Origin of the sequence: Paenibacillus sp. FSL H8-0261, assembly GCF_045040645.1 — a bacterium.
In the GTDB taxonomy this organism is placed as follows: Bacteria; Bacillota; Bacilli; order Paenibacillales; family Paenibacillaceae; genus Paenibacillus_AQ.
Genome location: NZ_CP150297.1, coordinates 5,478,783 through 5,709,468, shown reverse-complemented (window position 1 = coordinate 5,709,468; position 230,686 = coordinate 5,478,783). Strand labels below are relative to the sequence as shown.

The window sequence follows — 230,686 nt, the reverse complement described above, 5'->3', positions numbered from 1 at the left end:
CCCAGCTAGTTGTTTTATATTTGTCGTGCGAGGGCAAGGTGTGATCTGGTTGGATGGTAATCGGCATTCATTAGAACGATTCTTTGTCTTACATGCGGGAAAAGGAAGTAGCATCAAGTTCGAGGTTGGACATGAGGATGTCACTTACTATTACATTTTATATAGAGGTACTATTTCTACTAAAGCTAGTAAAACAATATTGAAATCCTATCATATAAATAACCCTTTTCATCTGCAATACGCATGTAAACCTATTTCTCCGGTTGTTTTATATCGTCATGCGGAATCGATGTATGAGGAATGGAATCGCAGACCGGCTATGGAACGGTTCCAAGCGAAAATCCATTTCTATCAGTTCGTATATACACTTGTACAGCAGTTACAGCTTCAAGGAGTTGCCCCCAAAGAAATAGATTTAGTGGAACAGATCATTCAATACATTCACAAACATTATTATGAACCTATCTCACTTGAATTTATGGCAGAAGTTTGGAATTATAGCATTCAATATTTATCGAGGCAGTTCAAACGCCGGACAGGGAGAAGTCCCATTGAATATGTAATTCAGACGAGGATGGCTAAAGCGAAGGAATTACTGATTCAAACCGATGCCACCGTACAGGAAATTGCTGTAAACGTAGGTTATAGTGATGTCTTTTATTTTACCCGTCTGTTTAAGAAGCAGGTTGGGACGACGCCAGTTCAATACAAAAATAAGGTGAAGACAGGTTTGATCGTTTCAGATAGTCCATGGCAAGAGTTCTTATCCTCCATGGGCAAATATTCTTCTGCTTGTTATATTGATGATGATAATCATTATCAATTAAAACTTGAAGGGGATAAACAGATGTTAAAGGGGATCGAAACGAAAAAAGGATTAATGTTAATGCTTGTGCTTACACTGTTACTTGCAGCTTGCGGAAATGGGAACACTAGCCGTAATAGCAATGCGGGAGCAGAACCAACACAAAGTAAACCTTCCAATCAGGCCATTGAAAAAACGGGTTTGCGGAAAATAGCAACGGTCATGGGGGATGTTAATGTTCCAGCCAATCCCCAACGTGTTGTAGTTGATTGGGATTTGGGGCCAGTCTTGGCCGTTGGGGTAACACCGGTTGGAGCATCAAATACCCAACTGGAGTATTCTCAGTTTCTCAAACCTTTCTTAGATGAGACGGTACAAGATATAGGGGCAGAAGGAAGTATTTCTTTTGAGAAAGTATTAGAGCTAGCGCCAGACGTCATCATAACCTGGAATAAAGATGCTTATAGTAACTATTCTAAGATCGCACCGACCGTATTATTTGATACAAGTAAATACGCAACGATTCAAGAAGAGATTACAGCTATGGGAGAAATCCTTGATCGAGAAGAAGAGGCTAAACAGTTTGTGGCAGATTTCGAAAAACGTAAAATAGCTGCCCGCGAAAAAATTAATAATGTAATTGCAAAAGATGCAACTATTTCTATCGTAGATTATATCACGGTAGAGAAATTTTTAATGGTCATTGGTAATCAGGGTGAGAGAGGCGGTAGAGCTACTTACGATATTTTGGGTCTGAATCCCGCTCAAAAGTTCAAAGTGAAATCATTGATAAGGAAATGAGCCGTGTTGAAGTTTCTTGGGAAACGGTAAATGATTATGTAGGTGACTACGTTATTGTCCTTACCGTAAAGGACAAAGAACCGCCTAAGTTGCCAGCAACCTGGAAGATGTTGGATGCAGTCAAAAACAATCGAATTATTGAGATTGATATGGAAAAATATTTTGCTGCAGATTCATACTCCTCCTTGTTACAAGCTGAAGATATTGCCGACAAATTATCGAAGCTGGCTTCATCAAAATAACCTTATTGGATTGAACCTACCTGAAGCTATCTAAATATAAAGACGAAGCCTATTTAAACTGTACCCTATGTAAAGGACATTTAAAAAAAGTCTAGGCAGATTGAAGAAGATGATCTCTGTATTGAACAGGGGTCATCTTTTTTAAATCCCATTGATACCTGTAGTGGTTATAGTAGGTCATGTAATCCTTAATCTCCTGTTTTAACTCAATCAAAGTCAAACAAGGCTTAATGGAAGCTTGATCTTTAAAATGACCAAAAAAAGATTCTTGTGGGGCGTTATCCCAGCAGTTTCCCCGCCTAGACATGGATTGTTTCAATTTCATTTTCTTAACCATTTTTTGAAAATAAGGATGTGTATAATGAGATCCCTGATCAGAGTGAATGAAGGCACCATCAGCTCTTTTAAACCTTTGGTTTTTCTTAAGCTTTAGGAGAGTATCTGTCGCAAGATCCATTGTGATTCGATCTGACACGTGATACGCCAAGATCTCATTGGTTGAACTATCTTTGATTGTGGATAAATAGGCTTTTTTACCCGATCCGTAAAATAAATAAGTGATATCCGTCAGTAACACCTTACCTGGAATGTTCTGCTTAAACTCCCGGTTCAGCAGGTTAGGAACGACCCTATGCTCCTGAGTAGCCTTCATCATCCGTTTATAGGGATTGGCCCTCCTAAAGGGGCATACAATGCTGTATTTCTTCATAATCCTCCTAATCCTTTTCAAATTGTAGATCACCTTAAACTGGCCCTCCAATGTCATCTTGATGGATCGGGCACCTTTCTTTCGTCTTTTGAAATGAAAAGCTTTTAGAATGACTTCTCTTAGTTGCTCATCTTGCTGTTTCTTCTGGATTCTCTTTTGCTTTGCTTCGGAAGACCAATACCTGTAATATCCACTCCTGGAAACCCCGGATACTTTACATAAATAGTTGACCAAACGGGAGAGTTGATATTTCTCGATGATGTTATGAATAAGGACAAATTTCTGGCTAGATGAAAGTACTATCCTTTGTTCTGCCTCCTTTCCATGAAACGAATCTTTTTTAACAGTTCATTCTCCGCTCGCAGCAAAGCATTCTGAGCTTCTAGCTTGGCATACTTCTCTTCGAGCGTTAGCTCCCGTTTAAGGGGTCTTCCTGAGGCGTAGCTTCTTGTATCCTGCAAACCTAAGATTCCGTTCTCTTGGTAACTCGCACGCCATCTCTTTGCTGAGGATTCGACTCTTTGGAGCCCAATGACAGTTACGTCAAAACCACATACTTCAAATATTTCTCTCGGCGGCTTCCCCTTATTATTCTCTAAGATAAACAATTGCTTAAACGCATCCGTATAAGTAATTGCCTTTGAAGATACGGACCTCACATACGGATTGTTAGATAACTGCTTGATCTCTTTATCTGTAAATATTTTCTTACTCATACCATTCCTCTTCCCTATCTTCTTCGTTATAAACAAAAATACCCTACCGAGAGACTTTTTAAAAGTGTCTACTCGATAGGGTACAGTTTAATTATGGCTTCGTCTTTTGTAGTTTTGCATACCTTTTTCATCCTAGAAAATAAGGACCCTTTTACAAATGAACTATTGCACCGAAAGTACAGTCTCCAGCTCAGGGATATATTCCTTGACCATATTGTTGTCTTCCCACAGTCCTTTAGTCCCAGCTGGGGCTTGACCTTCGGAAACGACTAAGTACGGTTTGATGGTCACGGTACTCGGTATAGTCTGGAAGGGTTCAAAACGAACATTATAAGATTCGCTTAAGGGGTGAGCACCGATGGGCTTGAGTTGAACGCCACGTTCATCCACAATGTCAAATTGAAGAGCGATGACGCCTCCGTTAGCACCCTTATATTTCGAAGGGATAGAAGCGAGCATTTCTTCTACGCTCTGGCCCGGTTTGGTTTTGTACTCAATGGATAACTGCGTTGTGATTGGGGTGATTTCCACCTTACTGATCTGCAAGTTAATGTTATCGTGATGCTTGGTCTCCTCTGAAGTTAGTGCAGTAACAGGCGTTGATTTGGTAACAGGCAGAACGAATTCGAACGGGGCATCGTAGCCCTTTAACGTTACATTTACAGTCAAGTCAAACTGATCAGGGAACTGGACATTCTGTGTTGTTGTATTCGGCTCATAATAAGTGTTCAAAACCTGAACCATTATGCTGGAAGCAGTCTCACCATCCATTTGTTCGTAACTCCAGAGCAGAGGTTGGCCTTTATAGAGAACCTCAAACTTATCCACCGCCCCTTTATTGGCATCTGAAGGCGGCGAATTGGGCTCCGAAGCCAGACGGTTTCCAGGAGTGGTTATGTTCATAAGAATTCGGGTCCCGTCAAATAACAACGTTGGAATATTCATAGTAACATTGCCCTGGGTCACGCTTTGGTTTACGTTTGTGATGAAATCCTCGGCTTGTTGAACACCGGGATCTCCGTTGTTTTCGCCCCATAATGAATAGATTTGTCCCAAAACCGGAATTTGCTTGAGTGCATCAGCCATTGCGGGCGATACAAAGCCGGAAGCAAGGACTGTAACTCCAAGAATTGCAGCGGCTGCAGTGGAAATCAACCATTTATTAAAAGTTTTAGATACATTTTTCTTTTTCTGAACGGGGGAAATGGAATTATCGGTTTCCCTGATGATTTGGTAAGTCTCATTCAGCTTGGAGCGGGCAATATCCGATAACTGATCGGGAAGTAGGCTTTGGCAGTTCTTTAATTGTTCTTCTAACTTAGTGTTTACCATGTCGCAACTCCATTTCTTGATTGAATTGAGATAAATGCTTTAGCTTTTTGCGGGCGCGATGCAGCCGGGTCTTCACGGCTACCGTAGAAATTTCGAGAATGTCGGAAATTTGACTGATCGGCATGTCCTGTAGGTAATGAAGGTGAATGACAATTCGTAGATTCTCCTCAAGATGTTGAACGGCATCCCATATTTCGATTTTCTCATAATCCTTGGAAATGGAAGGGACTTCGGGAAGCTCTCCATAAGGGAGGGCTCTTGCGTTGTTTTTGATCATTTTGTTGCATTCATTAATCAGAATCCGGAAGATCCACGTTTTGAAAAAAGCGGGCTCTCTGAGTGTATGGATGGACTTAAAGGCTTTAAGCATCGTCTCTTGCAGGGCATCTGCACAATCTTCGTCTTTGTTGACGATGGACCTTGCAGTTCTATATAAAGGTAACTCTATCTCTTGCATCAACTGCACGAATGCTTCTGGGTCCCCAGCTTTGGCTTTGACGACAATAGGATTAATATGCAAAGATTTTTACCTGCTTTCTTGACTAAAAGTCTTAGGATGTTCGTAACGTTACTTAAATATTAGATCGGATAGGTAGCTAGAAGGTTACAACGAAAGAAAACCTAAGATATCCGAAGACTGCACCGCTTGGGCAAAATCAGGACACACGGGATTCTCCAAGCATTCTGGGTTCACAAAATAATGTAGTATCTGGTGGGGCAGTTTTGCTACTGAAAGCAAAAGCCCCCTCCGCCGTTTTGGCGGAAAGGGTCAGTCGTCCATGTTATTTGGTATTTTTAATAATGTTAGGTTTGTTTATTCAACAGTATCTTTAAATTTTCTATTTCTCTCTTATGAAAATCAACGGTCTTACCCTCTGTGACTCTCCAGTCCCTTTCTAGCAGCTCAATTATTTCGTGATGCTTTTCAATAGACTTATCATATTCCCCTTTTATTATATATATATGAGAAATGGCTTCAAATGCATCTGTATACTTTGGACTTGGCTGTAGTTCGTAACCTTTGGAATAGTATTCTATGGCTTCGTCGTACCTGCAAAGTTTAGCCATACAGTCTCCTCTGGAGGACCATGCAAGCCAATCCTCAGGATACAAATCAGTCATTTGCTCCCAGAGAGCCAGCGCCTGAGAAAGGTCGCCCTCTTCCTTGCATATCAGCCCTCCATATTTTTGATATAAATGACCAGGATGGATTTGGTTCAATTGTTCCAGAATTTCTTTTGCTTCAATACATCTGCCGTCTGCGATTAAGTAGTTCATAAGCCAAACATAAGCCTGCCAGTAATTCGGGTGATTCGGCACGAAATTCTTATAATACGCAATGAGTTTATGGTGATTTGAAAAGTTCCAATCAAAAATGATTCCATTCTCCGCATCTCGCAAGGCATTATGATTACTTTTGCTGTCCGGAGCTAATAGCAGCGCATCCTTGGCATAATGGGAAGCCAATTCACGGTGCTCATCTGAACGATGAATGTGTAACTGAGCTAGCAAGGTGAGGGATGGGGATTTTTTTTGCGCATCATTTAGTTTTCCTTTTAAAAATTGTTCAGCATAGTTAAAATCGTCTTCGGATATAAAATGTTCAGTACTAATCATATTTCCAATTCGTTCTAAATGGGTATCATCGGTTAATGCAAATAATTCATCAATTGTAACACCAAAAATCACGGATAAATCAGGAAGAATTTGAATATCAGGCATGGTTACATTATTTTCCCACTTAGATACTGCTTGGGATGACAGATTCAGTTTTGCTGCTAGTTCTTCCTGAGTCATTTCTTTTTGTAAACGAAGAGTCTTTATTTTTTTTCCTATCTCAATATTCATTTGGATAACCTCCAATTCGTATCATTTCGACTAGTCAATTGAATTATAACTTTTAGTATAAAATATCCTCAATGACCGCTTGGTTAAGCGAATTAACCTATCAGGTTACCTTGTAGGACGTTGGTTCAATTTATAAGAAGGGCCATCCGTCAAAGGATGGCCCTAAAACTTACCGATATAGACAGTGCGGTGAATCGTATCATAAGTTTCATCAGCCTACTAACGTGAGGCCATCGTGATATTCTTCTCCAGTAATTCTCCCACCTGTTCATTGTAGGTGATAAACAAGGTGCATTTGGTTCATACAAAGATGGTCATGTAAGCTTATTTTCCAGTACTTCAAGTGCAGGCAGCTCACTAACGTCAATTGTTCTTGATACGATTTGAGATCTATCGACAATTCTCCTCTGAGGGTTGGAGGTGAAGAAATGTAAAAAATTTACTTGTGATCTCGATTTTCTTTCTCAAGGTTGCGGAGCATATCTTGTTATGACATACTCGTCAGCAAATGGTTCACTAAGTTAAACGATTGAACGAAACGAAAGCGGTGAGAATCATTAATAAACAGCAACAAGTCGAAGTCATCAAAGACGATTTCAAGATGTGTCAGAAGGTCTTTTTAGCTATTGGTAATGAGACAAGACAATCTATTATTACTGTACTTATGGAGACTACCTGTACGAACGGGTTACGCGTAGGTGAGATTACTGAAAAAACGCATCTATCACGACCTGCTGTTTCCCATCATCTAAGAATCTTAAGAGAAGCCGGAATTATAATGGTGAGGAAAGAAGGCTCTAAAAATTATTATTTTATGGACGTTAGAACAAAATTAGGAGTGTTAAAAAATCTTATAAACCATCTCGATGAATTTATGGAACAATATTATTAGAATTGGAGGTTTCTTAATGAAAGCGATGATCATTGAAAAATATGGGAAAAGTCCTCTTCTAATGGCAGACATTCCAACACCTTCAGTAGTTGATTATGATGTGTTGGCAGAGATCCATGCGGCGAGTATTAATCCTATCGATTTCAAGGTGCGGGATGGCAAAACTCGTATGTTGTTGAAATACGATATGCCGCTTGTGTTAGGAAATGATTTTTCAGGTATAGTCACCAAAGTAGGAAACAAAGTAACTAAATTCAAAATAGGCGATGCAATATACGGACGGCCAAGAAAAAATAGAATTGGAACCTTCGCAGAATATATATCCATACATGAGGACGATATAGCCTTAAAGCCACAAAACCTTTCTTTTGAGGAAGCGGCATCAATCCCATTAGTCGGGCTTACATCCTATCAAGCATTACATGATATATTACAGCTATCGGCAGGGCAAAAGGTATTGATTCAAGCTGGCTCGGGCGGCGTTGGAACCTTTGCTATCCAGCTTGCCAAAGCGATGGGAGTTTATGTGGCTACAACTACTAGCGATGCTGGAGCTAATCTGGTCAAATCTCTTGGGGCCGATCAAATAATCAATTATAAAACAGAACAATTTGATAAGGTCTTACAAAATTATGATGGAGTATTCGATACGATTGGCGGAGAGACATTAGAAAAGGCTTTTAAAATAGTCAAACCGGGCGGACAAATTGTATCGGTATCTGGGCTGCCCAATGCACGCTTCGGAGTTGAATATGGGTCTGGTTTTATAAAAACGAGTCTTTTTCGATTGGTTACCCGTAAGCTAACAAAATTAGAAAAGCAATATAATGCCAAATACAGCTTCTTGTTCATGAAACCAAGCGGGAGACAATTGGAGATCATTTCGGAGCTTATAGAAGCAGGGAAAATAAAGCCTGTAATTGATCAAATATTCTCTTTCGAAGAAGCTCAGAAGGCGATGGAGTATTCTGAATTGGGCAGGGCAAAAGGAAAGATCGTATTAAAGATAAAGTGATAGGGAATTTAACCCCACTCGTAGAATATAACTACTTGTGTCAAGAAAGGAGAATTTCTTTGTGTTTTCACTGTTATAGGAAGATAAGAATCCGCCAGCTCCCCGAAACCAACGTGTTAAAGTAAGATACTACACAAATCATATGGGGTGTATCGGATGAAGATAAATAATAATTATTTGAAGGAACAATTAAAACATGTTTATTGGCTTAATGGTGGACCTTGTGCTGGAAAAACGACCATGACCAGGAAATTTGTAGAGGAGCTAGGCTTTCAAACATTGGGGGATGATGTCTTAAAATACAGACCATTCACTAGTCCTGTTGAATACCCTGCCCTTCAATTTCCTAATTCTGATTTGGATTGGAATAAGTGGTTCAATAAACCTGTAGATGAGCACTGTCAATGGCTATTTCAAATCGTCGAAGAGATGATGGACTTCTTTATCATTGATTTGTTAACAATGCCTAATGATAAACCAATTATAATAGATTTAGGAATAATGCCTGAACGTATACTACCGTTTATTCCAAAAGAGAGAATGGTTTGTTTTTATACGTCCTACGAAGAGATAGAGAGATTATATTACTTTAGAGAAGATCATAAGATGATTTTAGATTGTATTAACGCCTACACGATAAATCCAGAAGAAACGATTAAACACGGTAACAAATCTATGGTTAAGTTCTCCAATGAGATTAAGACTGCTTGTAATAAAATGGGGATCAAAACCGTTGAAAGAATACCAAGTATGAGCGTGGAAGAACAATTTAGGTTAGTTAGAGAACATTTTGGATTGTAGAGATGACGAAAAGGCAGATCTATTACAAAGACCCCTTCCTTGTTTAGGAGGGGGTTGTCTTTATATATTGGTGTAAATTTTAATATAAGTGCAACCCATCCTAAGAATTCTCTACTATATAGATAAGAGTGTTTAAAAGGAGAAAAACGAATGGAAGACCAAGGAATAATCCACCTATACTTACAGCGTTCACAGCAAGCCATTTTAGAGACTAAAAATAAATATGGGGCTTACTGCAGAGTCATTGCAAGAAACATTATTTCAAATTTCTCGGATGTTGAAGAGTGTGAGAACGATACATACTTAGCGGCATGGAATGCGATACCGCCTAATCTGCCTAGGAATTTTTCGGTATTTTTAGGGAGGATCATCCGTAATATTGCGCTTGATAAGTATGGTTATAACACAGCGAAAAAGCGTAATCGTGAGTTTGAAGTCATTCTAACGGAACTAGAAGAATGTCTAGCTTCGCCTGATACTGTAGAAACAGAGTATGAAGAAGGTGAGATCGCAAACTTAATAAATCAATTTTTATATGGCATAGATGAGCAAGCGAGAAACATATTTATTGGAAGGTACTGGTATTCCTATTCAATAGATGAGCTTTCTATGAGATTTAATATGAGTAGTAGTAAAGTGAAATCTATATTATTTAGGACAAGAAATAAACTTCGAGTTCATCTAGACAAAGAGGGGGTTAACCTATGAAAAAAGAAGATTTATTTAAGGAGATCGGACTCATTGATGAAAACTTAATTGAAGCGGCTGGGCACAATGGAACAGAGAAAAGGAAAAAAGGAATTTCTAAAAAGTGGGTTATTTTGGTTGCCTGTCTTGTCCTATATAGTTCAACCGCTTCAGCTTTATTAGCAACAGAATATTATAAAAATCAAAATTCAGAGCCTTACATACGTTATTTAAATGCTGAAGACATGGAGTTAGAGCCTGCTACTCAATATGATGCGGAAAAATTTCTACATGCTTTAAAAAGTGATAATAATGAATATGTATATATTGCTATTAATAGGCTGGTAGAAAGCTTTAATGATCCCACGTTGAGAGTAAAAGCGTTAAAACAACTTCAGCCATTTATAAAAAATGAGAATCAAAAAATCGCTGATGCGGCTGCTTTTGCCGTAGATATTTTGTCGAAAAGTTATCGGAGCCCTTATATTGTTAAGCTAGCAGACGGAAGTATGATATTTACGTTGTTTAATAATTATTCGGATTATGGAAGTCAAAATGTCATTTGGAGAATAAAAGACAATGTGCTTAAAGAGTATTTAAGTTTTTCTGCACCATCTATGTATATTACAAAAATTATCCCTTCTCCAAATCATAAGTTAATTGCGATCGTAACATGCTCTAATAAAAGTAATTTCGTTCAAATTAGCAATATTGAAGAGGGAATGACAAGTCCAGAGTTAATAGAATCTGCAAGAGTCAAATATGGTGCCCAAAAAGAACTAGATACATGGATTCGCAACGATCATGAGAATTATAGCTATGCTGATAACCTGGTGTGGAAAGACAATGATACATTAGTATTTGAAGGTTCTCTTGCCTACCAGAATACTGAGATTATTGAGAATGTTACTGTGAAATATCAGTTTAGTAAAAAGATAATAGAAGTAAAAGAGAAGGGGTTGTGACCATCGGATAAACGTACTTTTTTTTCTTGTCCACATTTATACCTTACCAAAACGATGGAATTGCATTTAATGAATAATATCGATAATAAGGGAGGTTTTGAGGATGGGAAATAGAAAAGCTGGCGGTTATGACCCCGTACAGATCTTTAACTCTACATCGTTTAATGCATTTGGAAAAGTTGAATATGCATCCATCTTATGTAGTGATGACAATTATAATGTTCAGCGTGACGAGACTTGGAAAGCTTCTAGCCGTGGAGTCTGCTTGGTGACTAGAATCACTGCAACGGTTAGAACACCGAGTGGAAATATTCAAGCGGAACCTTATACGTCTTCCGGCACTTCTTACAGCCAGTTTGCCATTATACAGGTAGGGGTAAATAAGTTCCAAGTGACGCGTGTTGTAAGTAACAAAAGACGTAAGTAAAATTGCAAGCGGGGGATTATCAAGGATAGGCACCAAACATGAAAAGACGACAGGCCAAAGATAAGAGGCTGGTCGTCTTTTTTTTCGTTCTAATGTTTCTTATACCATAATATTCTGCGATGCATTGAGGAATCTTTCAAGAGCCGGAATGGTCGTAAGTCCGGTTGATAATTGCCTTCAATGATCCAAATCCGGCAGTTCCTGTCGATGCCTATATCGAACCCGACTTGTCTAAGCTTTGGGTAACGCTCTCCCAGTCGTGTGGCTGCCAATAATGCGATCTGTTCCGCTTTGACAAGCAAGCTCCGATCTCCGATTCGGGCTAATTTGAGTGCCTCAAGGACTGGAATGGTGCGGCTAGCCACATTCGTGACTAGATATCCTTGCGCCGCAACTTTCGCGTATGAACCTGTCACATTCCAAGGGGATGAAGAGCTCTTTTGTCGCTGAACCATTATCCGAATGTCGAATGGCTTGTGTTGAATTTGGGCAAGCTGCAGACGCCTTTGGACAATATATCCACGACCTCTGTTTTTTTTACGGAACAATTTAAGTAACTTATCGCTGTCTGTCATGGTGAAGGCTTTCTTTTCGTTATGAATACGATAGGCGTTTGCACCGTTTCGTTTAATGAACAGGATATCCCTTCCGTAACTCCCGTTGCGGGGTTTCAATACGACGCTTTGATAGTGAAGCAGCATATTCGTTAATGCGTTCTTCTTAAGCAACTGTGTCTCTGGCAGCCGTCCGGCGAGAGAGGAACCTTTGCGAAGGATGCGATATTGCAACCATTTGTCTCTTTTGATTAACATTAGAATCACAGCCTTTTTCAATCTTCTACGGTAATTCTAAGTCAAATTAGGAATCAGCATAAGTGGATATTCGTCCATATTTATGAGCCGAAGCAGGTGAAAAAGGCTTTTAGGCGGCTAAATTTCATTACTGTTCAGCTTCGGCTGGGCGCGGATTATTTATTGGCATTCGCCCAAACACTCTTTCCACGAATGCATATGATGATTGTGCCTACTCATTGAAAGGAGCGATCATATATGGGATTTTTTCCAACGCCGGGAAGCGGCCAATTCCCAGGGTTTCCGGGTGGACCAGGAGGACCAGGAGGACCAGGAGGACCGGGTGGACCAGGTGGATTTCCTGGGACTCCGGGACCTCCAGGAGCTGCACCGGGAGGCGTTCAAGCGCCGACGGCACCTCCACCGCAATTCGTACCGCAAATGTCGGCCACCGCATTTGCCATCGACCCCGGTGCGATCAGAGGCTGTTTGTTCCGCAACACATACATTTGGCTGAACAACGGCGAGCAATTCTGGTTCTTCCCGGTATTCGTCGGGCGTAATTCTGTTGCAGGGTTCAGATGGTTCGGTCTCTTCTGGGGGTACTTCGGTATTGATTTGAATCGGATTCGCTCGTTCACCTGCTTCTAAGGCAGACAGCGAAAGAGAACAGCCCGGGGGCTGTTCTCTTTGGGGGCCTTTTATGGATTTATATCCTGGTATTTGTCGATATACAGACTCCCGTCCAATTGGAGCTCTGCGTAAAATACTTGATCTAAAGAATGAATGTTGGCTTTCTTTAATTGTTGGTTGAGCCAGACAACGGAGACATCTATTTTATTAAGATTCTTTTCTACGATTTTACCATCAACGATAAGCTCAGTTGGGATATTGTGAATAGGTGCAACGTTTACTTTTATATCTTTTTTTGTTGCAGGCAGCAGTTCTTCTTTTATCAACACGCTAAGTTTACCGTCAGGTTCCAGAATTGCAAATTCGACTTCTTCGGGTGAGAAGACATCCTTATTCCGAAGCAACATGCTTAAATCGTCGATGTTGAGGTGCTGCTTAGCTAATGCCTCTTCCAGAATCTTGCCTTGTTTGACGAGAATCGTAGGTTGGCCGTCGAGAATCTCACGTGCTTTGACAGAGCGCAGTCCGATCAATGCAACGCTGAACGCCAAGAGCGACCATAAGACCAAGCTAGATATTCCTTGCAGCAGCGTGATTTGTCTGTTGACGATAATTTCCGCAGTGGTGGAGCCGAAGGTGATCCCTGTTACATAATTGAAAAACGTTAGATGTCCGACTTGTTTTTTACCGAGAAGACGCGTCAAAACTAGTAGAGCAACGAAAGACGTTGCCGTACGAAATAGAATTTCTCCATATGTCATATGCTGAGCCCCTTCTTGCATAACAGATAGTCTTAAAGTGACCCCCATTTTCCTCGCTTATACTTGTTAAGTGAAAGGAATCGAATGAACATGAACGGCTGGACGAACGTTTAGATAGGACATGCCGTGTGTTTTTAGTTAGAAACTGACAAAAAAGTATCCTGACTTTATAATTGTTTTATATATCCAAGTAGTGTCGCTGATCAGGAGGACGGAATGCAATTTCAACCAATGTATTATGACGGGGAATTTATTAAAACCCCTCCTCATTACTTTGGCATGGACGGTTGAAGGACGAGTAAGGGAGCTCTGAAGGGACTTTAGCCAGCCTTCGATGGGTCTTTAGTAGGGTCGAAACAAGCGGCCGACTGAGACTATATGACGATTATTCTCTAATTGAGGCTGTGATGTTGTCATGACGGGGCCTGCTGGGTAATAAAGATGATTAGAACTTTCAAATTTGGCTGAATTTGGATTGGTAGCCATGGAAACGGAGGGAAAGATCATGGCGGCACAGACAGTATCAGGCATCAGCTCCGTACAGACCATTGCGGCCTACGGCGGTAAACAGAGTGATGTCAGTTCCCTGGAGAAACAGCGGAACCGGCTGATGATGGAACTGGATAAAGTGAATGCGGCACAAGGAAGTGAGATGCAGACTCCTTATCGCCGGGAGCAACTGCAGCGGAAAATCCGGCTGCTGGAGTCCCAACTCGTACAGAAAAGCGGGAGTAGCGCCGCCGTGAATTTTGTACCGGCGTCTCCGCTTCAAGATCACCTCCCCCTCTCGCGGATTGAGTGGAAGGGAGGCCTCAAGGGCATCGGTCTGACCGATCCCCGGACGGCGACGGTGAACTCGGAGGGCCATTTCGACGCGTTAATTTAGGCAAGAGAGAGAAGGTGCGAAAAGCGTCCGGTGATGAACCGGCTTTTCGCACCTCTTTTTTTGAATGCGCGGTGAACCGTATCTTAAGTAGCGGCAAGTTTCTCCTAGGTACCCAGCAAAACTGTGCATGAGATGTCGGATGGATGCCGACGATACTTGCTATATTGTTAGTGAAGGGAGGTCATTCGAATGGATTTGCTTGCAAATCTGAACGGGGCTTTACAATACATTGAAGAGAATCTTGCTGATGATATAGACCTGAAGGAAGCGGCTAGGTTGGCTTGTTGTTCCGAATATCATTTTTCTAGAATGTTCTCATTCCTTGCAGGCATCACGCTATCAGAATACATCCGTCGGAGACGCCTGACATCTGCGGCATTTGAGCTTCAAGCTGGAGAATTAAGAGTTATGGATGTGGCGGTGAAATACGGATATAGCTCAGCAGACGCATTTTCTAGAGCTTTCCAAGGCTTGCACGGTATTCCGCCCTCTTCGGTAAAGTTGCATGGCCCCTCATTAAAAGCCTATCCGCGCTTGACCTTTCAATTAACCATTCAAGGGGGAAGTGCAATGAACTATCGTATCATTGAAAAAGAGTCATTCTGTATCGTAGGGATTACGAGAAGGGTACCTATCCAATTTAATGGCGTAAATCCGGAAATCGCATCTATGTGGAAAAGCTTAACTAGCGATGACATTGACCAGCTCAAAAAGCTCTCGAATGTCGAACCTCAGGGACTGATTCAAGCATCGATGAATTTTTCTGAAGAGAGAATGGAAGAAAAGGGAGAACTTGACCATTATGTTGGCGTTGCTACAACCAAGGAATGCCCCGAAAATTTAACGAAACTAGATGTTCCTGCAGCAACATGGGCTGTATTCGAAGCCGTTGGACCATTTCCCGATACATTGCAAAATGTCTGGGGACGCATCTATTCTGAATGGTTCCCTACCGCTAATTATGAGTTGGCAAGAGGCCCGGAGATTTTATGGAATGAGAGTAAGGATATATCTTCACCGACCTTTAGAAGTGAGATTTGGATACCGGTTTTGAAAAAATAATAAACGGTGATTACTATTGCACTTCTGATTTGTCAGGCCATCCCATAAAAGGATGGCCTTTTTTTGTTGTGGGGGATGGTTTGTAAAGTTGAGATTGACCCTTATTTTTACATATGAGAGAATAATGGAAATTTTAAAATGAAAGGAAAATAATGTATGAGTAATCTTTTCCGATTCATTCCTATTAGTCAACTAGCAGATAAATTTCCGGAAGGATCTTGGTGGGCGAAGTTTTACCAGGATTTCAGTGACGAGCAGCTAGCCGCTTATTATGAAGGGGATTTGACGCTGCCTTCTCTTAATCTGGATTGGGAGCAGGCTTTCCCGCAACAAAAAGAGGTTATCATCATTTTTATCGATGGAAATTTTACTGTAGACAATCTCTATAATAAAGAAACAGATGGTGCCATAGGGCTTATGGTAACCGGTAATTTGAATGCGAAAAATATAGCTGTAGGCGGTCAGGAAATCTATGTTTCGGGCAATCTGATGGTTGAGGAAATATTGTGCGGCACCTACAATCACGGGGAAACAATTGTTATAGGTGATCTTAGCACTGCGGTTTTAGTTCAGGATGACGAGTACAGCATTAAAGTAGACGGGCAGAAATCTATTGCATGCTTAGTAAATGTATGGGAGGGAGACGGCGTATTTCAGGAGCTTCCGGTGGATATTCATGAGGTGTTGATTGATGAAGTTTTTCTGGATATGGATGAGGAGGACATGGAATTTTCCTTTTGCACGCTGGTGAATGTTATTGTAGAAGGGCGTTCCGCATTGAAAAAAGTAAATGAACCCCTCACGAGAAAGAAACCTGTTCATTTATATTTTACCCATAACACGATCAATGAGGAAAATATATTGAAATTGACTCAGTGTATTTTAATGACGGATGACAAACCTTCTTTTAATTTTCAGGAGCAAGGCGTATTTTTCAAAGTTCAGCTGGAGCATATTGATGCAGACGGGGATGAGCGGGATCTCAGCGTTTATATGAAAGATAACCGGCATCACTATTATATTTGGCTGGAGCATGATCATTCCATCGGTTTGTTGAGGAGAACTATAGATGAGGGGTCTGAGTGGAAGCACATTACAGAAGAGTCTCAGGAACAGCTAGCGGAGATTAGCGATTGCTGGACTATGTTGCTGACCTGTATTAATATGGCTGAGCTTTATTTACGAAACATTGAGGTCCAATATGTGCAAGACATTTTGCAACACGCTGTAATTCAGGAATTATATTCGGAAGAAGAGGAGGATGACGGGTTCTGGGACGGCTCAAAATATTACAGCTTCCGTAAAGCGCATACGGACGAGGACGGAGACTACCTGCATGCTCGGATTGAAATCAAGACTCCAGATGAAGCGTATTATTTTTATACAGTGGATCATGGAACTTATGTTTCCCGGCATTATCAGCCGCCCAATCAATATGGCAAGCAGGACATGTCTTTTTTGGACCTTAGGCGCTGGGAGGCATCAGAGCAGTATTTTACAAGATTCAAGCAATTTATTGATCAGAAGATAGAGGCTGGTGTAAATAGTTAGGTTTGATGACGTTCTAAGAGGTGAGCTTTGTCGTCAAGGAGCTCACGCATCACGCATGGCAACCGATCTTCCACCGAGGAGACCAGCATGGCTGAAACAACAAAACAGGCGAGAAGGAAGCACCAGCACTTCCTCCTCGCCTGTTTGTGTTCATGTATTTTGCCTAGGGTGTATCCATTTTACTCCGGTGTTCCTTGGGTTACCCCATGGATATACGTTAAGGTCGGGGAATCGACGGCCCCTAGCCCCGGATTATAGGTAAAGGAGTACTCGATGGTATCCCCGTGTTGCAGGTTATTTACAGGGTAGGTATAGTTACCGTTTCCTGCCGGGGTCATGGCTACGTTTAGCTGACCTATTTCGATTTTCAATACCTATATCCCATCTGGTAGAATAGGGAAAACCATATTTCTCTATATTCTAGTAATTTTATTATACGCTTGGGGAGGTAGACCATGGACAAAGAACTAACCGCACAGCTGACACAGTGGCATGAAGATGATGAACACCAGAAGATTGTAGACACCCTGATGGCGATTCCTCCAGAGGACAGAGATTACGAGGTAGTCAGCAGTCTGGCAAGAGCGTATAACAATTTGGGACGTTATGAAGAAGCGCTTGGACACTTCGCGATGATTGCGGAACAGGGGCAGAATGACCATCTGTGGCATTTTCGTGTGGGATATTCCTACTATTATTTGAATCAATATGAGGAAGCGGTGAGAGTGCTGGATATTGCCCATGACCTCGATCCGGATGATGAGAATACGGTCATGTTTCTGAAATTCAGCCAGCGCAAGCTACGCAAAGAACGGCACGCCGCAGCCAGACAGGCAATCAGAGAGCAACATAATGATTCGGGGACGACTGCAACTCCTTTTGAAGGGATGGACCTCTCCGAATTTTGGAAAGATAGCGATTATGCGCTAAAAGAATATGTTTCTGCCCCGCATACGGATGAGCTGATTGCTTCTGTAGAAGAAGAACTGGGTTACAAGCTTCCTGCCTCTTATATCAGTCTGATGAAGCAGCACAATGGGGGAGTTCCTTATAATACTTGTTTTCCGACGGAGGACGCGACCTCATGGGCGGAGGATCATATTGCGATTACGGGCATTATGGGCATCGGACGCGAGAAAAGCTATTCACTCTGTGGCGATCTCGGCAGCCCGTTCATGATTGAGGAGTGGGGGTATCCTGACATCGGCGTAGTAATTTGTGACTGCCCTTCGGCAGGCCATGATGTCGTGATGCTGGATTACCGGAACTGTGGGAGGGACGGCGAACCTGAGGTAATTCATGTGGATCAGGAAGATAATTATGAGATTACGTTCCTGGCCCAAGACTTCGAGACGTTTATACGCGGTCTGGTGAGTGATGAGGACTACGACACCTCTGAAGAAGATAAAGAGGAGGATTTGCGCAAAGTAGCCGTAGGCCAATTCTCGCCTTTGCTTGCGAAGCTGTGCAGCCATGTGTCTGAGGTAGATCAGCTTGAGCAGAAGATCCGTAGAGTCTGTACCCGAATCGTAGAAGAGAAGGGACACTTTTCCTTTCATGCGGATGAGCTTTCTACTCTGATGTACGATGTGCAGTTCTGGCTGTACACAAGCTCTTATCCAAATACGAGCCGTCAACAATATCTGGATGTATATGAGGAAATGATCGCTTTTGGCGGCGAGTTCGGTCAAGGCGGGTATGCTCCGGGCTGGATCAGCGACTGGCTGGATGGGCGAATACGGGAAGGGCTGATTGTTCAGAAAAACGGGGTGCTTTGCTTCACGGATCAAGCCCACTCTGAGGTCATTGCACGGCTGGAAGCAGAATCCGCAGAAGAGGACGTTGCCCCTTTTATACTCGTGGATCAGCAAGGTGGAGGCATGTCTGTCATTCTAAATGTGGGTAGCTACCGATCGGAAGTGTTCGAGGCCCGGGCAGACGAAGGATTTGAAGGTAACGGGTACGATTGGGCTTCTTTGGCGGCTGTGTTTGTGAACGAATATATGCCTGAATGGGTAGATACGATTCATTTTGACCCGGAAGCGGATATGTTCTGTGCTTATTCGGAGAATAGCGAAGCTATTAAGCAGTTCGCGGTGCGGTTGAAGCAGGCCTGTGAAAATGAGACGTTGATCCGGGATCTTTTTTCCCGCGCGGAGCTCGATTGATCACAACAGTATTCAGGGGCTCGGTCACACAGAAGGTTGAGAGAATGCGTCAGGTAGGAATCCGTTTCAAGGTTTGTTTTCGATGGCACCAATATATGGATGATACGGTTTTTAGCTGACCGTCAGCATCTGCTGCAAGGATGAAGGCTATAAGTCTTGGCCGCCTTGCAGCAGATGCTCTTTTTTAGAAAGTTACGGGCATAGATTTGAACATGTGAAGTGGATTATTTTTGATATAATATAGTTAAAATTTTAGTTATTGTATTCTATTGATAGGGAATAATGAGAGAAAAGGAGAGATGGAAATGACGTATATCGTTGATTTTAAAAATGTGTCTACGGTCGGAGTAGAGTCTTCACCTGTAGCAGAGGCGCTTGCTGGTTTACGTGCGAATGAAGCTCGTTACTTTATGAACAAGTACAAGCATGAATTTACAGTTGTCCCAGCTAACGAAAGCCAGGAAAACCTTGATTATGTGAGCCGAATTTTAAAAGAAGAACGTAATATTGAGTTTGCGGCAAAACCTTTAGAAACGTCGCGTTTTCAAGTGGAAAATATTAAATTCACTTATGTCTTTTATGAAGATGGACTTGAGGTTAATGTCATGTATACGGTTGATGATCCTAAGAAGCGAGCCGTTGGTTTTAAGCTTTCTGAGGGGATGGAGATACCAAAGGAGTTAGAAGAGAAGTTTAAATTTGCTAGGCAAAAGTCTAAACTAGCCGGTACAATCCGTGGCTCGTATTTTGTAATCAAAGGAGAGTATTAAAGGAGTAAGAATAATACAAGCCTCTATTCCGAGTGGCGGGATAGAGGCTTTATTTATTTGCTATCTGCATAAGCCAAGTATCTTAAAATGAGGGCGTAACCAAGGGATTCACGGTAACTGTAACCATCGGACCAAGTAATTTAAAGTCCATACTTTCTTTTAATTTATCTAATCCTGCGGAAATGATTTTACAGAATTATCTCCGCAAGGCGATGTATCCCCTGCTCAATTGATGCTTCATCTACTTTTGCAAACCCCAATACCCATCCCTTTCTTTTGCTATCCAGACAATAGGGTCCAAGAGGGTAAACACGTATTCCATGTTGTAGGGCTAAATTTGTCACAGTTTCTTCGTCGTATGATTCCTCAGCCTCAAGTAACATATGCAATCCTGTTTCTACTCCACTGAGTGTAAAACGCTCCCCTAAACCACTAGCCATAATAGCTTTTGTCATGATTTCGTGTCTTCTTCGATATACATTTCTGACTCTTCTCATATGCCGCATAAAATGACCATTTTTAATGAAATGGGTTAGTGTTAGCTGATCCATAATCGGAAGATGACGGTAAGTCAGCTCCTGTACCTTCGCTAGTTGAGCAATTGCCTCGGATGGACCTATAATAGCCGAAATACGAATGCCAGGAGCAATCATTTTAGAAAAACTCATGAGATACAAAGTATTATTGGATGCCTGACTAAACAACGTTGGCAGCGGCTCCCCACGATACCGGAATTCACTATCATAATCGTCTTCAATGATCCAAAACCGTTCTTGAACCGCTTTATGTAGCAATTGTTGCCGACGGGTCTCCGACATAACGACCCCTACTGCGCACTGGTGAGAAGGGGTGGCAAAGATCAGTTTGGATTGAGGGTGAATATGCTCCACCACTAGACCATACTCATCAACGGGAATAGGTACCACATTCATTCGTCGATATTTCATCGCCATCCAAGCAGCTGGGAAACCTGGATCTTCTACTGAAACTGTGTCCCCATCAGCTAAAAGCGACTGTGCGATTAAATCGATACTATGCTGAGCTCCTGAGGTCAACAGAATCTGATTAGTTTGGATATGTATGCCCCGTTCAAGGGATAAATAACGCTGTATTTGCTCACGTAATGGTGTGTAACCGTAGCAATTACCGTAAGCCCAGCTTGATAAATCCATTTCAGCAGATGCGTGGAGCAGCGATTGCCGCCAGCTTTTTTGAAATTGTTCATCCAAATAGGGTTCATGAGGACTGAAATCAATATCCACTTCTAGCTGTTCTTTACCTCTGAACCAGTCATGTAAATGATCAACAGCTGAGTCTAACAAGGAGAGTGAAGGAGGTGTGGGACCCTCTGTTTCTATTTCCTTCGTTGACACATTGAATTGCTTCCATTTACTAACTCGCGTTCCTCCTCGGCGAGAGGTAACAGTATAACCTCGACTTAACAATTCCTCATAGACGATCTGTATAGTTGAACGTGAGACACCTACGATGTGAGCAAGTTCGCGGGTAGGTATTAGTAATTCTCCTGGCGCCCAAACTCCGCTAGTAATATTATGAATCGCTTGATCAAGCAATTGCTGCCAGATCGGTCTCTTATCATTACGAATTACTTTCATCATCGTACACACCTCCAAATAGACGTCCAATCATAATAATATTAATTATGGATTGCTCTAAACGGTGATTTTTGGATATTTTAATGCAATCCATTCATTGATATACTACCGTAACAACGCTGGTATTCGCAATTTGGTCGTTGCCGCACGCTAGAGTTAAAGGAGAGATATCGATATGAATTCGGTTCGTTACAAGAGCAGGGAATGCCTGGATCAAGAGAAGATTGAAGGGTTCCTTCAGCAAGCGAGATTGGGTTATCTTGGGTTGGCTGATGGCAAACTCCCCTATGTTGTGCCACTTAATTATGTATGGACAGAAGGGAAACTCTATTTTCACGGGGCTGGAGACGGAAGGCGTAATCAGGTGATGAGTGTTAATTCAGAGGTGTGTTTTACGGTATGTGAGGAATACGGAACCATTACGGATCCGGTACCTGCGAAAACGGATACAGCTTATATGAGCGTAATGATATTCGGACAAGCAGAACCGATCACGGATTTGGATGAAGCCACTCATGTACTTCAGGAAATGATGAATAAGTATGTACCAGGTTACTATAATCGCCCCCTGTCCAAGCAGCATGTGGAGAAGTATAGATCAGCTGTATTCGGCGGTCCGGTTCAAGTTTATCGGGTAATTCCAAGCCATATGACGGCAAAAGAGAGTCCTATTGAAGCGGAAAAAATGTATAAAAAGGACATGGATACTGAACGCCAAGTTTAACCACAAGATATTCCCAACGAGTATCAATAGCTCAATAAACACGATAAGGCAGCCGATCAGTCAACGTGATCGACTGCCTTTATTCAGCTAATTGGGCAGATTACTTGAACACTATTACAATAAAATTGTTCAAATGATGAAATAATCTGTTATTAAAAGCGCTATTATTTACCATTTGTTATTTACTTTGAAATAAGATATTATGAAGTTAACTTCACATGAAGTAAACTTCATATGAAACGAACTTCACTTCAGAAGAATAAGTTAGTTAGGAGAATTACATTTGAAAAAACTATTCTTACAGCGACTTTTATTATCAATCTTGTTAATGGTATTGGGATTTATTCAATTATATCTCGATACATCGGAAGGATTTAATTATGGTTATGTCATGTTATTCATAGGTGGAATAATTTTGTTGATTTCAATAATTTCTTACCTTAAATCCCGCAATAACAAAATATTAGAAAGGAACATGTCAAAGGAATATGATGAAAGAGATATTTTAATTGATGGAAAAGTTTCTCACTTTTCAATGCGTTTTTTGATGTATGTAATTATAATTATTATGTTTTTAACTAATTTTGTAGTAATTCCTACAAATACTGCATTATTAATTGTTTTAATATCTTTAATCATTAGTGAATTTGGTTCTAGAAAATATTATAATCATGTCCTTTAATCAAGGAGATATTTAATGAAAAATAGAGTGAAAGAATTACGACTAGAACAAGGAATAACTCAACAAGAACTAGCTGATAAAGTAAGTGTATCTTCTAGAACAATCATCTCATTAGAAAAAGAAAAGTATAATCCATCTGTGCTACTTGCGTATAAAATAGCTTCAGTTTTTAATTTATCAATTGAAGAAACGTTTATTTTTGATGAAGATGACAAATAATATTTTTCATAAATATGCACATATGAAACAAACAATGGAGGAATATAATTGCTTAGTATATTATTTATTTTTGGGGTAGTTTTGATAGTTTGGGGTCTTTATCTTATGAGAAAAGAAGAGGGTTTATTTGGGAAGAATAGAAAAAGTAAAAACATATTTAATTTCATACTAATGGGACAAGCTTCAGGATTAGGACAATTTATAAGTGGGATTTTGTGTATTATAGTAGGGATTATCGCAATTATTATGAAGTAGTCATAAATATGAAGTTCTATTTTTTTAGTTGTGTTAGCGGCGGATCCTCCTTTAGAGATCCGCCGCTTATTCAGTTTAAAGGGGCTACTCATGATTTCAATAAATTCCTCAATTCCTATTTCTGTCCCGTCCCTTTTTTTTGAACGTGAGCAATGCTAATCTCCACAAAGTTCAGCACTTCGTCGGATACGGGATATAGTCCTGACTCTAATGTAGGGAGCTTCCTCACTTCCCAAAACTTCTCCATCAATTTCTCGTCTCCATTAAAGGTTTCGTGTGATAGCTTCATTAACTCGCAGGCAATGTTATAACCTTCATCAGATTCAGGTGGAACAGATTGCTGTATGCACCATTCAATCCGGCGCAGCAAAGAGGCATATTGCTGAGTGGTCTGGTCATTACTGTTGAGATTGGGGAGTGCATTCTGTAGAAATGCACTTTCGTCATCGTTGAAATAATCGATCCACTGTTTAGAAATGGGTTGTACGTTATGGACCAGATGAGAAACCCGATCCCAGGAGAGTGTACCTTCTAGATCAATCATGTTGATCAAAGACGTAGTATTTGCAATACTGCCCTGAAGAGAAGTAAGCTGCTCCTGAAGATGATTATGATGTGCGATTAGAATATGACGAAAAGATAGCTTGTCCATTACATTTTGAATGTCTTCAAGCGGTAGTGATAGTGATTTAAGCAACGTTATCTTTTCGAGAGTGAATAAATCTTCCTCTGAATAATAACGGCGGCCGTTATCTTCCTTATAACTCGGTGTAAGAAGACCGATCTGATGATAATAACGTAGAGTTCGAACGGAAATATTCCGCTGTTTGGATACTTGTCCTGTTGTCCATCTATTCATGTTTCTTCTTTCCTCTCGAAAATAATGCTTGCAGGTGACGTAACGTCACCTAATATCATTAAATTATATCACAGAGGATTGAGGGATTAAGGATGACCAGTACGGAAATGTGGAAGAAGATGGATCAGTGGACATGGCGTGAGTTTATTGCTTTACTTGCGCTTGAATTTGTATTCGTTATATTCGTTATCAAGTATGCGGTACAGTCAATGTATGAGCAATGGTTGGGGAATACTCTTTACTCAGGGACTCTTACAGGGCTTACCATCGCGATTGTACTTTTGTTAGGATTATATTTCATTGCTTTACGACCGAAGAAAATGTCCTGGACAGAGGTAGGAGTAAAGGGGTTTCCTGCGAAAGATTGGTGGAGGATTGCCCTGTGGACATTCATTCTCATCGTATTTAGTGTGGCCACTCTCTATCTCACGAGTTTTCTTGGGAATACGGTGGACAACAGCAAAACAGAGAGTCTGAAGCAAAATGTCACTCTATTTACTATAATTATTGGTATCGTGTCGGCAGGGATCGTGTCACCCTTTTATGAGGAGATATTTTACCGTGGATTTATATATCGTTGGCTACGGGCTCGTGTTAGTATGAGATGGGCGATTGTGATTAGTTCGCTAATCTTTACTTTTGCACATTTTCCCACTATGAATGCCATGCCCGTGAATTTTATTAGTGGAGTTGTGCTTGCATGGACCTATGAACGTATGGGATCGGTCGTGCCTGGTATGATTGTTCACGGTGTGTTTAATACGATTGCCGTATTGTTAACAGCGATGAGTTAGAATGATGATTATATTATGTATACACGATGAGCGCTGATGACAGGACACGATAGTTGAGTAATTATAAATAACTTAAGGATATGCCGGTTTCGCTAGAATCTTCATCAAAAAAAAGCCTTTTGGAATAAAATCCAAAGGCTTTTTGTATGCTTATTTTTTTCAAGACCTTATTCAACATCATAATTGATCAGAAAGAAAAAGTCTATACTTTGGGCTGGATTTTATTTACTATTGTGAAGCCGGCAAAACTTAATCAATGGAGTGTTGTTAATGGACGTTACCTATCATCTCGATCAGGCCGACTTACAGGATTATATTGGACGGATTTTTGGCACCAGTTATTTAGTTACTCGTGTTTCACGAATGCATGGTGGCGCACAAAAGGTGGTCTACAAGATTGAGTGCAGTAATGGATTTTCCTGCGTTTTGTATGTGTGGGATCTTTCCATGAATTATTTTGAAGAAGAAAAAGCGAATGAAGATATAAATGAACAGTCCTATGGAAGTGATTTGTTTGAATTAAACAATAAGTATTTAACACAACATGGAATTCAGACCCCAGCACTTTATGATCTGAACAAGGAAAGAGATCGTTACCCATTTGATTATGCGCTTGTTGAATATATAGATGGACGTAAGGCAGAAACCTTTTTCCAACATTCCGAGTTAGCTGCTCAAGATAAAGTGTTTCAGCAGTTGGGGGATATGCTTACTACTATGCATACCACCGAAAGGCAGTTTTTTGGGAAAGCCAATGCTAACGAGATCAGTACAGAACAATGTCATTCATTACAAATGGAAAATGCGAAAGTACAGCTAGCTTACGCCTCTCAGCATATGGAGAAGATCGGGTCTAATCAAAGTAAACTGCTCGATAAGTTGTATGAGCTTGAATCAAGAATTAAGCCTAGAAAGCAGTATGGATTTATTCATGGGGAACTGGGTCCTGACCATGTATTGGTTAATGATAAGCTGGAGCCCTTTCTGATCGATATCGAAGGAGCAGCGTTCTTTGATATTGAGCATGAGCATAGTTTTTTGGAGATGCGATTTGGAGATTTCTATCGGTATCTTAAGAACGATAAGCTTGATCCGGATAGGCTGTTATTTTATCAATTGCATCACCATATATCATTAACTTCAGCGGGTTTAAAGCTACAGCATAGAGGATTTCCCGATCAACAATTCGCAAAAGGTCTAGCTGAATATCAATCAGAACGTGCGCTTAGGTTTATCGAAAAATGAAGAAATGGAAATGAAGCAAGAAGCGGCGCGTCATCTCTTGTCAAATATCGTGGGGAGCTGAATATTCGAGTTAATACACGGTAACGTTTCAACGAAGGGGGAGTCAACCTAACCTAGGGAGACTCCCTCTCTCTTGTGCGTTCTAGGGACAAGCCTGACGGTAGTCAAGAGGTGTATACGAAAGTAAAGACTAGTATATAGATGGGGGTCCTTTCCTTTCCTATACTAGAACTAGGAAGAGAAGTAGCATGAAGTAGATGCACGACCTATTTTGAGACAATGTGGAGGGGTAATATGAAGAAAAAAAGTAGAATACTTCTGATCGTCGCATTGATCCTAAGTTTAACTATCACGGCATGCGGCAAAATCACAAATGAAGGGGAGAAGCAGCCTGAGAAGCAGCCTGAGACACCTGTGGAACAAAAAAATGAAGTGATTGAAGTTTCAACAGTTTCGGCAAGCGATCAGTATCTCAAATTCGATGAGGGCGAAAGCTTTGAGAAGAACTCGGTCTATGATGCGTATGAGAAAGATATCGGTGTGAAGCTCACGAATAAATGGGTGTCCGCCGATGACGTTCAATTCAAGGAAAAAGTGAAGATGTCCATCGCCTCCAATGATCTTCCGGACTTCATGAAGGTTAATGCTACACAGCTGAAAGAGCTGACCGAAGCGGATATGATTATGGATATCACGGACGTATATGACAAGAATGCGACGGATGAGACGAAGAAATTCTTGTCGATGGATGGTGGAATGCAACTGAAGACCGCCACTTTCGACGGTAAACTCATGGGGATTCCAAGTTCTTATAATCCGTACCAGTATCAGTTCCTCTATGTACGTACGGACTGGCTGAAGAAATTGAACCTGCCGGAACCGAAGACGATGGCGGATCTCTTGACGATCGCAGAAGCGTTCAAAACAAAAGATCCAGGCGGCACTGGGAAACCGTATGGAATTGTAATTAGCAAAGATCCATTTAACAACCAGTCCACAGCTGTTACAGGACTAATAGCATTCTTGAATAGTTACCATGCTTATGAAAATCTTTGGATGGAAGACGGAAATGGCAATTTGGTCAACAGTGACATTCAGCCTCAAGTGAAAGACGCACTTAAGGCGCTGCAGGAAATGTTCAAGAAAGGATTAATTGATCCTGAGTTCGTCGTTAAAGATGTGGAGAAAGCAGCAGAGCTCCTCTATAACAACAACGCAGGTATCGTATACGGCCAGTCTTGGGTACCGGCTCAGCTCGCTAAAGGCGCAGTAAAGGATGGTAAAGTCGTACAAGAGTGGGGCGTATTCCCGATTCCATCGGTGGATAGCGAACCTGCACTATCGCAGATAGGTTTGGGTGTTGACGAATATTATGTTATCTCCAAGCAAGCGAAGCATCCGGAAGGCGTTATTAAATTGCTGAACCATTGGATTGTCGTGGATAATCATCCGACGCCAGAACAGAAAGTGTATGAGTATGGTAAAGACCTGAAGGAGAAAGGCAACAACTACTGGCTTCTAAGCCCGCTTCGTGTTGGTAAACAAAAGGATAATAACGGTGAAATATTGCCAAAAGCGATCGAGAACAAAGACGAGAGCATTTTGGAGACGAAAGATCAAAAAACTCGTTACGAGCGTGCCATGAAGTATGTTGACGGTACCGATATCAACATGTGGTGGGAATATCTGATCTCAGGTCCAAAAGGTGCATATTCACTTGTTCCTGAAATTCAGAACAATAAACAGTACCTACAAAACAAATTCTACGGCGCACCGACTCCAACCATGGCAGATCGACAAGAAATCCTGAAGAAGAAGCGGGATGAAGTATACTTCAAGATTATGATGAATCAAGTATCCGTGGATGAATTCGATAAATTCGTAGAAGAGTGGAAAAAGCTTGGCGGCGACGAAATGACCAAAGAAGTCAATGAATGGTACGCGACTCACAAACAATGATAGCAGGAGAATCGAGGGGTTGAACACAAACGACCTCTCTTTTCTTTAACCTAGTTCTTAATTTTTAGTCCTATAGCGAGGTGGATGGCATGAATGTATTAACGAGTATGTGGAAGAGGGAGTGGCCGCTTCACTTGATGTTGGTTCCTGGGATCGTATTGGTCCTCATCTTCAGTTATATCCCGATGGCCGGCATTATGATGGCCTTTCAGAAATACGTACCGAATAAAGGGTTGTTCGGCTCACCATTTATTGGTCTTAAAAACCTTCAGTTATTGATGGATTACCCCGATATCGGCCGGATATTCTTCAATACAGTATACATTGCGGTGATGAAAATTGTAGCAGGTATGATCGTTCCGGTCACCATAGCGATACTTCTGAATGAGCTGCGGAAAGAATGGGTCAAACGGACCTTCCAGACGCTCGTGTACTTGCCGCATTTTCTATCATGGGTCTTGTTAAGCGGTATTCTAATCGATGTATTGTCTCCATCTTCCGGTATTCTCAATCAAGTGCTTGGCTTGTTTGGTATAGACCCTGTTTTTTTCCTGGGAGACAACAAATGGTTCCCTTATGTGATGGTCATATCGGATGTATGGAAAGAGTTCGGATTTGGTACGATTGTCTATCTGGCTGCGCTTACCAGTATTAATCCGTCACTGTACGAGGCAGCGGAGATCGACGGCGCAGGACGCTTTAAGCAGACGTTACATGTGACGCTGCCGGGGATGCTTCCTATTATCGTTCTCATGTTTACGCTTAGTATCGGGAATGTACTGAATGCGGGATTTGATCAAATCTTCAACCTATATAGTCCTCCGGTCTATGAAAGCGCGGATATTATCGATACCTTCGTATATCGTATGGGGATTGAGCAAGCACAGTTCGGTTTCGCTACGGCCGTAGGACTGCTGAAATCCGTCATCTCTTTCATATTCGTATCTATGTCCTATATCTTAGCCTATCGTGTAGCGAATTACCGCATTTTCTAATGCAATCGGCGGTAATTCAGAAGGGAGACACATCGTGCGTACTAACAGATCATTCGGAAGAAAATTGTTTTTGATATGTAATTTTATTTTTCTGGCATCCGTATCTTTGTTATGCCTCATGCCTATTATTCATATTTTGGCGCTCTCGTTCAGCTCCGGGCAGGCAGCATCCGCCGGAAAAGTCATCCTGTGGCCTGTTGAATTCACAACGGCTGCTTATGCTAACGTATTTGGAAAACCTGAATATTTACGCGCATTCTGGGTATCGATTCAGCGGGTCCTTATGGGAACGACAATCAGCATGTTCCTGACGATTATCACGGCCTATCCATTATCCAAAGATTCTCGCCAATTTCGGCTGCGGACCTTCTATTCATGGTTTTTCGTATTCACGATTTTATTCAGTGGCGGGCTTATTCCAAACTATTTAACCGTGAAGAACCTTGGGATGCTCGATACAATCTGGGCTTTGGTGCTGCCGGGAGCGGTCACGGTGTTCAACGTTATTCTGCTGCTGAATTTCTACCGCAGTCTGCCCAAAGAACTTGAGGAATCTTCGCTGCTCGATGGGGCGGGTCAATTTACTACCTTATGGAAAATATATGTGCCGCTATCGTTGCCGGCATTGGCAACGACAGGTCTTTTCACTATGGTGGGGCATTGGAATAGCTGGTTTGATGGTATGATTTACATGAATCATCCCGAGAATTATCCGCTGCAGACCTTCCTGCAGACGATCATTATCAAAATGGATTTCCGCTTTATTAAACCTGAGAGGGCAGAATTAATGATCAAATTGTCCGATCGTACGAGCAGGGCAGCTCAAATATTCGTAGCAGCATTTCCGATTCTTATCGTGTATCCGTTCTTGCAGCGGTTCTTCATTAAAGGAATTGTGATGGGGAGTGTCAAAGAATAAAATAGGGCACTCAAACTATGACATTGCATTGCAGGAGAACAAACGATGAAAATCCGATTCTTGATTAAAGATTCCTCTATATTCCAGAAAATAATGGCTGCCTTTCTGGCAGCCTTGTTTCCGCTCATGGCGATTACCTGGTTGATTAATGAGAAGGGTTCGGACAATATTCGGAGTGAAATTTCCGAGTCTATTCTAAATACGACTCGCTTCTATCTGGATTCACTCGACAAGGAAGCAGACCGGATCAGCCGTTATTTGCCGAACTATGTGATGGACAAAGACTTGATGGAAATTGCAACTACAGGCAATTACATGAGTTATTACGATCGTGCGCAAAAAATATTAGATATCCAAAGACGGCTTGAATTGATGAAGAACTCAAGTCCATTTATTCAAGAAGCAAGGGCGTATATCCCTCTTATCGACCGAACGATTCTTAGCAATAAATTTGAAACTTCGATGAATAAGCAGGAATATGCTTCTATGCAGCAAAACAAGAGATTATACGAAGAACCTTTCATTTACTGGAACGATCGATTATTTATTTCCATGCAATACCCCATTAATACCGTTAAAAATCCGATTTATATCGTAGCGGTTGAATTATCGACTATCAAAATCAGAGAAACGTTATCTCAAATCGGCAGCTCGCGTGGTGGACAGAGCGTATTGCTCAATCTGGAACGTGGTTGGGAGATCGAGAGTGACATGGATCCGGAACTGCTGGAACAAATGAAATCCTTCGCTGCGGATAAGCGGGAATTGCAAAAAGACGAAGGATACGAAACGATTATGTATAATGGTAAGCGGTTTCTTACGGTATATAAATACTCCAGTCTCTGGAATTCCTATTCGATTATGTGCATTCCCGAAGAGACGATTTTGGGTTCTCTTGAGATCTATCGAACATTGTTCTGGTGGGCTTGCGCGCTAGCTGTGGGTATTGTCGTTTTCTTCTCCTACTTTCTATTACGATTTATCTATCGGCCATTAATGAAACTTGTGCATTCCTTTCGGCGCGTTCAGCAGAATAGGCTGGAACCGATCGTGATCGATCGTGGAGCCGATGAGTTCGGGTATTTGTACCAAGCTTTTAATAATACGATCCGATCCTTGAAAACACTAATCGAGGAAAATTACGAGCAGCAAATCAGGAACCAGCGTTCCGAACTGAAACGATTGCAATCGCAAATTAATCCTCATTTTTTATATAATTGTTTTTTTGTATTGTGCCGGTTAATTAAATCCGAGAATCAGAAGGAAAAGGCTTATCAATTCTGCCTGTACATCGGACAATATTTTCAGTTCATTACTCGCGATGACGAGGATGATATTCCGCTGGGGCTGGAGGTCAATCATTCTCGCACGTATGTAGACATGCAAACCATATGTTACGGAGACCGTATTCAAGTCAAGTTCGAAGGTGATGTTCCCGATCTCTTCGTGCCGAGGCTGATTCTGCAGCCGATCATCGAAAATGCTTATAAGCATGCCTTGGGCAATATGATTCAGCAGGGTGAGCTATGGGTTCATTGTGAGCGGGTGGGCGATGTATTCTCCATCTATGTCGAAGATAATGGCCGAAGCATCTCCGATGCGGAGATTGAACAGCTTCAGAAGCGACTGCGTCAATCCACCACTAGGATGGAGGAAACAACCGGAATCATAAATGTGCATCGCAGAATACAACTGCGGTACGGTGAGGAATATGGCATTACAGTGTCACGTTCTGCTCTTGGTGGACTTCAAGTAAGAATCAATCTAAGCGCGAACTAGAGGAGGAATCAGCATGTACCGACTGCTAATCGTCGATGACCTTCCCATTATTGTCGATGGTCTTCTGGAGCTATTCAATGAGACCGATCATTTACAACTCGAGGTTATGAAGGCATATTCAGGTGAAGAAGCACTGGAGGTACTGTCTCATCATCGTATTGATATCGTGATTTCCGACATTAAGATGCCTGGACTGGAAGGGATTGAGCTGCTTCGGGAAATCAAATCCCAGTGGCCGGCCTGCAAAGTTATTTTCTTAACAGGATACAATGATTTTCATTATGCAAGGAGCGCAATTACGTACGGTGGGTTCGATTATATTCTGAAGGTCGAAAGTGATGAGAAAATTATTCAGTCCGTAGAACGGGCGATTGAGAAAATTGAAGAAGAAAATAACCAAGAACAGATGATCGCTAGAGCGCAATCCAAAATGAGACTGGCATTGCCCTCCCTGCAAAAAGAGTATGTGTGGGAGCTCTTTCAAGGCAAGCATGTATCGGATAGCCAATTAAAGCAGGCGTTCAAAGAAATCGATATCCCGCTTGATGCGACATTGCCGGTTTACTTGCTCATAGGCAGGGTAGACGCATGGAAAGAAATGTTCACGACGCCGGATAAAGCGTTATTGACTTACGCCGTACAGAACATTTGCGATGAGTATTTGTCCACGCAGGTCAGATGCTATTCCGTTGTATTCGAGTTATCCAAAATCGTCTGGATGATTCAACCGAAAATCCCGGATGGATCGTCTATCGAATATGGGGATCAGGATTGGATCAGAGCTCATCGGTATACGAGCGGAATTCTGGAGACTGTGCAGGGAAATTGCAAGAGATTGCTGAGTTTATCGGTTTCTTTCCTTCTTGGAAGTGAAGCAACGACATGGGATAACATATCTGATCGGTTTCACTCGATCAAATACGGCCTGGTACAAGGACATGGATTATTTAATGAGGTTATATTGACCGATAAAGACATACAAAGAGAAGTGAACGGTGATCTGAGTGGGAACTACCACGATGCCTTCTATCACGCCCGTGTTCAATTGCTGATGTCTTGTCTCGAGAATAATCATCGGGAGCAATTCAACAAGCTGTATGCCGAACTAACGTCCATTTGGAATGATGAGGAGTCGCCGAATGAGCGGAAGATCGAACTGTATCATTCGCTTTCAGCTATTTTTCTGTTCTATATCCATAAGAATCGGGAAATTCGGGATTACATCAATACGCTGATGGATCTGGATAAGTTATATCGCTATGGAGATTCCGCATCATGGTCGGAGCTGATTCAATACTTCTCGCAAATGGCGGATTGCTTCTTCGAATGGAATGCGCTGCGGGGTACGCAATTGCCGACAGAGGTCGTGAATAAAGTACATCGATATATTGAAGAACATATTTCCACTGATATCTCCTTAAATGCGCTGGCCGATTACGTGAGCTTGAATCCATCTTATTTGTCCCGACTTTATAAGCAAATCACTGGAATGGGGTTATCTAAATATGTGAACGACTATCGTAACCTGATCGCCAAAGATATGCTGCTCAACACATCCATGAAAGTGAATGAAATTGCTGCTGCCCTGGGGTACAACTCAGCGCTTGCGTTTATTCGCTTCTTCAAGAAGCAGAACGAAACGACGCCGCAAGATTTCCGTATGGCAAGGATCCATATACAGAATCAAGGTCAATAAATGTATATGAAATGTCAGTAACGATCTCTTTTGCCTCCGTTCCTACCGCCTTACAATGGAAGTACACTAGGTGCGCAAGAGGAGGAGTAGTCTTGAGAACATTAACAGCTGTATTACTTGGCGCTGGCAGTCGAGGAAGATATATTTATGGGCCCTACGCGGAGAAGTTCCCGAATGAATTAAAGATTGTTGCCGTAGCTGAGCCGGATGATGAACGTAGAAATCGATTTGCAGAGATTCATAGAATTGCCCCAGAACATGTCTACGATTCTTGGGAGAAAGTATTCGATCAGGGTCAAATTGCGGACGTGATGATAATTGCTACGCTCGATCGGATGCATTATATACCAGCGATGAAAGCGATGGAGCTAGGCTATCATGTCATGCTAGAGAAGCCGATGTCTCCTTCCATGGAAGAATGCATCGAATTGGAGCAAGCTTCGCTTCGGTATAAGCGATTGCTCGTCGTAACCCATGTCCTGCGATATTCCCCGTTCTGGTCTGGGATCAAAAAATGCATCGAAGACGGTGAACTCGGAACGATAGGTACGATTCAATTAACCGAAAATGTGGGCTACATGCATATGACACACAGTTATGTCCGCGGGAATTGGCGCAATTCGGAGGAGACGAGTCCCATGATCCTGGCCAAATCATGCCATGATCTGGATCTCATCTCATGGCTTATGAATCAACCGTGTACAAGCGTGAGCTCGTACGGATCATTACTGCATTTCAGGGCGGAGAACGCTCCGGAAGGCTCTGCGGATCGCTGTATCAACGGCTGTGAGGTTGAGAAGGAATGCGCCTTCTCGGCGATGAAAATATATATTCAGCCCCCGGAACACCCTTGGGCACGCTATATGACGAATGATTTGTCGCAAGAGGGGATCTTGAAGGCGCTGAAGGAAGGACCGTGGGGTCGCTGCGTGTATCGCTGCGATAATAATGTCGTGGATCACCAGGTAGTCAACATGGAGTTCGAGAACGGAGCGAATGCATCGTTCATCATGTCAGGGCTGACACAGAGCGGCACGCGCCGGGTTCAAATTATGGGAACACAAGGCGAGATCATCGGGGATATGGACAAAGGATCTTTCACGCTGTACCGCTATGTATCGGGCGAGAAGGTTGAGATTGGCTGCAATGTGGAAGGCGATGGCCATGGAGGCGGCGATGACCGTATGGTAAGCTCATTCCTGCGGAATGTGCGTCAATTCGACAGCAATCCATCGCAAGGCTTGACCTCGGCGACGGCATCCCTGCAGAGTCATTTGATCGCATTCGCGTCGGAACATTCGAGATTGAACGCAGGTCAGGCGGTCAAGCTTTCGGACTTGCAGAAGAAAGGACAAATGTCTGTATAAGATCAAATGATGCTAGGAAGCCTCTTTCGAAGTGATGGGATGCCGTCATGGAGAGGGAGGTTTTTTTGGTTCTCAAGGCATAATAAAAGACCGCTCTACTGGAATGACTTCCGGATCTGCGGCCTTAGGACAAGATTCTATTATAGGGTCAATCTGTATCTAAAGGTGGTGAAATTAATGGAATTTAACAGTCTTGATACGAGCTTCTTCTTCATAGGTGAGTGGTTTTGGGGATCTTGGAGTGTGCAAGTGGCGTTGCACAGAATATTCCATTTTTTGATAATCCTCATTACCTGAATTCATCGTTGGATTCCAATTTTCCGTTACCCAATTTTTAAGTTCTTTAAGACCTGCTAGCATTTCCTCCAGCCTCCTTTGGCGAAGAAACAATATATTTTGTATTGTTCTGGTTACGCTTTCATTATATCATAGAAATTAGTTTTTTAAAGCTGTGTCCACGTGAAAAACACAGTTTTTAAGTGAACATTGTGTGTTAATTAGGGTTTGTGCTTCCTATGGAGAAAAGTGTCTCCTTGTAGGAGACACTTATATTAGATTTAAAAGGATAATCTATTGCCCTTGAGAGCCGCAAAGGATTTCTAGTAATTACCAATACGGCAGATGACTTTAAGGTCGTAGATAGTGTTACTCTGATAATAACTAGAGCTGCATATATCGTCCGATATTCTATTTTTAATTGGAAAATAAGGTCTTATTTTATGGGCATTTACTTAAATGAAACTATTTTTCTAGTATGATCGTTCTTCTGGTGGAAATAAATTTTATTTTTAAAAAAATAGAGAAAATAATTTACAGAACTAAATTTAAGTGATATCTTGAATATGTAGAAAAGAAACCGTTCACATCTTAAGGGGGATTATCAATGACACTCAACAAGTTCCACGGAATTATACCTGCCTTCTATGCTTGCTATGACGATCAAGGAAATATTTCCGAATCCCGGACACATGCCTTATGTGATTACTTATTTGAAAAAGGAGTTCAAGGTGTTTATGTGGGAGGTAGTTCTGGAGAATGTATCTACCAGAGTCTGGACGAACGCAAAGCGGTACTTAGCTATGTAGCTAGTAACCTGAAAGGTAAAATGACACTGATTGCTCATGTAGGAGCCCCTTCTACTAGAGATAGTATCGAATTAGCAAAACATGCGGCGAGCTTAGGATATGATGCACTATCCGCAATCCCACCTATATATTTCAAATTACCTGATAGTGCAGTAACTAAATACTGGAGCGATATTATGGAGGCAACTCCTCTACCGTTCATTATCTACAACATTCCTCAGACTACGGGATATACACTAACTCCAGCTTTATTCGAGAAACTGCTTACTAATAAAAAAGTTATCGGCGTTAAGAATTCTTCTATGCCACCTATGGATATTGAACGCTTCAAAAGAGTGGGTGGAAAAGATGTAGTGGTCTTTAATGGACCGGATGAACAGTATGTTGCGGGAAGAATCATGGGAGCCGATGCTGGCATTGGTGGTACTTATGCAGTTATGCCGGAGCTGTTCTTGCAAGCTAATACATTTGTACTTGCCGGCAAGTTTGAGGAAGCAGGACAACTTCAAAGTGAGATCAACGATATCATCATCGCGCTTTGTTCCCTCAAGGGTTCTATGTATGCGGAAATTAAAGAGGTTCTGAGATTAAGAGGCGTAAACATTGGTAGTGTAAGAGCACCGCTTGAAGGGGTAGCCGCTGAAGATGCTGGTCCAATCGCAGATATTATGAAATTGATTGATCAAGCGATCGAAAAATATTGTGGTTAATGCAATGAAGAGAACCATCGTATGCTTTGGTGATTCCAATACTTGGGGCTACGACGCAGAGACGGATCAAAGGTTTAATGATGAAATACGTTGGACCGGGCTTCTGCATGCAGAACTGGGCGACGCTTATCGTGTCATAGAAGAAGGGCTTCCTGGTAGAACTAGTGTTAGTGACGATCCGCTATTTGAAGGGTTAGCCGGAATATCTTATCTCTATCCATGCCTCATGTCACATGCACCACTTGATTTGGTAGTGATCATGCTTGGGACGAATGATACGAAAGAAAGATTTGCACTAACTTCTTATAACATCGCACAAGGTATTGTTAGGCTCGCTCATAAATCTAGAGGGAGCGGGGCAGGTCCAGCCGGAAAAGCTCCAGAAGTGCTTGTATTGGTTATTCACTAGTTCGCTTAAGAACAGTTCAGATGTTGTGAAGATGCCTCCAGACTGGTGGCCTAAATCGATCACATTCTCCAACTATGTGGATGTGTTTCAGAACCAACCGGCTTTAAGATGGACGTTTAATAGTATTTATGTCTCAGGCGTATCTACGATTATCGTTATTATTGTAGGCGCTATGGCTGCCTATGCATTCTCAAAGATCAATTTTAAAGGTAAAGATATCATCTTCATTATTTTCATATCGAGCTTGATGATTCCTAAGGAAATTATGATCGTGCCTTTATTCCGGATTACACAGCAATTTGGAATGGTGAATTCGTATAACGGTATGATTTGGCCGAACGTCGCGGGTGCATTTGGAGTGTTCCTATTAAAAGGATTCTTCGATTTAACCCCTAATGCTTTAAGAGAAGCCGGAAGAATAGATGGTGCAAATGAATGGAGAATCTTTACTCGCATCATGGTGCCTATTATTAAACCTGGTATTGGAGCCTTATTTATTCTGAATTTCGTGCAAGTCTGGAATGATTATTTGTGGCAGCTGGTTATAGGCCAAGAGAACAAAATGAAAACATTAATGGTTGGTACTGCAACCTTAATGCAGGATCTGAATCCTAATTTCGCATATAAAATGGCCGGAGCCACCATTGCTGCAATTCCGATGTTGCTAGTGTTCATGTTATTCCAACGTTTCTTCACCAATGGAATTACAGCAGGAGCAGTCAAAGAATAAATAAAAATGTGGAGTGGGTTACTGATGAATACTGAAAATAATGTACTTAAAAAGATAAAACATAAACTAGTCGTCTCCAGTCAAGCCTTACCTGAAGAACCGCTGCATAGTCCGTTTATAATGGGAAGAATGGCTTATGCAGCATACTTGGGCGGTGCTTCAGGTATTCGGGCAAATAGCGTAGCGGATATTCAAGAAATTAAGAAAACAGTGGATCTACCTATCATTGGGATCATCAAAAGGGTATACGAAGGTTCTGAAGTGTTTATTACACCAACCCTGAAGGAAGTAGATGAGCTTTACCGCGAAGGGGTAGATATCATTGCTATGGATGCGACAGACCGGACTCGTCCGGATGGATCAACCATCTCAGAACTATTTCCTCACATAAGAGAGACCTATAAAGATCAACTGTTTATGGCAGATTGCTCTACATTTGAAGAAGCTGCTAAAGCCGTTGAGCTGGGGTTTGATCTTGTGGGAACTACCTTAAGCGGATATACAGAATACACCAAAGAGCGGTCACTTCCAGATTTCGAGCTAGTCAAGCAAATCGTAAGCAACTTCTCTGTGCCTGTGATAGCTGAAGGCGGTGTTTCCACTCCTGAAGAACTGAAGAAAATGTTTGATCTAGGTGTTTTTTCAGCAGTAGTCGGCTCAGCGATTACAAGACCAATGGAGATTACCAAAAGGTTTGTAGACGCTATTCAGTAGATTGGCGGAGAGGGTAGATAAGGATGAGAATTCTCGCTGTAGATATTGGCGGTACCAATACCAAGATGTGTATATGCGATAAACTTGGGAATGTTCATAACTTTAAGGAGTATGCAACTGAGAGCCACTTGGGAGGGCCGCATGTAATCTCAAGATTGCTTGATAAGATTGCAGAAAATGATGATTTTGATGCCATTGCTATAAGTACAGCCGGTCAAGTCAATGCTGAAGAAGGAATTATAGTCTATGCTAACGAAAATATACCTAGCTATACAGGGATGAAGATTAAGGAAATTGTAACTAATCATTTTCATAAACCTGTTATGGTAGAGAACGATGTGAATTCAGCAGCATTAGGCGAGGCTTATTATGGTGCTGCCCAGAACTTTAACAATTTCTTATGCTTGACGTTTGGCACGGGCATTGGTGGTGCCATTGTATTGAACCGCCAAATCTATAAAGGAGCAGATGGGGTGGCGGCCGAATTTGGTCATATCCTGACACATCCATTGTCAGATGCGGTGGAGGGACTGCCTTTTTATGAGAAGTATGCTTCAACCACTGCTTTAGTCAAGATGGCTCAGCAAGCAGATCCCGAATGTACAGACGGAAAAGTCCTTTTTGATAAAATTCACAAAGGGGACGAAGCTCTGAAACAGATCTTGGATTCATGGGTAACTGAGGTGTCCGCGGGTTTAGCCTCAATTATTCATATTTTCAATCCATCCGCTATAATTATTGGGGGCGGTGTTATGGAACAAGAAGATTTAGTTCAAAGGGTAGAGGAACGGACGAAGTCTTTAATTATGGAGAGTTTTGCGGGTGTAAGAATTGTTAAGGCCTCACTTGGGAATAAGGCAGGCTTGCTTGGCGCTTCCTCTTTATTCGCACATTAAATCATTGTAAAGGAGGGGCTTATTTGCGAACAATCAGTATTTTTTCTTCTATTCATTCCAAGTACAATAATTTGACGAATACGGAGAAGAAGGTAGCGGACTACGTCCTGGAGAACACGAGAAGTGTTGTCTATATGTCGATTACTGATCTTGCAGATGCGTGCGATGTAGGTGAATCAAGTATTTTTCGATTTTGCAAATCTTTAAGTTATAAAGGGTATCAAGAGTTCAAGATTGCACTCGCTCATAGTATCACTGTAGAGAATGAGATCCCGCAGCTTACGGATCAAATTCTAATGGACGACACTACTGAAGCTGTGGCTTCCAAAGTGCTGACCACAAATGTAAGTGCACTGAACGAGACCTATAATTTAATTGATATACAGAAGATCAATGAAGCTATTGATTATATGATAAACGCGGAACGAGTATCATTTTTCGGCGTAGGCTCTTCATTAATCACGGCGATGGAAGCCAAAATTAAATTTATGCGCATTACTAACAAAACGGAGTGTTTGATGGATTCACATCTTCAGATGATGTCTGCGGCGCTAATGTCTAACCGAGATGTAGCTGTAATCATTTCTTACTCCGGTTCAACTAAAGATAGTATCGAGGTTGCTAGAAAGGCGAAGGAACGAGGCGCTAAGGTGGTGTCCATTACGAGATTTGAAAAGTCACCTTTAACGTCGTATTCGGATCTTACCTTACTTTGTGGTGCTAATGAGGGTCCTCTGCAGGGCGGTTCATTATCTGCTAAGATCTCACAACTCTATCTGCTGGATATTTTATATGTGGAATATTTCAAAAAGACTAGTGAGCAGTCCATTATCAATAAAGAAACAACAGCTGCAGCAGTTAGTGAGAAGCTCCTATAAGTGCGAGTTCAAAAAGTATGGTTTTTAACACCGAGAAGATTGGATGAAGGTAGAAACTGAGGAGCGGAGCGTAGTGGAAGCTACGTGAGCACCGGAAGTTTCGCCTGAATTCAATATTCGATGTCGAGTAAGCTTCTTGGGCTACTTCGTGATCAAAAGCGGACTTTTTGAACAACCTCTGTAAGATAATTGAGATGTGAGGAGAATGAGACAATATGATCTTAGGTTCATTGTCATCTTGGGAAGAGCATAGCAGATACGAGAATTCAGTCATTGTAGAGGCTATTGAGGAATTGAAAGTCATCTTACGACACGAACCTGATCTCGGGCGAATCGAGATGCGCGGTAACGAGATATACGTTTCGATTATGGCGCTTGAGGCGAAGTCGCTAGAGGAACAGGTTGCTGAAAAGCATGAGGCTTATATTGATGTGCATTATCTGATCGAAGGTGAAGAAACGATCGGTTGGTCCCCTTTGCAAGAAGGGATCGAGGCTACTAAGCCTTACGATGCCGAAGCAGATTATGCGCTTTATCCTCCGTCATCCGATGAAATTTTGTTAACTTTGAAGCCGGGGATGTTCGCAGTCTTTTTCCCGCATGATGTACACAGACCTGGTATGGGTCAACCGGGCATGAAGATTAAGAAGGCTGTTATTAAGATACATGTAGGGTTATTAAGTTCATAGATTTTGTACAAGAGTGACAGACACATTCGATATTCTGAACGGTAAAAGTCAAGAAAGCAGCGATTCTCCTTTTTATTGGAGGATCGCTGCTTTGCGTTTCGGTCATTTGCAGCTTGCTTCTGTAGATTATGGGCAGGTAAAAGCCAAATCGACTTCTAGCACTACTGAAGAAGTGAAACGGAAGCTCTGATAGATAATTAGGGAAAATCTCCGTAAAATTCTGCGATTTTTGCTTATTTGACTAATAATTAGGGAAAATCTCCCTCTAATTCAACTGATTCGTTGGTGAATATAGATATTACCACGATTTTTAGGGAGGAATTCCCTAATTCTATTCATTAAAAGCAATTATCGGTTATAATCAGGGAGATTTTCCCTAATTACTCTCTACAAAGAATCCGTCCGATAATCAGGTTTCTCTAATTTTGTGACAACCACGTCTAATTTTACGTATAAACATTATAACGTTATATTTACTTAATGCGCTATTCGTGTTATTTTAAACATTATAATGTTATATGGAAAAAGGTGAGAACAATGGATGAAAGATACGTGCTCCGTCAGGTGAAACGGGTAAGCGGAGAAGAGATCGACATTGTAATCGAAAATGGCAAGATCGCTGAGATCACCCCGGCAGGTGAGGCGCATGGGGAGCAGGAGTGGGAAGGTTCAGGCGCGTACGTATCCAGTGGCTGGATCGATATGCATGTGCATGCCTTTCGCGAATTTGATCCGTATGGTGACGAGATCGATGAGATCGGTGTCCGGCAAGGGGTGACCACTCTAGTCGATGCCGGTAGCTGCGGGGCGGATCGGATAGGTGATCTGGCTCTGGACGCGTCTCAGGCTAAGACGAATGTGCTGGCTTTCTTAAATATCTCGCGGATCGGACTGCTAAGAATTGATGAATTGTCCAACTTGGAATGGATTGATAAGGAGAAGATCCTGCAATCCGTCCGAACCTACGGGGAGATAATCGTGGGATTAAAGGCTAGGATCAGCAAGAGCGTTGTCGGCGCGAGCGGGATTGAGCCGCTGCATATTGCACGAAGCCTTTCAATGGAGACGGGCCTTCCGTTAATGGTACATATCGGTTCAGCACCGCCAGATATCAGAGAGGTTATGCCCCTTTTGCAGCGTAAGGATATCGTGACCCATTATCTCAACGGAAAAGAGAATAATTTGTTTGCTGCGGATGGTCAGCCGCTTCAGGTATTGACTGAGGCCATTGAACGGGGAGTTCATCTCGATGTGGGACATGGAACAGCAAGCTTCTCTTTTAAGGTAGCTGAGGCTGCTAAACGTAATGGTATTGGATTGAATACGATTAGCACGGATATCTATCGAGTGAACCGAATGAAGGGACCAGTCTTTAGCATATCTAATGTACTTTCCAAGTTTCTATGTTTGGGCTATGCTCTGGATGAGATTGTGGCAGCGGTTACTTCCAATGCGGCGGAGTGGCTGGGCAGGCCGGAGCTGGGCCGAATTCAGGTGGGAGATCCTGCAAACTTGACTCTCTTCACCCTGCAGCATAAGTCTGCAGTGCTTGTTGATTCTGAAGGAGAAGAAAGAATGACGGATAAAGTAATCCATGCAAAAGGAGTGGTTATAGGTGGGGAATTCATTAAATGCGAAATACGGGCTTAAACGCGTAATCAATGCAAGCGGCAGAATGAGTATCTTGGGGGTGTCGGCTCCGTCTGACACAGTGATGGAGGCGATGAAGCAAGGCGGACAGAGTTATGTGGAAATAGCGGATCTGGTGGATAAAGCCGGAGATTACACGGCACGAATTCTCGGCGCTGAAGCAGCGCTTATCGTTAACTCAGCCTCCAGCGGTATTGCATTGTCCGTTGCGGCGCTAGTGACCCAAGGCAATCGGCGCCGCAGTGAACGTTTGCACCAAGAAGCCATTCCACGCAATGAAATCATCATTCTGAAGGGGCATAATGTACAGTACGGAGCTCCTGTGGAAACGATGGTCTATCTAGGTGGTGGGAAGCTAATTGAGGTCGGTTATGCGAATGAAGGCCGGGCCGAGCATATAGAGGATGCCATTTGTGAGCAGACGGCTGCCGTTCTGTACGTGAAGTCCCACCATGCAGTGCAGAAAAATATGTTATCCGTCGAAGAAGCATGGGAGATCGCAAACCGTAGGGGCATTCCACTAATCGTAGATGCCGCAGCGGAAGAAGACCTCTGTAAATATGTGAAATACTCTGACCTGGCGATTTATAGTGGTTCTAAAGCTATTGAAGGGCCTACATCCGGTATTATCGCCGGCAAACGTAATTATGTGGAATGGGTTAAGGTCCAATTGTATGGAATAGGACGCAGTATGAAGGTTGGTAAAGAAACTTCCTTTGGTCTGCTGCAAGCACTAGAGGAATACATGGTCAAGGAAGACAAGAGTGACACCGAGAAAGCGTCTTTGCAGGGATTAATGGTGTTGAATGATCTTCCGGGAATTCGTGTAACCATTGTGCAGGACGAGGCGGGCCGTTCCATCTATCGCGGCCGGGTTCAGGTTGATCCACAGCAGGCCGGAATTACGGCGAAAGAATTGGTAGAGGGGTTGCAGCAAGGCGAGATTGCGATCTATACCCGCGATTATGGAGTGAAGCAGGGATATTTCGATATTGATCCACGGCCACTTCTGGGGGATGATCTGCACGTGATTGTAGACAGCATTCATAAATTAATAGGGGGACAATAAGATGACGATTTCACAACGTTTTTATAAGGGCCGCACCGCATTAAATGTACTCGCTAAAGATATCGCTAATGCTAAAGAGATTTATGAAGCGGCGGAAGGATATGTGCTGGTCGGTGTGCTCTCTAAGGATTATAAGTCGGTAGAAGAAGCCGTAACAGCCATGAAGCAATATGGTCTAGAGATTGAAGATGCGGTATCCATTGGCCTAGGTGCAGGAGATAATCGCCAAGCGGCAATTGTGGCCGAGATTGCTAAGCATTATCCGGGTAGTCATATTAACCAGGCATTCCCGGTGGTTGGAGCTACACGCGCTAATCTTGGTGGGAAAGACAGTTGGATCAACAGCATGATCGCCCCTTCTGGTCACGCTGGTTATGTGAATATTTCTACAGGAGTCTTCAGCGCTGCGCAGAGTGAAGCGGCGATTGTACCTATAGCATCAGCAATTGCGCTTGTTCGGGATATGGGTGGTAATGCACTGAAGTATTTCCCGATGGAGGGATTAAGCCGTGAAGAGGAATACCGCTCTGTCGCTAAGGCCTGTGCTGAGGCAGAGTTCGCACTCGAACCAACCGGTGGAATTGATATGGACAATTTCGAGGAAATACTAGAGATTGCGCTTGAAGCAGGGGTGCCACAAGTGATTCCGCATGTCTACTCATCCATTATCGATAAAGAATCGGGCCAGACCCGGACCCAGGATGTGCGTGATTTGCTTGGAATTATGAAGAGGCTGACAGATAAATATGCCTAAACGAATCGGGGCATTCGGAGAAGTGATGATGCGTCTGCAGGTGCCGGGAGTTCAGCTGCTATCCCAGGGAAACAGCTTAAACTATTCATTCTCTGGTACCGGGGTTAATGTCAGCGCTGCACTGGCACGCTTCGGGCATGAAGGTTATTTGATTTCCCGTTTGCCGACTACTTCCTTGGGAGAGGCCGCCGCCGCGTATTTGCGGAAGCTGGGCATCTCTTCTAACCTCGTTATACGAGGAGGAGAATATCTAGGCTTGTATTTCTTGGAGAATGGATTTGGTGCACGTCCAAGCAAGGTGACTTATAGTAATCGTCTGGAGAGTAGCTTCAATACGGCTCCTGAGGAAACTTATAATTATGAAGAGATTGCGCGAAGTCTGGATGTGATCCATTTCTGCGGCATCACGCTGGCTATGAACGATAGTGTACGTCATCATATGAAATCCTTGGCTAGAGCTGTCAAACAGCAGGGTGGGACTGTGATCTTTGATTGCAACTATCGTCCGTCCTTGTGGGGACCGGAAGGCTATTCACAAGCGAAGCCGCATTACGAGGAGATGCTGCAGCTGGCCGATATCGTAATGATGAATGAGAAGGACGCAATCTTTATCTTGGGGATCAGCACTGAACAAGCTGAACGTGAAGAGCAACTGATCGAACTGATTCCAGCAGTTGCGAAGCATTACGATATCTCGGTGATCGCAGGCACCCATCGCAGTATTCATGGCGACAACTCACATTCACTGCGTGGGTTTCTTTATAAGAATCAGAGCTTCTTCTTTTCGGATACGCTGAGATTTCTCGTCTATGATAGAATAGGGGCTGGAGATGCCTATACGAGCGGAATTGTGCATGGCGAGCTAACAGGATTTACACCTGAGCAGACAGTACGGTTTGCCGCTGCCGCTAGTATGTTAGCCCATACTGTCGAGGGCGACACTCCCATGGCTTCAGAAGCGGATATACTTCGAGCTATGACTCTATCCGTAGGCGATGTAGAAAGGTAGTGAACCTCTTGAGTTTGTCCCGAAAAGATAAGCCCTTATATATGCAAATTGCAAATATTATAAAGGATCGGATTCTACACGGAGTCTATCCTATTGGATTGAATATTCCTTCCGAGCCTCAGCTAGAGCAGGAATTCAATGTCAGCAAGATCACTGTACGCGGTGCCATTCAGGAGCTCGTCCAAGAAGGATTTCTGGAAAAGGGGAGCGGCAAGGGGACGAAGGTGATCCGTAATACCTCATCATCCAAGCTGTCCAAGTGGAAAAAATTCACGGAAATTCTAGTGGATGAAGGGCACCAAATTCGGAAGCAATGGCTGAAGGCGGAGCGAGTATATAATGAAGTCGAAAGCGAAGCCTTTCGTTTATTCGGCGAACGTTGTATACGCTTGGAACGCATATATAGTCTCAATGATATTCCATACGTTCATTACACGCATTATTTAGTAAATGGTATGGATGATTTGGATCTACTGGACTTAAATGCCCAGTCCTTGTATGAACTGCTTGAAGAGCGGAGCGTTTCCTTAGAGAAACTGCGTGATGAATTTTCCGTTGCCGTTCCTCCGCCTGATGTAGAGGAGATATTGCTCCTTGATAAGAAGTGTCCCTTGCTGAAGCGAACTCGTTATTCTTATGATGAGCTGGGCAAGGTAACTGAGTATAGTGTAGGCTTTTACAATACAGAGCTGCAGAATTATGTAGTGAACTATGAGGTGTAGTTAAAACGACTCGTTATATCGCGGGTCAATTATTCATTAGCAAGAAAACCATGCGCAATCACATCTCCAACATAATGCAGAAATTTTAAAAGTTAAAGGCCGTTCACAAGCGGTTGTCGAGCTGATTAGGCTTGGGGAGCTAAAAGTGACGCATTTATACCTTCTCCACCTTTACGGGTGTGGGGAGGTTTTTTGTTGTAGAGGAAAACTAAAACCAAGCGATTGCTGTCCACTGATGGATGTCATCGCTTGGTTTAGTGTTTAAGATCGATATTCATGGTGTCAAAATCAACCTTGCATTTAGCTCTTATCATAAAATCAATACCAACAATTCCATCAAAGCCATAAGGCTCTTGTATCGAACCAAGCTGAATTGGTAAATCAGTCAAAGTAATATGTTCAATGAGTATGTCAGGAATCTGCTGCTCATAGCAAATTTCGCTAGTCCCCCCAACCCCATACATTCGTTTTGCTCGTCTATTAATAAAATCAACATGGATGCCTATTACAGCTAATGCATCGGTATCAAAGACGGTTGCCGCACTCCTAAAAAAATTCTTCTATAACCTCAACGTCGTTTCTGCTCGTATGAAATACATACAACTCACGCGTCGGATGAAGCTTGTGTAGTTTTTTGTAGCCGCTACAAGCTTCTTGCGGATTATCGTATTCTTGAATGATCGATAAATAATGGAAGTTAATGTTATAATTTTAGTTATATGGTACTGTACGGTTGATAAGACCTACATAAATTTCTTATATCTGAATCAATACCATATAAGCGATTGTACCGAATGCTATGGATAATAGCATATTTCTTCGCCAGAGATGAAGCAACGCGACGATTGCGACGGATATTAGCTCCGGTAATCCGTGATTACCGGACAATACGTTAGTGTTCTTTAGGCTATAAATAACAAGGAGTCCAATCGTTGCTGATGGAAGAACTCTACCTAGGTATTGAATGTACTTTGGGGTTGGACGTCCCGGTGGGAAAATAATGAACGGAATAAAACGTGTCATCATCGTGCCTAGCACAACCATGGCAATTGTAATGATCTGCTGAAAAGTAGACATCGTCATGCGGTTTCACCTACCGGTTCCTGTTGTTTACGAGTGATCGTAAGTGCTGCAATAATTAGGATCATTGCGGGGATCATGAAGCTGTCACGTCCAAATATGATAAGGCACAGTATGGAGATAACAACGCCTACTAGAGCACTTCTATGGGTCGATCCACTCTTCCATTGCTCAATAAAGATAACAACGAATAGTGCTGTCATCACAAATTCGAGACCTTCCATATTCATGTGAAAAATCGATCCGAATACTCCCCCGATACAAGCGCCTACGACCCAATAGCAATGATTTAGCAGCGTGACGAAGAACATATACCAACCGCGATCCACTCCTTCAGGGATCTTCGCGGAATAATTGATGGTGAATGATTCATCACAGAGACCAAAAATCAAATAAAGCTTCTTCAGCCCCGTACCTTTAAACTTCTCCAGCATAGATATGCCATAAAATAGATGTCGTGCATTAACCATTAAAGCAAACAATAATGCACTTAATGGATGATAAGCACCTAATAACAAGTGAACCGTTAGAAATTCCACCGATCCAGCATAAATAAGCGAGCTCATTAGAAAGGTATAGATCACATGAAACCCTGATACATTCATGTAAATTCCGTAGGCGATCCCCAAAAATAAAAAAGCGGCAAGAATGGGAAAGGTAGCAGGAGCCGCGGTGCGGAATGCTACATAAAGTTTGTTATTGTTACGCATGTTACTTACAACCCCTTAGCTTATGTCCATGTCATTGTAGCAGTGCGAATCCATACAATCAACGGTATAATTGTATGGATTACAATTTTGTGGGAGGACAATATGCCGATCAATTCTTTTGTTAATTACCCGATGTCGTGGCGACCTGACAGACATACGCTGAAGCGTCCGATCTATCATTCCATAGCCTCATTACTTGAACAAGATATAGCTAGCGGTCTTTTGGTACCCGGAACGAAGCTTCCCCCTCAACGTGAGCTAGCGGATTTTTTAGATGTTAATTTCACAACAATTACACGCGCTTATAAGCTATGCGAAGCTAAAGGACTCATCTATGCTATTACAGGAAGTGGAACCTTTGTGGCAACGAATGCAACGCGCTCGATAGCAATATCGAAGGACAAAATTTCTCATGACTGTATTGATCTGGGGCTTGTTGCTTCGTTTGAGCAGAGTAACTCGATCGTAGCTCAGGTCGCAAGAAGGGTTATGCATAGAGGCAATATAGAGGAACTATTAAATTACAATGATCCTACAGGAATGCCACATCATAAACTGGCAGGCCTATCATGGATGCAAGCATTTGGAATACAGGCAAATATCAATAACATCGCAATTGCATCCGGTGGCCTGAATGCGTTGGTCATTACGTTATTTGCTCTCTTCGAACCTGGACAACGGATTGCCGTTGATGTATTCACCTATTCTAATTTTATTGAGCTTGCCCGAATGTATCGTATTCAGCTTGTTCCGATTCCAGGCGATGCCTCTGGAATGCTACCACAAGTGCTGGATAACCAGTGCCAGCTGCTGGATATACGTGGTATATTCCTGATGCCTTCTTGTACAAATCCTACAACCGTTATGATGACTGATGGGCGGAAGCGTGAAATTGCTAACGTTATCCAGAAACATAACTTGCTGCTCATAGAAGATGATATTCATGCGTTCTTAACGGCAGGCCATTTAGAAGAATACAAACAACCGATGTACTCATTGCTTCCTGATCAGACCATCTATATTAGCAGTACTACAAAATCTATTTGCTCTGGACTTAGGATCGCTTATATCGTATTTGGAGAGAAATTCAAAGAGAGAATTGAGCGGGCTATTTTCAATATTAATGTGAAGACATCCTCCCTAGATGCCGAGATTATTTCTGAGCTTATTGTATCGGGTAGTGCTGCTGAGATTGTCGCATATAAAAAAGAACTGGTCCAAGCTGCGAACAAGCTATTTTCGACATATTTTCCACAAACAGCAGCCGAAGGGCACCCCTTAAGTTTTTTTAAATGGATTCCCTTATCAGGACACCGTACAGCCGCTGAACTGGAGTCAGAACTGTTACAACAAGGCGTTCGAATATTCCATTCCGATTGGTTTCTTAGTGGTGCCAGCACACCGGACAAGTATGTACGTGTAGCCTTATCGTCGTCATCCTCATTGGATGAGCTGGACACTGGACTGAGGATTCTGAAGCAACATATGTCCTTGGACTAGGATGTGTCTGAAAGCTCAGCTTACAGAGAGATTCTCTGTGGGCTGATTTGGATTTTTTGCATTTTAGTATGTGATAAATATAACTATTTAAATTTATGAATATACAAGCTGTGATGACTGATGTAAAATTACACTACCTGAAGCGTTCTGGAACAGCTTAAGGGCTTTTTGCATGCTCTTTTGCAGATTGCAAAGAATAGGGGCATGTCTACTATAGAAAGATTAATGGAGGTAGGAGAGTTTTATGAAGAAAAAAGCATTAAAAAGAATGTTGATGTTGTCGATGATGGTCGTTGTCGTCGCTGTACTTGCAGTAGGTTGTGGTTCAAAGAATAACACGAATACAGCATCGACAGAGGGTAACGCAGCAGAGACCTCAAATGAAGCTGTTACTTTGTCGCTTGGCTTACTGCCTTCGATTGATGCGATTCCTTTTGTAATTGCTCATGAGCAAGGTTTTGATAAGAAGCATGGAGTGAACCTAGATATCCAAACGTTCAAGAGTGCAAAAGACCGTGATGTCGCCTTTCAAGCAGGCAAGTTAGAGGGGATCAGTGCTGATTTGGTTGCAATTTCTATCTACAATGAAGCCGGGCTGGATGTGAAGATCACTAGCACAACTTTTGGTGAATTCGATTTATTGACTGGGAATGACGCCATCCAAGATGTGAAGGATCTGAAAGGAAAAACCGTGATTTTGTCCAAAAATACCTCCACACAATATACTGTGGCAATGATGCTGAAACAAGCGGGTTTAACGGAAGATGATATTACGGTAACTGAGGTTCCACAAATCCCTACCCGTTTAGAATTGCTTAAGAACAATAAGGCAGATGCAGCTATTTTACCTGAACCATTTGTAACTATGGGTAAAGCTTCAGGCTTGCGCGTGCTTAGCTCCACGCATATAGCGGGAGTGAATCCATTTGTACTGGCTTTCCCACAAACCGCTATTGATGCTAAGGCAGATGCGATTCGCAACATGTATGCTGCTTATGACGAGGCTGTAGCGTATATGAAATCTCATGATCAATCCGAATATATCGATCTTGTGATCAAAGAAGTTGGTTATCCAGAAACGTTGAAAGATGAGATCAAGGTACCTGATTATGTCCCTGCCAATCAAGTGGATGTGAAAGAAGTAGAAGCCGCATTTGCCTGGGCACGGGAAAAAGGTTTGCTTAGCAAAAATATCTCGGCTGAAGATGTGATTTCTGATGTCCAATTCAAGAAATAAAGGACTCGTCATTAAGGACCTTAAAGTAGAGTATAAGACAGGTCAACTGGCCTTAGGAAAGATGGATCTATCTTTACCGGAGCATGGGATTTACACGATCATCGGACCCTCTGGCAGTGGGAAATCAACTTTATTACGGGCGATTGCGGGCTTGCTGCCAAGCTATATGGGGCAAATTCTTTTTAATGAAAAATCCGTGCATGATAAAGAAACTCTGATCGGCCTGGTACCGCAAAACTACGGGCTTCTTCCATGGAAGACTGTACATGATAATATTCAAATCGCGATGAAAATCTCGCATACTGCGAGCACATCCAAGCAAGAACGGGAGAATCAGATTAATCAGTGGTTGTCATCGATGGGAATCTCTGATTTAGCTGACCGTTATCCTCTTTCTCTTAGTGGAGGACAGCAGCAAAGAGTGGCAATCGCCAGAGCGTTCGCCATTTTGCCCACTATTTTACTGCTGGACGAGCCTTTCTCCGCACTGGATGCGATTACGCGGGAAACGCTGCAGGTACTCTTTTTAGATAACTGGCTGGCTCACCCGACTACTACATTATTTGTGACTCATGATGTGGAAGAAGCGATTCTGCTGGGACAAAAGATTATCGTCATGCCGTCCAACAAAGAAGCTACACCTGAAATGATTGATAATCATTTGGTGTTTCATATGAAGCATGCGGATAAACGTGACAGTGTAGATTTCTTTGAGCAGACTAAGCGAATCAGAAAGGTAATGCAGGAGATATGGTGAGAAAAAATCGGATTCATCACATAATAAGACTGTTGTTTGTGTTCTTTTGTATGAATGTGGTTTGGTATATTGCCTATTTGCTTATGAATCATTCGATTTTGCCGAGTCCATTCGCTGTATATAACGCTATGTTTCACTTAGGTGGGCAGGAGATTGCTTTAAATGTGGGGTATAGCTTGTTCAGAATTTTTGCAGGGGTAGTGCTGGCGTTAATCATTGGACTGCTCATTGGTCTTCTGATGGGACGTTCGCTGACTTGGAATAAGCTGCTTGACCCTGTCGTCTATTTAACCTATCCTGTCCCAAAAATCGCTTTGCTTCCCGTTGTGATGCTATTCTTCGGGCTTGGTGAAACGTCTAAAATCTTAATGATCATGCTGATTCTCTTGTTCCAGATTATCATCTCCGTTAGGGATGGTGTGAAGGCTATTCCTGAGAATACCTATGATGTCTTAACGAGTATAGGGGCAAGTACAGTGCAGAAATTCTGGCATGTGACACTGCCGGGTGCACTATCAGTCATTCTGAGTACGATTCGTATTTCGCTTGGAACAGCGATATCTGTACTCTTTTTCACGGAGATTTATGGAACTGAGCATGGCATGGGCTTTTTCATTATGGATGCTTGGTTAAGACTGGATTATCCGGAGATGTATGCGGGAATTATGCTGTTTAGCTTGGTGGGGTTTGTCCTCTTCTTACTTGTTGATTATCTTGATTACAAGTTTATGAAGTGGCGGAATTAGTTGGAGATATAACTATAGCTTTCCTTTGTCGATTTTAGGCAAGGGGGAGCTTTTTTTGTGTGATTTTAGAGTGGCAACAAAGGGGCTTCAAATTAGTATATCAATTCGGTTAAGATGGATAAGTATTCGATAAACTGTATTGGATACACATCCAAACTAAGGGAGTAAAACGATGAATAAGCGCACATCGGGATTTGAGCACGGCACAGCATCCTTTGCTGAGAAGAAAGTTACCTGGCTGGAACTATTTTATGATCTGCTTTTTGTAGCTGCAGTTTCAAAAGCGAGTCATGTCTTGTTGCATGTAGAGGCGGGTACAATTCCACTTGAATATTTATCTAAATTTATCTTAATATTCATTCCGATCTGGTGGGCCTGGGTGGGACAATCGCTTTTTGTAAATCGGTTTGGACAGGACATCTTTTCACACCGAATATTTCTGATTCTACAATTATTTTTTGTATTAATAATGACGGCCAGCTTATCGGTTAACTTTGATCAATACTATATGCCATTTCTAATCGGTTATGTTGGCTTAAGAGCTATGACTGCCATTCAATATCTTACGGTAAATAAGAATGAAGCAGCTGATAGAAAGGACACTGCCCGTTACCTGGGAAGTCGTTTTTGGATTGGATTAGTGATCTCTGCTTTATCACTTTTCTTTGACTCTTGGATACGTTATGTAGTTTTGTATACGGGAATTACTATAGACATTTTGCTTCCATTAATCGGTCGGAGATACTTGGTGAAAAGCCCGATAAACACTCATCATTTATTAGAACGTTTCTCGTTGTTTACCCTCATTCTACTTGGCGAATCAGTGGTCAGTATACTTGCAGTCTTACAGTCTAGCCACTGGACGTGGCAATCTATTTTATTTGCATTATTAACTTTTCTATTAATTATAGCTATGTGGTGGCAATACTTTGATAATGTTGAAAAGAAAGTGGACAAAACCATAGAGACTGCCGGGCAAACTATAATTTATGGGCATTTATTTATTTATGTATCCTTAAGCATGATTGCAGCTTCAATCCAACTGCTATTTTTAGAACAATTAAATTACACATTTATGGTATGTTTTATTTTTGGATCGGTCCTGCTCTACTTCTTCTCTACCTCACTGGTCTTCCATAAATATAGACGTATACAGCAACGGTTAGGGATATTTCATTTGGCGTTATTATTAGGTATACTTGGAGTTTTTTTCGCAGTAGATTTGTTGTTCCTTATACCCAATTACCTGATCATTGGAGAAATGGTGTTATTTTTTGCTGTGTATGCAAAATTAACGACTTGAGCTTCGTTGTATCGAAGCTGAATAAATTGAAGAAGGAAGCCGGGTCATTGCAACCCGGCTTCCTTCTTTCATAATGGGAGTGTGCGGTATCCCCCTGTCGTTATTGCCCAAGAAGCGCTGGCACGATAAATCGGCCGAACACATTAGCTGGTGAGCCTTTCTTGTATTTATCCGCAGTAATGACTGCAACCAGCTCATAGGATGGAACCACAATAATATGCTGGCCCATGAAGCCAAGCGCAAAATAATAAGGGATCTCCTTTGGCTGCTGCTCCGTACCTGCATTGAATGATGATACCCACCAGTGCCATCCGTAGAAGCCCTTCTGTGGTAGCGTGGCTGCGACATAGGGGCGAGTGGACTTCTGAACAGTACCCGAATGAATGAGCTGTTGATCCTTCCAGCGCCCTTCTTGCAAATAAAGGAGACCAAATTTCAGCATATCCTCAGGCATCATATAAAGGCCAAACCCACCAGTATGTATGCCTTGTGGATCACTGTCCCAGCGATAGCTTTCGATGCCAAGCGGCTGAAATAGCTGATCTTCAGCAAATGCTGCAACGTCTTGTCCAGAACATTCACGCAGGATAGCGGATAAAATCTGGGAGCAGCCGGAGTTATAGTTCATCTCAGTGCCTGGCGTATGAGATAGCGGCTGGGCGAGCACAAACTTTATCCAGTCTGCGGTTCTAGTCATAGTCGGAAAGGAATTTTGCCCCCCAAATTCTGTCCAGTTAAAGCCTGCTGTCATTGTTAATAAGTGACGGATAGTGATTTCTCTTTTTCGTTGATCTTGATCCTCTTTTAATAAAGGGAAAAATAGAGAAATAGGTGTATCAGGTGGCGGAACGATTTGTTTATTTATGGCTATGCTGACTAAGGCGGAGAGCACGCTTTTGGTGCATGAGTTAATTTTACCTAGCTCCTTAGCGATTTCTGGCTCGCGATAATGCTCCAGTATAGGTTTTCCATGTTGAATGATTAGACAACTGCGAATTTCTAGGCCAGTAATACCGTCTATAAGCGGCTGAAGGTTCCAATCAGTAATGTGAATGGCCCCCTTTCATAGATGAGTTGAAGCTGTAGCTGCCTACCATTATAGCTTATATAGGATGCATTACATAAACCTTGTAATTTCCTGTCGTTAATTAAATATGGAAAATATAAGTAATTATCTGTATAATGTTATGAATCACGTGTTAGAGGAGGATGATCTTTTTTGAAAAGCAATAATACTCATTTTGTTCATCAGACAGCTAAAACGGTATTGATCACTTCAGTTGCACTCGCATTATTGTTACCGCCAGGCTTGGCCGCAGCCGATTCTACATCTGTTAGTAGCAATACTACGGTAACACAGGTTAGCACACAAGCGCCGGTGACTACAACGAACTCGGAGGCAGATCTTACAAAAGTGAAATTCACGCAGGAGCAAGCGATTGCGAAGCTAAAAGAATTATTCCCATCCCTAAAAGATGCAACGGTAAACAATGTACAACTGGGATCTAATCAAAGCTACCCCCCTCCAGCAAATCAAATGATCTGGAATATTCAGTGGCAGATTCAAGAGGGGAGTATGGGATATGGCTTTAGCAGTGAGGTAGATGCCATTAGTGGAGATATCATTAGTACGTATATTTCATACCCACGTGAGAATAACGAATCCTATTATCCTCCGAAAATATCGCAGCCTCAGGCACTGGAGATCGCCAAGGCTTTTGTGGCTAAGGCAGCCACATCGGTTAAGAGCAGTGATCTGCAATTAAATGAGAATGCTGGTTATAATTATTTTTCGAACACTTTATTCGGTCCTGTTCAATACAGCTATTACTTCAGTGTCATGAAGAATGGTCTTCCTTCTGGATCGGATAACATTAACATAGCTGTGGATGGCAACGGTAATGTAATTCAATTCTCTAAGTTTTCTCAAGGGCTTGAGTATCCGTCTGCACAGCCGAAGATTACCTTGGAGCAAGCACAGAAGCAATTTGCGGAACAGTTTGATGTAGGCCTTTTTTACATTCCTACTTATAAGAACGGAAAACCTAACAACTGGATTCTAGGCTGGCGCCCAGTGGATCAGTCTCTATATCCTATCGATGCATTGACAGGCAAGAGAATAGATTATGAAGGAAAAGAATCCGTATCCACCGCAGTCGTGTATTCAGATGTAGCAAAGAGTAAGGATGTCTTTCAAGCAAGAACTTCAACTACAGAGCTTACTTCAAAAGAAGCGGAACAGCTTGTAAAGAAGGTTGCATATATTCCAGCAGATCGTAAATTGATCTCCCAAAGCTTGAGAAATGACTATCAGGATACAGATCGGAAGATCTGGCAGTTATACTGGGGTGGGGCTAGTGGAAATGAACGCTACATTGGGGCTGGCTTTCCAGAACAATCCTCTGCCGAGATCGATGCAAAGACCGGTGAAATATTACAGTACCAGGTTCAAGCTTATGGTGCTGCTCAGGATAAGAAGAAGGAAGAGGCAGCCCCTGCTGGAGGGAAGAAGCTTAGTGAGGCCGAAGCTAAGACTAAAGCACTTAGTATAATAAATAGCCTATATCCTCAGGCGAGTCAGAAACTAAAGCTTGTAGAATATGGAGATAACTCAAACGTTACTTCAGACGGATCAGGATTTAGATATCAGTTTATTAGATATCATCAAGGCATTCCTGTGAGTGACAGTACCCTTACGGTTAGCTTGGATCTTTACGGCAGACTGATTTCTTACATGGGGAATCGGATAAACGGTATCGATGAAATCACATTATCTCCTGATGCAACAATTTCCAAGAAGGAAGCGCTCGAAAGTTATAAACCTAAATATCAGACTAAGCTGAAGTATACTCAGGTTGGTGGATACTATAGTTATAATAGCTATGCCGCGCCAAAGGTGAAGCTGGTATATGATACAACTTTTGATGAATCTAATGGATTATATCAGGTTTTAGATGCAGCCACTGGAAAATGGGTAGCGGTCTATGATTACCTCGGTCAGCAAGATGCTCAAATATCTGCAACGGATATCAAAGGTCATGCAGCAGAACAACCCTTATCAGAATTAGTAAAATATCATGTGATTACTCCGGATGCCGATGGTAAAGTAAACCCAGATCAAGAAATAACAGTTGGCGATTGGTTAACCTATCTTGCCAAGGCTTCTAATCCGAATTTCAGCAGTTATATTGCTAATAATGAACGGAAAACTGTGGCAGGTGTGAAGCCTGAGAATTCATATTATGATGTTGTTACTTATGCAGCAGATCGTAAGTGGATCAACAAGGATCAAAGCCTGCAAATTGATAGTAAGTTAACCCGGGAACAGCTTGCTGTTCAGCTGGCTAATTTTTTGAAATACAACAAACTCACAGCCTATCTTGATAAAGATGTAACGGTAAGTCAGTTCAGTGATAGTGCATCTATAAACAATAAGGGTGCAGTGGCTCTTGTTGTGAAATTGGGAATCCTAAAGGATGACAACGGCAAGTTTAATCCGCAGCAGACGGTAACGAAAGCACTGGCGGCTACGGTGATTATGAAGCTAGTGGAACTGCAAGGTAAGACTGATCAGATCATTGGTCAATAAGAATATATAATGCAGAGCCTGCTTCCCATTTGATGGTGGAAGCAGGCTTTTCTGTATGAGGAGCAAAATAGGGAGTAAAAGAAAACAACCCGAAAGACAAACACCTTTACAGAAGGGGTGTGTCTTTCGGGTTATATTTGTTTTTGCTATTCAAATACAATTAATGGAGCTGTTTATCTACTTCTTTAACTGGATTCTCTCCAACATTCTCTTCTACCTTGCTGCTCATAAACCAACCGATTGCAGCGATGAGCACGAGTACAACATAGAAGGTAACCTTCCAAATGGTACTATGCGCGAAATCCTCGGAAAGAACACCAAGTGAAGGGTGTGCCAAGGTAATGACTGCGAGCTTAACGCCGACCCAGCCTACGATGAAGAAGGCTGCAATTTCAAGACCTGGACGGGTGTGAAGCAGCTTAACGAAGAAGGAAGCTGCAAAACGCATAATGACCAATCCGATAAATCCGCCGGCAAAGATGACGAGGAATTGTCCCCCGTCAAGGCCTCCGATTTTTGGAAGACCACTTGCAGGTAGTGCAACCGCAAGTGCAACTGCGGCTAGGATGGAATCCACCGCGAAGGCGATGTCAGCAACTTCTACTTTAAAGACAGTAAACCAAAAGCTGGATTTCTTTTTGTTGACTGCACCGCCCGTACCGCTTTCAGCTGCTTCATCCGTAACGGGCTTCTTGATTAATAGTTTTCGGAAGATATGGTTCCCCGCGATAAACAGTAAATAAAGTGCGCCGATGGCTTGTACTTGCCAAATATCAACCAGGTAAGAGATGACAAATAGTGAACCGAAGCGGAACACGAAGGCTCCGGCTAATCCGTAGAATAGTGCTTTTTTTCTTTCCTCATCAGGAAGGTGTTTAACCATAATTGCCAATACCAGTGCGTTATCTGCGGCTAGTAGTCCTTCAAGTGCTACAAGAACTAGTAATACCCAGCCGTACTCTAATAATAATCCCCAATCCATTACTGTTGTCCTCCCTTTTCTTATGCAAATATCTACTAAAAGATACTTACCTTACCATTTTAACCAATTTTATATAAAAAAGACCTTTACCAAACAGATTAGCCTTTGGAATAAAGGTCTAACCTGATTGGTAAAGGTCTCGCTAACAATGTTGAATTGCCAATAAAGCCGGAGAATATCCTCATATTCTCGTATTGACGACTTTATTTAACAGCTACTCCCCTTTACGGGATATATTAAATTTTTGATTTAATTCGTTGTGATTTTGCCTAAGGAGATCATATACGAGTTGAAAGTTAATGTCAATAAAATGTTAGAGGAATAAGAGTTGATAGTAAGGGAATGTTGGAGGCTGTAAATCTGGAGTGCATTGCTAGGAATAGGAGAGTTTAATTTTTCTGAGAGGGAGATTAAAAGTACATGTATGTCTTTTAATCTATGCTGATAATCAATGAAGAAGTTTATTTTTATAACAAATAAAAGGGCACTTACTAGACGAATATCTATGTTCTCCTATAGGTAATTGGAGTAGTATACATTAGGTTTTCGTGGAGGTGCTAAAAATGGGCCATTCCAATCACATATCTAAGAAAAGCTGCAAAAAAAATGATTCTCCGTCAAAAAGAAAATATCATTTGGTTAAAAAATGTTCTTCAAAGAACTATTGTTGTAAGCGAAAAATCATCAAAAAGAAATGTGCTAATATTCGTACCCGCGGCGTCACTGGAGCAACGGGCCCCGTTGGAGTAGCGGGACCCACGGGAACGACGGGCTCTGCCGGAGTAGCGGGAGCCACGGGAACGACGGGTCCGGCAGGAGTAGCTGGAGTCACGGGAACGACAGGCTCCACGGGAGTAGCTGGAGTCACGGGAACGACAGGCTCCACGGGAGCAGCTGGAGTCACGGGGACGACAGGCTCCACGGGAGCAGCTGGAGTCACGGGGACGACAGGCTCCACGGGAGTAGCGGGAGCCACGGGGACGACGGGTCCCGCCGGAGTAGCCGGAGTCACGGGAACGACGGGCTCCGCCGGAGCAGCTGGAGCAGTGGGAGCCACGGGAACGACGGGTCCGGCCGGAGTAGCCGGAGTCACGGGAACGACAGGCCCCGCGGGAGTAGCAGGAGTCACGGGAACGACGGGCCCCGCTGGAGTAGCTGGAGTCACGGGAACGACAGGCCCCGCCGGAGTAGCCGGAGTCACGGGAACGACGGGCCCCGCTGGAGTAGCTGGAGCAGTGGGAGCCACGGGAACGACGGGTCCGGCCGGAGTAGCCGGAGTCACGGGAACGACAGGCCCCGCGGGAGTAGCCGGAGTCACGGGAACGACGGGCCCCGCTGGAGTAGCCGGAATCACGGGAACGACGGGCCCTGCGGGAGTAGCTGGAGTCACGGGAACGACAGGCCCCGCCGGAGTAGCCGGAGCCACGGGAACGACGGGTCCCGCGGGAGTAGCGGGAATCACGGGAACGACAGGCCCCGCCGGAGCAGCCGGAGCCACGGGAACGACAGGCCCCGCCGGAGCAGCCGGAGCCACGGGAACGACGGGTCCAGCTGGAGTAGCTGGAGTCACGGGAGCGACGGGCCCCGCGGGAATAGCCGGAGCCACGGGAACGACGGGTCCAGCTGGAGTAGCGGGAGCCACGGGAACGACGGGCTCCGCTGGAGTAGCCGGAGCCACGGGAGCGATGGGCCCCGCGGGAGTAGCTGGAGTCACGGGAACGACGGGCCCAGCTGGAGCAGTGGGAGCCACTGGAACGACGGGTCCGACCGGAGTAGCAGGAGTCACGGGAACGACGGGCCAAGCGGGAGTAGCGGGAGCCACGGGAACGACGGGCCCCGCGGGAGCAGTCGGAGCCACGGGAACTACAGGTCCAGCTGGAGCAGTGGGAGCCACGGGAACGACGGGCCCCGCGGGAGTAGTGGGAGTCACGGGAGCGACGGGCCCCGCGGGAGTAGCGGGAGTCACGGGAACGACGGGCCCCGCTGGAGTAGCGGGAGCCACGGGGACGACGGGTCCCGCCGGAGTAGCCGGAGCCACGGGAACGACGGGTCCAGCTGGAGCAGTGGGAGCCACAGGATCGACGGGCTCCGCCGGAGTAGCCGGAGCTACGGGAACGACGGGGCCCACGGGAGCAGCGGGAGTCACAGGCACGACGGGTCCCGCCGGAGTAGCCGGAGTCACGGGAACGACGGGCCCCGCTGGAGTAGCTGGAGTCACGGGAACGACGGGTCCCGCCGGAGTAGCCGGAGTCACAGGAACGACGGGTGCGGCAGGAGTAGCGGGAGTCACGGGAACGACGGGCCCCGCCGGAGTAGCGGGAATCACGGGAACGACGGGTGCGGCAGGAGTAGCGGGAGTCACGGGAACGACGGGCCCCGCCGGAGTAGCGGGAATCACGGGAACGACGGGTCCAGCTGGAGCAGTGGGAGCCACGGGAACGGCGGGGCCCGCCGGAGTAGCCGGAGTCACAGGAACGACGGGTGCGGCAGGAGTAGCTGGAGTCACGGGAGCAACGGGCCCCGCCGGAGCAGCGGGAGTCACGGGAACGACGGGCCCCGCTGGAGTAGCGGGAGCCACGGGGACGACGGGTACCGCCGGAGTAGCCGGAGTCACGGGAACGACGGGCCCCGCCGGAGCAGCGGGAGCCACGGGAACGACGGGGCCCGCAGGAGTAGCCGGAGTCACGGGAACGACGGGCCCCGCTGGAGCAGTGGGAGCCACGGGAACGACGGGTCCGGCCGGAGTAGCGGGAGCCACGGGAACGACAGGTCCCGCCGGAGTAGCCGGAGTCACAGGAACGACGGGTGCGGCAGGAGTAGCTGGAGTCACGGGAGCAACGGGCCCCGTGGGAGATGTGGGTCCTGCCGGAGCCACGGGAACGACGGGTCCGGCAGGAGTAGCCGGAGTCACAGGAACGACAGGCCCCGCAGGAGTAGTCGGAGTCACAGGAGCGACAGGCCCCGCTGGAGCAGTGGGAGCCACGGGAACGACGGGCTCCGCTGGAGTAGCCGGAGTCACGGGAGCAACGGGCCCCGCCGGAGCAGCCGGAGCCGCGGGAACGACGGGTCCGGCCGGAGTAGCAGGAGCCACGGGGACGACGGGCCCCGCCGGAGCACCCGGAGCCACGGGAACGACGGGCCCCGCCGGAGCACCCGGAGCCACGGGAACGACGGGTCCCGCGGGAGTAGCTGGAGTCACGGGAACGACGGGTCCCGCCGGAGTAGCGGGAACCACGGGAACGACAGGAACGACGGGCCCTTCGGGAGCAGCTGGAGTCACGGGAACGACGGGCCCTGCCGGAGCAGCCGGAGCCACGGGGACGACGGGTCCCGCTGGAGTAGCAGGAGTCACGGGAGCAACGGGCCCGGCGGGAGTAGCGGGAGCCACGGGAACGACGGGCTCCACCGGAGTAGCTGGAGCCACGGGAACGACGGGCCCTGCCGGAGTAGCTGGAGCCACGGGAACGACGGGCCCTGCCGGAGCAGCCGGAGCCACGGGAGCAACGGGCCCAGCTGGAGCAGTGGGAGCCACGGGAACGACGGGCCTCGCCGGAGTAACGGGAATCACGGGGACGACAGGCCCCGCTGGAGTAGCGGGAGCCACGGGAGCGACGGGTCCCGCCGGAGTAGCTGGAGTCACTGGAGCAACAGGCCCCGCCGGAGTAGCGGGAGACACGGGGACGACGGGTCCAGCTGGAGCAGTGGGAGCCACGGGAACGACGGGCCCCGCTGGAGTCACTGGAGCAACAGGTGCCGCAGGCGGAATAGCTCAGTTCGGGTATGTTTATAATTTAGGGGCTCAGGTGGTTCCAATAGAGGCGGATGTCTCTTTTGATACAAATGGACTTCTAACACCTGGAATTACACATGCCCCTGGGACCACTACAATCTCGGTTACTAATACGGGTAATTATGAGGTTGATTTTTCAGTTTCAGGTGTGGAACCCAATCAATTCGCATTATTCTTAAATGGCGCCGAGGCTGCAGGTACGGTATATGGTTCAGGTGCTGGCACTCAACAAACTAATGGGCAGGCGATACTCGCTCTCTCGTCGGGCGATGTTCTTACGCTGAGAAATCATAGTTCAGCTGCTGCAGTTACTTTACAGACATTGGCGGGAGGCACTCAGGCAAACGTCAATGCTTCTATAGTTTTAAAGCAATTAAGCTAGGCAACAAAGAAATAGATTTTTCAGCATTAAAAAAGCGTGCAGGACTCTATTAGAGTTCTCCACGCTTTTTGTGTTAGCCCTTAACCGCCCCAGCGGTAATTCCTTTTGTCATCTGTTCTGTGAAGAGCAGATAGATCAGGATGGTTGGGATCGCAATGATCGTCATAACAGCAAACTGAGCACCGTAGTTGGACGAGTATTCTCCGGCGAATTTCATAATGGAGAACGGAATGGTTTTGAGATCCTCCGAGGTGAGGAAGGTGTTCGCCATAATGAATTCATTCCAGGTGCTGATGAAATTGAGTACACAGATGGTAGCTAATGCGGGTTTCGTAATAGGGAAGATGATGCGGAAGATCACACCGTAAATGCCGCAGCCATCGATAACCGCCGACTCTTCAATCGCACGAGGGATGGTCTCTAGAAAACCAGTCATGATGAGCACACTCATTGGGATGACAATAGCCGAATAAGGCAGAATCAGTGTGTACATATTGTTCAGCATTCCGAGCTTGTTAAACAGAATAAAGTTCGGCAGCAGTGTCGCGTGAATGGGAATGATCATGCCCATCATGATAAGTGACAACACGATACCACTTAGCTTCCATTTCATACGGGTGAACGCATACCCCATCATCAGTGACACTAGTGCGGACAGCGCAACGGTAATTACTGTAATGATAAGACTGTTGGCAAAATAGCGTGGTACACGCCCATAGGTAAAAGCGTTTCTATAATTCTCCCATTGCGGGGGGGATGGCCATTTCAGAAAAGAGCTTCCGAAAAAATCACCACTCTTTAGCAGGGAGTAATCGATCAGCCAGATGAGCGGAAATAACTGAATCAAAGCAATGAGACAAAGAAACACCATCATTAGGATTTTGCCAGTTGTAGGTTTACTGCGCTTCTGTTTATGAAGCTTCAGATTGAGGGGCGAAGCGGCAGGTGCTAATGAATTATTCATATGATTTCCTCCGGTTACAGGGATTCTAAAACTCTCCGATATCTTTCTTCAGAACCTTGTTGAGTATTACGGTCAGTACAAGGCAGAACACAATGAATAGGATGGATATGGCATTACCGTAGCCGTAAAGCGACGATGAGAAGGCTGTTTTGTAAAGGTAGTTCCCTAAGAATTGCGTGCTGTTCGCCGGGCCGCCGTTGGTCATTAAGAACACGGTTTCCATTTGCTTAAGACAGGTTGTAACCGCGATGATAATGGCAACTCGCATCATAGGCGAAAGAAGCGGTATGATGATGCGCGTGTAGAGGGTATAGTTGTTCGCGCCATCGATCTTTGCGGCTTCGCTTAGATCACTTGGAATGCCTTGCAGACCTGAATAATATAGCAGCAGTGCGTATCCAAAACCTTGCCACATTACAACAATGATGATGCACCAGATCGCTGTCTTCGGATCTCCAAGCCAATCATGTGTGAGTGAATCCAGCCCAACGCCGCTAAGCAACTTGTTAAGCAATCCGTAATTGGGATGAAAAATCCCGCTCCACAGCTTGGCTGTAACCACAACAGAAATTACTGCGGGGATAAAAAAGATCGTCCGGAATATTTTTTCGTATTTGCCGGAATTGGTCAGGAATATCCCTATGAGAATAGCAAAGGGATGCTGTAAGAATACAGTAGCGGCGGTTAGTAACAGGGCATTGCCCAGTGAAGTCCAGAATACTTTGTCATGAAATAGGATTTCGCGATAGTTATCAAAGCCGATAAAATTGTACTTGCCGATCCCGCCCCAGTCCGTAGAGCCGTAATAAGCGCTCATGAAGATAGGGATGCAAATCATAAAAGCAAACAGGAATAACCCGGGTGCGATGAGTAGGAATATCGCTTTTTTGTCGCTTAACACTCTGTGCATGGAAATCTCCGTCCTTTGAAAGAGTAATCTATCTACTACCATCGTAACGGGAAGCCAGACCCTGGAACATGCCGTATATTTCAGATGATTGTACACATTTTTTAAATTATGGAATGATAATTTTCTCTGACGTCGAAGGCGCTTATGCTCGAACAACAAACCCCCGACCTCTGGGGGAAGTCGGGGGTTGTACGCCACTATTTATGATGTTAAATCAGAAGCGCCGTCATTCATGTACTTAGTAGTATTAGAGTTTATTTACCAGCCAATTTATCGGACGCAGCGTCAAGCGCTTTGGCGAATTCCGCTGTATTCATAGCGCCGGAGAGCAGGCTTTGGTGAGCCTCCATTACCTTTTGCTTGAACTCGTCGTTACCAATATCCTGTAGCGGAGTTCCGCTAGAAGAGGTCATCGAGCTGAAGACATCCACTAGTTCTTTTTGGAGTTGAGTTTCATTACCAGTTAAGAATTCATCGAATTTTTGCGCAGGTGTACCCGCGCCAGCTTGCCATAACATCTTGGACCAGTTCTCAGGAGCGAAGAAATATTTCAAGAAATCAACAGCAGCTTCAGGATGCTTGGAGTTTTTACTTACTGCATATCCACCACCGTACCAAGCAGCATCATCCGTTGATTTACCTTTATCTGAACCAGGGAAAGCGAATGCGCCTACATTATTACGGAATTCTTCAGAGAAGTTCACATCTGTAGCTAGGCCAGACTCCCAAGCGCCCATAAAGAACATAGCGGCTTGTCCTTGTCCGAACAAGTTACGTGCTGCACCGTAATCGGCGGTCAGCCAGCCGTCGGCAAAACCTTTAGCATTTGCGAAATCTTGCATTTCAGTTGCAGCTGCAACAAGACTAGGATCATTAAAGGATATTTTACGAGCAACAGCTTCATCCATCTTATTAAAATCACCATTTTGACGTTGAGCAACAAACTCATACCAGATTGGCAGCGTCCATGCGTCCATACCGTTCATAGCGATAGGGTTGATCTTGTTTGCACGCAATGTTTTGACAGCTGCGAGCAGGTCAGCGGTAGTCTTTGGAACCTCGATGCCGTTGTCAGCAAAGATTTTCTTGTTATAGAACATGACCATATAGTCGGCACTACGTGGCAATCCATACAGTTTGCCATCTTTGCTGAAGCCGTCCATGGAACCAGAAACAAACTGATCACCTTCGAAGTCAGCGCTGTTCAGTTCAAGCAGTAAGTCATTATCGAGCAGAGGACTCAGGAAAGAAGGCTGACCCCAAGCTTGAATGATATCAGGCATCTGATTGCTGGAAGCATATACTTTGATTTTTGATTTATAAGGTTCATCTTGAAGCGCTTCCACTTCTATCTTGACGTTAGGGTGCTCTTTCATATAAGCGTCGATAATGTCTTGCTCCACCTTGCCTGAACCGTTTGCCCGATCCGCAAGTGCGGTGAAGAACTTCAGTGTGATTTTTTCGGCTGGTGCGTTTGCTGTGGCCTCGGCAGTAGCTTCGGCTTTGTCATTTGCAGGAGCGTTTGTAGCTTTCGCATTGTTATTTCCGCCACCACAGCCTGCAAGCAGAGCTGGAAGCATTAGACTCATAAGCATTAGCTTGATTCCTTTACTTTTCATCAAAAACCCACCTTTTTAGAATGATGTATTTTGAAGAAACGATTGTTATCCATCAAGGAAGACGACAACGTCGTTTCTTCTTGCATCCTCATCTTAAGAGTTTCTGGCTAATAGAAACATGGTTCATATTTAAGAATGATGTAGGCATTTTTTAGCGAATGTAAAAAGCCGGTTCAGGGTGTAATGATTTCAGTTATACTTGCTTTACACATCTTTCTATTATAGAAGAAGGTGGTTCTCATGAATCGAAACTTTCGCTTAGTCAGCCGTTATCGCCATCTTCCGCTCCAATTTAAGCTGTTGTTATGGTTCGTCCCCCTGCTTCTGGTGACCATATTCGCTATGGGCTGGAACTCGTATCAGATCTCTTCACAGCAGGTGGTGGAGAAAATGAAACAGTCGCAGGATCATCTTACCAAAAAAACAGCAGAGCAGATCGATGAGATGGTACGGGGCATGATATCTTTTTCGAATACACTCTTTCTGGATGAAAGTGTGCAGCGGCTCTTAGCATCGTCTGAAGCACAAAAGGAACGTAATTCTGTATTTAAGACCGTTACCAATCTTATGGTTGCAGGCAATTCAATTCAATCGCTGATTCTGTATTCTTTAGACGATAACAATGGAGCAGAGCCTTTTGCTGCGAATCAGGCAGGATTGACGACAGGTATGAAGTACTCAGATTTTATCAAAACCTCGTATTATAAAGAAGCTATTAAAGCAGCAGGTAGCCCAACCTTTGGACTCTCCAGGCCGACTGACGGCATTTTTGTAGGCGATCATTATCATAAGATTGTGCTTTCCAGAATCATCATGAATATTTACACCTTAAAGCCGGCAGGACTCGCTGTGATCGGTGTGGATGCAGGGAAGATTGGGAGCCAATATCTCGACAATGCTGAAGATGATGTAGATATGTTCGTAATTGATCGGGATGGGCTGATTATTACGGCTTCGAATCCGAGCTGGATTGGCAAAAGAGATCTGGAACTTCCGTATTTTGCGGACAGCGACCCTAAGCTGACTGTGAAAAAAAGGCTGGAATCTACAGCGGATCATAAACAGTGGATTGTGTCGCATCTGCAGTCGGAGACGACAGGCTGGTATGTGGTGGTGGCTCATTCCAAGCGGCAGCTTGTTAAAGAGCTCGGTCAGATTTTACAGGTCACGATGACGATTGCTGTTCTGTGTTTAGTAGTTAGCCTAATGGTTACTTGGCTGGCAGCTGCCGCTATCACGAAACCATTGAAGAAGCTTTCCCGTTCGATGCGCAGACTACAAACAGGTGATTTCACGCAGCGGGTATTTTTTGAAGGAAATGACGAGATCGGCTTACTTGGGCATGGTTATAATCTAATGGTGCAGCGGATTAAATCGCTCATCAATGATGTATACGCCTCAAGAATGAAGCAACAGGAAGCAGAGTTGAAAACGCTTCAAGCCCAAATCAGGCCTCACTTTTTATATAACACGTTAAATACAATCTGTTGGGAAGCTGAGAAGAAGGGAGATAAAGAAATTGCCGATATGGTGTATTCTCTCTCTCAAGTGTTCCGACTGAGCTTAAATGATGGACGGGATACGTTTACTTTGGAGCAGGAAGTAGAGCTGGTGACCAATTACTTGTTCCTTCAGAAAAATCGCTTTAAGGAGCGTTTTGAATTCGAAATTTCTCTGGATGAGAGTATCAAGGATTTCACAGTACCAAAGCTGCTGCTGCAGCCACTAGCCGAGAACGCAGTGATTCACGGGATTGAGCCGCTGTCTGGAAGCGGGCTGATATCCGTTCGAGCTTACCGTATAGAGAAGACTATTGTGCTTGAGGTACAGGATAATGGTGCAGGGATCACGGCAGATAGACTTCTAGAGCTTCATCAACGTTTAGCAAGGGGAAATTCTTTACCTGAGGAAGACAATGTTGGACGCACAGGATTTGCGCTCATGAATGTGCAGGAACGACTGGCCTTATTTTTTGCAGGAGCCTCTTTACAACTAGAGAGTGTGGAAGGGGCAGGCACACGTATTATTATTCATATCACTGTGGAGGGGCCATAAATGATGAAGCTGCTGATTGCTGAAGACGAAGATACGATCCGTGAGGGCATTGTGAATATGATTGATTGGAAGTCACATCAGATTGAGGTCATGGGTGAGGCGGGGAACGGAAGTGAAGCGCTGGCTTTGATGGAGAATGAACAGCCCGATCTTTTGTTAACGGATATTCGTATGCCACAAATGGGTGGTCTCGAGCTGATTGAAGTCGCACGGCGTAGAGGTTACGGCTTCCGGTCGATTATTTTATCCGGGTATAACGAGTTTTCTTATGCGAAGCAAGCGATCTCCCTGGGTGTTGTTGATTATGTGCTGAAGCCATGCCGACCTGAGGAAATTCTGAAGACGGTACTGAAGGCCAAGGAACTTATTGAAAGACAACGATATCAGGAGGATGAACAGCTTAAAAGAGATCGTTCTTGGCATAAAAATGCACCGCTTGTCAAAAGCCAGGTTCTGTCTCAATGGATTTATCATCCCCCGGTTCCGCTAGAACGGCGACAGGAGCTGATCGGAGAGTTATCTATGGCGATTGGCTTTGAAGGACCACAAATTGGTCTGGTCAGCTTTGATTTTGATCCACCCTCCGCTACAGGAACAGGACAGGATTTTGTACTTCTACGTTACGCAGCGTTAAATATTATCAGTGAGACCTTGTCGCCTATCTATAGAGGAAAAATAGAGACTTTTCATGATGGCAATAACTTGCTATGGATTGGCAGCGGATTAGCTGGAACCGATTCTCGCAAGCCTTACCGAGCACCCCTCCAATTGAAAGAGCAGATTGAGAAGCTGCAGAGTAATTTGGAGAAATATCTCAAACTGTCAATCAGTATTGCCGTTGGCTCCTGTCGTTCGGATATTTCTGAAGCGCATCTGTCGTATAAAGAAGCCCTTCAGGCGATGGAATCGCGATTTTTGAACGGAAAAGGCGGTGTCTATTACTATACAGAAGGAACGGGAGTAATAGGTGGCGCTCCACAGGAAATCGGGATTTTAGATGATTCTGAATTAAATGTGCTGGAGGATGAAATGCTTGTGGCGGTGGGGGCTGGGAGCAATGAGCTCGCACTCGATCTGCTGGAGAAATGGCTGGATCGTTTTCGTAGCAATCCGGGATGTCTTAAGCAAGAAGTGAATATTCGGGCAACTGCTTTTGTAGTTCGATTAAAGAGACTCGCGCAGGAAAAACAAGTCGCTGGCTTCGAATGGAAGCAGCATTTGGTCAATTGGATGGAGCAGGCTCCACAGATAGAGACGTTGGAAGAATTGTCTACGATTTTGAATAAGGTCATGCAGAATGTGGTGGAGGCTTTTTCTAAACATCGTCCACTACATCGCACAGTAGTCACTGCTATGGAGATCATCCGCAATAAATACAATACCAATTTGACACTAGAGTATGTCGCGAAAGAAGCCTATGTTTCTAATACTTATTTAAGCTCACTTTTCCGTCAGGAGCTTGGTGTGAATTTTCTCGATTACTTGCACCAATACCGGGTAGAAGAAGCGAAAAAGCTGCTCCGCCAAAATCTAAAGATGTACGCCGTTGCAAAATTGGTAGGGTACGGTGAAGAGCGTCACTTCAGTGCTACTTTTAAAAAATGGACTGGACTTACACCTTCACAATATCAAAAGGGATTAGGGAAGTAGGGGGGATTTGTTATCTACTAGGCTCTGTGTGGTTAAACTCTACATATAGCTAAATAGGAGGTAACCGAGTTATGAACCCCAAATGGTGGAAAGAAAGCGTCGTGTATCAGATTTATCCGATCAGCTTCATGGACAGTAACGGAGATGGAATCGGAGACTTGCAAGGTATTATATCCAGACTGGATTATTTACAGGACCTAGGTGTAGATGTGATCTGGGTCTGTCCTATTTATAAATCACCTAACCATGATAACGGGTATGATATCAGTGATTACTGTGACATTATGAAGGAATTCGGTACGATGGATGATTTTGACCGGTTGCTCAGGGAGTTGCACGCACGTGGAATGAAGCTGATGATGGATTTGGTTCTGAACCACACGTCACATGAGCATCCTTGGTTTGTAGAATCCAGGTCGTCGAAGGACAATCCTAAACGGGACTATTATATTTGGCGAAAAGGTAAAAATGGCGGCCCCCCGAACAACTGGGAGTCTTATTTCAGTGGCTCGGTATGGGAGCTTGATCCGCGGACGGATGAATATTATCTACATCTCTACTCCAAATACCAGCCCGATCTGAACTGGGAGAATCCTGTGGTCATTGATAAGCTGCATGAAATGGTGGAGTGGTGGCTGAAGAAGGGTGTGGATGGATTTCGTTTTGATGCGATTGCACATATCGTGAAGACGAAAGGGTATCCAGATGCAGACAACCCGAACGGAACACCTACTGTAAGGGCCTATGGTATGTTCTCCAATCTGGAGGATGTGCATACCTTGCTACAGAATCTATACGATAAGGTGTTATATTTCTACGATATTATGACGGTAGGAGAAACCTCGGGACTCGGACCAGAGCAGGCGCTGGATTATGTAGGTGACGGACGCCGGGAGCTGAATATGACTTTTCAGTTTGAACATATGTTTCTGGATGCCGCTTCGCCGGGTAGTGGGAAATGGGATGTTGTTCCCTGGAGTCTACTTGAACTGAAAAAGATCATGAGTAGCTGGCAGACAGTTTTACATGAGAGAGGCTGGAATGCGAATTATTTATGTAACCATGATCAGCCGCGTTCGGTGTCTCGGTTCGGGAACGATCTCTTTTACCGGATTCCTTCTGCAAAAATGCTAGCGACCTTCATTCATATGCTGGAAGGCACTCCTTACATTTATCAAGGAGAAGAAATCGGTATGACGAATGTCTGTTTCGATTCCATTGATGAATACCGGGATGTGGAGACACTTAATTATTATGAAGAAAAGCGAAAAAACGGTGTTCCAGAAGAGCAGATTATGTCTGCGATTCATCATAAAAGCCGGGACAATGCCCGTACCCCTATGCAATGGGACGATGGACATGCAGGCGGTTTTACAACAGGGACGCCCTGGATTGAAGTGAATTCCAACCATATGGAGATTAACGCTGGCAATGCGGTTAAAGATCCGGATTCTATCTACAACTACTATAAACAGCTGATAGCATTAAGAAAAAAATACAAGGTGATCGTGTACGGCTCATATGAGCTACTGCTTGCAGAGCATACTGAGATTTATGCGTATAGCCGAACTTTAGAGGATCAGCGATTGTTGGTTATTTTGAATTTTTTTGATAGAGAGCCTGAATTCGAATGGCCAGCGGGGTTCGATCCCGATCAGCTGGAGTTATTAATCAGTAATTACCCGGAGTCAAAAGATCAGGATATTCGTTCTTTCAAGCTTCGCCCTTATGAAGCAAGGGTCTATTTGCAGCAGCGTGTGTAAAGGAAGTTTCAATAAGAGTTGTCATTAAAGCCCAAGAGGTCAAGATGATGACTCTTCTTTGAGTTTGTCAGCAAAAGACTGTACAATGGCGATACATTAGCATACATAAAGTGGAGTTGCGGGATGACGCCTGTAGGAGGAGAGGAGAGACAACATGACTGAATGGTATGAAAAGAGCTTCGGAGAGGATTATCTGATCGTATATAAGCACCGGGATTTCGGTGGAGCACGTAAAGAAGTAGATCAGATGATCGCCTGGCTGAGACTGCCCACAGGTTCGAAAGTGCTGGATTTATGTTGTGGGATGGGACGTCATTCTCTGGCACTTGCGAAGGAAGGGTACGAGGTTACCGGAGTGGATTTGTCGGAGGTCTTGTTGCGTGAAGCTCGATCTCAAGTCGGGGCGGAGAAGGTAACCTGGATCCGTTCCGACATGCGTGATTTACCACTAGATGGAGGATTCGATGCCGTAGTTAATCTGTTCACTTCTTTTGGTTATTTTGAAAAAGATGAGGAGCAAGTAAAGGTTCTGCGTGAAATCTATCGTCTGCTGAAGCCAGGTGGCAAGTTCGTTATTGATTTTTTGAATCCTGCGCATGTGATTCGTCATCTGGTGCCGCATTCTACGCGTGAGGACGGAGAGAATTTGATAGATGAGTCACGCCGAATTGAGGATGGTTATGTGAAGAAGGACATCATTCTAACTACTAAGAATGACCCTACGCCTCGTCAATATCATGAGCGTGTGAAGCTTTATTCACTGGAGGAGTTCAAGGAAATGATTGAGAAAGCGGGCTTGCAGCTCGAAGCTGTACATGGCAGCTATGAAGATGAGGTTTATGATGCAGAAAGGTCCACGCGGATGATCTTTGGTGGAACACGTCCCTAAATGGTTTCCGGAAAAAGATTTAAAGGTGGTGAACGCTCTATGTCTAAGGCAGAGATTACTTCATGGGACAAGAACATTCTCCAAGTCTCGGTACCCATGGACTCGCCTCTTCGTCAAGTGAACAGCTATATCCTCTCGGATGAAGATGGTAGAGTAACTATTATCGATCCAGGTCCGCGTAGCCCGGATACAGAGAATTGCTGGCTCGGGATTTTGCAGGAGCTGGACTTGTCGTGGATGGATATACGGGATATCGTCGTTACGCATCACCATCCCGATCATTACGGATTAGCCGGCTGGCTGCAGTCGCAGAGTGGCTGTAAGGTGTGGATGACGGAGCGCGCCCATGCGGAGGCAAGGTTGATGTGGGGCTTGGGCACTGGTGAGGATCTAGGGAATGACATGGATGAAGATACAGGTGAAGATACGGGAAATGGCGTAGACAATGATGTAGGCATAAATGAGATCTTACCGGATTATTTCATCCGGCATGGGATGACAGATGAGTGGTCGAACGGGATTAAAGCCCACTTGGAAAGCTTTAATTCCCAAGTGGAGCCGCAGCCTGCCGTTTCTTATTTCAATGTGGCGGAGCCCTTCAAGATGGGCGGCCGTGAATGGCAGCTCATAGTTACCGGCGGACATGCACCGGGGCATGTGAGCCTGTATCATGCTGGCAGCGGGCTAATGATCTGTGGAGACGCTGTACTCCCGCAGATCTCGCCCAATGTCAGCCTGCTGCCAGGCAGCGATCCACAGCCGCTGCAGACGTTCATTCAGGGGCTGCGGGAACTGGGCAGCTACCCGGTCAGCATGGCGTTCCCGGGTCATCGCGAGCCTTTCGCTGGCTTCGCGCACCGGGTAAGCAGCCTGCTCGCTCATCATGAGGAGCGGCTGGATACAGCGGCGGCGCTGCTCACCAGCGGCCCGCTTAGCGGATTCGCGGTGTGCGAATTTCTGTTTCGCAGCCGAGTAACCACCGTTCATCAGATGCGCTTTGCGATGAGTGAGACCCTGGCGCATTTGGCGGAATTGGTGCGCCGTGGACGGGCAGTCATGCTGGAGGCAGACGGCGGTTTCTCGTTCGCCGCAGCTGAAAGTGTTGGAGAACATATCAGCTAGAGAGTATCTTGCAAGATCGAAGTGAAGTAGATGAGTATAAAGTTTAAGAGCAGTCCTGTATTGTGGGGACTGCTCTTTTTGTATTTGAGTAACCTTGTCCCTCCGTTCCTCTATTCATCCTTCGATCGCTTCCATATTCATGCGTTAGCGTATGTATTCGGACTCAGATGACGCTATTCGTTGATTTTGAGCTTTTGAGGTTAGTATCGGACCGGAAAGGCGTTATTACTTGTACAGAGTAGTGTTTTGGGTCATTTTTGAGCGAATAGCATCTCTGGAGACCGTAAGTGTTCAAATTTAGGGCGATTTAAGAGTATAGCGTCTGCTGATTCCGACAACGTGTGCGAAACGCTTCTTATGTAGAGTAACTAACTATTGGTAGCTATTATAGGGAATTTTACCCTATAATTTTGGATTTAATGATTCTAAAGCTGTTTATATGGAATTTCTCCTTATAATTCTACTGATTTGGCTATGAATTGAGATTTTTATAGAGATTATAGGGAAGAATTCCGTATAATCTCTGGATTTGAGCCAAAATCGTTATTTTATAGGGAGGATTTCCCTATAGGCAACGAGCTCCTGTAGAACCCCCACCGTAGAACCCCCATAGCAGAAGCACCATCGTAGAACTCCTCGTCCGCTACCCACAAAAAAGCGATTGTCTCAGCAGCCCGCAGGGCTTGTGAAACAATCGCTTTTTCCTCAGAGTTTCATATAGTCGATCTGAAACTCATCATTAAGGTGTACCTAAAACTCCTCATTCCGGAGTTTCATCATATTCTGCAAGTTTCCTAGCGGCCTCTTCGCGATCCTCTGGTGTGTGGGGCAGATCCAGCTCAATTTCGCGCTCCGCTTGCTTGCGGTGTGCGATTCGGCTACTGGCTGCCGCCGCCACGGCTCCAACGATGTCGTCGAGATAGGTGTGGATTTGTCCGGTACTTTTGTCATTTAACCTTTGAAGAACGCCTGGCTTCAGCTTGTCCACATAGCCATAGTTGGTAAATCCGATACTGCCGTATACGTTCACGATAGAGAAGGCAAGAATCTCATCTACGCCGTACAATCCCTCATCATTTTCGATCATATCTTGAAGTGGGGAGAACAGCTTGCCCTCTTCTGCCATTACATCTAATTGAATGCCTGTTAGTACAGCATTTTGTACTTCTCGCTTGCTAAGCACCATCTCTACATTATGGATACATTCATCCATCGTTAAATTCGGATAGTATTTCTGTTGCAGGAACATAACGAGTTCCGCGATTTCTTCCAGGGTTACTCCACGCTTGTTCAGCCAGAATTTGGTCGCATCTGCGACGGCCTTGCTGTTCAGACTGTACGGAATTTTTTCGATTTTGTCATCAGCCATGTTCAGTCACCTCGTTGTTTAGTAAGTCATTTCATTACAGCAAACGTTAGTATGATGTTAAGGACTGTTGTTACCTCAGATTGTACGTTTACTGGAAGTATTTGTCCAGCGAGGGAAGTTTCAGCGAACTGAAATCCAGGCCCTACTTGAGATGAAGAAGTAGTTCACAGGCTTTTCCAACAATTTAGGATAAGCTGTTGTTATTTTTTGGACAAAGGTCTCGTATACATAGCAGTACAAATGATATCTAACCTTGAAAGGGGTAATAAATGATGAAACCTATGCAACAAATCCGCGGAATCTCCGCAGTATGCTTACTCGCAGTTCCACTGGCACTATCCGGCTGTGGGCTGTTTGGTTCAGAATCGGCATCGATTGATGCTCCGCCACCAGAGGTTGAAGCACAAATGTTACAGACTAGTGGAAATACTACGTTGGATTCAGGTGTATTCGGTCCTGTGACACAGGATGATACACAGACAGCGGTTAAAGGCAGCACCAAAACTTCACAGGGCAATGCTTCCGGAGATCGCACAACTGTATTTTTGGAAGATGGTAATGGATTACTCGCTCCTGTATCCCTAAGCTTGCCAAAGAGCAAAGATTCCAGCGCACTCAAAAACTCGTTAATGGCATTAGTGAGCAAGGGAGAATATGCCTCATCAGTGCCTGAAGGCTTCCTAGGCGTTCTTCCAGCTGGAACGGAAGTTCAAAATATTACGGTAGATAAGAAGTCGAATTTAGCTGTCGTGGAATTTAATAAAGAATTCAATAACTATGATCCTTTAGAGGAACGTAAAATCCTCGAAGCTATCACTTGGACGCTGACCGGTCAAGATGACATTAAAAGTGTACAGCTCTGGGTAGATGGTAAAAAGCTCACAGAGATGCCGCTTCAAGGAACTCCGCTGGATCGTCCATTAACCCGCACAATGGGCATAAACTTGCCGAAGCAAGGTCCACTTCTGATGAACTCCAGTGCGGTTACTGTTTATTTTTCCACAACATCTCCTGACGGTATCCAATATTATGTACCTGTAACCCGATTTGTACCCGCCGGACAAGAACAGCTGACTGCTGCTTTGAACGAATTGATTGCAGGTCCTGAATCCGGAAATGGGCTGGAAATGGTCATGACACAGGGGACGATACTTGATTCCGTTGATGCTGGGCAGAACGGTGTAGTTACCGTGTCCTTGACGGATGATATGTTCACAGATGGTAAAGGTGTACCCGCTGAAATGCTGGAATCGGTCGTACTGACGGTTGCGCAAAATTCGGATGATTCTCTGGTACAAATTCGCTTGAACGGCAAGGAATCGATTACGGATACAGATAATGTGGACTACAGCAAACCTGTTTCCGCACCTGAATATTTGAATGAGATCCCGTTATAGAATGACCCTGTAAGGTTTAAAAGATGCTTTTGTGCCTCCTCTTTGGTAGAATAAAAGTTGCTCAAAAAGACGTTACGTCCCAAGCATTGTGCTACTCGGTATTTATGACGGGGCAATGGGACTCACGCTAAACTTTTAGCTATACGATGTAGGAGGCAGAAAAGATGAGATCAAACGGGCGAAACGACGACCAATTACGGCCGCTGACAATAACAACCCAAACGAATAAATATGCTGAGGGCTCCGTGATCATTGAAATGGGAGATACTAAAGTCATTTGTACGGCTACTGTGGAGGAAAAAGTGCCTCCGTTTCTTAAAGGGCAAGGAAAAGGCTGGGTAACCGCTGAATATTCGATGCTTCCTCGGGCAACTCAATCCCGTAATCAGCGTGAAGCTGCACGTGGTAAGCTTACCGGACGGACTATGGAGATCCAACGGCTGATCGGACGAGCGCTTCGTTCCGTAGTTAATTTACAAGCGTTAGGCGAGCGTAGTATTACGCTGGACTGTGATGTGATTCAGGCGGATGGTGGTACGCGGACCGCTTCGATTACAGGTGCTTTTGTTGCTATGGCATTTGCTATTAACAAAATTGCACTTCAGCACAAGTTGCCTGTGTTTCCTATAACAGATTTCTTGGGGGCAATCAGTGTCGGTGTTGTAGGGGATAAAACACTGCTCGATTTGAATTATGAAGAAGATTCCAAAGCAAAAGTAGATATGAATGTAGTTATGACTGGCGGCGGTGCCTTTGTTGAACTTCAGGGGACTGGCGAAGAAAGACCGTTCACTCGTCAAGAGTTGGATCTTTTGCTGGGTCTAGGTGAGAAGGGAATCTATGAACTGATTGCTGCGCAGAAAGAAGCGCTTGGAGCGATTGCTCTCAAAATCCCTTCCGGCCAGCCGGGCCAAGAGGTGTAGCATGAAGTCTGACGGCGGTATTCTTATTGTTGCGACGAAGAATAAGGGGAAAGTACGCGAATTCGAGCATGCTTTTGCCCCGCTAGGGCTGACAGTGAAAAGTATGTACGACTATCCGGATCTGCCCGATGTGGTGGAAGACGGAGCCACTTTTGCCGAGAACGCCTTTAAAAAATCCAAAGCCGTAGGTGACGCCCTTGGAATCCCGGTACTCGCCGATGATTCGGGTCTTTGCGTAGACGCTTTGGATGGCCAACCGGGTGTGTACTCTGCACGTTACGCAGGGGAAAATGCAGGAGATGAAGAGAACAATCTGAAGCTGCTTAGCGAACTTGAGAAGCTAAAACAGGGCGAGGATACCGGACAGCCTTTGCTAAGTACAGCTCGGTTTGTCTGTACATTGTCCTTATACGATCCAAGCTCAGGACGGGAGTTAACCGCTGAAGGTGCAGTGGAGGGATGGATCACATCCGAACCTGCTGGTGGTGGAGGCTTCGGCTACGATCCGTTGTTTTACTTGGCGGAATATGAAAAGACAATGGCCGAGCTAACGCTCGAAGAGAAGCAGCGGATTAGCCACCGAGGAACTGCGCTAAGGTCGCTGACTGAGAAGCTAGCTGCTGCTAACGACTTGAATTCCTAATCTAAGCGCTCCATGCGGTCGCATGAGAGATAAAATAAAGAAGCTTGCAGATCCAAGGTGGAGTACCTTGATTTGCAAGCTTCTTTTGATTTGTAAGGCTAGGCTGATAATTTTATTGGATTAGTTCAGCTTCCAGAGTGCAGGTGTTGCTGTCGGTTCCCAGCCCAGAAGTGAAGTGTGGGGCTGCAGACATGTATACGTTAACCCGTTGTAGCTAACCTTATCACCCGCTTTGTATGCGACTCCCGCTGCCCAGGCAGATATTCCTGGATTTGGCGTTGGCGTAGGTGCAGTGGTTGCAGTCGGTGTTGGTGCAACGGTCGGCGTTGGAGTAGGTGTCGCAGTTGCAGTCGGCGTTGGTGTTACAGTCGGTGTCTGCGTTGCGGTTGGTGTTGGTGTTACGGTAGGCACAGGTGTTGGTGTCGCAGTTGGTGTCGGTGTCGCTGTTGGAGTAAGCGTTGGTGTCGCAGTTGGTGTTGTCGTAGGTGTAGGCGTTGGAGTGATGCCTCCATACAGTTTGTCGTATTCCTGCTGGGACGAGCTTCCGTTCAGTGTAATTCGCTGAGGACCACCCGAGAAATTCAGCTTCATCATGCCTGGAACTTCCAGTGTGGCTCCGTTTGCAATCGTTTGAGATGCAGTCCCGGTAATACGATAGCGATTAAAGTCCCAATCCGTAGAGATTTGCTCTACAGTACCGGCTCCCCATGCAGAGGTCAGGGTTGTTGTTGTCGGTAGATCGAATTCCAGCTTCCAGCCACCGGAGATATCCGCGCCTGTGTTATTCGTTATTTTCAGGGAGTAGGTATAATTCGGATGATCGTAAGCGCCACTGAAGCTAAGACTGAAGTTCGTAGGTGCAGGTAGTTGTGGCTTCGGAGTTCCACCTGGCAGAGAGGCTGTCTTAAACTGGTCATAGGCAAAATCGGTCAACGAGTTGCCGTACGTAAAGGTGCCATCACTCTTTTCAGAGTAGTCGCCGGTCAGTTCCCAGAACATCATCCCTCCCAAGCCTTTTTGCTTGATATAATCCAGTTTGTAGCCCAGTGACTCCTTATCTTCATACGTAAGAAAGACCTTTTTGTCAGCGTTAAACAAGTATGGGGTTTTGGTAACGGGATCGAAATAACGTTTGTTCGCTGGATCTTTGAGCAGATTTAGCACATGCCAGATTGGATTTGCGCCGGCCGGCTGCTCTGGTGCAGGATCATTCCAGATTCCGTATACGCCGTCGGCTCCCCCTCCGGTTGTAGGAGCTGTACCATAAAGACCGGTGTTGTTGATGCCTCCATTTACATTCTTCCAGCCACGTGAGTAATAAGGAACTCCGATGACTATTTTTTCCGGAGGAAGCGTACCCAAATAGTATCGAACAGCCCAGTCGGTATTCAGAACCGGAGTGCCCAGCGCAGCTGTTTCAGTATCACGAGAATCCGGGTACAGGGCGGAATGCGGCCCTACATATCCATTCCAAGCGCCGTGGAAATCATAGGTCATAAGGTTCGCCCAGTCCAAATACTGGTTGGCTTCCCCTAGCTTCATTCCGCCCAGAATCCAAGAGGAGGCGGTTGCGGCAATGGTTAGGTCATATTTCTGATTGTCCTGTGCGCCTGCCTGATCCAGCTTTTCACGAAGCTTTTTCATGAGGAGCACATAGTTGTTGTAATTCACTGTGCGCAGCGGCTCAGCCACACCGAAGTCATTCGGGTTACCGGATTGACCAGTACCAGATGGGTACTCCCAATCAATGTCCACACCGTTGAATTGGTAGTTACGTAGAAAATCCACAACACTGTTGGCAAAGGTCTCGCGGCCAGCTTCCGAATTGGCCATGTTATAAAAACCACCAGAACCCGACCAACCACCAACCGAAATCAGGGTGCGGACATCGGGATATAACTGCTTATACATTACGAGTTGATTAAAATGTCCTTTATACGGCAAATTAGTTAATTGGTCAGGGTAGTCTTTTTCGATAGCTGCTGTACGGTCCATCAGATCAATCTTGTTCGTTTGAGGGTTTACCTTGGCGAACGCATAGTTAATGTGAGTGATTTTGCCCCACGGTATTTTGTCGACAGTATAAAATCCTTTGTTCTCCTGATCTCCCCACTCCGGGAAGTAAGCTACAATTTTACGCGGATGATCTGCAGCCGGAGCTGGAGCAGTAGGCGTCGTCCCTGCTGCTAAGGCTACTTGCGACGATCCACCTGCACTTGTGTAAAGTGGAAGCAGAATGATGGCGCTCATTAAGGCCGCAATGTAGCGTGCGGATTTACTTCGCCTATTACGTGTACTTATATTCATTTAACATTCCTCCAAAAGGGATAATATGACTGTGGGAGTAGACAGGAACGGTGATCCTTTCGCGTTAATAATGAGTCTTAATTCAGCTTCCAGAGTGCGGGCGTGGTCGCCGGTTCCCAGCCTTGAAGTGAAGTATGGGGCTGGAGGCAAGTATACGTTTTGGCGTTGTAGCTAACGATGTCACCCGTTTTGTAAGCGATTCCTACAATCCAGCTAGAACTCCCAGGGGTCGGTGCAACAGTTGCCGTCGGTGCTACTGTTGCTGTCGGTGTTACAGTGGCCGTTGGTGTTGGAGTTGCGGTTGGTGCCACTGTTGCCGTTGGAGTCGGAGTTGCTGTCCCGCATACGTTGATGAATTTCCAGACTCCAGCAGCACCGCTAAGGTCGGGACGATCGCCTTGAGTCCACCATTTAGCTTCATAGACTGAACCGTTGTAAGAAACTTGCTGGCCGCCAGTATATACGGCAGTCTGGTTCCACGCCGCTGCGCATTGTCCCGGAGTAGCCGTCGGCGTTGGAGTTACCGTAGGAGTCGGAGTTGCGGTTGGAGTTACTGTTGCCGTTGGTGTTGGAGTTGCTGTTGCTGTTGCGGTTGGTGTCGGAGTTGGTGTCGGCTGTATCACTCCTCCGCCAAGGTCGGCGTTCAGCTTGTTGGTCAGAGTTTTGTTCCGGTCACCACTTGTCTCCCAGAACATGGCACCCGCTAGGCCTTTTGATTTGAGATAACTGATCTTATGGCCAAAAGATTCTACGTCGTCATAGCTGATATAAGTTTGGTTCGTTGGATTATAGAGATAAGGCACTTTAGAAATGTCATTCCAATAACGGGTATAGCCGTTTTTGTTAATGTAATTAGCTTCGAGGTCATAGAAGTCATAACTCCCCTTTTCCCATGTACCCGTGGACGAAATGCCAGCGGACAATTGATATTGGCCATTTCCTGCGGCAGGAGCACCCCCCCAACCACGGCCATAGAATCCCATACCAAGCACTAACTTGTTCGCCGGTACGCCATTGGCTAAATAGCTGGTTACCGCTTTATCGACGTTGAAATTTTGCGGTTCGGTCAGGCCTGATGCAGAAGCGGCTGGATCATAGTACAAAGGAGCATTGTGACCGGTGGTCTTATTCCAGCTCCCGTTGAAGTCATAGGTCATAATATTGATCCAGTCAACAATGGAAGCAATACCTGCAAGATTATTGTTATTGACGTACGTCGGTCCTGCACCGGAAGCAATGGTCAGCAGGTAGGTTTTGCCGTCGGTCTGACCGGCAGCATTTAGCTTCTCACGGATTTTTTGCAATAGAAGTACATAGTTTTCCTTATCTTCGGGACGATAACTGTTACCTGCGAGCCCACCGCTGACTGGGTACTCCCAGTCGAGATCGACCCCGTCCATTTTATATTTACGAATAAAGTCTACCGCTGAGTTGGCAAAAACCTCACGGGTTACGGCTGTAGCCGCCACATCCGAGAAACGGTTCGACCAGGTCCAGCCCCCAACGGAGATCAACGTTTTCAGGTTCGGGTTCTTTTCTTTCAGCTTCCATAGCTGCTTCAGATTACCTTTGATGGGGTCATCCCATTTGTCATCTCCGAAGCTCTTTCCGGTGTCAATCCACGGGTCACCCAGAACAATCGTGCCGTTCGGAACGTTAATGGTCTGTGCTTGCTCATTTTGACAGCTCCATGTTACCGGATTAGGGCCGGTAGGGTCAGGGTTGCCGTGAATGCCATTCCAACAAATATCTGCGAAGGCGTAGTTAATGACATTCATTTTGGTAGGATCGATATCTGATACATTGTAAGCCCGCCCGTAAGCGGCCCAAGAAGCGTAATAACCAACCAGTTTATAATCCTGTGCGGCGTTGGCCGTTTTGGCACTACTACCCAGGGCTGAAAAAAGTGTAAGAACAAGCGCGGCGATCATCGCGATCGCAAAGGTCTTACGTGAACTTTTTTTCGTGAATATCATTGATTTTATACCTCCAAGGTTCAATGTGTAGTTCGAAATTCTTTTCGGCAAGAAACCCTACCTTCACCTCCCATAATTTGAAATTCACCTGTACCTTCACCCTTGCATATCTCTCATTCTACTGACACCCATTTCATAGATTTAGCAGCAAAAAAATAGCGGTCCACATAAAGCTTACACAATAAGTAAGCGCTTTCTAAACTGCTGTTTTAAGGATTCCTTTTTGATAAACTTGTAGATGTAACATTGTTGAAGGGGTGTAGGTGAGTAGAAGAGTGGGTTTGGAGTTCAATAATTAGGATTAATTTCTTATTTATGGGTGAAGGCATTTCTTATTTTCAAGCATAGAGAGCGATTATGCTAGGGATAAAATTCAGTAATATAGGGGGACATTTTTCTAATTCATGGATACTTGTTTAGGTGAACTTTGATAGAAAAGGTGTATGTCCTCTTTTTAAGGAAACTCATGCAGAACACATAACCTCCGATGTTATGAATATAAATTATATACATGCCTGCAATATTTTTACGGAATTACGCAACGCATCGCTGTTTCTTTTCGTTATAGTAGTATCATAAGGAAGGTGGTGGGTTCACCGATGGTTGTGTTTTGGTTGATCGCAGCCGGTGTCCTGTTTGTTGTAGAGATGATGACGCTTACTTTTTATCTGCTATGGCTTAGTATTGGTGCGTTGGCCGCAGGTGTGGTGTCGTTGATTGTTCCTGAAGCCATTTTGTTTCAGGTGATCCTCGGATCACTGGTCGCACTTGGTCTGACTATATTCTCGAAACCACTGGTTTCTAAATTTCGCAGTTCACGTGGGTTCAAGGATACAGGCACAGAAATCGTTGGCAGGCAAGGAGTCGTCATTGAGCCGATTGAGCAAGGGCGCTATGGGCAAGTGAAGGTAGGCGGAGATACGTGGAGCGCGAGCTCTGACCAGTCTTTGGGCAAGGACGAAGTAGTCAGAGTAGTGAAGAGAGGCACGACCATTATTGAAGTAGAACGATGGGGGGATATGAACTAATGGAATGGGCAATTATTTCAATTATTCTAGTGGTAGTCGTAGTATTTGTGGCATTAACGATCAAAATCGTACCACAACAACGGGTAGGTGTAGTGGAACGTCTGGGTAAATTCAATCGTCTACTGACGCCGGGTCTGAACATTCTGATACCTGTGATTGATCAGGTGCGTACTTACCATGATCTAAGGATTCAACAAGCGAATGTGCCTCCGCAAACGGTGATCACGAAGGATAACGTGCAGGTGCAGATCGACACGATTATTTTCTATCAGGTAGTGGGACCAGAGGAAGCTACGTATGGCATTTCCGATTATGTATATGGGGTAAGAAACATTTCAACGGCAACTATGCGGCAAATTATTGGTAAGCTGGAATTGGATGAAACGCTGTCTGGGCGTGAAAAAATCTCAACTGATATTCGTCTGGCGCTTGATGAGGCTACAGAGAAGTGGGGCGTAAGAATCGAGCGTGTGGAAGTCATCGATATCAAGCCGCCGCTCGATATTCAAGAAGCAATGGATAAGCAGATGAAAGCGGAGCGGAGCAAACGGGCGATTGTTTTGGAAGCGGAAGCTGCCAAGCAAGATATGATCCTGCGTGCTGAAGGGGATAAGCAGAGCAAGATTCTGAAAGCGGAAGGCGACAAGGAAGCACGTATCCGCCAAGCAGAGGGTTCAAGACAAGCACAGGAGCTGGAAGCTCATGGTGAGGCGAAAGCAATTCAAGCCGTGGCTGAAGCAGAAAAATCACGCATTGAGCTGATTCGCTCAGCAGGTCTGGATGAGCATGTGCTCGCATATCGCTCCTTCGAGGCTCTGGCTGAAATCGCCAAAGGTCCTGCAAATAAAGTATTCTTGCCAACAAGCGCTGTTGAAACGCTGGGAAGTCTTGGGGCGATTGCTGAGGTATTCAAAGCGAGCAAGGATAGTAAATAGATTTTACAATTCGTGCTTCTTCCGTTAAAGTAAAAAGCAAAAACAACCCTATGCATACGAAGCTATTGTTGCTCATGCAAACTTTGAAGGAGAGAAGCTACCGTGACACAAAAAGAAATCTCACCGTTAGTTGAACTGCTCGGATTACAGCCCCATGTTGAGGGCGGTTGGTACAAAAGACTTTGGAACTCCGAATTTGAAATTCCGCAGGAAGTGCTTGGGGATAGCTATTCCGGATCGCGCCATTCGGCATCTTCAATTTATTTTTTGCTACACGAGGGGGAACAATCTGATTGGCATACTGTTTTGTCCGATGAAGTTTGGTTCTGGCATTCCGGTAGTCCAATAGTGCTTAGTCTCGGAGGTAATGGAGATAAGCCTGAGAATGTGCAGGAAGTTATTCTGGGTCTCGATATTGCTGCAGGTCAACAGCCGCAGGTCGTAGTTCCAGCAGGGGTATGGCAGGCGGCTCGTCCGTTAGGATCAGAACCAGTACTGGTATCCTGTATCGTTTCTCCTGAATTCCATTTTGATGATTTCAAACTGATTGAGAAATAAAGAAGAGCGGGGGCTTTATATATGCCTCCGTTTTTTTATGAGGATTTTGGGAATGATGAAGCAGTCTGCTATACTTTTGTGGTAGCGCTTGCTTCTGAAGCGTGAATTTAGGTTAAGTAAGATTAATGAAATAACAATAAGCTTGGAGGGTTAAGCGATGAGTGAATTGAATGCACCGTTCTCGGGAGGTCCGACTTTAAATGATGGAGTGACCATGCCGTGGCTAGGCCTTGGCGTGTATCAGACTAAAGATGGGGAAGAGGTTATTCACGCGGTCAAGACCGCAGTGGAGCTTGGATATCGCAGTATTGATACGGCTGCTGGTTACAATAACGAAGAAGGTGTAGGTCAGGCTATTCGTGAATGTGGAGTGGCCCGTGATGAACTGTTTATTACGACGAAAGTGCGCAACCCTGATCAAGGCTATGAATCAACGCTGAAAGCGTTCGAAGTTAGCCGGCGCAAGCTGGGGCTGGACTATATAGATTTGTATCTTATACATTGGCCGGTGGCAGGAAAGTATCGGGAGACTTGGAAAGCTCTGATTCATCTGCAAAAAGAGGGACTCATCAAATCTATCGGTGTGAGCAATTTTCAGATTCATCATCTGAAGGATATCATCGAGGACACTAGCGTAGTTCCAGTGGTAAACCAGGTGGAATTCCATCCGCTATTGACTCAGCGCGAGTTGCTGAAGTATGCCAATGAGCAAGGGATCCAGCTTGAAGCGTGGAGTCCGCTTATGCAAGGAAACCTAGATCTCCCCCTTCTTAAAGAGCTGGCTGGAAAGTATGATAAGACCCCTGCTCAAATTGTACTTCGTTGGGATTTGCAACAAGGCGTAATTACGATTCCAAAATCGGTACATGCGGATCGAATTAAGGAGAATGCGGGATTCTTTGACTTCACGCTTAGTGATGAGGATGTTAAAGCCATCGAAAATTTGAACAGAGACCATCGTTTCGGTCCGGATCCGGACAATTTTAATTTCTAAAAATTACGAATACAAGCCAAACAGCAAGCCACCGATACGGGGACTTGCTGTTTGGCTTGTCGCTTACTGGATGGAGACGTTATATTTACGCAGCCAGAGATCTACTTGAGCTAGGTAAGCAAACAGCTGAGGACCGGACATGAGCTGACCGAACCAAGGCAGATTGGTAGAGGATTCTGGGGAAGCGGCGATCTCACGGATTTTGGCGGCATCGATTAAAGGAAGTATTGGCGAAGTAGAGTCATCTAGAATGTTCAATACTTGTGTTCGTACTGCGTTTAAATAGGCTGGATTGTGGGTTTTCGGGTAAGGACTTTTTTTACGATATAGCACATCATCTGGAAGAATTCCCTCAAGCGCTTTGCGTAAAATCCCTTTTTCACGACCGTTCAGGTTCTTGATTTCCCAAGGAATATTAAAGACATATTGAACGAGGCGATGATCACAATAAGGAACACGTACCTCTAGTCCGGCGCCCATACTCATTCGGTCCTTACGGTCGAGCAAAGTAGGCATGAAGCGGGTGATGTTTAAATAGGACATTACACGCATTTGTGCTTGTTTACCTGTCTCCCCATCCAATGTTGGTACTTCCGCTACAGCATCACTATATCTGTCACCCAAATATTCCAGCGGCCGAATCCATTCATTAACTTCAGGGGATAATAGACTTGCACGCATTTTAGGAGCAACTGACCAAGGGAAAGTACCCGAGGAGAGCATCTCCTCCCGATGGAACCAAGGATATCCGCCAAAAATCTCATCGGCAGCTTCGCCGGAAATGGCTACAGTAGCATTCTTTTTGATCTCACGGCAAAATAAATACAAAGAAGAGTCCACATCGGTCATCCCAGGTAAATCGCGTGTGTACAGCGCATTATCAAGTGCTTCTACAAGCTCTGGCGTATCAAATGAGATATAGTGATGGTTCGTATTTAATTCATCGACCATTCGCTTAATCCATGGACCATCTGCTCCGGGCTGAAAAGTATGGCTCTTGAAGTGTTTGTCGTTGTCGACATAATCGACAGAATACGTATCTACTCGTCCCTGGCCGTTTCGGTTGTAGTAGTCCACTGCAAGTGCTGTCAGCGCACTGGAGTCCAGCCCTCCTGACAAGAGCGAGCAGACAGGAACATCTGAGACCAGTTGGCGTTCGAGCGTATCCTGCAGCAGTTCACGTACTTTAGCGGCTGTCTCTGCTTCATTGTCAGTATGTTTTGCGCTTTCCAGCTTCCAATAAGCGTAACTACGCAGACCTTCGCGACTATAGATCATGGCATGCCCCGGACGAAGTTCCTGCATATCCTTATAAACACCGTGTCCCGGCGTACGGGCTGGACCGATAATAAAAATTTCCGCTAACCCTTCGGGTCCGACTATTGGCTGTACCTTGGGGTGCTGCAGCAGTGCCTTAGGCTCTGATCCGAAAACTAAGACGTCATCCACTTTACTATAGAACAGAGGCTTCACACCTAAGCGGTCACGTGCAAAAAAGACCTGATCCCGAAGTCCGTCCCACACTGCAAAGGCAAAGATCCCATTGAGCTTCTCTGCACAATCCGGTCCCCATTCGATATAGGCATGCAGCAGAACCTCGGTGTCACATTGGGTACGGAATTGATGACCCCGCTGCTTAAGTTCTTGTTTGAGCTCGGGTGCGTTATATAATTCGCCGTTGTACACAATCGCATATACCTGTTCTTCATGGCGGGTGATCATAGGCTGCGCGCCGTTCTCTGGATCGATAACGCTAAGTCTGCGGTGACCGAATGCGCAAGGACCTGAAATCCAAGTTCCAGCTGCATCGGGTCCGCGGTTTGCTAAAGTTTCAGTCATTTTGACCAGCAACTGCGAGTGCTGCGTGAGATCTCCGCGCCACTGGATAAATCCGGTTATTCCGCACATGATGGTTCATCCTCTCTTTTTGTGCGATTGTTGTCCTTACTTTTTTGCCAAGTAATACAGATATATGCCGAAGGAAGGCATAAAATGTATGTCCTTATCCGAACACTAGGGGAGAGAGGAATTTGCCAGGAGGGAAGGATGACAGGTGTATTATATTAAAGATGCCAAAATTCGCAGAATGATGGAGTATGACGGTGCGCCTTGTGCAGAAGTAGGTGTATTGCCAGGTGCTGTTAGTGATCCTGCGCTTTTGGTGTATATCGTAGAAGATCAGCGCGAGGAAGGATACGAGATTGTCCGTATCCTCACTAACGACGCGGATACTTCTACTGATTGGTTTGATAACAATATGCATGATGCTTTTAAAGATGTGACTTCGAGCGCGTTTACAGGCAGCATGATTATGACGCCAGAAGATGAACGTTCTAAGTTTCAGAGGGAATTAATGACTTATGGTGATTTGAAAAAGCAGCTGGGGGAGCGTTTTCAGAGGCTGGAGTAGCGTTGTAACAAGTTTACGGGACACATAAGTTCAACAGAAAGAGCAGCAGCCTTTTGGTCCAGGGCTGCTGCTCTTTCTATTATTGAGATCCCTATAACTTACTATTCATAGTCTTTTTCCTTAACCGTAGCTTTTATTCCTAATTGATCCGTAAGGGTCTTTAAAGGAACATAGGCTCGTCCTTGGAACATGGTACTTTTGCTTTTAGCGATCATGATAGTTTGATCACCGTATTGAATCTGCCAACCATCTTTTGTCACACTAACCGCAGCATTAATAGCCATTGCAAAATCATTAAGTGGAACCAGTAACGCCCCGTCTCCTTTATACAAGCGGAAGGGACCTTGACCTGAATAGACAACGTTCTTACCATTAACAATAATTTGTGCAGGTGCTTCGGGTGTTAAAAGATCCGAGTAGTTGCCTGAATAGACTCTTCCAATACCCCAATAGTCTTCCTTCCCCTTCTTAGTTATTATTCCGGTCGGCACATGCAAATACCCGGAGAATGAATCAATATTGAAATTAATGCGGACCAAATCATCGTTTACCCAATGGTAACCATGTAATCTTTTTCCACTTTCATGTGCGGGAAGTGTATATAATACTTTAGCTGTTTTCACATCAACAATAGTTGCTTCATACGCCGCTTTGGGATCTCTAAATGAATACGAAATAATCAAATGTGTGTTGTTTGGTGAAAAAGTGGACCCAGCCAAAACCTTACTATTACCCGGACTTAGAGGCGTGAATTTCCCGTTTAAGGTATAACCTACGAACGAATCTTTCCTTTTTGAATCATATTTTTCAGCGTACCGGATTTCGCCGATTTTCTTTCCCCATCGTTCAGATCCAAGGTGTGGATTAGGGAATACCTCTGTTTTATGGCCGTCAGGATAAAGTTGAAAGTACTTAGGCATAGATTGCTTTCCATTAATCGTGTTATTTTCTTCGAGTAGTATGGTGTTATCTTCTAATACCCGGTCATAATTCCCGATAAGTGGATCTCCATCCCGAGGATTGTCATTTACAACTGCAATCTGTTTATTTGTCTCAAACGAATAGACATACACCTTTTTTAACCTATAATCTCCAGGCCTAGAAGGCTCTGGCTCTTCTGTGCTTACAGAATACCCCTTGAAATTGCGGTATAAATTAATTCTTGAATTATAAGACATGCTATCAATTTGTCGAAGCACCTTTAATTTCTTTGTGCTCAGATCAAACTGAAGAAGACGAGAATGTTCAGGTCCAGTCTCTTTTCCTGTTTGAGTGTTATACATTCCATAACATTCAACTTGATAGGCTGTGTAACCCGTGGACAATTGGAACATCATACTATATGGCTTCCACCCACAGCCTATTGCCAGGGTGTTCGGTTTGGATGTATCTTTCTCTTCAATGTAACTGGCATTTTCCGGAATTTTGATCATGGCTTCTGGAAAAGAGTACTCTTGAATCGTAGACGTTCCATCGGAGTAATTATCTGAAGTTACTCGCACAATGGGAATAAGTGCGGATTTGTCGTCGGATAATTTGTGATCGAATACAACACTATCACGTATCCTTGGTGCACCTTCAGCTTTAGCGATCGTTGTGTTAGTAAAGATAAATACCAAGACAATCAATGTGAAAATAATAAGTTGTAGTTTTTTCTTGATGATAGAACCCTCCTTTATTTTGTAACAAATAATATAACCTACCTATTTATCGGTAAATTTCCATTAGTATCTTTGTCTTTGTCATAATTTAATAACTCTTTGGAACCTATGTATTGAATCGTTAATTAATAATTAAATGCGTAAGCGAAGCTTTGCTATGATGAGTTGAAATTCTGTACTTGATAAATTTGCTGAATAAGGTATAATAAATATCGTTGCGTCAATACATATCATTTATTCTTATATGTCCCGGTAGCTCAGCTGGATAGAGCATGCGCCTTCTAAGCGCACGGTCAGGGGTTCGAATCCCTTCCGGGACGTCAAGTAACAGCCTTCCTTCGGGAAGGCTGTTTTGCGTACAGGGAAAGAGAAGCCCAGGTGGTTCGTCGAAGCAAAGGCATCGATAGGATCAGCTTCGCAGTCAGCCCGAAAGGGCTGCATCCCGCCCGGGGCAAGTAAAAGCCCTTCCTTCGGGAAGGCTTTTTTTGCGTACAGGGCATCCTCACCAAAGTGAGTAAACTGAAGCTCTGATAGATAATTAGGGAAAATATCCCTAAAATTCAGAACTTTCTACTCAATAGACTAATTACTCTCAAAAAGGCCACCTTATAATTTGGGTTGGCCTAATTATACGAAAAGAAGGTGCCGAGAAAGTAGCCTCCACTACTTTCTCGGCACCTTGAGCCTTCCTGTGAGAAGGCTGTCTCGCATATGCCCACCGCTAAAGAAGCGGCCAGATCTCCTCCCAGACAGTGTCTAGAATAGCTTGCATATTATCTTCCATACTGTTAATAGCGATTACCACTTGTGCATCCGGTACAACAATGCAGAATTGACCATGAGCGCCATCGGCACGATAAGCATCGTGCGTACACAACCAGAATTGACAGCCGTACCCTTGGCCCCAATCACCAGCTCCGTTATTTTCGATCTGCTTTTGTGTAACAAAATCAACCCAAGCTGCGGGAATAAGCTGCTGTCCCTTCCACATTCCTTTTTGCAAAAGAAGCTGTCCAAATCGGCTTAGTTCTTCCGTATTGATCTGAAGTCCGGCACAACCGAGGGTGATCCCTTGAGGGGCCGTTTCCCAATCGACGTTTTCTATGCCTAGTGGGGTAAAGAGACGGCGAACGAGGTAATCTTTTACGGTTTGTCCGACACGGGCCTGAACCATTGCAGAGATCATAATGGTATCCCCGCTGCTGTAGGTAAACTGTTCCCCAGGAGGTCTGTCTAAAGGTAGCGATAGATAATGTTGTATCCAATTTACATCCTTCAAGGCCATTCTTTCTTCAACCCAAAACGGTGGGGAATCATGCCCTGTACTCATACGTAGTAAATCGAACAAGGTCAACTCCCCAGGTTGCATGGAAGGAAGGACTTCTTTATGAGTGAATGCATATTCTGGAAACACATCCTTAAGTGTTGTATTTAGTGATAGTTTTCCTTCTTCGATGGCTAGACCCACCGCCATGCATGTAAAAGACTTGCTGACCGAATGCTGCAAGCGCCGAATATCCTCTGCGAGATCCACTTTCCCCACTAACGTTCCATTTTTAAGCACAAGAACATTGAACACATTCAATCCACGTTCGCGGATCTGGGCTTCGAAGCGAGTCATGTTTAACATAAAATGTAGCCCTCTCTTTCTTAGATTCCAAGCTGGGATTAGGAAGTTTGGTAGTCGAAATCATTGAAAATGATGTGGAAACGTTTCCTCTGACTAGATATTAAATAGCTAAATCGATGCTATTCTATTCTTATTTTAAAGTCAATGCAAGCAGAAAGACTACTATTTAACATCGAAACAATTAAAATTTAAAACGAATTTGAGATGCGAATCATTTTTAGTCAAAAATCATAGGTTGACTTCTAAAAAATATCTGTCCATAATGAACGTATTAAGCGATTTAGATACGAAAACAGTCAAAATGATGTCATGGGAAACGTTTCCCATCATTTCATGCGTTTCCACCAAGCTGATTATATCAGGTGCAGGGGAGCTCATTATAGGGGTGAAACAGGGGGAATTATGAATATCAAGGATATTGCAAGGCTATCAGGCGTTGGTATCGCCACGGTCTCCAGGGTAATTAATAACTCCGGTGTCGTAAGTGATGCAACCAGAGCTAAAGTAATGGCTGTTGTAAGAGAACATAATTACATTCCAAATGGAAATGCAAGCAATTTGAAAAAAACGCGTTCTAATACGATAGCGCTTATGGTTAAGGGAATTGCAAATCCGTTTTTTGCAGACATGATCAAAGAAGTAGAGCGTCAAGTGAATCTGCGCGGCTGCCCGCTTCTGATCCAGCATGTTGAAGATGGAGTGGATGAGATCAATGCTGCTCTTCAGCTTGTGAAGGAAAAGAATTTATACGGGGTAATCTTTATGGGTGGTACATATGACCATTCTGAAGAAAAATTCAAACAATTGCCGATCCCATTCGTTTTGACTACCATCACGACTACGAAGGATGTTGATCCTGCCGTATTCTCCAGTGTGATCATTGATGATATGCAAGAGTCTTATAAAGCTGTGAGCTATCTAATTTCACTCGGACACCGGAACATTTGCTTTTTGGCCAGATTTCCTTTGGTTCAGCATACTACCGGAAACCGTCGTCTTATGGGTTATATTAAGGCGCTTGAGGATCATGGGATTGAGTATGATGCTTCCTTGGTAGAGGATTGTGAATACAGTCCAAGTTCTGGTTTCACGGCTACGAAAAGACTGCTTAATAAGAAAAAAGATATCACCGCTGTATTTGCCGCATCAGATACCATCGCTATCGGAGCTGCCAAGGCTTTATTGTCTTTGGGTCTATCGATTCCAAATGATATTTCGATCATCGGATTTGACGGTATAGAGATGGCAGAATACTATCACCCATCGCTGGATACGATTAGCCAACCTGGGGTGGATATGGCGAAAGCCAGTGTTGAAATTCTGTTTGACCTGATTTCGGGACAATCGGAGAACAAACATGTGGTATTCGAGTCTGTTTTGGTAAAGCGGGGATCTTGTAAGAAGATTAATAAACAAGCATAAACGCCTTTGGCGTCCTTATAAGGACGGTAAGCGTTTGAGCGAGAAATAGAAGGATAATTTATAGCGTAAGCATATAATTTCTTATATTTTAAAAAAGGTTCCGTAAGGAGATGACATATGGCACTTCTAACCGTTGAGACTGGTTCTCCTACCTTAAGAATGACAACGTCCATCAGTATCATCTCCCCCGTTGATTCGGGCAATACCACCGGAGGAACGCTCTATCTGTTACATGGTGCTGGCGACAATGCTAGCACATGGTACAGGCTGACCACCATTGAGCAGTATGCTAACAAGTATGGCTGTACAGTCATAATGCCTCAGGTAGGAAGAAGCTATTATACAGATATGGAGTACGGACTGGATTACTTCCACTATGTTACGCAAGAGCTTCCTGAGCTTTGTGGCCGAATGATGAGGCTGGATGATGATCCGCAAAAGACGTATGTTGCCGGACTATCGATGGGCGGATATGGGGCACTAAAATGTGCACTTACCTATCCTGAGCGTTACAGCAAAGTAGTTTCCTTATCAGGCGTTACAGATATTCAGAAAAGATTGAAAGACCCGCAAATGTCTTCGGATATGGCGAGGGAGATGGCAGGCACTTTCGGAAAACGCTTACAAGTTAAGCCGGATCAAGATCTGTATGCTTTAGCGGCTAAATTGGTCGACGATAAACGTAAGCTGCCTTCAATTTTGACCTGCTGTGGCTCGGAAGATCCATTTGTGGAGATGAACCGGGAATTTGCTTCTCATATGCAAGCGAGTCCCTATACATTTCAATATGTTGAGACTCCGGGAACACATGAATGGAGATTCTGGGAGGAACATCTGAAGACAACTTTTGATTTCTTGTACAACTAAGAGCAATGAGCAATTGCAGAAAGAGATATTATGGAGGATTTGAGATGAAAGACCAGCAACTGACGTCCCTGTTGAACCAGATGACGCTTGAAGAGAAAATAGCACAATTGCAGCAGCTAGCTGCTAATTTCTATGAAGGAGCGGAAGAAGGAGGGCAAATCACTGGCCCTATGGCATCCATGGGGATTACGGATCACATGATTGAGAACAGTGGTTCAGTACTTGGACTTTCGGGCGCAGAGCAAGTCATTGCCGTCCAAGAAGCTCATTTACGTAAAAATAGATTGGGTATTCCACTGCTGATGATGGCGGATATCGTGCATGGCTTTAAGACGATTTTTCCGGTGCCACTGGCGATTGGTTGCTCTTGGGATATGGAACGGGCGGAGCTAAGCGCTGAGATTGCTGCTAAAGAAGCGGCAGTATCTGGTGTACACGTTACTTTTGCACCTATGGCGGACCTTGTTCGGGACCCGCGTTGGGGAAGAGTGATGGAGTCTACCGGCGAAGATCCTTATTTGAATGGTAGGTTTGCCCGTGCATTTGTACGTGGATTTCAAGGAAATGACTTGACTGGTGATGTAAGTCGTGTGGCGGCTTGCGTTAAGCACTTTGCAGCCTATGGTCTATCCGAAGGCGGACGGGATTATAATACGGTCGATTTATCAGAACGTCAGCTACGGGAATATTATCTGCCAGCCTATCGTGCAGCACTGGATGAGGGTGCAGAAATGGTTATGACTTCGTTCAACACGATTGATGGGATTCCAATAAGCGGAAACGTTAAGCTGCTTCGTCAGCTGCTGCGTGAGGAATGGGGCTTTGACGGCGTGTTGATCTCCGATTGGGGCGCGGTGAAGGAACTGATCCCGCATGGTGTCGCCGAGGATGAGGCTGAAGCAGCACTTAAAGCTATCAAAGCTAGCGTGGATATTGAGATGATGACAGAGTGTTATGTGCACCAATTGCCAGCTCTTGTAGCTGACGGGCAAGTGGATGAAAGTATCATTGATGAAGCCGTACTTCGTATTTTGAAATTGAAGCAAAGACTGGGCTTGTTTGAGAATCCGTTACGTGGGGCAGATATAGAGAAAGAGCGTGAGGTAATTTTCTGTGATGCTCACCGGACAGCAGCGAGAGATTTAGCGGTTAAATCCTGCGTTCTACTGAAGAATGATCAGGTTCTGCCGCTTGCGACAGAGCAGCGGATTGCGCTAATCGGACCGTTTGCTAATAACGGAGATATTCTTGGACCATGGTCCTGGTTGGGTTCAACACAAGAAGCTAGCCGTCTTGCTCCAGCTTTTGAAGCTCGTGCAGCTGCAGGTAAGGTTACCGTTGCAGAAGGCTCCGGGATTGAAAGCTTTACAGAAGAGCAATGGCTGGAGGCGAAAGCGGCAGCGCTGGAAGCCGATGTGATTGTGCTGGCGCTTGGAGAACATTCGGATATGAGCGGAGAAGCTGGAAGTCGTTCAGATATCCGCTTGCCGGAAGCGCAGCGTGAGCTTTTGCAACGTATGAAGACGCTGGGTAAGCCTGTTGTGGTGGTGTTGTTTAACGGACGCCCGCTGGATCTTAGTGGTGTGATCGAGAATGCGGATGCTATTCTGGAAGCCTGGTTCCCAGGAAGCGAGGGCGGTGCGGCGATTACCAGTCTACTGTATGGTGACGAGAATCCGTCAGGAAGATTAACGATGTCTTTCCCTGTATCTGTTGGGCAAATTCCGGTCTATTACAATCATTTCAACACTGGACGTCCTCTACATGCACCGGGTGCGGACAAGCGTTATGTCTCACAATATCTGGACATTCCTAATGAGCCGTTCCTGCCATTTGGCTTTGGTCTTAGTTATACGACATTTAGCTACAGTGAACCGATCCTTACCGGTGAAATAATGACGAAGGATCAGCCTATTAAAGTAACTGTTACGGTGACTAATACGGGTAATGTACAAGGTGAAGAGGTAGTGCAGCTCTATATCCGAGACATTTCAGGAGAAGTTGTTAGACCAATGAAGGAACTGAAAGATTTTGCTAAGATCAGCCTCTCCCCGGGAGAAAGCCAGGAAGTGAGCTTTACGCTTACAGAAGAACAGCTTCGTTACTATCATAGCGACTTAAGCTTTAGCAGTGATCCGGGACAATTCAAATTGTTTGTGGGTCCAAATAGCCAAGAGGTTAAAGAACGCGATTTTCGCTTAACATTAGCTTAAGTAGAATATATACGACACAGGCTGTCGTAATAGAGGAGTGCAAGAATATGACTACTAATATGAATTCTAACATCCATTTAAACGCTGGAGACTTATCATTCACTTTTACAAACAGCGGGGACTTGTTCCAAGTTCTCCATGAACGGACAATGATCAATCAATTGCTGCCTAATATCGTGGATGGCTCCTTATCCAACCTATATTTGCGCATTCATAGTAATGGAAGCATTCAAGCTGTTCCTTTGCTGGGCATTCATTCTTCAAGCACTGTACGTAAGGCTGGGAACCGCTTGGTTTGGGAAGGTACTGCGGAAAACATCGAGTATCAGGTTATTTTTACTCCGACGGCTCAAGGCGCTTGGTTCTGGGACGTGAAGCTTAAAGGGCAAGATGCAGATGTGGATCTCGTGTACGGACAAGATGTGGGTATTGCCGATATCGGTGCTGTTCGCAGTAATGAAGCCTATCTGTCACAGTATATTGACCACGCCGTATTCGAGGATCAGTCAAAGGGATATGTAGTATGTTCCAGACAGAATCAACCGCAAGGTGGCAAATTTCCATATCTACAACAGGGTGCAATCACTAAGGCAGCAAGCTTCTCAACAGATGGTTTCCAATTCTTTGGATTGTCTTATAAAGAGACCAATCAACCAGAAAGCCTGAGCCGTGAGCAATTAAGTAATGAAATCTATCAATATGAATTCGCTTATACTGCGCTGCAATCGGAGCGGTTGAAGCTGAGTGGGGAAGCCCAGTTTGTATTTTATGGATTGTTCAAGCAAGATCATCCAGAAGCGATTACCTCGTTAGAATTCACGAAGGATGTTGCTGCGGCTTGGGAAACGGTAAAAGAGTTGCCTTTAGTAGCTGAAGCACCGCTCGAACGTTCTTTCTTGACGAAAGAGCTGGGAGCACCACTAGCTGCAAATTCTCTGACGAGTGAAGAGATAGAAGCCTTGTTCCCGGTTCGCTATCAAGAGGAAAAAGAGGGAGACCAGCTTCTATCTTTCTTCACGGAAAATTATGAGCATGTTGTATTGAAAGAGAAGGAACTTAAGGTAGAGCGTCCTCATGGTCATATTCTAATGAGTGGGGATAATGCCCGACTTAACGATAAGGTAATCACTACGACTTCCTATATGTACGGAATATTTAACTCTCAAATCGTTATTGGCAATACCAATTTCAACAAGCTCATGACCAATGCCAGAAATGCACTTAACATTCCAAAGGCTTCGGGACAAAGAATCTATGTACAGTGGAATGGCGAATATCGCCTCTTGACCATGCCTTCATTGTTCGAGGTTGGTTTCAACTATGCCCGTTGGTATTACAGAACAGATGGCGAATGCTTTATTATTACGAACTACACTACTGCAGATTCTCCGGAGATATTCCTGAATGTGCGTACGGAAAGTGGAAAAGCTTATCGCTATCTAGTCACTAATCAAATCACTATGAACGTTAACGAATACGAGCTTCCATATCAATTCAAACAAGAAGAGGGAACCGTAACCTTCTCGGCTGATAGAAGTGCACTAAGTGCAGGAGAATATCCTGATCTGCAATATAAATTCCAGGTACAGGGGGCGGATTTCACTCTTCAAAATGAAGGTAGACTTGTCTCTCATGCTGACCAGTCAGATGCGCCGCTAGCTATTCTGGAACTGTCGGAGAGCAGTGAATGGACATTGAACATTCAAGGTCTTCTGGATGGTAAGGAGATTCAATCGAGCAGCCGTACAGCTGAAGAGGAGATTTCCGCATACCGCGAGTTCTACAGCGGGGTTATGAATGGCTTCCGTTTGACGTTAGGTGATGGGTCCGAAGGTGAATTGTTTAAGGTAAATGCTCTAGCTTGGTGGTATACACATAATATGCTCGTCCATTATTCAGTCCCTCACGGATTGGAACAATACGGCGGCGCTGCTTGGGGAACCCGTGACGTGTGTCAGGGACCAGTGGAATACTTCATGGCTACGCAAAAATACGATCAGGTTCGTGAAATATTGCTGACCCTGTATGCTCATCAATATGAAGATGATGGTAACTGGCCACAGTGGTTCATGTTTGATAAATATACGAAGATTCAGCAAGAGGAGAGCCATGGAGATATTATTGTATGGCCACTCAAAGTGCTTGGAGACTATTTGGCGGTAACGCAAGACTACAGTATTTTGCAAGCGACTGTGCCTTATACTCGTAAGCATAGCTTTGATTTTACAGAGGAAAAAGCGACGCTGCTGGATCATGCACGGAAGGAAGTTGCTTATATTAAGAATCACTTCCTGCATGACACGCATTTGTCTTCTTACGGTGATGGAGACTGGGATGATACACTCCAACCGGCTAATCCACAGCTGAAGCAGTACATGGTTAGCAGCTGGACAGTGGCGCTTACCTATCAGACATTGAATCAGTTCTCAGAAGTGCTTCATAAAGTTGATCCAGCAGGTTCGGAAGAGCTGAAAGCGATGGTGGAGGGAATCCGTGAGGATTTCAACACACATATGCTTCAATCTGAGGTAATTCCAGGCTTCTTGTATATGGAGGACCCAGAGCAAGTGAAGCTTATGGTACATCCAAGTGATACGGAAACAGGGATCCAATACCGTCTGCTGCCAATGACGCGCAGTATGATCAGTGAGCTGCTTACACCAGAACAAGCCGAAGCTCACTATGAAGTAATCCAAGATAAACTGTTCTGTCCAGATGGCGTTCGTTTGATGAACCGTCCAGCTCAATATGTTGGCGGCGTAAGCACCCATTTCAAACGTGCGGAGCAAGCTTCTAACTTTGGTCGGGAAATTGGACTTCAATATGTACATGCACACATCCGTTATGTAGAAGCTATGGCTAAGCTAGGGAAAACCGATCAGGTCTGGAATGGCCTAGCGGCGATCAATCCGATCGGAATCCGCGACGTGGTGCCAAACGCTGAACTACGTCAGGCTAACTCTTATTTCAGTAGCTCGGATGGTAAATTTAACACACGTTACGAGGCACAGGAGAATTTCGATAAACTGCGTAATGGTGACGTAGCGGTTAAAGGTGGCTGGAGAATCTATTCAAGCGGTCCTGGGATCTACATGAACCAGTTGATCTCGAATGCACTGGGGATCCGTACGGAAGGCGGAGATTTAATCGTCGATCCAATTCTGCCGGAGTCGCTGGACGGAATGCGCTTTAGCTTTGAATATGCAGGCACTAAGGTAGACTTTATTTATCACCTTACGGGCTCTGATAACAGTCGGATTACTGTTAACGGTACAGAAGTGCAAGCCGAAGGTACGCTTAATCGCTACCGTAGTGGTGGTATCCGTATCAAACGTGAGGACTTTGATCGTCTCTGCGTAGAAGCTGGAAATGTGATAGACATCTATAAGTAAGATAATAAAAGAAGGGCAATCTCCGCGATAAGCGTGGAGATTGCCCTTTTTGTACTACATACGGCTCGGTGTCGGTAACCCAAGTACTTCAAGTACATCCCCTAAAGTATCCTTAAATCTCGAAGTGAGCCAGAGGCGAAAGGCGATGGTAGCCCCCGCACCTTTTAAAATCGGACATATAGAATAGAAGTTATTGAAAAGTGTGGCTAAGGTATGCGCGTATGTGCAGAGTATATTCGGCGTCAATTCTATGCTGGCAGAATACAATGTCTCCTGCCAGAGGCTAAGCTGTCTCAGCAAAGCGAGCTCTGCTTTTTCCATTTCGAGTGGAAATTGAAGCTTTGAGGCATCTGTGCTGAATGGGATTGTAGATTTGCTCAAAACACTGCTGGCACGGGCATAGGTGTACATCAGATAAACCCCGGTATTACCGGATATTTCGGTAGCCTGTTTGAAATCAAACACGATTTCCGTTCCCAGGTTAAACCGCAGCAGATAATAACGAATAGCAGCAGCTGCAATAATATGGCTGGAAAGACCCTCTTTGTCGGAGCGCGAATGTTCTATATTCTGTTCCATAAGCTTTACTAAATCGCTCACCTTAACGCCGATTCCTTGGCGCCCGGACATGGCATAAGAAGATTTTCCTTCTGAAATATCTATCCCCAGCTCAGCAGCAGAGGCCGGACTAAGAGAAACAACGCCATAACTTACATGATGGAGCTTCTCAGCCTGCTCGTTATATCCTAGTGCTCCTAAAGCCTGCTTAACCATTTGTTGCGGATATTCCTGTCTATAATCGATCACGTTAATAACACGGTCGGCATGTCCATAAGGCTCATGGGTTCCAGTTAATCCTGTGGTCCATAAACCAGACGAGAATTCACTGTAGGTGAAATCTTTGGATAGTAGACCGAATTTCCAGAGATGATAAGCAATGTCTTTGGCTGTGTACGTCAAAATCCCATTCGAACGCACAAGCACCTTATCCATCTGATGATCCTCTGAATCCGCTCCACTGCTAACCTCTGTCCCTTGCTTTAGCACCCAGCAGCCCGCAAGTTTGCCTTCAGTCTCCTGTACAAAAACTGCCGTTTGCTTCAATAGCTCAGATGCGGCTGTCCAGAATCCCTCTTTTAAAATATTGCTCTCCCACACCAGCAGGTCATAGTGAATACCAAAACGCTTCATTTCCGCTACATGTTCTCTCACAATACGTTCAGCGACTAAGTTGCCCAGCCACGCCTCATTACCATCACCCTGTTCAAGGGCATGCAGCATATCCGTGCGCTTGTGAGTGATCTCTGGATTCCGTGCATATTCTTTGTTCACTTTGGCATATAGATCCCAGCAATAATCACCGAAACGTTGATGTTCCCCTTCTAAAGGTACATTTAATAAACCAACGACTGTATCTGCCAGCTGGTTGCCCAGATCATCCACATAGTTATGGACCTCTACGTTATGTCCGGTTCTTTTCATTATTCTGACCAGCGCATCGCCGATGCAAGCATTTCTCAGATGACCTACATGAGCAGCTTTATTTGGATTGATTGAAGTGTGCTCTATGATGACCTTTTCCCTTGTGTTGTCAGGCAGATTAAAGGAATGTTTAGCCCACACCTGCCAATTCATATACAAATTAATAAATCCAGGAGCAGCTACTTCGACTTTTTGTAAAAGACCCGTGTATCTCTCTTGTAATTTAATTTCTGCTTTTACTAACTCTGCTATGACGAGAGGGGATTTACGCAGGAGTTTGGCTAGCTGCATAGCAATATTGCAGGAATAATCACCATGCTCTAGATTAGCTGGCTGTTCGATCAGAATTGCAACATCGTTTGGGTAGGCAACTTCTAAGGTGTGGAATACTTTTTTTACACTTTGTTCAATGCTGTGTTTGATGATTTGACTTAACATTTTATACCCTCCTTTGAAAATACAAAAAAGCCCTCGTCTCAAAAGAGACGAGGGCTTTAGCGCTCGCGGTACCACTCTCGTTGCTAAACAGATGTTTAGCCACCTTACAGGATAACGGTCTTCAGCCGGGACTTCCTACTTAGGTTCAGAAGTCCATCTCACGGGTGCGCTTCATTAGGTGATCTGTACCGGCTTGCACTTACCCGGCTCGCTGTGGACTAGAACACGTTAACTACTCTCCCGTTCATCGATGCTTGAATAATTTTTATCAGTATAACGAATATTTCGAAAAAAGCAATAGGGTGTTACTCAGTAAAGTCTAGAAGATGCTTGAGTTTTAGATTGTCCGATTAGTAGATTACAAATTCAAAGAATAGAAGGTTGTCTTTTTTTCGAGTGGCAATTCCTTTGCTTAAATGTCCACACATTAACTTTAAATACAGAATATTACTATATAGAGCTATTAATTATGAACCATGTTACTAGTGTTGTAGTTTTTAATCTTTCAAACTGCTGGTGGAAGGGAGGAGTGAATAAAGATGGCTTTATTTTCTACTGGACCTATAGATAATAGTCCAATTCTGGGGATCAGACAGACGCAAATGGTAACGGTAAAAGTAGTTAATCGTGATTCTCTTAATTCTTATAATCTCGTCATTCAAGGCTTCTTACTAAATGGATCAAGAACAATGTATGTGAATGAAATGGTAAGTCTCGCACCTAACCAAGTTCTAACTAGGAACTATTTTGCTGATTTAGACGCATTTGAATTTGAGTTTGTAACATTAGAAGAAGTTGAAGCAGAGATAGGGATCTCAGTCTGGGGAAAACAGGCTTCGGGAGAATTGGTAGATTCTCATCGTATAGTAGCGTGGGAAAAACATACAGCAATAATTTAAAGGAGTGTTGAAAATTGAGTTATTTATCTACCGGGCCGATAGATAATACCATGGTGGGAGGTATACGACCTACTCAACATGTTACGATCAAAATCGATAACCGAAGCGACGTTATTTCTTCTACGGTTCTCGTCCAAGGATATTATATGGATGGGACAAGAACTTTATATGTTAGTGAGCTTGTTAACGTTATGCCTGATCAATTTATAACAAAGGACTATTATGCGGATTTTGATGCGTTTGAATTTATTTTTACGACTTTAAGCCTGGTAGATGATCCTATTCAAATTTCAGTCTGGGGAAAAAATAGTGTAGGTCAAATTGTGACTGCTCACCGACTTGTCCATGCTGAATTACTTGGAGCAACGGTAGGGGCAACTGGTGCTACAGGGGCAGATGGAGCGACAGGGGCAACGGGTGCGGATGGAGCAGATGGAGCGACAGGGGCAACCGGTGCGGATGGAGCAACGGGAGCCGCCGGAGCGACTGGTGCGACAGGGGCAGTCGGAGCAGACGGGGCGACTGGAGCCGACGGAGCGACTGGAGCAACTGGAGCCGACGGAGCGACTGGAGCAACAGGGGCAGACGGAGCGACTGGAGCAACAGGGGCAGACGGAGTGACAGGTGCAACGGGAGCCGATGGAGCGACAGGAGCAACGGGAGCAGATGGAGCGACAGGAGCAACGGGAGCCGATGGAGCGACAGGAGCAACAGGGGCAGACGGAGCGACAGGAGCAACGGGAGCGGACGGAGTGACAGGAGCAACAGGAGCCGACGGAGTGACAGGTGCAACGGGAGCCGATGGAGCGACAGGAGCAACGGGAGCCGATGGAGCGACTGGAGCAACAGGGGCTGACGGAGCGACTGGAGCAACGGGAGCCGATGGGGTGACTGGAGCGACGGGAGCAGATGGAGTGACTGGTGCAACCGGGGCAGATGGAGCGACTGGAGCAACGGGAACCGATGGAGTGACCGGAGCAACAGGAGCCGACGGAGTGACAGGAGCAACGGGAGCAGATGGAGCGACAGGAGCAACGGGAGCCGATGGAGCAACAGGGGCAACGGGAGCCGATGGAGTGACCGGAGCAACGGGAGCGGCTGGTGTAACTGGAGCAACAGGAGCCGACGGAGTGACCGGAGCAACGGGAGCCGACGGAGTGACAGGGGCAACGGGAGCAGTTGGAGCGACTGGAGCAACAGGAGCCGACGGAGTGACCGGAGCAACGGGAGCCGACGGAGTGACTGGAGCAACAGGGGCAACGGGAGCAGCTGGAGCGACTGGAGCAACAGGAGCCGACGGAGTGACAGGAGCAACGGGAGCCGACGGAGTGACTGGAGCAACAGGGGCAACGGGAGCCGATGGAGTGACTGGAGCAACAGGGGCAACGGGAGCCGATGGAGTGACTGGAGCAACAGGGGCAGCTGGAGTGACTGGGGCAACCGGAGCCGACGGAGTGACAGGAGCAACGGGAGCCGACGGAGTGACTGGAGCGACTGGAGCAACGGGAGCCGACGGAGTGACTGGAGCAACAGGGGCAGCTGGAGTGACTGGGGCAGCTGGAGTGACTGGAGCAACTGGAGCGGCAGGTGTAACTGGAGCAACGGGAGCCGACGGAGTGACTGGAGCAACAGGGGCAACGGGAGCCGATGGAGTGACTGGAGCAACAGGGGCAGCTGGAGTGACTGGGGCAACCGGAGCAGTTGGAGCGACTGGTGCAACAGGAGCCGACGGGGTGACTGGAGCGACGGGAGCGGCAGGTGTAACTGGTGCAACAGGAGCCGACGGGGTGACTGGAGCGACGGGAGCGGCAGGTGTAACTGGAGCAACAGGAGCGGCAGGTGTGACTGGAGCAACGGGAGCGGCTGGAGTGACCGGAGCAACAGGAGCCGATGGATTGACCGGAGCAACGGGAGCAGTTGGAGCGACTGGAGCAACGGGAGCCGACGGGGTGACTGGAGCAACAGGAGCGGCAGGTGTGACTGGAGCAACAGGGGTAGCTGGAGTGACTGGTGCAACAGGAGCCGACGGGGTGACTGGAGCGACGGGAGCGGCAGGTGTAACTGGAGCAACAGGAGCGGCAGGTGTGACTGGAGCAACAGGAGCGGCAGGTGTGACTGGAGCAACGGGAGCCGACGGAGTGACCGGAGCAACTGGAGCAGATGGAGTGACTGGAGCAACGGGAGCAGCTGGAGCGACTGGAGCAACGGGAGCGGACGGAGTGACAGGGGCAACAGGAGCAGCTGGAGTGACAGGGGCAACAGGAGCGGCAGGTGTGACTGGAGCAACAGGAGCGGCAGGTGTGACTGGAGCAACGGGAGCCGACGGAGTGACGGGAGCAACAGGGGCAGCTGGAGTGACTGGTGCAACGGGAGCCGATGGAGTGACTGGAGCAACCGGAGCAGCTGGAGCGACTGGAGCAACGGGGGCAGCTGGATTGACTGGAGCAACCGGAGCAGCTGGAGTAACTGGAGCAACGGGGGCAACTGGAGTAACTGGAGCAACTGGTGTAACGGGAGTAACAGGAATAACTGGTGTGACTGGAGCAACAGGGCCGAATATTCAAGCTGAGGGATTCTCAGCGTTCCTATCAGCTTTGTCAGTTTCTACTTCTTCCCAACTGACTGGATGGTCTGTGGCTTCTCCTTTCTATTCTGATCCTTCCTTTAACCCTGTTACGGGAAATTACACAGTTCCGACAACGGGTAGATATTCTATTGAAGCGACCATTAACTATTCCACAACTGCCTCAATCTCAATTAGTCTTGGTAGTGGGGTTAATCCAGCTTTCGTAGTTCAGAGAACTTCTCCTACTTCAACAAATCTGGTAAGTGGATTATTCCCTGTGTTGGATGTGAATGTTGCGCTTATTCTAGATTTGAGAGCTATTTTGGGAAGTGGGACTGTAACGCTGGTTGGAGAATTTGCACTAACAGCAGGTGATGTTATTGGTTTGTTCTATGTTTCTAATGGCTTGACGGTTCCTTTGAATCTGGGCGGTGCCAATACTTCGGGTATAGTTTGGTCTGTTCATGAATTGACGTAAATTTATCTCTGAGTTTGATTGTGAAAATAGAGGATGCTCAGTAGCCGTAAGGATGGCTTCCTGAGCTATCCTCTATTTTGTTAACGGGACAAGTTTTGGGCAGAACGGAATAATGCTCCTAAGAGTTACAAGCTATTGAATATTGATAGATTTATAGATTTTTCCAATAGCACTCAATATGTATAGTAGTAGCTTTTGATAGATGTCCACACATTAAAAAGAGAAAAGAATATTACTATTAAGAGCCGAAAATTTCCAACTGGAAAATATAATAGGCTCATTGTTAGCGAATTTAGAGTAGATCGGAGGAATGATTATAGTAACGCTACTATTTAGAATTTTTTGCAGGCAATCTATTTAAAAATAAAAGGAGTTGATAACTTGAGTTATTTATCTACTGGACCTATAGAAAACAATCTGGTAAGCGGTGAAAGACCCACTCAGCTTGTTACTATTAAACTTGTTAATCAGAGTGATGTCACTGCGTCGTTGATTCAAGTCGAAGGATATTATATGAACGGTGCAAGAACACTATATGTTAGTGAACTTCATACTGTGGGACCTAATGAAGTACTAACAAATGATTATTATGCAAATTTTGATTCATTCGAATTTTCATTTACAACACCAACTTTGATAGACGATCCAATTCAAGTCTCAGTTTGGGGAAAAAGCAGCACAGGTCAATTAGTGACTGCTCATCGGCTTGTCTACTCTGAATTGTATGGTGAAAATATAGGTTATTCAGGAGCCACCGGAGATACCGGAGCGACAGGAAGTACAGGTGCGACCGGAGCAGCAGGAAGCGCAGGAGTTACCGGAGCAACGGGAAGCGCAGGTGCAACAGGAGCAACGGGAAGTACAGGTGCGACCGGAGCAGCAGGAAGCGCTGGAGTTACCGGAGCGACAGGAAACGCAGGTGCGACTGGAGCAACAGGAAGCGCAGGTGTAACAGGAGCGACAGGAAGCGAAGGTGTAACTGGAGCAACAGGAAGCGCAGGTGTAACAGGAGCGACAGGAAGCGCAGGTGTAACTGGAGCAACAGGAAGCGTAGGTGTAACAGGAGCGACAGGAAGCGCAGGTGTAACTGGAGCAACAGGAAGTGCAGGCGTGACTGGAGCATCAGGAAGTGCAGGTGCGACTGGAGCAACAGGAAGCGCAGGTGTAACAGGAGCAACGGGAAGTGCAGGTGTAACTGGAGCAACAGGAAGCGCAGGTGTAACTGGAGCAACAGGAAGCGCAGGTGTAACTGGAGCGACAGGAAGCGCAGGTGTTACTGGAGCGACAGGAAGCGCAGGTGTTACTGGAGCGACAGGAAGCGCAGGTGTAACTGGAGCAACAGGAAGTGCAGGAGTGACCGGAGCAACAGGAAGTGCCGGCGCAACTGGAGCGACTGGAGTGACAGGAACAACCGGAGCAACGGGACCTACTGGTTCAGGTGCAATCATTCCTTATGCTTCTGGTCTTCCTGTAGCTATGACAACTGTATTAGGAGGCTTGCTGAATACTTCAAGTATCGTAGGATTCGGAAGTAGTGCGACGAATATTAGTGCTGCTGGCGGTACGATAGATCTCACCGGAGCGGCTGGAACCTTGCTGAACTTTGCATTCTCAGTTCCACGCACCGGAACAATTACCTCTTTGGCGGCCTATTTCAGCACAACAGCAGCGCTTAGTTTATTAGGTTCTACAGTAACAATCACTGCTCAATTATACAGTTCTTCTACCCCTAACAATACCTTTACTGCAGTCCCTGGTGCTGTAGTCACATTAAATCCTCCATTTACAGGTGTCCTTTCACTTGGCACAATTAGCAGTGGTATTACTACAGGCTTGAGCATTCCTGTAACCACTGGAGAGCGGTTGCTGTTGGTCTTCACTTCAACAGTATCGGCCGGAGTCGACGTTGCTACAACCATTGCAGGCTACGCTAGTGCAGGAGTTACAATCGCATAATCTGATGATGATTATGAGGTATTTACTACAGAAAAAGGGATATCCCAAAAGCCATTTGGCTGAAGGATATCCCTATTTTTCTCCAAACATCATTACACCTAGATCATCAGAATTTCTCGGATGTCTTGTTCTGTAAGGGTAGATAACCCTTCCTGACCTGGCTGGATCACTTCATCAATTAAGTTCCTTTTCTTCTGTTGTAGCTCATACATTTTGTCTTCCACAGTACCTTGGGTGACGAGCCGAATGACTTGAACTACTTTTTTCTGTCCGATTCGGTGAGCCCGATCTGCAGCTTGCTGTTCGACGGCAGGGTTCCACCATAGATCGTATAGAATGACAGTGTCTGCTCCTGTTAAGTTGAGTCCGGTTCCGCCAGCTTTTAAGGAGATCAGGAAAATATCCCGCTCTCCTTCATTAAATTGATTACATAAATCTACGCGCTGAGACACAGGCGTTTGACCGTCTAGGTAAAAATATGGAATACCTTGATAGCCGAGTTCACGTCCAATCAAACCGAGCATTTCTGTGAACTGGGAGAATACTAGCATTCGTTTACCTGAACTGCGGCATTCCTCTATGATTTCAAACAGCTGCTCGAACTTGGCAGAGCTTCCTTCATACCCATCCACAAATAGAGCCGGGTGACAGCATAGCTGGCGCAGACGAGTGAGACCAGCAAGGATTTTAATCCGATTATTATTACCGAAGCTATCCTGGGTCAGATGCTTAAGCGCCTCTTTTTTCAAACGGGCGAGATAAGCGACATATAACTTCTTCTGCTCAGGGAACAGCTCACAGGCTTGGAGTGATTCGATTTTCTCAGGCAATTCTTTTAACACATCACTCTTTAAGCGCCGCAGCAAAAAGGGACGTGCCCGTTTAGCGATAGTTTCCCTCGGCAAATCGTGAAAAGCCTTCTTACCTGGAAATAACCCGGGAAACACAGTGCCGAAGATGGACCATAGATCTTCTAGCGCATTCTCAACAGGAGTCCCAGTAAGTGCAAAACGATGCCGGGCTTGAACAGCCATAACTGCTTGAGCGGTCTGCGTCGTATGGTTCTTTATGGTTTGCGCTTCATCGAGAATCAGGGTATGAAAAGATTTCTTAGCATACAACTGAACATCTCTTCGAAGCAGCGGGTAAGAGGTGATAATTACATCCGCCTTCGCTGCATTTTTTAAAATTCGACTGCGTTCCGTTAAGCTTCCATCTGCAATAACGGCCTTAATCTCAGGCGTGAACTTTTTAAGCTCATTATGCCAATTGTAGGTGAGAGAGGCAGGAGCGACAATAAGAGCGGGCAGACCACTCTGACGAATATCCGGAAGCTCAGAGAGCAGAAAAGCGATACTCTGCAGCGTTTTGCCAAGACCCATATCATCCGCTAAAATTCCCCCAAAACGGTAATGGGCTAGCGTCTTCAGCCACTGAAATCCATACTGCTGATAATCCCGGAGCACAGGAGCCAGACTTTCTGGTATAGGGAAATCAAGGTTCTCAGGATTGTGCATATTCGCAAGTAATCGTTTAAAGGATCTGCTTAGCTTGACTGAGTCACTTTGAGAATCGGAAGAGGTTAAGTGTAACCCACGAACGACTGGTAAAGAAAATTGCGCACCTTTAATCTCACCTTCTCGAATGCCCATCTCGTTCATAAAGGTGATGATTTCTTGGAGCTCCTCGCTCTCCAGAGGTAGCAGTGCCCCTTCGGGCAATCGGTAGTATTTACGTTTATCCTGAAGTGATTTTAAGATCATCACAATCTCAGATTCTGGAATACCACCCATGTCGAATTTAAAATCAAGCCAGTCGGTTTTCTCATTCCAACTAATACTCACTTTTGGTGGCGTAGTTCCCGTGAATAGTCTTTCTTTGACAGCGGTGGTCGCATAGACCGTCAATAGTGGTTCAAGCAACGGAATCGTGTGGTATAAAAAATCGTACTCACCGTCCTCATCCGTCATAATATACCCGCCTTCGGTTTTGGCGAAGGATTCATGCTCCATCAGCTCCAGAATTCGGGCCTCTCCTTCACCGTCGCGTATAAGAATCAAGTCCGTACCGCGAACATGGGCTTTTTCATCCAAAGGATTGATGATAATGTCACCATACTGAAACTCTAGCCCGGCGAGCAGTCGATCTCTCACGCGGTCCAGATAGAGCCTCGCTATAAGCTTGTGTTGCACAATTCGATCAGCAATAGAGTCGGCGATATGCACGTTTCCCAGTTTTTTCAGACCAGGAATAACCTTGTCCATAAAAGGCTCCATTTGTTCGGGGGCAATATCGATGCCATCTCGACGAGAAGATTCCAGTATTTTCTTCATCTCAGATAGGCGCATGCATTCCTGAGCAGTTAGCTTCAACAGCTTACCTTCAGACAGCACGAGTCCGTAATCGTCCAGAACTGAGATCTGCTCCAGTCCTTGAATATCCAGATGGTAGCCTTCGCCTTCGGCTTGTTCGAACGCAAAGCTAAGGGGCGGTGCTTCATTAGACATATGAATGCCTTCGTACAACACCTCTTCTTGTTGCAGATATACCGACTGGACCTCTGAAAGTGCGGGCTGAAGCGTCTCCCAGAAAAAAGGAGGGATAGCCAGCAGGCGATCACCCCCTAGGTTGCCACCATATGGAGAGTAGTTAGTGACGTTATCGCGATACATTTTTTCATTTAAGACAATTTCAATTAGCTTCTGAAGAACGATGTTATCTTCCTTCCGAAAGCTGTGAATGGCAGGGTCATAGACGAAATGCTTCGAGAATTCGAAGGTTTCTCCACGATGTACACGTTCCAGAAAACCTCTTATTCTATGAACGACATATAGTCGTTTCGAGCCGATTTTCATTTCTATTCCAAGCATGGTAGTGCTATAGCTGTAAGTGAATGGCTTGCAGATGAACTCGACATTTAAAGGGATTCTATTATCTACAAAAGCCCCAGTACCGCTCGGACGCGGCTTATGGTTACTGAACATGCCTAGCAGGCTGCTCACAAGATGCTGGTCTCTGGACCTTCCTCCCATGTCTCGCGTAGAATCCGTAACATTACGTGGGGTTAAGACTCCAGTATCTTCAATAGTAGAATGGCTGGAAGTTCCGGTACAGTCTGGCCGTTCTCCAGCAGTTTCAAGGGCATCAATGCTGATCAGTACGGCTGCGATATGTTTGCAGAAAGGCCCTCCATGCGTGTAAGCAGGACAAGTACATTCTGCAGTGACATCACCGTCGATATCGATGACAACCATGACTTCGTAGCCAATGCCCCCTTGAACGAGCGCTTCATAACGAGAGCGGGGAAGATCTGGGATGGATTCATTACGTTCTTCAACATCTATTATATCGACGCTTCCAGACTGGTAATAAGCCAATCCTTTTTCAAAAATAGACTTGCCGCACAGCAGCTTAATTACCCGTTCTGTCACACTAAAGCCCATAACATAATTCCTTCCTCGTAACTTGTTCTTCGAAAAGTCCGACTATTATATAGTCCTTATGATAACAGAACGGGCGTGCGCATCAAATAGGGGCTGCTACTCCACTAATCCCGTGCATAATAAAACGGATCGTCAGGTTAATCTCTTCCTCATCGTTCCAGTCCTTCTCCGGTTGTAGCAGCAGGCGATTAAGCAGATACCCACCAATGGATGAAATAGTGAAACGTAGAATAGCGGGTGTGGGTAATTCAATGACTTCACCTTTTGCCTTGAAGTGTTCAACAATTTCGATGACGCGCTCCAGCACCTTGCTTAGAATATTTTCTGCGAACTGTTCTCTGAGCAACGGTTGGAAAGGAATCTCCTGTATCAGAATCTTTAGCATTTTAAAATTTCTACGGGCGAACTCCAGACGATTGACGATAAATGACCGTAGGAATTCTTCAAAGCTGTCATATGGAACATCGAGTACCCCGTTGAAATTCCGCAGTACAAAAGGAGCGAGCATACGACTCATGGTGGGGCCAATGATGGAGAGCAGTAAATCTTTTTTCGTTTTGTAATATCGGAAAATCGTACCCTCTGCTACGCCTGCCTTTTGAGCAATTTCACTAGTCGCAGCAGCAGCGTAACCTTTTTCGGAGAACACCTCAATCGCCGCATGCAAAATGGAAATCTGCTTCGGTGTCAGTTTATCCTCTTCACTTATGGCCAGCAGCTCTTCAATCCACTGCTCTTCTATATTTTGTTCCGTAGAATCATATTCTTTCATTACAATTATCCTCCAAACTTGGTTCATTCCGTTCAACCGATGAAAGTTCTTAGTGAGGCTACATTTTCCGGTGTTTGCGCAGTGCCAATACATTCAGCACCATGAATAATAGTGAGAATCCGATCAGTACATAGACATCCAGAGCGATGGAATTCCATCCTTTGCCACGGATCATGATGTTCATAAGCGCTTCTGATCCATAATAAATTGGGGTTGCGTAGCCGATGCGCTGTAGCCATAGCGGTAGAGTGTCGAGTGGGAACAGTCCGCTGAGGAAAACTTGTGGCACGATAATAAGCGGGATGAATTGAATCATCTGTAGCTCGTTGGCTGCAAAAGCAGATAGTAGCGTGCCCAGCGTCAAAGCTGTCATCGACAGGAGTAAGGTGATCAGCATTACGTAACCAAAGCTTCCCGTCATCATAATGCCAAGAATCTGAATGGAAAACCACGAGATCAATAGCGCTTGGAATACGGTAAAAATTCCGAAACCACATACATACCCGAGTACAATCTCCCATCTTTTTAAAGGAGTGGAAAGTAAACGTTCAAGGGTGCCTGTAGTCCGCTCTCGCAGGAATGAAACACCGGCAATCAGGAATACGAAAAAGAAAACAAATACGCCAATCATAATCGGGCCGAAGCGGTCAATCGTCTTCATATTCTCAGAACCGTATAAGTAGCTGATCTGGGGCTGTAATTGCAGCTGTTCCTCTGTACTTGGTAGGAGCTTCTGAGAAAGCTTTTGAAGCGTCATAATTACCGCCTTGTTGGCTGTAGGATTGCTACCCTCTAACAACACTTGAGGGATGACTCCTGAATTCCCAACGTTTCCGTCCAAAGTGATCAAAGCGTCAATCTTTCCTTCTACTAGAGCACTTTTCCCTAGCTCTTCGCTGGCATACTCTTTAATTGTGGTATTTTCTTCTTTTAACGCAGCTGAGATATTTAGTGGCACACCGGATACTCCAATTTTTGGCTCATAGGCGTCCCCGTTGAATACCAAGCTCATTAAACTTAGAACGACGAGCGGTGCAATGAACATTAAGGCCATCGTTCTTTTATCATGAATAAATTGTCGCAAAATCCGTAAGGTGATCGCTCGAATTCTCATGAACGGACACCTCCATAATATAGAAAGGCTTCTTCAATAGAAGCTGAGCCAGTGGCTTCAAGCAGTCCGGCAGGTGTGTCGGCGGCAAGCAGCTTGCCATCACGGATCATTCCAAGGCGATCACATTTCTCAGCTTCATCCATGACATGCGTAGTGAGTACAATCGTGGTACCTTTCTCGTTCAGCGCTTTTAGTTCTTTCCAGATGGATAGTCGGAGTACAGGATCGATACCAACTGTTGGCTCATCAAGTAGAAGTAGCGGAGGCTCATGAAGCAGCGCAATCGCCAGGGATAGGCGGCGTTTCATTCCGCCAGAGTATTGATCTACTCTTTTGCGCAGATGCTCCTGAAGATCTACTAGTTCCATAACAGCTTTGATGCGTTTTCCGCGCTCCGCACCTTTTAGTCCATATAGCGCAGCGAAGAACTCCAGATTTTCTTTTGCGCTGAGTTCCGTATATAGGGCATCAGATTGAGCCATGTATCCAATTTGCTGCAGCATGGATAACTTAGGCATGGTGACACCAAGCACCTTTACCTCACCTGAGGTCACCTCATCGATACCTGTAAGCAGCTTTACTAGCGTTGTTTTTCCGGAGCCAGAGGGCCCTAATATGCCGAAGGTTTCCGCACGCTCCACTTGAAGTGAAATATCTTCGAGCACCTGTTTGTCTCCAAAGGCTTTACCAACATGGCTCACTGAAATGACTGGAACTTCCGAACCCATATTCATCTCCTCGATTCTGAATAGTCTGGGATACAGTGTGGTGTTACTGAGTGCTCTGCACAACAATAATGAGTGAGCGCTCACTCATTATTGTGCTCCGGAATCCAGTAAATGTAAAGTGCTAGATTTCCGCTACTTGAAACTAACTTACAATTAGGTGTAAATCGCAAAGTAGCGGCATTTTTGCACAAGATGCGAATACCTGCTCACGAATCAACTTGATATGATGTTAACAAGGAATCCAGCTGGGATGTTCAACAACTCAATGATGCAAATGCCATTGCTTCCGAAATTGATTAGGCGTTGTGCCGAAATGGGTTTTGAACAATTTGCAAAAATGAGAGCAATTTGTGATCCCCACTTCCTCGGCGATGTGTGCAACTGTGTATTTGCTTGAAGTCAGAAGATGAACGGCTTCCTGCATTCTTTTGACCGTTAAATAATCGGAAATACTGCTGCCTGTACATTCCTTGAACAAGTGGGATAAATGATGGGGTGAAAGATGCAGATCCTTGCTCATTTGATCAAGCCGCAAAGGTTCCTTGTAATGCAACTGCAGCCATTCCATAATACGTTCTGCCTGATGTGGTTTACGAAGCAATTGTTCCATGGAGGCCGGCTTCTGCTGTGTATCCCAAAGCGGCTTTAAAGTACGTAGGAACGTGATGAGAAACAATGAGACCTCTTCCATGAAATCATTTTTGTGCAAAGTTGGAAGCGTTTTATCCAGATCCTTCAAAAGAGCTATCAGGGATTGTAGGTCCTGCTGTTCATACCATCGAGGTGAGGCAGAATTGCCGCTGTGAATATGATTGAAAAAGCTTTGTAGGATGGGCCACTTTTCAAAATAAGCTTTAAATATGCTGGGCTCATAATGCACGATCGAACGCACGAACGGAACCGCCTCATTAATTTCAATTTGAATATGATGCAGTTGATACGGCTGGAAAATACAAATCATCCCTGGCTTTATTTCATAGCTATTTTGATCAATAATCAGCGTCCCTTTACCTTCATGAACAATAAGGATTTCAACACCCTGATGAGCATGGAATGTACCTTGATAGTCGTCTGTATTTGTACTTGTTCTTTTATATACAAAATAGAGATGGAACGGTTGTAAGTCCTGCTGCTTATGGTACGTCACATTCGTGTTCCTCCTATTAGTAGGGATGCGGATAACCTATCGTTTACAAAAGTATAAGAGAACCATTGCACAGCTAGCAACATCTAGATTAAAAAGTCTTACTCACTAATGGAGGACACCGAATTATGGCAGAACAAAAGACAGAATTACATAACGCAGGGTATAAAGCTTGGCTCGAATATCCTTATATTCAATCGAGTGCAGTAAGAGAGTGCTATTCTCCTTGGTGCTATAACATTTTGACAGTCAATCAAGATCATCCAGTGATCAAAAGTGCTGTGCAAGAACTAACACGTGCCATACAAGGAATGCTGGATATAGAAGCCACCATTGCTGAATCTCAGGATAAAGATAAACAAGCTTGTATTGCAATCGGTACGTTTGATAGTAATCATCCGTTGATTACGCATACCTTTAGCGAGGCTACAAGGACAGCAATTGGATCAGAAGGATATGCCATTCGAACAAACACGGAGAAGGACTGTATTGCAATAGGTGCTTCCACACCCGTGGGATTACTGTACGGTGTATTTGCATTCTTACGCTTGCTTGGAACGGGTCAATCTATTAAGGCGTTGGATATGTTGGAACAGCCGGTAAATACGCTCCGCATGATGAATCAATGGGATAACATCGATGGAAGCATTGAACGTGGTTACGCGGGGAAGTCCATATTCTACTCAGACAACGAAATCACTAAGGACTTTGATCGATTGGAAGATTATGCGAGAATGCTCGCTTCGATAGGAATCAATGCGATTGCTATAAACAATGTCAATGTACATCGGTTTGAAACGATGTTTATTACGGAGCGCTATCTTCCTGACATCGCGAGGGTTGCCGATATCTTCCGTACCTACGGGGTGAAGCTATTCCTAAGTATTAACTATGCTAGCCCGATCGAAATCGGTGGATTAAATACAGCTGATCCGTTAGATTCTGATGTACGCCAATGGTGGAAGGCAAAGGCGGTAGAAATTTATAAATTGATTCCAGATTTCGGCGGTTTCCTCGTAAAAGCTGATTCAGAGAATCGTCCAGGTCCATTCACTTATGATCGTGATCATGCAGAAGGTTCGAACATGCTGGCTGAAGCTTTATTGCCTTTCGGGGGAATCGTCATCTGGCGCTGCTTCGTTTACAATTGCAAACAGGATTGGCGTGATCGCTCCACCGATCGTGCACGAGCGGCATATGATCACTTTAAACCACTAGATGGTCGATTCATGGATAATGTTATTTTGCAGGTGAAGAATGGACCGATGGATTTTCAAGTACGGGAAGGTGTGTCTCCGTTGTTCGGTGCCATGAAGCATACGAATATGATGATTGAATTTCAGGTTACACAGGAATACACAGGCCAACAGCGCCATGTCTGCTACCTCATTCCTCAATGGAAGGAAGTTCTTGATTTTAATACGTACGCAACGAATTCGGAGTCATCGGTGAAACAGGTCGTCGATGGATCCATGTACGGTTATAAATATAGCGGCTTCGCTGCTGTTTCAAATATTGGTAATGATCATAACTGGACGGGGCATTTGTTAGCGCAGGCCAATCTATATGGTTACGGTCGTCTCGCTTGGAATCCGGAATTAAGTGCAGCGCAAATCGCGAAGGAATGGACAATGCTCACGTTCAGTGCAGAGGATGAGCAGTTAATAGATACGATTCGTGAGATCTTGTTAACCTCCTGGAATATCTATGAATCTTATACTTCGCCGCTTGGCGTAGGCTGGATGGTCAATCCAGATCATCATTACGGTCCAAATGTGGATGGATATGAATATTCGAAATGGGGAACGTATCATTTTGCAGACTTACAAGGGATTGGCGTAGACCGGACAATAAAGACGGGTACGGGATATGTTGCTCAGTATCAAGGAGCGAATGTAGATTTGTATGAATCGGTAGCTACTTGTCCAGATGAGCTATTACTGTTCTTTCATCATGTACCGTATACGCATACTCTTAAATCTGGTAAAACGGTCATCCAGCATATTTATGATACGCATTTTGATGGCGTGGATCGCGCAGCAGGGCTGAAAGAGAAGTGGCAGTCCCTTGAGGGGAAAATGGATGGCAGCAGGTTTGGACAGGTGGCAGACCGTCTGCACGAACAGGTACTACATGCCCGCGAGTGGAGAGATATCATCAATACGTATTTCTATCGAAAAAGCGGTATCCCAGACCAGCATCAACGTACAATATACTAAATATTAGCAGTAGGAGGAGTGTGTCCAGCAGGGCCACTCCTTCTATTGCTCCATCCCTTTGTTTCATAATCCTATGAGAAGAAAGGAAGATACACCTTGAATCAGAAAAGATTATTTAATGAGGACTGGGAATTCGCCAAGAGTACTTTAGAAGTGACGAATGCTGAGTCCTTGGATTTCCATCCCATCGATCTCCCACATGATTGGTTGATTTATAACACGTTAGACTTATATGAGAATAGTATTGGCTGGTATCGAAAATATTTTATAAATACGAAGAACGATGAGCAGCTATTGCTGTGTTTTGATGGTATTTATATGGACTCCACGATTTATGTGAATCATCAATGGGTTGGGGAATGGAAATACGGTTATTCTTCCTTTGAATACGAAATTACAGATATGCTCATAGACGGGGAAAATGAAATTCTAGTGAAGGTCGTGCATCAGAGTCCGAATAGTAGATGGTATTCAGGAGCGGGTATCTATCGGAATGTATGGCTCAAGACAAGAGATTGCAATCACATCGTGACAGATGGAATTTACATTCATACAGTACAAAAAAATGACGTTTGGCGAGTGGAGATCGACACCGATGTGAGCATTACAGGAGATATGCGGCTTTCCCAAACCATTCTGTACAAGGATCGAGAGATAAAGACCTGTGTTGAGAAAATCTCGGCTGGAGATCAAACACAAGCCACCTCACGTGTAAGTCAGGTGCTGACTGTAGAGAATGCTTTATTATGGAGCCCCGGTGAGCCGCATTTATATCAGCTAAAAACGGAATTGCAGCATAAGGCACCTGATCAGGGTTCTGATGAAGTGTGGACAACAATAGAAGAAGTAACACAGTGTATAGGCTTTCGATCGATTGTACTAGATCCGCAAGAGGGAATGCTTCTGAATGGGGTAAAGATTAAGCTTAACGGAGTTTGTGAGCATCATGATCTTGGAGCATTGGGTTCGGCGTTTCATACAGCAGCATTGCGAAGAAGACTTGAGATCTTAAAGGACATGGGCGTAAATGCAATACGCACCGCTCATAATATGCCTGCTGCAGAGCTTATGGATCTGGCGGACGAAATGGGGCTGCTTGTGGTTTCAGAAGCCTTTGATATGTGGGAGCGATCGAAGACCACATATGATTACGCAAGATTTTTCAAGGACTGGGCGTTAAAAGATGTGAGAAGCTGGGTCATGCGAGATCGTAATCATCCAAGCTTGTTCATGTGGAGTATTGGCAATGAAATTTATGATACGCATGCTGACAAGCGAGGGCAAGAATTGACGAGCATGTTGATGGAAGCCGTGCTTCAATATGATCCGAAAGGCAACGGGAAAGTGACCATTGGATCGAACTATATGCCATGGGAGAATGCTCAGAAATGTGCGGACATCGTAAAGGTGGCAGGCTACAATTATGCGGAAAAATATTACCATCAGCATCACGCGGAACATCCTGACTGGATTATCTATGGTAGTGAAACCGCCTCTATTGTGCAGAGCAGGGGAATATATCATTTCCCATTCGAGCAATCCATCCTGGCTGATGACGATGAGCAGTGCTCTGCACTAGGTAATAGCTCTACAAGCTGGGGAGCGAAGTCAGCAGAAGCGTGTATTATCGCGGAGCGAGATGCAGCGTTCTCATTAGGGCAATTTATATGGACGGGTTTTGATTATATTGGTGAACCTACACCGTATCATACGAAGAATTCGTATTTTGGACAGATTGATACAGCGACCTTTAAAAAGGATTCATATTACATCTATCAAGCGGCTTGGACAAATTACAAGGAGCATCCGATGGTGCATATTTTTCCCTATTGGGATTTCAATCCCGGTCAAATGATCGATGTTCGAGTCTGCTCGAATGCTCCCAAGATAGAATTGCTGTTCAATGGTGAGACTGTTGGGACCTATGAAATCGATCATGTACATGGAACGCAGCTAGCGGGCTGGTGGAAGCTTCCTTATGAACCAGGCGAGCTCAAGGCAATCGCTTATGATGAGGCTGGCCAAATCATTGCAGTAGACATCAGGAAATCGTTCGGGGATGCGAGTCGAATCTGCTTAAAAGCTGATAAGGGTACACTCCTTGCGAACGGCACAGATTTAATCTTCATCGAAATTACGATGGAGGATGAGCACGGTAATGCTGTTGAGAATGCAAACAGTCGCGTTCAGGTTCAGGTGGGCGGAGCAGGCCGTTTGATCGGTTTAGATAATGGAGACAGCACGGACTATGATCCATACAAAGGAATGAGTAGACGCTTGTTCAGCGGTAAGCTTATGGCGATTGTTGCTGCGAGTTTAGAAGCAGGTACGATAACAGTTGAGGTTACATCGAAAGGTGTAGTAGGTAGTAAGCTACAGCTTCAATCGCTCCCTGTGGCAGATCGTGGAATAGGCATTTCAGCTAACACTAGAAATCTAGAGTTGCCCTGTGTAATGGGAAATGTAGAAGAAATTCCTTTACGAAAGATAGAAATTATAAGTTATTCTGGACAACAGTTTAATGAAAATAGAAGAGACATGAATGTACACGCCATCCTTTACCCTAAAGACACTTCCTATACTGAAGTGGAGTGGAGTATTGTAAATGATGTAGGGATTGAGTCCAATCTAGCGCGGCTCGAACAACTGGGACAAGAAGCCAAGATCACGGCGTTAGGAGATGGGAGTTTCCGCGTTCGCTGTATGAGTAAGAACGGTACGGAAAAGACAAAGCTGATTTCACAGTTGGAATTTACAGCGAGCGGTCTGGGGACGGCTTACAAGGATCCGTATGGATTTATATCTGGCGGTCTACATGACGAGGTTAAAGGCGAAGTCGGAAACGGAAATGAACGAGGCGTAGCAACGAGTCGAGATGGTGAGACGCAGGTTGCTTATCGCGAGATTGACTTTGGAACTTACGGCTCGGATTTGATAACGATTCCCCTATTCGCATTGTCTAGCGAAGCCTACGAGCTCCAGATTTGGGAAGGCATGCCGGACGAAGAGAACAGTGAGCTTTTGGCAGACGTTATTTATCAGAAGGAATCGCAATGGAATGTTTATCAGGAGGCAACCTATCTATTATCCAAGAGACTCACGGGTATCAGCTCTATTTGTTTCGTATTACAGAAGAAGGTGCACATTAAAGGCTTCTCATTTGTGAAAAAGAACCGAGCGTTCGAGCAGAATAGGGCTGTGGATTGTGATCGCATTTATGGTGATACGTTCACCATCACGGAACAGGGTGTTGAAGGAATCGGGAATAACGTATCTCTCGTGTTCGAGCAGATGGATTTTACGACGGAAGGTACTTCAAAGCTTGTCATTTGTGGGAGAACTCCGATCGATAAGAATACCATTCATCTTCGCTTCGAAGAGGATGAAACATCTAACAATCAACTGATCGAATTTACACAGTCAGATGGATATGTAGAGCGAGTATTTGAGTTGGAGAAAGTGACAGGGGAGCAGAAGGTAACGTTTATCTTCTTGCCTGGAAGTCAGTTCGATTTCGGTTGGTTTCGGTTTGAATGATCGATTGTCCTTTCAACTACTACGATAAATGAGGTGCGTGTACATGTTAACAGGCAAGATGAATGCTGCAATAATGGATGAGCAATTATCAATTTCTGTGAAGCAAATAGATATTCCTGTTCCTAAGGTTAATGAAGCGCTAATTAAGGTGTATTGTATCGGAATTTGCGGGTCAGATGTTCATTACTATGAGCATGGAAGAATCGGTCGTTATGTAGTAAAGGAACCGATCATATTAGGCCATGAGCTGGCTGGTGAAGTCGTTGAGGTTGGTAAGCAGGTATCAAATATAGCTGTAGGTGACCGAGTAGCGGTTGAGCCAGGAGTGACCTGTGGACAATGCGACTATTGTAAATCAGGACGTTATAATTTGTGTCCAGATGTGGTCTTTCTTGCAACACCCCCAGTAAATGGGGCTTGGGCAGAATACATTGTCATGCCAAGCGATTATCTATTTAAACTTCCGGATTCTATGAGTTATGAGGAAGGCGCAATGCTGGAGCCATTGTCGGTTGGTTTTCATGCGATGATGCGTGGTAAGGTTCAACCGTTTGATCGAGTGCTAATAACGGGTCTTGGTCCGATCGGACTGCTTGCAGGACAAGCAGCAAAGCTATTTGGCGTTTCTGAAATTTATGGTACGGATGTCGTACCTTTTCGGCGTCAACTTGCAATGGAGATGGGCTTCACTGCAGCATTAGATCCAGTAAAAGAGAATGTTGGACAGCGCCTCAATGAGTTAACAAACGGATTTGGAGTTACACTCGTCGTAGAATCATCGGGTAACGCAAGGGCGATGGCGGATACAATTAAGTGGGTTCGCCGTGGCGGGAGAATTGTATTTGTCGGTTTACCAGCCGATAGTGCTATTCCGATGGACATGGGACAATTTATCGATGGTGAGATCGATGCTTATGGTGTTTTTCGTTACGCGAATACCTATCCGGCTTCGATCCAAGCGTTGCAGCATTCTTCATTAGATATTGAGAAAATAGTTACGCATCGCTTTGCGCTTACAGATACTCAAGAAGCTCTTGAAGTAGCACGTAAAGAGAAGGATACAAGTATTAAGGTAATGATTTATCCGAATATGCCTTAATGCGTGATATAAAAAAAGAGACCGTCCTAAAAGCCATGAAAATGGCTGCTTGAGGCGGTCTTTTTATTTTTATGTAAACTCTGTAAATACGCGTTATTACGCTTTAATATAATCTGCAAAATTCTCCAGTAAGTATAGGGAGTTCATATCTTCACGCAAATGATGCTGGACTAGCTCATCCACTTTGTCTGGTTCATGATTTGTCATACAATCCAGGATCATGTGATGCTCGCTCAAAATTTTCTCCAGCTTTTCTGCCTTTAGCGTATGCAAGCGTCGATATCTTTCATAATGCACATGGGAAAACTTAATTTGCTCCCACAAAAATTCATGTCCTGCTAATGTGAATAACGTCTTATGATAGGCGTCATCCAATGCAAAAAAGTGCTCAATGGCATGTACTTGATGTATGGCATTTTTTTGTTTTTCTAGGTTCTTCTTAAGTTCTATAATTCCTTTAAGAGTAAGGCTATCGCATAGACCTTTGATAATATCCTTTTCTAAAACGCTTCTTAAATAGATCATTTGCTCGACAGATTCCAAATCAATGTATGAAACCAGATTCCCTTTCTTCGGATACACATCAATATAGGACTCGAGGGATAGCTGCTTTAGTACATCGCGCAAAGGTGTTCTGGATATCTGAAACCGTTCGGATAACACGGTCTCACTTAGAATGGTTCCAGGTTTTAGTGTTAAATTAAGAATTTCGTGCTTTAATAGGTTCAAAATATCATTTTTGGTGGACATGAGGTTGCGTCTCCATTGCCGTTGAATTTGTAATGCGGATATCTGAAACGGGATCCTGAAATAAGATAGTGATTTCATTATATAATTTTTTAATCTTGTATACAAGATCGGGAATTATTGATTTTATGTCATTGACAAAAGGTATTATTTAAATCTAATATTTGAGTATATTATCTTGTATACAAGATCTCGACACATGAAATATAGGAGGTTTTATCTAGATGAACATGACATGGAGATGGTATGGGGAAGGCAATGACAACATTACGCTTGATCATATCCGGCAAATTCCGGGGGTAATGGGCATTGTCTGGTCACTACATCATAAGGTAGCGGGCGAAGTGTGGGAAATGGATGACATTCAAAAGGTTGCGGATCAAATTACGAGCAAAGGGTTTAGTACTGCCGTAGTAGAGAGTGTGAACGTCCATGATGATATCAAGATTGGACTCCCGACGCGTGATAAATATATCGATATTTACATAGACACCATACGGAAGCTAGCCAAGGTCGGTACTAAAGTGATCTGTTACAATTTCATGCCTATCTTTGACTGGACTCGGACGGAGCTGTACAAGGAATTGCCAGATGGCTCGAATGCTCTTTTTTATGAAAATGCGGCCATTAATGAGAACCCGCGCGACATGGTGAATCGTATTCTCGAGGGGGCAGGCGAATTTACGATGCCTGGCTGGGAGCCGGAGCGTCTTGCGAAGCTCGATGAGCTATTCGCCGCTTATGCAGATGTAACGGAAGAGAAGCTGTTCGAGAACTTGGTCTATTTTCTGAAGCGCATTATTCCTGTCTGTGAAGAAGTCGATATCAAAATGGCTATTCATCCCGATGATCCTGCTTGGCCGATCTTTGGCTTGCCCCGCATTGTCCGCAGCCGTGATACGATCCGTCGTTTACTTGACGCAGTAGATAGTCCGTATAATGGATTAACCTTCTGCACTGGGTCGCTCGGTACGAATCCGAAGAACGATCTGCCGGCTATGATTCGGGAATTCTGTAATCGCATTCATTTTGCTCATATTCGAAATGTTAAGGTTTTTGAGAACGGAGATTTTATTGAGGTCTCTCATCGTGGACGGGATGGCAGTGTGGATGTGGCAGAGGTTGTTAAAGCGTATCATGAGAATGGATATACGGGGTATGTGCGTCCAGATCATGGTCGTCATTTGTGGGGGGAAGAGAAGACTTGCCGCCCGGGGTACGGGCTGTACGATAGAGCAATGGGGATCATGTATTTACTTGGTGTGTGGGATAGTCTCGACAATACGATGGGGGTGAAGTGAATGCTGCTTCTGACAAGAGAGAGTATTCAATCATGTGCAGAGGCGTGGAAGGACGCTGACGTGGAGCTTCCTCAGTTTGATTATGAGCAGGTGGCGGAGAATACGCGCGTTAGGCCGGAATGGGTTCATTTTGGAGCGGGAAATATTTTTCGGGGATTTGTTGCGAATGCTCACCAGAAGCTGTTGGAGCTTGGAAAAGCAGATACAGGTATTATTGCCGCTACCTCCTCTGACTACGAGCTGATTGACAAAATTTATAAACCACATGATCATTTAACACTTCTCGTACTAATGAATGCGAGTGGCGAGTTTACAAAAAAGGTCATTAGCAGCATTACCGAAGCTATTATGGCAAACAAGAATCGAGCGGAGGATTACTGCCGTTTGGTTGAAATTTTTGAAAACCCGAGCCTGCAGATGGCCAGCTTCACCGTTACAGAGAAAGGTTATACCTTGACCGGTCCTGATGGAATGTACCTTGATATCGTAAAGAAGGATATGGAGCAAGGGCCAGAGCAGCCATCCCACAGCATGAGTGTGATCGCTTCTCTAGCGTACCGTCGATATCTTAAGGGGCAGTATCCGATGACTTTTGTCAGTATGGATAACTGTTCGCACAATGGGGATATGTTGAAAAATAGCGTGATTACAATCGCCAAGGCATGGGCTGCGAAAGGGGTTGTGGAGGAAGGTTTTGTTGCGTACCTCGAAGACGAGAGTCTCATAACATTCCCCTTGTCGATGATCGATAAAATCACACCACGTCCATCCGAGGTAGTACGTAATGCTTTACAGGAGCAAGGGATTGGCGGTATGGATATACTTATTACCTCGAGGAACGCTCATACCGCGCCTTTTGTTAACGCAGAAGTTAGTGAATATCTGGTCATTGAAGATAAGTTTACGAATGGGCGACCTTTATTAGAAGAAGCCGGCATTATATTCACAGATCGAGAGACCGTGAACAGGGTAGAAACGATGAAAGTTACCACCTGTCTAAACCCCTTGCATACTGCATTAGCGGTCACTGGCTGTCTACTAGGCTACACACAGATTTCGGATGAGATGCAGGATCAGACTCTACGTACATTAGTCGAGCGGATTGGGTATAAGGAAGGATTGCCTGTAGTTGTAGATCCTATCATTCTACGTCCACAGCAGTTCTTGGATGAAGTGCTGCAAGAGCGATTGGCGAATCCATTTATTCCAGACACCCCGCAGCGAATTGCGACAGATACGTCGCAGAAGGTAGGCATTCGTTATGGGGAAACGATCAAATCCTATGTACAACGCGAAAATCTTCATCCAGCTGAATTGACGGCGATTCCACTAGCAATTGCTGCTTGGTGCCGCTATTTGATCGGAGTGGATGATGAAGGAAATTCATTTGAGCTAAGTCCCGATCCGTTAATGGAGTCGCTTCAAGCGCATCTGCAGGGAGTGACTTTGGGAGATTCGACCTCTAATGTGCATAGAATTCTAGATAATGAGAAGATTTTTGGTGTACCGTTATATGAAATCGGTCTGGGTAGCAAGATTGAAAGTTACTTCTATGAGATGCTGAAAGGCCCAGGAGCTGTACGGAGAACGTTGGAAAAGCATTTAAATGAAGAGTTAGTGTAGATCACATTTACAAAAAGCCTCATGGAGTAAAAGCTACTGCACCCCGCAGAGCTATCCCCCATGAGGCTTTTTCGTGTCTAGTCCATTTGGTTTATCTGAATTTAGCAGTCTAGTACGCTAATATACCTACTTTTTCAAAAAAATAATTATAGTTAATATTTCCATAACATTCCTCTGCAACAGAGTTGACAATTGTAGACGAAAATGACATTAGCAGTTACCTATACGAAAAGGGTGAATCTAATTGAAAAACAGTAAATGGATTAGCGCAACGTTGGCTTCAGCACTTCTTGCAACTGTAGGCGTTGGGAGTGTATCTGCAGCTAGCATCGGCAGTAATGTAAAATCTGTGGCTACCAATCAAACCGCTGCAAAAACAGCAGTTAAAGAAGGTACAGCCACTTGGAATGTAAATGGTACGCCGATTGTGTTTAACACCATTAATAGCAGTGGTTACAAGTTGTACTCGCTGAATCAGGTAGCTGGTGAAATTGGAGCTAAGTTAGTACTTGGAGCTGGCGGGTTTGAACTTAATGACAGCAAAGGATTACATAATGTGAAGCTCAAAACAGGCTCAAAGAGCTATCAAGTAGATGGTAATTCCGAGACATTCACAGTTGCTCCAGTATTTTATAACGGTAAAACCTATGTAGAGCTTTCAAAGTTAGTTTATGCATTAGGTGGAGAACTGGATGCTGACGCTAGCACGATTCTAAGCTTTGCTCGTCCTGAAGGATTGTTTGATACTTTGCACTGGACAGCAGCTGGAAGTCTGATTGCGAACAAAAGTGATGCTGAATCTGCTCAACTTATCAAGTTCAGCACAGAGCCAGGTAACTACGAAGTATTTTCATCAAATGACAGTGCAGTAGATTTTGCAGTATCGCCGGATGGGCAGTGGGGAGCTTTCAATGATGAGACTGGTTTGTTGAATCTGATTAACCTGTCTAGCGGAGCTACTAAGACACTTGGCACTGACAATAGTGTAAAAACGGATCTGGTGTGGTCGAACGATGGTAAAAGTATTTACTTCGTCCAAGGTGACAAGCAAGAGAAACTCGCAAAAATCGCTGTAGACACTGGTGAAGTTAAATCCGTATTGGCAGACAAAGTAGAAAATAAATCCGAACTGCGCATTTCCGCTGATGAAAAGAGCGCCGTTTATATCGTTAACTTGACGGGTGTTGCTAAAAACGATGCGGACAGCACAGAAGATTCTCTTACTGTAGACTTCAGCTCTGCTGGAGAGCAGCTTTACAAGCTTGACCTGGCTACGAAAGATGCTAAACCAGCTGCACTGACAACTACACCGGATAACAAACTGTACCCTGAAATTTCTGCTGATGGTAGCGTCGTTTACCTGAGTGCAGATGCTGAGGGTAACGCAGCTAACACATTGAAGGTTGTAAAAGCAGACGGAAAAAGCAGCAACATTGCACTTGATGTTGAAGTAACTTGGTCTACTGGCGTTAAGAACGGCTTGGTTGTAGCAGGTTCAGCGGCAGATGGAAGCACAGTAGTCTATTCCGTTGATAACAATGGAGCTAAGACTGAGCTGTTCCGCTCCACTGAAGATGTATCTGAAGTAGCTGTTTCGAATGATGGAAGCAAGCTTGCTATCGTAAGTGATGGCGGTGTATGGGTGGTTCAAGGCGGTAAAGCATTGCAACTGTCGAAATAATAAATATCCCTAATCATATTTTAACGGCGTAGAGCCGAGAGGAGAAATTATACAAATGAAGATTTTCAAAAAGCTAACAGTAACGGCTCTAACGGCTGTAATTGCGGTAACCGCATCTTTCGCAGGGGTTGCAGCAGCAGCCGATTCACTTAAAGGTAAAATCACAGTTAACGGTTCAACCGCACTTCTTCCATTGACGCTTCAAGCGGCAAAAGAATTCCAAAAGCTGCACCCTAAAGTGAAAATCGCAGCCTCAGGTAAAGGTTCAGTAACTGGACCTCAAGCTGTTAAAAAAGGCATCGCTGATATCGGCGCTTGCGACTGGGATGCTAGCATCGACGTACCAGGCTTCAAAGCTTTTGACGGTCAAGTAGCAAACAAAGTAGCAGTTATTCCTTTTGCTACAATCGTTAACAAAAATGTTGGTGTAGATAACCTTACAACTGAACAGCTTAAAGGTATTTTCGCAGGTAAAATCACGAACTGGAAAGAAGTAGGCGGTGCAGATGCTGACATCGTGGTTATCACTCGCTCTTTCGGCTCCGGTACACGCGTTAACTATCAAGCTAAAGCTTTGGATGGCGGAGATATCGTTAAAAAGGCTAAGAACTACAAAGAAACAGGTTCATCCGGTGACATGAAGACTGCCGTAGGAACAACTCCTAACTCTATCGGTTATATCGACCTTGTATATGTAAGTGGCGACGTAAAAGCTGTTAAACACAACGGTATAGCTGCTACTACAGACAACGTAATCAATGGATCTTATAAGATCTGGGCTTATGGTTACTACATGACTAAAGGCCAACCTACTGGCGCTACAAAAGAATTCATCGAATACGTACAAAGCAAGAAGTTCCAACAAGGTTCCCTGAAAAAGCTTAAATTTATTCCGATCGCAGCAATGAAGGGCTAATAACATCTAAAGATCATATTGAACGGTAACAGCGGCCAGCTCCGATCTTGATACGGGGGTGGCCGCTTACAGGAGGGAAAGTATGGGGGCACCAGTCCAAGGCTTGGCAACTAGGGGAAAAGAGAGCGTAACGCAGGTTAGCGCTAATCCTAAACGTCATGGTAGACATTTGTTTAGCAACAAATTGTTTAAGTTTTATTTTTTATTCAGCATTCTTGCGCTTTGCTTCGTGCTTGGACTTGTAATTCTATTTATCGGCAAAACGGCTATGCTTCTGTTCGGCCATCTCTCGCCTGCGGACTTTTTCTTTTCCTTTAACTGGACGCCGGAAGAGGATTCTTTTGGAGCGGCTGCCTTCATTGTAAATACACTTTCACTAACTGCATTAACGCTGCTGATCGCAGTTCCTATTTCGGTAGGGATGGCAGTACTTTGTGCAGAGATTGCTCCAAAATGGATGAAGACTTTTATCCGTCCAGTGCTAGATTTATTGGTAGGGATTCCTTCAATTGTTTACGGATATATAGGCTTAACGGTATTACTTCCTTTCTTGCGCAGAATTAGTGGGGAGAGCTTAGGCGATGGCTTGTTAGCTGCTGCGCTGGTGCTCGCATTAATGGTGCTGCCAACGATTTGCCGAATCAGTGATGATGCCATTGTCTCTGTGCCGCGCAAATATCGTGATGCTGCATATGCTCTTGGATCTACCCGTTTACAGGTCATCATGCGTGTAGTACTGCCTGCGGCTAGCCGGGGAATTATCTCTGCGGTTATTCTAGGTATGACTCGTGCTGTGGGTGAGACGATGGCTGTAGTTATGGTTATCGGGAATACACCGCAATTGGCGAAGACGTTATTCACGCCAGCATCGGTGCTAACTAGTAACATCGTTATGCAAATCTCCAATGTAGAGTTTGACTCTACATGGAACTATGCGCTACATATGATGGCATTTCTCCTGCTAGTAATATCATTTGTATTAATTCTGATCATCCGCGTGCTGGGTAGAAAAAGGAGGGATGCAGCGTGAACGGATTCGCAAGTACAAAGCATACAGCGCGGGCTCAAAGAAACAATAAAATTGCAACCATAGGGTTTTATACGCTTGGGGCTTTAGTCATGCTGCTGATCTTCTGGCTGCTCTTCACGATTCTTAGTAAAGGTCTACCGGCACTTCGGCCCGATTTCTTGATTAAACAGCCTGAAGAGATTGACGCAGGTGGTGGGATTGGCCCGGTGCTGTTTAACTCCTTTTACATTTTGTTCATCTCGCTGTTTATTTCCGTTCCAATTGGTTTGGGTGCCGGAATCTATATGGCTGAATATGCACCAGACAATAAATTTACAGGCGCACTACGTATTTGCGTAGAATCCCTGTCATCGGTTCCATCGATTGTATTCGGTATGCTCGGACTCGCGATTTTTGCGGAATATTTCGATATCGGTCTGACGATTCTTGGCGGAGGCGTCAGCTTGGCACTGCTGAATCTACCTATGCTTGCGCGAGTGACAGAGGAAGCGGTACGTGCTGTCCCCGGGGAGATCCGCGAGGCTGGTTATGCGCTTGGGATGACTAAATTCCACGTGATCCGCACGGTAGTCCTGCCCGTTGCAATGTCTGCCATTGTTACTGGGATTTGTCTCGTTGCTGGACGCGCCTTCGGGGAGTCTGCGGTTATTATCCTTACCGCTGGTCTCAGTACCTCGGGAGAAATGTGGGATTTCAATCTGTTCTCGCCGGGTGAAACACTGGCCGTACATCTTTGGTATGTACAATCCGAGGCGATTGTAGAAGATGCACGTCAAATTGCTGATAAGTCGGCAGCCGTACTTGTATTTGTTGTTTTGTTTATCAATTTTGTCTTTCGATTTCCGCTGTGGCTTAGCAATCGCCGGAAGTAATGAATTGGGGTCTACGGGGGAAGCCTGTAGGCCTTTATTTGTTTATAGGGTTATTGATGGGGTGTCGATAGATTAGTAATGGATTGAAGTTTTTTATTCGTAATTAGGGAATATCTCCCTAAAATTCAGCGTTTTATGCTCTTTAGAAGCATAATTAGGGAAAACCTCCCTGAAATATCCTTGATTACTCATGATTAGCGGTTTTTAGGGAATATTTAGGGAGGAATTCCCTAAAAAGTTTGTTTTTTAGAGATTATAGGTAAATATCAGGGAGGATTTCCCTAAAACTATAGTCTCGGCAGGAAATAACCATTCGATCTGTTCAACCTATGTAGCTCCAAAAACTGAAAGGTCCTCGTCCTAATGTAAGCTGCCACGAATCCGATACCCAGTTGCTCATAATACGCCACCGTCGAGCTCCTAGTTCCCTCAACCAATCTAGTGTATCGAGCGTACCGCAGTTGATACAGCGCCCAAGGATGGTATGAGGAACGCCAACTGTACTCGGCCGAGCCTTAGTTACTCAACAAGCCTAGTGCACTGATCATAGACCAGCCGACACACCACCTTATGATGCCCCGAGAAGCATCACCAGCTGTCGGGTCCAGCCACATAGTATTCAACAACCTGTCCAATGATTGACACTATAATTTCGTCTGTTGAGCCGAATATTTTTACCTCTGGACTCGTTAACAGCCTCCCCGAAGGAAGGCTGTTACTTGCCCCGAGCGGGATGCAGCCCTTTCGGGCTGACTGCGAAGCTGATCCTATCGATGCTTATGCTCCGACGAACCACCTGGGCTTCTCTTTCCCTGAACGCAAAAACAGCCTCCCCGAAGGAAGGCTGTTACTTGCCCCGAACGGGATGCAGCCCTTTCGGGCTGACTGCGAAGCTGATCCTATCGATGCTTATGCTCCGACGAACCACCTGGGTTTCTCATCCCCTGAACGCAAAACAGCCTCCCCGAAGGAAGGCTGTTACTCTGACGTCCCGGAAGGGATTCGAACCCCTGACCGTGCGCTTAGAAGGCGCATGCTCTATCCAGCTGAGCTACCGGGACATGATTGCTGGCTGAAAAGCAAGCAGGAGTTATCATATCATGTACGTCGATGTTTTTCAAGCTGTTTTTTAAAAAGAGTACGGGGTATGCTATAATCTACAATTATTAAGTTTCGGAAGAAGCTTAAGGTCTTAATAACATTTATGACGTTTTAGAATTCAATTCACATAATTAGCTATAAGGAGGTGCCCTCATTAAAGATTCAGATTCCCCCGCCACAAAAGAGAATATCGTCCTGTTTCCCAAGACACTGGACTATTATCAAATCCAGCTTACGGTGATGCTGGAGAGTGAACGATACGGGGAAGCGATGGAGCTGCTGCGTTTTTTGTTGCAGTGTCAAGGACAGGAAGAACGAAATTACGAGGAATGGCGGTCTCTGCTGGAATGGCTCGAAACAGCTTTCCCCTACGCCTCTCAGAATGGAGATGCGGAAGGAGCCGTTCACCCCGAAGACGAAGATTTAAGGGAAGAAGATATGGCCCGTTTCTTGGCCAAATCAAAAATGACTGAGGATGCGGGGTATCCTCAAAAGCTGCTGCAGCGGATAATGAATGAGCCGCTGTCAGAGGCGACAATCCTAGCACTAGAGCAGCTTTCATATCTGGAAGGCGGCGGAGTCGATGAGGCGCTGACGGCATGGCTGCAGGGGGATAATGTTCACCCGCTGCTGCAATTTCGGACCCTTCAGACCCTTCGGCGGCGTGGGATGCAGGGAACAGTGAATCTGATTCGTGGTCACGAAACAGCAATTGTAGAGATTGAAAGTGTGCCGCTGCAGACAGAGGATTTTCCACCACAGGTGAGTCAGGTGCTCGAGCGGGTAGCCGAGCAGGCGGAGGTACATGAGCCAACGCTGTATTATTTTGCACAGGAGCTCTGGGGCCAGTTCGTCATGTCGATTTATGGATCGGAAGAGTATCGGAAAATACTGGATGGGGAAGACGCGCTACTAGATATTTGGGCGGGGGCGTTACACCAGTTTGTATCTGAGAGCTTAAACGGTACACGGCAAGAGGAGGAGACTCGTGGAATGTACGGCATTACAGACGGCATGCGCTTTCAATTTGAGGGGGCATATCGTGCGCTCAAGGGTTTTGTAAAGACTTCTCTACTTGATAAATAAAGTAATGTTGTATATAATATAATGGTTATTCTGTGCGTGGATTGTATCATTTTTTGAAGTAAACTTGTGAACCTATATTTTGGAGGGAAAAGTATAATATGAAAGCAACATGGGAAAAAATAGAGAAGAACCTTGGAGTTCTTGAAGTAGAAGTTGACGCAGAACGCGTTGCAGCAGCACTTGATAAAGCTTTTAACAAAGTCGTTAAGAAAGCTAACGTACCAGGCTTCCGTAAAGGTAAAGTGCCACGCCCGATCTTTGAATCCCGTTTTGGTGTAGAAAGCTTGTACCAAGATGCAATCGACATTCTTCTTCCTGAAGCTTACGGTGAAGCAGTTGAACAAACTGACATCTTCCCTGTAGACCGTCCTGAAGTTGATATTGAGCAATTTGCTAAAGGTCAATCCTTTATCTTCAAAGCGAAGATCACGGTTAAACCTGAAGTGAAGCTCGGCGATTACAAAGGTCTGGAAGTTCCAGTACAAAAAGCTGAAGTGACTGAAGAAGAGCTGAGCGCTGAGCTTGCTCGTCTGCAAGAGCGTCATGCTGAACTCGTAGTAGTTGAAGAAGAAGCAGCAGCTAACGGCGACATCGCTGTGATCGATTTTGACGGATATGTTGATGACGTACCGTTCGAAGGCGGAAAAGCTGAGCGTCATTCTCTTGAACTTGGTAGCAACTCCTTCATTCCTGGATTTGAAGAGCAAGTAGTGGGAATGTCCACTGGAGATTTCAAAGATGTTGAAGTTACTTTCCCTGACGAATACCATGCAGAGAACCTTGCGGGTAAGAAAGCAGTATTCAAAGTGAAACTGCACGAAATCAAACGCAAACAACTTCCTGCACTCGATGATGAGTTTGCTAAAGATGTAAGTGAATTCGAAACTTTGGAAGAGTACAAAGCAGATCTGAAAGCTCAGCTCGAATCCCGTAAACAGGATGAACTGAAAGGCCTTCGCGAGAACGCAGTTGTTGATAAAGCAGCAGCAAACGCTGAAGTTGAGATCCCAGAAGCAATGATCAACAGCGAAGTTGAGAACATGGTTCGTGACTTCGACACTCGTCTTCGTCAACAAGGTATGAACATGGATATGTTCCTTAGCTTCTCGGGTCAAACTCGTGAAGACTTGCAGAACCAAATGAAAGGCGATGCTGAAAAACGCGTTCGCAACAACCTGGTACTGGAAGTTATCGCTAAACAAGAGAACATTGAAGTTTCTGAAGAAGAAGTTAACGAAGAGTTGGCTACTATGGCTGAAGCTTACAAACGTACTCCAGAAGAAATTCGCAGCATCTTGGCAGCTAACGGTTCACTGGGCAGCTTGAGCGAAGAACTTTCTTTGCGCAAAACCATTGATTTCCTTGTTAGCAATAGTGTAGAAGTTGAAGCAGTAGAAGAAGCACCAGCTGCTGAAGACGCTAAAGCTGAGTAAGATTTTTCAAACTACCTAGAACGGCCGAGCAATCGGCCTCCATACAGATATGATAAGGCACGTAAGTTTCGTTACGTGCCTTATTTTTATCCTCGGGCACAGATATATGTGATTACATAGGTATCCGTATGAGCGTATGGTATTAAGGAAATTGGCGTGATGACGTCACTATCACAAGCGGTGGACAGGTCTGCTGTAGTGAAAAAATGACATCGGGCCGTGAACGTGTTAAAATATTTTTGAAACGATAAGACTAATCTGTATAGAGAAAAGAGGTTGGTGGCATGAGTCTGGTACCAATGGTTGTGGAATCAACAAGTCGTGGGGAACGTTCATACGATATCTATTCCAGATTGCTCAAGGATCGCATTATTTTCTTAAGCAGTGCGATTGACGATGATGTCGCCAATCTGGTTATTGCTCAATTGCTGTTCCTTGCAGCAGATGATCCCGAGAAGGACATTCACTTGTACCTCAACTCACCCGGTGGTTCAGTAACAGCCGGCATGGGTATATACGATACGATGCAATATATCAAACCGGATGTTTCAACCATTTGTGTAGGGATGGCGGCAAGCATGGGATCGCTCCTTTTAACAGCTGGGGCTCCGGGCAAAAGATACGCGCTGACTAACAGCGAAGTTATGATTCATCAACCGCTCGGTGGTGTTCAAGGTCAAGCGTCCGACATTTGGATTCATACCGATTGGATCCTCAAGACGAAACAGAAGTTGAATCAAATTTATGTAGATCGCACAGGTCAGCCCCTTGAAAAAATCGAACGGGACACAGACCGCGATAACTTCATGAGCGCGGAAGAAGCCAAGGAATATGGGCTTATTGACCAGGTTCTTTCTTCACCGATGAAATCTTAAAGGGGTGGTTAGATGTTTAAATTTAATGATGAAAAAGGGCAATTGAAATGTTCTTTTTGCGGCAAATCACAAGAGCAGGTTCGTAAGCTTGTAGCAGGACCGGGCGTTTATATATGTGACGAATGTATCGAGCTTTGCACGGAAATCGTGGAAGAAGAGCTCGGTCATGAGGAAGAGCTTGATCTGAAGGATATTCCGAAACCAAAGGAAATCCGCGATATTTTGGATCAATATGTAATCGGTCAAGAGCAAGCGAAGAAATCGCTGTCTGTTGCAGTTTACAATCACTATAAGCGTGTGAATAGCCAAAGCAAAATCGAAGATGTTGAACTGACGAAGAGTAATATTCTTTTGCTCGGTCCAACAGGTTCGGGTAAAACTTTGCTCGCACAGACGATGGCGAAGATTATCAACGTTCCATTTGCGATTGCAGATGCTACTTCCTTAACGGAAGCTGGTTATGTCGGCGAGGATGTTGAGAACATTCTGCTTAAGCTGATTCAAGCGGCAGATTATGATGTGGAGAAAGCCGAACGCGGCATTATCTATATTGATGAGATTGATAAAGTGGCACGTAAATCCGAGAACCCGTCCATTACTCGTGACGTATCCGGTGAAGGTGTACAGCAGGCACTTCTGAAGATTCTCGAAGGAACGGTTGCTTCCGTACCTCCACAAGGTGGTCGTAAGCATCCTCATCAAGAGTTTATTCAAATTGATACGACGAACATCTTGTTCATCGTAGGCGGTGCCTTTGACGGTCTGGAGCAAATGATTAAACGCCGTATCGGTAAAAAAGTCATTGGCTTCAACGCAGCGGTTGAAGGACAAAAGGATCTCAAGCCTGGCGAATATTTGTCGATGGTATTGCCTGAAGACTTGCTCAAATTCGGATTAATCCCTGAATTTGTAGGCCGTCTACCGGTCATCTCGACTTTGGAGCCGCTTGATGAGAATACGCTGGTGCGTATCCTTTCCGAGCCTAAGAATGCACTCACGAAACAATACATCAAACTGCTGGAAATGGATAACGTAGCGCTGAAGTTCGAACCGTTGGCACTCGAAGCGATTGCCAAGGAAGCGATCAAACGCAATACGGGAGCCCGTGGACTGCGCGCGATTATTGAGAGTATCATGCTTGATGTGATGTATGAAGTTCCTTCACGCGATGATATTAAGGATTGTGTGATCACGGAGCAGGTCGTTCAAGAGAAGGCTTTGCCTGAATTGAACCTTAAGAAAGACAAAAAGAAAGAGGAAAGCGCGTAAGCTGCTTACCTTAACAATACATGTCACTGTCTCCACCTTTCTTCCGCTTATCCCGCTTCACTAGCGGTTGCGAAGGGGTGGAGCTTTGGCGTTATGGGGGAGAAAAATCATGTTCTTGAGACACCAAACCCGTCCTGTCAATGTTGGCGGGCTCATTATTGGGGGAAACAACGAGGTTGCGATTCAAAGCATGTGTACAACCAAAACAGCTGATGTGGAGGCTACTGTAGCCGAAATTTTACGGCTTGAGGAAGCAGGCTGCCAACTGGTACGCGTTACTGTCAACAATGAAGAGGCAGCCGCCGCGATTAAGGAGATCAAGAAGCAGATTCATATCCCACTCGTAGCGGATATTCATTTTAACTATAAGCTCGCGCTGATGGCTATTGAGAACGGCATCGATAAAGTACGGATTAATCCGGGCAATATCGGTCGTCGGGAGAAGGTAGAAGCAGTAGTTAAAGCGTGTAAAGAAAAAGGAATTCCGATTCGGATTGGTGTAAACGCCGGTTCTTTGGAGAATCATCTCTTGGAGAAATACGGATATCCGACTCCAGAAGCTATGGTAGAAAGCGCACTGTACCATATTGGTATTTTGGAAGAGCTGGATTTCCACGACATTATCGTATCTTTAAAAGCATCCGATGTGCCAATGGCCATCGAAGCTTATCGTCAGGCTGCGGAAGTTATTCCTTATCCGCTGCACCTTGGGATTACAGAATCCGGCACCTTGTTTGCCGGTACAGTAAAAAGCTCCGCGGGTATCGGTGCACTGCTCTCTATGGGCATCGGCAGCACTCTGCGTATCTCGCTTAGCGCTGATCCGGTGGAAGAAGTTAAGGTGGCACGTGAGCTGCTGAAGACCTTTGGTCTGATCTCTAACGCGGCAACACTCATTTCTTGTCCGACATGCGGACGACTTGATATAGATCTCTTCTCCATCGCTAATGAGGTGGAAGAATACATTTCGAAGCTTAAGGTGCCTATTAAAGTATCCGTGCTCGGCTGCGCCGTTAATGGTCCTGGTGAGGCGCGTGAAGCGGATATTGGTATTGCTGGTGCCCGTGGGGAAGGTTTGTTGTTCCGTTACGGTCAGATGATTCGTAAGGTGCCTGAAGCGGAACTCGTGAACGAGCTGAAGAAGGAAATTGATGCGATTGTTGTAGCGTATGAGGCAACAGGAGAAATCCCAGGCCGCGCTCACGCTAATCTTGCACCTCCGGTGCAATCAAAGTAATTTGGTCTTTTACGAATTAATGATTCAATTCATAATAAGTGGCGAAGAACGCCCTGTTACACCCCGGTATATCCGGTGGTGGGAACGGGGCGTTTTTTTGCGTGGAATAAATTAATCAGGGGGAACATCGAATGCATTATGAACAAGCCCATGAAGCATTTATTGAGAAACATCTAGCAAGCAGGAATGGGGAACGACGAGGAAGGCTAGAGAGAGGGCATCGTCATGCCGAAGAAATGTTTTTACAGAATGTATGGTGGCCGCTTCGTGGAGATTTCAATGATCTACATCCGGAGTATGAAGTGCTGGATTGGCGCGGACGATCTTATTTCGCGGATTATGCTTTTTTGCCGGGGCCTATCAAGCTCTTGTTCGAGATCAAAGGGTATGCAGCGCATGTGAGGGACATGGACAGGCTGAAGTATTGTAATGAGCTAAATCGTGAGACGTTTCTGTACGGAATGGGTTACCAAGTAATTTCATTTGCCTATGACGATGTGGAACAACGCCCAGAGCTATGCATTACACTGCTGCGTGTGGTGCTAAGCCGTTACTTAATTGTAGATGCACCGCATGGAAAATTACTATTTGCTGAGAAGGAAATCATGCGATTAGTGGTTCGCCAAGCGGGGACAGTTCGTCCCAAAGATGTAGCAGAGTATTTTGCTATAGACCCCAAAACGGTACGATTGATGTTGATGAAGTTGTGTGAAAAGGGCTGGTTGAAGCCTGTGAGAAGAGGGATCGGTGTTAAAAATGTTGAGTATAGGCTGGCTCGTGATGTCCTTTATTACTGGGATTAACATAGTAAGTTTAATGGTTGATGGGCTAATGTTTAAGGAATTACCTGCAGATGGGATGCTGGAAGTGCGAATGACTTGATTAGAAGGAGTGGGGTATGGAGTATGGTAAGGAAGTTGGTATGTTATATGTAGTTAGTATGGAATGTGATAAGGAATGTGGTGAGGAGTGCCGTAAGATGTGTACTATGGAGCGAAATTTGAAGCATTAATAAATAATTAGGGAAAACCTCCCTGAAAAAAGCCTAATATCGTTCCAAATCGATCTTTTTAGGGAAAACCTCCCTAATAAATGAGCGATTCACCTTATTTATAACCATTTTGGCTGATAATCAGGGAATAATTCCCTAATTATCAGCCTAGAGTCCATAAACAACATATAATCAGGGAGGAAATCCCTAATTATCCGCTTAGAGACCATCTTAAGCTTCTTCCATAGATGACTTAACGCCATTGAGCACACAGTCGACAGAAATAGGGGCCTACCGAACGTGAACGTAGCTCCAAGGTCTATGACTGTTCATACTCATCTTCCAGCTAGAGGGGGTGGTGAAGAATCTGAGGTGCATCTAGCACTCCTTAGAACTTTCAACCCCCCATTTATAAATTCCTGCTACTTGTCCTACACCAACAATTCAACAAATCCTCAATTGTGCGTTTACTAATTACCGAAACGGCTATACTACCTAATAGTAGCCAAAGGTGGAAAGGTAGACTGAACGAAACAGGAGGATGACCTATGGAATTAAGTATAGTTGTGATGATCGTGCAGCTCTTTTTCGCGCTGGTTATCGGCGTATACTTTTGGAATCTGCTGCGGGGTCAGAAGACAAACAAGACGGCGGTAGACCGAGAGTCGCGTAAGGAACTGGATAAACTACGGAAGATGCGTATGATTTCACTAACCAAACCATTGTCGGAGAAAACTAGGCCGGCTTCTATTGGAGATATTGTTGGGCAAAAAGATGGGCTCCGTGCCCTGAAGGCCGCACTATGTAGTGCTAATCCGCAGCATGTGATTATTTATGGTCCGCCAGGAGTCGGCAAGACTGCAGCGGCGCGCGTGGTCATGGAAGAGGCGAAAAAAAATGTCCTTTCCCCTTTTAAAAGTGACGCCAAATTCACTGAAATTGATGCGACGACCGCTCGTTTTGATGAGCGTGGTATTGCCGACCCGTTAATCGGATCGGTGCATGATCCTATTTATCAAGGTGCTGGAGCCATGGGCGTAGCAGGTGTGCCGCAGCCAAAGCCAGGAGCGGTGACGAAGGCGCATGGCGGGATTCTTTTTCTGGATGAGATCGGTGAGCTTCACCCCATTCAGATGAATAAGCTGCTAAAGGTGCTGGAGGACCGGAAGGTTCTACTAGAGAGCGCGTATTATAATTCGGAGGACAATAATACTCCGGCTTATATTCATGATATTTTTCAAAATGGCTTACCTGCTGATTTCCGGTTAGTAGGTGCGACTACGCGTTCCCCGGATGAGATTTCTCCCGCGCTGCGTTCACGCTGCATGGAGATTTATTTCCGTCCGCTATTGCCGGATGAGATTGCAGTCATCGCGCGTGACGCGATACAGAAGATCGGACTGAAGCCAAGCCCTGAAGCAGTCACTGTTGTGCAGCAATATGCAACAAATGGCCGGGAGGCAGTCAATATGATTCAGCTCGCAGCTGGATTAGCGCTGACGGAGCAGAGAGATACGCTAAATGCTGCTGATGTAGAATGGGTGGCAGGCAGTAGCCAGCTTCCACTTCGAACAGAGCGCAAGATTCCTTCCGCGCCGCAGATTGGATTGGTTAACGGACTTGCAGTGTATGGACCGGGAATGGGCACCTTGCTCGAGATCGAAGTATCCGCAGCACCTGCGCAGAACGGTCAAGGTAGATTGAACGTAACCGGAGTAGTAGATGAGGAAGAGATCGGTGGAGGTTCTCGCACGATTCGGAGAAAGAGCATGGCTAAAGGCTCCGTTGAGAACGTATTGACCGTACTGCGTACTATGAATCTGGAACCAGACCGTTATGATCTGCATGTGAACTTTCCAGGTGGAACACCCATTGACGGACCCTCAGCAGGGGTTGCGATGGCAGTTGCTATCGTCTCCGCTATTCGTGGTCTTCCAGTGGATAATACCGTAGCGATCACTGGTGAGATAGGTATTCATGGGCGTGTGAAGCCTGTTGGTGGTGTAATTGCGAAGGTGGAGGCTGCTTTTCAGGCAGGAGCTACTACGGTGCTTATTCCAAAAGAAAACTGGCAGTCCCTATTCGCTGACCTCGCCCCACTACGCGTCATTCCAATGGAAACGGTGGAAGAAGTATTCCGTCATCTGTTCGGCGCCGATACAGCAGATGTAAGGCTTCCAGCAGTAGCTGGAGAGTTATTCTCAGCAGCACCTTCACTCCTGAAGGCTGATGCCGCTGGCGAGTCTGCAAAGGGTTGAGCTTAAATTATTACCTAAAATGTAAGCTAGGGTGTTATGGTTTCGATAAGTAAATCGAGACTTGTCGATGTTAAATAAAGGGAGCCGCAGGCGTGTCTGCTGCTTCCTTTTTTAAAGTATAGATTCACACTTTCCATAATCCTTACATTTCTTGGAGAAACGTTGCCGTTTTTTAAGGATAATAAGGTTGTTTATTCTTAAATTGCAAGTACTTTGTTGGTGTTTTGGGGCTGCTTTTGTTAGAATGAATTCATATGAGATTAATTGAGAGCCATGGGAGGTGCGAAAGCGATGATGACAAATAAAACAAAAGGTCGTCGTTTTCCTTTATTACCGCTAAGAGGTCTTCTTGTGTACCCAAGCATGGTTCTTCACTTGGATGTGGGCCGTGAGAAGTCAGTTCGGGCACTAGAAAAAGCTATGGTTGAAGATAATTTAATTCTTCTGTGTTCACAGTCGGAAGTGAATATTGAAGAGCCTGGTCAGGACGATATTTTTCGGGTCGGTACTGTCGCGAATGTGCGGCAAATGCTGAAGCTGCCAAACGGTACGATTCGTGTACTGGTTGAGGGTGTAGAACGAGCCGAAATTATTAATTATATCGATAATGATGAGTATTATGAGGTTATGGCGCGCGAGCTACCAGAAGAGGAAGATGGCGATCAAGAGTGTGACGCGCTGATGCGTACAGTACTTAATCAGTTCGAACACTATATAACGTTATCCAAAAAAGTGACACCAGAGACACTGGCTGCTGTATCCGATATTGAGGAGCCTGGTCGTCTTGCGGATGTTATTACGAGTCATTTATCGCTAAAGATTAAGGATAAGCAAGAAATTCTTGAGACGATTGATGTAAGTAAACGGCTAGAGAAGCTTCTTGATATTCTGAATAATGAGCGTGAAGTGCTGGAGCTTGAACGTAAGATCAATCAACGTGTGAAGAAGCAGATGGAGAAGACGCAGAAGGAATATTATTTGCGCGAGCAAATGAAAGCGATCCAGAAAGAACTCGGCGAGAAGGAAGGCCGGGTGGGAGAAGCGGAAGAGCTGCGGAATCTCATGGAAGAGAAGAATTTGCCGGAACGCGTGAAAGAGAAGATGGAGAAGGAAATCGATCGTCTGGAAAAAATGCCAGTGAGCTCAGCGGAAGGTGGCGTAATTCGCAACTATGTGGATTGGCTGCTGGGTCTTCCTTGGAATGAACAGACAGAAGATGACCTTGACATCAAGAAGGCAGAACAGGTACTTGATGAGGACCACTACGGTTTGGAAAAACCAAAGGAACGGGTATTGGAATATTTAGCTGTTCAGCAGTTGGTGAAGAAGCTAAAAGGTCCGATCCTATGTCTTGTAGGGCCTCCAGGTGTGGGCAAAACCTCACTGGCTCGTTCCATCGCACGTTCACTTAATCGTAAGTTCGTTCGCATTTCGCTTGGCGGTGTGCGTGATGAAGCGGAGATCCGTGGTCATCGCCGGACTTATGTGGGTGCGATGCCAGGCCGAATCATTCAAGGTATGAAGACGGCGGGAACGATTAATCCGGTTATCCTGCTAGATGAGATTGATAAAATGGCTGCAGATTTCCGTGGCGACCCATCCTCAGCATTGCTTGAGGTATTGGACCCAGAACAGAATAATACGTTCAGTGACCATTTTGTCGAGTTGCCGTTTGATTTATCGAACGTTATGTTTGTTACAACAGCGAATGTAGTGCATAACATTCCGCGTCCGCTACTCGATCGGATGGAAATGCTGTTCATTCCGGGTTATACGGAACTGGAGAAATTGCAGATCGGTAGCCGTTATCTTTTGCCGAAGCAGAAGAAGAACCATGGTCTTGCAGAAGATCAGCTGATCATCGAAGACGACAGTTTATTGCGTATCGTGCGTGAATATACTCGTGAATCCGGTGTGCGTAATTTGGAGCAGCAGATTGCAGCGTTATGCCGCAAAGCCGCGAAACAGATTGTGTCCAAGGAAAAAGAAAGTGTAGTCATTCTGCCGGATGACATCAAGGATTACCTGGGTGCATCGAAATACCGTTACGGTATGGCGGAGCTTGAAGATCAGATTGGCACAGTAACTGGACTGGCCTGGACTGAGGTTGGTGGCGATACGCTGTTGATCGAAGTAACTGTCGTGCAGGGAACGGGCAAGCTGACGCTTACTGGACAACTGGGCGATGTAATGAAGGAGTCGGCGCAGGCCGCTTTCAGTTATACACGTTCGAAGGCGGAGGAGCTGGGACTCCAGCCCGATTTTTATGAGAAGATCGATATTCATATCCACATTCCTGAAGGTGCGATTCCGAAGGATGGCCCATCTGCAGGGATTACGATTGCTACCGCATTGATCTCCGCACTTACGAAGCGTTATGTTTCGAAAGATGTGGCCATGACCGGTGAGATCACCCTGCGTGGACGTGTATTGCCGATCGGTGGACTGAAAGAGAAGTCTTTAGCTGCACACCGTGCTGGATATAAAAAGATCCTTCTTCCTAAAGACAATGAACGTGATCTGAAAGAAATTCCAGAGAGCGTACGTAATGATGTGGAGTTCATACCAGTATCTAACATGGATCAGGTCTTGCATCATGCGTTAGTTGAGCATCATAATGAAATTAGCAGTGAGCCACCGAGTAGTGTGCATTAGAAAGGAAGTCCTATGAAAGTTAATATTGCCGAATTTATAATCAGTGCCGTTGGCCCTGATCAATACCCTGATGATGCTTTGCCAGAGGTTGCTCTGGCAGGGCGCTCCAATGTAGGGAAGTCTTCCCTCATTAACCGAATGATTAACCGCAAGAATCTGGCTCGGACAAGCTCCACTCCAGGTAAGACCCAGCATATGAACTATTACCGTATCAATGAAGACACCATGTATTTTGTTGACTTTCCAGGTTACGGATATGCTAAAGTGTCGAAGACGCAACGTGCAACATGGGGCAAGATGGTGGAAAAATATCTATCTGAGCGCGATACGTTGAAGCTTGTTCTGCTCATCGTGGATCTGCGTCATCCGCCGACCAGCAATGATAAGATGATGTTCGACTGGTTGAAGCATTATGATCTTCCTATGTGTGTAGTAGCGACTAAGGCGGATAAGATTCCGAAGACTCGCTGGCAAAAGCATATCAAGATCATGAAGCAGGAGCTTGGCGTGCTGCCAGGGGATAATTTCATTCCATTCTCTTCAGAGATTGGCCTTGGTAAAGAAGAACTTTGGGGATTGATTGATGGGTATGTTCTCTCCTCTCCAGATTCTGAAGATGCTGAAATAGATGGAAATGAACCTCAGCAAGAGGAATCTACTGAAGCATAAGACAAGAACTCATTTACAATCAAGCAACCATTCCATTTGGGAATGGTTGTATTTTTTTGTGGGTAAAACTAAATTTTCTATGTGAAGGGACCGATAGATAACATATGAAAGATATCCATTGCCACATCTTACCCTTTATGGATGACGGAGCTACTGATTGGGAATCCGCTCTCGCCATGGCGCAAGACGCCTATAGGGACGGGATTACATCCGTCATTGCCACACCACATCACGCCAACGGTCAATATATGAATAACTCTGCTAGTATAAGAGAAGCAGTGGATCTGATGAATGAGAAACTTCGTCAGCATGGCAATCCACTGCTTGTTCTTCCAGGTCAGGAAATCAGAGTGTACGGAGATTTACTGGATGATCTGGAGCGGGGGCAACTGCTAAGTCTTGCAGACTCGCGGTATATTTTGCTAGAAATGCCTTCTTCACGAGTCCCACGCAACATGGAAGAAATCTGTCACGAGTTGATCATTCAAGGGTTCGTTCCGGTCATCGCCCATCCGGAGCGTAATGCTGAAGTAGCTGCCGATCCTTCTAAGTTAGAAAGATTGATAGAGCTGGGATCACTTGGTCAGGTAACCGCACAAAGTCTTGCAGGCGTCTTCGGGAATAAACTTCAGAAGCTATCCCTGGAGTTATGTCGTAGAAATGCAGTACATGTGTTGGCCTCTGATGCACATGACAGTGTTCATCGTCCTTTTGGATTACATGCTGCTTATGTGGTTTTAGAGAAACAATTAGGTCCTGAGGTGCGCGACTATATGCGCGAGAACTCTCAGCAAATTGTGGCAAATGGAGAGGTTATTCGTGGTAATCACGTACAAAAAAGGGGGAATCGACACAAATTGTTTGGGATTTTTTCCCGAAAGGGCTGACTAATCTACCTAATAGTGGTAGAATGGGTTTTATTGGGTGAATCGTTGATATACGTAATAGTGTAGACATAAGGTGAAATAGTCTAGGACTATAGTAACAAAAGGAATTTAAATACATATAAAGAGGTGGATATTTAGTGACTTTGAAAAAGAAACTAGTAGTATCAACATTGGCAGTTAGCATGGCAGCGGTTGCAGTAGCAGGACTTCCGCTTAGCAGCAAAGGATTGGCAGCGCAGTTTGGAATCGTTGGAACAGCATCTGCTGCGACTAGCGTGGATTTTGCAAGCTTGAAGGAGCGTGCAACGAAGCTTTATAGCACGCTTACTGATGCTGATAAGCAGACGCTTCGTGATTTCCGTACTGAGCTTCAAACTCTTTCACGTGAACAACTGGAAGCAGACTTTGCACCTGTTTTGGCTCAACTTGAGCTCAGCGCTGAACAAAAAGCTACATTGTTTGATCTCTATTTAGAAGTAGTATCGTCTATCTATACTCCGGATTTATCCGCAGTGACAGATATTCTGAAGTCCCCAAATTATGAGGCTTATCAAGCACTACTTAAGGAGATCGGTAAACAAGCTGGTATAACTGATCTTTCCGTTGAAGAAGTTTACAGCTTCATCTTTGGTTCAAACGGTGTTGAACAGAAACTAATCAACCTGCTAAAAGGAAAATCAGAAACGGATCTGGCTGACCTTATTATTCATCCGAACAGTGAATTGGCGAATCAAGTGAAGACTATTGTTCTCGACAGCACCATTGGTACTGCCAACTATTCCTTGAGAGCGTCTCTAGCAGAACTTAAGATTACAAAAGATATGATTGCAGCAACCAAGAATAACGTTGAATCTAGACTTACTAATGAAAAAGCAGCCGCGCTAGTTCTGGCGAAAGCTTACTATAATGCCTATCTTAAATCATCTACAACTACACCGACTAATCCTAGCACTTCAGGTTCAGGTTCCGTAACAACTCCACCTGTACTAACTGTGGATCAGAAGCTGGCAGCCGCTGCTACTTATGATGTATCTAAACTGGTACAAGTAGTAGATGGTAAAGCAACTGTGAAATTGGTAGATACCGATACAATCAATGCATTGGCTAATCTTGCTGCTGCAGCTAAAGCTGCCGGTAAAGAAGGTACTGCCCTTACGCTGACATTGAATCTTGGCACGATCACTGCGCCTACTGTTGAAGTTCCGTTGTCCAAAGCTATTGTTGAAGCAGCTAAGACTAATGGCATTGCGAATATCGCAGTAACCTTTAATGGCGTAACCGTAACAATTCCAGTGAGTCAGTTCAGCACAGCAATCGCATTGACTGTAACAACTGCTAAACCAGAAGTGGTAACTTCTGTTACCAAACTGAAATTGGCTTCGGATGTATACGAGTTCGGACTCAGTGTGGATGGTGTAGCGACTAGCACATTCAAACAACCAATCACCATTAAACTTCCGCTTAAGAATACTGATGGTCTTGATAAAGAATTGCTGTCCGTAGCGAAGCTTGTATACGGTAGCCTGCAATTCCAAGGTGGTGTTCTTGACGGAGAGTTCATCGTAGAACCACGTGATACTTTCTCATCCTATGCAGTGCTTGAGAATAAAGTAAACTTTACGGATATTGCTAGTGTACAAGCATGGGCTGGCAAACAAATTCAAGTCGTAGCTGCAAAAGGCGCGATTGAAGGCGTAGGCGAAGGTAAATTCGCACCGAAGAGCAATGTAACTCGTGCAGAGTTCGCTAAAATGCTGATTCGTGCGCTTAACCTGGAGAATAATTCAGCTGTACAAAGCTTTAGCGATGTAAGTTCAACTGCTTGGTATGCACCATATGTAGCAGTTGCAGCAGAAAAAGGAATCATTACTGGACGCAGTGCGGCTAAGTTCGATCCTAATGCAACTATCACACGTGCAGAGATGGCAACTATGATCTCCCGCGCAGTGAAATCTATCAATCCAGCTGCAACAACGAATGTAACGGCAATCAGCCAATTCTCCGATGCTGCTAAGATCAGCGCATCTTTGAGAGATGGCGTAGCATTCGCAGCAGATCATAACTTGGTTATCGGAAATGCTGGTAAGTTCAACCCGAACGATACGGCAACTCGTGCTGAAGCAGCAGTAATTATCTACCGTACTATTAACTTCAAGTAAGTAAATTAAAAAGTATAGTATACAGCCTCCTCTCATGTAGGTGAGAGGAGGCAATTTTTTGCCAATAGGGAAGTGCTGTAATATAGTAACGAAATATTTCAGAAATAGCTTGGAGGTAATTACACTTGTCATCACAAGAATTGGATCTTCGCGATTATTTTCAGATCGTCAGGAAGAGACTATGGCTGATTGTTAGCATAGTTGTTTTGGTGTGCGGTGTTGCTGGTGTGTACAGTCTGTATATTAAGAATCCGGTGTATGAAGCATCCACTAAGATTATTGTTAACCAGACACCGAATCAATCGGCAGCAGCGCAGCTTGATTTGAACCAGATTAATACTAATATTCAATTGATTAATACGTATAAGGAAATTATTAAGACTCCGGCCATCCTTGATATTGTTACGAGAGATTATCCGCAGTTCAATATTACTGCAGAAGAGCTGTTGAAGAAGGTTAATGTGAGCTCCGTCAATAATACGCAGGTGATGACACTTGTCGTTCGAGATAATTCGTATCAGCGAGCCGCTGAAATCGTGAATGCCATTTCACTTGTATTCAAGGATGAGATTCCTAACCTATTTAACGTGGAGAACGTATCGATTCTGAATGAGGCCAAAGTGAATCCACTTAACGAGCCAAGACCCGTAGAACCGAATGTCTTAATGAATATGGCTATAGCTTTCATCGTTTCCTTGATGATTGGTTTAGGGATTGCTTTCTTGCTGGAATACATGGACGATACGCTGAAGACTGAAGCCGATATTGAGAAATATCTTGGTCTACCAACGATAGCGATGATTACAAGATTGGGTTCAGAAGAAAGCAAACAAGGCGCAACACAGGCACAGACGCAAACATCCAGAAAGGCGGGCGAACTCGAACATGTCACAGCTGCCAAATAAACAAAGACATCTGATTACCGTTACGAACCCTCGCTCCCCTGTATCTGAAGCGTTTCGTGCGCTACGCACGAATATTGATTTTTCCTCTGTAGATGAGACTATCCAAGTAATCATGGTAACTTCGTCCGGACCGGAGGAAGGTAAATCAACAGTTTCTGCTAATTTAGCTGCGGCTTACGCACAGGCAGATAAGAAGGTATTGTTGATTGACGGTGATTTGCGAAAACCGACAGCACATAAGACTTTTTCGCTTAGTAACCGATTTGGGCTATCTTCACTACTGTCGCAGCAGGCGGTTCTTGAGGATACTGTCCAAGATTCTGGTGTTTCCAATCTTTCCATTATGACCTCAGGACCGATTCCTCCGAACCCAGCAGAAATGATGGCTTCTAATCGGATGAGTACTCTTTTGCAGGACTTGCGCCAGCGTTATGATGTCATTCTTATTGATACTCCACCGTTATTGGCGGTTACAGATGCGCAGATCATGGCTTCCAAGAGTGATGGTGTCATTATGGTTGTCAGCTATGGCAAGGTGAAACGCGATATTGCTGTAAAAGCTAAAGCTAACCTTGATCGTGTAGGTGCGAAAATGCTTGGCGTGGTTCTCAATAATGTAAAACGTAAAGCCAGCGAAGGTTACTATTACTACTACTATGGAAATTGATTTGTTCTTTAACAATAATGTTGTTTTTGGAGGCACTGAAAATGACAGCGAAATCTAGAGTGATTCTTTTATTCTTCATTGATCTTGCGATCATTTGGTTCAGTATTGTGACATCTTATTTGTTTCGGTACCCTAACCATGCTCTTCAGGAATACGTTGTACAGATGCTGCAATTTGGTTTGATTGCAACATTTGCATTCGGTGGAAGCCTGATATACTTCGGTCTTTACCGAAGAATGTGGCAATATGCCAGTATCGGTGAGATTATATCGGTTTCTAAAGCTATTGTAGTAGGGTCTTTATTTTCATTTGCACTGGCGTATCTAATTTTGCCGGATAGAGTACCTCTTGCCATAGAAGTTCGGTCGATGGAGACTATTCTTTTATTAGTAGGTGGAGTTCGATTTTTGTGGAGAGTACTTCATAATGATCGAATCAATTACAAAGACACTAAGACCCATACACTAATTGTAGGTGCAGGCGATTGTGGAATATTAATTGCCAGGGAAATGATGGGACCTTCTTTTGCTCATACCAAGCTAGTAGGCTTCATTGATGATAGTATCAATAAATATCATATGTCTATACTGGGTGTGCCAGTGTTAGGCAATCGTTACGCGATTCCCGCTATTGTGAAAGAACGGGAAATTCATGAGATTATTATCGCTATGCCTTCCGTTTCACGTACTGAAATCTCTGAAATTATTAATCTGGCGAAGAAGACAGGGGCCAAACTTAAGATTATACCGGCGCTTAACGATCTGATCGCGGGAAAAATATCAGTGAAGAAACTGCGAGATGTTAGCGTTGAAGATTTACTAGGCCGTGAACCGATAATAGCAGATTTGAACAGTATTCTAGGTTATGTACACCACAAGACTGTGTTAGTTACGGGGGCTGGTGGATCTATTGGTTCAGAGCTCTGTCGGCAGATTGCCCCATTTGGTCCCGACAAGTTAATGTTACTTGGACACGGAGAGAACAGCATTTATATGATTGAAATGGAGCTTCGTAAGAAGTTTCCTGATCTGAATATTGTTACCGTAATCGCGGATGTACAGGACCGCAGTCGGATGATGGACGTATTCAGTAGCCATAAGCCACATGTTGTCTTTCATGCGGCAGCACATAAACACGTTCCATTGATGGAGCGGAACCCTTCTGAAGCCATTAAGAATAATGTCTTCGGAACAAGGAATGTTGCGGATTGTGCAGATAAATATGGTGCGGAGAGATTTGTAATGATCTCTTCGGATAAAGCGGTAAACCCAACGAGTGTGATGGGTGCAACTAAGCGTATTGCTGAAATGTATGTGCAAAGTCTGCATACCACAAGTAGCACGAAGTTCTCAGCCGTGCGTTTTGGGAACGTGCTTGGTAGTCGTGGAAGTGTAATTCCGGCCTTTAAAGAGCAGATTGCTGCTGGTGGACCAGTCACTGTTACTCATCCGGAAATGGTCCGATATTTTATGACGATTCCAGAAGCTGTTCAGCTTGTAATCCAGTCGGGTTCTTTTGCCAAAGGTGGCGAAGTGTTCATTCTGGATATGGGAGAACCAGTAAAGATTCTAACGTTAGCAGAAGATTTGATTACACTCTCTGGTTATGAACCTTATAGGGATATTGATATTCAGTTCTCCGGTATTCGTGAGGGCGAGAAGTTATATGAAGAACTGTTAACAGATGAAGAGAACTTAGGCTCTACAGATCACGGAAGAATCTTTATCGGTAGACCTAATGTAATAAGTCTGAATCAGCTAGAACTGGAATTCAAACGTTTGGAACGTGTTCTCGCTGAAGAACCTGAAGTTATTCGCGAAATAATCAATCAGATTGTACCGATGCAGCCCGTTGCCCAAGTTGCTATCAGCTAAATCATTCATAAAGGGGGATACATAAGTGTTCAACAAACGATGGAAAAAGATCCTTTTATGGACGCTGTCAATCATTGTAGTTCTGGGTGTAGGTGGTCTGTTCGCTGCTAATTATGCTGTGGATAAGCTGATGAATTCAATGGCAGATGGTTTTGATCTGGAGTCTGAGGATCAAGTTAGTGGTGGGCAAGATCAAGGAACTGCACCTGAAGAAACAGTAGCAGATGATAAGGTCGAACCTGTAGCTTCTGCAACACCTGCTCCATCAACAGATGATAAGGGAAGCAAAGATACTGGAGAAACAGGAAAAGATACAACAGCTTCTACTACTAGTGAACCTACGAAAGCTCCATCAACAGATCAAAAAGATACCTCTTCAGATGGATATACGGCACAGGTTTCAACAGATAAAGCTAAAGAAATTCAAGAGAATGTAACGATGAAGGATAAAGCAGATGTAGCTGCTATTGTACTCGGTCAACTAAGTGTATCTGATATCAATCGACTAAAAGATTTGGCCAAAGGTGGCTTAACCATTGACGAGAAGCGGGAAGCACGCAGTATCATCCTCGGTAAAGTATCCGAAGAACAGTACAATGAGCTTTCACAGGTTGCTAAGAAGTACGGTGTGAGTCAAGGGAAGACACGTGATCAAATTCTTAAAGAAGAAGAGCAATTAAAAGCGAAAGAAAAGGGAAGTGAATAAGTATGTCTAAAGCAACGCTACCAGTCATAGCTCTATCGTTAATAGCATCAATAGGGTTAGCACCCTTAACGGCATCCGCTCCTATTTCCGTATCAGCAGCAGCGGTACCAAATGCAACAACTAAGGTGGCAACAGCTACGGTCAAAGTACAAAGTATGAATGTAAAGATGATTTTTGACGGTGTTAGCATTCAACCACCAGTAGGGCAGTACGTGTTTATGTATAACAATACAACTTATGTTCCATTGCGGTTTATGTCATATGCCATACAGAAGAGTGTGAGCTGGGATGCTAAGAACGTTAAGGTTACCGTAGCAGAGCCTAACAGTTCAGAGCTAGTAGTGATTAAAGAGTATTTAATGAATGCAACAAATGGTACTAGTGCTTCAGCAGAATCTAAGAATCTTTTACTCAATCAAGTTAAGGCAAGTTATGTATTTAACGGTGCAACCAAGGCACTGCCTGCAGGCCAATCCAGCTTCATCTTGAATGGCTCTTTATATGTACCTATACGTTTTTTATCGGAATCTGTAGGTCATAACATTAGCTGGGATCAGAAGACGAAAACCATTACTGCCGCTTCTAAGGCGTATCAAGAGCAAGGTGGCACTAAGGATCCATCTCCAGTAGCGACACCAGTACCAACCGATTCAACAGGTGGTGCAGCAGGAGGTGCTGCCGGAACTGGAAAGGTATCGTATGAGACCATTACTAGTGAAGCGGAAGCCAAACTTACTGCGCTTAAAGATCAAAGCCAATCAACATTAATGAGCATTGCATTAGAGTATCTCGGAGCAAAAGATGAAGCGAGTAAAAAGAGCATTAAGGCTAAAGGTGTACAACAACTATCCTCGTTTAGTGCTAGCTTCAATAGTATAGTTGCCGACACTGAACAAAAACTGAACAGTAATGGATATAGTACGGGTATTATTCAGCATTATAGAGATGAGTTTGAAGCACAGCTTCAATTAGGTAAAACTATAGCTGAGGGCATGGCGGGTTAAAGACCCGCCATTTCAATGTAATATTAAATACAGCAGGAGTAAAGTTATAGGGTGGGGTAATATGAGTGAATTATCTAGAAAACAACACGAAATTAGTGGATATAGTAACGAACAGATTCAGTGTGAATTTAATAGTGTTTACAATAGATATATAAAGAGAGTGATAGGATTAATTATAGCTTTAATTCTAATAATACTACTGTTACCATTCCTGTTTTTGATTGCTATTGCTATTATTGTTGATTCAGGTTTTCCTGTATTTTATAAAGCTGATAGAGGTGGCTACAGAGGTAAAACATTTAAGATTTTTAAGTTTAGAACCATGATTAATAATGCAGATAAAATTGGTGGGGGAACCACTGCTCTAAATGACAATCGAATTACCAAAGTGGGGAAATTCCTGAGAAGAACTAAAATGGACGAAATTCCACAACTTCTAAATATTATAAAAGGGGAAATGAGTTTCATAGGCCCTCGCCCAGAATTGTTAAAATATACTTCACAATACAAAGGTGTAGAGAAGTGTATTTTAGAAGTAAGACCAGGCATTAGCGACTTTAGTTCAATAGAGTTTATTAACCTTGATGAGGTAGTTGGTAGTGAAAATGCAGATGAAGCCTATGAAAAGTATGTTCTTGAGCGAAAAAATTCTTTAAGAATAAAATATGTTTCTCAAATATCATTGAAAATTGATTGTGAATTATTCTTACTCACTATAAATAGAACTATAAAAAAAGCTCTAAAAACTATACTTCAAATAGGTGATACTAATGGAAAAAATCTTACTCGGTAATTCAGACTTAGAAGTCTCCAGATTATGTTTTGGTGGATGCCCGATGGGAGGATATAACTGGGGAGAGGTTTCAAAAATAGATTTAATCAAAGCGGTAAATGAAGGTATTGATAATGGTATTAATTTTTTTGATTCGGCAGATACTTATGGGTTAGGTGAAGGGGAGAGTACTTTAAGTGAAGCCCTAGGAGCTAAACGAAGTAAGGTCGTAATTGCGACAAAATTCGGAGTAAGAGTGGAGAATGGAAATACGTTCTATGACAATTCACCAGAATGGATAAATTATGCTGTTGAAAAAAGTCTAAAAAGATTACGAACTGATTATATTGATTTGTATCAACTTCACTATAGAGATAGTAAAACTGATATCAATGATGTTGTTGAAACATTGGATAAACTAAAACAAAGAGGACTTATTAGAAATTATGGGCTGTCAAATGTTAATCAAGCTGATATCAAAGAATTAAAATATCATACTGGTAAATTTGTTAGCTTTCAAAATGAGTTCAGCTTAGCATGTAGAAAAAATGAAAAAGATATTTTTACTTTATCACAAGAAATAAAAGCTAGCCCTTTAACCTGGGGAAGTTTGGGGCAGGGTGTGCTGACAGGAAAATACAATATCAATAGTAGATTTGCATCAAATGATAGAAGATCCAAAGAAATATATACTAACTTCCATGGTGAAAAGTTTAATAGAAACTTGGAAATTGTAAATTATTTAAAGGAGATGTCAGAAAATCTAAGCAAAACCATTCCTGCAATAGCTATTAGATGGATTTTAGATTATGTACCAAATTCAGTAGTTATTGCTGGAATTAAGAATACTGATCAATTACATTCTAACATTTCTGCTTTAGGTTGGCATCTGAACGATAATCAAATCAATTGTTTAGAACAGATTTCAATCCTAAGAGATGTTATGGATTATAGTGAGGTGGCAGCCACAAATGAATAGTAAAGGATTAGCTTGGAAAATACGTAGACATAGTATTGAAATGACCCATCTATCACATGGTTCTCACATAGGTTCTATTTTGTCAGTAGCTGATATCATTGCTGTGCTTTATAGTGGTGTAGCAAATGTGAACCCTGAAGATCCTAATATGCCAGATAGAGATAAAATTATCCTTAGCAAAGGACATGCTGGGGCTGCAATTTATGCTGCTTTGGCAGAAGTTGGGTTTTTTAGCGTTGAAGAATTAAAAACTCATTATGCAGATGGAAGTAGGTTATCTGGACATGTTTCACATAAGGGGGTTCCAGGTGTTGAGTTTTCTACTGGTTCACTTGGTCATGGACTATCTGTAGGAGCAGGTATGGCTTATGGTGCTAAAAAGGATAGCATACGTAATAATGTATTTGTGATATGCGGAGACGGCGAATGCGATGAAGGTTCTATGTGGGAAGCTGCGTTAGTTGCAAATCACTTCAAACTTAATAATCTTATAGCAATTATTGATCATAATAAAATGCAAAGTCTTGATTTCTGTGAAAATACAATCTCACTTTCTCCATTTGTGGATAAATGGAAATCGTTCGGTTGGAATGTAATCGATATTGACGGACATGACCATAATGAATTAAAGGAAGCATTATTAAAAGCAAAATTATCTGAAGAAAAACCTACAGTAATAATAGCAAATACAATTAAGGGGAATGGCATATCGTTTATGGAGAATGAAATACTATGGCATTATCGCTTTCCTCATGAAGGTGAAGAGTATGACACAGCAGTTGCAGAATTAAAAGAACAAAAGCCAGAAGATGTTGAAGATATGTATATAGTGGAGGTGCCTAGAGCATGAGGGATACCTTTGTGAAAACGTTAATGGAATTGGCTGAAAATGATAAGAACGTACATCTTATTACGGGCGATTTGGGGTTCGGTGTACTGAAACCTTTTTGGGAAAGGTTCCCTGATCAATTTACTAATGCAGGAATTGCGGAACAAAACATGACTAGCTTTGCAGCTGGGTTAGCTCTACAAGGAAAAACGGTATTTACGTACTCAATAGGTAACTTTCCTACTCTGAGGGCGATTGAGCAGATAAGAAACGACTGTGCATATCATAATGCTAACGTTAAAATCGTATGTGTAGGTGGTGGGTTTGTTTACGGATCGCTTGGAATGAGTCACCATGCTACAGAAGATTTGGCTATAATGAGGGCTTTACCTGAAGTCAAAGTCTTGGCTCCAGGTGACTTAGTCGAAGCAGAGCATGCAACGAAGGCAATCTATGAATACCAAGGCACCTGTTATCTTAGATTAGGTAGAGGCGGAGAACCACGAATACATGAAAATATAGAAAATTTTCAAATCGGAAAGGCAATTAAGGTGAAAGATGGTCATAAAATAGCAATATTTACAACTGGGGCTATTTTTGATGAAGCATTTGAAGCAAGAGAATTACTCATTATGAAAGATATTACTCCTGCGTTATATACGTTCCCTACAGTTAAGCCAATTGATAGAGAAACTATAACAGAATGTGCCTTGAAGTATGATGTCATAGTTACTATTGAAGAACATAATGTTATTGGAGGATTTGGTAGTGCAGTTTCTGAAGTGCTGGCTGAGTTACCTAATCCAAGAGCAAGAATAATAAAAATAGGATTAGATGATATCTATTCTAGTATAGTTGGATCTCAGAAGTATTTAAGAGATATATATGGAATGAGTGCAAATCAGATATCTAAGAAGATTAATGAGAATTTCTTAAGTGAGGAAAATTAATGATAAAATATAGTGTTTTGTCATCTGTTTATGAAAAAGAAAAGCCTGAATACCTAAAAGAGTCAATAAAAAGCATTTTTAATCAAACGGTTCCCACAGATGACTTTATTCTTGTAAAAGATGGACCCCTAAATGAAGAACTAGAGGAAGTAATTCGAGATTTTATGTATCAATACCCGAATAATATGTCAGTATTAGAGATTAAAAAAAACGTGGGGTTGGCGGCAGCTTTAAATATTGGATTGAAAGCTTGTAAATACGATTTGGTGGCAAGGATGGATACAGATGATATTTCAACTCATAATAGATTTGAGTTGCAATTGGCTGAATTTGAGAAAAACTCTAGCTTAGATTTAGTAGGTACATATATGGATGAATTTATTGATAATCCAAATGAGATTAATGCTGTTAAAAAAGTTCCTCTAGATCAGATTTCAATTTTTAAGTATGGAAAAAGGAGAAATCCCTTTAATCATCCTACTGTGATGTATAAAAAGAATACTGTTATTTCACTCGGTGGTTACAATTCTGTTAATCGTGGTGAGGATATAGATTTATTCATTAGAATGATACTGAATGGATCAGGTTGTAAAAATATTGGTTTGTCATTAGTAAAGTACAGAACTAATGATGATATGTTAGCACGTAGAAAATCATGGAGTACGACCAAAGCATATGTTGGCGTTATTTATAGATCATGGAGGAAGGGATATTCAAGTCTGGTTGATTTAACAATAGTGGCAGCAGCTCAGATAATCATTTCAATTCTCCCTTTAAAGATCGAAAGATGGGTATTTAGAAAATTATTTCGTAAGAGCCCTCCTTTAGTCAAAGGTAATAGGTGATAGTATGGAACAAAAAGTTAGTATTATTGTACCGGTATTTAATGCAGCAAAATATATCGAAGGATTATTAGACACCATATTAAATCAAACTCATAAGAATATAGAGATAATTTTGGTGGATGACGAATCAAGAGATAACTCGGTAGATATTATTAAAGAAAGCTTGAATTCTATTGATTGTGAATATTATCTAATTCAACAAACAAATAGTGGAGCTGCTTCTGCGAGAAATCATGGTCTAAATTATGCCACTGGGGATTACGTAGTATTTGTTGATGCAGATGATTTATTACACAACAGATATATTGAATTGCTTTTAAAAGTGGCTCTCACAACTAATAGTGATATTGCGATATGTGGTTTTATGAATTTTATGGATGAAAACCATACTAATTTAATTGCTGATGTGAGTGAGGATTTTGAAATTTTAGATCAGGAAAAGGCGACTGTTGATTTTGCACTAGGTTTATTAAAAACAAACCATTGGGCTATGTTATATAATAAGAATCTTTTGATTTTGAATAATCTTCAATATCCTACCAATTTTAAATATGGAGAGGATGTTTATTTTGCAACAAATTGTATGGCATATTCGAAGAAAATAGCTATAATACATGATCAATTGTATTTTTACAGGAGCACAAATACTTCATTAATGGGGAACATCACTAATGATATCAATACTTATGTAAATAATAGTATGAATATAAAAATAGAGCAGGAAAAAATCATCCAAGAAAAATGTCCAACTTGTTTTGATAAGTACACTTATTTTGCAATTCCAAGAGTCGTATTTTCATTAGTTAATAATATTTCTGTTCGATATAGTTATATTGAATATAGGGATATCTGTAAAACAATAAATGCAAGAGATAATTTGAGAAGATTGATAAAATTTCCAGATAAAAAAATCCGAATTGCCTCCTTCATCTTTTTAATCTCACCTAGAATGTTTAAGTTAATCAATACATTTAGGCTAAGGTTATAAAGATAGGGAATTAATTTCACAAAAGTTAATTATTATTATTTAAGTATTTAATGAGAATGGTGAGAAAAAAATGATTATAAAAATAAAATCGCACGATAAAAAGACTTTTTTACTATTGATAGCTTATCTAATTGTTCTTAATATAGTCATTCCTAGTATAGATCCTAATAAATGGGGTGAACATTATTTAATTGGGTTTGATTCGAACTATTCGATTGCTAAGCATTTACTGGGAGTTTTTTTTTCTTTAGTAATTGCGCATAGTACTTCAAAATTGTTGGTCAATGGAACTATTTCGAATTATATGATGTTTTGTATAAATTGTTTATATTTTATACCAGGCGTGGTTTTCTTGAGTTTGACAAGAAATGAAACTGGATATCTATTAATATATGCTTCTTTTTGGATAATACTTACTTTTATGAATGGTATTCTCCCTAAATCAAGCAATACGCTTTCTCTACTAATCAGCGAAAAATTTAAAAAAAAATTCTTTTCAATATTTGTTTTGTTAATATCATTTACAGCTATTCTCATAAGTGGTATTTTGAGCGATTTTAGGTTTGTTTTAAATATATTTGATATTAGTAATGTATATAAATTGAGATTCGCCTTCAGAGAGGAGAATACTCATTGGATTTTGTTAGCTTACATAACCTTTGCTGCAAAAATCATTCCTATTTTAGTCGTTATTTCTATTGAATTGAAAAAGAAATATATTTATATTGTTTTATTAGCAATCTCTCAAATTTTCCTTTTTTCTATAGGTGCAAATAGATTATTTCTTTTTGATCTTTTGCTTATAATTATGGTTTATTACTTTGGCAAAAAGAACCATAAGATTCTAGTGTATTTACTATTAGCAGTGTACTTGCTAATCTACGTAGAAAATTATATTAATATAACCCAGTATGGATTAGAACTTATACGAAGAATATCAATTACTCCTAATTTAATTAGTCAATTTTATTTTGATTTTTTTAAAGTGAATCCTCCGGATTTTCTAAAACAGCACTTAGATTGGCTAACTCATTATTTCAATCTGTATGAATCTAACTATACTACTCCTATTCCTCGTATAATAGGTTCAATTTATTCATCTAATATTGGTGAAAATATGAATACCGGTTTAGTTGGCGGAGGATTCGCAAACTATGGGATGTATTCTTTGATATTATCACCATTAGGTTTTATTTTGAGTTTTAGACTTTTAGATTCAATATTGTATAAATTGAAGGAGAATAATATTAAATTAGCAATTTCGGTTGTAATTACTACTTATTTAATTAATTCCAATCAGTTTTTTTCACTATTGTTTAAACCAAGTGAGGTATTAATGCTTTTTCTTAGTTTAATGTTTTTGCAAATGGAATTTAATGGTTCGAATGATGAGATAATAAATGAAAAAAAAATTAATTTTTGAGATGTATATTATTTAATGCAAATATTAGGAGGGGGAAAATTGAAAATCATTGCATTCTACTTACCACAATTTCATACATTTCCTGAAAATGATGAATGGTGGGGGGAAGGTTTTACAGAATGGACTACTGTTAGAAATGCGAAGCCACTATTTAAGGAGCATAATCAACCAAGAGTGCCCTATGAAGAAAACTATTATGATTTAACAAAAAAAGAAAATCTCAGACATCAAGCTCGTATGGCAAAAAAATATGGAGTTTATGGATTTTGCTATTACCATTACTGGTTTGATGGAAGGATGGTGATGGAAAAACCAGCCGAGATTATGTTAAATGACAAGGAAGTAGACTTGCCCTTCTGTATGTGTTGGGCTAATGAGGATTGGACAAGAGCATGGGCCAATAATAGTAAAGAAGTTTTAATTGGACAAACCTATGGGTCAAGAGAAGATTGGGAACAGCATTTCTATTACTTGTTAAATTTTTTCAAGGATGAAAGATATATAAAAGAAGATGGAAAACCTGTTTTTGTTATTTATCGTCCAGAAATAATCCCTACTTGTGTTGAAATGATAGATTTATGGCAAGAACTGGCGGTGTCTAACGGTTTTCCAGGAATCTCTTTTATATACCAACAAAAGTTTTATAATCACTTAAAGGAGAAGAGCGGGGATAGATTCGACTATGGTATAGAATATCAACCAGGCACTGCATTCCAATATATTTTGGACACAAAAGTAAAATATATTCTAAAAAGGACTTTAAAACGAATATTTAATAAATTACATTTGCCTTCGAATTTATTGAGCAGTACAACATTTTCGTATGATGATGTCTGGAATGTAATTCTGAATACAACGCCACGAGATGAGAAAATGATTCCTGGTGCGTTTGTAGACTGGGATAATACTCCTCGTCATAAACATAGAGGTCAAATTACATTAAACGCAACTCCCCAGAAATTTAAATTATATCTTTCAAAGCAAATTAAAAGAACAAGAGAGATTTACGCAAAGGATATACTTTTTATGTTTGCTTGGAATGAGTGGGGAGAAGGGGGGCATCTGGAGCCCGATCAAAAAAATGGATTTGCATATTTAGAAGCGGTTCGTGAGGCTTTAATAGAAAATAAGGAATTTGTTGATAAATAAATTTTTAGGATCAAAATGTGAAAATTGTGTTATATAAGACGAAAATAAGAGATTGATTAAATGCAAAACATTTAATCTTGTTCTTGTGAAATCTCAATAAAAATATGATTTATTCCATTATTTTAGCCTCTATCAATATTCTTTCGCTTTCTTTTTTTTTGTTATTGCTAGTATATCTATTTAAATGGTTCTGAACTTTTTGAGACTCTTAACGTGTAAAGTATTCAATTAAAATTCTAACTTAATGGATAAAATTAACTTTGAAAATATAATATGGGGGAGTTTCATGAAAGGTTTTTTTATTACAGCGTGGGATATGAGTAAAAGTGGCCCATTTGTAGGATCTGCCCGTAAATCTGAGGCTCAAGTAAAGGCGTTAACTGAACTCGGTATTGAGATGGAGATATATAACAACAAAAAGAAGTTAAGAAAGAATTTCATGACTAAAATTACTACTCGCTTGCCATTTACAAGTGTATCGGATTCTTTAATATATGATAAAAAATTAAATGGTGCTGATCTATATTATATCAGATTCAATTGGTCTGACTGGCCATTCTCTAAATTCGTTCAGAAATTAAGGAAAAATAATCCAAAGGCAAAGATCATTCTCGAATTGCCGGACATTGATTATATTCATCATCTATCTGATACATTAAAGAATTTTCCATATATCATAAAAGATAAACTTTGTTGGATGAAAATTAGTAAGTGTATTGATCGAATAGCAATAATGTCAAAAGAAAAGTTCTTACATGAAGTACCCTGCATCAAAATATTAAATGGAATTGATTTATCCATTGTTGATATTCGTAAGATCTCAATAAAAAATCATGAAATACATTGCGGAGCTGTAGCTTCTCTTCAAAAAGTACATGGATATGATCGCTTTATTAATGGTTTAGGGGATTATTATCAAAACGGCGGTAACAGAGAGGTTAAATTACATATTATCGGTGATGGAGAGATACTAGAAGAATTAAAGGATTTGTGTAAAAAGAGAAAAATGGAAAATAATGTATTTTTTCATGGATATTTATTTGGAGAAAAGTTGGATGAAATGTATGATAAGTTGGATATTGGTATATGTGAATTAGCACCAGGTAGGAGAGCTTTTGAACTATCGAGTTCGTTGAAAAGCCGTGAGTATCTAGCTAAAGGTTTACCGGTGGCTACAGCTTCAAAAATAGATGTTTTCGAAGAAAATAAATTTGATTATGTGCTTGACTATTCAGATGGTGAGGGTTCTATAGATATTCAGAAAATAATTGAATTTTATGATGCTATTTATTTTTCTCTAGAGAATTCAATGCGGGTTAGGGATGAAATTCGTAATTATGCTGAAAAGTATTTGAGCATACACACTGTGATGCGACCAGTAGTGAACTATGTGCTAGGTAATAATTTTGAAAATAGACGTTTCGAATAAATAAATTGGAGGCTATTATTTTGAAACAAATGTTGTTGGATAAAATTTTGAATAAAAAGATTACCGTTGGGGTTGTTGGTTTAGGGTATGTGGGGCTCCCGCTTGCCGTTGAAAAAGCTAAAGTTGGATTTAGGACTATCGGTTTTGACGTTCAATCTCTTAAAGTTGAAATGGTTAATAAAGGAGAAAATTACATTGGTGATGTAGTTGATTCAGAACTTAATGATCTAGTGAAAAAAGGACTTTTGTCAGCAACGTTAGATTTTAGTTTTATTAAAGATGTAGATTTTATCGCAATCTGTGTGCCTACACCACTAGATGAGCATCAGCAACCAGATATTAGCTATGTGAAATCCTCCTGCGAACAAATCGCTAAATATCTAAAAAAAGGAACAATAGTTGTTTTAGAGTCTACAACATATCCAGGAACTACTGAAGATCTCATAAAACCAATATTAGAGAAGGGTTCAAACTTAAAGTGTGGAGATGACTTTTATTTAGGCTTTTCTCCAGAACGTGTAGATCCGGGTAATTTGAAATACAATACGAAAAATACACCTAAAGTTGTAGGTGCTATTGGAAAAGATGCTACTGAAGTTATAGCAACTATGTACCGTGCGGTTCTTGAAGGTGATGTTCATACCGTTTCTAGTCCTGCAATTGCTGAGATGGAGAAAATATTGGAGAACACTTATAGAAATGTGAATATAGGGCTTGTAAATGAGTTGGCTATGTTATGTAATAAAATGGGTATTAATTTTTGGGAAGTTATTGATGCTGCTAAATCTAAGCCTTATGGGTTCCAAGCTTTTTACCCAGGGCCGGGCTTAGGGGGACACTGTATACCACTTGATCCATATTATTTATCTTGGAAAGCCCGTGAATATGGTTTTCATACTTCTATGATTGAATCATCAATGATGATTAATGATAGAATGCCTGAATATTGCGTGGAAAGAGCAGGTAAAATTTTAAATAGACAAAAAAAAGCATTGAACGGCTCTAAAATTTTAGTTCTAGGAGTAGCATATAAACAAGATATAGATGATTACAGAGAAAGTCCAGCAATTAGGGTGATTGAGGAACTCGAAAAAGAGGGAGCTGAGGTAGTTTTCTTTGATCCTTTTGTTAGAGAATACTTTAAACATGGAATAGAAAAAAAAGGTGAAACTGAATTAACACCAGCACTTGTAGAAAGTGTGGATTTAGTGATTATAACTACTGCTCATACAAATGTGGATTATTCACTTATTCAAAAATATTCCAAAGATATATTTGATACTAAAAATGCCATGAAAAGTGTAGAAAATAGAGCTAATATCGAATTGTTATAGGGGGTATATTTATGAGATTAAAGTATGCAATTATTGGCTGTGGGAGAATTTCACCTAATCATGTAGCAGCAGCACTTAATAATGATTTAGATATTATTTCATTGTGTGATTTGGAAAATAATAATATGGATTACATAATAAATAGTTTTGAGCTTTCGAGTACAGTTAAAAAATATACAAATTATAAAGAGATGCTACAAATAGAAAAACCTCAGTTAGTGGCTATATGTACTGAAAGCGGAAAGCATGGTCAAATTGCTCTTGACTGCATCGATGCTGGATGTAATCTCATTATAGAGAAACCGATTGCGCTTTCACTTGCAGAAGTTGATGAAATTATAATAAAGGCAAAGGAAAAAAACCTAAAAGTAAGTGCTTGCCATCAAAATCGGTTTAATAAATCAATACAGAAAATTAGGGAAGCGGTTCTAGAAAAGCGGTTTGGCAAGTTACTTCATGCTACTGCTAATATTAGATGGAATAGAGGAAGCGAATATTATAAACAAGCTCCTTGGAGAGGCACTTGGGAGCAGGACGGAGGTGCCTTAATGAATCAATGTATTCATAACATTGATTTATTACGATGGATGATGGGAGATGAGATAGTAGAAGTCGTTGGAATGACTGACAATTTACTTCATGATTTTATTGAAACAGAGGATTTAGGACTAGCATTAATTAAATTTTCTAATGGAAGTTATGGAGTTATAGAAGGCACTACTAATATTTATCCACATAATCTTGAAGAAACATTATATATATTTGGAGAAGCTGGCACTGTTAAAGCAGGTGGGAAATCAGTGAATTTAATTGATGAATGGTTATTTGCTGATGGTCTTGACGATCCAGATGAGGTAAAACATAAATACAAGGAAAATCCCCCCAACGTATATGGTTTTGGACATATTCCCTTATATGAAGATGTTATTGATGCAGTAATTAATAACAGGGAACCATACGTTACTGCAGAAGATGGAAGAAGAGCGCTTGAACTGATACTTGCAATTTACAAATCTTCCGCTGAAGGTAAAAGCGTTAAATTCCCTTTAGAAAGTATCAGTACTTATGATTTTAAAGGCTAATTTAGTTTGAGTACTGAGTAATTTTAATGGAATTAATAAATTGAAATTATCGCATTATTTAGGTTGTTATGATCGTAATCAAGTATAAAGAAAATATTTAAATCTCTCTATTAGTTCACCTGGATTTTTGATTAACATCTACTCAGAAATTGAAAGGTTTTAACAGTTGGAAATTATTTTATTGAAATTCCATTTTTAGTTTGTTTTAAGGTTAATCTAGGAGGAAGTAAACTTCTTTGGGGGAGATAGAGTGGAGTACTTTGTGCATCAAAGTAGTTTTATAGACGACAATGTAGAGATAGGGAAAGGAACGAAAATTTGGCATTTCTCACATATTCAAAATAGAGCGATTATTGGGAGATATTGTTCTTTGGGCCAAAATGTAAATATATCTAACGATGTGAAAATAGGGGATTATGTGAAGATTCAAAATAATGTTTCTGTTTATGAAGGCGTAGAATTAGACGACTACGTATTTTGTGGCCCTTCAATGGTTTTTACAAATGATCTGACTCCTAGAAGTAAATATCCTAAGGGTTCAGCAAATTTTAAAAAAACCCTAGTTAAATACGGTGCATCTATCGGGGCAAATGCTACTATCATATGTGGAAATGTGATAGGGAAATGGGCAATGATTGCTTCAGGAGCGGTAGTTGTACAGGATGTTCCAGATTATGCTTTAATGGCAGGAGTGCCAGCTAGACAGATAGGCTGGGTCTGTGAATGTGGTACTACACTTCGGGTAAATATGTTATGCGAAGAGTGTGGAAGGAAATACTCTATGGAAAATGAAAAGCTCATTGAAATTGAAAACTAAAATTATTATAGCGAGAGTGACGAAAAATGGAATTTAGAGATTTAAAAATACAATATAAAAAATATAAAAATGATATTGATTTAGCTATACAAGGGGTTATTAATGAAGCTAATTTTATTAATGGTAAAGAAGTTAAGGTACTAGAGAATCGATTAGCTAAGTATGTAGGGGTGAAACATTGTATATCATGTGCAAATGGCACTGAAGCAATGTCGTTATTAATGATGGCTTGGGGGATTAAAGAAGGCGATGCAATATTTATTCCAGACTTCACTTTCTTTTCTACAGGAGAAATTGTATCTTTTTGTGGAGCTACTCCTATATTTGTAGATGTGGATAGAGATACCTTTAATATTGATCCAGGTAAACTTGAAGAGGCTATTATTAGAATAATTGAAGAGGGAGTTTTAACTCCTAGGATTATTATTCCTGTTGATTTATTCGGTCTTCCAGCAAATTATTTTGAAATAGAAAAAATATCTAAAAAGTATGATTTATTGGTATTAGAAGACGCGGCTCAGGGTTTTGGTGGGAGTATTAACGAAAAAAAGGCTGGTAGTTTTGGAGACGCAGCAACTACATCTTTTTTTCCTGCAAAACCTCTTGGTTGTTATGGTGATGGTGGGGCAATATTCACAAATAATGATGAACTTGCAGAATTACTAAATTCCCTGAAGGTTCATGGGAAGGGAGAAGATAAGTATGATAATGTAAGAATTGGAGTTAACTCTAGACTTGACACGATTCAAGCAGCAATTTTAAATGTGAAGTTAACAGCATTTATTGAGCACGAGCTTGAAAGTGTAAATAAGGTATATCAACAATACACAGAAAGACTTCAAGGCATCGTTGAAATACCACTTATTAATGAGGGATATATTTCTAGTTTTGCTCAATACACAATTAAATTGAAAAATGAAAAAGAACGGGATAGTCTTCATGCCAAACTAACAGAAAATGGAATTCCGAGTGTTGTTTATTATGTAAAACCATTACATAAACAAAAGGCTTTTTCTAGTTATGAGTGTAATGTAGATGAATTGGAAATTAGTACTGAATTAAGTGGAATTGTACTATCTCTACCTATGCACCCATATTTAACAGAAGAAGAAGTGAATGAAATTACTGAATGTATTATAAATTCAATCAAATAGAAGAGGAGTTTTAGATTGCCGGGAGTGCATGTGATAAAAGGTAAATTTAATGAGTTGTGGAAAAGGGGCGCTTTTCATATTTTCATTGGAAGTTTCTTGTCGAAATTCGTCTCTTTTTTTGGTTCAATATTTCTTGTTCGTGCGTTATCTAAAACTTCGTATGGACAATTAGGTTATATTGAGAATATTTACGGTTACGTATATATATTTGCTGGATTTGGTCTAAGCAATGCTCTACTTCGATATGTAATATTAGGGAAAAATATAGAAGAGAAATTTGGATACTATAGGTATACGATGATTAAAGGTACGATAATTAATATCATCATCGTAATATTAGCTGGTATAGGTTTAATTTTCTACCCTCATCCAGAAGAATTTAAATCTTCATTTTTTTTGCTCGTTCTTCTTTTAATGGTATTGCCATTTCAATATTTAATTGATAGTAATTCATTGATATTTAGAGCTTTATTCGCAAATAAAAAATTCGCGATTGCCACTCTAGCGACTACAGCTATTTTAATTATTGGTAGATATATTGGAGCAACAATTAATGAGCTAAATGGAGTAATATTGGCAACTATTGTAGTGAATGTAGTTTTTGGTGTCGGACTTTGTTGGATTACTTATCGACTTTACTTTAAAGGTAAGCAACCTATTCTAATTCAAAAAAATGAAAAAAAAATAATTGATAAGTTTTCCATGCAGTATATGGTAACTAATGGAATATGGATAGTGTTTATGCTAAATGATATCTTTATGTTAAGTCGTTTTACTGGTGATGCTTCTGTTCTTGCAGATTATAAAGTTGCCTATGTTTTACCAGGGAATTTATCCATAATTAGTACTGCAATAGGAGTGTTTTTAGGACCTTATTTTGTGAAACATGAATCTGATAAAACTTGGGTGTGGCAAAACTATAAAAAGATGCTTATCACAATAGCCTGTATTATTATTCCTATAGTATCAGTTCTTTATATATTTGCAAAACCTATTATAACTGTGTTGTATGGAAGCCAATATGAATCAATAGTTCCTGTTATGCGACTATTATTGATAGCTTCATTTGCCAATTCTGGTTTGCGTTATACATCGGCACATTTGTTATCCTCTATGGGTAAAATAAAATATAACATGTTAATCTCAATATTTGGGGTGTTGGCTCAGATAGGTATTAATTTAATATTGATACCGGTTTATGGAGCTAAAGGTGCAGCATATACAAGTATTTTTGTATACTTATTAATGGCATTATTTTTGTTTGTTGTGTTTACGAAGAATTATAGGGTTAAATTACATTAAATCACTAATGTTATTGTTTTGCTCACATCAAAAATATTTATGATGAAGGAAACTTGGAAAATGACTTGTTTTGTTTGATAACTTTTTAAATCTATGAATGTTCATTTTACTCTAAAAGGAGTCTAATACATGAAAGGCATCATTTTAGCAGGTGGTAGTGGCACACGCCTATACCCATTAACAATGGTTACGAGTAAACAACTACTCCCCGTTTACGACAAACCAATGATCTACTATCCTCTTTCCACATTAATGCTAGCAGGCATTAAAGACATTCTAATTATCTCAACACCAGAGGATACACCTAGATTTGAAAGTCTACTAGGTGATGGTTCTCAATTCGGCATCTCATTACAATACATAGTTCAACCAAGTCCTGACGGTTTAGCTCAGGCTTTTATTTTGGGTGAATCTTTTATCGGTGATGATTCGGTTGCCATGATCCTTGGAGATAATATCTACTATGGAAATGGAATGCGAAAGATGTTACAGCGTGCTTCTTCTAAAGAGCTAGGAGCAACAGTATTCGGATATCATGTACAAGATCCAGAGCGATTTGGTGTTGTGGAATTTAATGAAGATGGAAAAGTATTGAGTGTGGAAGAAAAACCGGCTCAGCCGAAATCTAACTATGCGATTACTGGTCTATATTTCTATGATAATAGAGTCATTGAGATTGCTAAGAAAGTTAAGGTCTCTTCACGTGGGGAATTGGAGATTACCTCCATTAATGAAGCTTATTTAAATCTTGGTCAGCTTGATGTGGAACTTCTAGGTCGGGGATTTACCTGGTTAGATACCGGAACTCATCAAAGTCTTGTCGACGCAACTAATTTTGTACGGACTATTGAAGATCATCAAGGAATCAAGATCGCCGCTCCTGAGGAAATTGCATATATTAATGGATGGATTACCAAAGAACATTTGTGGAATTGCGGGGAGAAGTTGAGTAAGACTGGGTATGGTCAATATTTGATGAAGGTAGCTACAGGTAAAATACAATACTAATAACTGAAAGTGTGGCAGCGATGAAAATTACAGAAACCATATTGCAAGGCGTATTAGTCGTTGAGCCAGCTGTTTTTGGGGACCACCGAGGTTGGTTTATGGAGACATATAGTGGAGCTAAGTTCAAAGAGCACGGTATTGACATGGATTTTGTACAAGATAACCAATCTTACTCTGCAACTAAAGGAACATTACGTGGTTTGCATTATCAATTACATCCTAAAGCACAGACAAAGCTGGTTCGTTGTACACGTGGTGCTATTTTTGATGTAGCCGTAGATATCAGAAAAGGTAGTCCTACTTATAGTAAATGGTTTGGCATTGAACTGAGTGCTGAGAACAAGAAGCAACTGCTTATTCCAAAAGGGTTCGCTCATGGATTCATGACGCTAACAGAAGACGTAGAGGTTCAGTATAAGTGCGATGAGCTTTATGCCCCTGAATGTGATGGGGGTATTCTGTGGAATGATCCTTCTATTGGCATTGAATGGCCTATTCATGTTACACCAGTACTGTCTGCCAAAGATGAGAAGGCACCTTTATTAAAAGATGCTAATTTGAATTTTTTATATAATAACTAATATTAAAGCTAATAGATCGGAAGTGCGTTCATTGAGTGAGCAAAAGATGCTAGTTACGGGTGGTGCCGGATTTATTGGAGGCAACTTCGTACAGTATATGGTGGATAAATATCCGCAGTATGATATTGTGAATTTAGATTTACTAACTTATGCGGGTGATCTAACGAAGCATAAGGATATTGAGTCAAAATCGAATTATCGGTTTATTCAAGCTGACATTGCTGACCGAGAGGCAATATTGTCACTTTTTGAGTTGGAGAAATTCGATTATGTAGTTCATTTCGCTGCGGAGAGCCATGTGGATCGCTCAATTACTGATCCTGCGATATTCGTTCGTACGAATGTTATGGGGACACAGGTGCTGTTGGATGCTGCTAAAAAATACGGAATCACCAAATTCTTACATGTTTCTACGGATGAAGTGTATGGTGAACTCGATTTTGATCCTACTGTATTTTTTACCGAAGAAACACCTTTGCAACCTAACAGTCCTTATAGTGCTAGTAAAACGGCGTCTGATTTGCTAGTTCGTGCGTATTTTGAGACCTTTGGTTTACCAATGAACATAACACGCTGCTCGAACAATTACGGCCCCTATCATTTTCCTGAAAAATTGATTCCACTAACCATCTCAAGAGTATTAAATGAAGAGAAGATTCCTGTATACGGAGATGGAAAAAACATTCGTGACTGGCTCCATGTCTGGGATCACTGTGCGGCCATTGACCTTGTTGTACACCAAGGAATAAGTGGTGAAGTTTATAACGTAGGTGGTCATAATGAGAGAACTAATCTAGAAGTAGTTAAGACGATTATTAGTACCTTAGGGAAATCTGATGATTTGATCGAATTCGTAACCGATCGTCTTGGACATGATAAACGCTACGCCATTGATCCGACGAAACTTGAGAATTTAGGTTGGAAGCCAACTTATACTTTTGAGACAGGAATTGCGCAGACGATCGAATGGTATATTGATAATGCTGAATGGTGGCAACAAATCCTTAGTAACGAATCGCATAAGTGATTTATGAGTAACTTATCTGTTAAGAAAAGAAAAAGTCATTTAACTATTAGGAAATTTGTTCTTTTCATATGCTTACTATTGTTGATCACTGTTTTCTTCACTGCTGGTCGTTTTCTGCCCCTAACTCAACCTTCAAAACAAGCAGATGCCATTATCGTACTCAGCGGTGGCCAAGGTCGAGTAGAAAAGGCAGCCGAGTTATATAAAGCTGGTTACGCTCCTTATATAATTCTTTCCAACTCTAAAGAGTCAGCGAGTTCATCAGGTGACATGCTCCAAACCGCCCTTAATCTCGGTATACCACAGGACGCGATCTATACCGAGAACGCGGCCGAAAGCACCTATCAGAATGCTGAGTTCACTCTCCCTATAATGAAGGAACACGATTTTCAATCTGCGATTGTCGTGTCTTCGGAATTTCACATGCGGCGGATAAAGCTTCTTTTTGAACGTGTGTACAAAAAATCAGATATTGAGCTTACGTATGTAGGATCTGCCTCAGGATATAACGCTAAGCGCTGGTGGAGTGACCGAAAGAGTCGGGAAACTACGTTCAACGAGTATGTAAAAATGATCGGCAACACCTTCGGTTACAATGGACCGGAGGCAAAAAGCACTCTTGATCAAATTAAGAACTGGTTCCGTTAGCTTCCTCTAAAGGAATGGAGTCTTTCATTTAGATAATCATCGTAACGTATGGAATACCGTATACTTTATCCGAGGTGATCGTTTTGAGTGAATCGAACTTAGTTTGTAAATCATGTGGTAGCACTACATTCACCAAAGGCGAAGTAAGCAGCGCAGATGCTAACCTTATGCCTATTGGAAAATCCTTTTCTTTTGGCTCACCACTTATCTACACATTTTGTAAAAGGTGCGGAGAAGTAGCTTCGATAAAAGTTGAAAAACCCGAGAAATTTTGAGTTAGTTAATAATTAATCACAAAATAACCCATCCTAACCGTAGCGAACCTGCGGTTTTTTATTTATAATAATTATTATCTGGATTTCATAAAGCGTTCAAAAAATCTGTAAAAAGTCGTATTTTCGTGTGATATACTTAACACAGTGTTTTGAGATGTTGTGAAAGTGAATATTATGTAAAATATTCTTTAATATAACTGTACACAGTAATGAATAGAGACTAGGATGGTGAACTATCGATGCACATCGTCGTCGTTGGCCTGAATTATCGTACGGCTCCCGTGGAGGTTAGGGAACAGTTTGCTTTTGCGGAGAGTGATCTTCCGGCAGCGCTTCATCAATTGATGAAGACGAAGGGTGTGCTGGAAGGGGTCGTAGTAGCCACTTGCAACCGTACGGAAATTTATGTGGTCATGGACCGCCTTCATATGGGAGGGTATTTCCTCCGCGGTTTTATGGAGCAGTGGTTTGGAGTGAAAAATGAGCAATTTGCACAGCATATGTATATATATGAAGACGAGCAGGCGATTGCGCATTTGTTCCGCGTGACCTGTGGCCTGGATTCCATGGTGATTGGCGAGACGCAGATCCTGGGACAGGTGCGAAGTTCTTTTCTCACGGCTCAGGCTGAGGGTGTAACTGGAACTTGGTTCAACCGGTTATTTAAACAAGCGGTGACACTCGGCAAAAGAGCACATAGTGAAACGTCAATCGGCGAAAACGCAGTATCTGTCAGTTATGCGGCAGTGGAGCTGGGCAAGCGGATTTTTGGCATGTTCACTGGTAAAAGAGTGCTGATTCTCGGCGCCGGCAAAATGAGCGAGCTCACTGTAAAGCATCTATATAGTAGTGGTGCGGCTGAGGTGATTGTCGCTAACCGTACGCTGTCGCGTGCGATTGAACTGGCAGAGAAGTTCTCGGGTAAGCCAAGCACGATTGAAGATGCGCTAAAATCTCTTAATGAGGTAGATATCGTGATCAGCTCGACGGGAGCTGACGGCTATGTACTTTCGGCAGATCAGGTAGCGAATGCTATGAAGCGTCGCCCTTCGCGGCCGCTTTTTATGATTGATATAGCTGTACCCCGTGACATTGATCCTGCAGCGGCTAATGTGCCAGATGTTTTTTTGTATGATATTGACGATCTGGAGGGCATTGTGGAGAGTAACCTGGAAATGCGCCGGAGTGAAGCAGCGAAGATTGAAGTGATGATCGGTGAGGAAATGGATGAGTTCCAGCTGTGGCTTAAGACGCTTGGCGTGAGACCGGTAATCCGGGCGCTTCAAGATAAGTCGAATGCGATTCATGAGGAAACGATGGAGAGTCTGTTCAATAAGCTGCCTGAGCTGGACGAGCATCAGCGCAAGGTGATCCGTCGTTTGACCAAAAGCATTGTGAACCAAATGATGCATGATCCAATCAATGTTATTAAAGAGATGTCCGGTGGCAAGCAGGGGAATGAAGCTCTTGATTATTTCTCCAAAATCTTTGCGCTACAGGAACAGCTCGAATCTAATTCAGATGGCGGAGATTCCGCCCCGGTTAAGCAGTCTAGTTCCACAGAACGTACTGCCGGTAGCGGCGATTTTTCTGTGCCTAAGACGGTGCTTGCTCCGGCAGGCCTGTTGGGTAGGTGAGTGATATGCAACTGCTGAACGGAATATATGATGCCGCTCTGCTGCTATATGCCCTGAGCCTGCTGTTTGTTTTCTCGGATTGCCTTTATCGCAACCCGAGTGGGAAGCGGTTAGGCACGGGGCTTCTTGTTGTTGTGGGTCTTTTGCAAGCTGCAGGACTGGGGATTCGTTTCTCTCAGGAGAAGGGACTGCCCATTTTCACACCTTATGATTTCTTGTTCTGGTTTGCATTTAGTATTGTGCTGACTTCGCTTGCGGTGGCTTTTACACGTGGAGGCGAGTTTACGATTCTGCTGCTTAGTGTGGCTGGATTCTGTGTTTTTCTCCTAAATCGGGTGTGGCTGACGGCGGGGGGACATACGCTTGAGACTTGGAGCTCGGTGTATGGCTGGTTGACAATGCATGTGATTTTGGCCAATTTGAGTTTTGCTGCACTGACACTTGGGACGGTATTTGCAATATTGTACTTATTCCTGCACACCAGACTCAAAAGCAAGCAATGGAGTGACCGAATTCGTCGTTTACCGAACTTAGAGACTACAGATAAATATTCTTATACCGCTATTCTGGTGGGGACTCCTTTGCTGGCAATCTCTCTGGTGGTGGCTAGCTTATCTATTGTTTCTGAGGGACGGACACTATTATTGAAGGATTTAAAAGTACTAACGACACTTATTGGCCTTGGAATTTACATATTTTATATTATCTTTAAGAAATCCGGGCGGAAAAGTGGAGTAAGTATGGCTCGCTGGGCGATTTTAGGATATGCTTTTATTATCTTGAATTTTTTGTTGAATTCATTATCTGGTTTTCACGGTTGGAGCGGGGAGTGAAGAGTATGACTCGGTATTTGCCCATAATGCTGGATTGTGAAAAGCAACAGGTTGTGGTTATTGGCGGTGGTGCCGTGGCTGAACGGAAGGTGAGTGGGCTGCTGGAAGCTGGAGCGGTGGTTAAGATGATTAGTCCCTCTTTGACAGATACGCTTGCCTCTCTAGTGAAAAAGGGTCTCATGACCTGGCATGACCGCCCTTATGCTCCCGGAGATCTCCGTGGGGCCTTTCTCGTATATGCAGCCACTAACGATAGAACGGTTAATGAAGAGGTTGCGCAGGAGTCTAGGCGACTTGGCATTCATGTGAATGTGGCTAGCCATGCGGAAGCGGGGGATTTTATTACGCCCGGAGTTGTACGTAGGGGCCGTTTGACGGTAGCTGTATCTACTTCGGGTGCTGGTCCGCTTGCGGCTGCGAAGATTAAAAGTGTGCTTGAAGAGGCGCTGGATGCGGCGTATGAGCCATATTTGGATTTTGTACATACCATGCGAACCCGGATTAAGGAACAAGAATCTTCTGCTGAAGTTCGTAGCAGACTTTTGCGGAAGCTTGGGACGCTCGATGTATTGAATGAAATGAGAAACGGTAGCTTTATTGCGTGGAGCCCGGAGGATATGGATGCTTGGATTGCTGATCATCGGGCGGAGTAAAAGTGCGTGTGGACACTGTGAAGATTACAAAACTAGGTTAGATTAATGATATGAGTACGGCTAAAGTGGCTGAAATGGTCGAAAGAGCGGCAAAAATACCTCTTAATTGAGTAATAGTCGCAGATAGAGATAAATGAAGGGTATAAATACCCTTGAATTGCTCTAAAACGCTCATATTAGTCAAAAGAGGGGCAAAAATACCCCTTAATTGAGTAATAGTCGTCAAAAGAGATAAATGAAGGGTATAAATACCCCTGAATTGCACTAAAACGCTCATATCAGCAAAATGAGGGGCAGAAATACCCCTAAATTGAGCTATAACCGACGAAGGAGCTAAATAAAGGGCAAAAATGCCCTTTAAATAGTGCGTAGTAGCTTTTGGTTAGTTTGGATTACTATATACGGTCTACGGTGAAGAGTAAGAGGCAGACGTAATCAGGAGGAATGGACAATGCGTAAGATTATTGTGGGGAGTAGACAGAGTGCGCTTGCGTTGACGCAGACAGGGCATGTGATTGCGGATCTGGAGCGACTGAGCGAGGAGCATGGTTTTGGATTCACTTTTGAAGTGAAAAAGATTGTTACCAAAGGGGACCGCATCCTAGATGTCACCTTGTCCAAGGTAGGGGGCAAAGGGTTGTTCGTGAAGGAAATCGAGCAGGCCATGCTGGAAAAGGAAATCGACATGGCGGTGCACAGCATGAAGGACATGCCCTCCGAGCTGCCGGAGGGGCTGATCAACGGTGCTGTGCCGAAGCGCGTCGATCCGCGCGATGCACTGATCTCTAACGGAGGCGTCTCGCTGGACGAGTTGCCTCAGGGCGCACGCGTAGGCACAAGCAGCCTACGCCGTTCCAGCCAGCTAGCTGCGCTGCGGCCTGATCTGGTCATTGAGCCTGTGCGCGGCAACATTGACTCGCGGTTGGGCAAGCTGGAGAGCGGCGAATACGACGCGATCCTGCTTGCAGCCGCGGGGCTGTCGCGCATGGGCTGGCAGGATCGCGTGAGCGCCTACCTGCCGCCGGAAGTTTGCCTGCCCGCTGTAGGGCAGGGCGCACTCGGCATCGAGTGCCGCGCAGATGACGCCGACCTGCGGAAGCTGCTGGCGTTATACAACGACGCCAATACAGCGTTGACGGTGGCGGCGGAGCGCACTTTCCTTGGCGCGCTGAACGGCGGCTGCCAAGTGCCAATTGGCGCTTATGCGGTGCTTGACGCAGCCGCGGAAGCCACTACTGCGGAGCACAAAATAATCTCCTTAACCGGGATGGTGGGAACACCTGACGGTTCAACGATTTTGAAAGAAACTTGCACTGGAGTGGATCCGGTACAGCTCGGCGAAGAAGTCGCTAAGAAGCTGATCGCAAGAGGAGCGGAGAAGATACTGTCAGACGTTAGGGGATGAGGGGATTGACGGGGAAGGTTTATTTGGTAGGTGCAGGTCCCGGGGACGCAAAGCTGATTACTGTAAAAGGCCTCGAGTGTATTCGAAAAAGCGACGTGCTGGTGTACGATCGGCTGGCAAGTCCTAGATTGCTGAAATGCATGAAGCCCGGCGGCGAGAAGATTTATGTTGGCAAGCTGCCGGATCGCCACACGATGAAGCAGGAAGAGATTAATCAATTGTTAGTTGATCTGGCTTTACAGGGGAAAACAGTGGTGCGGCTGAAGGGTGGGGACCCTACGATTTTTGGCCGCGTAGGCGAAGAAGCGGAGCTGCTGCGCAAAAATGGGATCTATTACGAAATCGTACCGGGTATCACGTCGGCGATCAGCGTACCTGCTTATGCGGGAATACCTGTCACGCACCGCGATCATGCTTCTTCCCTGTCGATTATCACTGGACATGAGAGTCCAGATAAACTGGATCATTCCATTCATTGGGATAAAGTAACGAATGCCACGGGGACGTTAGTGTTCCTGATGGGCGTAGCAAAAATAGGATATATCAGCGCCCAGCTGATCAAGCATGGGCGCCCGCCAGAAACACCAGTGGCGCTGGTGCGCTGGGGTACTCGCGCAGATCAGGAGACACTGACGGGAACCCTCGCCGATATTGAGGCGAAGGTGAAGGCGGCGGATTTTCAGCCGCCGGCCGTCATCGTCGTTGGCGACGTGGTGCTGCAGCGTGAGCAGCTCAAGTGGGCTGAGGCGATGCCATTATTCGGCAAACGCATCGTGGTGACACGGGCTCGGAGCCAAGCGAGCGAGTTGGTGGATATGATTGAGGAACTCGGCGGGGAACCCTACGAGTTCCCGGTGATCGAGACGATCATGCCGGAAGGCGCAGAGAAGAAGGAGAAGATTGCAGCGGCGTTTGGCGCGCTGGAATCGTACGACTGGGTATTCTTCACTAGCCCGAACGGCGTGGAGTTTTTTTGGCGCCACTTGGCGGAGCAGGGGGCGGACATTCGGGGGCTTCACCGCGCAAGGATTGCAGCGGTGGGGCCGGGTACAGCAGCCGCGCTGGCGCAGCGCGGGGTGATCGCTGAGGAGCTTCCGGCGAAGTTTCAGGCGGAAGGTCTGATTGAGAAGTTCGGTCCCCAGCTGCTGCCGGGGCAGAACGTGCTGTTGCCGCGCGGTGATCTGGGGCGCGACTGGCTGCCGGACAAGCTGAGAGAGCTTGGCCTTCAAGTCACAGACGTCGATACCTATGAGACGGTTGTGACGGGTGAGGATGACGACGAGCTGCTGAAGCTGCTGGAGGAGGGGCGCGTTCACGCGGTGACTTTTACTAGTTCTTCAACGGTGCGCAATTTCATCCACATTCTGAAAAGAATGGGGCTCGAAGATCCGCTCCCATTGCTAGCTAACGTGAAAATAGCCTGCATCGGGCCATTAACCGAGCAGACTGCCGTGGAAGCGGGGCTTACCCCGGGACTGCTACCTGAAGAAGCAACTATTAATAGTCTGGTGCAGGAACTCTGTCGATGGAATGCGGAGACTAGGCTCAAGTAGTTTCATAGAGATAGGTGAGCAATAGCCATATTAATATAAGTAACCTTAGACTGGTTGTAGTTTGTACAATAGAATCTCTTAAATTAAGAATCAATTTCAATTCTACTGTACTCTGTACACTCAAAAGCTGGGTATAAGCACAAAATGAGTCCTCTAGTAGTCAAACAGTTGTATAGAGTGCATTAGAATGTGATTTCGAAGCATTTGAAGTCTTTTCTATTGCACATTCTGCAATGAAATCAGATTGTTAACTAACTGGCAGTTAGACGGGCAAACTATAAATGTCCGTTGTGTCTATATATTTTATTTTCAGGAGGATGAACAAATGAGCTTTCCAATTACACGTCACCGTCGTCTACGCGGTTCTGCTGGAATTCGCGGTATGGTGCGGGAGACCGTACTGAATGTGCTGGATTTTGTACAGCCTATATTTGTGACTTATGGAACAGGTGTGAAGAATGAGATTAGCTCGATGCCGGGCGTGTACCATTTTTCGATGGATACTTTAAAAGCAGAAGTGGACGAGATTGCCGCACTAGGTATTCCGGCTGTGTTGCTATTCGGGATTCCTGAAACGAAGGATGCTATCGGTTCTTCCGGTTTCGCAGAGGATGGAATTGTGCAAGAGGCTACTCGCTTGATCAAGCAGTGGTACCCTGAGCTGTTGGTCGTTGCAGATACCTGCCTTTGTGAATTTACGGATCACGGACATTGCGGGATGGTGCATACGCATACGGTAAACGGTGTGGTACACGGTGATGTCATCAACGATGCTTCGCTAGAGCTGTTGACCCGTACGGCGGTATCCCAAGCTAAAGCTGGAGCAGATATTATTGCACCTTCGAATATGATGGATGGATTCGTACACGCGATTCGTGCGGGACTAGATGAGAATGGCTTTGAACATGTGCCGATTATGTCGTATTCGGTCAAATATGCTTCGGCATTTTATGGCCCTTTCCGCGAAGCTGCGGATTCAGCACCACAGTTCGGAAATCGCAAAACCTATCAAATGGACCCTGCCAATCTGCGCGAAGCGCTTCGTGAAGCAGAATCCGATGTGCTGGAAGGCGCAGATATGTTAATGGTGAAGCCGGCTCTGGCTTACTTGGACGTGATTCGTACGATCCGCGACCAGTTTGATTTGCCTCTTGTGGCTTACAATGTGAGTGGCGAATATTCCATGGTAAAAGCAGCAGCGCTGCAAGGCTGGATTGACGAGCAAGCCGTTGTGCTGGAAATGCTGACTGGCATGAAACGCGCCGGAGCAGATATTATTATTACTTATTTCGCAAAAGATGCTGCGCGCTGGCTGCGTGGTTAATCTATACCTGTGTGACCAAGAACAGAATAGGAGTGAAGATAGATGAGTAATGAGCCAATGGCGCGTAAAGAGGAAGCGTCCCGCAAGGCTTTTGATGAAGCAAAACAATATATTCCCGGTGGGGTGAACAGCCCTGTACGGGCGTTCAAATCCGTAGGCTTGACTCCGATTTATGTGGATCATGGGATCGGATCGCGTATTTATGATATCGACGGCAACAGCTTTATCGACTATGTATGCTCATGGGGACCGCTGATTATGGGTCATGCGCATCCTGAGGTTGTAAAGGCATTGCAGGAGACGGCGGTAAAAGGGACAAGCTTTGGTGCACCAACTTTACTTGAAACTGAAATGGCAAAAACGGTTGTCGAACGTGTAGCCTCTGTAGATATCGTACGTATGGTTAACTCCGGAACGGAAGCGACGATGAGTGCGATTCGTTTGGCACGTGGTTATACAGGACGCAGCAAAATTTTGAAATTCGAAGGCTCCTACCATGGTCACGCGGATAGTCTGCTTATTAAAGCGGGTTCCGGTGTAGCCACATTAGGTTTGCCGGACAGCCCAGGTGTTCCTGAAGGTGTGGCAGTAAATACAATTACAGTTCCATACAATGATTTGGAGTCCACTCAGATTGCTTTCGAACGTTTTGGCAGTGAGATTGCCGCGGTGATCGTAGAGCCGATTGCCGGCAACATGGGTGTTGTACCACCACTTCCGGGATTTCTGGAAGGACTTCGCAAGTTAACTTCAGACAATGGATCTTTGCTTATTTTTGATGAGGTAATGACAGGCTTTCGTGTCAATCGTGGCTGTGCTCAAGGCTTGTTCAACATTACTCCGGATATTACCTGCTTCGGCAAAGTCATCGGTGGAGGACTTCCAGTCGGCGCTTATGGCGGCAAAAGAGAGATCATGGAGCAAATCGCTCCTACGGGACCGATCTATCAGGCTGGCACACTTAGTGGTAATCCATTAGCGATGGCGGCAGGACTCACTACGTTGAAGCTACTGACACCGGAAGTTTATGATCGTCTTGAGCAATTAGGGGCGCGTCTAGAGGCAGGCTTGAAAAAGAATGCAATCGAGACCGGTGTTCCACTGACAATTAACCGTGTGGGCTCTATGGTCTGCCCGTTCTTCACAGAAGGACCTGTAACGAATTTTGAGACAGCCAAGACTAGCAACACGGACCTATTCCGTCGTTATTTTGGTCATATGCTGAGCCAAGGGATTAGCGTACCACCTTCACAGTTTGAAGGCATGTTCGTATCGGCTGCGCATAGTGAGCAGGATATTGATGATACCATTGAGGGCCACTATAATGCCCTGAAGGCCCTTTGAGTATCAGTGCCGGAGAACGAACCGGTGGTGGAGCTTGGACTAGACGCGGGGAGTGGCTGGAAGTAACCCCCGGTAAAATCATTACTGGAGCTGGGGATTCTGAAGCTGCGATTGATAAGTGGCTGCTGGAAACTGTTGGTATGCCTGAGAAGCTTCATCTGCGTCTGCGCCGTGAGGGGGGCATTCAGTGGAAGGGAGATCGACTGCGACTGGCACTTTTTCCGGAACGTGAAGCCGGCATTGAACCGGTATGGGAAGAGCTTGAGGTGCTGTATGAGGATGATTTTTGCTTGGTTGCCCATAAACCGGCAGGGATGGCAGTTCATCCGGATGGCAGTGGCTTAGGTGTAACGCTGGATCACCTTGTAGCTGCGCATTATGTCGCTACCGGTGTTAGTGCAGCTGTAAGGCATATTCACCGACTGGACAAGGATACAACAGGTCCGGTGATGTACGCGAAGAATGAATTCGCTCAGCTTGTCCTAGACGAGAATATGCGTGGAAAAAGCATCTCGCGGCTCTACGCCGCGATCGTCGAAGGCACAGTGCCGCCTACGCTTAAAGTGATCGACGCGCCGATTGGGCGCGATCGTCATCATGCGGCGCGGAGAAGAGTCTCACCCGGCGGACAGTCCGCCGTGACTCGAATCCTCGGACGCGAAGCACTGCATGGCGGGAGCCTGGTGCATGTGCAGCTGGAGACCGGACGGACGCATCAGATTCGCGTCCATCTCAGCCATATGGGTCATCCCTTGTATGGGGATGCGCTATATGGCGGCCCGGTCTGGGCTTCCAGCGCTGCCGGCCGACATGCGCTCCATGGCGAGATGCTGTCTTTCCGCCACCCTTGGAGCGGTGAACAACTGGAAGTAAGCGATCCGTGGTCGGAGGATATGCTTCAGCTGCGGGAGCTGCTGTCTGAAGCGCCTTGACAGCTACGTTATAAACCTGAGAATCGTGGTATCAGCAAATGCTGGTATTACGGTTCTTTTTTTTATCTATTTTTTCGTAGGGTATATAATTTTCTGTTTTTTCAGAAAGAAGCATCTATCTATGTCCTAATAGCAAAAGCAGCATATAATACTTTGTTCATGCGGAGTAGTTCATCTATTGGCCGGCAGATAGGTTCGAATAGTCCCTGAATTTATGAAATTAATAGCATCCTGTCCGGTTAGTGCCACCAAAGTTGTCATGCCTTTCTGTTTGAAGCATATACATGTGGGGAGTAACATTTTGGGCTTATGCTCTGGGCCTGTCTCAGGGTTAGATTATGCCAAGAAGGAGGACATATCCCGTGTTTGATCAGTCCCACGGCTTGCGGTTTGATATTTATGAACGCATTCACCTATCGGAAGAGCTTCCGGGAATAGCTGAGCTGGAGGAGGTTGAACTACTTCCGGAAATCCAGGTGATTCAGCGGGAGGATCGTGCCGAGTTATATGGTCAGCTGTTGCTTACCGGACTCTACCGGAGTGAAGATGACCGAACACAACGTCTGGAGCATGCCATTCCCGTAGAAATCACTGTTCCGCTTACACGCGTCAGCTCGATTGAAGATATCGGGGTGGAGATCGAGAATTTTGATATTGATCTGCTCACGATGCGCACAGTGAATATAACAGGCGTATTATCACTGCGGGGAATCGGTGGTGCGGAGCCTCAACCACAACCGGCCTGGCAGCAGGAAGAGTACACAGTTGCCTATTCCCCTCTCAGTGATGACAGGGTAATCGAAGCATCTGCAGAGAACCAAGAACACGAAACTGATGCACTTTATGAAAATTCACAGTGGACCTTTGGTGAGGATGCATCGGAGGTTGCCGTAGAAGAACATGAGCATGCTGAAGCGAATGCAGGTGCATCAGAGCCCTCATTGGTCTCGAGTGGAGCTGGTCATTCGTCCCCTATAGTGAATTTCTCATCCGCTCATGAGAAGGACAAGGGCGCGAAAGCTCGGACGCATAGTCTGGATTCGCAAACAGAGGATTCCAAAGCAGGAATAGCGGATTACTGGTTTAAAGCTGAGTCACAGAATGAAGCTGAGGCCACCCAGCTGGATCAAGTTAGCCAGGCGAGTCAAGCGGATCAAGAGCAAGAAGCTGAATATACTTTTGCTTCAAGAGAAACCGCTGTTCCGGCAGCTAATGCTGATGCGGATCAAGATATTGCTGTATTCGCTTCGGAAAACGAGGCCAGTAATGAGCTTCATGCACAAGAAGAGAATGCTCAGCCGATCCACGAGAATACGAATGAAGTTCTTGTTTCTCAAGAGACTGTACCACAGTCAGAGGAGAAGCAAGATCTTAAGATTGCGCTAGGAAGCAAGAAAGAAGCAGAGGCTCCAGTCAAAGAGCATCTCACCTTCTCTTCATTACTCAGTTCTAGTCGTTCTCGTAAAGAACAAGAGGCTCTCCTATCTGAAGGAAATGCATCGGCTGCAGCGATCATTCCAGAGGCCGGAAATAATACGGAGTGGAAGAGCAGATTCATTGCTGGAGCAGATGGCGCTAACCTATTCCGTAAGGTTCGCCTTTGCATCGTGCAGCGTGAAGAAACGCTGGATACAATCGCAGAGAAGTATCAGCTAAGTGCGCGGGAGCTGGGAATGTATAATCGATTGTCTGGGCAGAGTGTAGAAGAAGGGCAAGTATTGTACATTCCGTAATTGAATTACAATGCGTACTCATATGAATAGGTGAATCCCGATCTGATAGTAGATCGGGATTTTTGTCTAAATATAAGAATATATAAGTTTCACGTTATAAATTATCCTTATATTTCTCGAATAAACGCTTACCGTCCGTAAAAGGACGTCGAAGGCGTTTATTCTTGTGTGACCGGAGAACGTTAGAATGTGGGGTATCTAACCAACGCAGAGTGATGAATCGAATGAAAATTCGACATATGCACGCTATAAGTCGAAATTCCGCTTAAAGTCCCGCTGTAGAAGCCTATTCAGGTTGACTAGGGATGACTCAAAATGTATTATGGAGTAAGCAATATCTAAGTAAAGACTGGGAACGGGAAGAGTAGGCGGTCAGCCCTTCAGAGAGCGGAATGCAAGTGCTGTGACATTCCGTAGGATACAGCCACCGAAGTCGCCCCGGAGTCGCCCTTCTGAGCTTGTCTTCATGGATATGAAAGATAAGTTAGGATGTGGCCGGTAGCAGCCGTTATCTGTACGAGTGTCGCGCTAAGCTTCTGAACCGCAAGGTAGAGAAGTGCAGGTTTATTTTTCATTGGCGCGAAACAAAGGTGGTACCGCGAAAGAATGGCCTTTCGTCCTTTGAGACGAGGGGTCTTTTTGTTTTTTAGAAACCAACTACAAGTAACCAAGTGGAGGTATCAGAGAATGGCTGACCAAAACAATCTAACAGCGGCAGAGTTGCCGAACTTGCAAGATACAGCGGCAGATGCTGCCGCTGCAAATGATTCTAAGAATGAAATGCCAACCACGTATGATCCGAAATCGGCAGAAACCAAGTGGTATTCCTATTGGACAGAGGGTGGATATTTCCGTGCAGGTGGGCGTCCAGATGCAAAAGCATACAGTATTGTAATCCCGCCGCCAAACGTAACGGGAATGCTGCACATTGGTCATGCGCTTGATTTTACGCTTCAGGATATCCTGATTCGTACAAAACGGATGCAAGGCTTCGACACGTTGTGGTTGCCAGGTACGGACCATGCCGGTATCGCAACGCAGACAAAGGTAGAGCAAAAGCTGCGTGAGCAGGGAATTTCTAGACATGATCTCGGCCGTGAGAAGTTCCTGGAGCAGGTGTGGGAGTGGAAAGATAAATATGCGAACACCATTCATGAGCAGTGGGCTAAGATGGGGCTTTCCCTTGACTATTCCCGCGAACGGTTTACCCTGGATGAAGGGTTGTCGAAAGCTGTACGCGAAGTATTCGTTAAGCTCTATAATAAAGGCTTGATCTACCGCGGCAAACGCATTATCAACTGGGACCCGGCGGCTCGTACAGCATTGTCGGATATCGAGGTTGAATATAAAGAAGTTAATGGTCACTTGTATCATTTGCGTTACCCACTCAAAGACGGTAGCGGATTTATTACAGTAGCGACCACGCGTCCGGAGACAATGCTGGGTGATACAGCGGTTGCTGTTCATCCGGAAGACGATCGTTATAAAGATCTGATCGGCAAAACGTTGATCCTGCCGATTATTGGTCGTGAGATTCCGATTATCGCTGATGATTATGTAGACAAAGAGTTTGGTAGTGGTGCGGTTAAGATTACACCAGCTCATGACCCGAATGACTTCGAGATGGGTCAACGTCACAACTTACCGCAGATTAACGTAATGGATGAGAGCGGTACGATGAATGAAGAAGCAGGACCTTACCAAGGTCAAGACCGGAGTGTATGTCGTAAGGCTATCACTGCTGACCTGAAGGAGCAAGGTGTGCTGATCAATATCGAAGATCATGTGCATCAAGTAGGACACAGTGAACGCTCTGGAGCGGTTGTTGAGCCGTACTTGTCCACACAATGGTTTGTAAAGATGCAGCCACTGGCTGAAGCTGCCATCAATGCACAGAAGGATGGGAACGGGGTTAACTTTGTACCGGACCGTTTCGAGAGAACTTACCTGAACTGGATCGAGAACGTACGTGATTGGTGTATTTCCCGTCAGCTGTGGTGGGGACATCGTATTCCAGCATGGTATTCCGAGTCTACTGGTGAATTGGTTGTGGCAAATGACGAGGAAGAAGCGCGCCGGATCAGTGGTCTAACCGACTTGAAACAGGACGAAGATGTACTGGATACCTGGTTTAGCTCTAATCTGTGGCCTTTTGCCACACTAGGATGGCCAGATGAGAACAGTGCAGATTTCAAACGCTATTATCCGAACGATGTGCTCGTAACAGGCTACGATATTATTTATTTCTGGGTAGCGCGGATGATCTTCTCAGCTCTTGAATTTACCGGAGAAAAACCTTTCTCAGATGTATTGATGCATGGTTTGGTACGGGATTCCGAAGGTCAAAAAATGTCCAAATCACTCGGGAATGGCGTAGACCCCCTTGAAGTAATCGAGAAGTATGGCGCAGATGCAATGCGTTACATGATTTCTACCGGAAGTACAGCTGGACAGGATCTACGCTTCCGTTGGGAAAAGGTTGAGCAGGCGCGTAATTTCGCCAATAAGATCTGGAATGCATCACGCTTCGCGTTGATGAATTTGGAAGGCGTAAGCTTTGAAAATATTGACATTTCGGGTGAGCTAAGTACTGCTGATCGCTGGATTTTGCACCGTCTGAACGAAACTTCTCGTGAGATTACGCGTCTAATTGACTCGTACGAGTTCGGTGAGACCGGTCGCCAGCTGTACAACTTCATTTGGGACGATCTATGTGACTGGTATATTGAGTTCGCGAAGCTGTCACTTTACGGATCAGACGCCGCGGCCAAAGCGAAGACACAGTCTGTACTTGCCTATGTACTAGACCGCACAATGCGCTTGATTCATCCGTTTATGCCGTTTATTTCGGAAGAAATTTGGCAGCACCTTCCGCATGAAGGGGAGACGATTACGCTGGCTGCATGGCCGGAGTATGATGCTGCTCTGGAGAATCCGCAAGCCGTAGCGGAAATGAACCTGCTGATGGATGTAATCCGGGCCGTTCGTAATATCCGGGCTGAAGTGAATGTACCGATGAGCAAAAAGGTTGAATTGATCATCAAAGCGGGTAATGAAGAGACGCTGAGTATTATCACCCGTAACGACAACTACATTGGACGCTTCTGTAATACGTCTTCCTTCGAAGCTGGCCTGAATCCAGAAACGCCGGATAAGGTAATGTCCGCTGTAGTAACAGGAGCAGAACTGCTTCTGCCATTGTCGGGACTCATTGATATTGAACAAGAAATCGCTCGTCTGGAAAAAGAAGTGCAGACGCTGAACAGCGAAGTAGAACGCGTAGAGAAAAAGCTGAGCAATCAAGGCTTCGTGGCCAAAGCTCCTGCTAAAGTTATCGAAGAGGAACGGGCGAAGCAGGCAGATTATTCTGCTAAACGTGAGAAAGTACTTGCCCGCATCGCAGAGCTGAGAGGATAAGAGACATGGATGACCTAAATCGGGGCGGAAGTACCGCCCCTCTTGCGACATACACCGAAGCGGTTGATTGGATCAAGAGCCTAATCCCTTTTGGGATACGGCCAGGTTTAGATAGAATCGAGATGTTGATGGACAAGCTGGGAAATCCGCACCGTCGGCTGAAGTTTATTCATGTGGCGGGTACGAACGGCAAAGGTTCAACTTGTGCTTTTTTGACTAGTGCACTTATACAAAGCGGCTATTCAGTAGGCACCTTTACATCTCCGTATATTACAAAGTTCACGAACAGGTTCCAATATAATAATACGGACATCTCTGAAGAAACGCTTGTCGAGCTGGTTAACCAATTACGTCCACTAGTCCAAGAAATTTCGGAAACGGAGTTTGGCTCACCTACGATGTTCGAGGTAACTACAGCTGTGGCCATTCTATTTTTTGCTGGCGTCTCTTGTCCTGATGTTGTCGTATGGGAGACCGGGCTTGGGGGAAGGCTGGATGTAACGAACATCGTGACTCCGATTGTTTCTGTGATTACTAATGTTGGTCATGATCACATGGATATTTTGGGAGATACGCTAGAGAAGATTGCAATGGAGAAAGCCGGAATTATTAAGACGGGCGTACCTGTTGTTAGCTGCGTAACTCAGCCGGAAGTCGTAGCGGTTCTGAAAGAGAAAGCAGCGGCTTGCCGCTCTACTCTTTATCTTGCCGGAGAAGATTTTAGCTATGAGGCTAATGAAATCCGTGAGGATGTGCAGACTTTTCATTTTAAGGGTCCCTTTCGTTCGCTTGAACTTGGGATCGTAATGAAAGGCGAGCATCAGATTAGCAATGCGGCAGCTGCCATGATGGTACTTGAGGTTCTGCGTCAGTATATGGCCTTTATGCTTGAGGATGAAGATGTGCTTGAAGGTTTGCGCCACGCATTCTGGGCTGGAAGGCTGGAAGAGGTAAGCAAGTCTCCAAGGATTGTACTGGACGGAGCACATAATCCGGAAGGTGCGGAGAGTCTTGCAAAAAGTCTGCCTCAGCTCTATCAATACGGTAAATTAAATTTACTTATGGGAATGCTGTCAAATAAGCATCATGAATCCTACTTTAAGCATATACTGCCTATAGTGGATACGCTCATCCTGACCGAACCGGATTTCCAGAACAAAATGGACGCGGAGAATCTGCAAGTTATCGCAGAAAGTCTGCGGGAGAAATATGCCAAGGAAAACTTGGCGATCATAGTAGAACATAATTGGGGAAAAGCGCTGCAGCTACTGAAGTCGATTACAGCGGAGGATGACCTTGCCGTCGTATCTGGTACGCTGTATTTAATCTCTGACGTACGCGGTACACTTTTGCAGCAACCCGATACTGAAAAAGGCTGGTGACGACTGTTGGATACTACTGAACGTGTGCATTTTATAGGGATCGGCGGCTACGGAATGAGCGCGATTGCCCGGGTAATGCTAGAAATGGGATATACAGTTACGGGCTCCGATGTGGCTGCCCAAGAATTAACGGATAAATTGATTGCTAAAGGTGCCAAGATTTATATCGGGCATACAGCAGAACAAGTAAAAGGTGCGGATCTAGTCGTATACTCTACGGCTTTGTCTAGTGATAATGTGGAATGGGTGGAAGCTGAGCGTCTTAAGATTCCAATTCTGCATCGTTCGCAAATGTTAGCCCGTTTATTGAATGAACGTAAAGGGGTAGCCGTTGCTGGAGCACACGGGAAAACTACCACATCCTCCATGATTGCACTTGTGATGGAAGAGTGCGACGTTGATCCAACGTATATTATCGGTGGAGAGATTATGAATGTAGGTACGAATGCAAAGGCGGGACAAGGTGAGTTTGTAGTAGCGGAAGCGGATGAGAGTGATGGCTCTTTCCTGCACTATCACCCTTGGCTTGGGATCGTTACGAATGTTGAAGCGGATCACTTGGAAAATTACGACGGAGACTTTAACCGTCTTAAAGCTGCATACGTGCAGTTCATGAACCAAACGCGCGAAGATGGAACTGCTATAGTATGCGCTGATGACGAGAATGTGATCTCTCTTTTACCCGAAGTAACAGGTAAGGTGATTACTTATGGCATCAAGTCGAACACTGCAGATTATATTGCCACTGATATCGTTCTAGGCGATCGTCAGGTATCGTACACGATGAATCATAATGGAGAAGTGCTTGGACGGATTGAACTCTCTGTTCCCGGACAGTACAATCTTTATAATTCAATGGCAGCGGTAATCGCTTGTTTGAAATCAGGGATTTCTTTCGAGAAAATCGCTGAAGCGATTGTGAAATTCCATGGTGCGAAGCGCCGTTTTCAAGTGCTCGGAGAAGTCAATGACATTCTGGTCATTGATGATTATGCGCATCATCCTACAGAGATTCAGGCAACGATCAGTGCTGCCAAGGCAACAGGAAAACGGATTATTGCGGTATTCCAGCCTCAGCGCTATACACGTACTTTCTTCCTGTTAGATGCTTTCAGCCGTGCCTTTAGCGAAGCCGACGAAGTCATCATCACCGATATTTACTCTCCGGCTGGAGAGAAACAGATCGAAGGTGTTACTTCTGCGAAGCTGGTTGAGCTAATCGTTAAGAACAGTAATGCGGGCGCGAGACATCTGCCAACCAAAGAAGATGTTCTAGCTGATCTGACACCTCGTATTGCTCCAGGTGATCTGGTGATTACGATGGGCGCAGGCGATATCTGGAAGGTCGGATACGCACTGGCAGACGGGTTGAAGAAGAAGCATTAAGTTTACAAATTGAGGCTAATTCGAGGATATTTATATTCTCTATTCAATAGCACTTCCCCAAAATTTCGTTCAGATAATCCTTGTGTTTATCTGAAGGGAGTTTAGAGGGAAGTGTTTTTTTGGTATTGTTAACGTATTTACTGATATAGTTATAAAGTGCTATAGTGCTGTCAGAAGAGGATCGATTTTTCAACGTATATTTGGGATCCCCACAAAGTACCCGAGTACGCATCGAAGCAAAGCCGCACTTTGTGGGGATATTTTCGCATAGGTGGTGACGTATGAGCTCCCTGCTTGAAATTAGAACACTGATTTATTTGTTTATTTTCGGAAATTTATTTATATTACTGCTTATAACCAATTATCGAAGTACCGCTGTTAAAGATACAGCCTCCACCTTGTTCATCCGATCAAAGGAAGTGCAGCTACTCTTTTGGTGTTCGATTTTATTATGGGATTATCTCCCTCATGCGTTGTCCATTCCGCTTAGCAATGCTCTGATCCTTGGAGGGTGCTGTCTAGAAATTACAGCGTTACTGCTGATGATGGGAGTACTGGGGCCAAAAATAAAGCGATATTACATCATCCTTTCGGTATTGAGCATAATTAGTTTTAGTATCATCGCATTATTTTTTAATCATTCCAACTTGCGCATCGCTTGTACTTCACTTTGGTCTATACTATTTATAGTTTATCCAGCTTATCATCTAACTGTGAATAAAAAGGCTACCCCTCTTCAAAAAATATTAGGCGTATTATTTTATGTATTTGCAGCGATTATGCTGATGCGGGCGCTTGTTGCATTGATTTGGGAGCCCGAGATGAATGTGTTCTCAACAAATCTCACGCAATATTTGTATTATTTGGGGATGTATTTATTATTTATCGTAGGGGCTGCCGGTTATATTCTTCTCTCAAATGAGCATTCCTTCGTCAAACTAAAAAGAATAGCCAGTTATGATGATTTGACGGGGATCCTAAACCGTGGAGCATTTCTTCAGGAAGCGGAGATAAAGCTTGAAAAGGCATTTCAAGCGCAGGAGTACTTCTCATTTTTGCTATTGGATTTGGATTATTTTAAACAGGTCAACGATACTTATGGTCATGATACCGGTGACATTGTGCTGGAAGAGTTCGCATCGACGATTAAAGATAATCTCGGAAATGGCGATTTGTTTGGCAGACTAGGGGGCGAGGAATTCGCAGTCATACTCTGTGGGGTAGATGAGCAGAGCTGCGACCAGAAAGCTGAAGCGCTTCGTGAGGCGATAATGAATACTTCCACTAATAAGGTTCAACAGGGGTACACAGTTAGTATAGGTGTAATTACGATCATTCCAGATCAGGAGATTTCGATAAATAAGTTGTACAAGCTAAGCGACAAGGCATTATATCAGGCCAAACAAGAGGGAAGAAATAGAGTCATCAGATACCGATATGTATACTGAGAGTCAGGAATACTAGGGGAGGTGAACTTCACTTATATGCATCTGGATCTCCAGACACTGCTGGTGTGTCTCTTTTTGTGGCAATCGTTCACGGTGCTGCTTATCGTGGTGTATCGTTTGCGTTATCCGCAGGAACAGACTTCTTCATTGTTTATCACAGCAAAATATTTGCAACTAGCAGCCTTGATCCTCTTATTACTGAAGGATTTTATAGATACACCACTTAGTCTACCGATCATAGCACTTCTTGCTTTGGCTGGAGGCACGCTCGAAAGCTTGGCGCTTCTAATGCTTCTCAGAGTATTCGGGAGCAAAGTGGAGAGATATTATTCTATATTATTCGGAGTATCCATTCTAGTTGTGGTGCTTATGTATTTGTTGATGCCAAAGGATCCTCTCGTTATTCCAGTCGCTTGTCTGGCTGGAGTTCTGATTATAGCCTATCCTGCTTATATACTATGTCTGAAGGTCATGGAGACTTCGCTACAAATAATAATGGGACTGCTATATTGTCTTGTCATCTTGTCGTTGGCGGGGAGAGCCTTAGAACCGCTGTATTCCGTATTAGGAATCAATACACAAGTTGCACAATTTCTTTATTTGTTTTTTTATCTCGGGATTTATTTGTATATGTTTCTAGGAACCGCGGGAATTATGCTGCTTTATAGAGAAGATTCCTTTGCAGAAATGGAGCGGGTAGCAACTTATGATGAGTTGACCGGTATTTTGAATCGCAGGTCGTTCGTTTTGCGTGCTCGGCCTTTAATAGCTGCTTCAGCGATGAAGAAACTGCCCTATTCTTTTTTACTGCTGGATGTCGATCACTTTAAGAGCATAAATGATAATTACGGCCATAATACAGGTGACCAAGTACTAACTGATTTGGCGTCTAAAATAGAGCAACAGCTTGGTCATGGTGATCTGATCGGAAGATTTGGGGGAGAAGAGTTCGCAGTGCTCCTGCACAGAGCCGATGAGAAGAGTAGTGATGTTATTGCTGAAGGAATGCGCACAGCTGTTATAGGTTCAATGATTCATGGCGTACCGCTGCACTACACGATAAGTATTGGAGTCATTACGATAGAATCGGGTGAACGTTTTTCTCTAAATAATCTCTACAAACTTTGTGATAATGCATTGTATCAAGCTAAGAAAAAGGGTCGGAACTGCGTTGTTAGAAGCTATGAAATATAAAAGTGTCTTCCTTTCGTCATTAGATGAGGAAGACACTTTTTTGTTTGCATAGGGAATAGTTCAGAATACCTAACGAGTATAAAATTTTGGAATAGAAAATTCATGTTCGTGTATTACTGGAAAAGTAGTTTTTTTGCTTGAATCTTCAAAAAAATAGCGATATATATAGGTTTATCGCAATGATTTTCGAATAAAGCATGAAAATATATAAAAATTTTAAAGGTTTCCCTATAAATCGACAAAAATTTTATGTGAAATGAGTTACTATTGAACTGCATCTAAAGTTGCAGTGATAAGTAGAGAGGATTTATATAAAAAATTCAAGGAGCCAGAGTCATGCGAGAAAGAATGCTGTTCCTTTCAGCACAGAATCAAAGCGCAGAGGATCTAGAAGGAGAAATGAGAACAGGGAGTATTCTCGAGATTTTGCTAGGGAAATTTGATATTGATTTGCTGACGTATGCCAGTACGCACAAGGATATGTCTACAAATGATGGAACTGCACTAACGGTTCATTACATTAACGGGTGCATTAACTCGTGGAGATCTATGCTGCGTCCCTTACATATATTACGGAATTTCACTAATCGGAGTCATGCGGAGAAAGACATGAAGAGTACCATCGTGGAGCTTTGTAGATCGAATAATTACAGACATGTATTTATATCGCATAGCTTGCTGGGAAATTGCATTGATATGGTTCGTAATCTGCTTCCTGAGGCCAGTGTTATTACAGATACGTATCGTTTTGAGAGCGGGCTTGCCGTTGGAAAAGAAATTGGGAAGCCGAGCAGCAGTAATCCTTATTATAAACTAAATGAGGCTTTGGTTCGGCGGAATAAGCGGAGACTAATGAATAAAACGGGTGTACTCTTGGCAACCTCGGAATGGGATGCCCTTTCATTCAAATCTCTATCCTTTGCGGATGCCCGTAAAGTTCATGTTGTTCCTCATTTCATAAAAATGAATGAATACGACGCTTTTACTGAGCCTGTTGCAAAAGAAAATTCAATGGTTCTGCACTGGAGTATGAACACCAGACAGGGGATTAAGGCTGCTCAAAACTTCTTTAAGAAAAGCTACCCTTTGATTAAAGAGCAAGTTCCTGATATCAAGTGTTACATCACCAGTCATGAGGTTCATACGGATGTGTTGTCGCTTGTAAAGGATGATGTATCGGTAATTATCACTGGACCTTTGAAACCATCTGCTGATTATATACGTCGTGCTAAAGCGGTTCTTGTACCTATCCTTGAAGGTTGTGAAGTCTCCAGAAACATTCTGGAATCATGGGCACTCAAAACGCCGGTGGTTACAAGTTCTATAGTATGCGAGCGATTGAACTGTGAGCATAACCGTAATATTTTGCTTGCTAATACCTCAGTTGATGTTGTTGCTAGTGTAATAACGTTGTTAAAGAATCCTGAGATGGCAACGATTATTGCTGATCGGGCGCATCGCACATTATTGAAGGATTACGAAGTGAATTATGTGAAGAACAAGATTCTTAGTCTTGTGTAAAAGGTACGCCCGAGAAGGCTCTGCCTGAGGTATATAAAAAACCCGCGAGGACGTTTTAGGGTCCTACGCGGGTTATTTTATTTTTGTATGATTTTACAGCAGGTTGCGGCGTAATTCTTCTGGAGATTTCGGAGACAACATTCCAAGTGGAATATCGAATACTGTACGCGCTCCACTCTGTCCTTCTTGACTCATACGCTGAGCGGCTCTGGCATAGGCCACGAGAACACTAGCTGTAAATTCTGGATTGCTCTCCAGCTTCAGGCCGAATTCAACAATCTGCTTCGTACCTTCCCCTGTTACACCACTGCGAATAACAAACCCGCCGTGCGGAATTCCGCTATGCTGAGCTGCCAATTCTTCTTCAGTGATGAAAGTAACCGTAGTATCATAATCTGCAAAATAGTTCGGCATATTCACGATTTCTGCACGAATGCGTTCTTGATCTGCCCCTGCTTCAGCCACTACAAAACACTCTCTAAGGTGTTTTTGACGAGTGGTAAGCTCTGGTGTTTCACCAGCGCGAATGGCCTCAATAACCTCTTGTACTGGAACGGTATATTGTACACCAGCTTTAACTCCATCTACTCTGCGGATCGCATCGGAGTGGCCTTGGCTAACGCCTTTGCCCCAGAAGGTGTATTCTTTACCTTGTGGAAGAATAGCTTCAGCGAGCAGACGATTCATTGAGAATAAGCCTGGATCCCAACCAGTAGAAATTACGCTGAGTGTTCCACCTTGTTTAGCTGCGGCATCAACGGTCTCGTAGAACTCGGGGATTTTGGCATGAGTATCAAAGCTGTCCACGGTATTAAACATCCGGGCAATGGCTGGTGTTTGTTCTGGCAGATCGGTAGCCGATCCTCCGCATAGAATCATAACATCCACTTTACCCTTATATTGTTCGACGGCAGAGATGTGTTCGAACTTCACACCGGCTTCTCCGGCTTCCAGTTGTCCAGGTTCTCTGCGCGTAAAGATCGCAACTAGCTCGATATCTTCACTTTGGTTGATAGCCTTACGTACACCTTTTCCTAAATTTCCGTAGCCTACAATAGCTGCTTGAATTTTTTGTTTCAGAAGAAGCCCTCCTAATCAGTAGTGAACTAAAGCATCATTTCTAGCTTACCTAGTATAGTGCACACTTTTAGCTCTTTTTATATAGTATATAAAAGGTACATGTAATGTAAACTGAATCTGCATAATCTTTCATAATTCCTATGGCTTAAAAATAGCATATCTCTCTATTGTCTATCATATATTTACTTATAGATTAGATGAGGTGAGGTGTAACTGTTGAATAACGGAAGAATGACATTCCGATTTGACGTGAACAAGGACGAGCCTAAACCAAAGCCTAAAGTGGTAGAGCGCTGGTCAAATGGCGGATTGGGCACAGCTGAAGAGTACGCTGAGGGACTGCGTCAAGAGGTAGGTCCAGCACAGCAAACATGGCTTTATGAGCCTGATTTTCGTTCTACGCATGAGGCACCGCCGGAAGATTCCTATGACTATTACTCGGGTACTGTAGATCCACGTCAGGAAGAATGGGACGAACAGGATAAGGATTTTAGATATACACAGCAATCGTATCTTCTGTCAGATATGGTTTCGGATAGCAGGGATAAATTAGAGAATGTATCCTCTGGCAGTTACGGAGGCTCTTATCATACTCGACGTCCTTCGTATTGGTGGAAATTGGCTCTTTCTGTTACGGGAGCCATCGGCACAGGGGTACTGCTTGGTTATGCTGCACTTTCTTTCTTTTACGGAGGGAATATGGACAGTAGCTCTGGAAATGGGACAGCAGACATGGCGGCTACTTCAGTGCAGTCCAGTGGAGCTAAAGATCCGGCAGGTGTAGGTACATCAGGATTACCAGTGACGGGTACTGAAAATGCAGGGAAGAACACCATCCCAGTTCAAGTAGCTGCGCAAAGCTATTATCTGCTGCAGTACGGAGTATTCAGTACACCTGCAGGCGCTGAAGAGGCTCGCCAGGAGCTGTTAACTGCAGGTTTGGCCGCGGGTATGGATCCTGCCGACGGCAATCGTGTGTATGCTGGAATATCATCCGACCGTGAACAGGCCAAGCTACTTAGCAGCGGACTAAAGAATCAGGGTATTGAACTGTATGTGAGAGAGGTGGCACTTCCCGGGGCTGAACAGCTTGTCTATACCGGTAATGCAGAGGAAGTGAAGAACTATTTCTCCGTGAGTGGGCAGCTGCTCAGTGAACTAAGCAGTCAATCTGCTTCTTTACTTAGCGCTGGCCAAACTAGTACGACAGCAAATACCCCCGCTATGAGTGATCTCCATCTGCAATGGAGTGAAGCAGTAAAAGTGCTGGAACAAGGCGTATCTCCTGAAGCCAAAAGCATTTGCGCAGCGTTAGAGAAATCAATGAGCCAAGGGATATCAGCCTGGAGTGAATATAACAAGAACAAGGCTCAGGGCCTACTTTGGGAAGTGCAAGAATCGATGCTGAGCTTTTTGACTAGCCAGAAACAGCTACTAACTGCAATGAATTAACTGATAGATTGTTGACATTAAAGACAGCAAGCCTCCAGATGTGGGGGCTTGCTGTTTTGGCGCGAAAGAGGAAATTATCCCTATATAACTTAAACTATAATTGATACGGAGGATGGTATCGCTCCGCAACTTTTAGTGCAAATGGTGGTAAACATTACCGTAAGGGATTTTACGTTTGTATTGATCACAATTTCACCGTATAATAATTAGGGTGTCAAAAAATGGCGAGGGAAGACTGAGATGAAGAAGAAAAATGTAGGAACACTGCTGTTATTTCTAATTCTAGGCTGGCTGGCTGGAGCCTGGATCGCCAAGCTACTGCAGCCGGTAAAGGCTCTTTCTTTTCTAACAACATCGACTGTGCTTAAGTGGTCTCCGCGAGCCGATTTGGACATCATAACCTATGACATCACTATTCATTTGAAATTGTGCATGCTAAGTCTCGTCGGTATTATTACAGCTGTATGGCTGTACCGAAGACTGTAACTCTCGTTACTGATCAAGAAGGGACGTTTACAACGTGGACAACTCACAACACATTATTTTAGCCTCAGGTTCACCGCGTCGACGAGAGCTTTTGTCTTTACTGGGCTTGCCTTTTGAGGTCATTACCAGCGAAGCGGACGAAAGCACACCACCGGACTTTACGCCGGAGCAAATCGTGCGCAGTTTGGCTCTACGAAAAGCAGAGGCTGTAGTGGCTGCAGCAGGAGAGCGTAACGCAGTAATTATTGGTAGTGATACGATTGTTGTACTAGATAACACTGTGCTAGGCAAACCGGTGGACGAGCTGGACAGTAAATCGATGCTTACCAGACTTCAGGGCCGGAATCATAAGGTATACACGGGTGTAGCCTGTATTGGACTTCCGCATGGAAAGACTATAGTGGAGCACCGTGTTACTTCCGTAACGATGAGAGCAATGACGGAGAATGAAATTATTGCTTATATAGCTACGGGAGAGCCCGCTGATAAGGCTGGCTCTTATGCGATACAAGGGCTTGGTTCCACCTTGGTGGAACGAATTGAAGGCTGTTATTTCAATGTTGTCGGATTGCCGCTGTCGCTTCTTGGCGAAATGCTGTCCGAGTTCGGTATAACTGTATTGAACCGGTAGGAAGCTTGGGAAAGAGGGATAGGGATGGAGTCGCAATCAGTAATGCTGCGGGACCTCCCCCATGAAGAACGACCAAGAGAGCGCATGATGCATTATGGGGCGGAATCATTAAGTCAAGCGGAGTTGTTAGCCATTCTGCTGCGTACGGGAACACGCCGTGAATCGGCTATTCATATTGCACAGCAGATGCTGGGGAAAATCGGTGGCCTGCGTGGGCTAGTTGACCTTAGCATCGAAGAACTGACCGAAATCAAAGGTATCGGCCCTGCCAAGGCCGTGCAACTAAAAGCAGGCATCGAACTTGGAAGGCGCCTTGCGAACTCCAGGTTTAACATGCCAGTCATTATCCGTTGTCCTGAGGACGCTGCGGAGATACTGACTGAGCAATTGCGTTATCTGCAGAAGGAGCATTTTGTCTGCTTGTTTCTGAATACGAAGAATCATGTGATAGGACAAGAAACGTTGTCTATGGGCAGTCTTAATGCTTCGATTGTTCATCCTCGTGAGGTATTCCGAGCAGCTATAAAATGTAGTAGTGCCTCTATCATATGCGCACATAATCATCCTAGTGGTGATCCAACGCCTAGTCCTGAGGATATCTCCTTGACCTCAAGACTGCTTCAGGCAGGCGAGATTGTCGGGATTGACGTGTTAGATCATCTAATTATCGGTGATAGCAGCTTTGTAAGCTTGAAAGAAAAAGGACACATGTAATATAAATGTGAAGATTTACTTAGGAAAAGGAGAATTAGCATGTTGGGTAGTTTTACGAAAGATTTAGGAATTGACTTGGGGACAGCGAATACGCTTGTCTATGTACGCGGTAAGGGGATCGTTGTAAGAGAGCCTTCCGTTGTAGCCATTAACACTGACACTAAGACGATTGAAGCCGTGGGTGAATCCGCTAAAAAGATGATCGGTCGTACACCGGGAAACATTCGTGCGATCCGTCCGATGAAGGATGGCGTTATCGCTGATTTTGACACAACGGCTACGATGATAAAATATTTTATTCGTCAAGCACAGAAACAACGTTCTATGTTCCAACGTCACCCTAATGTAATGGTCTGCGTACCATCCGGCATTACTGCTGTAGAGCAACGTGCCGTAGAAGATGCTACTAGACAAGCTGGTGCTCGCGAAGCTTACATTATCGAGGAACCTTTTGCTGCAGCGATTGGTGCAGATCTACCGGTATGGGAGCCAACAGGAAGTATGGTTGTTGATATCGGCGGAGGTACTACTGAAGTTGCTGTAATTTCACTCGGCGGTATTGTTACTAGTCGTTCCGTACGTGTTGCGGGTGATGAAGCGGATGAGTCCATCATTCAGTACATCAAACGTCAGTACAATCTGATGATTGGTGAACGTACTTCGGAACAGCTTAAAATGGATGTAGGTTCTGCCTTGCCACTTGAGAAAGCTGAGACTATGGAAATTCGCGGACGCGATCTCGTTACAGGCCTGCCAAAGACGCTTACAATTACTTCTGATGAGATCTGTGAAGCATTGTCCGATACAGTGAGTTCTATTATTGAAGCTGTTAAAGTAACTTTGGAAAAATGTCCACCGGAGCTCGCAGCAGATATTATGGATCGCGGGATTGTCTTGACAGGTGGAGGCGCCTTGCTTCGTAACTTGGATAAACTGCTTGCGCGTGAAACTGGAATGCCAGTTATTGTCGCTGAGAACCCTCTGGATTGTGTAGCGATTGGAACAGGAAAGGCGCTTGATAATATCCATTTGTTCAAGAGTCGCAGCAGTTCCAGTCTTCGCTCTAAGAGATAAGCCTATGTATTGCCACTTGTGTACGTCAACCCCTGTTATGGGAGAAATACTGTTGTTAGAGGGTGTTGAAACTGTTTAAACTCTTAAGCAATAAACGTCTGTTTATTCTGTTGATTACACTGGTGCTGTTCATTGTGGTGATGGGCTTCAGCTTGGCATCAAGGAGTTCCTTGTCCTGGCCGGAGAACTTTCTTAGAGATACTACTGGTTTCGTGCAAAAAATGTTCTACAAGCCCGCTGGATATGTAGCGGGCTTGTTTGAAGATATCGGAAATCTGAAAGATCTTTCTAAGGAAAATGAGCAGCTGAAGATTCTAGCCGCCCAATATGCACGTGATAAAGCGCAATACAATTTCATTCAGGTAGAAAATGAGCAGTTAAAGGAACAGTTGAAGTTCACGAAAGCTCAGGAGGAATTGTATAAATATCAATACCATATTGCGCAGGTGGTTAGTCAGACAACAGAACCAAGCAATAGTACGATTGTAATCGATTTAGGTGCTAAAGATGGCGTTCGACCAAATATGTCTGTGATTTCGGTGGATGGTTTGGTGGGTGTTATTAGTCAAGTCAGCAATTTCACCTCTACGGTGAAGCTGATGACCATGATGGATACGAATGACCCTAATTCTCAGCCGCCAATTGCGGCAACCGCTATTAACAAAGAGGGCAAAACCTTTGGTATGATTGAAAGCTATGATCCGAAGACAAACAAGTTATTGATGAACAAGATCCCGCCAGGTGATCCTATTGCGCCGAAGGATGTTATCGTTTCTTCTGGTATTGGGGGATTGTATCCGCGAGGATTGACCATCGGTACCGTTGAAAGCGTTGAGGTTGGTGAATTTGGATTAACCTCCACAGCAGTGATTAAGCCTTCAGCAGAATTTCAAGACTGGAAGCAGCTGATTGTTGTTTTTACGGAGGAGCGTGCTGAATAGTGAATATGCGCAGATCTGTTCTTGTTCTGTTACTGTTCCTCTTGTTCATTCTGGAGGGAACCATTCTGCCTTGGCTGATTCCAGATGTATGGCAGATGCGAATTATTCCGAATCTAGTGTTCGTTGTGCTATTGTTCGTGGCTGTATATCATCATCGTCATACAGCGCTTATACTGGGCCTAACTTTCGGACTATTACATGATGTCGTTTTTTATGGCAGAATTCTAGGAGCACATTCTTTTGCGATGGGTCTGTCGGCTTATTTAATCGGCCTTCTGTTTCAGATTCCGCGTGCGCCACTGCCTCTTATGATGACTGTGATTCTGCTCGGAAGCTTGCTAGAGGATAGTGTGTTATTTGGTATTTATAGTGTATTCAATCTCAATCAGGAGCCTTATAGCTGGGCTATTTTGAATCATATGCTACCAACGATGCTCTTTCATTTTGCTATTGCTCTGATCCTCTACATACCGTTACGACGCCAGCTTGAGCTGATCAAGAAAGAGAAGAGTACGGAAGAAGCGGCATAAAGAAGCTTCTATTTTCTTTCTTAATAAAGCAGGAATTTAAGGGGCCCGGCACGAATGAATGAGGATAGGGGGCCAGGCATATGACAGTAAAATCCAAGCATGTAAGGATTAAGGGCATCAAGGATGGCCTGATATTCCTGCTAGACGACAAGTGTCCCTTCGAAGATCTTCTGAGCGAGCTTCGCTATAAGTTGGAGCACAGCCATCAAAATATTTTGACTGGACCGATTGTCCATGTAGATATTAAGCTGGGCAATCGTCCCGTAACTGAGGAAGATAAGGAAGCTGTGCTGGAGATTCTGAAGGGACAGGGAAATCTACTGATTCGTTCCATAGAGGCGCTTCCAGTGCCCGGCAGTGAGGATAATGACGCGTTGTTTCTTATGAGCGGGATTCTTCGTTCCGGTCAGGTGCTGCACCATGATGGAAATCTTTTATATCTGGGGGATGTGAACCCAGGAGGAACTATTACCTGTTCAGGCGATATCTATATTCTAGGATCACTTAGAGGTATGGCGCATGCTGGAGTAGATGGAAATGAAGAGGCGATTATCGCTGCTTCATTAATGTCTCCGACACAACTGCGAATTGCTGATATTATCAGTCGTCCTCCCGATGAGTGGGAAACCCGAGAAAGCAGTATGGAGTTTGCATATTTAACGAACGGAGCTATGCAAATCGATAAAATTCATAATCTAGTCAAAGTACGTCAGGATTTAAATGTGTTTAAAGGGGTGTAGCCTCCATGGGAGAAGCGATAGTCGTAACCTCGGGCAAAGGCGGAGTTGGCAAAACAACCACAACAGCCAATATTGGAACCGCACTTGCACTGCAGGGTAAAAAAGTATGTCTCGTCGATACCGACATTGGACTGCGTAATCTGGATGTAGTAATGGGGCTTGAGAATCGTATTATTTATGATCTTGTGGATGTAGCGGAGGGGCGTTGTCGCCTAAATCAAGCACTCGTTAAAGACAAACGCTTTGATGAGTTGTATATGTTACCCGCAGCTCAAACGAAGGATAAAACGTCCGTCACTCCTGAACAAGTAAAAGATATTATTCTCGAACTGAAGAAGGAATATGAATATATTTTGATTGATTGTCCAGCAGGGATTGAACATGGCTTCCGCAATGCGATTGCCGGTGCGGATAAAGCGATCGTGGTTACCACACCAGAGCATGCTGCTGTGCGGGATGCGGATCGTATTATCGGACTGCTTGAGCAGTCACATGTGGAATCGCCAAAGCTGGTGGTAAATCGTATTCGCCCAGGTCTTGTGAAGTCTGGGGATATGCTTGATATTGAGGATATTTTACAGGTGTTGAATATTGATCTTATCGGAATTGTTCCGGATGATGAACTGGTCATTAAGGCCGCAAATAGTGGAGAGCCTACAGTTATGAATCCCGATTCGTCAGCAGCTATTGCCTACCGCAATATTGCTCGTAGAATTTTAGGTGATGCTGTGCCGCTAATGCAGCTTGATCGGAAACCGGGAGCATTTAAGAAGTTCAAGAAATTTTTCGGTATGGCTTAATTCTGCACCAAGCAATCTTACTATAGAAGCATTAACGGTCCCACCACTAGAGAAATCTATGGGTGGGATTTATTTATTTAGTGGTATTTAAGTGCTCCACCTTGGGCGGGCTTGTTCTAAAGAGACTTCCGTGCTTCATAAAATGGAAGTAAAACAAGCCCGTCCGGAGGGATAAACATGGATCTCAAATCAGATATCAAGAATCGCCGCAAGGAGCGTATCCGTAGTTTGCTGGAGGAAATCCCGAATATAGAAACAGCAGAGGTGCCTCCGTTATTCGTTATGCCCGAAAAGAGTACGAGCTTCAAGGAGTGGGGTACGGGGTTTAAGAAAAATGAGGAGCAATCATCTATAGAGCCTGATCCGGAAGTGATGTGGAAAGAGAGACGGGGTGGCTGGGAGGAACCAGGAGGAGGAGGTTCTAAATTTTCTTCCGGTTTTATTCGACGGGTTATAGCCAGTGTGCTTGTGTTTGGAGCGGTGTGGGGAGTTTTTGCAGTTCACCAGCCATGGTCCTATAAAGTCCAAGCCTTTATTAGTGACGCCTTGAGTAATGACATGGATTTCACAGCAGTGCGGGTCTGGTATGAGGAGAATTTTAATGGTGCACCGGCGTTCATACCGATATTTGGTGACAAAGACGAACCTGCTCAAAAGGCAGCAGCTCAACATGAGCTTAGTGCTCCGGTAGCTGGAAGTATTGTGGAGCCCTTTGCCTCCACGCTAAAAGGTGTAGAAATTATGCCTCAAATCGATTCAACCTCAAATGTGACGGTGAAGAGTATAGACATGGGACGTGTTCTTTCCATCTCTAAAGAATTGGACGGTGGCATTCGAATTGCGGTTCAACATTCTGGAGGAATTACAGCAGAATACGGACATTTAAATGGCACTAAGCTGGAGATTGATGACTGGATTCAGAGTGGAGATGAACTCGGTTGGATGCTGGAGAAAGAGGGCTCCTCAGCTCCAACGCTATTCTTTGCAGTGATGAAAGACAAGACTTATATTGATCCTACAGAAGTGGTATCGTTTGATTAGGATCTTAGGGATTGATCTGTCACTACATCCATTGTTCGTAATCATTATGTTGTTCTCTGTACTCACAGGACAATTTCTGGAGTTGCTAACTTTATTTACGATCGTCCTCATTCATGAAATGGGACATGTGGTGGCTGCCCTTTTAGTTGGTGTTACAGTCAAATCGGTTCAGCTTCTTCCGTTTGGCGGAGTTGCGGTTATTGAGGATCATGGGCGGCTCACCGCTAGTCGTGAGATTGGTATTGCACTTGCCGGTCCGCTGCAAAATGGAATCATGATTGTTATGGCTCTTGGGCTTCAGCAAGCAGGTTATGGTAATCAGGAATTTTTAATCTATTTTATAAATGCTAATGCCATTATTGCGCTCTTTAATCTTTTGCCTGTTCTGCCACTTGACGGAGGCAAAGTACTTCAGGCTACAGTTAGTTTATTTCTTCCTTATTACTATACTTTGCTATGGAGCGGACGAGTGAGTGTTGCTGCAAGCATTTTTGTGATTGTTTATGCGCTATTGCCTCTTGGAGCAGGTGGAGGTTTGAGGCTGAACATGGTTATGATCGGTGCTTTTTTATTGTATTCAAATCTCACGGATCATCGGAATTTACCGTACCGATTTGTTGCGTTTTTGATGAATAGGGAGGCGGTTTATGAGTATCATTTGCGGACAGGAAGTGTGGCTCGGCCAATTGTTGCCTTATCTGCGAAACCTTTAGATGCTATATTGCGTCTATTTAAACGTAATCAATATCATTTTATCTATGTATTAAACGGCGAAGGAAATGTTGTTGCTGTTGTGCCGGAACAGCGCTTAATATCTACCTACTTCGGAATGTAGTGTATTTATGCAGAGCGTGAGAAGGGATGAATGAATGAACGAAACCAGAGGTGAAGCCATGAAACAGATGATCGTTCACTGCACGCAGCACATTACCCGAATGGCTCTTCTGGAGAACGGAAGGCTTGTGGAGTACGCGGCTGAACGCGATCAGCAGCAAGGGCTGGTCGGAAGTTATTATAAAGGCCGTGTGATTAACGTACTTCCAGGTATGCAGGCTGCTTTTGTTGACATTGGACAGAAGAAGAATGCTTTTTTATATGTTGATGATGTATTGCACCCTCATTTGGATAGACAGCCGGATGTGAAGCCTTCTATCGAGACGCTTTTGCAGCCGGGTCAGGATATTGTTGTACAAGTAAGAAAAGAGCCTAGTGGCGGCAAAGGTGCGCGTGTAACGACCCATTATACATTGCCCGGTCGCTGGATGGTGTACATGCCTTTTGCCGATTATGTTGGGGTATCCAAAAAAATAAGTCGCGATGCAGAACGTAGCCGGCTCAAAGGAATTGGTGAACGTCTGCGAATGAAAGAAGAGGGGGTTATTATGCGGACCGTCTCTCAGGATGAGCCGCATGAAGCAGTGGAGGGTGATCTTTCATTTTTACGTGCGCAATGGGATAACATTACACGTCGGGCACAAACTGCAGAAGCCCCAGCTCTACTTCATCGTGATCTTAGTATTGTTCAGCGTTTTATAAGAGATGCTTTTAATCCACAGCGTGATCAGTTGATTATAGATTCTCCAGTTGCAGTTAAAGAAGCCAAGGCATTTCTGGATGACATGGCACCTGATGGGTACAAGCCTGTGAGTTTATATAATGGACCGGAGTCCATTTTTACAGCTTATGGGGTACAGGAACAGTTGCACAAGAGCTTCAGTCGCAAGATCACGCTGGAGGGCGGAGCGACAATGATCTGGGATGAGACGGAGGCGCTCACCGTTATTGACGTGAACACTGCGCAATACATTGGAGGAGCATCCCTTGAAGAGACGGTGACGAATACTAATTTGCTTGCAGCAGAGGAGATTGGTCGTCTGATCCGTTTGCGAGATACGGGCGGAATTATTATTGTTGATTTTATTGATATGGAAGAAGAAATACACCGTAAAATGGTTACCGAGCGGCTGGAGAAAGTGATCTGCAAGGATCGAACCAAAACCCATATTCTCGGTTGGACAAGACTTGGACTCCTCGAGATGACCCGGAAGAAGGCAAGACATGATTCAGCCAGCTTCGCACCTATCCTTTGTCAGTGCTGCGGAGGGACTGGGAAAGTTGGAGAATGGATGGAATGAGTTGACGATGGGCGATAAGTATGATAATATCTTCAAGTATGTGTTTGATTGATTCGGTCCTGCACATGCTGTAACCGCTCCGATCGGGTACATAAGCGCAGTTCCCACGGGAATCTGCCACCTAGACTAGGCGAGTCTGAGACATGAGGAGGTGCAAGTAAAATGTATGCAATTATCGAAACTGGCGGTAAACAATACAAAGTCCAAGAGGGCGATGTTTTGTTCATTGAGAAGTTGGAAGCTGAAGACGGCGCAAGTGTAACTTTTGACCGTGTATTGGCTGTTTCTAACGAAGGTGGTCTGACTGCAGGAACTCCGCTCGTAAGCGGCGCGTCTGTAACAGCTAAAGTCGAGAAACATGGTAAAGGCGCTAAGGTTGTAGTTTACAAATACAAACCTAAGAAGAACTACCACAAGAAACAAGGCCATCGTCAACCGTACACGAAAGTAACTATCGAGAAGATTCAAGCGTAAGAAGGTGCGTGAATGATTAACGTACGGATTACACGATCTTCGGATCTAGGAACTATCGTTGGCTTTGAGGTAAAAGGGCACGCGGGTTATGCAAAGCGTGGCGAAGATATCGTATGTGCCGGTGTTTCGGCCGTAACGGTTGGAACCGTCAATTCGATTGAGACTTTGACCGGAATCTCCATGGATACATCCATGAAGAACGGATTCCTAAGTGGAACATTAGGTTCCATTGATGATTTCGATACTTCCGCGAAGGTGCAATTGCTGCTTGAATCCATGGTCGTGATGCTAAATGATATCGCAGAATCATACGGAAAGTATCTTCAAATAGAGCAAGTAAATATTTAAAGAAGGAGGTTGACAACATGTTGAAATTGAATCTTCAATTGTTCGCATCGAAAAAAGGTGTAGGTTCCACAAAAAACGGACGGGATTCCCATTCCAAACGTCTTGGCGTGAAACGTGCTGACGGTCAAGCAGTAACCGGCGGTAACATCTTGGTTCGTCAACGCGGAACAAAAATTCACCCAGGCACTAACGTAGGCATCGGTAAAGATGATACGTTGTTCGCATTGGTGGATGGCGTAGTGAAGTTCGAACGTTGGGGCCGCGATCGCAAAAAAGTGAGCGTATACCCAGTTGATGTCGCTCCGGTAGCAGCGGCACTGGAAGCGTAAGCTTACGGAACCATATTTGCATGTAGAAGCCTCCGGCATGAGTGCCGGAGGCTTTTTTGTAGAATATTCAGAAGCGTATGTGGATACCTTTGAGCACTTTAGAAATGTAGACCTTCAGAGTTTTAAGAAAACATAAACATCCTTAGACATATGTGAAATCTCACGGTTATCTCTGGTGAACTACAGGGAACTGCTGTGTTATACTAGGAAATGGTAATTGATGAGGGTAATAATCTAAACGAAGTCATGAATTTTGCGAACTGAGGGACGGGGAGAAAGAATGAAATCCTGGAAAAGTGCAATCTGGGCAGTCATGTTATCCGTAATGCTTCCTTTAGGACTCGTGTATTGGCATACCTCCCTTTTGACGTGTCTGTTGCTTGGAATTTGGGTAGCAGCAACGGTTGCTTTCAGTTTGATTTGGAATCAGCGTCATTGGGAACGGGAACTGCGTATACAAGAGAACACTCTGCAACAGGCGGCGATTCGGACACTGAATCATCATCGTCATGATTGGATGAATGATTTGCAGATTCTTTACGGATATATTCAGCTTGGAAAGCCTGATAAATCCGTGGAGTGTGTGGAAAGAATAAAGGAACGCATAGCACTTGATAGTCGTATCGCTAAGCTGGGCATTCCTTCATTGGTCTTCTATATCCAATCTTTCCGAACTTACCGGACTAGTCTGGAACTGGAAGTTCAAGTGGAGGAAGGATTGCAACTGGAGGAGAAGCTAAACCGGGAAGCAGGAGATGAGCTGACTTCAGTGATCATGCAGACCGTACGAGCTTATCAATATAACGGACTGGCTCCTCAGGGTGAAACGCGCAAGCTGCGTCTTGGCTTTATTCAGGATGGAGGAGACATTCTTATCTCCTTCGAAGGTGAGGGAGAGCATGGCAATCCCGAGCAGCTCAAAGGGCAAATTTATAATATAGTACAAGGGAAAATCATGAAAGCGGAGCAGTTTAAGCCCAGCAAGGCTTATGTAGAGCTGCGTTTGCCGCTTGAAATGTGAGGAAGGTGAACATTAATGTTCGTAGATAAAGCTAAGATTTATGTTAAGGGCGGAGACGGCGGGGATGGTATCGTTGCGTTTCGTCGGGAAAAGTATGTACCGGATGGTGGCCCAGCAGGTGGTGACGGTGGCCGTGGTGGCGACGTTATCTTCCGCGTAGATGAGGGCTTGCGTACGCTGATGGATTTCCGTTATCAGCGCCATTTTAAAGCGGACAAAGGGATTAAAGGACGTAACAGAAGTCAGCATGGGGCGAACGCTGACCATATGATCGTGCGGATTCCACCTGGAACCATATTAATTGACGATGATACTCAAGAGATCATCGCCGATTTGACTCGTCATGGTCAGCAAGTTGTTGTTGCTCGTGGGGGTCGTGGGGGTCGTGGGAATGCTCGTTTTGCAACAGCAGCTAATAAGGCTCCAGAGCTAGCAGAGAACGGCGAAGAAGGTCAAGAGCGGTATATTGTTATGGAACTTAAGGTTATGGCTGATGTGGGACTTGTAGGCTTCCCGAGTGTGGGCAAATCTACGCTACTGTCGGTCGTATCCGCAGCTCAACCAAAGATTGGTGCATACCATTTCACTACGATTACACCGAACTTAGGTGTAGTAGATGTTGGGGATGGACGAAGCTTTGTAATGGCGGATCTGCCAGGATTAATTGAGGGAGCTAGTGAAGGTATAGGGCTTGGTCATGAATTCCTGCGTCACGTTGAACGTACACGGATCATTATTCACGTAGTGGATATGTCTGGTTCAGAGGGGCGTGATCCCTTCGAGGATTGGGTTCTCATTAATGACGAGCTGAAGCAATATAATGCGGCTCTAATTGATCGTCCTCAAATCGTGGCCGCGAATAAAATGGATATGCCAGAGTCAGAGGAGAATCTCATCGCTTTCCGAGAACGCGTAGCTGAGCTGCGTCCGGATCTTGAGGTTATGCCAATCTCCTCGCTTACCCGTCAGGGTGTTCAGGAACTGTTATATCGTGCAACGGATATTCTTGATAGTATTCCGGTGGCACCGGTAGTTGAAGAAGTATCAGGAACAACTGAACGTAAGGTTTATAAGCTGGAAGCGGAAGATAATAACTCGTTCACCATTACACGTGATAATGAAACATATGTGGTCAACAGCCCTCGTATCGAGAAAATGTTGAAACGTATGCAGCTTAGCACACATGATGCGATTCTAAAGCTCGCCCGGACTTTGCGACATATGGGTGTAGATGCAGAGCTTCGTAAACGTGGAGCTGTAGAGGGGACTATTGTCCGTATTGGTGAGTTCGAATTCGAGTTCGTAGAGAATAGCAGTTACTATTAATATTTAGCTGATTACAAAGCGCGACTTGTGTTCTCCTGTAGAGGAAGACACAAGCCGCGCTTTTTTTATTTCCTTATCGAGTATATTTTTTTCGTGAAAAGAACCCAAATCACGATATATATCGTATACAATTAATATCGAAATACACAATTTCCCATCCGGGAACGCATACGTTATTCATATATCATAGATGATGAAAGAGGGAATAGCAGATGGCAATTATAGAAGTGGTGAAGTACGACGGTCCTCCGGGGATTTTCGCATGGAAATATCCTAACCAAGAGCTAGGGACATGGACTCAGCTAATCGTTAATGAATCTCAGGAAGCGATCCTATTCAAGGGCGGACAAGCGCTTGATTCCTTTACGGCAGGGCGGCACACCCTGAGCACCGCCAATATTCCTATTTTATCTAATATCGTTAATCTTCCTTTCGGTGGGAAGTCGCCGTTCACAGCAGAAGTATGGTATGTGAACAAGACCAATTCGATGAATGTTAAATGGGGAACCAGCGCACCTTTACAACTCCAGGATCCTAAATACAAAATTATGATTTCTGTTCGTTCCTTCGGACAGTTTGGTGTAAAGGTTGATAATCCGCGCAAATTTTTGTTGCAGCTTGTTGGAACGCTTCCTCAGTTTGATCACGATACGCTCGTGAATTATTTCCGCGGCTTGCTTATGTCAAATATAAATGAACTGATCTCATCCTACCTTGTACATAAGCAAATCAGTATACTGGAGATTAATGCCTATGTTGCAGAGATCTCAAAGCATATCCAGGGGCGGCTAGCATCAACTTTTCTGGATAATGGACTTGAGCTGAATAATTTCTATATTGATTCCATTAATATTCCTGATGATGATCCGGCAACGATTCGATTAAAGGAAGCTTTAGCTAAAAAAGCAGAAATGGATATTATCGGATTCAACTATCAGCAGGAGCGTGGCTTTAACACGATGGAAAAAGCAGCAGGTAATCCAGGTAATCTTGGAGTAGGCATGATGAACACCGGGATGGGGCTTGGACTTGGTATGGGATTCGCTGGACCGGCTATGGATATGGTGAATCGTATGACCCGAGGGATGAGTTTTGATTCAGGGACTACAGTTGTGCGCCAAGAGCGCTCCTGTTCGAAGTGTGGGGTTATGAATTCTGTTGAGGGAAGGTTCTGCAGTGGCTGTGGGCATGCTCTGGAGAGCATTCAGCAAAGCGCATCGTCCGGAAACAAGATCAATTGTTTGGAATGTGGACATGAATTGAAAGCAGGAGCCAAGTTCTGTCCTGGTTGTGGCAATCCTTATCGTGCTTGTCCAACCTGTGGAGCAGATAATCCTGAGGGTGCATCTTCCTGTGTCTCTTGTGGAAAAGAAATGCCTAAAGCCTGTGGTAAATGTGGAGAAATGGTATCACCAGGGGTGAAATTCTGTCCTCACTGTGGAGATAGTTTGGTTATTAAATGCGGAGGTTGTGGGCATGAGCTGAAGCCTGGACAGAAATTTTGTGCAGAGTGTGGAACAAAAGCAGGCTGAAGGAGGACGTTATGAACAAGGGCAAAAGCTATATTCGTATCATCACCATTATTTATGTGGCTGCTATAATACTAACGGTGTTCTCCTTTATAGGGTTAGGCTTCTCTGAATCACTGTTTCGATTCGTGATTTCGCTAGTTGCTGTTCTGCTGGCGGAGAGTGTGGTGTATGGCTATTGTATTTTTTGGCTCCGTACTGCAGGTAGTGTGCAGCGGACCTCACCCGTTCTTCTCAGCGGTGCATTCATCACGGGGATTTATGCGGTTGGAGTATTCGCATCGGCTATTGTCTTTGATTGGCTACTGGAGTTGTCCCCTCTGTGGTATGCTGCCGTTCAACTGCTGATTCTTTTGATTGGTGGAATCACACTGGCTGTGATCGGGATTTATGGATGGAATGCCGGAACAGAAGAACAGCAAATGCAGAGGTCTTTGCAAGCTTTTCGGCAGCATCAGAGTGAAATAAACGAGATCAGTACGCTGGCAAGCAGCTGGAAGAATCCCGAAACTGAACAGCTTGTAAAAGTGCTCAATAAGTTACGAGATCAATTCAAGTTCAGTGATCCTGTATCAGATCCATCTTTATATGCTACTGAGGATATCATGCATCAGCAGATCTCCCTGTTGCATGATCATGTGAAGCTTCTGCTCATGACAAATGAGCCACGTGAGAACTGGCAAGCTGAAATCAACGAAATGGCCGACAGTATTAAAGCTACACTAGAGCGGCGAAATCGGGAATTAGCGGCACTTAAATAGGAGGAAATAACTACATGAACAGATTGAACATACAAGAGCCGTCACCGACCCCAGCGGGGAGTGCAGCGGTTCCTCTGATTAAATTAGACCGGACTGGGTTTGATTATGTCATTCTTGCAGCAGCTTATCTATTCACACCCATTGGACTCGTTCTTGCATTGTTACGTTTGATGCTAACCCATTATAAAAATCATCGGAGACCCACCAATCTAAATCTGATCATGCATGTATTTATCGGAGGATTTGTTGAACTCTCTATTGCAATGTTTGTGGATACCATGAGTGGAAACACTGGAGCTTCCGAATTATTAACGATCCAGATTTTCCTTGCAGTCATATTTTTGATTCCGGCACTTATTCTTGCGAGTGTGACAGCAAAAGCTAAATATACACTTTCTAAGCTTAACACTTCTTATATAGAACTGATTCAAAATAAAAATATCCGATATGTCGGCAGTATATCTGAACGGATAGGTCAAAGCGAAAGCGATGTACGGAGAGATGTCCAGTATCTAAAGAATAAAGGATTACTGGATATTGATATTGTACTTTCCGAGGGGCGTCAGACGCCAGATCCATCCATGGCAGCACCTAATCTTGTACATCCTGAAAGGACTTCAGGCTTCGGAGCCCAAGCTTCGGGACAGCAGATTCATTCTCAACCGCAGTCCTCACCGCTGCTGCCTAAGTCCATCCGTTGTCCGGGCTGCGGAGCACAGAACACGGTTCAGCCTAGTCAGTCTAAGAGCTGTGAATACTGTGGCACGATGATATCGTACAGTTAATGCCAAGGTTCTCCCTGAGCATTGTAGATATAACTTAACTAGGGGAGATAAAAGATGAGTAAATTGGATATACGAAGGCAGCCACCAACAACAGGCAAACCGATATATAAGCACGAATATGAGCGGACGGCGTTTGATTATACGACTATTGTGTTTGCGTATGTATTTGCTCCGGTTGGCTTTATATTGGCTGCCATTCGGTTATTATCTACACATTCCAAGAGACAGCGCAAAGCAAGCAATATTAACCTGTTTTATCATGCGTGTATGGGTGCCTTTGTAGAATTGGCGATCTATTTCATTATTAGCAAGCTACTCGGTCAAATCGATTATGTCGCACTCTTGATCAGGCTGGTGATTATCTACGCATTGTTTAGGATTCCCGCCATCAAATTGTCGGTTAGGGCCGTAGGATGGAGAGAGGGATTCACCTATCTTTGCAATGACTATATCGCTTTGGTTCTTGTGGACGGCATAAGGCATATCGGCAGCCTATCCGATATTCGCGGATTCAGTGAAGAGAACGTCCGCGAGGTTTTGGAATATTTAAAAGATCAGGGAGTACTTTCTCCAGATATTGTTTATTATGAAGGACGTGTAGACAATCCATTTGTAAAATTGCCGCCGAAGCTTATTTATTCCAAACGGGCACAAGCACTGGTGCGTGCGCCTGAGAATAACCTTCGCTACCGTAACAAGCGAGACCGGACAGTGTTTGATCGAATCATCATGGCGATTGCCTATTTGTTTGCTCCGCTTGGGTTTGTACTTGCGATGCTTCGTTTTGTAAGCACTCATTATAAGAATGAGCGGAAATCATTTAACTACAAATTGCTCTATCATGTATGTATGGGAGCTTTTATGGAACTTGCCGTCCTCTTCGCCGTGGGGACCTACAAAGGGGATTTTAAGTGGTTCACTTTATTGATCATTCTGGTGGTCCTCTACTTGATCTTTATAATTCCGGCGGACAGCTTTGCAGGGAGGGCTACCTTCGCAACAGAAAACTTTGATTTTCTGTGCAAGAAGTATCTCATGCTGATCATAGTGGATGATGTTAGACATATTGGTAATTTAGCTGATATCACGAAACAAAGTGAAGATGATGTACGTAGAGACCTACGGTATTTGGTGAGATGGGGGTTACTTGCTTCTGATCTTGTCTATTATGAAGGACGTGTTAAGCTCTTAGATAAACAACCGCCCAATCTTGTGCATCCTGACCGGGCACAGCCCTCCGCGGCATCAGAGAACCAGCCATCATCTGGGCGGCAGTCATTACCGGAGAGTAGGCCTAATCCACCTGTCCAACTGCCGAAATCCATCGTTTGTCCGAGTTGCGGTGCTAAGAGTAGAGTACTTCCTGGGCAGGATAAGATCTGTGACTATTGTGGGACGACGATTCCATACAGTTAGCGTACATACGATTGCCTGCTGCCCCCGGGAATCCGGGGGTTTTGCTGCACCGTACTCCCTGGCCTCAGAGTATACATATAAAGTTATTGCATTTTATAAGTCTTTTCCGATATAATGTCCACTAAGAAAACACAAAAGTCTTTGAGGTGAGGACGTTCGTGAAAGAACGCTATTATTTGGTCCGTGAGGACATATTACCTGATGCCGTACTTAAGACTATGCAGGTCAAACAATTGCTTGAGGCCGGGGATGCGAAGACCGTACATGAGGGTGTAGAACAGGTAGGATTAAGCCGGAGCGCTTTTTATAAATACAAGGATGGCATTCACCTGATCCATCAGCTCGAACGTGAGCGAATTGTTACGATCTCCATGGATTTGGAACATGAATCGGGGATGCTCTCCAAGGTTCTAGGATCTGTGGCGGGGCATGGGGCTAACGTGCTGACGATTCACCAGAGTATTCCGCTACAAGGACGAGCGAATGTGGTGATTTCCGTGGAAATCTCACATTTGAATGAGGAGCTCGGAGAGATGCTTGATAGTCTGAAGAATATTCCGGGAGTGAAGCGCGCCCTAATCGTTGGACAGGGATAGAGAAATTATATACGTAAAACTTTTAGGAGGATACTGATGAAGCCGGTTAAAGTAGGATTGCTGGGTCTGGGAACAGTTGGTACAGGTGTAGTTCGTATCGTGGAAGGAAATCAGGAGGATTTGAGCAGTCAAGTAGGCTCTCCAATACTCATTGAGCGCATAGCGGTGAATAATTCCAATAAGCTACGTGATATTGAGGTCGACCCTGCCAAAATAACAACAGATCCATGGGATGTTATTCGTGACCCTGAGATCGATGTAATCGTTGAAGTGATGGGTGGTATCGATGGAACAAAGGAATATATTCTTGAAGCTTTGGACCGCGGTAAACATGTCGTAACTGCGAATAAGGACTTGATGGCGCTGCACGGTTCGGAGATTCTGGCTAAGGCGCAAGAGAAGCAATGTGATGTCTTTTATGAGGCTAGTGTTGCAGGTGGTATTCCGATTATTCGGACGCTTATCGAAGGCTTTTCTTCAGATAAGATCATGAAGATTATAGGTATTGTGAATGGAACAACTAATTACATACTAACCAAAATGAGCCAAGAAGGCGCATCCTACAATGATGTGTTAAAAGAAGCGCAGGATTTAGGATATGCAGAGGCTGATCCAACTTCCGATGTTGAAGGTCTGGATGCTGCCCGCAAAATGGCGATTCTCGGGACCCTAGGCTTCCGTACTAACGTGGAGCTACATGACGTCAGTGTGAGCGGGATTTCAGAAGTGAGTAAAGCCGATATTGCCTTTGCAAAGCGTCTCGGATACGAAATCAAGCTGCTAGGTATTGCTGAACGTCAGGATGAGGAATTCAGTATCAGTGTTCAACCGACCTTGATTCGAGCAAGTCACCCACTTGCATCTGTAAATGGTGTCTTCAATGCAGTTTATGTGTATGGTGAGGCAGTAGGAGAGACGATGTTCTATGGTGCGGGCGCGGGTGCAATGCCAACGGCAACTTCGGTAGTAGCTGACTTGGTAGCCATTATTAAGAACCTCAAGCTGGGTGTTAATGGATTGAAGCAAAAAGTACCTTATAAGCAGAAGAAGCTTAAGAGTGATGAGGATATCTTTTATAAAAACTTCCTACTTTTACACGTTGATGATAAAGCAGGCGTATTGGCCAAGATTACTCAGGTGTTTGCCGAGTATGACGTGAGTCTTGATTCGGTAGTTCAGCAGGCCAATCCAAATAATCCTGATGCGGAGATTATTATTGTTACCCATAACGCCAGCAAAGCAAGTATGAATAAAGTGCTGCGCCACTTTAATGAACTGAAAGTCATCCACCGGATCAAGAGTCACTACCGTGTGGAAGGTTAGCACTGTAGATGGACTATACTTTCTATATTTAAACAATGAGTAAGGAGATTGCACCTGTTATGAGTACTTATGGAGTAGCAAGGGTTAAAGTACCTGCTAGTACTGCCAATCTTGGTCCGGGCTTCGATACTCTTGGCATGGCATTGCCGCTGTATGCCTGGATTGAGATGGAGGAAGCAGAGGAGACAGTTTTTCATCTATATGGTGACGAGATGAAGGGAGTGGCTCGGGATAAGAGTAATTTACTCTATAAGGTCGCTCAAATGGTATTTGCAGAGGCTGGCGTTACGGTGCCTGAAATATCTATTTCGATGTACTCTGAGATTCCGCTTACGCGTGGACTCGGCAGCAGTGCCTCGGCCATCATTGGGGGCATGGTCGCAGCTAATACGATGATCGGCTCTCCGCTCGATGATGCGAAGCTGTTTGATATGGCTACCCAGCTTGAGAAGCATCCTGACAATGTAGGAGCTTCCTTATTTGGTGGCATCATTACCGCAGTGTGGGACGGTGATCATGCGGATTACGTTCGCCTTGATCCACCTCAAGACCTTGAGGTTCTCGTGGTTATTCCTGAATTCGAGCTGGAAACCACAAAAGCACGGGGAGTGCTTCCAACAGAAATCTCAGTTAGTGATGCTGTGTACAACATCAGCAGAACCTCTTTAATGACAGCCTCGTTTGCATCAGGTCGGCTTGACCTGATCAGTAGAGCGATGCAGGATCGTCTGCATCAGCCCTATCGTGCAGCACTTATTCCAGGCATGGAGAAGCTGCTCGCGGAAGCACCTAACCATGGTGCTTTAGGAATCGCACTTAGCGGTGCCGGTCCTACCCTACTGTGTTTAGTTGATCGCCATGAGCCTCGTAAGCGAGAGCTTGAGGCTTTCCTGATGAATACGATGCAAGAACACGGCATCTCTGCTCAGACTTGCTGGCTGATGCCTTGTACTTCAGGTGTTACATCAGAGCTTCTTGAAAGAAACGAGATGCAAAACGTATCATTTTTGGATATGATAAAAGGAGAAGTACGGTTATGAAATCAATAGCGGTATTGCCGCAGGGCTCGGTATCTCACGAAGCGCTGCTGCATTTGTTTAACGGCGAGCCTGTAAAAATTGTGCATCACAAGCTAATTTCCGATGTCTTTCTCTCTACGGCTGGTGGCACCACTGATTACAGCGTTATCCCGATTGAGAATACTATTGAAGGCTCAGTTAGTCTACATATTGATTGGCTCATTAATGAGGTCGATCTACCTATGCAGGCTGAATGGATCTTTCCATCGATACAGAATCTCATCGGCCACCCGCTGGAATTCAGAGATACGAACGGCAATAAGGATTTCACTAAAATAAAAAAAATCCTTTCGCATCCTGTTGCAATGGCACAATGCATGCAATTTGTTCGGAAGCATGCACCTTGGGCTGAACTGGAGTCGGTCGGAAGCACCTCTGAAGCTGTTGAAATCGTTAAGAACAATCCTGACAAGGGCTGGGCTGCGATTGGTACTGCTCTTGGCGCAGCAACTCATGGGCTGGAGATTGTTGATCGGAAAGTTACAGATCACAACAACAACTACACGCGATTTGTCCTTGTCGGTCCGCAGAAGGTTGATCTTCCACGGAGCAGCAATGGTGTAAAGACGAGTGTCCTAGTTACGCTGCCGGAGGATTTTCCCGGTGCTTTGCATCAGGTCCTCGCTGCCTTTTCTTGGCGGAAGCTGAATTTATCGCGTATTGAATCACGACCAACGAAAAAGAAGTTGGGTACTTATTATTTTTATATTGATGTGCTGGAACCGATAGAATCAGTCCTGCTACCAGGAGCGATTGAAGAGATTAGCGCTTTAGGCTGTCAGGTTCGGATTCTGGGCTCGTATCCCACATACACCTATGAGGAAGAGAAAGCGGAGGTGCAGTAAATTCATGGCTGAACAATGGATCTATCTGGATGGACAACACGTAACTAAGGAAAATGCAAAGGTATCCGTTTTTGATCACGGTTTTTTGTATGGAGACGGCATATTTGAAGGTATTCGTATCTACAATGGTAATATTTTTAAATGTAAAGAGCATTTGGACAGACTATATGATTCGGCGAAGTCGATCATGTTGGATATTCCGCTCACTTATGACGAGATGCTGGAAGCTATGGCTGAAACGATTCGCCTTAACGACATGCGTAACGGTTATATTCGACTGATCGTATCCCGTGGTCCTGGTAACTTGGGTCTTGATCCACGCCGTTGCCCTAAAGCCAGCGTAATCATTATCGTTGAACAATTAGCTATTTACCCAGAGCAAGCGTACATTAATGGGCTTCGTGCTGTTTCTGTATCCCAACGTCGTAATATTCCGGATGCACTGAATCCGAAGATTAAATCGCTTAACTATCTCAACAATATCCTAGTGAAAATCCAGTCCAATCTGGCAGAAGCCGATGAAGCAATCATGATGAATGCTCAAGGATATGTTACTGAAGGATCTGGAGATAATATTTTCATCATCAAAAATGGTGTGGTCTTTACTCCTCCGTGCTATTTGGGAGCGCTTGAAGGAATCACACGTCTGGCGATCATCGAGTTATGTGAGAAATTGGGTATTAAGCTAAAAGAAGAACCATTCACTATGCATGATGTTTACATAGCGGACGAGGTATTCTTCACAGGTACTGCTGCTGAAGTTATTGCTGCGCGTGAAATTGACGGCCGAATCATTGGTGAAGGACAAGCGGGTCCAATCACTTTGAAATTGCTTGAAGAGTTCCGCAATGTTGTTGACAAAGATGGCTACAAGGTTTGGGAATAACAGTTAATCGTACAATTTTCTCTTTACATGCTAGTCGTGTAATGAGTATTGAATAGGCATTAGATATCCTTTCATGCATATGAAGAAGATGGCCGGAGGTCTCTGGTACATCTTTTCATGTCTCATGAAAGGATTTTTTTTATTTCAGGGATGTCATTCGCCCATGGGCTGCATAAGATGTAGTAACGAAGGAGGCGGCTGTACCGCATATAACTCTGTAAGAGAGCAATGTTCCATCCAAAGGGGGTTTGCTTTCAAAGCCAGTTTTGCTGTGTAGCTGTAAGAAAGCAATACTCCACAAAACTTTTAGGAGGTTAATGCTACGTGAAAATACACATTGTCAAACAAGGCGATAGTCTGTATGCATTATCGCAAAAGTACGGAGTGCCGTTACAAAAAATTATTGAAGCTAATCCACAGATCAGTAATCCGAATGTGCTGGCACTTGGTGAAAAAGTAAAAATACCTACGGCTCCTGTATCCGTACCGGATAACAGTGAAGTTTACTACAAGCATACAGTCAAACAAGGAGATACCTTATGGAAATTATCTAAGGCGTGGGGAATCCCTTTAAAAGATATGGTTGAAGCAAACCCCCAGCTAAAGAATCCGAATGTATTGATGTTAGGGGAAGTAGTCAACATTCCTAAAAAGACATCAAACGCTTCACCCGTACAGCCAGGCTACATGCCTTCTAATGCTTCTGAGAAAACACAAGTTGGCGGGAAGGAATATACGGGTCCAAAAGAACAGCCAGTAGCTGAGGTAGTTCCTGCACCAAAACCGGAAACTAAACCAGAGGTCAAACCAGAAACTAAACCGGAAGCAAAAGCAGAAAATAAACCAGAGGCAAAAGCAGAAAATAAACCAGAGGCAAAAGCAGAAAATAAACCAGAAGCTAAAGCGGAAACTAAACCTGCACCTAAATCATCGCCAAATATCTCGCCTTTGTACAATTCTGCACCACACCCATCGATGAATATGGCCCCTATTAATACTCAAAATGCTGCACCTAATGCTGCGCCGAATATGCAAATGGAAGTTGCTCCTGTGCAAGAAATTGAAATGCAGAGCCTATTTGTTCAGATTACAGTTCCAAATCAAGAGCCTGTAGCTCATCATGAGGCAGCAAAAGCTGAGATAAAGCCAGTGGCTTGCAAAGAGGAAAAGGCAGATGCTTGTGACAACATGGGATATCCAGGCCTAGGAGGAAATCCTTATCTCTATGATTCTTATCAAAATAGCCCAAATATGAACATGAATTGGGCACCAAGTTATGTTCAACCGGCGTCATATGGATCTGAATGCATGTCTCCATACTACTTTTCAGAAAATATGTATTCACCTAACATGAGTCCAGAACAATGGAATCCGAATGCTGCACCTAATGTGAGTCCAGAACAATGGAATCCGAATGCTGCGCCTAATGTGAGCCCAGAACAATGGAATCCGAATGCTTGGCCTAACATGAGTCCAGAACAATGGAATCCGAATGCTGCGTCTAACATGAGTCCAGAACAATGGAATCCGAACGCTTGGCCTAATATGAGTCCGGAACAATGGAATCCGAATGCTGCACCTAACGTGAGTCCAGAACAATGGAATCCAAATGCTGCACCTAACAATATGGAGGCTAATATTTCAGGGATGAACCCGATGTATGGGATGTCACCGAACCTTCCTTGGCCAACTACTTGTGGGTGTGGGGGAATGCATGTTCAACCCTATTCATATGAAATGCCCGTATATAATACCTATCCTGCATATGGAAACCCAAATGCATTCTCTGCTTATGGAGCGGGAACACCTAATCAGGGAATAGTTCCAGCATCTCCTCTTGGAGCTTTTGGCGGGCCGATAATGTCGAGTATTCCGTCTAATCCGCAGTATCCAGGTATTGGTAATTATTCACAGCATAATCGGGTTCCGGAAATCCAAGATCCTGAAACGTTTGTACAGGACACTCCCGAAGTTGCTAGAACAGTGAGTGAGGAATCTACTTCTGGCGCTTCTCTCAAGAGCAAGGGAACTGCAACGAAGGAAACGGCATCAAAAGCAAAGACCTCGAGTCAAAACAGCAGTAAGAAAAACAAAACAGCTGTGAAGTCTCAACGTTCAAATGCTGGTGGTCGTACAGAGAGCTCAAAGAAACGCAGAAATCCGTGGATTTCTAATTAATACAGTTCTGAACTAACATCCAATCTCTATTTAACGTGTAGGTTCTGATTATTAGAATCTGCACGTTTTTTATGAGAAGATGGGAACGAGAAGTAGGACTGAGGCGAAAGTACTTATTTATGTTTTTTGAATTTAGGGGTTGTTTTTAAAGTGGGTTATATGTTACATTATAAATCCAGTCGCAAAGAGGAGATATAAACTTTCGGTTGGTGAATGTTAATCCGGATGAAATTACAAAAGACTTTGAAAAAAAGTGTTGCAATTCATCGGAAAACATGATATATTATAAAAGTTGCTGCTGAGACATTAAACGGCGCCAACGAGAACTTGATCTTTGAAAACTGAACAACGAGTGAGTAGGGAATCACGAAAGTGATATCCAAAATTAGAGAATTAATTTTCTCGTCAGATGTTTCAAAATGAGCATATCGCTCTTTTCAATACTAATTGGAGAGTTTGATCCTGGCTCAGGACGAACGCTGGCGGCGTGCCTAATACATGCAAGTCGAGCGGAGTTGTTTTGAAAGCTTGCTTTCAAAATGACTTAGCGGCGGACGGGTGAGTAACACGTAGGCAACCTGCCCCTTAGACTGGGATAACTACCGGAAACGGTAGCTAATACCGGATAATTTCTTTTTTCTCCTGAAGAAAGAATGAAAGACGGAGCAATCTGTCACTGAGGGATGGGCCTGCGGCGCATTAGCTAGTTGGTGGGGTAACGGCCCACCAAGGCGACGATGCGTAGCCGACCTGAGAGGGTGAACGGCCACACTGGGACTGAGACACGGCCCAGACTCCTACGGGAGGCAGCAGTAGGGAATCTTCCGCAATGGACGAAAGTCTGACGGAGCAACGCCGCGTGAGTGATGAAGGTTTTCGGATCGTAAAGCTCTGTTGCCAGGGAAGAACGTCCGGTAGAGTAACTGCTATCGGAGTGACGGTACCTGAGAAGAAAGCCCCGGCTAACTACGTGCCAGCAGCCGCGGTAATACGTAGGGGGCAAGCGTTGTCCGGAATTATTGGGCGTAAAGCGCGCGCAGGCGGTCATTTAAGTCTGGTGTTTAAACCTTGGGCTCAACCTGAGGTCGCACTGGAAACTGGGTGACTTGAGTACAGAAGAGGAAAGTGGAATTCCACGTGTAGCGGTGAAATGCGTAGATATGTGGAGGAACACCAGTGGCGAAGGCGACTTTCTGGGCTGTAACTGACGCTGAGGCGCGAAAGCGTGGGGAGCAAACAGGATTAGATACCCTGGTAGTCCACGCCGTAAACGATGAGTGCTAGGTGTTAGGGGTTTCGATACCCTTGGTGCCGAAGTTAACACAGTAAGCACTCCGCCTGGGGAGTACGGTCGCAAGACTGAAACTCAAAGGAATTGACGGGGACCCGCACAAGCAGTGGAGTATGTGGTTTAATTCGAAGCAACGCGAAGAACCTTACCAGGTCTTGACATCCCTCTGAATCCACTAGAGATAGTGGCGGCCTTCGGGACAGAGGAGACAGGTGGTGCATGGTTGTCGTCAGCTCGTGTCGTGAGATGTTGGGTTAAGTCCCGCAACGAGCGCAACCCTTAACTTTAGTTGCCAGCAGGTAAGGCTGGGCACTCTAGAGTGACTGCCGGTGACAAACCGGAGGAAGGTGGGGATGACGTCAAATCATCATGCCCCTTATGACCTGGGCTACACACGTACTACAATGGCCGGTACAACGGGAAGCGAAACCGCGAGGTGAAGCCAATCCCATCAAAGCCGGTCTCAGTTCGGATTGCAGGCTGCAACTCGCCTGCATGAAGTCGGAATTGCTAGTAATCGCGGATCAGCATGCCGCGGTGAATACGTTCCCGGGTCTTGTACACACCGCCCGTCACACCACGAGAGTTTACAACACCCGAAGTCGGTGGGGTAACCCGCAAGGGAGCCAGCCGCCGAAGGTGGGGTAGATGATTGGGGTGAAGTCGTAACAAGGTAGCCGTATCGGAAGGTGCGGCTGGATCACCTCCTTTCTATGGAGAATCGTCTTCTGCAATGAAGACATTCAAATCGGAAGTTAAACTTCCAAAATCTCAGGTTTAGGCCTGTTACTCACTCGTTGCTCAGTTTTGAGAGTTTAAGCTCTCAAGTAAGACTTGATCCTTGAAAACTGGATACCGAAACGAATTTGCGTTTTAGAACATCTTTTAGCAACTTGTGCAAACAAGTAAATGTTATTAGTGAGATTTTTCTTAGGGAAAATCAAGGTTAAGCTAATAAGAGCACACGGAGGATGCCTAGGCGCCAGGAGCCGACGAAGGACGTGGCGAACAACGAAACTGCCTCGGGGAGCTGTAAGCAAGCTTTGATCCGGGGGTGTCCGAATGGGGAAACCCAGCTGTGGTAATTCGCAGTTACTCATCTCTGAACACATAGGAGATGTAGAGGCAGACCAGGGGAACTGAAACATCTAAGTACCCTGAGGAAGAGAAAACAATAGTGATTCCGTCAGTAGCGGCGAGCGAACGCGGAACAGCCTAAACCTAAGAGCTTGCTCTTAGGGGTTGTGGGACGTCTCACATGGAGTTACAAAGGAATATGGTAGGCGAAGAGGTCTGGAAAGGCCCGCGATAGAGGTAAAAGCCCTGTAGCCTAAACTGTGTTCTCTCCGAGACGGATCCCGAGTAGTGCGGGGCACGTGAAACCCCGTATGAATCCAGCAGGACCATCTGCTAAGGCTAAATACTACCTGGCGACCGATAGTGAAACAGTACCGTGAGGGAAAGGTGAAAAGCACCCCGGAAGGGGAGTGAAATAGAACCTGAAACCGTGTGCTTACAAAAAGTCAGAGCCCTATTAATGGGTGATGGCGTGCCTTTTGTAGAATGAACCGGCGAGTTACGTTTAACATGCAAGGTTAAGTCGAGAAGACGGAGCCGCAGCGAAAGCGAGTCTGAATAGGGCGATTTAGTATGTGGACGTAGACCCGAAACCGTGTGATCTACCCCTGTCCAGGGTGAAGGTGCGGTAACACGCACTGGAGGCCCGAACCCACGCATGTTGAAAAATGCGGGGATGAGGTGGGGGTAGCGGAGAAATTCCAATCGAACTCGGAGATAGCTGGTTCTCCCCGAAATAGCTTTAGGGCTAGCCTCGGTATAAGAGTAGTGGAGGTAGAGCACTGATTGGGTGCGGGGTCCGCAAGGATTACCAAGCTCAGTCAAACTCCGAATGCCATATACTTATTGCCGGGAGTCAGACAGTGAGTGCTAAGATCCATTGTCAAAAGGGAAACAGCCCAGACCATCAGCTAAGGTCCCCAAGTGTGTGTTAAGTGGGAAAGGATGTGGAGTTGCACAGACAACCAGGATGTTGGCTTAGAAGCAGCCACCATTGAAAGAGTGCGTAATAGCTCACTGGTCGAGTGACTCTGCGCCGAAAATGTAACGGGGCTAAACACACCACCGAAGCTATGGCTAGATACGTATGTATCTGGGGTAGGGGAGCGTTGTATGTGGGTTGAAGGTGTACCGTAAGGAGCGCTGGACAGCATACAAGTGAGAATGCCGGTATGAGTAACGAAAAGATCAGTGAGAATCTGATCCGCCGAAAGCCCAAGGTTTCCTGAGGAAGGCTCGTCCGCTCAGGGTAAGTCGGGACCTAAGGCGAGGCCGAAAGGCGTAGTCGAAGGACAACAGTTTGAAATTACTGTACCACCGTAATCCGCTATGAGCGATGGGGTGACGCAGGAGGGTAGTGACGCGGACTGATGGATATGTCCGTCTAAGCAGTGAGGCTGATGTGTAGGCAAATCCGCACATCATTAAGGCTGGGCTGTGATGGGGAGCGAAAATTATAGTAGCGAAGGTCATGATCTCACACTGCCAAGAAAAGCCTCTAGCCAGGAGAAGGTGCCCGTACCGCAAACCGACACAGGTAGGCGAGAAGAGAATTCTAAGGCGCGCGGAAGAACTCTCGTTAAGGAACTCGGCAAAATGACCCCGTAACTTCGGGAGAAGGGGTGCCCCGGTAGTGTGAATAGCACGAGGGGGCCGCAGTGAAAAGGCCCAAGCGACTGTTTAGCAAAAACACAGGTCTGTGCGAAGCCGCAAGGCGAAGTATACGGGCTGACGCCTGCCCGGTGCTGGAAGGTTAAGGGGAGTGGTTAGGGGTAACCCGAAGCTATGAACCGAAGCCCCAGTAAACGGCGGCCGTAACTATAACGGTCCTAAGGTAGCGAAATTCCTTGTCAGGTAAATTCTGACCCGCACGAATGGCGTAACGACTTGGGCGCTGTCTCAACGAGAGATCCGGTGAAATTTTAATACCTGTGAAGATGCAGGTTACCCGCGACAAGACGGAAAGACCCCATGGAGCTTTACTGCAGCTTGATATTGAATTTGGGTACGATCTGTACAGGATAGGTGGGAGCCGTAGAAATCGGAGCGCAAGCTTCGGTGGAGGCGCCGTTGGGATACCACCCTGATCGTATCTAGGTTCTAACCTAGTACCCTTACCGGGTACGGGGACCGTGTCAGGCGGGCAGTTTGACTGGGGCGGTCGCCTCCTAAAGAGTAACGGAGGCGTTCCAAGGTTCCCTCAGAATGGTTGGAAATCATTCGAAGAGTGCAAAGGCATAAGGGAGCTTGACTGCGAGACCTACAAGTCGAGCAGGGACGAAAGTCGGACTTAGTGATCCGGTGGTACCGCATGGAAGGGCCATCGCTCAACGGATAAAAGCTACCCTGGGGATAACAGGCTTATCTCCCCCAAGAGTCCACATCGACGGGGAGGTTTGGCACCTCGATGTCGGCTCATCGCATCCTGGGGCTGAAGTAGGTCCCAAGGGTTGGGCTGTTCGCCCATTAAAGCGGTACGCGAGCTGGGTTCAGAACGTCGTGAGACAGTTCGGTCCCTATCTGTCGTGGGCGCAGGAAATTTGAGAGGAGCTGTCCTTAGTACGAGAGGACCGGGATGGACGTACCGCTGGTGCACCAGTTGTTTCGCCAGAAGCATGGCTGGGTAGCTACGTACGGACGGGATAAGCGCTGAAAGCATCTAAGCGTGAAGCCCCCCTCAAGATGAGATTTCCCAATTAGTAAGACCCCTTGAAGACGACGAGGTAGATAGGTTGGAGGTGGAAGTGCAGTAATGCATGGAGCTGACCAATACTAATCGGTCGAGGGCTTATCCTATACTTAAGACGCAAATTCAATTCGGATTCAGTTTTCAGGCATCAAGTTCTAAACCATATGGTCCTAGTGGCTGTATGTTGATGAATTTTGTTTTCAGCATTTGGCGATGCTGAGACCTGAATAATGCATTTGTACCGCAAATGCCCGTTTGGTGGCGATAGCGGAGGGGTTCCACGCGTACCCATCCCGAACACGACCGTTAAGCCCTCCAGCGCCGATGGTACTTGGACCGAAGGGTCCTGGGAGAGTAGGACGTTGCCAAGCACGAAAGACCACTGTTGAGTAATCGACAGTGGTCTTTTTGTTGTGCCTTGTAGAGTGAATTTGCTTGTAAGGGTTTTTATGATAAAGTGGTTTAATAGAGTAACTAATAGATTATTCATGGGGGATAAAGATCTTGATTATATGGATCAATGGAGCTTTTGGTGCGGGGAAGACAGAAACTGCATATGAATTACATCGCAGACTTCCTGATTCTTTTGTATACGATCCAGAGAATGTAGGGTATTACATAAGAGCAAACATTCCCGATGTGATGACAAAAAGTGACTTTCAGGACTATTATCTTTGGCGTGAAATTAACCATTCTATGTTAAAATACATAGCTAGCGAATATAGGGGAACGATTATCGTACCTATGACCATAGTCAACCCAGAATATTGGATGGACATTGCTGGTAATCTAATAAATGAGGGATTAGAGGTTCATCATTTTACTTTGTGTGCCTCACGAGAGACGCTGCTCAAGAGATTGGGTGGTAGAGGTGAAGGGAATGACTCGTGGGCCGTTCAACAGATCGACAGATGCCTCACAGGGCTTAATAAGGACGTATTCAAAGACCATTTAGACACAAATAACCTGACTACTCTAGGAGTCGTAAAGATGATAGCTAGTAAGCTTGATATCACTTTAACGCCTATTATAGAAGAAAATTGAAAATATATTAATTCAGGTATTGCTATACTTCGAAATACATGATATAATCTTTTTTGTTGTCAAAACATTTTGTTTTCAATACGGCCCGTTGGTCAAGGGGTTAAGACACCTCCCTTTCACGGAGGTAACATGGGTTCGAATCCCATACGGGTCACCAATTTCTTTAAAACGTAATTGTTCTTCTGAAATAAAATGTTGCATTACAGGTTGGATTGTGTTATGATAATTGAGTTGCTTCTTTACATGGAGGCTTAGCTCAGCTGGGAGAGCATCTGCCTTACAAGCAGAGGGTCGGGGGTTCGATCCCCTCAGCCTCCACCATGAAGCTTTCTTATGGTAATGAATAGCTAAATATTTTTAATGACGCGGGGTGGAGCAGCCCGGTAGCTCGTCGGGCTCATAACCCGAAGGCCGCAGGTTCAAATCCTGCCCCCGCAACCAATTTTCATCAAGCAATTATATCTTTTGGAACCGTGGTGTAGTTGGCCTAACATGCCTGCCTGTCACGCAGGAGATCGCGAGTTCGAATCTCGTCGGTTCCGCCATTTTTCTTGCTTCATGAGCCATTAGCTCAGTTGGTAGAGCACCTGACTTTTAATCAGGGTGTCGAAGGTTCGAGTCCTTCATGGCTCACTTCTTAAGTGAGTCGGACACTAATACATATCGTGTGCGGACGTGGCTCAGCGGTAGAGCATCGCCTTGCCAAGGCGAGGGTCGCGGGTTCGATTCCCGTCGTCCGCTCCATATAAATTTTGCGCCCTTAGCTCAGCTGGATAGAGCGTTTGACTACGAATCAAAAGGCCGGGAGTTCGAATCTCTCAGGGCGCGCCATATTTTAACTTCATACTTTGCCGGCGTGGCGGAATGGCAGACGCGCTCGACTCAAAATCGAGAGGGAAACCGTGGAGGTTCGAGTCCTCTCGCCGGTATCAATTAGCAAGCGAAGCTCTTATGCGTTAAGCTAAGGGCTTTTGCTTTTCAAGTATAGTAAGGTAAATCATTATATTGTGGACTCTTAGCTCAGTTGGTAGAGCAGTAGACTCTTAATCTATTTGTCCAGGGTTCGAGCCCCTGAGAGTCCATCCTTAAAAGAAACGGCAGAGATGCCGTTTCTTTTTTTATAAGAGTTATACGGTTTCAATTATAGTCACAAAAAAAGCCACAAAGTACGATATTAGCGTACTTCGTGGCTTTTGATATTTATGGAAGGATATTACCCGCAGCGCGGTAAATTTCATACCATTCTGGTCTGGTGAGTGTAATATCGGATGCTTTGGCAATATCCCGCAATCGCTGCGTATTGGTTGTACCTACAACAGGCTGCATATTTGCCGGATGTCTGAGAATCCAGGCAATGGCAATAGCGGTATTGGTAACCTCTTTTTCAGCTGCCAAACGGTTAATGACCTCGTTCAATTCAGGGAACTTGTCGTTGTCCAAGAATACACCTTCAAAAAAGCCATATTGGAAAGGCGACCATGGCTGAATGGTCATGTCATGAAGACGGCTGTACTCCAAAATCCCGCCATCATGAACAACCGAACCGGAGTTTGTCATATTCACATTAAAGCCGGTATCAATCATACCCGTAAACATAATGCTTAATTGCAGCTGGTTGAACAGCAGTGGTTGCTTTACATTTTTCTTCAGTAGCTCGATTTGTAACGGGTTCTGGTTGCTGACACCAAAATGCTTGACCAATCCCTTGTTCTCCAGAATGTCAAAAGCCTCAGCCACTTCTTCCGGCTCGAACAGCGTGTCAGGACGGTGAAGCAAGAGCACATCGATATAATCGGTCTTCAAGCGTTTTAGGCTACCCTCTACGGATTGTAGGATATGCTCTTTGGAAAAATCAAAATAGCCCTTGCGGATTCCGCATTTGGTTTGGATCAGCATTTTATCACGCATACCAGGATTGTTCTGAAGTACCCCTGCGAATACCTCTTCAGCTTTGCCGTCCGCATAAATGTCGGCATGATCAAAGAAGTCTATTCCGAGCTCCAACGCACTATGTACATGTGTATCAGCCTCTTTTGCAGATAAATCCGCAATCCGCATACAGCCAAGCGAAATTTGGGACACGTCAAGTACACCATTCGCTACACTAATTTTCTTAACCATGAGTGATTCACTCCTTAGAATGTAAGTTAGAACTTGCAGTATTCTATCAAACCATATCACAAAGTGGGAGGCTAAGCCAATATGCCCTACGACGTATAGGTAGGTTGTAAGTAAAGTACAAAAAAGAGGCTGCCACATCAGTAGAATTCACTACTTTTGCAGACAACCTCTTTTTTTATACATCCATAATTAATATATGGAAGTGCTCAGAATCATTTTAGTACATATTCGGAATGTCGACATTAGGATCAATATCTGCTTCGTAGTCTACGCCATCTGTTCTAAAGCCAAACAGATTGAAGAAATCTTGGCGGTAGCCTTCAAGATCTGCCAGCTCACCTGCATTATCAGTTGTCAGCTCGTCCCAACGTTTCATAACCTCTGTCTGAACGTCCTCACGCATTTCCCAGTCGTCAATGCGGATCAAGCAGCTTCCGTCCGCAGTAGCCTTGCCTTCACCGTATAGGTGCTCAGAGAACAAGCGATACATTTGTTCAATACAGTTCTCGTGCAGGCCTTTTTCCTTCATCACTTCATAAAGTGCAGAGATATATAGGGGCACTACAGGAATAGCTGAGCTGGACTGAGTTACGAGCGCCTTATTAACGGATACAAAGGCACGTCCGCCTTTTGATGAAAGAAGGTCATTCATTTGGATCGCAGTCTGTTCCAGATCGTACTTGGCTTGGCCAATTGTTCCGTCCCGATAGATAGGGTGAGTGATTTCAGGCCCGATGTAGGAGTAAGCAACGGTAGTAGCACCATCTGCAAGGACATCAGCTGCTTGAAGCTGATCGATCCACATTCTCCAGTCTTCGCCGCCCATTACAGCGATGGTCTGACGTACTTCCTCTTCATTAGCAGGCTCAATGGTGGTCATGGATACTTCGCCTGTATGGAAGTTCAAGGTTTTATTCGAATAAGCTGTTCCCACTGGTTTAATAACGGAGGAGAAGGTTTCTCCTGTTACCGGATGGGTACGACGAGGTGAAGCGACACTATAAATAACTAAATCGATGGTGCCATATTCAGCTTTAATCAATGCAATGGTCTTCTCTTTAATCGCATCAGAGAAGGCATCGCCAACTATGCTGTGTGATTTAAGTCCAAGCTCTGCTGCTTGTTGTTCAAAGGCAGCGGAGTTGTACCAGCCTGCAGATGCGGTGCGCTGACCTTCCGCAGCCTTATCGAAGAACACACCAATGGTATTGGCGCCAGCACCAAAAGCAGCTGAAATTCTAGAAGCCAGTCCGTATCCGGTAGAGGCACCGATGACAAGTACATTCGCAGGTCCCTCAATTTTCTTTTGCGCTTTTACATATTCAATTTGTTGTTCTATTTGTTTGGCGCATCCCTCTGGATGGGCTGTTGTGCATATAAATCCGCGTGTTTTAGGTTGAATAATCATCAAGGAATTCCCCTTTGTATAAAAATTTAAGTCTACTGATACACAGAGAAAGTATAGCAAACAATATTTACTAATACAAAGAATTTAGGATATTCGATAAGAATCCGCTGCCCTGTATTTTTGTTTGTTGGCTAGCTGCGCTATCGAGTCTTGATCATTTATTAAGGCTTGCGGACTCCAGTGACGCTATTCCTTAGAAAAGGGGCTGCCCCAGTAGCCATTTCATGACTTCAAGGACAACCCCCTTTACATTATAAGGCGCTATTACGCCTTAAAGATTGAATCAATCGCTTTGATCTCATCTGGTGTCAGCTGAACTTTCAGAGTCTGGAGATTCGATACGATCTGTTCCGGACGTTTAGCTCCGGGAATAAGTGCGTCGATGGAAGGTACGGTCAAATACCAGGCTAGCACCACATGTGCGACTTCAACACCTTTGGCATCGGCAATTTGGCGAACCTTGTCCACCTTCTCCAGGTTTTTGGCAAAGGTCGCTCCTTGAAACATTGGGTTGTTCTTTCTATTGTCGCTGAACGTATCGCCTTGCTTATACTTGCCGCCAAGAAGGCCGGACGCGAGTGGGAAGTAAGGAACGAAAGAAATGCCAAGCTCCTGCGTGTAAGGGAGCAGTTCTTTTTCTGCATCACGGTGCAGCAGGTTGTAATGGGATTGGAGAACATCCACATGCCCGTCCTTGTTGGCTTCTCTCAGCTGTTCAATGGAGAAGTTGGAGACCCCGATCGCTTTGATCTTTCCTTCATCCTTCAGCTTCTTAAGCTCGCCAACAGCTTCATCCTTAGGAGTGCTTTCATCAGGGAAATGAATATAGTAAAGATCGATATAATCGGTCTGGAGGCGTTTCAAGCTGTCTTCCACAGACTGTCTTAGAAAAGCTGGAGAGTTGTCGATCGTAACCTTATCGCCAGTAATCTTGTGAGCGCCCTTAGTAGCAATAACCACATTGTCACGGCCGCCTCTTTCTCTCAGCACTTCTCCAATAAGTTCCTCGGATCTACCTGGACCATAGATAAAGGCGGTATCAATGAAATTGATCCCATGGTCAAGAGCGTTGCGAACGATGTCTTTACCAGTCTCATCATTTAAGCCGGGAAATAAATTATGCCCACCAACAGCATTGGCACCCAGTCCGAGAGGGAGTACCTGCAAATTTGTTCTACCTAAAGTTATTTTACTAGACATAATCAATCGTCAGCTCCTTAAAATAGAATATGAACTATATTAAGTATAGCTAATAGCCCGTAGTAAGACAAATTGCTGATTTCCAGCTTTATACATGAATATTTAAAGCGTATAAGTTATGATATAAAGAATAATTTTGCGTTCCCACATTTGTTGCCACAATGAAGTAAAGGAGGTTTGTCTTATGCTAGTTATTAATCAAAATGAAGTGGCTGAGTTATTAGCAATGGAGTCTTGCATCACAGTGATGGAATCCGTTTTGAAGGACTTGTCCGCAGGACAAGCCATACAGAGCTTAAGACAAGTACTCCCGCTGCACCAAGGCAATCTGATTGGCTTAATGCCGGGCTTTTTGCAGAGTGAAGAAGTAGCAGGCGCCAAAATCATCAGTGTGTTTCCAAGCAACCATGGCTCAGGTTTACCTTCCCATCAAGGGCTTGTTACGTTATTCGATTCTTCTACCGGTGTTCTGAAAGCTGTAGTAGATGGACAGAAGATTACCGCAATTCGTACAGCAGCTGTTAGTGCAGTAACCACTCGTTATCTGGCTAGAGAAGATGCAGAGGTGCTTGCCATTCTAGGTACGGGCGAGCAAGCCAAAAGCCATCTGGAAGCGATGCTACTGGTTCGATCGATTCGTGAGGTCAGAGTTTGGAGTAGGACACTTGCAAAGGCAAGAGATTTCCAAGCAGAAATGAGCCGTAAATATGGTGTGGACATCCTTGTGGCTGAGTCTATTCAAGAGGCAGTTAATCCAGCAGATATCATTTGTACCGTAACAGCATCCACAGAGCCTGTGCTCAAAGGGGAATGGCTGAAGCCTGGAGTACATATCAATGCGGTTGGAGCCTGTAGAGCAGCGGATCGTGAGCTGGATTCGGAGACCGTACGGTTAGCTAAGTTATATGTAGACCGATTGGAATCCGCGCATAATGAATCTGGGGATTATTTAATTCCGCTGAACGAAGGCGTGATTACTTCAGGCCATATTATCGGTGAAATCGGTGAACTGATCAGCGGGAATATTGAGGGCAGAGCTACAGCTGATGAGATCACTCTTTTTAAAGGACTAGGACTTGCAATAGAGGATTTAGCAGCAGCCAACTTCATTTATAATGAAGCTGTTAAATTACAAAAAGGCATTGAAATTGCATTCTAAGGAGCGACCACATGATGAGCACATATGAAGGTTTGTATGATTTCAAGTTGACGGAGCAAGACGAAGAACGGGCCGTACATTTGCATGAACAGAACATTAATATTGATTTGCTATTTCAAGGTCCCTTATCTCCAAACGCAATTCCAGAGTCTGTGTCTAAAAAAATAAAAGAGCTGTGTGAGCCCTATAAAGATGAGCCGATGATATACAGCAGCATGCCAGCAAAAATGATCACAAAGCTGTCGGCCAGCGGTGAGATCCCCGAGTATAAAAGTGAATGGTATAAATCGGGAATTACCGCGGGTAACCGGGAACTTCATTTAGAGTCCTTGGAAAGCATGATCAATAGCATGGCTGAAGTTCAGCTTCAGTTCGACTCCGCAGATTGGTTAGTTAAAGCTTTAACCGCAGAGGACATACGTGCAGCCAAGCGTAATGGCCATAAGGCGGGTATTATCACAGCGCAAGAAACGGATGGCCTAGGTACCAATCTGGACCTATTAGATGTATTACATAATTTTGGCTTAAGAATTTTACAATTAACCTATAACAATCAGAATCAGGTCGGTGCAGGCTGTGCAGAACAGTCGAACGCTGGGATTACGAATTATGGAAAAAGATTCATTGAGCGTCTAAACAAGCTCGGGATCATTGTAGATACGGGACATTGTGGAAAACAGACCACGCTCGATGCTTGCCAGTATTCTAAGACTCCGGTCATTGCTTCACACACGGGTGTAGAGGCTATCTATCCACATATGCGCTGTAAAAGTGATGAAGAGATTATCGCGATAGCGAAGACGGGTGGAGTCATCGGTATTTTTGCTATGCCGTGGTTTGTTCATGAAGATCCTAACCATACGACCATTGATCATGTGCTGGATCATATCGAATATGTGATTCGGCTTGTAGGCGTGGATCATGTCGGGATTGGAACGGATTG

At 44.2% G+C, this 230,686-nt stretch carries 188 protein-coding genes, 11 tRNA genes, 3 rRNA genes, 2 pseudogenes and 3 other annotated features (2 of these 207 only partly in view); of the genes and pseudogenes, 168 read left to right on the top strand and 36 right to left on the bottom strand.

From position 1 onward, the window contains the following. Together MHI27_RS25415 and MHI27_RS25410 are read left to right on the top strand one after the other, a co-directional pair. A protein-coding gene (locus tag MHI27_RS25415) for an AraC family transcriptional regulator (RefSeq protein ID WP_405174949.1) crosses the window boundary here: on the top strand, window positions 1-1,606 show its 3' portion. Its footprint begins 104 nt before the window's first position; 1,606 of the gene's 1,710 nt are visible here — the last part of the coding sequence; its start codon lies off the left edge, out of view; it ends in the stop codon at window positions 1,604-1,606. Beyond that, window positions 1,603-1,848: a hypothetical protein gene (locus MHI27_RS25410; RefSeq protein ID WP_405174948.1), complete on the top strand. Its 246-nt coding sequence runs from the start codon at window positions 1,603-1,605 to the stop codon at window positions 1,846-1,848. Before MHI27_RS25415 ends, MHI27_RS25410 begins: the two co-directional genes overlap by 4 nt. A gap of 91 nt (window positions 1,849-1,939) precedes the next feature. On the opposite strand, the gene MHI27_RS25405 is transcribed toward MHI27_RS25410, so the two are convergent. The 4 genes from MHI27_RS25405 to MHI27_RS25390 all read right to left on the bottom strand — a co-directional run bounded on the left by MHI27_RS25405 (window position 1,940) and on the right by MHI27_RS25390 (window position 6,453). Then, window positions 1,940-3,273, bottom strand: a protein-coding gene (locus MHI27_RS25405; RefSeq protein ID WP_405174560.1) for an IS3 family transposase whose coding sequence is annotated in 2 segments (ribosomal slippage) — window positions 1,940-2,886 and window positions 2,886-3,273 — 1,335 coding nt in all. Because the reading frame shifts where the segments join, the coding sequence is not laid out codon by codon here. 162 nt (window positions 3,274-3,435) lie between these two features. After that, window positions 3,436-4,605, bottom strand: a complete 1,170-nt coding sequence (locus tag MHI27_RS25400; protein WP_405174947.1) for a DUF4179 domain-containing protein — start codon at window positions 4,603-4,605, stop codon at window positions 3,436-3,438. Continuing rightward, the gene (locus MHI27_RS25395) at window positions 4,592-5,125 is read right to left on the bottom strand and encodes an RNA polymerase sigma factor (RefSeq protein WP_405174946.1); all 534 of its coding nucleotides are present in this window, start codon (window positions 5,123-5,125) and stop codon (window positions 4,592-4,594) included. The genes MHI27_RS25400 and MHI27_RS25395 overlap by 14 nt, the downstream gene beginning before the upstream one ends. Window positions 5,126-5,409: 284 nt before the next feature. Next, entirely contained in the window at window positions 5,410-6,453 is a 1,044-nt protein-coding gene (locus MHI27_RS25390) for a helix-turn-helix domain-containing protein (protein ID WP_405174945.1), read from the bottom strand. A 601-nt stretch (window positions 6,454-7,054) separates the two neighbouring features. Here MHI27_RS25390 and MHI27_RS25385 point away from each other — a divergent pair. The 6 genes from MHI27_RS25385 (at window position 7,055) to MHI27_RS25360 (ending at window position 11,240) form a co-directional block, all read left to right on the top strand. Continuing rightward, entirely contained in the window at window positions 7,055-7,345 is a 291-nt protein-coding gene (locus MHI27_RS25385) for an ArsR/SmtB family transcription factor (protein ID WP_405176794.1), read from the top strand. A gap of 16 nt (window positions 7,346-7,361) precedes the next feature. Next, window positions 7,362-8,360 (top strand): NADP-dependent oxidoreductase, encoded by a 999-nt coding sequence (locus MHI27_RS25380; RefSeq protein WP_405174944.1) that lies wholly within the window; start codon window positions 7,362-7,364, stop codon window positions 8,358-8,360. Between the two features lie 156 nt (window positions 8,361-8,516). Beyond that, complete coding sequence (locus MHI27_RS25375) at window positions 8,517-9,161, top strand: hypothetical protein (protein WP_405174943.1); 645 nt, start codon at window positions 8,517-8,519, stop codon at window positions 9,159-9,161. 150 nt (window positions 9,162-9,311) lie between these two features. After that, window positions 9,312-9,869 (top strand): RNA polymerase sigma factor, encoded by a 558-nt coding sequence (locus tag MHI27_RS25370; protein ID WP_076286005.1) that lies wholly within the window; start codon window positions 9,312-9,314, stop codon window positions 9,867-9,869. Beyond that, a complete protein-coding gene (locus tag MHI27_RS25365) occupies window positions 9,866-10,813 on the top strand; it encodes a hypothetical protein (protein ID WP_341059596.1) in 948 nt (315 codons plus the stop codon). The genes MHI27_RS25370 and MHI27_RS25365 overlap by 4 nt, the downstream gene beginning before the upstream one ends. A gap of 103 nt (window positions 10,814-10,916) precedes the next feature. After that, on the top strand, window positions 10,917-11,240 hold the full coding sequence (locus tag MHI27_RS25360) for a hypothetical protein (protein ID WP_076300430.1): 324 nt from the start codon (window positions 10,917-10,919) through the stop codon (window positions 11,238-11,240). A gap of 89 nt (window positions 11,241-11,329) precedes the next feature. Here MHI27_RS25360 and MHI27_RS25355 read toward each other — a convergent pair whose 3' ends face one another. Next, window positions 11,330-12,052 (bottom strand): YheC/YheD family protein, encoded by a 723-nt coding sequence (locus tag MHI27_RS25355; RefSeq protein ID WP_405174942.1) that lies wholly within the window; start codon window positions 12,050-12,052, stop codon window positions 11,330-11,332. Window positions 12,053-12,289: 237 nt separating this feature from the next. Here MHI27_RS25355 and MHI27_RS25350 point away from each other — a divergent pair, with 237 nt between their 5' ends. Then, window positions 12,290-12,682 carry a hypothetical protein gene (locus tag MHI27_RS25350; RefSeq protein WP_042130783.1) on the top strand — a complete coding sequence of 131 codons (393 nt, stop codon included), beginning with the start codon at window positions 12,290-12,292 and terminating at the stop codon, window positions 12,680-12,682. Window positions 12,683-12,732: 50 nt separating this feature from the next. Here MHI27_RS25350 and MHI27_RS25345 read toward each other — a convergent pair whose 3' ends face one another. Then, window positions 12,733-13,425: a YetF domain-containing protein gene (locus tag MHI27_RS25345; RefSeq protein ID WP_405174941.1), complete on the bottom strand. Its 693-nt coding sequence runs from the start codon at window positions 13,423-13,425 to the stop codon at window positions 12,733-12,735. 505 nt (window positions 13,426-13,930) lie between these two features. On the opposite strand from MHI27_RS25345, the gene MHI27_RS25340 reads away from it, so the two are divergent. The 3 genes from MHI27_RS25340 to MHI27_RS25330 all read left to right on the top strand — a co-directional run bounded on the left by MHI27_RS25340 (window position 13,931) and on the right by MHI27_RS25330 (window position 16,924). Then, window positions 13,931-14,311, top strand: coding sequence for a hypothetical protein (locus MHI27_RS25340; protein WP_405174940.1), 381 nt, complete (start codon window positions 13,931-13,933; stop codon window positions 14,309-14,311). A gap of 189 nt (window positions 14,312-14,500) precedes the next feature. Beyond that, a complete protein-coding gene (locus tag MHI27_RS25335; protein WP_076286013.1) occupies window positions 14,501-15,373 on the top strand; it encodes an AraC family transcriptional regulator in 873 nt (290 codons plus the stop codon). Window positions 15,374-15,529: 156 nt separating this feature from the next. After that, window positions 15,530-16,924, top strand: coding sequence for a hypothetical protein (locus tag MHI27_RS25330; protein WP_405174939.1), 1,395 nt, complete (start codon window positions 15,530-15,532; stop codon window positions 16,922-16,924). Window positions 16,925-17,103: 179 nt separating this feature from the next. On the opposite strand, the gene MHI27_RS25325 is transcribed toward MHI27_RS25330, so the two are convergent. After that, window positions 17,104-17,295, bottom strand: coding sequence for a hypothetical protein (locus tag MHI27_RS25325; RefSeq protein ID WP_339798372.1), 192 nt, complete (start codon window positions 17,293-17,295; stop codon window positions 17,104-17,106). 84 nt (window positions 17,296-17,379) lie between these two features. Here MHI27_RS25325 and MHI27_RS25320 point away from each other — a divergent pair. The 3 genes and pseudogenes from MHI27_RS25320 to MHI27_RS25310 all read left to right on the top strand — a co-directional run. Next, window positions 17,380-18,747, top strand: a pseudogene (locus tag MHI27_RS25320) (SMI1/KNR4 family protein); the annotation flags it as partial. 36 nt (window positions 18,748-18,783) lie between these two features. Continuing rightward, window positions 18,784-19,092, top strand: a complete 309-nt coding sequence (locus tag MHI27_RS25315) for an immunity 51 family protein (RefSeq protein ID WP_256721739.1) — start codon at window positions 18,784-18,786, stop codon at window positions 19,090-19,092. A 305-nt stretch (window positions 19,093-19,397) separates the two neighbouring features. Further along, the gene (locus MHI27_RS25310) at window positions 19,398-19,862 is read left to right on the top strand and encodes a phage tail protein (RefSeq protein WP_341051940.1); all 465 of its coding nucleotides are present in this window, start codon (window positions 19,398-19,400) and stop codon (window positions 19,860-19,862) included. A 188-nt stretch (window positions 19,863-20,050) separates the two neighbouring features. On the opposite strand, the gene MHI27_RS25305 is transcribed toward MHI27_RS25310, so the two are convergent. After that, complete coding sequence (locus tag MHI27_RS25305; RefSeq protein WP_076300445.1) at window positions 20,051-21,481, bottom strand: PLP-dependent aminotransferase family protein; 1,431 nt, start codon at window positions 21,479-21,481, stop codon at window positions 20,051-20,053. A gap of 172 nt (window positions 21,482-21,653) precedes the next feature. Between MHI27_RS25305 and MHI27_RS25300 the strand changes: the two genes are divergently transcribed. The 4 genes from MHI27_RS25300 to MHI27_RS25285 all read left to right on the top strand — a co-directional run bounded on the left by MHI27_RS25300 (window position 21,654) and on the right by MHI27_RS25285 (window position 23,358). Beyond that, complete coding sequence (locus tag MHI27_RS25300; protein WP_076286017.1) at window positions 21,654-22,202, top strand: pyridoxamine 5'-phosphate oxidase family protein; 549 nt, start codon at window positions 21,654-21,656, stop codon at window positions 22,200-22,202. Between the two features lie 283 nt (window positions 22,203-22,485). Further along, window positions 22,486-22,884, top strand: a complete 399-nt coding sequence (locus tag MHI27_RS25295; RefSeq protein ID WP_341129086.1) for a hypothetical protein — start codon at window positions 22,486-22,488, stop codon at window positions 22,882-22,884. Between the two features lie 15 nt (window positions 22,885-22,899). Continuing rightward, the gene (locus MHI27_RS25290) at window positions 22,900-23,103 is read left to right on the top strand and encodes a helix-turn-helix transcriptional regulator (RefSeq protein WP_076286019.1); all 204 of its coding nucleotides are present in this window, start codon (window positions 22,900-22,902) and stop codon (window positions 23,101-23,103) included. A 48-nt stretch (window positions 23,104-23,151) separates the two neighbouring features. Continuing rightward, on the top strand, window positions 23,152-23,358 hold the full coding sequence (locus MHI27_RS25285; protein ID WP_341129085.1) for a hypothetical protein: 207 nt from the start codon (window positions 23,152-23,154) through the stop codon (window positions 23,356-23,358). Between the two features lie 115 nt (window positions 23,359-23,473). Here MHI27_RS25285 and MHI27_RS25280 read toward each other — a convergent pair whose 3' ends face one another. Next, window positions 23,474-24,217, bottom strand: coding sequence for a MerR family transcriptional regulator (locus MHI27_RS25280; RefSeq protein WP_405174938.1), 744 nt, complete (start codon window positions 24,215-24,217; stop codon window positions 23,474-23,476). Window positions 24,218-24,309: 92 nt separating this feature from the next. Here MHI27_RS25280 and MHI27_RS25275 point away from each other — a divergent pair, with 92 nt between their 5' ends. From MHI27_RS25275 to MHI27_RS25240, 8 genes are all read left to right on the top strand, one after another. Next, complete coding sequence (locus MHI27_RS25275) at window positions 24,310-25,011, top strand: CPBP family intramembrane glutamic endopeptidase (RefSeq protein WP_405174937.1); 702 nt, start codon at window positions 24,310-24,312, stop codon at window positions 25,009-25,011. 315 nt (window positions 25,012-25,326) lie between these two features. Next, complete coding sequence (locus tag MHI27_RS25270; RefSeq protein ID WP_405176793.1) at window positions 25,327-26,256, top strand: phosphotransferase; 930 nt, start codon at window positions 25,327-25,329, stop codon at window positions 26,254-26,256. A gap of 294 nt (window positions 26,257-26,550) precedes the next feature. Then, a complete protein-coding gene (locus tag MHI27_RS25265; protein ID WP_076286023.1) occupies window positions 26,551-28,215 on the top strand; it encodes an extracellular solute-binding protein in 1,665 nt (554 codons plus the stop codon). A gap of 89 nt (window positions 28,216-28,304) precedes the next feature. After that, a complete protein-coding gene (locus tag MHI27_RS25260) occupies window positions 28,305-29,210 on the top strand; it encodes an ABC transporter permease (RefSeq protein ID WP_405174936.1) in 906 nt (301 codons plus the stop codon). Window positions 29,211-29,244: 34 nt separating this feature from the next. Continuing rightward, entirely contained in the window at window positions 29,245-30,129 is an 885-nt protein-coding gene (locus MHI27_RS25255; protein ID WP_042191389.1) for a carbohydrate ABC transporter permease, read from the top strand. Between the two features lie 45 nt (window positions 30,130-30,174). After that, window positions 30,175-31,908 carry a sensor histidine kinase gene (locus MHI27_RS25250; protein ID WP_076286024.1) on the top strand — a complete coding sequence of 578 codons (1,734 nt, stop codon included), beginning with the start codon at window positions 30,175-30,177 and terminating at the stop codon, window positions 31,906-31,908. A 13-nt stretch (window positions 31,909-31,921) separates the two neighbouring features. After that, a complete protein-coding gene (locus MHI27_RS25245) occupies window positions 31,922-33,604 on the top strand; it encodes a response regulator (protein ID WP_076286025.1) in 1,683 nt (560 codons plus the stop codon). Between the two features lie 92 nt (window positions 33,605-33,696). After that, on the top strand, window positions 33,697-34,971 hold the full coding sequence (locus MHI27_RS25240; protein WP_076286026.1) for a Gfo/Idh/MocA family protein: 1,275 nt from the start codon (window positions 33,697-33,699) through the stop codon (window positions 34,969-34,971). A gap of 174 nt (window positions 34,972-35,145) precedes the next feature. Here MHI27_RS25240 and MHI27_RS25235 read toward each other — a convergent pair whose 3' ends face one another. After that, window positions 35,146-35,331: a hypothetical protein gene (locus MHI27_RS25235; RefSeq protein ID WP_042130754.1), complete on the bottom strand. Its 186-nt coding sequence runs from the start codon at window positions 35,329-35,331 to the stop codon at window positions 35,146-35,148. A 523-nt stretch (window positions 35,332-35,854) separates the two neighbouring features. Between MHI27_RS25235 and MHI27_RS25230 the strand changes: the two genes are divergently transcribed. The 13 genes and pseudogenes from MHI27_RS25230 to MHI27_RS25170 all read left to right on the top strand — a co-directional run. Beyond that, window positions 35,855-36,766 (top strand): dihydrodipicolinate synthase family protein, encoded by a 912-nt coding sequence (locus MHI27_RS25230; RefSeq protein ID WP_042191380.1) that lies wholly within the window; start codon window positions 35,855-35,857, stop codon window positions 36,764-36,766. A gap of 4 nt (window positions 36,767-36,770) precedes the next feature. Then, window positions 36,771-37,175, top strand: a complete 405-nt coding sequence (locus MHI27_RS25225) for a GDSL-type esterase/lipase family protein (RefSeq protein WP_405174935.1) — start codon at window positions 36,771-36,773, stop codon at window positions 37,173-37,175. Beyond that, window positions 37,156-37,905 (top strand): carbohydrate ABC transporter permease, encoded by a 750-nt coding sequence (locus MHI27_RS25220; RefSeq protein ID WP_179086731.1) that lies wholly within the window; start codon window positions 37,156-37,158, stop codon window positions 37,903-37,905. The genes MHI27_RS25225 and MHI27_RS25220 overlap by 20 nt, the downstream gene beginning before the upstream one ends. A 24-nt stretch (window positions 37,906-37,929) precedes the next feature. After that, the gene (locus tag MHI27_RS25215) at window positions 37,930-38,619 is read left to right on the top strand and encodes an N-acetylmannosamine-6-phosphate 2-epimerase (protein ID WP_042191372.1); all 690 of its coding nucleotides are present in this window, start codon (window positions 37,930-37,932) and stop codon (window positions 38,617-38,619) included. Window positions 38,620-38,642: 23 nt separating this feature from the next. Then, the gene (locus MHI27_RS25210; protein ID WP_076286030.1) at window positions 38,643-39,515 is read left to right on the top strand and encodes an ROK family protein; all 873 of its coding nucleotides are present in this window, start codon (window positions 38,643-38,645) and stop codon (window positions 39,513-39,515) included. A 23-nt stretch (window positions 39,516-39,538) separates the two neighbouring features. After that, window positions 39,539-40,393: a MurR/RpiR family transcriptional regulator gene (locus MHI27_RS25205; protein ID WP_076300453.1), complete on the top strand. Its 855-nt coding sequence runs from the start codon at window positions 39,539-39,541 to the stop codon at window positions 40,391-40,393. A gap of 215 nt (window positions 40,394-40,608) precedes the next feature. Continuing rightward, window positions 40,609-41,082 (top strand): YhcH/YjgK/YiaL family protein, encoded by a 474-nt coding sequence (locus MHI27_RS25200; protein ID WP_076300454.1) that lies wholly within the window; start codon window positions 40,609-40,611, stop codon window positions 41,080-41,082. A 537-nt stretch (window positions 41,083-41,619) separates the two neighbouring features. Continuing rightward, complete coding sequence (locus MHI27_RS25195) at window positions 41,620-42,732, top strand: amidohydrolase/deacetylase family metallohydrolase (protein WP_405174934.1); 1,113 nt, start codon at window positions 41,620-41,622, stop codon at window positions 42,730-42,732. Continuing rightward, window positions 42,698-43,801, top strand: coding sequence for a DgaE family pyridoxal phosphate-dependent ammonia lyase (locus MHI27_RS25190; RefSeq protein WP_405174933.1), 1,104 nt, complete (start codon window positions 42,698-42,700; stop codon window positions 43,799-43,801). Before MHI27_RS25195 ends, MHI27_RS25190 begins: the two co-directional genes overlap by 35 nt. Window position 43,802: 1 nt before the next feature. Beyond that, entirely contained in the window at window positions 43,803-44,555 is a 753-nt protein-coding gene (locus tag MHI27_RS25185; protein ID WP_405174932.1) for a KDGP aldolase family protein, read from the top strand. Then, a complete protein-coding gene (locus MHI27_RS25180) occupies window positions 44,548-45,564 on the top strand; it encodes a sugar kinase (RefSeq protein ID WP_405174931.1) in 1,017 nt (338 codons plus the stop codon). The genes MHI27_RS25185 and MHI27_RS25180 overlap by 8 nt, the downstream gene beginning before the upstream one ends. Window positions 45,565-45,572: 8 nt before the next feature. Next, window positions 45,573-46,286 (top strand): GntR family transcriptional regulator, encoded by a 714-nt coding sequence (locus MHI27_RS25175; RefSeq protein WP_076286037.1) that lies wholly within the window; start codon window positions 45,573-45,575, stop codon window positions 46,284-46,286. Between the two features lie 2 nt (window positions 46,287-46,288). Next, a pseudogene (locus MHI27_RS25170) lies at window positions 46,289-46,434 on the top strand (LuxR C-terminal-related transcriptional regulator); the annotation flags it as partial. Between the two features lie 106 nt (window positions 46,435-46,540). Here the strand turns inward: MHI27_RS25170 and MHI27_RS25165 are convergent. The 3 genes from MHI27_RS25165 to MHI27_RS25155 all read right to left on the bottom strand — a co-directional run bounded on the left by MHI27_RS25165 (window position 46,541) and on the right by MHI27_RS25155 (window position 48,076). Continuing rightward, on the bottom strand, window positions 46,541-46,750 hold the full coding sequence (locus MHI27_RS25165; protein ID WP_081951193.1) for a hypothetical protein: 210 nt from the start codon (window positions 46,748-46,750) through the stop codon (window positions 46,541-46,543). Window positions 46,751-47,042: 292 nt separating this feature from the next. Beyond that, the gene (locus MHI27_RS25160; protein ID WP_042191355.1) at window positions 47,043-47,369 is read right to left on the bottom strand and encodes a branched-chain amino acid transporter permease; all 327 of its coding nucleotides are present in this window, start codon (window positions 47,367-47,369) and stop codon (window positions 47,043-47,045) included. Further along, entirely contained in the window at window positions 47,366-48,076 is a 711-nt protein-coding gene (locus tag MHI27_RS25155) for an AzlC family ABC transporter permease (protein WP_076286038.1), read from the bottom strand. The genes MHI27_RS25160 and MHI27_RS25155 overlap by 4 nt, the downstream gene beginning before the upstream one ends. Window positions 48,077-48,178: 102 nt before the next feature. Between MHI27_RS25155 and MHI27_RS25150 the strand changes: the two genes are divergently transcribed. The 5 genes from MHI27_RS25150 (at window position 48,179) to MHI27_RS25130 (ending at window position 53,619) form a co-directional block, all read left to right on the top strand. Then, complete coding sequence (locus MHI27_RS25150; protein ID WP_405174930.1) at window positions 48,179-49,576, top strand: PLP-dependent aminotransferase family protein; 1,398 nt, start codon at window positions 48,179-48,181, stop codon at window positions 49,574-49,576. A gap of 244 nt (window positions 49,577-49,820) precedes the next feature. Continuing rightward, window positions 49,821-50,813, top strand: a complete 993-nt coding sequence (locus tag MHI27_RS25145) for an ABC transporter substrate-binding protein (RefSeq protein ID WP_405174929.1) — start codon at window positions 49,821-49,823, stop codon at window positions 50,811-50,813. Then, window positions 50,794-51,570 (top strand): ABC transporter ATP-binding protein, encoded by a 777-nt coding sequence (locus MHI27_RS25140; protein WP_405174928.1) that lies wholly within the window; start codon window positions 50,794-50,796, stop codon window positions 51,568-51,570. The genes MHI27_RS25145 and MHI27_RS25140 overlap by 20 nt, the downstream gene beginning before the upstream one ends. After that, window positions 51,564-52,316, top strand: coding sequence for an ABC transporter permease (locus MHI27_RS25135; protein ID WP_042191349.1), 753 nt, complete (start codon window positions 51,564-51,566; stop codon window positions 52,314-52,316). The genes MHI27_RS25140 and MHI27_RS25135 overlap by 7 nt, the downstream gene beginning before the upstream one ends. Window positions 52,317-52,488: 172 nt before the next feature. Next, window positions 52,489-53,619, top strand: a complete 1,131-nt coding sequence (locus MHI27_RS25130; protein ID WP_341146319.1) for a low temperature requirement protein A — start codon at window positions 52,489-52,491, stop codon at window positions 53,617-53,619. A gap of 100 nt (window positions 53,620-53,719) precedes the next feature. Here MHI27_RS25130 and MHI27_RS25125 read toward each other — a convergent pair whose 3' ends face one another. Then, window positions 53,720-54,667, bottom strand: a complete 948-nt coding sequence (locus tag MHI27_RS25125) for a serine hydrolase domain-containing protein (RefSeq protein WP_405176792.1) — start codon at window positions 54,665-54,667, stop codon at window positions 53,720-53,722. A gap of 171 nt (window positions 54,668-54,838) precedes the next feature. Between MHI27_RS25125 and MHI27_RS25120 the strand changes: the two genes are divergently transcribed. Then, on the top strand, window positions 54,839-57,208 hold the full coding sequence (locus MHI27_RS25120; protein WP_405174927.1) for a YcdB/YcdC domain-containing protein: 2,370 nt from the start codon (window positions 54,839-54,841) through the stop codon (window positions 57,206-57,208). A 160-nt stretch (window positions 57,209-57,368) separates the two neighbouring features. Here MHI27_RS25120 and MHI27_RS25115 read toward each other — a convergent pair whose 3' ends face one another. Then, window positions 57,369-58,190 carry a TerC family protein gene (locus MHI27_RS25115; protein WP_405174926.1) on the bottom strand — a complete coding sequence of 274 codons (822 nt, stop codon included), beginning with the start codon at window positions 58,188-58,190 and terminating at the stop codon, window positions 57,369-57,371. Window positions 58,191-58,753: 563 nt separating this feature from the next. On the opposite strand from MHI27_RS25115, the gene MHI27_RS25110 reads away from it, so the two are divergent. Continuing rightward, the gene (locus MHI27_RS25110) at window positions 58,754-62,362 is read left to right on the top strand and encodes a beta strand repeat-containing protein (protein WP_405174925.1); all 3,609 of its coding nucleotides are present in this window, start codon (window positions 58,754-58,756) and stop codon (window positions 62,360-62,362) included. A gap of 73 nt (window positions 62,363-62,435) precedes the next feature. Here the strand turns inward: MHI27_RS25110 and MHI27_RS25105 are convergent, their stop codons facing one another. From MHI27_RS25105 to MHI27_RS25095, 3 genes are all read right to left on the bottom strand, one after another. Beyond that, a complete protein-coding gene (locus tag MHI27_RS25105; RefSeq protein ID WP_081393202.1) occupies window positions 62,436-63,326 on the bottom strand; it encodes a carbohydrate ABC transporter permease in 891 nt (296 codons plus the stop codon). A gap of 25 nt (window positions 63,327-63,351) precedes the next feature. Next, window positions 63,352-64,236 (bottom strand): carbohydrate ABC transporter permease, encoded by an 885-nt coding sequence (locus tag MHI27_RS25100; protein WP_042130723.1) that lies wholly within the window; start codon window positions 64,234-64,236, stop codon window positions 63,352-63,354. A gap of 254 nt (window positions 64,237-64,490) precedes the next feature. Then, window positions 64,491-65,855 (bottom strand): ABC transporter substrate-binding protein, encoded by a 1,365-nt coding sequence (locus MHI27_RS25095; protein ID WP_042191338.1) that lies wholly within the window; start codon window positions 65,853-65,855, stop codon window positions 64,491-64,493. Window positions 65,856-66,095: 240 nt separating this feature from the next. Here MHI27_RS25095 and MHI27_RS25090 point away from each other — a divergent pair, with 240 nt between their 5' ends. The 5 genes from MHI27_RS25090 to MHI27_RS25070 all read left to right on the top strand — a co-directional run bounded on the left by MHI27_RS25090 (window position 66,096) and on the right by MHI27_RS25070 (window position 73,334). Next, window positions 66,096-67,910: a sensor histidine kinase gene (locus MHI27_RS25090; protein WP_076286046.1), complete on the top strand. Its 1,815-nt coding sequence runs from the start codon at window positions 66,096-66,098 to the stop codon at window positions 67,908-67,910. Next, complete coding sequence (locus tag MHI27_RS25085) at window positions 67,911-69,560, top strand: response regulator (RefSeq protein ID WP_076300464.1); 1,650 nt, start codon at window positions 67,911-67,913, stop codon at window positions 69,558-69,560. It abuts the gene before it with no gap. A gap of 71 nt (window positions 69,561-69,631) precedes the next feature. Next, window positions 69,632-71,323 (top strand): alpha-glucosidase, encoded by a 1,692-nt coding sequence (locus MHI27_RS25080; RefSeq protein WP_042191334.1) that lies wholly within the window; start codon window positions 69,632-69,634, stop codon window positions 71,321-71,323. Window positions 71,324-71,477: 154 nt separating this feature from the next. Beyond that, window positions 71,478-72,212 carry a class I SAM-dependent methyltransferase gene (locus MHI27_RS25075; protein WP_076300466.1) on the top strand — a complete coding sequence of 245 codons (735 nt, stop codon included), beginning with the start codon at window positions 71,478-71,480 and terminating at the stop codon, window positions 72,210-72,212. Continuing rightward, entirely contained in the window at window positions 72,213-73,334 is a 1,122-nt protein-coding gene (locus tag MHI27_RS25070) for an MBL fold metallo-hydrolase (RefSeq protein ID WP_405174924.1), read from the top strand. 760 nt (window positions 73,335-74,094) lie between these two features. Here the strand turns inward: MHI27_RS25070 and MHI27_RS25065 are convergent. Further along, window positions 74,095-74,703, bottom strand: coding sequence for a phosphatidylglycerophosphatase A (locus MHI27_RS25065; protein ID WP_076286050.1), 609 nt, complete (start codon window positions 74,701-74,703; stop codon window positions 74,095-74,097). Between the two features lie 272 nt (window positions 74,704-74,975). On the opposite strand from MHI27_RS25065, the gene MHI27_RS25060 reads away from it, so the two are divergent. The 3 genes from MHI27_RS25060 (at window position 74,976) to MHI27_RS25050 (ending at window position 77,666) form a co-directional block, all read left to right on the top strand. Further along, window positions 74,976-76,100 (top strand): GerMN domain-containing protein, encoded by a 1,125-nt coding sequence (locus tag MHI27_RS25060; RefSeq protein ID WP_339248666.1) that lies wholly within the window; start codon window positions 74,976-74,978, stop codon window positions 76,098-76,100. A gap of 164 nt (window positions 76,101-76,264) precedes the next feature. After that, complete coding sequence (rph, locus tag MHI27_RS25055) at window positions 76,265-77,023, top strand: ribonuclease PH (RefSeq protein ID WP_042130710.1); 759 nt, start codon at window positions 76,265-76,267, stop codon at window positions 77,021-77,023. 1 nt (window position 77,024) lies between these two features. Further along, window positions 77,025-77,666: an XTP/dITP diphosphatase gene (locus MHI27_RS25050; RefSeq protein WP_339243345.1), complete on the top strand. Its 642-nt coding sequence runs from the start codon at window positions 77,025-77,027 to the stop codon at window positions 77,664-77,666. 120 nt (window positions 77,667-77,786) lie between these two features. On the opposite strand, the gene MHI27_RS25045 is transcribed toward MHI27_RS25050, so the two are convergent. Then, a complete protein-coding gene (locus MHI27_RS25045) occupies window positions 77,787-79,973 on the bottom strand; it encodes a glycosyl hydrolase family 18 protein (RefSeq protein WP_405174923.1) in 2,187 nt (728 codons plus the stop codon). 77 nt (window positions 79,974-80,050) lie between these two features. Further along, complete coding sequence (locus MHI27_RS25040) at window positions 80,051-81,949, bottom strand: glycosyl hydrolase family 18 protein (RefSeq protein WP_052404398.1); 1,899 nt, start codon at window positions 81,947-81,949, stop codon at window positions 80,051-80,053. 599 nt (window positions 81,950-82,548) lie between these two features. Between MHI27_RS25040 and MHI27_RS25035 the strand changes: the two genes are divergently transcribed. The 4 genes from MHI27_RS25035 (at window position 82,549) to MHI27_RS25020 (ending at window position 85,464) form a co-directional block, all read left to right on the top strand. Continuing rightward, window positions 82,549-82,977, top strand: coding sequence for an NfeD family protein (locus tag MHI27_RS25035; protein ID WP_042191325.1), 429 nt, complete (start codon window positions 82,549-82,551; stop codon window positions 82,975-82,977). Beyond that, a complete protein-coding gene (locus MHI27_RS25030; RefSeq protein ID WP_042191323.1) occupies window positions 82,977-83,912 on the top strand; it encodes an SPFH domain-containing protein in 936 nt (311 codons plus the stop codon). Before MHI27_RS25035 ends, MHI27_RS25030 begins: the two co-directional genes overlap by 1 nt. Window positions 83,913-84,014: 102 nt before the next feature. Next, window positions 84,015-84,470 (top strand): cupin domain-containing protein, encoded by a 456-nt coding sequence (locus MHI27_RS25025; RefSeq protein WP_076286056.1) that lies wholly within the window; start codon window positions 84,015-84,017, stop codon window positions 84,468-84,470. A 157-nt stretch (window positions 84,471-84,627) separates the two neighbouring features. Further along, window positions 84,628-85,464 carry an aldo/keto reductase gene (locus tag MHI27_RS25020; protein ID WP_339266836.1) on the top strand — a complete coding sequence of 279 codons (837 nt, stop codon included), beginning with the start codon at window positions 84,628-84,630 and terminating at the stop codon, window positions 85,462-85,464. Between the two features lie 63 nt (window positions 85,465-85,527). Here MHI27_RS25020 and asnB read toward each other — a convergent pair whose 3' ends face one another. Next, a complete protein-coding gene (asnB, locus tag MHI27_RS25015) occupies window positions 85,528-87,372 on the bottom strand; it encodes an asparagine synthase (glutamine-hydrolyzing) (protein WP_341124261.1) in 1,845 nt (614 codons plus the stop codon). A gap of 145 nt (window positions 87,373-87,517) precedes the next feature. On the opposite strand from asnB, the gene MHI27_RS25010 reads away from it, so the two are divergent. Next, window positions 87,518-87,874, top strand: a complete 357-nt coding sequence (locus MHI27_RS25010) for a hypothetical protein (RefSeq protein ID WP_405174922.1) — start codon at window positions 87,518-87,520, stop codon at window positions 87,872-87,874. 101 nt (window positions 87,875-87,975) lie between these two features. On the opposite strand, the gene MHI27_RS25005 is transcribed toward MHI27_RS25010, so the two are convergent. Next, entirely contained in the window at window positions 87,976-89,493 is a 1,518-nt protein-coding gene (locus MHI27_RS25005; RefSeq protein WP_405174921.1) for a hypothetical protein, read from the bottom strand. Between the two features lie 288 nt (window positions 89,494-89,781). On the opposite strand from MHI27_RS25005, the gene MHI27_RS25000 reads away from it, so the two are divergent. Further along, a tRNA-Arg gene (locus MHI27_RS25000) sits at window positions 89,782-89,855 on the top strand. A gap of 401 nt (window positions 89,856-90,256) precedes the next feature. Here MHI27_RS25000 and MHI27_RS24995 read toward each other — a convergent pair. Beyond that, window positions 90,257-91,165, bottom strand: coding sequence for a serine hydrolase domain-containing protein (locus MHI27_RS24995; RefSeq protein WP_405174920.1), 909 nt, complete (start codon window positions 91,163-91,165; stop codon window positions 90,257-90,259). A 402-nt stretch (window positions 91,166-91,567) separates the two neighbouring features. Between MHI27_RS24995 and MHI27_RS24990 the strand changes: the two genes are divergently transcribed. The 4 genes from MHI27_RS24990 to MHI27_RS24975 all read left to right on the top strand — a co-directional run bounded on the left by MHI27_RS24990 (window position 91,568) and on the right by MHI27_RS24975 (window position 99,059). Next, the gene (locus MHI27_RS24990; RefSeq protein ID WP_042191311.1) at window positions 91,568-92,587 is read left to right on the top strand and encodes a LacI family DNA-binding transcriptional regulator; all 1,020 of its coding nucleotides are present in this window, start codon (window positions 91,568-91,570) and stop codon (window positions 92,585-92,587) included. Window positions 92,588-92,704: 117 nt separating this feature from the next. Then, entirely contained in the window at window positions 92,705-93,454 is a 750-nt protein-coding gene (locus MHI27_RS24985; protein ID WP_042191309.1) for an alpha/beta hydrolase family protein, read from the top strand. 44 nt (window positions 93,455-93,498) lie between these two features. Continuing rightward, window positions 93,499-95,667, top strand: coding sequence for a glycoside hydrolase family 3 N-terminal domain-containing protein (locus tag MHI27_RS24980; protein ID WP_405174919.1), 2,169 nt, complete (start codon window positions 93,499-93,501; stop codon window positions 95,665-95,667). A gap of 47 nt (window positions 95,668-95,714) precedes the next feature. Then, window positions 95,715-99,059 (top strand): GH36-type glycosyl hydrolase domain-containing protein, encoded by a 3,345-nt coding sequence (locus MHI27_RS24975; protein ID WP_405174918.1) that lies wholly within the window; start codon window positions 95,715-95,717, stop codon window positions 99,057-99,059. A 54-nt stretch (window positions 99,060-99,113) separates the two neighbouring features. Here the strand turns inward: MHI27_RS24975 and MHI27_RS24970 are convergent, their stop codons facing one another. Further along, complete coding sequence (locus tag MHI27_RS24970; protein WP_405174917.1) at window positions 99,114-100,979, bottom strand: arginine--tRNA ligase; 1,866 nt, start codon at window positions 100,977-100,979, stop codon at window positions 99,114-99,116. A gap of 40 nt (window positions 100,980-101,019) precedes the next feature. Next, window positions 101,020-101,236: a binding site (T-box leader), on the bottom strand. Window positions 101,237-101,518: 282 nt separating this feature from the next. Between MHI27_RS24970 and MHI27_RS24965 the strand changes: the two genes are divergently transcribed. The 3 genes from MHI27_RS24965 (at window position 101,519) to MHI27_RS24955 (ending at window position 106,878) form a co-directional block, all read left to right on the top strand. After that, window positions 101,519-101,878 (top strand): hypothetical protein, encoded by a 360-nt coding sequence (locus MHI27_RS24965; RefSeq protein ID WP_076300478.1) that lies wholly within the window; start codon window positions 101,519-101,521, stop codon window positions 101,876-101,878. Between the two features lie 14 nt (window positions 101,879-101,892). After that, window positions 101,893-104,922, top strand: coding sequence for a beta strand repeat-containing protein (locus MHI27_RS24960; RefSeq protein ID WP_405174916.1), 3,030 nt, complete (start codon window positions 101,893-101,895; stop codon window positions 104,920-104,922). A 513-nt stretch (window positions 104,923-105,435) separates the two neighbouring features. Next, a complete protein-coding gene (locus MHI27_RS24955; protein WP_405176791.1) occupies window positions 105,436-106,878 on the top strand; it encodes an exosporium glycoprotein BclB-related protein in 1,443 nt (480 codons plus the stop codon). A gap of 98 nt (window positions 106,879-106,976) precedes the next feature. Here MHI27_RS24955 and MHI27_RS24950 read toward each other — a convergent pair whose 3' ends face one another. From MHI27_RS24950 to MHI27_RS24930, 5 genes are all read right to left on the bottom strand, one after another. Further along, window positions 106,977-110,321, bottom strand: a complete 3,345-nt coding sequence (locus MHI27_RS24950) for an SNF2 helicase associated domain-containing protein (RefSeq protein WP_405174915.1) — start codon at window positions 110,319-110,321, stop codon at window positions 106,977-106,979. Window positions 110,322-110,403: 82 nt separating this feature from the next. Next, complete coding sequence (locus MHI27_RS24945) at window positions 110,404-111,093, bottom strand: TetR/AcrR family transcriptional regulator (RefSeq protein ID WP_081393233.1); 690 nt, start codon at window positions 111,091-111,093, stop codon at window positions 110,404-110,406. Between the two features lie 58 nt (window positions 111,094-111,151). Next, window positions 111,152-112,207 (bottom strand): ABC transporter permease, encoded by a 1,056-nt coding sequence (locus MHI27_RS24940; RefSeq protein WP_405174914.1) that lies wholly within the window; start codon window positions 112,205-112,207, stop codon window positions 111,152-111,154. Beyond that, window positions 112,204-112,935, bottom strand: coding sequence for an ABC transporter ATP-binding protein (locus tag MHI27_RS24935; RefSeq protein WP_405174913.1), 732 nt, complete (start codon window positions 112,933-112,935; stop codon window positions 112,204-112,206). The genes MHI27_RS24940 and MHI27_RS24935 overlap by 4 nt, the downstream gene beginning before the upstream one ends. A gap of 262 nt (window positions 112,936-113,197) precedes the next feature. Further along, window positions 113,198-114,082 (bottom strand): helix-turn-helix domain-containing protein, encoded by an 885-nt coding sequence (locus MHI27_RS24930; RefSeq protein ID WP_405174912.1) that lies wholly within the window; start codon window positions 114,080-114,082, stop codon window positions 113,198-113,200. 125 nt (window positions 114,083-114,207) lie between these two features. On the opposite strand from MHI27_RS24930, the gene MHI27_RS24925 reads away from it, so the two are divergent. The 3 genes from MHI27_RS24925 to MHI27_RS24915 all read left to right on the top strand — a co-directional run bounded on the left by MHI27_RS24925 (window position 114,208) and on the right by MHI27_RS24915 (window position 120,934). Then, window positions 114,208-116,298, top strand: a complete 2,091-nt coding sequence (locus tag MHI27_RS24925; RefSeq protein WP_405174911.1) for an alpha-glucuronidase family glycosyl hydrolase — start codon at window positions 114,208-114,210, stop codon at window positions 116,296-116,298. 96 nt (window positions 116,299-116,394) lie between these two features. Further along, window positions 116,395-119,835 carry a glycoside hydrolase family 2 TIM barrel-domain containing protein gene (locus MHI27_RS24920; protein ID WP_405174910.1) on the top strand — a complete coding sequence of 1,147 codons (3,441 nt, stop codon included), beginning with the start codon at window positions 116,395-116,397 and terminating at the stop codon, window positions 119,833-119,835. Window positions 119,836-119,878: 43 nt separating this feature from the next. Further along, window positions 119,879-120,934: an NAD(P)-dependent alcohol dehydrogenase gene (locus MHI27_RS24915; RefSeq protein ID WP_405174909.1), complete on the top strand. Its 1,056-nt coding sequence runs from the start codon at window positions 119,879-119,881 to the stop codon at window positions 120,932-120,934. A 96-nt stretch (window positions 120,935-121,030) separates the two neighbouring features. Here the strand turns inward: MHI27_RS24915 and MHI27_RS24910 are convergent, their stop codons facing one another. Continuing rightward, window positions 121,031-121,684 carry a GntR family transcriptional regulator gene (locus MHI27_RS24910; RefSeq protein WP_405174908.1) on the bottom strand — a complete coding sequence of 218 codons (654 nt, stop codon included), beginning with the start codon at window positions 121,682-121,684 and terminating at the stop codon, window positions 121,031-121,033. A gap of 221 nt (window positions 121,685-121,905) precedes the next feature. On the opposite strand from MHI27_RS24910, the gene uxuA reads away from it, so the two are divergent. The 6 genes from uxuA (at window position 121,906) to pstA (ending at window position 129,104) form a co-directional block, all read left to right on the top strand. Beyond that, window positions 121,906-122,982 (top strand): mannonate dehydratase, encoded by a 1,077-nt coding sequence (gene uxuA / locus MHI27_RS24905; RefSeq protein ID WP_076300702.1) that lies wholly within the window; start codon window positions 121,906-121,908, stop codon window positions 122,980-122,982. Further along, window positions 122,983-124,605 (top strand): mannitol dehydrogenase family protein, encoded by a 1,623-nt coding sequence (locus MHI27_RS24900; protein WP_405174907.1) that lies wholly within the window; start codon window positions 122,983-122,985, stop codon window positions 124,603-124,605. Between the two features lie 244 nt (window positions 124,606-124,849). After that, window positions 124,850-126,286, top strand: coding sequence for a stalk domain-containing protein (locus MHI27_RS24895; protein ID WP_076286456.1), 1,437 nt, complete (start codon window positions 124,850-124,852; stop codon window positions 126,284-126,286). A 55-nt stretch (window positions 126,287-126,341) separates the two neighbouring features. Further along, entirely contained in the window at window positions 126,342-127,202 is an 861-nt protein-coding gene (locus MHI27_RS24890; protein WP_042191274.1) for a phosphate ABC transporter substrate-binding protein, read from the top strand. An 82-nt stretch (window positions 127,203-127,284) separates the two neighbouring features. Further along, window positions 127,285-128,232, top strand: a complete 948-nt coding sequence (pstC, locus tag MHI27_RS24885; RefSeq protein WP_042191272.1) for a phosphate ABC transporter permease subunit PstC — start codon at window positions 127,285-127,287, stop codon at window positions 128,230-128,232. Further along, on the top strand, window positions 128,229-129,104 hold the full coding sequence (gene pstA, locus MHI27_RS24880; protein ID WP_076286458.1) for a phosphate ABC transporter permease PstA: 876 nt from the start codon (window positions 128,229-128,231) through the stop codon (window positions 129,102-129,104). The genes pstC and pstA overlap by 4 nt, the downstream gene beginning before the upstream one ends. Window positions 129,105-130,091: 987 nt before the next feature. Here the strand turns inward: pstA and MHI27_RS24875 are convergent. Continuing rightward, window positions 130,092-130,165: transfer RNA gene (locus MHI27_RS24875), tRNA-Arg, on the bottom strand. Window positions 130,166-130,475: 310 nt separating this feature from the next. On the opposite strand from MHI27_RS24875, the gene MHI27_RS24870 reads away from it, so the two are divergent. The 49 genes from MHI27_RS24870 (at window position 130,476) to MHI27_RS24630 (ending at window position 191,234) form a co-directional block, all read left to right on the top strand. Further along, entirely contained in the window at window positions 130,476-131,291 is an 816-nt protein-coding gene (locus MHI27_RS24870) for a hypothetical protein (protein WP_405174906.1), read from the top strand. A gap of 98 nt (window positions 131,292-131,389) precedes the next feature. Further along, the gene (tig, locus tag MHI27_RS24865; RefSeq protein WP_076286460.1) at window positions 131,390-132,724 is read left to right on the top strand and encodes a trigger factor; all 1,335 of its coding nucleotides are present in this window, start codon (window positions 131,390-131,392) and stop codon (window positions 132,722-132,724) included. A 284-nt stretch (window positions 132,725-133,008) separates the two neighbouring features. Then, window positions 133,009-133,599: an ATP-dependent Clp endopeptidase proteolytic subunit ClpP gene (gene clpP, locus MHI27_RS24860; protein WP_036685049.1), complete on the top strand. Its 591-nt coding sequence runs from the start codon at window positions 133,009-133,011 to the stop codon at window positions 133,597-133,599. A gap of 12 nt (window positions 133,600-133,611) precedes the next feature. Beyond that, the gene (gene clpX / locus MHI27_RS24855) at window positions 133,612-134,868 is read left to right on the top strand and encodes an ATP-dependent protease ATP-binding subunit ClpX (protein ID WP_042130648.1); all 1,257 of its coding nucleotides are present in this window, start codon (window positions 133,612-133,614) and stop codon (window positions 134,866-134,868) included. A gap of 109 nt (window positions 134,869-134,977) precedes the next feature. After that, on the top strand, window positions 134,978-136,105 hold the full coding sequence (gene ispG / locus MHI27_RS24850) for a flavodoxin-dependent (E)-4-hydroxy-3-methylbut-2-enyl-diphosphate synthase (protein WP_036685055.1): 1,128 nt from the start codon (window positions 134,978-134,980) through the stop codon (window positions 136,103-136,105). A gap of 131 nt (window positions 136,106-136,236) precedes the next feature. Then, the gene (locus MHI27_RS24845) at window positions 136,237-136,908 is read left to right on the top strand and encodes a type IV toxin-antitoxin system AbiEi family antitoxin domain-containing protein (RefSeq protein WP_405174905.1); all 672 of its coding nucleotides are present in this window, start codon (window positions 136,237-136,239) and stop codon (window positions 136,906-136,908) included. Window positions 136,909-137,644: 736 nt separating this feature from the next. Continuing rightward, window positions 137,645-139,354: an ATP-dependent protease LonB gene (gene lonB / locus MHI27_RS24840; RefSeq protein WP_341124288.1), complete on the top strand. Its 1,710-nt coding sequence runs from the start codon at window positions 137,645-137,647 to the stop codon at window positions 139,352-139,354. 291 nt (window positions 139,355-139,645) lie between these two features. Next, window positions 139,646-142,009, top strand: a complete 2,364-nt coding sequence (gene lon, locus MHI27_RS24835; protein ID WP_042191259.1) for an endopeptidase La — start codon at window positions 139,646-139,648, stop codon at window positions 142,007-142,009. A 12-nt stretch (window positions 142,010-142,021) separates the two neighbouring features. Further along, window positions 142,022-142,678, top strand: coding sequence for a ribosome biogenesis GTP-binding protein YihA/YsxC (gene yihA, locus MHI27_RS24830; protein WP_405174904.1), 657 nt, complete (start codon window positions 142,022-142,024; stop codon window positions 142,676-142,678). Window positions 142,679-142,782: 104 nt separating this feature from the next. Next, window positions 142,783-143,565, top strand: coding sequence for a tyrosine-protein phosphatase (locus tag MHI27_RS24825; protein WP_042191253.1), 783 nt, complete (start codon window positions 142,783-142,785; stop codon window positions 143,563-143,565). A gap of 137 nt (window positions 143,566-143,702) precedes the next feature. Further along, on the top strand, window positions 143,703-145,724 hold the full coding sequence (locus MHI27_RS24820) for an S-layer homology domain-containing protein (protein WP_405174903.1): 2,022 nt from the start codon (window positions 143,703-143,705) through the stop codon (window positions 145,722-145,724). Window positions 145,725-145,849: 125 nt separating this feature from the next. Then, window positions 145,850-146,629, top strand: coding sequence for a YveK family protein (locus tag MHI27_RS24815; RefSeq protein ID WP_405174902.1), 780 nt, complete (start codon window positions 145,850-145,852; stop codon window positions 146,627-146,629). Beyond that, on the top strand, window positions 146,610-147,296 hold the full coding sequence (locus MHI27_RS24810) for a CpsD/CapB family tyrosine-protein kinase (protein ID WP_042191248.1): 687 nt from the start codon (window positions 146,610-146,612) through the stop codon (window positions 147,294-147,296). Before MHI27_RS24815 ends, MHI27_RS24810 begins: the two co-directional genes overlap by 20 nt. Before the next feature lie 41 nt (window positions 147,297-147,337). Next, window positions 147,338-149,170 (top strand): polysaccharide biosynthesis protein, encoded by a 1,833-nt coding sequence (locus MHI27_RS24805; RefSeq protein ID WP_405174901.1) that lies wholly within the window; start codon window positions 147,338-147,340, stop codon window positions 149,168-149,170. A 25-nt stretch (window positions 149,171-149,195) separates the two neighbouring features. Next, the gene (locus MHI27_RS24800; protein WP_076286466.1) at window positions 149,196-149,876 is read left to right on the top strand and encodes a hypothetical protein; all 681 of its coding nucleotides are present in this window, start codon (window positions 149,196-149,198) and stop codon (window positions 149,874-149,876) included. 2 nt (window positions 149,877-149,878) lie between these two features. Then, window positions 149,879-150,880 (top strand): stalk domain-containing protein, encoded by a 1,002-nt coding sequence (locus MHI27_RS24795; RefSeq protein WP_405174900.1) that lies wholly within the window; start codon window positions 149,879-149,881, stop codon window positions 150,878-150,880. Window positions 150,881-150,941: 61 nt separating this feature from the next. After that, window positions 150,942-151,673, top strand: coding sequence for a sugar transferase (locus MHI27_RS24790; RefSeq protein ID WP_405174899.1), 732 nt, complete (start codon window positions 150,942-150,944; stop codon window positions 151,671-151,673). Next, on the top strand, window positions 151,651-152,631 hold the full coding sequence (locus MHI27_RS24785; protein ID WP_405174898.1) for an aldo/keto reductase: 981 nt from the start codon (window positions 151,651-151,653) through the stop codon (window positions 152,629-152,631). Before MHI27_RS24790 ends, MHI27_RS24785 begins: the two co-directional genes overlap by 23 nt. Then, window positions 152,624-153,481: a transketolase gene (locus tag MHI27_RS24780; RefSeq protein WP_405174897.1), complete on the top strand. Its 858-nt coding sequence runs from the start codon at window positions 152,624-152,626 to the stop codon at window positions 153,479-153,481. Before MHI27_RS24785 ends, MHI27_RS24780 begins: the two co-directional genes overlap by 8 nt. Then, window positions 153,478-154,410 carry a transketolase family protein gene (locus MHI27_RS24775; protein WP_405174896.1) on the top strand — a complete coding sequence of 311 codons (933 nt, stop codon included), beginning with the start codon at window positions 153,478-153,480 and terminating at the stop codon, window positions 154,408-154,410. Before MHI27_RS24780 ends, MHI27_RS24775 begins: the two co-directional genes overlap by 4 nt. Further along, complete coding sequence (locus tag MHI27_RS24770; RefSeq protein ID WP_405174895.1) at window positions 154,410-155,255, top strand: glycosyltransferase; 846 nt, start codon at window positions 154,410-154,412, stop codon at window positions 155,253-155,255. Before MHI27_RS24775 ends, MHI27_RS24770 begins: the two co-directional genes overlap by 1 nt. 4 nt (window positions 155,256-155,259) lie before the next feature. Next, window positions 155,260-156,243 (top strand): glycosyltransferase family A protein, encoded by a 984-nt coding sequence (locus MHI27_RS24765; protein ID WP_405174894.1) that lies wholly within the window; start codon window positions 155,260-155,262, stop codon window positions 156,241-156,243. Between the two features lie 70 nt (window positions 156,244-156,313). Further along, window positions 156,314-157,666 carry a hypothetical protein gene (locus MHI27_RS24760; RefSeq protein ID WP_405174893.1) on the top strand — a complete coding sequence of 451 codons (1,353 nt, stop codon included), beginning with the start codon at window positions 156,314-156,316 and terminating at the stop codon, window positions 157,664-157,666. Window positions 157,667-157,705: 39 nt separating this feature from the next. Further along, window positions 157,706-158,815, top strand: a complete 1,110-nt coding sequence (locus tag MHI27_RS24755; RefSeq protein ID WP_405174892.1) for a glycoside hydrolase family 99-like domain-containing protein — start codon at window positions 157,706-157,708, stop codon at window positions 158,813-158,815. 286 nt (window positions 158,816-159,101) lie between these two features. Next, a complete protein-coding gene (locus MHI27_RS24750; protein WP_405174891.1) occupies window positions 159,102-160,244 on the top strand; it encodes a glycosyltransferase in 1,143 nt (380 codons plus the stop codon). A 29-nt stretch (window positions 160,245-160,273) separates the two neighbouring features. Then, complete coding sequence (locus tag MHI27_RS24745; protein ID WP_405176790.1) at window positions 160,274-161,578, top strand: nucleotide sugar dehydrogenase; 1,305 nt, start codon at window positions 160,274-160,276, stop codon at window positions 161,576-161,578. 11 nt (window positions 161,579-161,589) lie between these two features. Continuing rightward, window positions 161,590-162,660 carry a Gfo/Idh/MocA family protein gene (locus tag MHI27_RS24740; protein ID WP_405174890.1) on the top strand — a complete coding sequence of 357 codons (1,071 nt, stop codon included), beginning with the start codon at window positions 161,590-161,592 and terminating at the stop codon, window positions 162,658-162,660. A 250-nt stretch (window positions 162,661-162,910) separates the two neighbouring features. Next, complete coding sequence (locus MHI27_RS24735; protein WP_405174889.1) at window positions 162,911-163,477, top strand: acyltransferase; 567 nt, start codon at window positions 162,911-162,913, stop codon at window positions 163,475-163,477. Window positions 163,478-163,503: 26 nt separating this feature from the next. After that, window positions 163,504-164,631, top strand: a complete 1,128-nt coding sequence (locus tag MHI27_RS24730; protein WP_405174888.1) for a DegT/DnrJ/EryC1/StrS family aminotransferase — start codon at window positions 163,504-163,506, stop codon at window positions 164,629-164,631. A gap of 24 nt (window positions 164,632-164,655) precedes the next feature. Next, window positions 164,656-165,933, top strand: coding sequence for an oligosaccharide flippase family protein (locus MHI27_RS24725; RefSeq protein WP_405176789.1), 1,278 nt, complete (start codon window positions 164,656-164,658; stop codon window positions 165,931-165,933). A gap of 129 nt (window positions 165,934-166,062) precedes the next feature. Further along, window positions 166,063-166,941: a glucose-1-phosphate thymidylyltransferase RfbA gene (gene rfbA / locus MHI27_RS24720; protein ID WP_405174887.1), complete on the top strand. Its 879-nt coding sequence runs from the start codon at window positions 166,063-166,065 to the stop codon at window positions 166,939-166,941. Window positions 166,942-166,961: 20 nt separating this feature from the next. Continuing rightward, window positions 166,962-167,522: a dTDP-4-dehydrorhamnose 3,5-epimerase gene (gene rfbC / locus MHI27_RS24715; protein ID WP_405174886.1), complete on the top strand. Its 561-nt coding sequence runs from the start codon at window positions 166,962-166,964 to the stop codon at window positions 167,520-167,522. Between the two features lie 46 nt (window positions 167,523-167,568). Continuing rightward, window positions 167,569-168,549 (top strand): dTDP-glucose 4,6-dehydratase, encoded by a 981-nt coding sequence (gene rfbB / locus MHI27_RS24710; protein WP_405176788.1) that lies wholly within the window; start codon window positions 167,569-167,571, stop codon window positions 168,547-168,549. Between the two features lie 78 nt (window positions 168,550-168,627). After that, window positions 168,628-169,197: a YdcF family protein gene (locus MHI27_RS24705; protein WP_339798225.1), complete on the top strand. Its 570-nt coding sequence runs from the start codon at window positions 168,628-168,630 to the stop codon at window positions 169,195-169,197. 514 nt (window positions 169,198-169,711) lie between these two features. Continuing rightward, the gene (gene hemA / locus MHI27_RS24700; protein ID WP_405174885.1) at window positions 169,712-171,109 is read left to right on the top strand and encodes a glutamyl-tRNA reductase; all 1,398 of its coding nucleotides are present in this window, start codon (window positions 169,712-169,714) and stop codon (window positions 171,107-171,109) included. A gap of 5 nt (window positions 171,110-171,114) precedes the next feature. Beyond that, complete coding sequence (gene ccsA / locus MHI27_RS24695; RefSeq protein WP_076300727.1) at window positions 171,115-171,942, top strand: cytochrome c biogenesis protein CcsA; 828 nt, start codon at window positions 171,115-171,117, stop codon at window positions 171,940-171,942. A 5-nt stretch (window positions 171,943-171,947) separates the two neighbouring features. After that, window positions 171,948-172,595, top strand: a complete 648-nt coding sequence (locus MHI27_RS24690) for an NAD(P)-dependent oxidoreductase (RefSeq protein WP_339798217.1) — start codon at window positions 171,948-171,950, stop codon at window positions 172,593-172,595. A gap of 451 nt (window positions 172,596-173,046) precedes the next feature. Next, window positions 173,047-174,000, top strand: coding sequence for a hydroxymethylbilane synthase (gene hemC, locus MHI27_RS24685; protein WP_339798214.1), 954 nt, complete (start codon window positions 173,047-173,049; stop codon window positions 173,998-174,000). 5 nt (window positions 174,001-174,005) lie between these two features. Continuing rightward, on the top strand, window positions 174,006-175,553 hold the full coding sequence (cobA, locus tag MHI27_RS24680; protein ID WP_405174884.1) for a uroporphyrinogen-III C-methyltransferase: 1,548 nt from the start codon (window positions 174,006-174,008) through the stop codon (window positions 175,551-175,553). 325 nt (window positions 175,554-175,878) lie between these two features. Continuing rightward, window positions 175,879-176,877 carry a porphobilinogen synthase gene (gene hemB, locus MHI27_RS24675; protein ID WP_405174883.1) on the top strand — a complete coding sequence of 333 codons (999 nt, stop codon included), beginning with the start codon at window positions 175,879-175,881 and terminating at the stop codon, window positions 176,875-176,877. 42 nt (window positions 176,878-176,919) lie between these two features. Beyond that, window positions 176,920-178,221: a glutamate-1-semialdehyde 2,1-aminomutase gene (gene hemL / locus MHI27_RS24670; protein WP_042191199.1), complete on the top strand. Its 1,302-nt coding sequence runs from the start codon at window positions 176,920-176,922 to the stop codon at window positions 178,219-178,221. Next, window positions 178,218-179,153 carry an RluA family pseudouridine synthase gene (locus MHI27_RS24665; protein WP_405174882.1) on the top strand — a complete coding sequence of 312 codons (936 nt, stop codon included), beginning with the start codon at window positions 178,218-178,220 and terminating at the stop codon, window positions 179,151-179,153. The genes hemL and MHI27_RS24665 overlap by 4 nt, the downstream gene beginning before the upstream one ends. Before the next feature lie 362 nt (window positions 179,154-179,515). Continuing rightward, a complete protein-coding gene (locus tag MHI27_RS24660) occupies window positions 179,516-180,886 on the top strand; it encodes a LysM peptidoglycan-binding domain-containing protein (RefSeq protein WP_340972465.1) in 1,371 nt (456 codons plus the stop codon). 342 nt (window positions 180,887-181,228) lie between these two features. Then, window positions 181,229-181,511: a binding site (T-box leader), on the top strand. Between the two features lie 155 nt (window positions 181,512-181,666). Continuing rightward, the gene (locus MHI27_RS24655) at window positions 181,667-184,303 is read left to right on the top strand and encodes a valine--tRNA ligase (RefSeq protein ID WP_076286506.1); all 2,637 of its coding nucleotides are present in this window, start codon (window positions 181,667-181,669) and stop codon (window positions 184,301-184,303) included. A 5-nt stretch (window positions 184,304-184,308) separates the two neighbouring features. Then, on the top strand, window positions 184,309-185,685 hold the full coding sequence (locus MHI27_RS24650; RefSeq protein WP_042191194.1) for a folylpolyglutamate synthase/dihydrofolate synthase family protein: 1,377 nt from the start codon (window positions 184,309-184,311) through the stop codon (window positions 185,683-185,685). Window positions 185,686-185,691: 6 nt separating this feature from the next. After that, the gene (gene murC / locus MHI27_RS24645; protein WP_042191191.1) at window positions 185,692-187,071 is read left to right on the top strand and encodes a UDP-N-acetylmuramate--L-alanine ligase; all 1,380 of its coding nucleotides are present in this window, start codon (window positions 185,692-185,694) and stop codon (window positions 187,069-187,071) included. Between the two features lie 281 nt (window positions 187,072-187,352). Beyond that, complete coding sequence (locus tag MHI27_RS24640) at window positions 187,353-188,519, top strand: GGDEF domain-containing protein (protein ID WP_405174881.1); 1,167 nt, start codon at window positions 187,353-187,355, stop codon at window positions 188,517-188,519. Between the two features lie 36 nt (window positions 188,520-188,555). Then, the gene (locus tag MHI27_RS24635) at window positions 188,556-189,713 is read left to right on the top strand and encodes a GGDEF domain-containing protein (RefSeq protein ID WP_340972457.1); all 1,158 of its coding nucleotides are present in this window, start codon (window positions 188,556-188,558) and stop codon (window positions 189,711-189,713) included. A 336-nt stretch (window positions 189,714-190,049) separates the two neighbouring features. Then, a complete protein-coding gene (locus MHI27_RS24630) occupies window positions 190,050-191,234 on the top strand; it encodes a glycosyltransferase (RefSeq protein WP_405174880.1) in 1,185 nt (394 codons plus the stop codon). 93 nt (window positions 191,235-191,327) lie between these two features. Here the strand turns inward: MHI27_RS24630 and MHI27_RS24625 are convergent, their stop codons facing one another. Next, the gene (locus MHI27_RS24625) at window positions 191,328-192,314 is read right to left on the bottom strand and encodes a diaminopimelate dehydrogenase (protein ID WP_076286493.1); all 987 of its coding nucleotides are present in this window, start codon (window positions 192,312-192,314) and stop codon (window positions 191,328-191,330) included. A gap of 216 nt (window positions 192,315-192,530) precedes the next feature. On the opposite strand from MHI27_RS24625, the gene MHI27_RS24620 reads away from it, so the two are divergent. The 40 genes from MHI27_RS24620 (at window position 192,531) to MHI27_RS24425 (ending at window position 224,937) form a co-directional block, all read left to right on the top strand. After that, window positions 192,531-193,766 carry an SPOR domain-containing protein gene (locus tag MHI27_RS24620; protein ID WP_340972451.1) on the top strand — a complete coding sequence of 412 codons (1,236 nt, stop codon included), beginning with the start codon at window positions 192,531-192,533 and terminating at the stop codon, window positions 193,764-193,766. Between the two features lie 240 nt (window positions 193,767-194,006). After that, complete coding sequence (locus tag MHI27_RS24615) at window positions 194,007-194,252, top strand: DUF4321 domain-containing protein (protein WP_042191180.1); 246 nt, start codon at window positions 194,007-194,009, stop codon at window positions 194,250-194,252. Window positions 194,253-194,286: 34 nt separating this feature from the next. Beyond that, on the top strand, window positions 194,287-194,883 hold the full coding sequence (locus MHI27_RS24610) for a nucleoside triphosphate pyrophosphatase (RefSeq protein WP_042191178.1): 597 nt from the start codon (window positions 194,287-194,289) through the stop codon (window positions 194,881-194,883). Between the two features lie 24 nt (window positions 194,884-194,907). Beyond that, window positions 194,908-195,597 carry a DNA repair protein RadC gene (gene radC / locus MHI27_RS24605; RefSeq protein WP_042191176.1) on the top strand — a complete coding sequence of 230 codons (690 nt, stop codon included), beginning with the start codon at window positions 194,908-194,910 and terminating at the stop codon, window positions 195,595-195,597. Between the two features lie 39 nt (window positions 195,598-195,636). Then, on the top strand, window positions 195,637-196,671 hold the full coding sequence (locus MHI27_RS24600; RefSeq protein ID WP_042191174.1) for a rod shape-determining protein: 1,035 nt from the start codon (window positions 195,637-195,639) through the stop codon (window positions 196,669-196,671). A 62-nt stretch (window positions 196,672-196,733) separates the two neighbouring features. Continuing rightward, window positions 196,734-197,612, top strand: a complete 879-nt coding sequence (gene mreC, locus MHI27_RS24595; RefSeq protein ID WP_042191173.1) for a rod shape-determining protein MreC — start codon at window positions 196,734-196,736, stop codon at window positions 197,610-197,612. Continuing rightward, the gene (gene mreD / locus MHI27_RS24590; RefSeq protein WP_081383060.1) at window positions 197,612-198,142 is read left to right on the top strand and encodes a rod shape-determining protein MreD; all 531 of its coding nucleotides are present in this window, start codon (window positions 197,612-197,614) and stop codon (window positions 198,140-198,142) included. Before mreC ends, mreD begins: the two co-directional genes overlap by 1 nt. Window positions 198,143-198,222: 80 nt before the next feature. Continuing rightward, entirely contained in the window at window positions 198,223-198,882 is a 660-nt protein-coding gene (gene minC / locus MHI27_RS24585; RefSeq protein WP_042191171.1) for a septum site-determining protein MinC, read from the top strand. A gap of 5 nt (window positions 198,883-198,887) precedes the next feature. Then, window positions 198,888-199,682 carry a septum site-determining protein MinD gene (minD, locus tag MHI27_RS24580; RefSeq protein ID WP_042130573.1) on the top strand — a complete coding sequence of 265 codons (795 nt, stop codon included), beginning with the start codon at window positions 198,888-198,890 and terminating at the stop codon, window positions 199,680-199,682. A gap of 177 nt (window positions 199,683-199,859) precedes the next feature. Further along, window positions 199,860-200,723: a M23 family metallopeptidase gene (locus tag MHI27_RS24575; protein WP_076286495.1), complete on the top strand. Its 864-nt coding sequence runs from the start codon at window positions 199,860-199,862 to the stop codon at window positions 200,721-200,723. Then, window positions 200,716-201,558, top strand: a complete 843-nt coding sequence (locus MHI27_RS24570) for a M50 family metallopeptidase (protein WP_076286496.1) — start codon at window positions 200,716-200,718, stop codon at window positions 201,556-201,558. The genes MHI27_RS24575 and MHI27_RS24570 overlap by 8 nt, the downstream gene beginning before the upstream one ends. 58 nt (window positions 201,559-201,616) lie before the next feature. Further along, window positions 201,617-202,858 (top strand): Rne/Rng family ribonuclease, encoded by a 1,242-nt coding sequence (locus MHI27_RS24565; RefSeq protein WP_042194404.1) that lies wholly within the window; start codon window positions 201,617-201,619, stop codon window positions 202,856-202,858. A 62-nt stretch (window positions 202,859-202,920) separates the two neighbouring features. Next, window positions 202,921-203,006, top strand: a sequence feature (ribosomal protein L21 leader region). Window positions 203,007-203,020: 14 nt separating this feature from the next. Further along, complete coding sequence (gene rplU, locus MHI27_RS24560) at window positions 203,021-203,332, top strand: 50S ribosomal protein L21 (RefSeq protein ID WP_042130566.1); 312 nt, start codon at window positions 203,021-203,023, stop codon at window positions 203,330-203,332. A 12-nt stretch (window positions 203,333-203,344) separates the two neighbouring features. Then, complete coding sequence (locus MHI27_RS24555) at window positions 203,345-203,680, top strand: ribosomal-processing cysteine protease Prp (protein ID WP_042191166.1); 336 nt, start codon at window positions 203,345-203,347, stop codon at window positions 203,678-203,680. Between the two features lie 17 nt (window positions 203,681-203,697). Beyond that, the gene (gene rpmA, locus MHI27_RS24550) at window positions 203,698-204,009 is read left to right on the top strand and encodes a 50S ribosomal protein L27 (protein WP_042130564.1); all 312 of its coding nucleotides are present in this window, start codon (window positions 203,698-203,700) and stop codon (window positions 204,007-204,009) included. Window positions 204,010-204,289: 280 nt separating this feature from the next. Beyond that, the gene (locus MHI27_RS24545) at window positions 204,290-205,030 is read left to right on the top strand and encodes a Spo0B domain-containing protein (protein WP_076300740.1); all 741 of its coding nucleotides are present in this window, start codon (window positions 204,290-204,292) and stop codon (window positions 205,028-205,030) included. A 15-nt stretch (window positions 205,031-205,045) separates the two neighbouring features. After that, window positions 205,046-206,356, top strand: a complete 1,311-nt coding sequence (obgE, locus tag MHI27_RS24540; RefSeq protein WP_340972429.1) for a GTPase ObgE — start codon at window positions 205,046-205,048, stop codon at window positions 206,354-206,356. Window positions 206,357-206,568: 212 nt separating this feature from the next. Further along, on the top strand, window positions 206,569-207,888 hold the full coding sequence (locus tag MHI27_RS24535; protein WP_042191160.1) for an SPFH domain-containing protein: 1,320 nt from the start codon (window positions 206,569-206,571) through the stop codon (window positions 207,886-207,888). 11 nt (window positions 207,889-207,899) lie between these two features. Next, entirely contained in the window at window positions 207,900-208,646 is a 747-nt protein-coding gene (locus MHI27_RS24530) for a hypothetical protein (RefSeq protein ID WP_405174879.1), read from the top strand. Window positions 208,647-208,660: 14 nt separating this feature from the next. Continuing rightward, entirely contained in the window at window positions 208,661-209,431 is a 771-nt protein-coding gene (locus tag MHI27_RS24525) for a hypothetical protein (RefSeq protein WP_405174878.1), read from the top strand. Between the two features lie 54 nt (window positions 209,432-209,485). After that, window positions 209,486-210,847 carry a hypothetical protein gene (locus MHI27_RS24520; RefSeq protein WP_405174877.1) on the top strand — a complete coding sequence of 454 codons (1,362 nt, stop codon included), beginning with the start codon at window positions 209,486-209,488 and terminating at the stop codon, window positions 210,845-210,847. 158 nt (window positions 210,848-211,005) lie between these two features. Next, the gene (locus tag MHI27_RS24515; RefSeq protein WP_042130552.1) at window positions 211,006-211,443 is read left to right on the top strand and encodes an ACT domain-containing protein; all 438 of its coding nucleotides are present in this window, start codon (window positions 211,006-211,008) and stop codon (window positions 211,441-211,443) included. Between the two features lie 36 nt (window positions 211,444-211,479). Beyond that, window positions 211,480-212,766: a homoserine dehydrogenase gene (locus MHI27_RS24510; RefSeq protein ID WP_042191151.1), complete on the top strand. Its 1,287-nt coding sequence runs from the start codon at window positions 211,480-211,482 to the stop codon at window positions 212,764-212,766. A 59-nt stretch (window positions 212,767-212,825) separates the two neighbouring features. Beyond that, window positions 212,826-213,806 carry a homoserine kinase gene (gene thrB / locus MHI27_RS24505; RefSeq protein WP_405174876.1) on the top strand — a complete coding sequence of 327 codons (981 nt, stop codon included), beginning with the start codon at window positions 212,826-212,828 and terminating at the stop codon, window positions 213,804-213,806. Next, window positions 213,803-214,690 carry a prephenate dehydratase gene (gene pheA / locus MHI27_RS24500; RefSeq protein WP_042191147.1) on the top strand — a complete coding sequence of 296 codons (888 nt, stop codon included), beginning with the start codon at window positions 213,803-213,805 and terminating at the stop codon, window positions 214,688-214,690. The genes thrB and pheA overlap by 4 nt, the downstream gene beginning before the upstream one ends. A 4-nt stretch (window positions 214,691-214,694) precedes the next feature. Continuing rightward, complete coding sequence (gene ilvE / locus MHI27_RS24495) at window positions 214,695-215,576, top strand: branched-chain-amino-acid transaminase (protein ID WP_042191145.1); 882 nt, start codon at window positions 214,695-214,697, stop codon at window positions 215,574-215,576. A 324-nt stretch (window positions 215,577-215,900) separates the two neighbouring features. After that, window positions 215,901-217,754 carry a LysM peptidoglycan-binding domain-containing protein gene (locus tag MHI27_RS24490; protein WP_405174875.1) on the top strand — a complete coding sequence of 618 codons (1,854 nt, stop codon included), beginning with the start codon at window positions 215,901-215,903 and terminating at the stop codon, window positions 217,752-217,754. Between the two features lie 444 nt (window positions 217,755-218,198). Beyond that, window positions 218,199-219,756, top strand: a 16S ribosomal RNA gene (locus MHI27_RS24485). Window positions 219,757-219,989: 233 nt separating this feature from the next. Further along, window positions 219,990-222,918: ribosomal RNA gene (locus MHI27_RS24480) — 23S ribosomal RNA — on the top strand. A 147-nt stretch (window positions 222,919-223,065) separates the two neighbouring features. Further along, window positions 223,066-223,182, top strand: a 5S ribosomal RNA gene (gene rrf, locus MHI27_RS24475). The 16S, 23S and 5S rRNA genes sit together here, the layout of an rRNA operon. Before the next feature lie 133 nt (window positions 223,183-223,315). After that, window positions 223,316-223,855, top strand: coding sequence for an AAA family ATPase (locus MHI27_RS24470; RefSeq protein WP_405174874.1), 540 nt, complete (start codon window positions 223,316-223,318; stop codon window positions 223,853-223,855). 82 nt (window positions 223,856-223,937) lie between these two features. After that, window positions 223,938-224,012, top strand: a tRNA-Glu gene (locus MHI27_RS24465). A gap of 88 nt (window positions 224,013-224,100) precedes the next feature. Continuing rightward, window positions 224,101-224,176 (top strand) — tRNA-Val (locus MHI27_RS24460). A 43-nt stretch (window positions 224,177-224,219) separates the two neighbouring features. Next, window positions 224,220-224,296: transfer RNA gene (locus tag MHI27_RS24455), tRNA-Met, on the top strand. A gap of 26 nt (window positions 224,297-224,322) precedes the next feature. Next, window positions 224,323-224,400, top strand: a tRNA-Asp gene (locus tag MHI27_RS24450). A gap of 15 nt (window positions 224,401-224,415) precedes the next feature. Then, window positions 224,416-224,488: transfer RNA gene (locus MHI27_RS24445), tRNA-Lys, on the top strand. 36 nt (window positions 224,489-224,524) lie between these two features. Beyond that, a tRNA-Gly gene (locus MHI27_RS24440) sits at window positions 224,525-224,599 on the top strand. Between the two features lie 10 nt (window positions 224,600-224,609). Then, a tRNA-Arg gene (locus tag MHI27_RS24435) sits at window positions 224,610-224,686 on the top strand. Window positions 224,687-224,705: 19 nt separating this feature from the next. After that, window positions 224,706-224,784 (top strand) — tRNA-Leu (locus tag MHI27_RS24430). 80 nt (window positions 224,785-224,864) lie between these two features. Continuing rightward, window positions 224,865-224,937, top strand: a tRNA-Lys gene (locus MHI27_RS24425). A gap of 118 nt (window positions 224,938-225,055) precedes the next feature. On the opposite strand, the gene MHI27_RS24420 is transcribed toward MHI27_RS24425, so the two are convergent. From MHI27_RS24420 to MHI27_RS24410, 3 genes are all read right to left on the bottom strand, one after another. Then, a complete protein-coding gene (locus tag MHI27_RS24420) occupies window positions 225,056-225,976 on the bottom strand; it encodes an aldo/keto reductase family oxidoreductase (protein WP_076284852.1) in 921 nt (306 codons plus the stop codon). 217 nt (window positions 225,977-226,193) lie between these two features. Beyond that, window positions 226,194-227,384, bottom strand: a complete 1,191-nt coding sequence (gene fabV, locus MHI27_RS24415) for an enoyl-ACP reductase FabV (RefSeq protein ID WP_405174873.1) — start codon at window positions 227,382-227,384, stop codon at window positions 226,194-226,196. Window positions 227,385-227,648: 264 nt separating this feature from the next. Next, on the bottom strand, window positions 227,649-228,584 hold the full coding sequence (locus MHI27_RS24410; protein WP_076284850.1) for an aldo/keto reductase: 936 nt from the start codon (window positions 228,582-228,584) through the stop codon (window positions 227,649-227,651). A 184-nt stretch (window positions 228,585-228,768) separates the two neighbouring features. Here MHI27_RS24410 and MHI27_RS24405 point away from each other — a divergent pair, with 184 nt between their 5' ends. Both MHI27_RS24405 and MHI27_RS24400 read left to right on the top strand, forming a co-directional pair. Continuing rightward, window positions 228,769-229,743, top strand: a complete 975-nt coding sequence (locus MHI27_RS24405; protein ID WP_405174872.1) for an ornithine cyclodeaminase family protein — start codon at window positions 228,769-228,771, stop codon at window positions 229,741-229,743. A gap of 11 nt (window positions 229,744-229,754) precedes the next feature. Further along, window positions 229,755-230,686 carry the 5' portion of a dipeptidase gene (locus tag MHI27_RS24400; protein ID WP_405174871.1) on the top strand. It continues 232 nt past the right edge of the window, so 932 of the gene's 1,164 nt are visible here — the first part of the coding sequence; it begins with the start codon at window positions 229,755-229,757; its stop codon lies beyond the right edge, outside the window.

Excerpts from the sequence above, each read along its gene's own strand:
- MHI27_RS24775 (WP_405174896.1), top strand. The coding sequence starts at position 153,478 with ATGAGGGATACCTTTGTGAAAACGTTAATGGAATTGGCTGAAAATGAT.
- ispG (WP_036685055.1), top strand. The coding sequence starts at position 134,978 with ATGTTCTTGAGACACCAAACCCGTCCTGTCAATGTTGGCGGGCTCATT.
- MHI27_RS25070 (WP_405174924.1), top strand. The coding sequence starts at position 72,213 with ATGGTTTCCGGAAAAAGATTTAAAGGTGGTGAACGCTCTATGTCTAAG.
- MHI27_RS24545 (WP_076300740.1), top strand. The coding sequence starts at position 204,290 with ATGAAATCCTGGAAAAGTGCAATCTGGGCAGTCATGTTATCCGTAATG.
- MHI27_RS25360 (WP_076300430.1), top strand. The coding sequence starts at position 10,917 with ATGGGAAATAGAAAAGCTGGCGGTTATGACCCCGTACAGATCTTTAAC.
- MHI27_RS24405 (WP_405174872.1), top strand. The coding sequence starts at position 228,769 with ATGCTAGTTATTAATCAAAATGAAGTGGCTGAGTTATTAGCAATGGAG.
- MHI27_RS24950 (WP_405174915.1), bottom strand. The coding sequence starts at position 110,321 with ATGGGCTTTAGTGTGACAGAACGGGTAATTAAGCTGCTGTGCGGCAAG.
- MHI27_RS25300 (WP_076286017.1), top strand. The coding sequence starts at position 21,654 with ATGAATTCGGTTCGTTACAAGAGCAGGGAATGCCTGGATCAAGAGAAG.
- MHI27_RS25310 (WP_341051940.1), top strand. The coding sequence starts at position 19,398 with ATGACGTATATCGTTGATTTTAAAAATGTGTCTACGGTCGGAGTAGAG.
- MHI27_RS25345 (WP_405174941.1), bottom strand. The coding sequence starts at position 13,425 with ATGACATATGGAGAAATTCTATTTCGTACGGCAACGTCTTTCGTTGCT.
- MHI27_RS24980 (WP_405174919.1), top strand. The coding sequence starts at position 93,499 with ATGAAAGACCAGCAACTGACGTCCCTGTTGAACCAGATGACGCTTGAA.
- hemA (WP_405174885.1), top strand. The coding sequence starts at position 169,712 with ATGCACATCGTCGTCGTTGGCCTGAATTATCGTACGGCTCCCGTGGAG.
- MHI27_RS24925 (WP_405174911.1), top strand. The coding sequence starts at position 114,208 with ATGGCAGAACAAAAGACAGAATTACATAACGCAGGGTATAAAGCTTGG.
- MHI27_RS25200 (WP_076300454.1), top strand. The coding sequence starts at position 40,609 with ATGATCTTAGGTTCATTGTCATCTTGGGAAGAGCATAGCAGATACGAG.
- MHI27_RS25210 (WP_076286030.1), top strand. The coding sequence starts at position 38,643 with ATGAGAATTCTCGCTGTAGATATTGGCGGTACCAATACCAAGATGTGT.
- MHI27_RS25165 (WP_081951193.1), bottom strand. The coding sequence starts at position 46,750 with ATGTATGGGGTTGGGGGGACTAGCGAAATTTGCTATGAGCAGCAGATT.
- MHI27_RS25235 (WP_042130754.1), bottom strand. The coding sequence starts at position 35,331 with ATGCTAGCAGGTCTTAAAGAACTTAAAAATTGGGTAACGGAAAATTGG.
- MHI27_RS25370 (WP_076286005.1), top strand. The coding sequence starts at position 9,312 with ATGGAAGACCAAGGAATAATCCACCTATACTTACAGCGTTCACAGCAA.
- MHI27_RS24785 (WP_405174898.1), top strand. The coding sequence starts at position 151,651 with ATGGAAAAAATCTTACTCGGTAATTCAGACTTAGAAGTCTCCAGATTA.
- MHI27_RS25215 (WP_042191372.1), top strand. The coding sequence starts at position 37,930 with ATGAATACTGAAAATAATGTACTTAAAAAGATAAAACATAAACTAGTC.
- MHI27_RS24790 (WP_405174899.1), top strand. The coding sequence starts at position 150,942 with ATGAGTGAATTATCTAGAAAACAACACGAAATTAGTGGATATAGTAAC.
- MHI27_RS25075 (WP_076300466.1), top strand. The coding sequence starts at position 71,478 with ATGACTGAATGGTATGAAAAGAGCTTCGGAGAGGATTATCTGATCGTA.
- MHI27_RS25260 (WP_405174936.1), top strand. The coding sequence starts at position 28,305 with ATGAATGTATTAACGAGTATGTGGAAGAGGGAGTGGCCGCTTCACTTG.
- MHI27_RS24900 (WP_405174907.1), top strand. The coding sequence starts at position 122,983 with ATGCTGCTTCTGACAAGAGAGAGTATTCAATCATGTGCAGAGGCGTGG.
- MHI27_RS24955 (WP_405176791.1), top strand. The coding sequence starts at position 105,436 with ATGAACGGTGCAAGAACACTATATGTTAGTGAACTTCATACTGTGGGA.
- MHI27_RS24730 (WP_405174888.1), top strand. The coding sequence starts at position 163,504 with ATGGAATTTAGAGATTTAAAAATACAATATAAAAAATATAAAAATGAT.
- MHI27_RS25045 (WP_405174923.1), bottom strand. The coding sequence starts at position 79,973 with ATGAATATAAGTACACGTAATAGGCGAAGTAAATCCGCACGCTACATT.
- MHI27_RS24870 (WP_405174906.1), top strand. The coding sequence starts at position 130,476 with ATGGAGCTGCTGCGTTTTTTGTTGCAGTGTCAAGGACAGGAAGAACGA.
- MHI27_RS24780 (WP_405174897.1), top strand. The coding sequence starts at position 152,624 with ATGAATAGTAAAGGATTAGCTTGGAAAATACGTAGACATAGTATTGAA.
- MHI27_RS25250 (WP_076286024.1), top strand. The coding sequence starts at position 30,175 with ATGAAAATCCGATTCTTGATTAAAGATTCCTCTATATTCCAGAAAATA.
- MHI27_RS25305 (WP_076300445.1), bottom strand. The coding sequence starts at position 21,481 with ATGATGAAAGTAATTCGTAATGATAAGAGACCGATCTGGCAGCAATTG.
- thrB (WP_405174876.1), top strand. The coding sequence starts at position 212,826 with ATGAGTACTTATGGAGTAGCAAGGGTTAAAGTACCTGCTAGTACTGCC.
- hemC (WP_339798214.1), top strand. The coding sequence starts at position 173,047 with ATGCGTAAGATTATTGTGGGGAGTAGACAGAGTGCGCTTGCGTTGACG.
- MHI27_RS24420 (WP_076284852.1), bottom strand. The coding sequence starts at position 225,976 with ATGGTTAAGAAAATTAGTGTAGCGAATGGTGTACTTGACGTGTCCCAA.
- MHI27_RS25030 (WP_042191323.1), top strand. The coding sequence starts at position 82,977 with ATGGAATGGGCAATTATTTCAATTATTCTAGTGGTAGTCGTAGTATTT.
- MHI27_RS24555 (WP_042191166.1), top strand. The coding sequence starts at position 203,345 with ATGATTAACGTACGGATTACACGATCTTCGGATCTAGGAACTATCGTT.
- MHI27_RS25290 (WP_076286019.1), top strand. The coding sequence starts at position 22,900 with ATGAAAAATAGAGTGAAAGAATTACGACTAGAACAAGGAATAACTCAA.
- yihA (WP_405174904.1), top strand. The coding sequence starts at position 142,022 with ATGAAAGTTAATATTGCCGAATTTATAATCAGTGCCGTTGGCCCTGAT.
- MHI27_RS25105 (WP_081393202.1), bottom strand. The coding sequence starts at position 63,326 with ATGAATAATTCATTAGCACCTGCCGCTTCGCCCCTCAATCTGAAGCTT.
- MHI27_RS25335 (WP_076286013.1), top strand. The coding sequence starts at position 14,501 with ATGGATTTGCTTGCAAATCTGAACGGGGCTTTACAATACATTGAAGAG.
- MHI27_RS24945 (WP_081393233.1), bottom strand. The coding sequence starts at position 111,093 with ATGAAAGAATATGATTCTACGGAACAAAATATAGAAGAGCAGTGGATT.
- MHI27_RS25020 (WP_339266836.1), top strand. The coding sequence starts at position 84,628 with ATGAGTGAATTGAATGCACCGTTCTCGGGAGGTCCGACTTTAAATGAT.
- MHI27_RS24530 (WP_405174879.1), top strand. The coding sequence starts at position 207,900 with ATGAACAAGGGCAAAAGCTATATTCGTATCATCACCATTATTTATGTG.
- MHI27_RS24935 (WP_405174913.1), bottom strand. The coding sequence starts at position 112,935 with ATGGGTTCGGAAGTTCCAGTCATTTCAGTGAGCCATGTTGGTAAAGCC.
- MHI27_RS25230 (WP_042191380.1), top strand. The coding sequence starts at position 35,855 with ATGACACTCAACAAGTTCCACGGAATTATACCTGCCTTCTATGCTTGC.
- MHI27_RS24745 (WP_405176790.1), top strand. The coding sequence starts at position 160,274 with ATGTTGTTGGATAAAATTTTGAATAAAAAGATTACCGTTGGGGTTGTT.
- pstC (WP_042191272.1), top strand. The coding sequence starts at position 127,285 with ATGGGGGCACCAGTCCAAGGCTTGGCAACTAGGGGAAAAGAGAGCGTA.
- MHI27_RS25330 (WP_405174939.1), top strand. The coding sequence starts at position 15,530 with ATGAGTAATCTTTTCCGATTCATTCCTATTAGTCAACTAGCAGATAAA.
- MHI27_RS25400 (WP_405174947.1), bottom strand. The coding sequence starts at position 4,605 with ATGGTAAACACTAAGTTAGAAGAACAATTAAAGAACTGCCAAAGCCTA.
- MHI27_RS24650 (WP_042191194.1), top strand. The coding sequence starts at position 184,309 with ATGGATGACCTAAATCGGGGCGGAAGTACCGCCCCTCTTGCGACATAC.
- MHI27_RS24985 (WP_042191309.1), top strand. The coding sequence starts at position 92,705 with ATGGCACTTCTAACCGTTGAGACTGGTTCTCCTACCTTAAGAATGACA.
- MHI27_RS25035 (WP_042191325.1), top strand. The coding sequence starts at position 82,549 with ATGGTTGTGTTTTGGTTGATCGCAGCCGGTGTCCTGTTTGTTGTAGAG.
- MHI27_RS24600 (WP_042191174.1), top strand. The coding sequence starts at position 195,637 with ATGTTGGGTAGTTTTACGAAAGATTTAGGAATTGACTTGGGGACAGCG.
- MHI27_RS24655 (WP_076286506.1), top strand. The coding sequence starts at position 181,667 with ATGCCAACCACGTATGATCCGAAATCGGCAGAAACCAAGTGGTATTCC.
- MHI27_RS25265 (WP_076286023.1), top strand. The coding sequence starts at position 26,551 with ATGAAGAAAAAAAGTAGAATACTTCTGATCGTCGCATTGATCCTAAGT.
- MHI27_RS24915 (WP_405174909.1), top strand. The coding sequence starts at position 119,879 with ATGTTAACAGGCAAGATGAATGCTGCAATAATGGATGAGCAATTATCA.
- MHI27_RS24525 (WP_405174878.1), top strand. The coding sequence starts at position 208,661 with ATGAACAGATTGAACATACAAGAGCCGTCACCGACCCCAGCGGGGAGT.
- obgE (WP_340972429.1), top strand. The coding sequence starts at position 205,046 with ATGTTCGTAGATAAAGCTAAGATTTATGTTAAGGGCGGAGACGGCGGG.
- clpX (WP_042130648.1), top strand. The coding sequence starts at position 133,612 with ATGTTTAAATTTAATGATGAAAAAGGGCAATTGAAATGTTCTTTTTGC.
- MHI27_RS25245 (WP_076286025.1), top strand. The coding sequence starts at position 31,922 with ATGTACCGACTGCTAATCGTCGATGACCTTCCCATTATTGTCGATGGT.
- MHI27_RS24990 (WP_042191311.1), top strand. The coding sequence starts at position 91,568 with ATGAATATCAAGGATATTGCAAGGCTATCAGGCGTTGGTATCGCCACG.
- minD (WP_042130573.1), top strand. The coding sequence starts at position 198,888 with ATGGGAGAAGCGATAGTCGTAACCTCGGGCAAAGGCGGAGTTGGCAAA.
- MHI27_RS24965 (WP_076300478.1), top strand. The coding sequence starts at position 101,519 with ATGGCTTTATTTTCTACTGGACCTATAGATAATAGTCCAATTCTGGGG.
- pheA (WP_042191147.1), top strand. The coding sequence starts at position 213,803 with ATGAAATCAATAGCGGTATTGCCGCAGGGCTCGGTATCTCACGAAGCG.
- MHI27_RS25040 (WP_052404398.1), bottom strand. The coding sequence starts at position 81,949 with ATGATATTCACGAAAAAAAGTTCACGTAAGACCTTTGCGATCGCGATG.
- rfbB (WP_405176788.1), top strand. The coding sequence starts at position 167,569 with ATGCTAGTTACGGGTGGTGCCGGATTTATTGGAGGCAACTTCGTACAG.
- MHI27_RS25390 (WP_405174945.1), bottom strand. The coding sequence starts at position 6,453 with ATGAATATTGAGATAGGAAAAAAAATAAAGACTCTTCGTTTACAAAAA.
- MHI27_RS25095 (WP_042191338.1), bottom strand. The coding sequence starts at position 65,855 with ATGAAAAGTAAAGGAATCAAGCTAATGCTTATGAGTCTAATGCTTCCA.
- ilvE (WP_042191145.1), top strand. The coding sequence starts at position 214,695 with ATGGCTGAACAATGGATCTATCTGGATGGACAACACGTAACTAAGGAA.
- MHI27_RS24890 (WP_042191274.1), top strand. The coding sequence starts at position 126,342 with ATGAAGATTTTCAAAAAGCTAACAGTAACGGCTCTAACGGCTGTAATT.
- minC (WP_042191171.1), top strand. The coding sequence starts at position 198,223 with ATGACAGTAAAATCCAAGCATGTAAGGATTAAGGGCATCAAGGATGGC.
- MHI27_RS24740 (WP_405174890.1), top strand. The coding sequence starts at position 161,590 with ATGAGATTAAAGTATGCAATTATTGGCTGTGGGAGAATTTCACCTAAT.
- ccsA (WP_076300727.1), top strand. The coding sequence starts at position 171,115 with ATGCAACTGCTGAACGGAATATATGATGCCGCTCTGCTGCTATATGCC.
- uxuA (WP_076300702.1), top strand. The coding sequence starts at position 121,906 with ATGAACATGACATGGAGATGGTATGGGGAAGGCAATGACAACATTACG.
- rfbC (WP_405174886.1), top strand. The coding sequence starts at position 166,962 with ATGAAAATTACAGAAACCATATTGCAAGGCGTATTAGTCGTTGAGCCA.
- MHI27_RS25065 (WP_076286050.1), bottom strand. The coding sequence starts at position 74,703 with ATGGCTGATGACAAAATCGAAAAAATTCCGTACAGTCTGAACAGCAAG.
- MHI27_RS24520 (WP_405174877.1), top strand. The coding sequence starts at position 209,486 with ATGAGTAAATTGGATATACGAAGGCAGCCACCAACAACAGGCAAACCG.
- MHI27_RS25090 (WP_076286046.1), top strand. The coding sequence starts at position 66,096 with ATGAATCGAAACTTTCGCTTAGTCAGCCGTTATCGCCATCTTCCGCTC.
- MHI27_RS24630 (WP_405174880.1), top strand. The coding sequence starts at position 190,050 with ATGCGAGAAAGAATGCTGTTCCTTTCAGCACAGAATCAAAGCGCAGAG.
- MHI27_RS25365 (WP_341059596.1), top strand. The coding sequence starts at position 9,866 with ATGAAAAAAGAAGATTTATTTAAGGAGATCGGACTCATTGATGAAAAC.
- MHI27_RS25140 (WP_405174928.1), top strand. The coding sequence starts at position 50,794 with ATGTCCAATTCAAGAAATAAAGGACTCGTCATTAAGGACCTTAAAGTA.
- MHI27_RS24510 (WP_042191151.1), top strand. The coding sequence starts at position 211,480 with ATGAAGCCGGTTAAAGTAGGATTGCTGGGTCTGGGAACAGTTGGTACA.
- fabV (WP_405174873.1), bottom strand. The coding sequence starts at position 227,384 with ATGATTATTCAACCTAAAACACGCGGATTTATATGCACAACAGCCCAT.
- MHI27_RS25375 (WP_405174943.1), top strand. The coding sequence starts at position 8,517 with ATGAAGATAAATAATAATTATTTGAAGGAACAATTAAAACATGTTTAT.
- MHI27_RS24410 (WP_076284850.1), bottom strand. The coding sequence starts at position 228,584 with ATGTCTAGTAAAATAACTTTAGGTAGAACAAATTTGCAGGTACTCCCT.
- MHI27_RS25180 (WP_405174931.1), top strand. The coding sequence starts at position 44,548 with ATGCCTAAACGAATCGGGGCATTCGGAGAAGTGATGATGCGTCTGCAG.
- MHI27_RS25050 (WP_339243345.1), top strand. The coding sequence starts at position 77,025 with ATGAAGTCTGACGGCGGTATTCTTATTGTTGCGACGAAGAATAAGGGG.
- MHI27_RS24635 (WP_340972457.1), top strand. The coding sequence starts at position 188,556 with ATGCATCTGGATCTCCAGACACTGCTGGTGTGTCTCTTTTTGTGGCAA.
- MHI27_RS24640 (WP_405174881.1), top strand. The coding sequence starts at position 187,353 with ATGAGCTCCCTGCTTGAAATTAGAACACTGATTTATTTGTTTATTTTC.
- MHI27_RS24690 (WP_339798217.1), top strand. The coding sequence starts at position 171,948 with ATGACTCGGTATTTGCCCATAATGCTGGATTGTGAAAAGCAACAGGTT.
- MHI27_RS24975 (WP_405174918.1), top strand. The coding sequence starts at position 95,715 with ATGACTACTAATATGAATTCTAACATCCATTTAAACGCTGGAGACTTA.
- MHI27_RS24535 (WP_042191160.1), top strand. The coding sequence starts at position 206,569 with ATGGCAATTATAGAAGTGGTGAAGTACGACGGTCCTCCGGGGATTTTC.
- rph (WP_042130710.1), top strand. The coding sequence starts at position 76,265 with ATGAGATCAAACGGGCGAAACGACGACCAATTACGGCCGCTGACAATA.
- MHI27_RS25060 (WP_339248666.1), top strand. The coding sequence starts at position 74,976 with ATGAAACCTATGCAACAAATCCGCGGAATCTCCGCAGTATGCTTACTC.
- MHI27_RS25100 (WP_042130723.1), bottom strand. The coding sequence starts at position 64,236 with ATGCACAGAGTGTTAAGCGACAAAAAAGCGATATTCCTACTCATCGCA.
- MHI27_RS25280 (WP_405174938.1), bottom strand. The coding sequence starts at position 24,217 with ATGAATAGATGGACAACAGGACAAGTATCCAAACAGCGGAATATTTCC.
- MHI27_RS25085 (WP_076300464.1), top strand. The coding sequence starts at position 67,911 with ATGATGAAGCTGCTGATTGCTGAAGACGAAGATACGATCCGTGAGGGC.
- MHI27_RS25385 (WP_405176794.1), top strand. The coding sequence starts at position 7,055 with ATGTGTCAGAAGGTCTTTTTAGCTATTGGTAATGAGACAAGACAATCT.
- lon (WP_042191259.1), top strand. The coding sequence starts at position 139,646 with ATGATGACAAATAAAACAAAAGGTCGTCGTTTTCCTTTATTACCGCTA.
- MHI27_RS25410 (WP_405174948.1), top strand. The coding sequence starts at position 1,603 with ATGAGCCGTGTTGAAGTTTCTTGGGAAACGGTAAATGATTATGTAGGT.
- tig (WP_076286460.1), top strand. The coding sequence starts at position 131,390 with ATGAAAGCAACATGGGAAAAAATAGAGAAGAACCTTGGAGTTCTTGAA.
- MHI27_RS24825 (WP_042191253.1), top strand. The coding sequence starts at position 142,783 with ATGAAAGATATCCATTGCCACATCTTACCCTTTATGGATGACGGAGCT.
- MHI27_RS25160 (WP_042191355.1), bottom strand. The coding sequence starts at position 47,369 with ATGACGATGTCTACTTTTCAGCAGATCATTACAATTGCCATGGTTGTG.
- clpP (WP_036685049.1), top strand. The coding sequence starts at position 133,009 with ATGAGTCTGGTACCAATGGTTGTGGAATCAACAAGTCGTGGGGAACGT.
- MHI27_RS25195 (WP_405174934.1), top strand. The coding sequence starts at position 41,620 with ATGGATGAAAGATACGTGCTCCGTCAGGTGAAACGGGTAAGCGGAGAA.
- MHI27_RS24910 (WP_405174908.1), bottom strand. The coding sequence starts at position 121,684 with ATGTCCACCAAAAATGATATTTTGAACCTATTAAAGCACGAAATTCTT.
- MHI27_RS25130 (WP_341146319.1), top strand. The coding sequence starts at position 52,489 with ATGAATAAGCGCACATCGGGATTTGAGCACGGCACAGCATCCTTTGCT.
- MHI27_RS24770 (WP_405174895.1), top strand. The coding sequence starts at position 154,410 with ATGATAAAATATAGTGTTTTGTCATCTGTTTATGAAAAAGAAAAGCCT.
- MHI27_RS25150 (WP_405174930.1), top strand. The coding sequence starts at position 48,179 with ATGCCGATCAATTCTTTTGTTAATTACCCGATGTCGTGGCGACCTGAC.
- MHI27_RS25350 (WP_042130783.1), top strand. The coding sequence starts at position 12,290 with ATGGGATTTTTTCCAACGCCGGGAAGCGGCCAATTCCCAGGGTTTCCG.
- MHI27_RS25355 (WP_405174942.1), bottom strand. The coding sequence starts at position 12,052 with ATGTTAATCAAAAGAGACAAATGGTTGCAATATCGCATCCTTCGCAAA.
- radC (WP_042191176.1), top strand. The coding sequence starts at position 194,908 with ATGGAGTCGCAATCAGTAATGCTGCGGGACCTCCCCCATGAAGAACGA.
- MHI27_RS25275 (WP_405174937.1), top strand. The coding sequence starts at position 24,310 with ATGACCAGTACGGAAATGTGGAAGAAGATGGATCAGTGGACATGGCGT.
- MHI27_RS25185 (WP_405174932.1), top strand. The coding sequence starts at position 43,803 with ATGACGATTTCACAACGTTTTTATAAGGGCCGCACCGCATTAAATGTA.
- MHI27_RS25380 (WP_405174944.1), top strand. The coding sequence starts at position 7,362 with ATGAAAGCGATGATCATTGAAAAATATGGGAAAAGTCCTCTTCTAATG.
- MHI27_RS25340 (WP_405174940.1), top strand. The coding sequence starts at position 13,931 with ATGGCGGCACAGACAGTATCAGGCATCAGCTCCGTACAGACCATTGCG.
- MHI27_RS25155 (WP_076286038.1), bottom strand. The coding sequence starts at position 48,076 with ATGCGTAACAATAACAAACTTTATGTAGCATTCCGCACCGCGGCTCCT.
- MHI27_RS25225 (WP_405174935.1), top strand. The coding sequence starts at position 36,771 with ATGAAGAGAACCATCGTATGCTTTGGTGATTCCAATACTTGGGGCTAC.
- MHI27_RS25145 (WP_405174929.1), top strand. The coding sequence starts at position 49,821 with ATGAAGAAAAAAGCATTAAAAAGAATGTTGATGTTGTCGATGATGGTC.
- MHI27_RS24575 (WP_076286495.1), top strand. The coding sequence starts at position 199,860 with ATGGATCTCAAATCAGATATCAAGAATCGCCGCAAGGAGCGTATCCGT.
- MHI27_RS24970 (WP_405174917.1), bottom strand. The coding sequence starts at position 100,979 with ATGTTAAGTCAAATCATCAAACACAGCATTGAACAAAGTGTAAAAAAA.
- MHI27_RS25110 (WP_405174925.1), top strand. The coding sequence starts at position 58,754 with ATGGGCCATTCCAATCACATATCTAAGAAAAGCTGCAAAAAAAATGAT.
- MHI27_RS24750 (WP_405174891.1), top strand. The coding sequence starts at position 159,102 with ATGAAAGGTTTTTTTATTACAGCGTGGGATATGAGTAAAAGTGGCCCA.
- MHI27_RS25135 (WP_042191349.1), top strand. The coding sequence starts at position 51,564 with ATGGTGAGAAAAAATCGGATTCATCACATAATAAGACTGTTGTTTGTG.
- rplU (WP_042130566.1), top strand. The coding sequence starts at position 203,021 with ATGTATGCAATTATCGAAACTGGCGGTAAACAATACAAAGTCCAAGAG.
- MHI27_RS24760 (WP_405174893.1), top strand. The coding sequence starts at position 156,314 with ATGATTATAAAAATAAAATCGCACGATAAAAAGACTTTTTTACTATTG.
- MHI27_RS24810 (WP_042191248.1), top strand. The coding sequence starts at position 146,610 with ATGTCACAGCTGCCAAATAAACAAAGACATCTGATTACCGTTACGAAC.
- MHI27_RS24805 (WP_405174901.1), top strand. The coding sequence starts at position 147,338 with ATGACAGCGAAATCTAGAGTGATTCTTTTATTCTTCATTGATCTTGCG.
- MHI27_RS24995 (WP_405174920.1), bottom strand. The coding sequence starts at position 91,165 with ATGTTAAACATGACTCGCTTCGAAGCCCAGATCCGCGAACGTGGATTG.
- rfbA (WP_405174887.1), top strand. The coding sequence starts at position 166,063 with ATGAAAGGCATCATTTTAGCAGGTGGTAGTGGCACACGCCTATACCCA.
- hemL (WP_042191199.1), top strand. The coding sequence starts at position 176,920 with ATGAGTAATGAGCCAATGGCGCGTAAAGAGGAAGCGTCCCGCAAGGCT.
- hemB (WP_405174883.1), top strand. The coding sequence starts at position 175,879 with ATGAGCTTTCCAATTACACGTCACCGTCGTCTACGCGGTTCTGCTGGA.
- MHI27_RS24795 (WP_405174900.1), top strand. The coding sequence starts at position 149,879 with ATGTCTAAAGCAACGCTACCAGTCATAGCTCTATCGTTAATAGCATCA.
- rpmA (WP_042130564.1), top strand. The coding sequence starts at position 203,698 with ATGTTGAAATTGAATCTTCAATTGTTCGCATCGAAAAAAGGTGTAGGT.
- lonB (WP_341124288.1), top strand. The coding sequence starts at position 137,645 with ATGGAATTAAGTATAGTTGTGATGATCGTGCAGCTCTTTTTCGCGCTG.
- MHI27_RS25080 (WP_042191334.1), top strand. The coding sequence starts at position 69,632 with ATGAACCCCAAATGGTGGAAAGAAAGCGTCGTGTATCAGATTTATCCG.
- MHI27_RS24765 (WP_405174894.1), top strand. The coding sequence starts at position 155,260 with ATGGAACAAAAAGTTAGTATTATTGTACCGGTATTTAATGCAGCAAAA.
- MHI27_RS24940 (WP_405174914.1), bottom strand. The coding sequence starts at position 112,207 with ATGAGAATTCGAGCGATCACCTTACGGATTTTGCGACAATTTATTCAT.
- MHI27_RS24845 (WP_405174905.1), top strand. The coding sequence starts at position 136,237 with ATGCATTATGAACAAGCCCATGAAGCATTTATTGAGAAACATCTAGCA.
- MHI27_RS24565 (WP_042194404.1), top strand. The coding sequence starts at position 201,617 with ATGAAACAGATGATCGTTCACTGCACGCAGCACATTACCCGAATGGCT.
- asnB (WP_341124261.1), bottom strand. The coding sequence starts at position 87,372 with ATGTGCGGAATAACCGGATTTATCCAGTGGCGCGGAGATCTCACGCAG.
- MHI27_RS24615 (WP_042191180.1), top strand. The coding sequence starts at position 194,007 with ATGAAGAAGAAAAATGTAGGAACACTGCTGTTATTTCTAATTCTAGGC.
- MHI27_RS25115 (WP_405174926.1), bottom strand. The coding sequence starts at position 58,190 with ATGGATTGGGGATTATTATTAGAGTACGGCTGGGTATTACTAGTTCTT.